We start from the raw sequence: 212769 nt of genomic DNA on the forward strand, positions 1-212769 counted from the left end.
GTGCTGCGGTGGTGCGTGGAGCGGGTGGACTCAGAAGTCCATGCCGCCCATGCCGCCGGTCGGGTCGCCCGCGGGGGCGGCCTTCTCCGGCTTGTCGGCCACGACGGCCTCGGTGGTGAGGAACAGCGCGGCGATCGACGCGGCGTTCTGCAGCGCGGACCGGGTCACCTTGACCGGGTCGTTGATGCCGGCGGCCAGCATGTCGACGTACTCGCCGGTGGCCGCGTTGAGGCCGTGACCGGCCTCCAGGTTGCGGACCTTCTCCGCCACGACGCCGCCCTCGAGGCCGGCGTTGATGGCGATCTGCTTGAGCGGGGCCTCGGTGGCGAAGCGCACGATCTGCGCACCGGTGGCCTCGTCGCCCTCGAGGTCGTTCTTCTCGAACGCACGGTCGGAGGCCTGGACGAGGGCCACGCCGCCGCCGGCGACGATGCCCTCCTCGACGGCCGCCTTCGCGTTGCGCACGGCGTCCTCGATGCGGTGCTTGCGCTCCTTGAGCTCGACCTCCGTGGCCGCGCCGACCTTGATGACGGCGACGCCGCCGGCCAGCTTGGCGAGGCGCTCCTGGAGCTTCTCGCGGTCGTAGTCGGAGTCGGAGTTCTCGATCTCGGCGCGGATCTGGTTGACCCGGCCCTCGATCTGGGCCTGGTCGCCCGCGCCCTCGACGATGGTGGTCTCGTCCTTGGTGATGACGACCTTGCGGGCCTGGCCGAGGAGCTCGACGCCGGCGCTCTCGAGCTTGAGGCCGACCTCCTCGGAGATGACCTGGCCGCCGGTGAGGACCGCGATGTCCTGCAGCATGGCCTTGCGGCGGTCGCCGAAGCCCGGGGCCTTGACGGCGACGGACTTGAAGGTGCCCTTGATCTTGTTGACGACCAGGGTCGACAGCGCCTCGCCGTCGACGTCCTCGGCGATGATCAGCAGCGGCTTGCCGGCCTGCATGACCTTCTCGAGCAGCGGGAGGAGGTCCTTCACCGAGGAGACCTTGGAGTTGACGATCAGCACGTAGGGGTCGTCGAGGACGGCCTCCATGCGCTCCATGTCGGTGGCGAAGTAGGCCGAGATGTAGCCCTTGTCGAAGCGCATGCCCTCGGTCAGCTCGAGGTCCAGCCCGAAGGTGTTGGACTCCTCGACCGTGATCACGCCCTCCTTGCCGACCTTGTCCATCGCCTCGGCGATGAGCTCGCCGACGGAGGGGTCACCGGCGGAGATGCCGGCGGTCGCGGCGATCTGCTCCTTGGTCTCGACGTCCTTGGCCATGCCGAGCAGCTGCTCGGAGACCGAGGCGACGGCGGACTCGATGCCGCGCTTCAGCGCCATCGGGTTCGCGCCGGCCGCGACGTTGCGCAGGCCCTCGCGCACCATGGCCTGGGCCAGGACGGTGGCGGTGGTGGTGCCGTCGCCCGCGACGTCGTCAGTCTTCTTGGCGACCTCCTTGACGAGCTCGGCGCCGATCTTCTCGTACGGGTCCTCGAGCTCGATCTCCTTGGCGATGCTCACACCATCGTTGGTGATGGTGGGCGCGCCCCACTTCTTCTCGAGGACGACGTTGCGGCCCTTGGGGCCGAGGGTGACCTTGACGGCGTCGGCGAGCGTGTTCATGCCACGCTCCAGACCGCGCCGGGCCTCCTCGTTGAAAGCAATCAGCTTCGGCATGGCTCCTGCATCCTTGAACGGAGTTCTGGGGACGGCCCGGGACTGCCCGCGACGGACGGTGCGCGGCTCCCGCGGACCCTTCCCGCGGTGGCCACGGACCTCAGTACGCCGGTCCGAATTGGCACTCTCGTGACGAGACTGCCAACACAATGTCTAGCACTCGCCCTGGGCGAGTGCAAACGCCTACGGCCCCGCCGGCGCCTCAGGCCGGCCAGCCCGCGAGCACGACCTTGCCGCGCGTCGAGCCGGACTCGAGCATGCGGTGGGCGCGCACGACGTTCTCGGCCGTGATCTCGCCGTAGGTGTCGGTCAGCGTGGTGCGCACCCGGCCCTCGTCGACCAGGCGGGCGACCTCGGTCAGCAGCCGGTGCTGCTCCACCATGTCGGGGGTCTGGTGCACGGGTCGGGCGAACATGAACTCCCAGTGCAGCGACGCGCTCTTCTGCTTCAGGCCCATGACGTCCAGGCCGTCGGCCGGGTCGTCGATGACGCCGATCCGTCCCTGCGGGGCGACCAGGTCGGCGTACGCCGCCCAGTGGTCGTCGGTGCCCGTGAGCCCGGCGATCAGCTCGACGTGCTGGACGCCGACCTCGCGGACGGCGGCGGCGAGGTCGCCGGAGTGGTCGACGACGTCGTGGGCGCCGAGGTCGCGGACCCACGCGCTGGTCTCCGGGCGCGAGGCGGTGCCGACGACCCGCAGCGACGTCAGCTGGCGGGCGAGCTGCACGAGGACCGAGCCGACGCCGCCGGCGGCCCCGACCACGAGGAGGGTCCGTCCCTCTCCCCCGCCCTGCTCGACGCCGAGCCGGTCGAACAGCAGCTCCCAGGCGGTGATGGCGGTCAGCGGGAGCGCGGCGGCCTCGGCCATCGACAGCGAGGCGGGCTTGGCGCCCACGATGCGCTCGTCGACGACGTGGAGCTCGGAGTCGGTGCCCGGCCGGGCGATGGAGCCGGCGTAGTAGACCTCGTCGCCCACCGCGAACAGCTCGACCTCCTCGCCGACCGCCCGCACGACGCCGGCGGCGTCGTAGCCGAGCACCTTCGGGGTGCCGTCCTCGGAGCCGCCGCGCGTGCGGACCTTGGTGTCGACGGGGTTGACGGAGACGGCGGCGACCTCGACGAGCAGGTCACGGGGACCGGGGGTGGGGTCCGGGATCTCGACGTCCTGCAGCACGCTCGCGGGTCCCGCCTCGGTGTAGCCGACTGCCTTCATCTCGCTGGTCCTCCTGGTGGCCTGGACCGCTCGGTCGACCGGTCGCACCGGACGGTCGCTCGGATCGGTCGCTCGGATCGATGGGGTGAGCCTAGGCGGGGACGACGACCGGCTCGTGCCGCACGGGGAACGCGACGGACGCGGCGATGAAGCACGCCTCGGAGGCGTCCCGGTGGATGCGCAGGGCGGTCGCGACCGTCGTGGCGTCGGCGACGACCACCCGCGGGCGCAGCACCACCTCGGTGAACCGTCCGCCGATGCCCTCCTGCCGCATCGTCCCCACCGGCGAGTCCTCGTACGCCGTGACGACGACGCCGTGGACCACCGCGAGGTGCAGGTAGCTCAGCAGGTGGCACTGGCTGAGCGCGGCGAGCAGCAGCTCCTCGGGGTTCCACCGCGACGGGTCGCCGCGGAAGGGACGGTCCGCGGAGCCCTCGAGCGGGGCCTTGCCCTCGGCGACGACGAGCACGTCGCGGCCGTAGTCGTGGTAGCCGCTGGTCCCGGTGCCGCGGTCGCCCTGCCAGGCGACCTCGAGGGCGTAGTGGTGGTCCACCGCGCCGGCCCGCCGCGCGGGCTCAGCCGCCGGCGACGGCGGGGATGACCGAGATCTGCGTGCCGTCGGGGGTGGCCGTGCCGAGGTCGTCGAGGAAGCGCACGTCGTCGTTGCCGACGTAGACGTTGACGAAGCGGCGCAGCTTGCCGCCGTCGTCGAGGATCCGGCCCTTGATGCCCGCGTGGTGGGCGTCGAGGTCGTCGAGGACCTCCGCCAGCGTGGCGCCCTCGGCGGTGACCTCGGACTGCCCGCCCGTGTAGGTGCGCAGGATGGTCGGGATGCGGACGGCGACGCTCAACGTGTCTCCTTCGTCGGTGGGGTCGGAGGGTGCGGGACGGACGGCGCTCAGGCGATGCCGGTCGCCGCGAACGCGGCGTACGACGGGTCGATCGTCGCGGCGGGCCCGACCTGGCCGGAGATGGCGTCGAGGGTCTTCAGGCCCATGCCGGTGTTGATGATGACCGTGTCGAGGCTCGTGTCGAGCTGGCCGGTCTCCACGAGCTTCTTCAGCACGGCGGTCGTGGTGCCGCCCGCGGTCTCGGTGAAGATGCCCTCGTTGCGGGCGAGCAGCAGGATGCCGGCGCGGATCTCGTCGTCGGTGACGTCCTCGACGGCGCCGCCGGTGCGCCGGCAGACGTCGAGCACGTACGGCGCGTCGGCGGGGTTGCCGATGGCCAGCGACTTGGCGATCGTGTCGGGCTTGACCGGGCGCACCACGTCGGTGCCGGACTTGTAGGCCACCGACACCGGCGAGCAGCCGGTCGCCTGGGCGCCGAAGACCTTGTAGGGCTTGTCCTCGACGAGGCCCAGGGCGATCAGCTCCTGGAAGGCCTTGTCGACCTTGGTGAGCTGGGAGCCGGAGGCGACGGGGATGACGACCTGGTCGGGCAGGCGCCAGCCGAGCTGCTCGGCGATCTCGTAGCCGAGCGTCTTGGAGCCCTCGGCGTAGAAGGGGCGGACGTTGACGTTGACGAACGCCCAGCCGTCCTCCTCGCCCGCGATCTCGGAGGCCAGCCGGTTGACGTCGTCGTAGTTGCCGTCGACGGCGACCAGCGACTCGGTGTAGACCGCCGAGTTGACCTGCTTGGGGTGCTCGAGGTTGCTGGGGATGAACACGACGGTCTTCATGCCCGCGCGCGCCCCGGCCGCGGCGACGGCGTTGGCCAGGTTGCCGGTCGAGGGGCAGGCGAAGACCTTCGAGTGGAACTCGCGGGCCGCGCTCAGGGCGCAGGCGACGACGCGGTCCTTGAAGGAGTTGGTGGGGTTGGTGGAGTCGTCCTTGACCCACAGGTTGCTCAGCCCGAGCTCGGCGGCGAGGTTGTCGGCCTTGAGCAGGCGGGTGAAGCCGGGCTCGGTGTTGGGGCTGGTCTCGATGTCGGTCGGGACCGGCAGCAGCGCCTTGTAGCGCCAGATGTTGGCCGGACCGGACTCGATCTGCTCCCGGGTGAGGTCGGTGGGGAAGTCGTAGGCGACCTCGAGGGGGCCGAAACACTCCATGCAGGCGTACTGCGGGCCCAGCGCGACCTCGGAGCCGCACTCGCGGCAGACCAGGGCGCGGGCGTTGCCGAAGGCGCCCTCGCGAATGACGTCCGGGCCGGCGGCCTCGGGGGTGGCGGCGGTCTCGGGTGCGGAGACGGTGGGGGCGCTCATGTTCCTCCTCCTCATCTTCCCCGTCGGCGTCTCTCGCCGCGGGCCGGAATTGGCACCTCTCCGGCCTCGCGACGCCAGGAGCGGCGGTGCGGGCGGTGGTTGCCGGGACGTCGACGGGCCGTTCCCTCAGTCCCTCGTGATGAGCACTCGCCAGGTTACGCAGCCGCCCCTCGGCCCCGCACATCGGGGTCCCGCCATGTGGACCCGTCGTCCGCATGGCGAGACAGCGTGGAGCGGGCGCGCGGTTTCACCAGGTATGTCACCGAACCACCACTCCTCGTGCCGGGCAGCACGCGAGAAGCGGCAGCCGGACGACATACCTGGTGAAACCGCGCCGGACCCCTCGGGCTGGCGGCACCGCGCCGGGCCCGCCGGGCGGGGGTCAGAGGGGTCAGAGCCGGGCGCCGGCGGTGTCGCGGGTGAGCTCGCGCAGCAGTGCGAGCACTCCGGCGGGGCCGTCGACGACCACGTCGGCGCGGTCGGTGAGGGCGGTGACGGCGTCGGCCGCGTCGGAGACCGAGGCGACGAGCAGTCCCTCGGCACCGCCGGAGCGCAGGCGGGCGACCTCCTCGAACGCCGCGAGGTCGCCGAGGTCGTCGCCGGCGAACAGCACGGCCGACGCCCCGGTCATCGCCACGAGCTCGCGGACCGCGGCGCCCTTGTCGGCGCCGTGGGCCCGGACCTCGAGGACGTGGCGGCCGGGCTCGACGACGAGGTCGTGGCGGGCGGCGAGGGCGGCGACGGGCTCGCGGAGCGCCTCGAGCGCTCCCGCCGGGTCCGGCAGACGGCGGGTGTGGACCCCGACCGCCAGGCCCTTGTCCTCGACGAAGGCCTCGCGGGCGTCGGCCGCGGCCAGCACGTCGGGCAGCTCCGCGGAGAACGCCGTGAGGCCGGCGGGCGGACGCGGCGAGACGACCCGTCCGGTGTCGGAGGACCACTGCTCGTTGCCGTACTGACCGCGCAGGTGCAGGGTCCGCCCCCGCGCCTCCATCGCGGCGCCCAGCTCCTCGAGGCCCCCGAGCGCGAGGGCCTGACGGGCCGGGCGTCCGGTCACGACGGCGACCGCGCGGACCTCCTCGGCCAGCGCGAGCAGGACCTCGGCCGCGTCGGGGTGCACGTGGGCCGCGGCGGGGTCCTCCACGATCGGCGCGAGCACGCCGTCGAAGTCGAGGCAGACCAGCGCGTCCTCGCCCGCCCGCACCAGGCCGGCGTAGTGCTGCTCGGAGGAGGCGTGGGTGAACTCCATGGCGTCACTGTCCCATGGCACGGTCGTGCACCGAGGGGGGCCCGGGCGACCCGGCGCCGACCGGGCGGAGGGCCGCCTCAGGCGTAGTCGGCGGTGAGGATGACCGTCAGCCGGTCGAACCGCATGGGGGCCACGGCGGGCATGAGCCGGGTCACGCCGAGGTCCTTGGCGAGGGTGTCGGCCTGGCGCTCGAGGCGCGGCGGGAAGTAGACGGTCGACGACGGGATGGTGCCCACCCAGTTGTCGGAGCCCACGACCTGCCAGCCCGCGGTGGCCGCGGTGTCGGCGGTGGTGCCGGCGAGCCCGGCGATGCCGGAGTTGTTGTAGACCTCGACGAGGACCTCGCTGCGCTCCACCGGCGCGGGGGTGCGGCTCGTGCGCGGCTCGCTGGGACGCGGCGCACGGGTCGCGGACGGCGACGGGGTCGCGGAGGGGGTCGCCTCGACCGTGACGGGGCGGGCGACGTCGGACTCGACGTCGCCGGAGGTGACGGCGAAGGCGAGACCGGCCATCGCGACGGCGACGATGCTGAGCATCACCAGCGGCGAGGGGAAGGCCACCCCGCGCTCGTCGCGGGTGCGCACGACCCGGGAGCCCATCAGACCTCGAACCCGAGGCGGCGGGCCGAGCGCTGGCGCTGGCGCGCGGACCGGAGGCGCCGCAGGCGACGGACCAGCAGCGGGTCGTCGGCGAGGGCCTCGGGGGTGTCGATCAGGGCGTTGAGCACCTGGTAGTACCGCGTCGCCGACATGTCGAACTGCTCGCGGACCGCCTGCTCCTTGGCCCCGGCGTACTTCCACCAGTGGCGCTCGAACTCGAGGATCGCGGCGTCCCGCTCGGACAGCCCCGACGTGCTGGTCCCCGGCGCGTGCGTGGGGGCTCCGAGTGCGTTGGCGGCGTCCATGCCGTGCACTGTAGACGCCGAACGACAGCGATGTCATTCGCTCCTCGGCGCGTCGGGTCGACAGCGCGGCTAAGGTCACAGACGTGGCAGTGCGCAACCGCTCGGCGGACCTCGTGATCGTGGCCAACCGGTTGCCCGTGGACCGGGTCACCGACGACGACGGGACCCCGTCGTGGCGGCCCTCGCCGGGTGGTCTGGTCAGCGCCCTGGAGCCGGTGATGCGCGCCAACGACGGCGCCTGGATCGGCTGGCCGGGGGGCACCGAGACCGGGATGCGGCCCTTCACCTCCGACGGCCTCTCGCTGGTGCCGGAGTCGCTGAGCGCCGAGGAGATCGAGGAGCACTACGAGGGCTTCTCCAACGGCACGCTCTGGCCGCTCTACCACGACCTCGTCGCCAAGCCGGAGTTCCACCGCGAGTGGTGGGACGCCTACGTGCGGGTCAACCAGCGCTTCGCCGACCGGGCGGCCAAGATCGCCTCCCACGGCGCCACGGTGTGGGTGCAGGACTACCAGATGCAGCTCGTGCCGCAGATGCTGCGCGACAAGCGGCCGGACCTGCGGATCGGCTTCTACCTCCACATCCCCTTCCCGCCCGCCGAGCTCTTCCAGCAGCTGCCGTGGCGCCGGGAGATCCTCCAGGGCCTGCTCGGCGCCGACCTGGTCGGCTTCCAGCTGCCGGGTGCGGCGCAGAACTTCATCCGCCTGGTGCGGCAGCGGGTCGGCCACAAGACCCATCGCGACCTCGTCTACCTGCCCGACGGGCGCACGGTGAAGGCAGCGGCGTTCCCGATCTCCATCGACGTCGACGGCTTCGAGGAGCTCGCGGCGAGCGAGTCGGTCGCGGAGCGCGCCTCCGAGATCCGCGAGGCCCTGGGCAACCCCGACACGGTCTTCCTCGGCATCGACCGGCTCGACTACACCAAGGGCATCTACGCGCGGCTGCGCGCCTTCTCCGAGCTGGTGCGCGACAAGCACCTGGCCGTCGGCGAGGCCGTGTTCGTGCAGGTCGCCACGCCCTCGCGGGAGCGGGTGGAGCAGTACCGGATCCTGCGCGACGACATCGACCGCCTCGTGGGGCGCATCAACGGCGACCTCGGGGAGATCGGCAAGCCGGTCATCTCCTACCTCCACTCCTCCTACCCCCGCCACGAGATGGCCGCGCTCTACCGCGCCGCCGACGTGATGGTCGTGACGCCGTTCCGTGACGGCATGAACCTCGTCGCCAAGGAGTACGTCGCCTGCCGCCTCGAGGAGGACGGCGCGCTGGTCCTCTCGGAGTTCGCCGGCGCGGCCGACGAGCTGCGGCAGGCCTGGCTGGTCAACCCCTACGACATCAACGGGATGAAGGCGGCCCTGCGGCAGGCGCACGACGCGGAGCCGAAGGAGATCCAGCGCCGGATGCGGGCCATGCGCCGCACGGTGCGGGAGCGCGACGTCAACCACTGGGCCGACGGCTTCCTCTCCGAGCTCGCCGCGACCCGCCCCGACCACGGCAAGAAGGTCCGGCCCGTCGGCCGCCCGGAGGAGGACGACTGATGGCCCTCGTGACCATCCCGCGGCCCGACGAGGTCGTGGGCTCCGCGACCCGGGCGGCGGGCAACCTCGCCCACACCGTCCTGTACGGCGGGCTCGCCGACCTGCGCCCGATGCCCCGGACCCTGGTGTCGTCGGGCTCGCGCCGCGAGGTGCACCACTACCGCTCCCTCACCGTCCGCGAGCAGGGCGACCCCGTCCTGCTGGTCCCGCCGCTGGCCGCGCCCGCCCGCGTGTTCGACCTGCGCCGCGGGTGCTCGCTCGCGGAGCACCTCGTGGTGGCCGGCCGCCCGACGTACGTGGTGGAGTACGGCGACGTCTCCTTCCGCGACCGGTCGCTGTCGATCGACCCGTGGGTGGCCGACGTGCTGCCGCAGGCGATCCGCGACGTCTCCGCGCACGCCGGACGCCGCGGCGTGCACGTCGTCGGCTGGAGCCTCGGCGGGCTGTTCGCGCTGCTCGCGGCCGCGGACTCCCCCGACCTGCCGATCGCGTCGATCAGTCTGCTCGGCACCCCTGTCGACACCCGGCTGGTGCCGATGGTCGCCCCCCTGCGTCCGCTGCTCGCCACCTCCCCCGGCGGGGTCGTCGACCGCGCGTCCCGGCTGATGGGCCTCGCGCCGAAGCCGGCGGTGCGGTGGGCCTCGCAGCTCAGCGCGTTCCAGAACCTCGTCACCAAGCCCGTCGCCGTCGCCACCCACCTCGACGACACCGAGTGGCTCGCCCAGATCGAGGCCGTCGGTGCCGTCCGTGGCCGGATGGCGGCGTACCCGGGCCGCAGCTACGGCCAGCTGTACCACCGGTTCGTCCGCTCCGCGGACCTCCGCGAGGGCCGCGCCGAGGTCGACGGGCGGACGGTCGAGCTGGCCGCCGTCACCGCCCCCGTCGCCGTGTACGCCGGCGCCACCGACGGCATCGCCCCGGTCGCCGCCGTGCGGGGCGTGACCTCGCTGCTCACCGGCTCGCGGCAGGTCGACGTCGAGATCGTGCCCGGCGGCCACCTCGGCCTGCTCACCGGCCGCGGGGCCCGCACCACCACGTGGCGCTCGCTCGACGAGTGGTTCGACCGCTGGGGCACCGCCGCCGGCTCCGACGACGCCGCGCTCGACCGCCCCGCCTCGCGGACCCCCGCGAGGAGGACCGCCGCCCGGAAGACCGCGGCCACGAAGACGACCGCGAGGCGAGCGCCCGCCACGAAGGCGCCCGCCACGAAGGCGCCGACCAGGAAGGCGCCCGCCACGAAGGCGCCGACCAAGAAGGCGACCGCCAAGAAGGCGACCGCGAAGAAGGCGACCGCGAAGAAGGCGACGACCAAGAAGAGCGCGGCGACCAAGAAGGCGACCACTACGAGGAGCACGGCGACGAGGGCGCCCGCGAAGAGGGCCGCGGGCGGGTCGAGCGACGCCCGGGGCATCGGGTCGAACCCCGAGCGTCGCTACTCCTCGCGGGCCTCGCGCGGTCTCTCCGGGTCCGGTCCCGGGTCGTCCTCCGGGTCCTGAGCGACCCGGGGTCTCAGGGCAGCCGGTCCAGCAGGTCGGCGACCTCGACGCGGGCGCCGGTGTAGAAGGGGATCTCCTCGCGGACGTGGCGTCGCGCGCCGGAGGCGCGGAGGTCGCGCATCAGGTCGACGATGCGGCCGAGGTCGTCGGCCTCGAAGGCCAGCAGCCACTCGTAGTCGCCGAGCGCGAAGGACGACACGGTGTTGGCGCGCACGTCGGGGTAGGGGCGCGCCATCTTGCCGTGCTCGGCGAGCAGGGCGCGACGCTCCTCGTCGGGCAGCAGGTACCACTCGTAGGAGCGGACGAACGGGTAGACGCACAGGTGCCGCTTCGGCTCCTCGCCCGCCAGGAACGCCGGCACGTGGGACTTGTTGAACTCGGCCGGGCGGTGCAGCGCCATCTGCGACCAGACGGGCTCGAGGCGACCGCCGAAGGCGGTGCGGCGGAAGCGGTGGTAGGCCGCCTGCAGCTGCTCGGAGTCGGCCGCGTGCCACCAGACCATGACGTCGGCGTCGGCGCGGAGGCCGGACACGTCGTAGAGGCCGCGCACGACGACGTCGTCCTCGGCGAGGCCGGCGAGCAGCTTCTCGACCTCGGCCGCCTCGGCGGCGCGGTCCGCGGACCCCAGCACGTCGCGCAGCCGGAACACCGACCACATCGTGTAGCGGGTGAGGTCGTTGATCTCCTTCAGCCGGGACGCGTTCGTCTGCTCGCTCATGGGCCCATTCTGCCGCGCAGGTCCTCGGCGAGCTCGCCGGCCGCCCGGTGCGCGGAGCCGATGACCGCCGGCACGCCGACCCCGTCGTACGCCGCGCCGCACACGACGAGCCCCCCGACCTCGGCCACCGCCGCCCGCACGCGGGCGACGCGGTCGAGGTGGCCGACGGCGTACTGGGGCAGCGCCCCTCCCCAGCGCTGCACCACGGCGTCGACCGGACGCGCGTCGAGGCCGGTCGCCGCCCGGAGGTCGGCCAGCGAGTCGGCGACGAGGTCGGCGTCGTCGCGCTGCAGCGTCGCCTCCTCGCCCAGCCGGCCGAGCGAGGTCCGCAGGTGCACCACGCCCTCCGCGGCGCCGGCGGCCCGCACGTGCTCCCACTTCGCGAACGAGAAGGTGGACGCCTTGATCGCCCGTCCGTCGACGGGCGGCACGAGGAACCCGGCCGCGGACCCGTCGTAGGACCCCAGCCCGGCGACGTCGGCGGCGGCGAGGGCGAGCGCGACCACCACGGTGGAGGCGGTCTCGACGCCCGCCAGCTCGGCGGCGGCGCGCGGGGCGAGGTCGCCCAGCAGCCGGCTCGCGGGCGCCGGCGGGACGGCGAGGACGACCCCGTCGACCTCCAGCCGCTCGGGCGCGGTGGTGGGTCCGACGACCAGGGCGAGCCCCGCGGGGGTCCGCACGAGCTCGCGGACGGTGGCGCCGGTGCGCACGACCAGGCCCGCCGCGAGCGCGTCGACCAGGGAGGTCATGCCACCGGCGAGGCCGGCGAAGACAGGGGTGCCCGCGCCGGGGGCGGTGCGCGCGCCCTCGGTGACCAGCGGGCCGCGGGCGGCGAGGTCGGCCAGGGCCGGCACGGTCGCGCGCACGGACAGCCGGCGGGCGTGACCGGCGTACACGCCGCCCAGGAGCGGCTCGACGAGCCGGTCGACCACCTCGTCCCCGAAGCGCGCCGCGACGAGCTCGCCGACGGAGACGTCCTCGCCGTCCCACGGCTCGACCCGCTCCACCCGCGCCCGGGCCAGGCCCTCCGGCGACAGCACCCCGGAGGCGGCGAGGTCGTCGGGGTCCAGGGGCACGCCCATCAGCGACCGGGGCAGCCGGCGCAGCGACCCCCGGGTCCAGATCCGCGAGGACGCGCCGGTCGGGTGCACCAGGGGCAGGCCGAGGTCGGCGGCGAGCGCGGAGCCCTCGGGGCGCCGGTGCAGCATCGCCTCCGTGCCGACGTCGAGGGCGACGCCCGCGACCTCGGCACGGCGCAGCTTGCCGCCGGCCACCTCGGCGGCCTCGAGGACGACCACGTCGTGGCCCGCGGCCACCAGGTCGCGCGCCGCGGTCAGGCCCCCGATCCCCGCCCCGACGACCGCGACCCGCATGGTCCCAGCCTGCCAGCCCGGTCGGCGGGACCGGTGCGGCGCCTCAGCCGGCGGCGACCCCGGCGAAGGCGCTGCGGTGGAACACCAGCGGCAGCGACACGTCCGCGGCCTGCTCGACGGCGTGGAGCTCGAGCAGCACCAGGGTGTGGTCCCCGGCCTCGACCTCGCGGTAGACGGTGCAGTCGAACTTCGCGAGGCCCTCGTCGATGAACAGCGCGCCGGCCGGGGTCGCGGACACGGCGATGTCGTCGAAGCGGCTCGCCACGTCGCCCGCGAGCTGGCGGCACAGCCCGCCGTGGTGGTCGGCGAGCACGGTGAGACCGAGGTGGTCCGCGCTGCGCAGGTCGGGCCAGGTCTTCGAGGTCGTGGCGACGGAGAACTGCACGAGCGGCGGGTCCAGGCTCACCGAGCTGAACGACGAGGCCGCCAGGCCGACCTTGCGGCCGTCGATCTCCGCGGCCACGGCGACGACCCCGGAGGGGAAGACGCCGAACGCCTCGCGCAGGCGCTGCGGGTCGAGGTCCTGGTTGGTGACCAGCGGCGTGACGCCGGAGGTCGGGTCCTGGGCGAGCTGCGAGGTCATGCGGGGGCTCCTGTCGGTGCGGGCGTCGGGGCGAGCAGGCGGTCGGTGGTGGGTCTCGCGGTGCCCAGCCAGTCGGCGTAGGCACGGGGGTCGTCGTGCTCGGCCTCGAGGACGCACAGGCCCTTCAGGACCGGGCCCGAGGCGATCTCCGAGAGCACCGGGCGGAGCGTGAGCTCCGCGGCCAGCGCGTGGTGCGGCGATCCGGCGAGCATCACGGGAGCCGAGACGCCGCGGATCGCGCCCGCGGCGAACCGGTCCAGGAACACCTTGAGCAGCCCGGTGTACGTCGCCTTGTACGTCGGGCTGGCCACGACGACCAGGTCGGCACCGGCGACCGCGTCGACCAGGGCCGTGACCTCGCCGTCGCCCCGGTCGAGGAGCCGGGCGCCGAGCAGCCCGAGGTCGACCACGAGGTCCGGCTCGGCGTCGGTCAGGCCGGTCACGACGTGGCGGCCCGCGACCAGCGTGCGCGAGGCCGGCTTGGGGTTGCCGACGACCAGGGCGGTGGTGGCACGGCCGTCGGGACCGGCGGCGGGACCGGCGGCGGGGCCGCTCACGAGGCCGCCCGCCCGCCGGCGAACGGCACCGAGGCGCCGCGGTGGCGCTCGGGGCCGGGGTGCTTCCACCGGCCGCGCTCGGCGAGGATCGGCAGCACACCCTCCCCGAACCAGTAGGCGCCCTCCAGGTGGGGGTAGGCCGAGAGGACGAACTCGGAGATCCCGAGGTCGGCGTACTCCTCGATGCGGTCGGCGACCTCCGCGTGGCTGCCGACCAGCGCGGTGCCCGCGCCGCCGCGGACCAGGCCGACGCCGGCCCACACGTTGGGGTGGATCTCCAGCGACCGGGCGTCGCCGTCGGTGGTCCCGCCGTGGAGGTCGAGCATCCGCCGCTGGCCCTCGGACTCGCTGCGGCGCAGGCCGCTCTGGACCCGCTCGAGGTCCTCCGGGCGGATCTCGTCGAGCAGCCGCTGGGCCTCGGCCCACGCCTCCGCGGAGGTGTCGCGGGTGATGGTGTGCATCCGGATGCCGAAGCGGACCTCGCGTCCCTGCTCGGCGGCCAGCCCGCGGATCCAGGCGATCTTCTCGGCGACGGCCTCGGGCGGCTCGCCCCAGGTGAGGTAGACGTCGGCGTAGCGCGCGGCGACCTCGCCGGCGGCGGGCGAGGACCCGCCGAAGTAGATGTCGGGTCGCGGCGAGGGGATCTGCCCCAGGGTCGCGCCCTCGACCCGCAGGTGCTCGCCGTCGTGGTCGACCGTCTCGCCGTCCCACAGGCGGGTGACGATGTCGAGGAACTCCCCGCAGCGGGCGTAGCGGGCGTCCTTGTCGAGGAAGTCGCCGAACATGCGCTGCTCGTGGCTCTCCCCGCCGGTCACGACGTTGAGCAGGAGCCGCCCGCCGGACAGGTTCTGGAAGGTGCCGGCCATCTGGGCGGCGACGAACGGCGAGAGCAGCCCCGGGCGGAACGCGACGAGGAACTTCAGCCGCTCCGAGGTCTGGGCGAGCATCGCGGTCGACAGCCAGGCGTCCTCGCACCAGGCGCCGGTGGGGGTCAGCGCGGCCTCGAAGCCGTTGTCCTCCGCGGCGCGGGCGACCTGGGTCAGGTAGGCGACGTCGGCCGGCCGGCCGGCCGCGCCGGGGTCGACGCCGTGGCCGCCGCCGACGACGTGGCGGCCGTCGCCGCCGTTGGTGGGCAGGAACCAGTGGAAGGTCAGGCTCATCGACTCTCTCCTCAGATCTGGCCGTGGCGGGGCGGCACGGTGCCGTGCAGCGCCCACTGGCCGAGGTGCTGGACCTTCCACGACGCGGGGTCGTGGAGGGTGTGGGTCCGGGCGTTGCGCCAGTGGCGGTGCAGGTTGAGCCCGTCGAGCGCGGAGCGGGTGCCGGCGACCTCGAACAGTCGGCTGCCGACGGCCAGGCTGGCCTCGGTGGTCGAGGCGCGCGCGGCCGCGACGGCGAGGCTCGCCTCGGCGGCCGTGGCCTCGGTGAGGTCCGCGTCCGCGGCCTCCACGGCGGCCCCGGCCTCGCGCAGCAGGGCCTCGCAGCCCCGGACGGCGAGCTCGAGCTGGCCGAAGGCGTGGACGGTCAGCGGGTCCTCCCCCGCGGTCTCGACCTTCGCGTCGGGGTAGGGCCGCGAGTGCGTCCGCACGAACGCCGCCGCCTCCGTGAGCGCGCCGCGGGCGATCCCGGCGTCGATCGCCGCGTGCAGCAGCTGCGCGAACGAGCCGTAGGTCTGCGGGCCCGTGAAGGTGAGGTGGAACGGCATCACCCGGTCGGGGGCGACCGCGACGTCCTCCAGGCGCACCGAGCCGCTGGCGGTGGTGCGCTGGCCCATGCCGTCCCAGTCGTCGACGACGCTGACGCCGTCGGCGTGGCGCTCGACCCAGGCGACGTGCATCGGGCCGTCCTCCTCGAGGTGGGCCAGCACGGGGATCCAGTCCGCGAGCAGCGCGCCGGTGCTGTAGGCCTTCGCCCCGTTGAGCAGCCACCCGCCGCCGGCCTGGCCGTCGGGGGTCAGGGTCGTCCCCCAGGTGCGGGCGTCCTTGGTGCGCAGCTCGGACTGCGCGTTGCCGAAGCGGCGACCGGCGAGGACCTCGCCCAGGAAGAAGCGCTGCTGGTCGTCGGTGCCCTGGTGCAGCACGGCGTTGACGTAGACGAAGTGGCTGTGCGGGATCTGAGCGATCGAGGGGTCCGTGGTCGACAGCAGCCGGAACACCTCCGCCACGTCGCCCGCCCGCAGGCCGGGCCCGCCGAGGGCCCGCGGCACGGTGATCGCGAGCAGCCCGGAGCGGGCGAGCTGGTCGACCTCGGCCAGCGGCAGCAGCCGGTGGCTGTCGCGCTCCGCGGCCTCGACGCCGAACGCCTCCGCCAGGGTCGCCGCGGTACGACGGGCCGCGGCGGCGTCGAGCACGGGCACCCGGGTGTCCGCAACGGGGGCAGCCGTCATCAGGCGACCTCGCCGGCGACCGGGGTGGAGGTGGCGCCGGGCTCGGCGGCCTCCATCTCACGGATCAGGGGCAGGACCCGCTCGCCGAAGTACTCGACCTCCTCCTGGAAGTGCAGGAAGCCCAGCAGGAGCAGGTCCGCACCCGCACGCTTGTGGCGGATCGCCTGCTCGGCGACCTGCTCGGGGGTGCCGACCAGGCCGGTGCGGAAGCCGTCGTTGTACTGGACGAGGTCCTCGAAGGTGGAGTCCTGCCACATGCCGGTGCCGTCCGGCGCCGACTTGCCGGCCTGGGTGACCGCGGAGCCGAAGCCCTCCACGGCCTCGCGGTCCGCGCGGTCGATGATCTCGCGCAGCACGTCGCGGGCCTCGGCCTCGGAGTCCCGCGCGACCATGAAGCCGTTGACGCCGAAGCGGACCGTGCGTCCGTGCCCGGCGGCGACACCGGAGACGTTGCCGACCTGGGTGGCGATGCCCTCGGGGGTGTTGCCGTTGGCGAAGTACCAGTCCGAGACCCGCCCGGCCATCTCCTGCGCGGCCGTGGAGTTGCCGCCCTGGAAGATCTCGGGGTGGGGGCGGTCGGGACCGCTGAGCGGCTTGGGCTTCAGGTCGAAGTCGTGCAGGCGGTAGAAGTCGCCGTGCAGCTCGGCGTGCTCGGAGGTCCAGATCTCCTTGAGGTAGGTGATGAACTCCTCCGCACGGCGGTAGCGCTCGCCGTGCTCGAGCCAGGGCTCGCCGAGCCGGGTGAACTCGTCCTTGAACCAGCCCGAGACGACGTTGACCGCGGCGCGACCCCCGGAGAGGTGGTCGGCGGTGGCGAGGAACTTGGCGAGCACACCGGGCTGCCACAGACCGGGGTGGACGGCGGCGATGACCTTGAGGCGCTCGGTGGCGAGCATCAGCGCGAGGCTGAAGCTGGTCGACTCGTGCTGGTACGCCGCGCCGTAGGACGCCATGTAGCGCACCTGGCTGAGGGCGTACTCGAAGCCGTTGCGCTCCGCCGTGCGGGCCAGGCGCTTGTTGTACTCGTAGCCCCAGTCGGTGCGCTGCTCGATCTTGCTGACGACCAGGCCGCCGCTCACGTTGGGCACCCAGTAGGCGAACTTCAGCGGCTCCCGGGGGCCGGTCTCCTTGCTCATCGCACGCTCCTCTGCGGTCTGGACTAACTCGATCAGATTGCTGCAGTTAACGGCCTCGGGCAACTCGACGTGCCGCGTCGGACCCCGCGACCCGCCGAGCACGTGACAGGCAGGGCCTTCCACGCATGACCGCCGGGCCCGGGTCCGGCGCGTCGCGACCCGGGTCCGCGGCACGCCTGCACTTTGTCTATAGTCTCAGTCGACAAAGGGTCCGGTCGGAGCAGAACCCGGCCGGCGAGGAGGTGGAGGCGTCGGATGCGCATCGAACAGCTGGAGTACCTGGCCGCGGTCACCCGTCACGGCTCGCTGCGGCGGGCCAGCGAGCAGCTGCACCTGTCCCAGCCCGCGCTCAGCGAGGGCCTGCGCAACCTCGAGCGCGAGCTCGGGGTCACGCTCGTGGACCGTCGCCGCTCCGGCTCGCGCATCAGCCAGGACGGCCGTGTCCTGCTGCCCAGCATGGTCGAGGTGCTCGAGGCCGTCGACCGCCTGCGCTCCGCGGCGGGCCACCAGCGCCACAGTGCACGCACCGTGCGGGTCGGCACGGTCAACGCCGGCACCGCCCCGCTCCTCGCCCCCGCGCTGCACGACTTCCACGAGGCCGCCACCGGCGCGGCCGTCGAGGTCGTGACCGCCCAGCAGGTCGACATCGCCCAGGCGCTCGCCGAGGGCGGGCTCGACCTGGGGCTGGTCAACGCCCTGCCGGGCGACGACCAGGCCAGCGACCTGACCGCGATCCCGCTGCTGCAGGGCCGGGTCGTGGTGTGCTGCCGCACCGATCACCCGCTGGCGGGCGCCGCCGGGGTCACCCTCGACGACCTGCGGGCCACGACGCTGGTCGGGATGCGCTCGGGCTACCTCATGCACCGCTACCTGCACCGGGTCAGCGCCGGCGACCCGCCACAGCTCGCGGTCGCCGCCGACGGCGCCGAGATGGGCAAGCTCCTCGTGGCCGAGGGGCTGGGCGTCACCGTGCTGCCCGACTACAGCATCGACGGGGACCCGCTCGTGCGCGCCGGCGTGGTCACGCATCGTCCGCTCCTCGGCGTGCCCGACGACGTGAGCCTGCTGGCGCTGCACCCGGCCGGGACCCACCAGCCGCCCGCCGTCCGGCTGCTGCTGCGCGCGCTCGTCGAGCAGGCCGAGCGGGTGCGCGCCGAGCGGGCCCCGCACCCCGGGGCGCTCGCGCCCGTCGGCTGAGGCGTCAGCGGGGTCGGGACTGCACGAACTCGGTGAGGCGCTCCAGCGCGGCCGGGTCGGTCGCGGGCAGGACGCCGTGGCCGAGGTTGAACACGTGGCCGCGCGCGGCGCGGCCCGCCTCGACGACCTCGGCCGCGCGGGCGAGCATCACCTCGGTCGGCGCGAAGACGAGCGTGGGGTCGAGGTTGCCCTGCACGGCGCGGTCGCCCACGCGGGAGATGCCGACGTCGAGGGGGGTGCGCCAGTCGACGCCGACGACGTCCGCGCCCGCCTCGCCCATGTCGGTGAGCAGCTCGGAGGTGCCCACGCCGAAGTGGATGCGCGGGACGCCGCCGCCCTCGCGACCGGCCACCGAGGCGAGCACCCGCGCCGAGTGCGGCTGGACGTGCTCGCGGTAGTCGGCGGGCGACAGCGCGCCGGCCCAGGAGTCGAAGAGCTGGACCGCGGAGGCGCCCGCGGCGACCTGCACCTCGAGGTACGCCGCGGCGATGCCGCCGATCTTGCGCATGAGCGCGTCCCACACCTCGGGGGCGCCGAACATCATGGCCTTGGTGCGGGCGTGGTCCTTCGAGGGTCCGCCCTCCACCAGGTACGACGCGACGGTGAACGGCGCACCGGCGAAGCCGATCAGCGGGGTCCCGCCGAGCTCGGCGGTCAGCTGTCCCACGGCGGCGGTGACGAACTCGACGTGGGCGGGCTCGAGGTCGGGGATCGCGGCGACGTCGGCGAGGGTCCGCACCGGCTCGGCGACGACCGGGCCCACGCCGGGCTTGATGTCGAGGTCGACCCCCACGGCCTTGAGCGGCAGGACGATGTCGGAGAAGAAGATGGCGGCGTCCACGCCGTACCGCCGGACGGGCTGGAGCGTGATCTCGGTCACCAGGTCGGCGTCCATGCAGGCGTCGAGCATGGCCACGCCCTCGCGGACGCGGAGGTACTCCGGGAGCGACCGACCGGCCTGGCGCATGTACCAGACCGGGGTGTGGGAGGGCTCCTCGCCGCGGCAGGCAGCCAGGAAGGGGCTCTCGGCCAGGCGGGGGTCGGGCGTGCCGGCGGGGGTGCTCACGGCCACGATCCTCGCAGGTCAGGCGGCGTGGCGGGGCGGCGGTCGGGGCCGCCCGACCTACTGTGAGCCCATGGTCGTCGGTCACGAGCCGCGCCCCGGGACGGGCGCGGGCCCCTCGCACGCGGGGTTCCCCGAGGTCTTCGCGACCGCCGTGGCCGACATGCGCGCCGCCGTGCTGCGTCCGGAGGTGGCCTGCGAGCAGATGCCGGCCCCCCAGCGCATCGCGCCGTACGCCTCGGCGCTGTCGGGCGACGTGGTCGTCGACGGCGAGGACGTGGGCACCGGCCGACTGGTGCTGCTGCACGACCCCGCCGGCAACGACGCCTGGGACGGGACGTTCCGCTGCGTGGGCTACGTCCGCGCCGAGCTGGAGCCCGAGCAGGCCTCGGACCCGATGCTCGCCGAGGTCGCGTGGACCTGGCTCACCGAGGCCCTCGCGGCCCACGAAGCGTCCTACCACGCCGCATCGGGCACCGTGACCTGCGTGACGTCCCACAGCTTCGGCGGCATGGCCGACGAGGACCCCAGCGCCCAGGTCGAGATCCGCGCCTCCTGGACCCCCGACCCCGCGCAGGTGGGCCGCCACGTCGAGGCGTGGGGCGAGCTGCTCTGCACCGCGGCCGGGCTGCCGCCGGTGCCCGACGGGGTCTCGGTCATGCCGAGCCGTCGCGGCCAGCGGGGTCCGGTCCGCTGAGGTCCGACGTGGACGACGCCGCCACCCCCGACCCCGCCGCCCGCGAGCCCGCCCGCGAGCCCGCCCGCGAGCCCGCCCGCGAGCCCGAGGAGGCACCGGTCGAGCTGCTGACGCTGCGGGACGGGCTGCCCGACGTGGTCGTCGACGCCGCCGGCCTGGCCGCCGCGTGCGCCGCCATCGCCGCCGGCAGCGGCCCCGTGGCGATCGACGCCGAGCGCGCGTCGGGCTACCGCTACTCCGCGCGGGCCTACCTGGTGCAGCTGCGCCGCGAGGGCGCGGGCACCGTGCTGGTCGACCCGATCGCCTTCGACGACCTCGCGCCCCTCCAGGAGGTGCTGGTCGGCACCGAGTGGGTGCTGCACGCCGCCACGCAGGACCTCCCCTGCCTGCGGGAGGTCGGGCTCGAGCCCACCTCGCTGTTCGACACCGAGCTCGCGGGCCGGCTGCTGGGCCACCCGCGGGTCGGCCTGGCGACCCTGACCGAGCAGCTGCTCGGGCGTCGGCTGCGCAAGGAGCACTCGGCGCAGGACTGGTCGCGCCGCCCGCTGCCCGAGCCGTGGCTGGAGTACGCCGCGCTGGACGTCGAGGCGCTCGTCGAGCTGCGCGACGTGCTGGCCGAGGAGCTCCGCGAGGCGGGCAAGGACGAGTGGGCCCGCCAGGAGTTCGACGCGCTGCTGGGCCACACGGCGCCCGTGCGCGTCGACGCGTGGCGCCGCACCTCGGGGATGCACAAGGTGCGCGGCCGCCGCGGCCTGGCCGCGGTGCGGGCGCTGTGGACCACCCGTGACGAGATCGCCGCCCAGCGCGACGTGACCCCCAGCCGGCTGATCCCCGACGCCTCGATCGTCGCCGCCGCCCAGACGATGCCCCAGGACCGTCGCTCCCTGCTCGACACCCCCGGCTTCCACGGCCGCGGGGCCCAGCGCTACTCGGGCCGCTGGGTCGAGGCGCTGCGCGAGGCCGCCGAGCTCGACGAGGACGCCCTGCCGCCCCGCTCCCCGCGCACCGACGGCCCACCGCTGCCCCGCGCCTGGGCCGAGCGGGACCCGGTGGCCGCCCGCCGGCTCGCCCTGGCCCGGTCGGCGCTGGCGGGGCTCTCCGAGCGCGTGGCCGTGCCGACCGAGAACCTGATGACCCCCGACGTCGTGCGCCGCGTGCTGTGGGAGCCGCCCGTCGAGCGCGAGCCGGAGGCCCTCGCCCGGGCCGTCGACGCCGCCGTCACCGCCCTCGGCGCCCGCCCCTGGCAGAGCGACCTGGTCACCCCCGTGCTCGTCGACGCCGTCCTCGAGGCCGACGCCGCTCCCCCGGAGCCCGACCCGGAGACGCCCACCCCCTGACGCCGAGCCGGCGCGAGCTCACGGGCCGGACCGTCGGGTCAGCCGAGACCGGGGTCGTCCTCGTCGGGCTCCTCGGAGGGCAGCAGGCCGGGGTCGACGTCGTCGTCCTCGTCGTCGGGCGTGCCGTCGAGGTCGATGTCGTCCGGGCTGAGGACCTCGCGGGAGGCGAGGTCGATCTCCGCGCCGAGGACCTCGAGGTCCTCGGGCGCGAGCACGGGCTCGTCGACCATCTCGGCGAGGAACGGCGCGGCGGCGTCCGACAGCGCACCGTCGGTGTCGAGGAGCGGGGCGAGCCGGATGTCGCGGATCGACTCGGTGAAGACCTGGGGGTTCCGCGGCTGGCGGGCCGGCTGGACGAAGTCGTCGGAGACCGACACCTCCAGGTCCGCGGGCACCAGCTCGCCGACCCGGGTCACCCGGCCGATCGACTCCGCCGAGAGGGCGTGGACGAGGAAGTCGGCCGCGACGGCCGGGTCCTTCGTCTCCGCCGACAGGCACAGGCCGGTCACGTCGCCGACCGTGGCGTCGTCGCCGAGGAAGGGCATCGGCATGACGTCGAACCGCAGGCCGTCGACGCGGCGCAGCTCGGGCACCAGCTCGCGCGTGCCGGCGATCATGCCGACGCGGCCGCGCTCGAACCACTCCAGCGCACTGCGGCGCTCGAGCTGGTCGGCGGTGAGGTTCAGGGGGCGGTTGCGCAGCAGCGGCAGGAACGTCTCCAGCGCCGAGCGGGTCTCGTCGGAGGAGAACGACAGCGAGCTGGGCTCGACCTCGTCGTCGAAGACCTGGCCGCCGGCGGAGTAGACCAGCGGCGCGAAGCCGCGCAGCGTCGGGTCGATGTGGAGGCCGCGGGTGCCGCGGCCCGGGCGGGTGGCGAACTCGGCGGCGGCCGCGAAGGACCCGAGCGTCCACCCGTTCGTGGAGGCGGGGGCGTCGAGCCCGCGGGCACGCATCCGGTCGAAGTCGATCAGGTCGGTGTTGTAGTAGACGACCATCGGGGAGATCCCGACCGGCATGCACTGCAGCGCGTTGTCGCTGCTGAAGGCCTGGAGGGCGTCGCGGGAGTAGCGGTCGCCGAAGTCCACCCCGCGCTCGTCGAGCAGCTCGTCGACCGGCTGGACGGCCTCGTTCTCGACGAGCCAGGCGAGGTCGGAGCGGTCGGCGAGGAACACGTCGGGCAGGTTGCCCGCGTCGGCCTGCGCCTCGAGCGCGCCGACCTCCTCGGGCAGCCGGACGGTGTCGACGGTGACGTCGTCCCCGCCGTCGAAGTCGGCGGCGACCCGGTCCCAGGCCCCGGCCTCGGCGTCGGAGCCGGTGGTGCCGAAGCTCAGCCGGACGGGCTCGCCGGTCGGCTCGGGGGTCGGCTCGGGGTCCTCGGACGACGTGCAGGCGGCCGTCGTGCCCACGACCAGCGCCAGGCAGATCGCCGCCAGTCCACCACGCGTGCGCACCCGCGACCTCCTGTGCTCGGCTCCCGCGGCTCCGGGCGGCCCGCGAGCCGCCACCCTATCCAGCCCACGGGCGTGCGCCGGGCGCGACGGCGGGAGACGGACGACACACCGGACCGGGAGCGCCTCACGGCGCGTGGCCGCTCGTAGCGGCTTCAGTTGGGACCCGGGGCTGCCGCGGCCCGGCGTGCCGTCCTGCTCCCGATTTTACAGCCGGGGCGGGCGCCTACGCGAGCCCGGCCCGCAGCTCGGTGTGGCCGGCGGCCTCGAGCTGCTCCGAGAGCAGCAGCATCCGCGCCGCCTGGGCGGCCGGTGCCACGCCGAGCTCCGCACGGCCGGTCGCGACGACCCGGGCGAACGCCGCCGCGCGCAGCAGCACGTCGGCGAAGTCGCTGCTCGCGATCCCGCGCAGCACCTCGTCCACCATCGCCCGCAGCTCGTCGGGCCCGGGCGGCTCCGCGACGCCCGCGACCACGCGCGCGACCTGCGCCCGGCGCCCGGCGTCGTACTCGGCGGCCACCGTCGTCGGGTCGGCGTACACCCAGGAGCGGAGGAGGTAGAGGCGCCACAGGCAACCCGCCAGCGAGTCGGCGGGCGAGGCGGACCAGACGACGGCGAGCGCGTCGAGGCCCTCGGTGTCGGCGAGGTGCAGGACCCGGTCGACGAGCTCTTCGTCGTGGCTGCCCCGCACGCCCCGGACCATCAGCGTCGCGGCGACCTCGGCGGCCTCGGCGAGGACGGCCGGGTCCGCGCCACCCTCCTGGGCCTCGAAGAAGTCGCCGCCCGGTCGCACGGGGCGGTGGTGGCCACGCTCGCTCTTCCCTGCCTCGGACACCCGCCCATCTCACCACCCCGGCCCCAGGACGCCGCCGCGACCGCCCCGGACCTCAGCCCAGCAGCTTGCGGATCCGCGCGTCCGAGACCTTCTCCGCGGTGCCGAGGCGCTGCGCCCACAGCGAGACCCGCAGCTCCTCGAGCAGCCAGCGCGCGCGGCGCAGGTCGGCGCCCGGGGGCCGCCCCTCGGGCAGCGCCTCCACACGGTGGCGCCAGGCGTCCACCACGGGGCTCACCTGGGCCATCAGCGCGCGGTCCTCCGCGAGGTGGCCGTCCAGCCGCTCGCGGCGCAGCAGCAGCGCGGAGAGGTGGACCGCGATCCGTCGCAGGCGGGCGGCCCCGGCCTCGGCGAGGAAGCCCGGCCCGACGAGCGCCGCGAGCTGGTCGCGCATGTCGGTCAGCGCCGGCAGCTGCGCCATCTCGGCGCGCCCGCCCAGCGCCTTCTGGGCCTGCCGCCACCGCTCGAGCACCACCATCACGTCGCCCAGCGCCGCGGTGACGCGCTCGCGGTGCCCGGCGCGGGCCGCGGCCTCGAGGGCCGCGTAGGCCGCCTCGTCGCGCACCTCCCCGGCCGCGTCGACGGCGTCGGTCAGCACCGCCAGCGACAGGTCGTCGAGCAGCGCCGCCGCGCTCGGGTACGGCGTGGCCGCGAGGCCGAGCTTCTGCGCGGTCGTCAGGCCGTCGAGCACCGCCCTGGTCGGGGCCGGCACCGCCAGCGCGAGGAGCCGCCGTACGCCGAGCCGGTGGCGGGCCGCGGCCTCGTCGGCCGTGCCGAACACCCCGAGCCCGACGCTCGTGCCCTCGTCGGTCAGGCCGGGGAAGGCCTGCACCTCGTGGCCGCCGCGGGTCCAGGTCCCGGAGGCGGGCACCTCGCCGAAGGTCCAGCGGGTCTGCCCGGTCACGGTGAGCTCGTCGGCGGCCTCGGTGACGGCCTGCGCGAACTCGCCGCGCAGCGGGGCCTTCAGCGCCTCGAGGTCCTTGCCCCGGGCCGCCTCGGTGCCCTCGGCGTCCAGGACGCGGAAGGTGGGACGCAGGTGGTCGGGCACCTTCGCCCAGTCCCAGGCCTCGCGCGGCACGTGCACCCCGGTGGTCGCGCGCAGGTGGCGCTCCAGGGCGTCGAGCAGGGGCTCGTGGCCGGCGGGGACGGCGTCGAGGAACTCCGCCGCGCGCTGCGGCGCGGGCACGAAGTTGACCCGCAGCGCCTTCGGCAGGCTGCGGATCAGGCTGGTCACCAGCTCGTGCCGCAGGCCCGGGACGTGCCAGGAGAAGTCCTCGTCCGAGACCCGGTTCAGGGTGGCCACGGGCACGTCGACGGTGACGCCGTCGTCGGGGGCGCCCGGCTCGAAGTGGTAGCGCAGGTCGAAGGTCAGCCCGTCGGCGCCGGAGCCGTCGGCCGGCGCGGCCCAGGCGTCGGGGAAGTCCTCCGCCCCGACCTCCGCGCCGTCGTGGGTGAGCATCGCCGGGTCGAAGGTGAGCAGGTCCGGCCGGGAGCGCCGCTCCGCCTTCCACCACGTGTCGAAGTGCGGCCCGGAGACGACCTCGGCGCCCACGCGGGCGTCGTAGAAGTCGAACAGGGTGTGCTCGTCGACGACGATGCCGCGCCGCCGGGCGCGGTGCTCGAGCTCCTCGGCCTCGGCGAGCAGCCGGGCGTTCTCGGCGAGGAAGCGGTGGCGGCTGTGCCACTCGCCGTACACGAGGGCGTGGCGGATGAAGAGCTCCCGCGACAGCACGGGGTCGATCGTGCCGAAGCCGACCAGTCGGTCGGCGACCAGCGGCACGCCGTACAGGGTGACCCGCTCGCGCGCCACGACCGAGCCGCGGCGCTTGGACCAGTGGGGCTCGGAGTAGGTACGCCGCACGAGGTGCGCGCCGAGGCGCTCGGCCCACTCGGGCTGGATCGCGGCCACCTGGCGGCCCCACAGACGCCCGGTCTCGACCAGCTCGCCCGCCATCACGAACGGCGGGTTGCGGCGCCCCAGCCCGCTGCCGGGGAAGATCGCGAACCGCGCGCCGCGGGCGCCGAGATACTCGCGGGGTCCGCGGCGCCGCTCCTTGCCGGCGCCGGGCCTCTCCTTCTCGCGCTCCTCGAGCAGGCCGACCTGGCTGAGCAGGCCGGACAGCAGCGCCTGGTGCACGGCGTCGGCGTCCGGCTCGTCGTCGGGCCCGGGCGGCGGGCCGAGGCGGACGTCCATCTCCTTGGTGACCTGGCGCAGCTGGGACTCGAAGTCCTGCCACTCCCGCACCCGCAGGTAGTTGAGGTGCTCACGCCGGCACATCCGGCGGAAGGCGCTGGAGGACAGCTCGCGCTGCTGGGCGCGCAGGTAGCGCCACAGCGCCAGCCACGACAGGAAGTCGGAGGTCTCGGAGCGGAACCGCGCGTGCAGCTGGTCGGCCTGTGCGCGCTGCTCCAGCGGGCGCTCGCGGGGGTCCTGCAGCGAGAGCGCGGCGGCGATCACGAGGACGTCGCGGACGCAGTCCAGGCGCTCCGCCTCGAGCACCATCCGCCCGATCCGGGGGTCGACGGGCAACCGGGCGAGCTTGCGGCCGAGCCCGGTCAGCCGCCGCCGGCCGCGCTCCCCGCGGATCGCGCCCAGCTCCTCGAGCAGCTGCACGCCCGCGGTGACGTCGCGGTTCTCCGGCGGCTCGACGAAGGGGAAGTCCGCGAGCTCGCCCAGGCCCAGGGCCGCCATCTGCAGCACGACGCTGGCGAGGTTGGTGCGCAGGATCTCGGGGTCGGTGAACTCCGGGCGGGAGTCGTGGTCCTCCTCGGAGTACAGCCGGATCGCGATGCCCGCCTCGACGCGGCCGCAGCGGCCCGAGCGCTGGCGCGCGGAGGCCTGGCTGATCGGCTCGACCGGGAGCCGCTGCACCTTGGTGCGCGCCGAGTAGCGGCTGATGCGCGCGACGCCGGTGTCCACGACGTAGCGGATGCCGGGCACGGTCAGGGAGGTCTCGGCGACGTTGGTGGCCAGGACCACCCGGCGCACGACGTTGCTGGTCGGCGGGGAGAAGACGCGGTGCTGCTCGGCCGCGGAGAGCCGGGAGTACAGCGGCAGCACCTCGAGCCGGCTCACGCCGCGCGAGTCGCCGTACGCCTCGGTGAGGGCGTCGGCGGTGTCGCGGATCTCGCGCTCCCCGGGCAGGAAGACCAGCACGTCGCCGGGGCCCTCGGTCGACAGCTCGCGCACGGCGTCGACGACGGCCTCGGTCTGGTCGCGCTGGACGGGCTCGTCCTCCTCGTCGAGCGTCTCGGACCGGGCGGGGGCGACGGAGCCGTCGGGGCCGTCGGGGCCGTCGGGGCCGTCGGAGTCGTCGGGGAGGACGAGGAGCGGGCGGTAGCGGACCTCGACGGGGAAGGTGCGCCCGGAGACCTCGATGATCGGCGCCGGCGTGCCGTCGGGCTCGGCGAAGTGCTCGGCGAAGCGCTGCGGGTCGATCGTGGCCGAGGTGATGACGATCTTGAGGTCGGGGCGCCGCGGCAGGAGCTGCTTGAGGTAGCCGAGCAGGAAGTCGATGTTGAGGCTGCGCTCGTGGGCCTCGTCGATGATGAGGGTGTCGTAGCGGCGCAGCAGCCGGTCGCGCTGCAGCTCGGCGAGCAGGATGCCGTCGGTCATCAGCTTGACCCGCGTGGCGCGCGAGGTGCGGTCGGTGAAGCGCACCTGGTAGCCGACCGGGCTGTCGTCGCCCAGGCCCGTGCCGAGCTCGCTGCCGATGCGCTCGGCGACGCTGCGCGCGGCGATCCGGCGGGGCTGGGTGTGGCCGATCAGGCCGCCGTCGCGGCCCCCGCGGCCGCGGCCGAGCTCGAGGCAGATCTTCGGCAGCTGGGTCGTCTTGCCCGAGCCGGTCTCGCCGGCGACGACGACGACCTGGTGGTCGCGGATCGCGGCGGAGATGTCGTCGCGGCGGCCGCTGACGGGCAGCTCGGGCGGGAAGTGGATGTGCACAGCGGCACCATCCTGCCGCACCGGGTCGAGCCCGCCCGACGATGCGGCGTACGACGGATCTCGCGTTACCGTGGGAGCAGGCCGTTGCATTGTCTGACAATCCTCTGTCGAGACACCTCGGCCCTCGGACGCCGAAGGAGGCGAGACATGACCACCACCCCTGTCGCCAGCGCACTGCGCGCCCCCGAGCTGGCCGCCCTGGCCGACTCCCGGACCGCGCACAACTACCACCCCCTGCCGGTGGTCGTGGAGCACGCCGAGGGCGCCTGGATGACCGACGTCGACGGCCGCCGGTTCCTCGACCTGCTGGCGGGCTACTCGGCGCTCAACTTCGGTCACGGGCACCCCGCGCTGCTGCGCGCCGCGCACACCCAGCTCGACCGGCTCACGCTGACCAGCCGCGCCTTCGTGCACGACCAGTTCGGCGCCTTCTGCGCCGAGCTCGGCGACCTCGCCGGCAAGGACCTCGTGCTGCCGATGAACACCGGCGCGGAGGCCGTCGAGACGGCGATCAAGGTCGCCCGCAAGTGGGGCTACCAGGTCAAGGGCGTCGCCGACGACCAGGCCACGATCATCGTGGCCCACGGCAACTTCCACGGCCGCACGACGACCGTCGTGGGCTTCTCCGACGACCCCGACGCGCGCAACGGGTTCGGTCCGTTCGCGCCCGGCTTCGTCCACGTGCCCTACGGCGACGCCGAGGCGCTGGCCGCGGCCATCGACGAGACCACGGTCGCCGTGATGATCGAGCCCATCCAGGGCGAGGCCGGCGTGCTGATCCCGCCGGACGGCTACCTGCGCGCCGTCCGCGAGACCTGCACCGCCAACGACGTGCTCTTCATGGCCGACGAGATCCAGGCCGGCCTCGGCCGGACCGGCCGGACCTTCGCCTGCGACCACGAGGACGTCGTCCCCGACGTGTACATCCTCGGCAAGGCCCTCGGCGGCGGCATCGTGCCGGTCTCCGCCGTCGTCGCGGACCGCGACGTCCTCGGCGTGCTCCGCCCCGGCCAGCACGGCTCGACCTTCGGCGGCAACCCGCTGGCCTGCGCCGTGGGCCGCGAGGTCGTCTCCCTGCTCTCGGGCGGCGACCTCCAGGCGCGCGCGCTGGAGCTGGGCGAGCTGATGCGCGAGCGCCTGGAGGCGCTCGTCGGCCACGGCGTCCACGCCGTCCGCTCCCGTGGGCTGTGGGCGGGCGTCGACATCGACCCGGCCGTCGGCACCGGTCGCGCGGTCTGCGAGGCCCTGATGGAGCGCGGCGTCCTGGCCAAGGACACCCACGGCTCCACGATCCGCCTCGCTCCCCCGCTGGTCGTCACCGCCGAGGACCTCTCCTGGGGCCTCGACCAGCTCGTCGACGTCGTCCAGGGCTGACCTCCGCCCGGCACGCTCCCCGCTCGACCACGACGCCCCCCGACCCGCCCGGGTCGGGGGGCGTCGTCGCGTCGGCCCGGATGCGCACCGCAACGAGCGCCGACGGGGCCCGAGCGGGAGCGCGGCGAGGTCCTCCGGCGCCGGCCCGCCGGTCGGAGGCCGTGCGCATCCGGGCCGACTCGCTCAGGGGGCGACGTCGACCAGGGCCTGCAGCGACTGCGCGAGGCTGACGACGAGGGCGTCGCGGGGGATGCCGTCGTCGCCCGCGGCCCAGGTCAGGGCGGCCTCCTCGACCATCGCCGACCAGCCCCGGACCACGAGGCGGGTGCCGGGGGTGTCGGGCACCAGGCCGGACTGGTCCTCGTCGAAGATCCGGTCGGTGAGCGCGCGGCGGACCTCGTCGTGGATGGAGCGGAGCGCGGCGTTGCCGCTCGAGGCGCCCTTCACCAGCGAGAGGTAGCCCTCGTAGTTCTCGACGACGTAGTCGACGTAGGCGGCCATCGAGATCAGCAGCCGCTCGACCGGGTCCCCGGCGGGCGGCGGGGCGGTGCGGGCGATCAGCTCGTCCGCGGCCCGTCGTACGACGGCCTCGTGGAAGGCGTGCTTGCCGCCGAAGTAGTGGTAGAGCAGCCCGCGGGAGATGCCGGCCTCCTCGGCCAGCAGCTCGACCGAGAGCTCCTCGACCGAGCGCGTCGCGAGGAGCCGGACGCCCAGGTCCAGCAGCTGCGTACGACGCTCGTCGGGCGCCAGACGCGAGCGCGGCGTGGTCGTGGACACATCGTCACCCTACCTGTTGACGCTCGTTCAACAACGAAGTTACCGTCGGGTACATGACCCAGCACGTGGACCACCTCGTTGTCGGCGCCGGCTTCGCCGGCCTCGCGGCCGCGATCAAGCTCGACGAGGGCGGGGAGCACGACTTCCTCGTCATCGAGAAGGGCGGCGACGTCGGCGGCACCTGGCGCGACAACACCTACCCCGGGGCCGCCTGCGACGTGCCGAGCCAGCTGTACTCGTACTCGTTCGCGCCCAACCCCGACTGGTCCATGTCCTTCTCCCCGCAGCCGGAGATCCAGGCCTACATCCAGCGGGTGGCGCGGGAGTCCGGCACGCTCGACCGCTTCCGCTTCGGCGTGGAGCTCCTCGAGGCGACGTGGCGCGAGGCCGAGCAGCACTGGGCCGTGCGCACCAGCGACGGCGACTACACGGCGACCACGCTGGTCTCCGGTGCGGGCGGGCTCTCCGAGCCGCAGCTGCCCGACATCGAGGGCATCGAGGAGTTCGCCGGCGCGACGTTCCACTCCGCCCGCTGGGACAGCGGCGTCGACCTGACCGGCAAGCGCGTGGCGGTCATCGGCACCGGCGCCTCGGCGATCCAGATCGTGCCGGAGCTGGCGAAGGTCGCGGGCCACCTCGACGTCTACCAGCGGACCGCGCCGTGGGTGATCCCGCGCAACGACCGCACCTACACCGCCGTCGAGCGCTTCGCCTTCCACCACCTGCCGGGCCTCCAGCGGCTCTACCGCACCGCGATCTACTGGGGCCGCGAGTGCTACGTGCCGGCCTTCACCAAGGAGCCGCGGCTCGCCGCGCCCGCCAAGGCGCTGGCGCTGGCCAACATCCGGCGCGCGATCAGCGACCCGGAGCTCCGGGCCAAGGTCACCCCGGACTACCGCATCGGGTGCAAGCGGATCCTCATCTCCAACGCCTACTACCCCGCGCTGGCCGCCGACCACGTCGAGCTCGTGACCGACCGCATCGCGCGGGTCACCCCGACGGGCGTCGTCACCGCCGACGGCACCGAGCGCGAGATCGACGTGCTCGTCGTCGCGACCGGCTTCCACACCACCGACCAGCCGATCGCGCACCGCATCCACGGCCGCGGCGGCCGCAGCCTCGGCGAGACGTGGGCCCGGCAGGGCATGTCGGCCTACAAGGGCACGACGGTCCACGGCTTCCCCAACTACTTCCAGATCGTCGGGCCCAACGTCGGGCTGGGCCACAGCTCGATGGTCTTCATGATCGAGTCGCAGGTCGCCTACGTGACCGACGCGATCGCCACCATGCGGCGCGACCGCTACGCCGCGCTCGAGCCGAGCGCCGCCGCCCAGCAGCGCTGGACCGACGACGTGCAGGAGCGGATGGAGGGCACCGTGTGGTCGGCCGGCGGCTGCGCCAGCTGGTACCTCGACGAGCACGGCAACAACACCACCCTGTGGCCCCGCGCCACCTTCACCTTCCGCCGCCAGACCGCCGCCTTCGACGTCGCCGCGTACGACGTCCAGGGCCCGCGCGCCGACACCGACGGCGCCACCACCACCCCCGAGGAGATCCCCGCATGAAGACGCTCACCGACAAGGTCGTCGTCGTGACCGGCGCCGGCTCCGGCATCGGCCGCGCGCTCGCCGTCGAGGTCGCCGGGCACGGGGCGCTCGTCGCCGTGTCCGACGTCAACGAGGCCGGGCTCGCCGAGACCGTCGAGCTCGTCAAGGCCGCCGGGTCGCCGCTCGTGCACTCCGCGCGCCTCGACGTCTCCGACCGCGAGGCGTTCGCGGCGTACGCGCAGGCCGTGCGGGAGCACTTCGGGCGCGTCAACGTGGTCGTCAACAACGCCGGCGTCACCATGACCGGCGACTTCCTCGACACCACCGTCGAGGAGTTCGACTGGATCATGTCGATCAACCTCGACGGCGTCATCACCGGCACCCGCGAGTTCCTGGGCGACCTCATCGCCTCCGGCGACGGCCACCTGGTCAACATCTCCTCGCTGTTCGGGCTGATCAGCGTGCCGGGCCAGTCCGGCTACAACGCCTCGAAGTACGCCGTGCGCGGCTTCACCGAGGCCATCCGCGAGGAGATGCTCGTCTCGGAGGCCCCCGTCGGCGTCTCCTGCGTGCACCCCGGCGGCATCCGGACCGGCATCTCGCGCAACGGCCGCAAGACCCTCGGCAGCGACGCCGCGGCCATCGACCGGCTCTTCGAGGAGAAGCTGGCCAAGATGGAGCCCTCCCGGGCGGCGGAGATCATCGTGCGCGGGATCCTGCGCAACAAGGCGCGCGTGCTCGTCGGGCTCGACGCCCACGCGATCCACCACGCCGCCAAGACCGTCGGCTCGCGCTACCAGGACGTCACCGCCCGCCTCACGAAGCGGATGATGCCGGCCCGCCGGGTCTGAGCCCGTCCCGGGCGGGGTCCGCGCACGACGGTCCCGGTCCACGGGGCAGGATGGCGGCGTGCGGGGTCGGACGCGGGACCGGGTGCGGGTGCGGATGTCGAAGTGGGACGGCACGCCCCACTGGGCCTTCGACGCCGTCGTCCTGGGTGACGACGAGCACGGGACCTGGCTCGGCACCCCCGCCGGCACCCGCTTCGCCCGTCCGGGCGCGGCGTACGAGCAGGCGGCGGCGCGCGTGCACCTCGTCGGTGACGCGTGGTGCCTGCCGTCCTTCTGCTCCCCCGGGGCGCCGATGGCGGTCTACGTCGACGTCAGCACCCCGCCCGACCTCGACGGCGGGCTGCTGGAGGCGATCGACCTCGACCTCGACGTGGTGCGCGGCTGGACCGGACGCACCTGGGTGGACGACGAGGACGAGTTCGCCGCCCACCGGGTCTCCCAGGGCTACCCGCCCGCCGTCGTCGACGCGGCGCTGACCTCCTCCGAGCAGGTCCTCGCCGCCGTCCGCGCCGGCCTCCCGCCGTACGACGGGACCGCTCGGTCGTGGCTCGCGCGCGTCCAGGCCGGCTGAGGCCCGTGCGAGCCCGCCCGAGGCCCCGGGGGCGGTCTCAGTCGGTGGCGGGCGCGTAGTCGGCGCGCACGGCGCGGGCCCGGAACGGGCCCACCAGCCGGGGCCCGGAGAGCCGGCTCTCGAGGCGTCGGGCCTCGCGCCGCAGCGGCTGGGCGATGTACTCCCCCAGGATCACCGCCGAGGCGATGGCCAGCGCGACGGTCGCCGCCGTGACCATGGACAGCAGCCCCACCGAGACCATGGCGTCGCCCTCGGTCAGCAGCGACAGCCCGCGGTAGATCGCCAGGCCCGGCAGCAGCGGCACCACGGCGGGCACGACGACGACCAGCGGCGGCACCCGGAACCGGCCCGCGACCGCGAAGGCCGCGAGCCCGACCACGAAGGCGCCGATGCCGGCGCCGAGCGGCCGGCTCGCGCTCGCGTCGAGCACGACCTGGTTGGTGACGAAGGCCAGGCCCGCCAGCAGCCCGACCGGCGCCACCGCGCGCCACGGCGCGTAGCAGGCGACCGCGAAGGCCGCCGCGGCCACGGCGGCGCCGGGCGCGGTGACGAGCAGCTGCTCGAACGACGTGCGGCCGGGGATCAGCCGCTCGGGCGCCAGGCCGACCACCTCGGTGGCCGTGATGCCCGCGCTGACGCCGGCGATGATGCCCGCGGTCGCCAGCAGCGCCTCGGTGATCCGCGCGGTGGCGGTGATGTAGAAGCCGGACAGGGCGTCCTGGATCGCGCCCATGAAGCCGACGCCGGCCAGCAGCATGATGATGTTGGCCGTGACGACCAGCGACGGGTCGATCTCGTCGCTCAGGGAGGCGGCGACGATCGCGAGCACCGCGGCGAAGCCGCCGCCCGCGACCTGCTGGTAGAAGCCGGGCAGCCGCCGCCGGGCCATGCCCAGCTGGATCCGGTCGATGCCGATGGCGGCGACGAAGGCGCTGAGCACGACGGCGAGGTCACCGCCGAGCTGCACCGCGATCCCCGCGCACATCACGCCCGAGGCGAGCGTGATCGCCCAGCGACGGGTGCTGTGCCCGGTGGAGGTGATCCGCCCGAGCCGCTGGCGGGCGCCGTCGAGGTCGACGCGGTCCAGCAGCACGTCGGAGACGAGCTCGTCGACCGCGGTGAGGTCGGCGTAGTCGATGTCGCGCTGCTTGACCTGGCGCATCTGCACGACCGGGGGCTCCCCCGGGTCCGGCTGGGTGCTCATCTGCAGCGACGTGAAGGTCACGTCGATCTCGGGCTGGCGCACCCCGAGGTGGATCGCCACCGACTGCATCGTGGCGGTCACGTCGGCGGCGCCGGCGCCGGACGACAGCAGCAGCTCGCCGATCCGCAGGGAGAGGTCGAGCGTCAGGTTCAGCGTGCGCGTGCCCTGCGGGTCCAGCCGGTCGTGCATGGAGAAATCGTGACAGAGACCGGACCACCCTGACGAACTCGCGCGGCCACCGACCCGGGTGAGGTGTCGCACCCCTCCGCCGGCCTCCTCAGGCGTCCGCGAGAGGCGCCATCTCGAGGCGCACGCCGAGCAGCCGGACGGCCCGGCGGGACCCGTCGTCCCGGCGCTCGGGGACCCGCGCGAGCAGCGAGACCGCCGCCGCGACGAGGGTGTCGAGGTCGGTGGTCGGCTCCGGCAGCCGGCGGACCCGGGTGTACGTCGTGAAGGGCGCGAACCGGATCTTCAGGCCCACGCGCACCACCGGGCGCCCCTCGGCCAGCACGTCGTCCCGCGCCTGCGCGACGAGGTCCGCGAGCCCCCCGTGCACCTGCTCGGCGGTGGTCAGGTCGACCTGGTAGGTCCTCTCCCGTCCGTGGCCGACCGCGACCCGGGGCGTGTCGTCGACCGGCGAGGTGTCGACGCCGCGGCCCGTGCGGCGCAACCAGGGTCCGGTGGTGGGGCCGAGCTCGGCGGCGAGGTGGTGCGGGTCGGCCGCGCCGAGGTCGGCGACGGTGGTGATCCCGAGCGCGGCGAGCCGTCGGGCGAGGCCCGTGCCCACGCCCCAGAGCGCGTCCGTGGGCCGGGGTCCCATGACGCGCGACCAGTCCTCGCTGCGCAGCACGCCCACCCCACGGGGCTTGCCCAGCTCGACCGCGAGCTTGGCCTGGAGCCTGTTGTCGCCGACCCCGACCGAGCAGTGCAGGTCGGTGGCCGCCAGCACGGCCCGCCGGACGCCGTCGGCGTACGCCACGGGGTCGCCGGTCTCCCCGGCCGCCACCGCGCGCCGTGAGGGCGCCAGGAACGCCTCGTCCCAGCCGAGCACCTCGAGGACCACCGGGTCGCCGGCCCAGGTCAGGTCGCGGAGCACGCCCATGACCTCCGCCGAGGCGGCGTCGTACGCCGTGCGGTCGCTGGCCAGGAAGACCGCGTCCGGGCACCGCCGCGCGGCGACGCGCAGCGGCATCCCGGAGCGCACCCCGTGCTCGCGGGCGGCGTACGACGCGGTGGCGACCACCGCGCGCTCGGTCGGGTCGCCGCGACCGCCGACGACGACGGGCAGGCCGGCGAGCTCGGGGCGGCGCCGGACCTCGACGGCCGCGACGAACTCGTCGAGGTCGACGTGCAGCACCGGCCCGCCCGGTCCGACCCTGCCGCTCACGGGTCGGGCATGACGGGGATCGCGGCGGTGGCCTCGACCGGGTCCATCCCGGTGAGGACGAGCAGGTCGGCCACCACCGACCGCATCTGCGCCAGCACCACCTCCGCCGACAGGTCGCCGGTCCGCTCCAGCCGCGAGGTGGCGGCGCCGATCTCCAGCAGCTGCGAGCGCAGCAGCAGCGGGGTGCCGTCGGTGAGCAGGGACGCCGCGGCGGCGTCGCACGCGTCGGCGAGCTCGGCGCAGACCTCGGCGTAGCTGTCCGGCAGGCCCCGCCCCCGCTGCGCGCTCACCGCGACCCGCCGCACGAGCACGCGCGTGCTGCGCAGCGCCCGGTCGATGGGCTCGACCATCGCCGCAAGCCGCAGCAGGCCCGGCCGGTGCCGCGCCCGGAACGGCGAGGACGCCGTCACCGCCAGCCCCTCGGCCGCCGCCGTGCGCAGCTCGGCGACGAGGTGGTCGGTGGCCCGGGCGTCGGACAGCAGGTCGAGCGAGCGCTCGGTCGCCCCGCTGGCCATCCCCTCCGACGCCGCGCGCAGCAGCCGGCCGATCTTGCGCAGCACCGCCCCCGCCTGGTCGCGGGGGCGGCGCAGCGGGGTGCGGGGCACGACGGTCGCCGCCACCAGGGCCACGCCGCCGCCCACCACCGCGTCCACCCACCGGGTGAACCCGGCGGACACGTCGGCGGGCAGCAGCGTGGCGACGATGATCGCCTGCACGGCGGCCTGGTTGACCAGCAGCGGGCTGCCGTCGAGCAGCAGCGCCGCCGACATGGCGAGCGCCACGATCAACCCCACCTGCCAGGCCCCGGTGCCGAGGACGGAGACCAGCAGGTCGCCGACCAGCACGCCCACCGCCACCCCGATCGCGACCTCGACGACGCGGCGCAGCCGCTGGCCGTACGACGTGCCGAGGCTCAGGACCGCCGCGGCCGGGGCGAAGAAGGGCGAGGGGTTGCCGAGCAGGTCGGCGGCGATCCACCACGCGACGCCGGCCGCGATGGCGCACTGGCCGATGTGCCAGCCCTTCGCCCGCCACCGGTCCACCCGGCCGCGGCCCGAGGACCGGCCCCGCCGACCCACTCCCCGCCCCCACCGGCGGGCCCGTCCCAGCGGCTCCGGCTCCATGGCGCGATCGTGCCAGACCCCGCCGGTCGGGGCCCGTCCGCGACGGTGACGACGGCCGGGCGGGCGGCGCTCAGCGTCGCGCGGAGTACTTCGCCCAGGCGATCGCCGTCTTCATGTCGGCGAGGTCGCGGTACCAGACCCGCACCTCCGTGCGGCACCGCACGCGCTCGATCGCGGTGTCGTACTCGGAGCACTCGGCGTCGGACTCCGAGCGGGTCGGCGGGTGCAGGGCGGTGCCGTCCTTGTGGTGGATCGTGAAGCCGTGGTCGGCGTCGCCGCCGATGCGCACGATCGTGTGGCCGGGCGCGCGCCAGGTGCCCTCGGCGGTGGGCCCCGCGGCCGCGGCCGCGCCGGCGAGCCCGGCCCCGGCGCCGCCGAGCAGGCAGGTGGTCAGGGCGAGCGCGAGACCGAGGGTGGTCCGTCGGATGTGCATGGGTGCGTCCTCTCGTCGACGTCACCGGCTCCTCCGGCGACGTGAGGGACGCTAGGAGCGGACCGACCCCGACGACGGCCCCCGACGGTGGGTCTGTGGAGCACCCGGCCACCCGTCGTCCTGGGGACGACGGGTGGCGCGAGCGGCCGCGGGTCCGGGCCTCAGCGGGCCCGGGTCACGGTCAGCGTGGTGTCGGCGCAGCTGTCCGCCCGGGAGATCAGCGCGCTGCGCTCGGCGCTGTCGACGCTGAGCCGCCAGCGCAGCTTCACCGCCGTGAACTCGGCGATGTAGCGGCACTTGTCGTAGGTCGGCTGCCACCCGGCGGGGTCGGAGTCGGACTTGGAGGAGTTCGCCGAGACGGTCACGCCGACGAGCGACCGGCGGTCGCCGAGGTCGTTGGCGAACGCGCGGCGCTCCGTCGCGGTCCACGAGCGCGCGCCCGAGTCCCAGGCCTCGGCGAGCGGCACCATGTGGTCGACGCTGACCTGGGTCGCGGAGGTCACGCTGACGCGGTCGTAGTAGGAGAACCAGCGGCCGCCGGTCAGCGAGCAGCCGGAGCCGACGGTGGGGGCGTCGTCCGCCTCCTGCAGGAGGGTCTCGCGGCGCGCGTCGCAGCCGTCGCCGTCGGCGTCGACCCAGTGGGGGAACAGGTCGCGGCTGTAGCCCGTGCGCACCTCGGTGGCGACGGGCAGGTCGCGCACCGCGGTGCGCAGGGGGGCGGAGTAGGTCTCGGCGGCGGCCGGGGGTGCCGGCGCGGCGACGAGGACGGCGAGGACCGCGGCGAGGGCGGCGAGGAGGACGAGCGGCACCCGCAGGCGCCGTACGGCGGGGCGCGGGGCGGGCGGGCAGGCGAGGACGGACATCGAGGGACTCCCGAGACGGACGGACGATGACGCGCCCACCCTGCCCGATCCGCGGGGTCGGCGGGAGGCCGGTGGGTGAACGTGTGTTGACCGGATGGGTCACACGCCCTTGTGACTCCCACCACTCGCACGGGATCATGGGAGGTCCCCTCACGCTTTGGCAGGAGCACCTGTGGTCACTCCGCTCGATCCCACCTCGCTGGCGTTCCTCATGGCGGAGAACCGCGCGATGCCGATGCACGTCGGCGGGCTGCAGCTCTTCGACAAGCCGGAGGGCGCGGGGCGGTCGTACTCGCGGGAGATGTACGCCTCGCTGCGCGAGGTCGAGGAGATCGCGCCGCTGTTCCTGCGACGGCCCTACCGCTCCCCCGCGACCGGGGGGCAGTGGGTGTGGACCACCGACGAGCTGTTCGACATCGACTACCACGTGCGCCACTCCGGCCTCCCCAAGCCAGGACGCGTCCGGGAGCTGCTCGAGCTCTGCTCGCGCCTGCACTCGACCCGCCTCGCCCGCGAGCGCCCGCTGTGGGAGGCGACGCTCATCGAGGGCCTGCGGGACGGGCGCATGGCGCTGCACACGAAGATGCACCACGCCCTGGTCGACGGCATCGCGGCCAGCCGGCTCGTGCAGAGCACGCTGTCGACCGACCCCGACCAGCGCGACATGCCCGCGCCGTGGTCGGCGGCCAACGCGCCCCGCAAGCCGAGCCGCGAGCTCGAGGGCCGCTCCGCGCCGAGCCTGGCCGAGGTGCCCGTCGAGGCGCTGCGCACCGCGCTGGGGATCAGCGCCGAGGCGGCCGGGATGCCCTCCGCGCTCGTCCGCACCCTCGTCCGCGGGATCCGCAACGACACCTCGGCGGTGTCGCTGCACGCCCCCCACACGATCTTCAACCAGAAGATCACCGGCTCGCGCCGCTTCGCCGCCCAGGACTGGCCGATCGAGCGGATGAAGGCGATCGGCACGGCCTCGGGCACGACCCTCAACGACGTCGTGCTCGCCATGTGCAGCGGCGCGCTGCGCGCCTACCTGCTCGAGAACGACGCGCTCCCGGACCGTCCGCTGGTCGCGATGGTGCCGGTGGGCCTCAACGCCAAGCAGGTCCACCAGGCCAGCTCGGACGGCGGCAACGCGGTCGGCTCGGTCATGGTGCAGCTCGGCACCCACCTCGACGACCCGGCCGACCGGCTGATGTCGGTGCACACCTCGATGGCCGACGGCAAGCAGGCGCTGTCGTCGATGACGCCGGCGCAGATCGTCGCGATGACCGCGGTGGGCCTGGCGCCGGCGATCATCACCCCGGCGCTGCGGATGCACCACATCCTGCGTCCGCCGTTCAACGTGATCATCTCCAACGTCCCCGGTCCCCGGGAGACGCAGTACTTCAACGGCGCGCGGCTCTCGGGCCTCTACCCGCTGTCGATTCCGATCCACGGGATGGCGCTCAACATCACCTGCACCTCCTACGACGGGGTGATGGGCTTCGGCGTCACCGGCTGCCGCCGGACCGTCCCCCGCCTCCAGCGCCTCCTCACCCACCTCGACGACGAGCTCGCCGCGCTCGAGAAGGCCACCGGCGCCTGAGCCGTCCGGGCCTCAGAGCTCGGTGTACCCGCCGCCGAGCCGCTCGGCGACGGCGGCGAGCCGTCGGCGGGTGACGTCGGCGGTGGTGGCCAGCCCGGCGAGGTCGGCGAAGCTGCCGGGCCGCACGGGGGCGTCGACCTCGATGCTGGTGCAGGTCCGGGTGCCGCCGTCGGCGAGGTTGGCGAGCGCGACGGCGTGGCCGGTGGTGCCGGACCCGGCGTACGGGTCGAGCACGCGGGCGTCGGACGGCGCCGTGCCCAGGATGCGGCGCAGCAGGGGCGTCGGCTTGGGCGACGCGAAGACCGGCCCGACGAGCGCCTTCAGCTCCGCCACCGCGGTGTCGGTGGAGCCCACCTCCTCGGCGGGCCAGACGGTGCGGAGCTTCTTGCGCCGGTCCGGCGTGAGCCAGTCGCGCTGCGAGACGTCGACCCGCTCCCCCGCCGGGCCCTGCACCACGCGGCACACGAGGTCGTCGCCGCGCTCGTCGACCCGCGGCGCCGACCAGCGCCACACCGCCGGGGCGCCGTCGCCGAAGACCGGGAGCACCTCGCGCGCCCCGGCGAACGGCGTCGTCGCCACCCGCCCGGACACCGGGTCGCCCCACAGCGGGTAGCGCATCGTGGGCGCGGTCGCCGGGGTGAAGCGCTTGTTGGTGTTGCGCAGCGGCAGGTGCCGGTAGCGGCGGCCGTCGTCGGCCACCAGCGGGAAGTCGGACGGGCGCACCGAGTCGGCCGTCGTCGGGTCGAGGGTGCAGCGGCGCGCGTCGCGGGCGTAGACCAGCAGGTACTCGTGGTCCGTCGCGAACCACCGCCCCAGCTGGCGACCCTTCGCGTTGAGCTGCACCACGACCTGCGCGAGCCGGTTGCGCTCGCCGAGCACGTCGTCGCACAGCAGCCGCAGGTGCGCCACCTCGTGGTCGTCGATGCTCAGCCACACCGCCCCGGTCGGCGCGAGCAGGTCCCGCACCGCCTCGAGGCGCGGGCGCAGGCGCGCCGTCCAGGCGTCGTGCCCGCCGGCCGGGCTGTCGACGTAGGCGAGCGCGCTGCCGGTGTTGTAGGGCGGGTCGAGGTAGGCCACGTCGTACGACGCGCCCCCGGCGGCCAGCCGGGCCATCACGTCGAGGTTGTCCCCGACGGCGAGGGTGTTCCAGTCCGGCACGGGTGCACCGTAGCCAGGTCGGGCGACCGGCGCCGGGTCCGCGCCGTCGGACGCGAGGTGTCGGAGCGCCCGTGGCGGGGCACAGTCCGCCCATGGTCACCGCCCGGCTCGTCATGCCCCACCAGCTGTTCGTCGAGCACCTCGAGACCGACGCCGACCTGGTCGTGCTCGTCGAGCCGGACCTGTTCTTCCGCCAGTACCGCTTCCACACCCACAAGCTGGTGCTGCACCGCGCGAGCATGACGGTCTTCGCCGGTGCGCTGGCCGACGCCGGGCTCGCCACGGCGTACGTCGAGACCCGCGCCGACCGGGGCACCGACGCCCAGCTGACCGCGCTGCTGGGCGAGCACGACGTCGACGTCGTCGAGGTCTACGACGTGGTCGACGACTGGCTCGACCGCGACCTGCGCCGCATCGCCGGCAAGGCCGGCGCCGAGCTGAGGGTGCTGGAGACGCCCGCGTTCCTCACCTCCGACGCCGACGTCCGCGAGCAGTTCGGCGACAGGCAGCCGCGGATGGCGACGTTCTACGCCTGGCAGCGCCGCCGCCTCGACCTGCTGATGGACGGCGACCAGCCGGTCGGCGGCCAGTGGTCCTTCGACGCCGACAACCGCAAGTCGCTGCCGAAGGACGTCGAGCTGCCGGCCATGCCGCGCACGCGCCGGCGCCCCGAGGTCGCCGACGCCATCGCCTGGGTCGCCGAGGAGTTCGCCGACAACCCCGGCGACCCGGAGGCGTTCGCGTGGCCGGTGACCCACGACGTCGCGCGGCGCTGGCTGACGAGGTTCTGCGAGGACCGGCTCGAGCTCTTCGGTCCCTACGAGGACGCCATCGCCGCCGACGAGACGTGGATCTTCCACTCCGCGCTCAGCCCGCTGATCAACATCGGGCTCCTCGAGCCCCGCCGCGTCGTGGACGCGGTCGTGCGGCACGCCGAGCGCCACGACGTCCCGCTGTCGAGCACCGAGGGCTTCGTGCGCCAGGTCATCGGGTGGCGCGAGTACATGCGCGGCGCCTACGTCGCCCGTGGCCGCGCGATGCGCACCCGCAACACCCTGGGCCTCACCCGCGAGCTCGACGAGGGCTGGTGGACCGGCGGGACCGGCCTGGACCCCGTCGACCGGGTGGTGGAGCGGGTGCTCGCGACCGGCTACGCCCACCACATCGAGCGGCTGATGATCCTCGGCAACGCGATGCTGCTGCTGCGCACCGACCCCGACGAGGTCTACGAGTGGTTCATGGAGATGTTCGTCGACGCCTACGACTGGGTGATGGTCCCCAACGTCTACGCGATGAGCCAGTTCGCGGCCGGCGAGATGATCACGACGAAGCCCTACGTGTCCGGCTCCAACTACGTGCGCAAGATGAGCGACTTCACGAAGGGCGACTGGGCGCTGGCCTGGGACGCGCTGTACTGGCAGTTCGTCGACGACCACCGCGACGGGTTCGCGTCCAACCCGCGCACCGCGATGGCCGTGCGTACCCTCGACGGCATGAAGAGCCAGCGCCGGGAGGAGCTCGCCGCGGAGGCGAAGCGCTGGCTGGGCCGGTGAGGGAGTCGCGCAGGACGCTGCCGGACCTCGTCCGCAGCGTCGCCGTCGCGCTCGCGGTGGTGCTGCTGCCGGGCCTGTGGGTGGCGCTGTCCCCCGACCCCTCGGCCGCCCGGATGCGCGACCTCGTCGGGCTGACCGCCCCCCAGGACGACCGGAGCCACACCTTCCTGCGCCGCCAGAATCCCGGCGGCGGGCCGGTCGGCTGGGACCCCTGCCGTGACATCCGCTACGTCGTCGACCCCGCGGGCGCGCCCGGGGACTGGCGGGCGACGGTGACGGCGGCCGTCGACCGGGTCGCGGAGGCCTCGGGCCTGAGGTTCGTGGAGTCGGGGACGGTCTCGGACCGCGACTTCGACCGTCGTACCGGCCTCTTCGGCGGCGACCCGCCGGTCCTCGTGGCCTGGGCCGACGCCGCGGAGCACCCGCCCCTGGCCGGCGACGTCGCCGGGGTCGGCGGGGCCACCGCCGTGGGCTCGCCCGGCCGCCAGCGCTACGTGACCGGGTCGGTGGTCATCGACACCGAGGACACCGCCGACCTCACCGGGCGACTCGGCACGCCGCACCTCGAGGCGCTGCTCGTGCACGAGCTGGCCCACGTGGTCGGGCTCGGCCACACCGACGACCCCACCCAGCTGATGTACGCCGAGGGGACGGGCGTCACGGAGCTCGGGGCGGGAGACCGGGCGGGTCTGCGGGCCCTGGGCGAGCTCCCCTGCGGCTGAGCCGCCGACGACGGGCCGCCCGTCGCTCGTGCTCCTGCTCCGGCGTGGTGCGCCGGTCGAGGTCGGCGTGCCGCAGGAGGTCCGGGAGGGCCACCCCCTCGCGCGGCGGGTGCGCGGCCACGGGCGTCACGCCCGACAGCACGACGTACGTGACGTCGCCGCCGGGCGCCACCCGGAGCACGGCACCGTCCTTGACGCCCTCGGCCTCCGTGAACGCCCGCCGCCGGGCCCGGAGCAGCGCGACCCGCGCGGCCGCGGCGTTCGCGGCCTGGTGGCCGCCCTTGTCCCAGGCGAGCTTGGCCTGGGGGCCGTACTTCACGGCCAGGGTCGCGCCCTGCTTCGCCAGTCGGGCCATCCGCGCCGGGTCCATCGCCACCGCGCCATCCCACCACACCGACCCGTCAGATCCAGCCCATCCGCCGGGCGGTGGCGGCCGCGTCGTGGCGGTTCACGGCGCCGAGCTTGGTCACCGCGCTGGAGAGGTAGTTGCGGACCGTGCCCGGCGAGAGGGAGGCCCGGGCGGCGATGGCCTCGACGGGCGAGCCGTCGGCGGCGAGCTCCAGCACGTCGGCCTCCCGCGGCGTGAGGGGGCTGTCGCCGGCGCTGATCGCCTCGGCGGCCAGCTCGGGGTCGACGTGGCGGCCGCCGCCGTGGACCGCCCGGACCACCGACGCGAGGGTCTCCGCCGACGTCGTCTTGGGCAGGAACCCCCGGACGCCGACCGCGAGCGCCCGCTTGAGGTAGCCGGGCCGCCCGTGGCTGGTGACGATCACGCAGCGGCACGCGGGCAGGTCGCGGGCGAGCTCCTCGGCGACCTCGATGCCGTCCCGGCCGGGCATCTGGAGGTCGAGGACCGCCACGTCGGGCTCGTGGTGGCGGGCCGCCGCGAGCGCCTCGGTGCCGCTCGCGGCCTGGGCCACGACCTCCAGGTCGTCCTCGAGGTCGAGCATCTGGGCCAGCGCGACACGGATCAGGTTCTCGTCGTCGGCCAGCAGCACGCGGATCATGCGACCCCCACCCTCATCGTCACGGCGAAGCCGTCGCCGGTCGGTCCGGCCTCCAGTCGCGCACCCAGCGGCTCCACCCGCTCCCGCAGGCCCCGCAGCCCGGACCCGTCGGCCGGAGCGGCGACGGTTCCCCCGTCGTCGGCGACGGTGAGCGCGGAGCCGTCCCACCCGATCCGCACCTCGCGGGCCTGCGAGTGCCGCAGCACGTTGGTGACCGCCTCGCGCACGACCCAGGCGGCGGGCTCCCGCCACCGCTCGGGTACGCCGGTCGCGGCCAGGTGGCAGGCGATGCCGGCGGAGGCCAGCAGCGAGCGGGCACCCTCCAGCTCCACGGCGAGGTCGGTCGAGCGGTAGCCGCGCGCCAGCTCCCGGGCCTCGCGCAGGGCCTCGTGGGCGCCGGCGCGGACCTCGAGCATCTGGTCCACCGCGCGCTCGTCACCGCGTCGCGCCAGCGTCGAGGCCAGCTCGGCCTGGACCGCGATGGTCGACAGCCGCCGCCCCATCACGTCGTGCACGTCGCGGGAGAAGCGCAGCCGCTCCTCGGCGACCGCCAGGGCGGCCTGGGCCCGGCGGGTGCGGTCGAGCTCGGTGATCACGCCGTACAGCCACAGCGAGCTGCGGACCGTGAACGCCAGGAACAGCGCGTAGGCCAGCACGACCACGACCAGCGGCCACGAGCCCGAGACGACCAGCGTCGCGGCCCCCAGCAGCACCAGCAGCCCCGCGACCGCGCGCCGGTCGGTCAGCCCGCCGGCCGCCATGGAGACCACGATGCCGACCACCACCACCAGCACCGACCCGGCGGCGGGGTCGAGCAGGCGGGCCACCACCACGCCCAGCACGAGCGTCGCCGCGAGCGCGGCGAGGCTGCGTCGGGGCAGGGGCCCCGGGCGGGGGTGCAGCGCGATCACCTCGCGCAGCGTCGCGGTGCCCGCGACGCAGGTGAGCACCACGACCAGCAGCGCGACGCCGGCGGTGCCCGGGGTGCCGAGGGCCGCGTCGGACCGGGCGCCCGACGCGACGATCAGCAGGGGCACGCCCCACAGCAGCAGGTACAGCGACGAGCGCAGGTACACGTCGGCCCGCCGGACCTGGTCGAGGTCGCGCCACCGGGGCACCGCGGGCACGCGCACGGCGCCAGCGTAGGGCCTCAGTGCCGGGGCTCCCACCGCATCGAGCGACGCGCGAGGACCAGCGCGAGGGCCGTCCACACGGCCATCACCAGCAGCGGCTGCCCGGCCTGCGCCCAGCTCTGCGCGAAGTCCACCGTCCCGGTGAGGTCGGGGGTGCGGCCGATCCAGCCGACGGCGACGACCTGCTCCAGCGCGGCGCCCGGGGTGAGCTCGACGAGGCGGGCGGCCCGCTCGGGGAGCAGCTCCCCCATGCCGCCGACGACGGCCAGCATGATGACGGGCAGGCTCGTCATCTGGGCGGCCTCCGCGTTGCGGGTCCACGCGGCGGTCCAGAACGCCAGCGCCGCGAACAGCACGAGCGACACCGCGACGCCGAGCAGGTAGAGCACCGGGTTGGTCGGGAACGGCGCGCCCAGCGCCATCGCCACCGGCACCGCCAGCACCGCGAGCGCCAGCCCGATCCCGGCCCCGGGGAGCGCGAGGGACGCGAGCAGCTCGGCGTCCGTCGTCTCCCCGGTCCGCAGCCGCTTGAGGACGAGCTCGTCGCGCCGGGTGACGGTCGCCGAGAGCAGGTTGTAGTAGGCCGGGAACATCATCACGAGGATCAGCGCGTAGTTGACCCCGAACAGCACGGCGGTGTCGTCGCCGCGGTCCCCGGTCAGCAGCAGCGCGAGCGGCAGCAGCGGGAGCACGAGGGCGTACGCCGCGGTCAGCCGGTTGCGCAGCTGCAGCTTGAGGTTCGCGGCGGCGAGGCCCCGCACCCGCGCGTACGACGTGCTGCGGGCCCCGGACCGGGCGGTGCCCGCGCTGGTGCCGGCGCTCGTGTCGGTGCTGCTCATCGGACGACCTCCAGGGTCTCGTCGGTCGGGGTCGCGGTGGGCGCCGGGTCGGCGGCGGTGTCGGCGGCGGTGCCGTCGGCGACTTCCAGGAAGACGCTCTCGAGGCTGGCGGTGCGCGCGCCGAGCGCCGGCAGCACGACGTCCTCGGCCGCCGCCCAGCCGAGCAGCGCGGTCAGGGTGGCCTGCAGGTCCGGGGTGCGGACGACGGTCCACGCGCCGTCGGTGCTGACCCGGGCGCCCCGCAGGTCGGGCAGGGTCGCGGTGCCGACGGGGAGGGTCTCGAACCGGATCTCGGAGGGGTGGCCCGCGACGATCTCGGCCTGCGTCCCCTCCCGCACGATGCGGCCGGCGTCCATGATCGCGACGTGCTCGGCGAGACGCTCGGCCTCCTCGAGGTAGTGCGTGGTCAGCAGCACGGTCGCGCCCTGCGCGACGAGCTGCTCCACGAGCAGCCACACGCCGCGACGGCTCTCGGGGTCGAGCCCGGTGCTCGGCTCGTCGAGGAACACCAGCTCGGGTCGCCCCATGAGGGTCATCGCGAGGTCGAGCCGGCGCTGCTCCCCGCCCGAGAGGCCCGCGACCCGGACGTCGGCGCGCCCGGCGAGGTCGAGCATCGCGAGCGACTCGTCGACGCCGCGGGGGTCGGACACGGTCGCCGCCCACATGCGGAGCGTCTCGACCACGGTCAGGTCGCCGGAGAAGCCGGACCGCTGGAGCAGCACGCCGGTGCGGCGGCGGACCTCGGCGCGGTCGGCCACGGGGTCGAGGCCGAGCACGCGGACCTCGCCGGCGGAGGCGCGGGCGAGGCCCTCGACCACCTCGAGGGTGGAGGTCTTGCCGGCGCCGTTGGTGCCGAGCAGCGCGGTGACCGTGCCCCGGGCGACCGTGAGGTCGACGCCGCGCACGGCCTCGAAGGCCCGCGGGCCGGTGCCGTAGGTGCGGCGCAGGCCGCGGACCTCGACGGCCGGGCCCGCGTCGCCCCGTGGGCCGGAGGGGGTGGGTGGGTTCGTCATGTCCCCCATGCTCGTCGCCGCGCGGACGCGCGGGCAGTGCGTGGCGTCACCGGTCGCGGTGCGGGCCTCACCCCCGGGACGTGACACCTGTCATGGCCCGCGCGACGACGTCGTCGACGGGGTCGGCGACGTCGACGACGATCCCGGCCTCGTCGTCGGCCAGGGGCTCGAGGGTGTCGAACTGCGAGTCCAGCAGGGAGGCCGGCATGAAGTGGCCCCGCCGTCCGGCCTGCCGCTCGGCGATCACCTCGCGGCTGCCCGCCAGGTGCACGTGGTACGCCGCGGGGGCGTGCTCGCGGAGCACGTCGCGGTAGGCGCGCTTGAGCGCCGAGCAGGTGACGACGCCGCCGTCGGGGTGCTGCGCGAGCCACTCACCGACCCGGGCGAGCCAGGGCCAGCGGTCCTCGTCGTCGAGCGCCTCGCCGGCGGCCATCTTGTCCTTGTTGGCCTGCGGGTGGAGGTCGTCGGCGTCGGCGAAGGGCAGGCCGAGGCGGGCGGCGAGCGCCTCCCCGACGGTGGACTTGCCGGAGCCGGAGACCCCCATGACGACGACGTGCTGGACCTGCGCGGGGTGCCCGGTGCTCATGGACCCATCCTGCCGGGCGGCCGTTCAGCCGTTCGGGGAGGACCTCGGGGTCGGCGAGGTGGTCGTCGGCGTGGGCGTCGGCGTGGGCGTCGGGGTGGGCGTCGGCGACGTCTCGTCGGGCTCGTCCTCGGAGGGCGTCCCGCTCGGCGTCGACGTGCTCCCGCCGCTGGGCGCGACGTCGGAGGGCTCCTCGTCGGCGTCCTCGGTGGGCGACGGCCGGTCGGTCGCCGGGCTGCCGGGCGACGGCGTGGTCGAGGTCGTCGGGTCGGTCGGCTCCGGCTCCTCCTCGTCCTGGGTCCCGCCCCCGCCGAGGAAGCCCGTCAGCGACGTGCCGCCGCGCGAGTCCCGGTCCGAGGGGTCGGTGTAGGAGGACAGGCTGCGACCGCCGATGACCTCGAACGCCGTGACCAGGACCATCGCGACCACGAACAGCAGCAGCGTGACGACGCCGATCCGCTTCCAGGGCAGGGTGGCCCACGCGGGGCGGCGGGTCGGCTCCGCGCCGTCCCCGGCCGTGGCCACGGCCCCGGTCGGGCCGTCCGCGGCCGGCTCCTCGCCCGGGTCGGGGGCGTCGGGGTCGGCGGCCCGCTCGAGCTCGTCGACGGCCTCGGTGAGCTGCTCCTCGGCCTGCTCCAGCGGCACGGTGGCGTCGACGTCGGGGTCGGTGTGCTGCTGGCGGCGGACCTGCGCGATCTGCTCGGTCGCGCCCGTCACCTTCTTCAGGGCGACGGTCTGGGCGACGGCGACCTTCTCCGTCCCCCGGGCGAGGCCCTGCGTGTAGAGGTTCGAGGTGATCGACACGATCACGCTGCCCAGCGCGGCACCGATCAGGGTGCCGGCGGCCCCGAGGGTCGAGAGCAGCACGGCCGACGACACCGCTGCGAGCGCACCGGCGATCACCTGGACCCAGTTCAGGTCCAGGCGCTTCGTCTTCCCGCCCGTCTCGTCAGCCATCGCCCACCGAGTATGGCGAAGCCGTGGTGGGCCTCGCGAACCCGCGCGACGTGAGCCTCGCCATGCCCGGTCCGGCCCGGGCCGGACCCGCGCCGTGATGCCGCGCGGGACGGGCGATCAGCCCGCGGACTCCCGCAGGCCCTGCTCGGTGAGCCAGTCGTCCTCGACCGTCCAGGTGCAGTCGTCGGCCGTGCCGGCGGTCGCGTCCTCGCCGTCGGTGATCGCGGCGAGCTCGTCGTCGGTGAGGACGGCGAGGGTCTGCGCGTCGACCACGGTGGCGAGGGCGACCTCGCACGACGCCACCGCGGCGGCGTCGGGGTCGACGGCGGTCGGGTCGGGGGCGGTCGGGGTCGGCGCGGTGGGCTCCACCGGCGCGGACGGCCCGGTGGGTGCCGCCGGGGAGGTCGGGTCGGAGGGCTGCGGCTCCGACGGCTGGGTCGGCCCCGACGGCGCGGGGGACGTGGGCTCCGGCTGCGTCGGCTGCGTCGGCTCGGGGAGGGCGGGGGTCGGCTCGCCCGGCGCGGCGGGGGCGGTCGGCTGGGAGTCGCGGCCACCCCGGGCGCGGTCCGGGCGGGGCTGCGGGGCCGGGTCGAGCACACGACCGCCCTTGGAGCGGCCCGCGACGACGTAGGAGTTCGACGTGCCGCCCTCGGCGTACGGGACCTCGGAGCGGACCCAGCGGAACTCCGTGGCCCGCGCGGGTCGCACGGTGGTGCGGTGCACGCCGGCGGCGTCGACGGTGATGTCGAGGCCGGTCGCGAGGCGGTAGGGGCCGCTGCCGGGCGTGCGGCGCTGGAGCACCAGGGGCTCGCCGGTGTCCTCGCCGGCGCTGGTGCTGCGGCCGACCAGGGTGGCGCGCGGGCCGTCGGCGAGCTGCGAGGAGCGCATGGTGGTCACCACGTCGAGGCCCTCGAAGTCGTAGGTCGCACCCGAGGTCGCGGTGCCGAGCCGGAACCCGTCGAGGGAGAAGTCGGCGCCGTCGCAGCCGTAGGCGAACCCGACGTGGCCGGGGCCGTCGCCGAGCCCGGAGGCCCAGCGGGGGCGGGTGGCCTCGGCGATCGTCCCGGTGCGGGTGCCGCCGTCGAGCGCGGAGAAGTCCCGGGGGTCACGGGGCTCCCACGTGAACTCGGCGCCCGCGACGTCCTGGCGGGCGAAGCCGGCGTCGGAGGAGACGGGGGTCCGCCCGAGCCAGGCGACGTCGGTGAGGTCGCCGGCCGCGTCCGTCGGGAACAGCCAGACGTAGGCCACGCCGGCGGCCTGCTCGTCGGACCAGGCGTCCACGGACAGCGAGGTGAGCGCACCCACGGAGCGCACCGAGGCCTTGGGTCCGGCGCCGACACCCGAGCCGGTGCCGGTGAAGCCGGTCGAGCGGCTGCCGAAGCGGGTGCCGCCGATCTCGCGGACCTTGGCGGCGACGCCGGCGCCGCCGGCGGCGGTGGCGCTGTCGCAGGAGACGGCGGCGAAGTTGGCGCTGCTGTCGGGGAAGACCGTGCCGGCCACCTCGCCGCCGGCGGCGGACGCGGGCCCGGCGACCAGGACGGCGGCACCGCCGGCGGCGGACGCCGTCAGGACGGCGAGCAGTCGGCGGACGGGGCGGCGGTGGGGCATCGGTCTCCTCAGACGACGACGCCGTCGGTCGGTCCTCCGCGGCGTCGCGCCCCATTCCACACGAGTCACCTCCCCGCCGTCCACGGATTCGCCGGTTCCGGTCATGACGATCCGGTGAAGATCCCCTGAAGGGGGGAGAGCGCACCGGCGCGTCACCGGAGGACCTCGACGGCGAAGTCGGCGGTCCGGCGCTCGAACTCGGCCCCGCGGGCCAGCATCGCGTGCTTGCCGCCGGCGACCTCGACCATCGTCGCGTCGACGCCGCGCCGCTCGAGGTCGGCCACGACCCGGCGGGCGCGGCGGGGGTCGGCGATCCGGTCGTCGGTGCCGTGGACGACGAGGACCCGGCGACCCGCGAGGTCGGTGTGGGCGGCCTCGTCGGCGTACACCCACGGGTTGAGCGCGACGACCCCGGCGACACCGGCCGCCGAGCCGGCGAGCAGGGCGGCGCGCCCGCCCAGCGAGTGGCCGACCAGGCAGACCGGCACGTCGCCGTACCGCTCGCGCACGCGCCCGAGCGCCCACGTCGCGTCGGCGACCGGGGTGGTCTCGGCGTCCCAGCCGCGGTGGGAGTTGAGCAGCCGGTGGACGGCGAGCGCTCCCCGCCCGGCGCGGGCGATCCGACGCGCGACCGGCACCATCCGCAGCACCGACAGCTGGGTGGGGCTGACGGGCGGGCTGCCGGGCCGGTCACCGCCCCCGTGGAGCACCAGCACCGCGCCCCGGGGACTCGTCGGCACCCTGACGTCGATCAGCTTCGCTCGCACCCGGTCCATCGTCCCGGACGGCCCCTGACGCGATCTGGGAGGGTCGGGGGATGCACTTCGTCGGCGTGGACCTCGCCTGGGGCACCCAGAACCCCACGGGGGTGGCGGCCCTGGACGACCGGGGGCGCCTGCTCGGCGTCTCGACCGTGCGCACCGACGCCGAGGTCACGGCCGAGGTCGCGCGCTACGCGACCGGCGACTGCGCGGTCGGGATCGACGCCCCCCTCGTGGTCACCAACCCGACCGGCGCCCGACCCTGCGAGACCGCGCTGTCGCGCGACTTCCGGCCCTTCGAGGCCGGCGCCCACCCGGCCAACACCTCCCGGCCGGTCTTCGCCGACGGCACCCGGGGCGGGCGGCTGGCGGCGGCGCTCGACCTGTCGCTGGAGCTGCCCCCGGCCGGCACCACGTCCGGGCGCTGGGCGCTCGAGGTCTACCCCCACGCGGCCACGATCGCGCTGTTCCGGCTGGGCCGGACGCTGAAGTACAAGCAGAAGCAGGGCCGCTCCTTCCCCCAGCTGCGCGCCGAGCTGCTGCGGCTGGTGGAGCTGCTGGAGTCGCTGTCGCGGGCCCGCACGCCGCTGCTGCTGGCCCGCCGCGAACCCTGGGAGCGTCTCGTCGCCGGGGTGCGCGACGCCACCCGGAAGTCGGACCTGCGGGTGGTGGAGGACCAGGTCGACGCGGTGCTGTGCGCCTACGTCGCGCTGCACGCCCTGCGCGAGCCCGAGCACACCACCGTCTACGGCGACCCCGCGCGCGTCGCGACCGACGGCTGCATCGTCACCCCCACGCTGCCGCCCGACCTGGAGCCGACCCCGCGTCCCACGCGGGCCGAGCGCAGCCGCGACGCCGCCGTCGAGGCGTACGCCGGGGGGCTGGCGGGACTGCGGACCGCGACGGCCGGCTACCTGGGGCTGGTCACCTCGATCCTCGACGACGCCGGCATCAACTACCTCTCGGTCGAGGCCCGCACCAAGAGCGTCGACTCGTTCGCCGCCAAGGCGGTCTCCGAGCTGCCGGTGGGCAGCGGCACGCCGCGCTACTCCGACCCGCTGGCCGAGATGGCCGACCAGGTGGGCCTGCGGGTGGTCACCTACCTGACCTCCGACGTCGAGGCGGTCGCGGACCTGCTCAGCGAGGAGCTCGCGGTGCTGGGCGACCGCGACAAGGGCCAGGAGACCGCGCGCCAGGGCCGCTTCGGCTACGCCAGCCGCCACCTCGACCTCACCCTCGACGAGGCGCGGGCCGCGGCGTCGCGCGCCGGCACCGCCTTCCCCGAGATGGCGGGGCGCCAGGTCGAGGTGCAGGTGCGGACGGTGCTGCAGCACGCCTGGGCCGAGTTCGAGCACGAGATCCGCTACAAGGGCAGCGTCCCCGCGGACCGCGCCAGCGACCTGGACCGACGCTTCACCCTCGCCGCCGGCCTGCTCGAGCTCGCCGACCGGGAGTTCACGACCATCCGCGACGACCTGCGCACCGAGGCCGGCTCGACCGGCAGCGACGCCGAGGCGATGGGCGCCCGCGACCTGGCGGCGTACCTGGCGGGGCGCTACCCGGGCGCCGGCTGGTCGCGCACCGAGCACTACGAGTGGATGACCGGCCTGCTCGCGGAGCTCGGGCTGCGCTCCCCCGCCGACCTCGGCGCCGCGCTCGCCGACGTGGACTCCGGCGCGGTCACCGCGCGGATGTCCTACCGCTACCCCGCCGGCGCCGTCCGGCGTCTCGACGACGACCTGCTCGCGGCCTACGGCGAGGCCTACGTCGCGCTGCCCGGCAACGCGCACCGCACCCAGCTGCTGACCGAGCGCGCCGCCCGGATCGCGCCCGGGTCCGCCTGAGCGGCGCTCAGGCGCAGCCCACGTGGGTGCGCGCGGTCGGGCGCACCGCGAGCCGCTCCGCGGGCAGCGGCTCCCCGCAGGCCTCGCACCGGCCGTAGCGGCCCGCGGCGAGCCGGTCGAGGGCGGCGTCGACCTCCGTCAGGCGTGCGCGTGCCGAGGCGGCCAGCGCCCCGGCCTGGGAGCGCTCGAAGGCGATGGTGGCGCCCTCGGGGTCGTGCTCGTCGTCGGCGTTGTCGTCGGCGCTGGCCGCCACGATCCCCGCCAGGTCGGCCTCCAGCGACCGCAGCCGCACGACGGCCCGGTCGCGCTCGGCGCGCAGCTCGGCGCGCACCTCGCGCTCGTGCTCGGGACTCACCCGGCCAGTTCTACCCGCCACCCGTCATGATGGCTCCAGCCGTGCCCGCGCCGGGCCGGTCGAGAGGGGACCACTCGTCATGCAGCTGGAGCTGTCCACCGAGGACGCCGCCTTCCGCGCGGAGATGCGGGAGTTCTTCACCACCGCGGTGCCGAAGGAGATCCGCGACACCGTCGCCGAGCGCGGCGAGCTGTCGAAGGACCAGATCGTCACCAGCCAACGGATCCTGAACTCCCACGGCCTGGCCGTGCCCCACTGGCCCGCGGAGTGGGGCGGTCGCGACTGGACCCCGCTGCGACGCCACATCTGGCACGAGGAGATGCAGCGCGCCTGCGTGCCGCTCCCCCTGGCCTTCAACGCCTCCATGGTCGGCCCCGTCATCGCCGCGTTCGGCACCGAGGAGCAGAAGCAGCGCTTCCTCCCGGCCACCGCCAACCTCGACATCTGGTGGTCGCAGGGCTTCTCCGAGCCCGACGCCGGCTCCGACCTCGCCTCGCTGCGCACGACCGCCGTGCGCGACGGCGACGACTTCGTGGTCAACGGACAGAAGACGTGGACGACGCTCGGCCAGTACGGCGACTGGATCTTCATGCTCGTCCGCACCGACCCCGAGGCCAAGAAGCAGCGCGGCATCTCGTTCCTGCTCATCGACATGACCAGCCCGGGCGTCGAGGTGCGGCCGATCGAGCTCATCGACGGCGGCCACGAGGTCAACGAGGTCTGGTTCACCGACGTGCGCGTGCCGGCGGAGAACCTGGTGGGCGAGCTCAACCACGGCTGGGACTACGCCAAGTTCCTGCTCGGCAACGAGCGGGTCGGCGTGGCCCCGGTGGGCGCCACCAAGCGGGTCCTGGCCCAGGCCAAGGAGTGGGCGGGCGCCGAGCAGCTCGCCGACCCGCTCGTCGCCGCCCGGATCGCCGAGCTCGAGAACGAGCTGCTCGCGCTCGAGCTCACCGCCCTGCGCGTGGTCGCGAACTCCGCCGACGGCAAGCCCCACCCGGCCTCCTCCGTGCTCAAGCTGAAGGGCACCGAGCTGCAGCAGGCGGTCAGCGAGCTGGTGGTCGACCTCGCCGGGCCCGCCGCGCTGGCCTCCGGCGCCGGGGACGACTCGACCGTGCCGCAGTGGGCGCGCCGCGCCACCCCGGCGTACCTGAACCTGCGGAAGGCCTCCATCTACGGGGGCTCCAACGAGATCCAGCGCCAGATCATCGCCAAGACCATCCTCGGGCTGTAGAGGGCTAGGGAGACGACACGTGGACTTCACTCACGACGAGGAGCAGAAGGCGCTGCGCGAGGCCGTGCGCGGCCTGCTCGGCCGCGCCTACCCGGCCTACGAGGACCGGCGCCGCGCCGTCGCCGACGAGCCCGGCTTCGACGAGAAGCTGTGGGCCTCGCTGGCCGAGATGGGCGTGCTGGGCCTGCCGTTCGCCGAGGCGGACGGCGGCATGGGCGCCGGACCCGTCGAGAGCGCCCTGGTGGCCGAGGAGCTCGGGCGCGTGATCGCCCCCGAGCCGTTCCTCACCTCGGTGGTGCTCGCCGGCGGTCTCGTGGCGGCCACCGGTGACGACGCCCAGCGCGAGGAGCTGCTCGGGGGGCTGTCGTCCGGCGAGCTGCTGCTGGCGCCGGCGCTGGCCGAGCCGGGCCGCCGCTGGGCGGTCGACGGCCAGGACGTCCGCGCCGAGGAGCAGGACGGCGGCTGGCGCCTGACGGGGACCAAGGAGCCGGTCCCCCACGGCGCGCGCGCCGACCGGCTGGTCGTCACCGCGGCCCTGCCCGACGGGGGCACCGGCGTGTTCGTCGTCGACGGCGACGTCGACGGCCTCACCCGGACCGGCTACGCCACCCACGACGGCGGGCGCGCGGCCCGCGTCCAGCTCTCCGGCGCTGCCGCCACCCTGCTGGGCGCGGCGCAGGACCGCGGCCGCGAGGTCGCGGAGGTCGTCGAGGCCACCCGCGTCGTCGCCTGCCACCAGGCGCTCGGCGCGATGGCGGTCGCCCTGGAGTCCACCACCGACTACCTGCGCAGCCGCAAGCAGTTCGGCGTGCCCCTCTCGACGTTCCAGGCGCTCACCTTCCGCGCCGCCGACATGTACGTCTCGCTGGAGCTGGCGCGCAGCGTCGCGGCGTGGGCGAGCATGGTGCACGCGGCCGAGCCGGGCCGCACCGGCCAGGCGAGCGCCGCCGAGGCGGCGAGCCGGGCGGCCCTGCAGACCAGCCGGGCCGGACGCCACATCGGCCAGGAGGCGATCCAGCTGCACGGCGGCATCGCGATGACGGCGGAGTACCACGTCGGCACCTACACCAGCCACCTCACCGCGCTGGACCACCTCCTCGGCGACGGCGACCACCACCTGCGGGTCCTGTCGTCCGTGGTCGCCGACCACGCCGAGGTCGACCCGCTGCCGTGAGACCGGTCGCCGCCCGGGCGCGGACGCTGCTGGCCGGCCTCGCGCTCGCGCTCGTGGCCGGTGGCTGCGCCTCCCTGCCCGAGTTCCCCGACCTCGGCGGGCCCGGCGGGGCCGACGGGTCCGGCGACGCGGAGGGGGGACCGCGCGGCGGGCGCGACGCGGAGGAGGGCGGCGTACGACTGCGGGACCCGCTGGGCGGGCTCCGCCGGATGCAGGTCACCGACCGTCGGTGGCGCGAGGTGTTCCGCGACGACTTCGACACCCTCGACCCCGCCGTGTGGAAGACCTACGACGGGGTGCCGGGCTGCTGCCCGGCGGCCCTGTGGGACTCCTCCATGGTGCGCGTCGAGGACTCCGCGCTGCTGCTCGACACGGCCCTGGTCGACGGTCAGTGGCTCTCCGGCGGCGTGGGTGCCTGGGACTCCCCGCTCGAGCAGCGCTACGGGCGCTGGGACATGCGGGTGCGCACCGAGGCCGACGCCGGCGGGGTGACGGTCGCGGGCCTGCTGTGGCCGGCCGAGGGCGGCTGGCCGCCCGAGATCGACTTCTACGAGATCTTCGAGACGCAGCCCGACCGCCGCGAGATGACCGTCACCAACCACTACGGCGAGGTCGAGGCCGACGGCACCCACGACGCCACCCGGCGCCCGGTGCGCGGCGACTTCTCGACCTGGAAGGTCGTGTCGGTGCGGTGGACGCCCGACGAGATCCAGGTCGTGGTCGACGGCCGGGCGGTGGAGACCATCACCGCGCCCGGCCAGATCCCCGACGTGCCGATGTGGTTCGCGGTGCAGACGGCGATGAAGCCGGTCGCGGGCGAGGAGCCCACCTTCACCGGCTCCCGGTCGACCGAGATCGACTGGGTCCGCGCCTACGCCCCGGCCTGAGCGCCCGGCGCCCGCAGCCGCGCGGTCAGGTCGCCGCCCAGCTCGGCCACCTGCTCGGCGTCCAGACGGGTCGCCAGCGACCCGACGACCGTGAGGAGGTCGCCGCGCCCGCAGCACAGCACCTCGCCGATCCAGCCGGTCACGGTCGAGGTCCCCGCGACGCTCAGGACGCCGAGCACCGCGACGCCCCCGGGGGCCGGGCGCGGGCCGGCGTCGGGGCCGAGCACCGTGGCGACCAGCCCGGCGGCCTCGGCCGCGTCCTGCAGGTCGCGCTGACGGCGGGTGCCGTCGCCGCGCAGGGACCCGCCGCGGGACCCGGTGACCCCGGCCCACGCCGCCGTGCGGACCACCAGCACCCCGGGCGGGCCCACGACCAGGTGACCCAGGCGCACGCCGGGCCGACCGGGCCACGCGACGTCGCGGGTCACGTGCCACGCCCGCGGGTCCAGGCCGGCCAGCACGGGGCCGGCGCCTCGACCTCGGGGGCGCAACCGCACCCGGGGTCGCCGACCCCTCGGGGCCAGCGCGTCCGCGATCATGGCGACTCCTTCCGGTCCTCGCACCGTAGGGCGTCCGGCGCCGACGCGTGGCGGAACGGCGGGATCGCTCAGCCGCGGGACGGCACGTACTCGTCGAGCACGCCGGAGCGCTGCAGGACACGGCCGTCGGAGGTCAGCGTCATGCGCCCGACGAGGGCGGGGACCGGGTCGAACCGCTTGCTCAGCGGCGGCCGTCCCTTGCCGGTGGCCTGCCACAGCCGGCGCCCGGTGCGCGAGGACTCGACGAGGAAGCGACGGCTGGTGAGGGCGAGCTCGTCGCCGTCGACCTGGCCGACGAGGTAGTTCGTGCCGCCCCGTCCGCGCCGGTTGGCGTGGGTGAAGATCCCGCCGTGGCTGATCTGGGTCACCCCGCCCTCGCGACGGGCGGTGATGTCGTGGACCTCCCCGGACAGGTAGAGGTCGACGTCGTGGCGCACCAGGGTCCGCCAGAACGCGGAGCGCGCGCCACCGCGGTACATCAGGCCCGAGGAGCTGGTGGTGCGCACCGGCCCGAGCACCGGGGTGTGGCCCTGCACGATGATCCAGTCGACGTCGTCGGCCTCGGCGCGGGCGAGCACCCCGTCCAGCCAGCGCAGCTGCTGGGAGTCGAGCTCGGGGAGCACGTCGTTCCCGGTGCGGCGGAACACGTCGACGGTGACCAGCTGCACCTCCGGGCTCAGCCGGGTGGCGTACGCCGTGCTGCGCGCCGGGCCCTCGGGGCGGTCGCTGTAGCGCCCCGGCCGCAGTCCGTAGCGGGCGAACTCGCGCTTGAAGTGGGTGACGTTGCGGCGCTTGGCGTCCTTGCGGGCGCTGCCCCGCCAGTCGTTGTCGCCGATCTCGTGGTCCCCGACGGCCACGTGCACGTCGAGGTCTCGCTGCGCGAACAGCCGACGCCACGCCGGGTAGTAGGCGCGGGCCGCGCGGCTGATGGCCTGACGCTTCTGCCGGGCCGTGTCGGTCGGGCCGAAGACGCGCGAAGGCTTGTCGCCCCAGTGACCGTTCACGAGGTCGCCGGCCACGAGCACGTCGTCGGGCCGCTCCGCGGCGAAGCCGTCCATGACCGTGCGCACCGCCCGGGCGTAGGAGCGGTTCCACGAGTTCGGCGTGCCGCGGCGGAACCCGGGCAGGCCGGACAGGTCGGCGACGTCGGCGTTCATGAAGTCGGGCGAGGACAGGAAGCGGTAGCCGTCGGCGCCCGCGTCCGCGCTCTGCGAGGTCTCGCCGGTGGCGGGCGAGGTGGCGGCGTCGGAGCCGGAGTCGGAGCCCGGGTCCGTCCAGACCCCCGCAGCCACCGCTGCGGTGCACGCCACGACGAGCGCGACGACGACGGCCACCGCGGCGAGGAGACCCCGCCGTCCCACGACCCGCATGACCACGTCCTCCGACCGCCGACCAGACCGCCCGAGCGGCGGCCCGGGCGACTGTACCCGCGGCGCCACGATCGCCGGTCATCCACGGCGGCGGCCGTGCATGATGTGGCCGTGGGGGGATCCAGCGCGCAGTTCACGCCGTACGACGTGTCGCACCTGACCGCGATCGCCGTGCTGCTGGCCGGGTGCGTGGTCCTCGCGCTGGTCGGGCGACGCGGCCGTCGCACCGACCCCGACGACCGGCTCGGGCGGGTCCTCGCGGTCCTCCTGGTCGCCGGGACGATCCCGCTGCAGGTGCTCTACTTCACCCCCGCCTACTTCGAGCTCGACCGCACCCTGCCCATCCAGCTGTGCGACCTGGCCTCCTTCGTGAGTGCGTGGGCGCTGTGGACCCACCGCCGCGGGGCGGTCGCGCTCACCTACCTGTGGGGCATCCCCCTGACCACGCAGGCGGTGCTGACGCCCGACCTGGTCACGCCGTTCCCCGACCTCGTGTTCCTGCTCTTCTGGGTGATGCACATCGGCATCGTCTGGGCCGCGGTCTACCTGACGGTGGGGCGTGGGCTCGGTCCCGACTGGCGCGACTTCCGGTTCGCGGTGGCGGTGACCCTGGCCTGGGCGGTCGCGGTGTTCACGCTCAACGTGGCGATCGACACCAACTACGGCTTCCTCAACCGCAAGCCCGCCGGCGGGTCGGTGCTCGACCTGTTCGGGCCCTGGCCCACCTACCTGGCCGTCGAGGTGGCCGTCGTGCTGGTGGTGTGGGCGGCGATGACGTGGCCCTTCGCCCGGCGGGGGGCCCTCAGCCCGTCGCGTCCTCGGCGGGGAACAGGCTCAGCTGCTCCGCCGCCTCGGGCCCGGGGCCGCGGACGCTGATCCGCAGCGCCCGGCGCAGCCGCGAGCGCAGGTCGCGGTGGTGCCGGGCACGGGCGCCCGAGACCGCGGCGGCCCGACCACGCCCCTCGGCCCCCTGGGTGCTCGCCCGGGTGCGCCAGGCCCGCTCGCGGGCCCGGGTGTGGGCGATGGCGAGCATCAGCAGGCCGCGGTCGCCGTGGAAGACCCGCAGCAGCGTGAGCGGGTCGAGGCCGTCGCGGTCCTCGGCCCGCAGCTCCTTCATCACCGCGAGCGCCGCCGCGAAGCGCTCCTGCTGGTCGGGGTCGGTCCCGGCCGTCCTCGAGGCGGCGGGCCGGCCGCGGGCGCCCGGGGCGTCGTCCTCGTCGAGCGCCCGGCCCCCGACCCGCGCCTGCAGGTCGGTGACCCACTCGTCGAGGTGGTCGAGGAGCCGTCGCAGCTCGGCGCGGACCTCGCCGGGCACGAACGACGCGACCCCGAGCTCGCGGCGCACCACGACGCGGTCGTCGAGCAGCGCGAAGGACAGCCCGAACTGGCGGCGGTTCAGCAGGTTCAGCTCGGTCAGGGTGCGGGCCTCGTCGGCCACCTCGACGAGCAGGGTCGCGCTGAGCAGGAGCCGCGGCACCCGCGCCGCGGGCACGACGTGCAGGACGCACCGCTCGGTCGCGAGGGCGAGGTCGCCGTCCTCGTCCCACGCCGGCTCCTCGTCGAGCAGCCCGCGGACCACCCGCGTGACGGCGGCCCGCACCTCCTCGCCGTCGCGGAGCGACCAGGGCCCGGCGTCGGCGGGCGGGAAGTCGGCGTCGCGTGGCTGCGACACGGCGCCGGCGGCACCGCCCGACGCCGGCGCCGGGTCGCCGCCCCCGTCGAGGGGACGCAGGAAGGAGGGGTCGAGGACACCGTGGGCCTCCCGCACCAGCCGGACCACGGCCCAGGCCACCCGGTCGGCCTCGCGCCGCTCGGCGCCGAGCCTCGCCGTGGACCGGGCGACGGAGAACCCCAGGACCCGCAGCAGGTCGTCGTGGCCCCCGGACGGCGCCGTCACCTCGAGCCGGGCCCCGGCGGCGGCCGTGACACGGCACCACGGCACCGCGGGCTCGTCATCGGACCGGGGCGCGAGGAGGACCTCCTCCCCCTCGACGAGGGCGCCGAGCGCGTCGGCGAGCCCGCCGCGCAGCCGCCGCCAGGCGGCGTCGACCGCCGCGTCGAAGGCCCCCTCGGAGCCACCGTCGGATCCCGGGCCCGCGCCCTGGCCGTGCTCGTCCATCTCGACCCACCGTCCTCGATCGCCCCCCGGCCGGGAGCTCGTCGACGACGGTAGGGACGACCACCGACACCGGGGCCGGTCGAGGCGTCCTCAGCGGTCCCGGTGCTCCCGGAGCTCGTCGCGGACGTCGAGGCGGGCGAGGTCGGCCGCGTGGCGACCGGCCACCCACCCGTCCGGGTGGGACACGGTCGCGGGTCGGCCCACCGTGTGGGGCACGGCCTCGGCGAAGGCGGCCTCCACCCGCTGCTCGGCGGCGCGCACCACCGGGAGCGCGTCGCCACCGGCCTCCCGGTACGCCGTCGCGGTCGCCTCCTCGAGCCGCTCCCCGACCCGCGTGGCGTAGGCCAGCAGGAAGGCCCGACGGAACGCGCGGGTGCGGCCCCGCTGCTCGCCGGTGCGGCGGCCGTGGTGGGCGAGGGCGCTCTGGGCCTGCACCAGCAGGGACGCGGTGAGCAGCTCGACGGCGTCGAGGTCGCGGGGGTGGCCCACCACGACGCAGAAGCCCAGGGACACCGCCACCGCGCTGCGACAGCGGTTGGCGGCGGCGACCGCCGCGACGAGCGCGGCCTTCGCGTCGACGTACGGGGCGTCCAGCCAGACCCGCCGCGCCCGCGGCCGGCCGGCCGGCCCGGGCCCACCGGCCCTGCCGGTCTCACCGGAGCCGACGAGCCCCTCGAGGGCGTGACGGGCGACGAGCTCCTGGGCCTTCGCGCTCAGCAGCTCGGCCTCCGCCGGATGGTCGGTGGACTCGGCCTTGGCCAGCAGCGCCCGCACCCGCGCGAGCCGGGGGTGCTCGCCGGTCGCCGGGGTCGGGGCGACCAGGGCCCGGGTCTCGAGCAGCGGTGCGGCGCCGAGCAGGGCGGCCAGGCCGAGGCCCGAACCGAGGTGCCGCAGCGGGCGCCGGCGGCGCACCTCGTCGAGGGTGGTCACGTGGGCCGGCCCCAGGGTGCGCTCGACCAGGGGGGCCAGGTCGCCCTCGGGCCACCCGCCCGCGGCCGCACGGGCGAGCAGCCGGGCCAGGAGCCGCTCGACCACCCCGAGCACCTCGTCGGCCCCGGCCGGGGCGGCCCGGTGGACCAGCATGTCGGCGTACGTCGCGAGGCGCGCGTCGTCGCGCCGGGTGCCGTCGATGCGAGCCACGACGGCGGTGACCAGCCCGGACAGCCGTGCCTGCTCGGCGACCTCGTCGGCCGCGCGCCGGGCGGCGGGGTCCCCGGACCCGGTGGGGTCGTGGCCCTCGGCGCGTCGGGACAGCGCCTCGCCGGCCGCCGGCCGTCGGTCCTCGATGCCCATCGCGCGCCCCTCCCTGTCGGTGACGGCACGCTACGAGCCACCGCCGACTCCCGCCAGCGATCCTAGGCGGGCCTGTGGAGGACGGGCGCGACCGCGGCCATCGGCACGGTGAGGACGCCGCCGGCGGCCCGCACGTGGTAGCGGGTGCGGCCGACCTTGACCACCTCGCCGACGGTGCCGTGCCACCGCCCCGGGGTCAGCACCCGGACCCGGTCCCCCACCCCGACGGCCCACCCGGCGGCGTCGGGGTCCACCCCGGCCGCCGCGGCGCGGGCGGCCAGGCCGTCGAGCTCGGCGAGGTAGCGCGGGTGGAGCGGCGCGGCGAGGCCCCGGTGGGTCCAGGTGTAGACGTGGTCGAGCGAGAACCGCGACGAGCAGCGCGGGCAGGAGAGCACGCGTTCGGGGCGGCGGTGGCGGTCGGTGGTGTGGCCGGCCGGGCAGGTGCCGACCCAGGCTCCCGGCACCCGGGGCGCGTCGGCGGGCAGCGCCCGCTGCGCCGAGCAGCCGAGGCGTCGGGCGGTGGCCCGCCAGCGGGGCCCGTGGCCCTCGGTGGGCCCGACGAGCGCGTGGGCGACCTCGTGGAGCACCGTGTCACGGACCTCGGCCTCGTCGTGCAGCAACGTCAGCGGCCCGCTCAGCCCGATGACGCGCTCGTGGTGACGGCAGACCCCGGCGCGCCGCTTGGCGCGGTCGAACCGCAGGGTCCACCCGTGCAGGCCGTGCTCGGCCATCAGGGCCGTGGCCATGCGTCGTGCCTGCTCGAGCTCCACAGGACCACCCCATCACCCGGCACCGACAACGGCGGCTCCGACCCCGGCTACCGGGCGACCCGCACCACGACCCGCCCCCCGCACCCGCGGGCCCGGCGGGTCAGGACGGACCGCTCGGTGGCGTCGGCGGCGAGGTCCCAGCGCACCTTCACCGCCACCCAGTCCCGCACGTAGCGGCAGCGCGCGAGGTCGGGCAGCCACTCGGCGGGGTCCCGGTCGGACTTCGACCGGTTCGACGACGCGGTCACCGCCACGAGGCTGCGCGGGTCGCCGAGGTCGTTGGCGAACCGCTCCCGCCGCGCGTCGGTCCAGGCCCGCGCCCCGGAGCCCCAGGCGTCGGCGAGCGGGACCACGTGGTCGACGTCGAAGGTCGAGGGGTCGCGCGTCCGCTCCCCGTCGTACGCCGAGCGCCAGGCGCCGCCGGTGATCCGGCAGTCCTCGCCGGCCCGGGTGCGCCGGGGGCGCAGGCTCTCGTCGAGGAGCACCTCGTCGCGGGTGTCGCAGCCGTCGCCGTCGGCGTCGGTCCAGTGGGCGAAGGCGTCGCGCTCGTAGCCGGCCGACCGCTCGGGCGCGCGACGCAGCATCCGCACCGCGCGGGTGACCGGCACGTCGACGCGGCCCCGCGGCGGCGCGACGACGCGGGCGGGCCGGTCCCGCTGTCCGTGGTCCTGCCGCGGGTGCTGCCCGCGGTCCTGGCGGTCGGCGCCCGCGCGCGGCGCCTCGCCGCCGAGCGCCCGCACGGCCCCCGGGTCGCAGCCCGTGGCCAGCAGCAGGCACGCCAGCAGCGCGACGACCCTCCCCCGCACCCGATCCATGACGGGCACGCTAGACCCCGCCCCCGACACCTGCGCTCAGCCGGTGCGGTGGGCGACGACGAGCGGGCAGGCGAAGGGGTCGCGGTCGCCGAGGCCCACGCGGTTGAGGTGGGCCACGACGATCCCGTAGGACTCGCGCAGGCCCGCCTCGGTGTAGGGCACACCGTGCTCGGCGCAGTAGGCGCGCACCATCGGCCGGGCGCGGCGCAGGCTGCCGCTGGGCATGCTCGGGAAGAGGTGGTGCTCGACCTGCAGGTTGAGCCCGCCCATCAGCCAGTCGACCCACCGACCGCCGCGGACGTTGCGGGAGGTCAGCACCTGACGGGACAGGAAGTCGATGCGGGAGTCCTTCGGCACGAGCGGCATGCCCTTGTGGTTGGGCGCGAAGCTGGCGCCGAGGTAGACCCCGAAGACCGCGAGCTGCACCCCGAGGAAGGCCAGGCCCAGACCGGGACCGAGGACGACGAGGAGCAGCACCGGCCACCCGAGGAGGCGCAGCGTGAGCAGGGCCGCCTCGACCGCCCGGTGCGGCAGCGGCTCGCGCCCCAGGACGGTGCGGGCGGCGCCGACGTGCAGGTTGATCCCCTCGAGGGTGAGCATCGGGAAGAACAGCCAGCCCTGGCGGGCGGTGAGCCACGCCGCGAGCCCGGTACGACGGGCCGCGTCCTCGGGCTGCCACACGAGGACGCCGCGCCCGATGTCCTCGTCGGCGTCGATCTTGTTGGGGTTGGCGTGGTGGCGCGAGTGCTTGCGGGTCCACCAGCCGTAGCTGAGCCCGACGACGAGGTTGCCGAGCAGGCGGGAGGCCCACTCGTTGCGCCGCCCGAGCCCGAAGATCTGCCGGTGCGCGGCGTCGTGCGACAGGAAGGCGGTCTGGGTGAGCAGCACCGCGAAGACGACGGCGACGGCGAGCTGGGTCCAGCTGCGGCCGAGGGTCAGCAGCAGCGTCGTGGCGCCGGCGAACCCGGCCGCCAGGGCGGCGACCCGGGCGGCGTAGGACCAGGGGCGGCGGTCGAGCAGGCCGGCGTCGCGGACCTGGCGGGACAGCTCGGTGTAGAGGCTGAGCTGGCGCTGGGCGCGGGCGGGGAGCGGTCGCGCGCGGGGGACCGTGCCGGGGGTGGGCGGCACCGGGGTGACGGCGGGTGTGCTCATCCTCCGACGCTAGGGAGCAGGTGCGGCCCCGCGCGTCACCCCGGGGAGCCACCCCACCCCCCTACCGGGGTAGCGGGGGTCATCCGGGCGTGACGAGCCCGCTCTCGTAGGCGAGGACGACGGCCTGGGCGCGGTCGCGCAGGTCGAGCTTGGTGAAGATGCGGCTGACGTGGGTCTTGACGGTCTGCTCGGCCAGCACGAGGTCGTGGGCGATCTCGGTGTTGGATCGGCCGGCCGCGACGAGCACCAGCACCTCCCGCTCGCGGTCGGTCAGCTGTCGCAGCCGGGGGTCGCGGGCGGGCCGCGCGGGGGCGTCCACGAGACGGGCGATCACCTGGCGGGTGACCGACGGCGACAGCAGCGCCTCCCCCGCCGCGACCACCCGGACGGCGGAGGCGAGCTCGGCCGCGGAGGCGTCCTTGAGCAGGAAGCCGCTGGCCCCGGCGCGCAGCGAGTCGAGGACGTACTCGTCGGCGTCGAAGGTGGTCAGCATGACCACGCGGACCCCGCGCGTGGCGGGATCGGCGACCAGGCGGCGCAGCGCCTCGATGCCGTCGAGCACCGGCATGCGGATGTCCATCAGCACCACGTCGGGCCGGGTGCGACGCACCACCTCGAGGGCCCGGGCGCCGTCGGCGGCGGTCCCGACCACCTCGAGGTCGGCCTCGGCGGAGAGCAGGGCCGAGAAGCCGGCGCGCACCATCTCCTGGTCGTCGACGACCACGGTGCGGATGCTCACGGCTGCTCCCCCGACCGGGTCCGCGCGCGCAGCGGCAGCCGGGCCCGCACGACGTACTCGCCCGGGACCAGCTCCCCGGTCTCGACGTCGCCGCCGACGGCCGCGGCCCGCTCGGCCATCCCGACCAGCCCGTGGCCGGGCGGGCCGGCGACCAGCCCGTGCGCGAGCGGGTTGGAGACGTCGATCGTCAGCTCGCCCGGCGCCTCGGCCGGGCCGGTGACGACCTCGACGGTGACCGGGGACCCGGGGGCGTGGCGCCGGACGTTGCTGAGCGTCTCCTGCACGATCCGGTACGCCGTGGCGCCCACCTCCTCGTCGAGCTCGGCGGCGTCGTCGACCCGCCACGACACCGCGAGCGCCTGGCCCGAGCCGCGCACGGCGTCGAAGAGCTCCGGCACCTGCGCCAGCGTCGGCACCGGGGCGCGGCCCGACTGCCCGGGCTCGGTGCGCAGCACCGTCAGCACGCCGCGCATCTGGGCCAGCGTGTCGGACGCGCGCTCCGCGATCTGCTCGAACTCGGCGGCGGCCTCGGCGCTCAGCCCCGGCACGCGGGCGGGGGCCGAGCGGGCCTGGACGGTGACCAGGGACATGTTGTGGGCGATGACGTCGTGCAGCTCGCGGGCGACCCGCGCGCGCTCCTCGATCACGACCCGGCGGGCCTGGGCGTCGGCGCTGACGCCGCGCTCGAACCGCAGCGCGTCGAGGACGTCGGTGAACCGCCCCCCGAGCACCCCCAGGGCGGCGGCCATCGTCGCGAGCGAGCCCCACAGGCTGAGGTTCGCCAGCGAGGTGGTGACGTCGCGCCACGGCGCACCCAGCACCGCGAACGCCGTGGTCTGGGCGAGGGAGACCACCAGGACCGCGAGCACCACGGTCCAGCCCCCGGTGACGCCGAGGACCACCACCACGAGCAGCGCGGTCAGCATCGGCGCGACCGCCCACGGCCACCCGCCGACGCCCCCGGCCGTGGTCACCGACATCTGGGCCCCGGAGGCCAGCGCCATCAGCGCCGCGGCGGCCCGCGGCCGCCACAGCGCGAGCGGGCCGGCGACGCTCAGCGCCGCGGCGAGGGCGATCGCCGGTCCGACGGCGACGTCGTGGCCGCGCACGAGCAGGGTCGCCTGGACGCACAGCAGCGGGACCGCCGCCACCAGCACGACGAGCCTGCCCGCGGTCCTCCAGTCCACCGCCACCCGACCATCCTCGCGCACCTCGCGCGGACCACGGCCGACGACGATCTCGGCGACGCGCTTGGGCGGGTCGGCCAGGATGCGAGGGGCCCCGCACCGGGGCCCGACGACGCCCGCCGACGGACCGAGGACCCCGATGGACATGGCAAGCCGCGTGCCGGACTGGCTCACGCCCGTCTCCTGGACCTTCATCGCCCTGGCGCTCGCCAGCGCCGCGGCGATCGCCGTCGACGTGTACGCCCGCGGTCGGCGCCACCGCACCGTGGCCGACGAGGTGGTGTGGGTGACCTCGGCGCTCTACCTCGGTCCGTTCGCGCTGCCGCTGTACGCCCGCCACGGCCGGGCGGCGCGCGACCACGACCCCGCCGGGCCGCCCGCCGCGGTGGCCGGCCTGCCGGGTGGGGCGGCGTCGGCGCTGGCCCACCTCGTGGGCGTGCCGCTGGTGCTGGTCTCGGGACTCACCATCGCCGGCATCGACCTGTGGGTGATGATCCTCGTGATCGGCGCGTTGGCGATGGCCCTGCTGTTCGTCCACGAGCGGGCCGCGACGCGGCGCCGGGTGCCCGTGCGCACGGCCGCCGCCGTGGCGGTCCTGACCGTGCTCGCGTTCGACGTGGGGATGGGCGGGTGGATGGTGCTGCTCCACCTCGCCGAGCTCATGCCGCCCGCGACCGAGGGTGCCTTCTGGTTCCTGATGCAGGTGGGGATCGTGCTCGGACTGCTGACCGCCTACCCCGTCGTCACCCGCCTCGGCCGCGCCCGTCGTACGGCCGTCCCCGCCTGAGGCGGCACCCCGACGTCACCACCCGTGGCGCTGGGCCCACAGCGCGGCCTGGGTGCGGTCGCTGACCCCGATCCGGGCGAAGACGTTGGTCAGGTGCTGCTTGACCGTCCGCTCCCGGATCCCCAGCCGGTGCGCGATCTGCTTGTTGGCCAGGCCCTGGACCACCAGCCGCAGGACCTCCACCTCACGCGGGGACAGGGTGGGCTCCTGCCGGTCGCCCCGGGACAGGAGCAGCTGGCGCGCGGCCTTCGGGTCGAGCGGCGACTCGCCGCGGGCGACCGCGCGGACACCGGCGACCAGGTCGTCGGGCTCGGTGTCCTTCAGCAGGTAGCCGACCGCTCCGGCGTCGAGCGCGGCCAGGATCCGCCGGCGGTCGGAGTAGGAGGTCAGCACCAGGACGTCGCCGGCGAGGTCCTCGTCCCGGATGATCCGGGTGGCCTCGACCCCGTCCATCCCGGGCATCTGCAGGTCCATGAGCACGACGTCCGGCCGGTGACGCCGGGCGAGCTCGACCGCGGCGGCGCCGTCCGCGGCGACCGCGACCACCTCCAGGTCCTCCGCGTGGTCGAGCAGGCCGGTCAGGCCCCGGCGCACCACGCCGTGGTCGTCGACGACGAGGACCGTGGTCACGACGGCCTCACCTCCAGGCGGACCGTCGTCCCGCGACCCGGTCGCGAGACGACGTCGAGGCGGGCCCCGATCTCCTCCGCCAGGCTGGCGAGCCCCCGGAGCCCGAAGCGGCTCGCCCCCTGGACGGCGGTCGGGTCGAACCCGACGCCGTCGTCGGTCACCACGAGCACCAGGTGACGGTCCTCGCGGGCCACCCTGACGTCGATCCGGCTCGGACGCGCGTGCCGGGCCGCGTTGCGCACCGCCTCCTGGGCCACGCGCCAGATCAGTGCCGTCGCCTCCCCCGAGGCCGCCTCGTCGTCGTCGACCTCGAGCGTGGTGCGGACCCCCGAGGCCTCGACGGGAGCCAGCAGGTCGATGAGGGCGGCCTCGAGACCGGCCGAGTGGAGGTCCGGGGGGTAGATCTCGATCATGAGCGACCGCAGCGCACGCATGCTGGAGCGCAGGGAGCGGCTCACGTCGTCGAGGTCGGAGGCGAGGTCGGAGGCGAGGGCGGGGCGTCGCGCGATCGTCGACAGCGCGTACGACGACCCGGCCAGGTCCTGCACGACGCCGTCGTGCAGGTCCCGCGCGATCCTGACCCGCTCGGCGTCGGAGGCGCGGACCGCCGAGTGCAGCAGGCGCTCGCGGTCCTCGGCCGATCGCGTCAGCCGCTGCGTCAGGAGGAACAGCAGGGGCGTCGTCACCGCCACCAGCACGAGCAGCGCGCCGAGGGTGATGGGGCGGAAGCGGGCCAGCACGGTCTCGCGCTGGGCGTCGAGCTCGCTGAGGGAGAAGTAGGCCTCGAACAGGAGAGGGTCCCCGCCGGGTTCCTCGATCCGGGTGTACACCTCGAGCAACCCGCCCCCGAGGTCGCGCTCGAAGCGGTTCTCCGGACGGCTCAGGTCGGAGATCTCGGCGTCCGTGCCCCCCTGCTCCAGCACCTCGACCTCGTCGGGACCCAGCGCGTAGCGGCTGCCCACCAGCTCGTGACGGTCGGAGTAGAGGATCGTCCCGTCGGGGTCCCAGATCTTGAGGCGCCGCACGTCGGGCACCAGCAGGCGGTCGAGCGCCGCCCGCTCGAACCGGCGCACGGCCGCGGGGTCCCTGCGGGCCAGGCCTGCGGGGATCGCCGGCTCCGCCACCGACACGCCGAGCACGCGGGTCAGCGTGCGGGCGTCGCTGATCGCCTCGTCGGCCGCCGCACCCCGGCTGAGCGAGGCGGTGCCGACGACCACGACGGCGGTCACGAGGAGGCTCGCCACGAGGAACTGGAGCACGGGGTGGCGCAGCACCCTCACCCTCACCACCGCCCCACACGCCGACGTCCGTGGACCCCAGCCTGGCCCAGGCCGCCGACCGGCACCAGGCCCATCGGTGCTAGCACCAAGGTGCGATCGACCCGGACCACACCCCCGGACCAGGGTGGTCGACATGAGGACACCGGAGACGTGGCGGGTGGTGGCGCCGTCCGCACGACCCCACCGTCGGCGCCTCCTCCTGGCCGGTGCGCTGGTGGTCGCCGAGACGGGGGTCGTCCTCCTGCGTCCGTGGCCCCTCGCCCTCGCGGTCGACCACGCCCTGACCGGCGCGCCGGGGGACGCCACCGTCGCGGGCCCCACCGCGGTCCTCGTCGCCGCCGCGCTCGCCGGCCTGGTGCTGACCGTCCTCCTCGGCGTCCTGCGGATGGGCTCGGACCGCCTGGCCGAGGGCACGGCGGAGCGGGTCGGCGACGACCTGCGGCGCTCGGTCTTCGAACGGGCGATGACCCGGTCGCTGCGCTGGCACGACACGGCGCGCGGGGGCGAGCTGCTGAGCCGCGTGACCACCGACGTGGGACGCGTCGTCGACGGCCTGGTCGCCCTCACCACCACCGTCGTGCCGGAGCTCCTGCTGCTCCTCGGCGTGCTCGTGCTCATCGCCACCCTCCAGCTCGAGCTCGCCGCGGTCGGGCTCGGCGTGGTGCCGGTCCTCGTCTGGCTGACCCTCGACCAGCGGCGACGCGTCCGCGCCGCCGAGACGGCGTCACGGGCGGCCGCGGGCCGGCTCGCGACCACCACCCAGGACCTCGTGCGGCACGTCCGCACCGTCCAGGCGTTCGGGCGGATCGACCTGGCCCGCGACGCCTTCGGCTCCGTGAGCGGCTCGCAGGCCGACGCCGACGTCGAGGCGATCCGCACCGCGAGCCGGTGGTCGCCGCTGGCCGAGGGGGTGCTCGCCGTCGGCACCGCCGCCGTCCTGGTCGTCGGCGGCTCCCACGTCCTCCGCGGCGACCTGAGCGTCGGCGCCCTGCTCGTCGTGATCGCCTACCTCCGGGACCTCTACGGACCGGTGCGGTCCCTGACCCGGCTCGCCGGGCTCCTCGCCAGGGCCGACGTGAGCGCCCACCGGCTCGGTGACGTCCTGTCCTGCGACGACTCGCTGCCCGAGCCCGTGCCCGGACCGGTGGCACCGCCGGTGCGCCAGGGCATCAGCCTGCGCGGCGTGGGCTTCGCCTACCGGCCGGGCGCCGACGTGCTGCGCGACCTCGACCTGACCGTCGGTGCCGGCGAGACGGTGTGCCTGCTCGGACCGAGCGGGGCCGGCAAGAGCACCGTCCTCCACCTCCTCCTGCGGCTCTACGACGTGGACCGCGGCGGCATCCTGATCGACGGGGTCGACGTGCGTCACTGCTCGTTGGCGAGCGTGCGGTCCCGCTTCGCCTTCCTGCCGCAGGACCCCTGGCTCCTCGACGACACCGTCGCGGCCAACGTCGCACTCGGGCGACCGGGGGCCGGACGCGACGAGATCGAGGCCGCCTGCCGCCGGGCCCGGGTCGACGAGTTCGTCGACACCCTCCCGCTCGGTCTGGACTCCCGCGTCGGCGAGGACGCCGTCCGGCTCTCCGGCGGTCAGGGACGACGGGTCGCGCTCGCCCGCGCCGTGGTCTCGCAGGCGCCGGCCCTGCTGCTCGACGAGCCCACCGCGTCGCTGGACGACCGCGCCGCCCGTGAGGTGGTCGCCGCCCTCGCCGCCGCCACCAGGGGCCGCGCGGCGCTGGTGGTGACGCACGACCACCGCGTCGCCGACGTCGCCGACCGGGTCGTGTCGCTCCGGCCCGTCCGGTCGAGGGCCCCTGTCCCGCGACCAGCTCCGTCCCGACGAGACCGAGAGGAGGTGGCCTCATGATGCGCATCCCGTCCGCCATGGCGACCCGTCGCCGCACCCGTACGCGCAGCCGCAGCCGCTCGCGCAGCCGCTCGCGCAGCCGGCGATGAGTCGAGGGGCCCGCCCGCTCCGACCGGGCGGGCCCCGGACGCCGCACAGGAGAGACGTCGCACAGGAGAGGAGGGACGGTGGAACCGACCGACCTCGACGAGCTCGACGGGCTGCCCACCTGGCGGTGCGCCGAGGGCCGCCCGCTCGTCCCCGGGCTGGTGGCCCTCGAGCGGCTGGGAGTGGGCCACCGCACCGAGACCTGGCTGGCCTGGTCCCTCGAGCTGTGGCACCCCGCGATCGTGAAGCTCGCCCGTCCCCACCAGGTCTCGCACCCGCGTGCCGCGCGCAGCATGCGACGCGAGGCGCGCGCCCTGAGGTGCGGGCACCCCGCCCTGCCACGCCTGCTCGACGACCACACGGGCGCGCCGCTGCCCCACGTCGTCCTCGAGTACGTCGACGGCGAGCCGTTCGCCGACGTCGTCGACGAGGGCGGGGCGCTGCCCCCGGCCGACGTCGCGATGCTCGCCGCACGGCTGGCGCCGCCCCTGCTCCACCTGCACCGGACCGGCCTGGCCCACCTCGACGTGAAGTCCGAGAACGTGCTGCTGCGCGAGGGATGCCCCGTCCTGGTGGACTTCGGCTCCTCCCGCGAGATCGGACGTCGACAGCCCGCGGGTCGTCCTGTCGGCACCCCCGGCTACGCCGCCCCCGACCAGGAGGCGTGCCGGCCGGTCTCCGCCGCGATGGACTACTTCGGGCTGGGCACCGTCCTCGCCGAGGCCCTCACCGGCCGGCCGTTCCCGGAGGTCACCGCACTGCCCGCGACGCCCGTCACCCCGCTCGTCCGGGTCCTCCTGGACCCCGACCCCGAGCGCCGGGGCTCACCGGACGCCCTGTTGCGGGGCGCGGCCGCCGCGTGCCGGGAGGCCCCGTGGCCGTCGTGCCTGGGCCGCGGGCGGGAGCGGGACCGTGTCGTCTGAGGCCCGACGACCGACGACGAGGGCCGGCACCACCAGGTGGCACCGGCCCTCGTCGTCGTGCTGGGTGGAGCGTCGGCTCAGCTGCAGCCGCTGGTCGAGCCGCAGCCCTCGCAGACGTGGCAGGAGCCGGCCGGGCGCATCTTGGTGCCGCAGGTGAAGCACAGCGGCGAGTCGACGGCGGTGCCGGTGACCTTCTCGAGCAGCTCCGCGGAGGTGTGGGCCTCGCGCGGGGCGGGCTTGGCGCCCACGTCGGAGGTCTGGGCGGCCTCGGCGTCGGTCACCTCGCCCACGGTGGCCGTCGGCTCGTCGTCGGTGTCCGCGGCCTCGGCGTCCGGGTCGGGCAGGACGACGGTGACCTGCTCCGGCTCGGCGCGCAGGGCCTGGACCTCGCTGACCTCGACGGGCTCGTAGGAGCCGGTCTCGAGGTGACGCTGACGCTCCTCGGCGGAGTAGATGCCGAGGGCGGCGCGGTCCTCGAAGGCCAGGTAGTCCAGCGCCAGGCGGCGGAAGATGTAGTCCATGATCGACTGGCTCATCCGCACGTCGGCGTCGTCGGTGAGGCCCGCGGGCTCGAAGCGCAGGTTGGTGAACTTCGAGACGTAGGTCTCGAGCGGCACGCCGTACTGCAGGCCGATCGAGACCGCGATCGAGAACGCGTCCATCACGCCGGCCAGGGTCGAGCCCTGCTTGCCGAGCTTGAGGAAGATCTCCCCGAGCTCGCCGTCGTCGTGGGCGCCCGAGGTCATGTAGCCCTCGGCGCCGCCGACCGTGAACGACGTGGTCCGCGAGACGCGGGACTTCGGCAGCCGCTTGCGGGTCGGGGCGTAGACGACCTTCTCGACGACCTTCTCGACGACCGCCGCGGCGTCCTTGGCGTCCTGCGCGTCCTTGGCGTCCTTGGTGGCCTTGCCGCCGCCGTCGGACAGCGGCTGGCCGACCTTGCAGTTGTCGCGGTAGATCGCGGTGGCCTTGAGGCCGAGCTTCCACGACTGCAGGTAGACGTCCTCGATGTCCTCGACCGTCGCGGTCTCGGGCAGGTTGACGGTCTTGGAGATCGCACCGGACAGGAACGGCTGCGCCGCCGCCATCATCCGCACGTGGCCCATCGGCTTGAGCGAGCGGGCGCCCATGGCGGTGTCGAAGATCTCGTAGTGCTCGGTCCTCAGGCCCGGGGCGTCGACGACGTGGCCGTGCTCGGAGATGTAGGCGACGATCGCCTCGACCTGCTCGGGCTGGTAGCCGAGCTTGCGCAGCGCCCGCGGGATCGTCTGGTTGACGATCTGCATGGAGCCGCCACCGACGAGCTTCTTGAACTTGACCAGCGAGAAGTCCGGCTCGATGCCGGTCGTGTCGCAGTCCATCATGAAGCCGATCGTGCCGGTGGGCGCGAGCACCGAGGCCTGCGCGTTGCGGAAGCCGTGCTTCTCGCCGGAGCGCAGCACCGTCTCCCACGTCTTGGTCGCGAGCTCGTGGACGGCGCGGTCCTCGGCGTGCAGCGTGCGGACCTGGTCGTTGGCGGCCTGGTGCTTGCGCATGACGCGCTGGTGGGCGTCCGCGTTGCGGCGGTAGCCGGCGTACGGGCCGACGACGGAGGCGATCTCCGCGGAGCGGGCGTACGACGTGCCGGTCATCAGCGACGTGATGGTCGCGGCCATCGAGCGACCGCCCTCGGAGTCGTAGCCGAGGCCCATCGCCATCAGCAGCGCGCCGAGGTTGGCGTAGCCGATGCCGAGCTGGCGGTAGTCGCGGGTGGTCTGGCCGATCGGCTCGGTCGGGAAGTCCGCGAAGCAGATCGAGATGTCCATCGCCGTGATGATCAGCTCGACCGCGGAGGCGAAGCTCTGCGCGTCGAAGGTGTCGTCCTTGCGCAGGAACTTCAGCAGGTTCAGCGACGCGAGGTTGCACGAGGAGTTGTCGAGCGACATGTACTCCGAGCACGGGTTCGAGGCGGTGATGCGGCCGGTCTCGGGGTTGGTGTGCCAGTCGTTGATCGTGTCGTCGTACTGCAGGCCCGGGTCGGCGCAGGCCCACGCGGCCTCGCTGATCTTGTGGAACAGGCCGCGGGCGTCGACGGTCTCGATGACCTCGCCGGTCTGGCGGGAGCGCAGCCCGAAGGAGGTGCCCTCCTCGACGGCGCGCATGAACTCGTCGGAGACCCGGACCGAGTTGTTGGCGTTCTGGTACTGCACCGAGGTGATGTCGTCGCCGCCGAGGTCCATGTCGAACCCGGCGTCGCGCAGCGCGCGGATCTTGTCCTCCTCGCGCGCCTTGGTCGCGACGAACTCCTCGATGTCGGGGTGGTCGACGTCGAGGACGACCATCTTGGCCGCGCGGCGGGTCGCGCCGCCCGACTTGATGGTGCCCGCGGACGCGTCGGCGCCGCGCATGAACGAGACGGGACCGGAGGCGGTGCCGCCCGAGGACAGCAGCTCCTTGGAGGAGCGGATCCGGGAGAGGTTCAGGCCGGCGCCGGAGCCGCCCTTGAAGATGAAGCCCTCCTCCTTGTACCAGTTCAGGATCGAGTCCATCGAGTCGTCGACGGAGAGGATGAAGCAGGCCGAGACCTGCTGCGGCGAGGGGGTGCCGACGTTGAACCAGACCGGGGAGTTGAACGAGAAGTACTGGTGGACCAGCAGCCAGGCGAGCTCGTGGGAGAAGATCTCGGCGTCGGCGGCGTCCGCGAAGTAGCCGTGCTCGAGGCCGGCCGCGGTGTAGGTGTCGACGACGCGGTCGACCAGCTGGCGCAGGCTCCACTCGCGCGCGTCGGTGCCGACGGCGCCGCGGAAGTACTTCGAGGTGACGATCGTGGAGGCGTTGACGCTCCAGAAGTCGGGGAACTCGACGCCGCGCTGCTCGAAGACGGTCGCGCCGGTCTTCCAGTTGGTCTGGACGACGTCGCGGCGCTCCCAGGAGATCTCGTCGTAGGGGTGGACGCCGGGGGTGCTGAACACCCGCTGGATCCGGACGCCACGGCCGGTGCGGCCGCTCGTCGTGTCGTGTGCGCTTCCGCTCACCGTCTCGGTCATGTGGTCCTCGGATCCCCTCGGTGGTGCTGGTGGTCTGGTGCTGGTCTGGTGCCGCTGGAGGTGGTGCGGGGAGGTGCTGCTGGGGGTGGTGCGCCCGGCACGCCGCTTCCCCACGACGTGCCGGGCAGTCTCATCAGGTCTCGACGAGGTCGGAGCCGGCCGGCAGGCCGCGCTCCAGACGCATCGAGACGATCTCGGCCTCGAAGTCGGCCGCGGAGGTGAAGGCCCGGTAGACGCTCGCGAACCGCAGGTAGGCGACCTCGTCGAGCTCGCGCAGCGGCCCGAGGATGGCGAGCCCGATCTCGTGGGCGGGCACCTCGGCCCACCCGGCGGCGCGCAGCGCGTGCTCGACCTCCTGGCCGAGCCGGGCGAGCTGGTCCTCGGTGACCGGTCGGCCCTTGCAGGCCTTGCGGACCCCGGCGACGGCCTTGTCGCGCCGGAAGGGCTCGGTGGTGCCGTTGCGCTTCGCGATCATCAGCTGCATCTGCTCGGCCGTGGTGAACCGACGCTCGCACGACGAGCAGACCCGCCGGCGGCGGATGGACCCGCCGTCGTCGGTGACCCGGCTGTCCAGGACCCGGGTGTCGGTGTGGCGGCAGAACGGGCAGTGCACGGGTCCCTCCTCGGTCTCGTCGTCGGTCTCGTCGCTGGTGTCGTCCACCCGTCCAGTCCAACACCGGCCGCCGACACCGGCATCCCGCCCGGGGCGGCCGCCGAGGTCGTCGGAGGTGTGGACGGACCTGTGCACATCCGGCGCTCACGTGTGGAGGAACCACCACGTCCTGGGGAGGAAACCGCCCGCCCTGAGGACTAGATGTGGATAACTACACCGTTGTGATTACTAGATGTGGTGGTGACCCTACGCCCGTGTGCGCACGGCCCGCAAGCGGATCGGCGCGTCGCGCACGACGCGCCGCGGGCCGTGGGCCGGCGCGCGGGAAAACCGCAGGTCAGGACGGGTCAGACGATCGCGCGGGGCCCACGACCCACGAGCGCGGCCAGGTCGCCCCACCACGAGAGACGGTCCGGGCGGCCGTCGTAGGAGCGTCGCTGGTTGGCCCCGCTGGGCCCCGGCAGGACGAACACGGGCGCTCCCGCGAGGTCCCACCCCGCCGGCCCCAGGCCGGGCGGGCGGTGTCCCAGGGCGCGGGCCAGCTCGCCCGCCACGGTCTTCGACGTCATCGCGAGCCACTCCGGCGACCAGCCCTCGACCTTCGCGGCCAGGGCGTCGACGTGGGTGCGCCGCGGCACGTCGGGGGCCCGCTCGACCACGAGGTCCGTCACCCCCAGCCCGTACGACGGCAGGAGCCGCTCGTCGGCGGGCGCCAGCAGCTCCTCGGTGAGCCCTGCGGCGTGCAGCAAGCGGTAGAACGCGTTGCCGGGGCCGCCGTAGTGGTGGTCGTGGCGCGTGGGCGAGCACAGGTTCGCCATCCCGCAGAAGACGACCAGCGGCGTCTCGCCCACCACGTCGTCGAGCAGCTCCACACCCCGACCCTGCCACGCTCGACCGGTGACGCCGAGACCCACCGCCCACCTGCTCCCCGGTGACGACGCCTCGCCCGTGGTCGTCCACGTGCCGCACGCGTCGCGGCACGTGCCGGCCGACGCGCGCTCCTCGATCGTCCTGGACGACGACGCCCTCGCCGCCGAGCTCGACGCGATGACCGACGTGGCCACCGACGTGCTCGCCGAGCGCGCGGTCGCGGCGGCGGTCACGGCGGGCACGCCCCGGCCGTGGCGGTTCGTCAACGCCGCCTCGCGGCTCGTCGTCGACCCCGAGCGCTTCCCCGACCCGGCCGCGGAGGAGATGACCGAGGTCGGGATGGGTGCGGTCTACACGCGCACCAGCGACCTCCGGCTGCTGCGCGACGACGACCCCGACCGTGACGCCGCCCTGGTGCGCCGCTACTTCGACCCGTACGCCGCGGCGCTGGCCGACCTCGTCGACGACCGCCTGGCGGCGCACGGGCGCTGCGTGGTGGTGGACCTCCACTCCTACCCGGCCCTCCCCCTGCCCTACGAGCGGCACGCGGACGACCGCCGGCCGCCCGTCTGCCTGGGCACCGACCCGGTCCACACCCCCGCCGCGCTCGTCGCGGCCGCGCGCGCGGCCCTCGCCCCCGTCGGCGACGTCGTCCTGGACGAGCCGTTCCGCGGCACCTACGTGCCGCTGCGCCACTGGGGCACCGAGCGCCGGGTCTCCTCGCTCATGGTCGAGCTGCGACGCGACACCTACGCCGGGGCCGACGGCGCCGACGCCGTGGTCGCCGCGCTCGTCGACCTGCTGCACCGCCTCGACGGCACGTCGGCCTGACAGGATCCGGGCATGGCCGACCTCCGCGGGATCCTCGGGCTGGTGCTGCTGCTCGGTGTCGCCTGGGCGCTGAGCAGCCACCGCCGGGGCGTGAGCTGGCGCACCGTCGGCGCGGCGCTCGCGCTGCAGGTCGCCTTCGCCGCGCTCGTGCTCCGCTGGGGCCCCGGGGAGCGGGCACTGGCGTGGGTCGCGGACCGCGTCGCGGACCTGATCGGCTTCACCGACGAGGGCACGGCGTTCCTGTTCGGGCCCCTCTACGAGGCCGGCGGCGACGACGGGACGGTCTTCGCGCTCTCCGTGCTGCCGGTCATCATCTTCCTCGGCGCGCTGATCGGGATGCTGTTCTACCTGCGCGTGGTGCAGTACGCGACGCACTACGTCGGCGGGGCCCTGGCCCGCGTGCTGGGGGTGTCGAAGGTCGAGTCCCTCTACGCGAGCACCGTGATCTTCCTCGGGCAGAGCGAGGCCCCGCTGATGATCGCGCCGTACCTGCGCTCGCTGCGGGCCGGACAGATCTTCACGGTGATGGTCGGCGGGCTGACGGCCGCCGCCGGCTCCACCCTGGTCGGCTACTCGCTGCTCGGCGCCCCGCTGGAGTACCTCCTCGCCGCGACCGTGATGAACGCGCCCGCCGCGCTGCTGTTCGCCAAGCTCCTGTGGCCGGACTCGACCCCGCGGGAGAGGGAGCCGGCGAGCATCGAGCCGGCCGACGGCGAGGAGGTCCGCGACCTCGACGAGCTGGACGTGCGGGAGGTCCGCGACACCGAGTCGCGCAACCTCGTCGACGCGATCGGTCGCGGGGCCCTGGCCGGCGGGCGCATCGCGATCACGGTGGGCGCGCTGCTCATCGCCTTCGTCGCCCTCATCGCCCTGGCCAACGGGCTGCTCGGTGCCGTGGGCGGGTGGTTCGGCGCCGGGGACCTGACCTTCCAGGAGGTCCTCGGGCGGCTCCTCGCCCCGTTGGCGTGGCTGCTGGGGGTGCCGTGGTCCGAGGCCGCGCAGGCCGGCTCGTGGATCGGGCAGAAGACGGTGCTCAACGAGTTCGTCGCGTACGCCGACTTCGGCCCCGCCGTGGGCGGCCTCGACCCGCTGACGGTCGTCGTCGTGACCTTCGCCCTGGCGGGCTTCGCCAACGTGGCCTCGATCGCCATCATCCTCGGGGTGGTCGGCTCGCTGGCGCCCGAGCGTCGCTCGCTGCTGGCCGCGCTGGGCTTCCGGGCCCTGCTCGCCGCGAGCCTGGCCAACCTGTCCAACGCCGCCATCGCCGGTGTCGTGTTCTCGCTCTAGGCGCTCCAGGCGCTCCAGGCCCTTCGGGACGTCCGCCGAGCAGGGGCGCCGACGGCCCCCGGGGTGCGATGATGGGGGCGTGGCGAGGGGGAAGCGGGCGGGCAGGCGCGCCGGACCCCGCCGCCCCGCGCAGCGGGCCCCCCTCCCCTGGGGCCGGCTGCTCCTGCTGGCGCTGGGCGTCACCCTCACCGTCGTCGCCTGGGGCTACCTGGTCCTCGCGGCCATCGACTTCGGCAGCGCGGCCCGCGGCGGGGACTCCGCCGGGTGGGCGTTCCTCGCGGTCGCGACCCTCGGGGCGGTGGCCTGCCTGTTCGTGGCGCTCGTGCTCGCGGTGCGGGCGGTGCGTCTCGTCGGTGGCCGGCGGACGCCTCCGCCCGCGAGTCGTCACTCGACGACGGGGACCCGCAGCTCCTGACCGGCCCGCAGCATCGCGGTGTCGAGCGCGTTGAGCTCCTCGAGGTCCTGCACGACGACGCGGACGTCGCCCCCGCCCGCACCGTCGGCGGCGAGCGGGCCGGCGATGTCCCAGAGGGTCTCGCCCGTGCCCACCGTCACCGTGACGGTGGCGGGCTCGACCCCGGCCTCGCCGGTGGCCTGCGAGCCGGCCAGTGCCAGGCCCAGCCCGAGCACCAGCCCCACGAGCAGCAGCAGCGAGCCCACGAAGACGACGAGTCGGCCGCGGCGGGTGAGCCGGACGGGGCCGAGGGACGGACGGGCGAGCGGGGCGGCGAGCGGGGCGGCGAGCGAGGGGGTGGCGCTGGACATCGGAGGACCTCCTGGGGAAGGGAGCAGGTCGGGTGCGTGCGGGTCACGAGGAGTTCTACGGACGACCACCGACACCGGCCGGCCCGTCGCGGTTCGCTCTCACGTTCGATCGAACACACGTACGACGGTAGAGCATGTGTTCGACTGTGCACAAGGGTGTGGACGAACAGATGTTCGGACGGCAGGACGGGCGAGGTCGGCGCCGGCCCCCGGTCGCCGACCCCGCGACACGCGGTCGAACAGGTGTTTGAAACCGACCCGGCCGGCGGCGTAGCGTCAGCGACCTGACCCCGACGCCGCCGCCCGAGCGGCGCGGACGCGACACGGACCCGGCACCGACCGGACACGGAGGCGACACGATGGCCGCAGGAGACGACAGCAACGACGGGGGCGCGAAGGTCGCCGAGCTGCCCGACGGGCCGGCCGGCACCGACGGGCTGACGCCGCGCCAGGAGCGCGTGCTGGCGGTCATCCGCGACTCGCTCGAGCAGCGCGGCTACCCGCCGAGCATGCGCGAGATCGGCACCGAGGTCGGGCTCACCTCGTCCTCGTCGGTCGCCCACCAGCTCCGCGTGCTGGAGAAGAAGGGCTTCCTGCGTCGCGACCCGAACCGTCCCCGCGCGCTCGAGGTCCTCGTCCCGGACGCCCTCGCGGCCCGTCGCGCGCTGTCCTCGGCCGGGCCCTCCTCGGTCGACGAGACCGGCGCCGGCGACGCGATGCCGGCCGCGACGTACGTGCCCGTGCTCGGCCGGATCGCGGCCGGCGGCCCGATCCTGGCCGAGGAGCGGGTCGAGGAGATCTTCCCGCTGCCCAAGCAGCTCGTCGGGGAGGGCACCCTGTTCCTCCTCGAGGTGCAGGGCGACTCGATGATCGACCTCGCCATCTGCTCCGGCGACTACGTGGTGGTGCGCCAGCAGCAGACGGCCGTCAACGGCGACATCGTCGCCGCGATGATCGACGGCGAGGCCACGGTCAAGACGTTCCGCCGCGGCGACGACGGTCACCTGTGGCTGATGCCCCACAACGACGCCTACGAGCCCATCGACGGCACCCACGCGACCGTCCTGGGCAAGGTGACGACGGTGCTGCGCCGCGTCTGACCCGCCCACCCGCGTAGCCGGCGGGTGAACACTTGCCGACCACTCGTCGCCGGGCCGTCACACGGCCCGGCGATGGTCGTTGATGGTCCCGTGACCACTCCTCCCCGCCCCTCCCGCCGGGCCGTGCTGGCCGCCGGGGCCACCGGGGCCGCCGCCGTCGCCGTCACGGGCTCCCCGCTCCCGGCGCAGGCCGCGGACGCCCGCGCCTTCGCCCACGGTGTCGCCTCGGGCGACCCGCGCCCGCACGCCGTCGTGCTCTGGACGCGTGTGACCCCCACCGCCGCCGCCACCCCCGGCTCCGGACGCGGACCGCGGGTCGAGGTCGGATGGGAGGTCGCGACCGACCCCGCGTTCCGCCGCGTCGTTCGGCGGGGCCGGGCGGTCACCGGCCCGTGGCGCGACCACACGGTCAAGGTCGACGCGACGGGGCTCGCGCCGGCCCGCTGGTACTGGTACCGCTTCACCTGGGCCGGCCGCCGTAGCCGGGTCGGTCGCACCCGCACTGCCCCGGCCGCCGACAGCACCCCCGGCCGCCTGCGCTGGGGCGTGGTCTCGTGCGCCAACCTGCAGGCCGGGTGGTTCTCGGCGTACCGCCACCTCGCGGCGCGCGACGACCTCGACCTGGTCCTGCACCTCGGCGACTACCTCTACGAGTACGCGCCGGGCGAGTACGGCCTGGGCCGGGACAACGTGGACGTGCGTGCGCACCGGCCGGCCCGCGAGATCGTCTCGCTCGCCGACTACCGCCAGCGGCACGCGCAGTACAAGACCGACCCCGACCTCGCGGACCTGCACGCCCGGCTGCCGTGGGTGGTCACGTGGGACGACCACGAGTCCGCGAACGACGCCTGGCGCGGCGGGGCCGAGAACCACCAGCCGGCCGAGGGCGACTGGGCGCGCCGCCGCGCCCGCGCCCACCGCGCGTACGACGAGTGGATGCCGGTCCGCCTGTCCGGCTCGGCGGCGCTGGGCGACGGCACCCGCCTGTACCGACGGTTGCGGTTCGGCCGGCTGGCCGAGCTGAGCATGCTCGACCTGCGCACCTACCGCGACCAGCAGGTCGCGACCCCGCTCGTCGACGGCGAGGTCGGCGACCCGGGTCGGTCGATCACCGGCGACGCGCAGCTCGCGTGGCTGCGGGAGTCGCTGACGCAGCGACGCGCCCAGTGGAAGCTGGTCGGCAACCCGGTGATGATCTCGCCGGTCACGTTCGCCTCGCTGCCGGGCGCGCTCCTCGACCCCGTCGCCGACGTGACCGGACTGCTCCCCCGCGACGGCGCGCCGTACAACGTCGACCAGTGGGACGGCTACACCGCGGACCGCCGCGAGGTGCTCGACACCATCGCCGACCGCGGGGTGCGCGACACGGTCTTCCTGACCGGCGACATCCACTCCGCCTGGGCCTGCGAGGTCCCCTTCGACACCGGCTCCTACCCCCTGCCGCCGGGCCGGGCGAGCGGGGCCGTGGAGATGGTCTGCACCTCGGTCACCTCCAACAACCTCAAGGACATCACCGGCACCCCGCCGCGGACGACCAGCCTCGCCGTGGAGGCGGCCATCCGTGCCGACAACCCGCACGTGAAGCACCTCGACTTCGACAGCCACGGCTTCAGCGTCCTCGACGTGACGCCGGAGAGGACCCAGATGGACTGGTACGTGATCTCCGACCGCGCCGACCGCCGGGCCGGCGCCACCTGGTCGACCTCGTGGCGCACCCTCGCCGGCACGCAGCAGCTGCGGCGCGCCGCGGCCCCGGTGGGTCCCCGATGACCGCCGGGACGACCCCGGTCGCCGGCACGGACCGCCGTACGGTCCTGCGCACCGGCGCCGGCCTGGTCTTCTCCTCCGCCGCGGTCGCGGCCGGGGCCCTGGCCGGCGCCGGAGGCGCCGCAGCGGCGGCGGCCCGCGACCGGCGGGCCTACGTGCTGGTCCTCGACGGGTGCCGCCCGGACGAGATCGACAGCGGGCTGATGCCGACGGTCCGGGCGCTGCGCGACGCCGGTCGCCGCTACCCGAGGGCCCGGGGCCTGCCGATCCTGGAGACCATCCCCAACCACACGATGATGATGACCGGGGTGCGGCCCGACCGCAGCGGCGTGCCCGCCAACCAGGTCTACGACCGCGGGCTCGGCGAGACCCGCACCATGGACCGGCCCGCCGACATCCGCGTCGACACGCTCTTCGAGCGGACCCGGCGCCAGGGCCTGACGAGCGGCTCGGTGCTGAGCAAGGAGTACCTGTTCGGCATCTTCGGCACCCGCGCCACCCACCGGTGGGAGCCGTTCCCGCTGGTGCCGGTCTCCGACCACGCCCCCGACCTCTTCACGATGAGCGCCACGCTGGAGATGGTGCGACGGTTCGACCCGCACCTGGTGTTCGTCAACCTCGGCGACATCGACCGCGTCGGTCACACCGACCTCACGGGGACCACGCTGGGGGCGGCCCGGCGCGCCGCACTGACCGCCACCGATGCGCAGGTCGCCCGCTTCGTCCGTGAGCTGCGCTCCTCGGGGCGCTGGCGCCGCTCGCTGCTGGTGGTGCTCGCCGACCACTCGATGGACTGGTCGCGACCCGACCGGGTGATCTCGCTGACCGGCGTCCTCGAGGACGACCCGCTGCTCGCGGGCCGGATCGCGATCGCGCAGAACGGCGGCGCCGACATGGTCTACTGGACCGGTCCGGCCGCCGGACGCGCCCGCGCGGTCGACCGGATCCGGGAGCGCGTGAGGGCCGTGCCCGGTGTCCTCGCCGTCCACGACCGCCGGGCGTCGCCGTGGCTGCGCCTGGGTCCCGAGGCCGGCGACGTGATCGCCTACTGCCGCGCCGGGTGGCGCTTCAGCGACCCCTCCGTGGTCTCCAACCCGATCCCCGGCAACCACGGCCACCCCGCCACCGCGCCGATCCCGTTCTTCCTCTCCGGGGGGCACCCGGCCGTCCGGCCCGGGAGCTCGTCGGCGGTCGCCCACACCGTGGACGTCGCGCCGACGGTGGCCGGCTTCCTCGGGCTGGGGCGGCCGCGTGACGGCTGGGACGGGCGGTCCCGGCTGTAGCGTGGCCGCCCACCACCGAGCCGAGGAGTCGCGATGACCGCCCCCGACACGACCGCTCGCGACACGACCGCCACGGCCCGCATCCCCGACCCGGCCGAGCGCCAGCGGGCGGTGCACGGCGGGGTGAAGGTCGGCGCGGCGTTCTGCGGCTTCGTGGCGGCGGTGGGCATGGTCAACGTCCTCGGCGGCCTGCTGGGGGCAGTGGTCGTCGTGCTGGGTCTGGGAGGGTTCGGCTTCCTCGGGTTCGGCACGGTGGAGGTCCTGGTCCTCGCCGTCGTGACGCTCGCGGTGTCCTGGCTGGTGGGCGGCTACGTGGCGGCGAGGATGGCGCGCTTCGACGGCGTGCGGCAGGGCGTGGCGGTGTGGGCGTGGACCGTGCTCCTGGTGGGCGGCCTGGGCGTCCTGGCCTGGGGCGCGGGCGCGGGCGCCGGCCCGTGGGCCGGCGTGTCCGGTGGCCTCGGGGTGCTGACGCCGGCGGGCGGCGAGCTCGCGGTCGGCGCGGTCGTGCTCGTGGCGGGCCCGGTGCTGCTGACGCTGGTCGCCGCGGTCGCGGGCGGGGCCCTGGGGATGCGCTTCCACCGTCGCGTGGACCGCACCACCCCGGCCCGACCCGACCACCCGGTAGCGTCGGCGCCGTGAGCCGCTGGGAGTCCGACGACCCGCCCGAGCTGCGGGGCGTCGACGACGAGCCCGCGTCGGGGACGCCGTCGAGCAGCTATCCCGCGTGGGTCCGGTTGACCGCGCTGGTGATCGCGGTGGCGGTCGCGCTGTTCTTCGTCGCGTCCTACTTCGTCTGAGCGGTCGCGCTCAGGCGCGCCAGCGCCCCGCGCACGACCGCGGGGTCGGTGGTCGGCCACAGCGGCGGCAGACCGGCGCGCAGGAACCCGCCGTAGCGGGCGGTGACCAGGCGCGGGTCCAGGCACGCGACGACCCCGCGGTCGTCGGAGGACCGGATCAACCGGCCCGCCCCCTGGGCGAGCAGCAGGGCGGCGTGGGTGGCCGCGACCTGCATGAAGCCGTTGCCGCCCGCGGCGTCCGCGGCCTTCTGGCGGGCCGACATCAGCGGGTCGTCCGGCCGCGGGAACGGGATCCGGTCGATCACGACGAGCTGGCAGGTGTCGCCAGGGACGTCGAGGCCCTGCCAGAGGCTCAGGGTGCCGAAGAGGCAGGTGTGGGGGTCCGAGACGAACTGGGCGGACAGCTCGGACAGCTGCGCGTCCCCCTGCGCGAGCGTCGTGAGGTGTGGCAGTCGCGTGCGCACCCCCTCGGCGGCGGTCTCCGCAGCCCGGCGTGACGAGAACAGGCCCAGGGTCCGACCGTCGGCGGCGTCGACGAGCTCGGCCAGCTCGTCGAGCTGCGCGGGCCCGAGCCCGTCGCGGCCGGGCGGCGGCAGGTGGCGGGCGACGTAGAGGATCCCCTGGCGGGCGTAGTCGAACGGCGAGCCGACGTCGAGCCCGGACCAGGCGAGCTCGTCGTCGGGCCGCAGGCCCAGCCCACCGGCGACGGCGGTGAAGTCGCCGCCGAGCATCAGCGTCGCGCTGGTGAGGACGACCGTCTTCTCCTCGAGCAGGCCCCGCCGCACCGTGCCGGCGACCCGCAGCGGAGCCACGCACAGCCGCGCGGGCACCCGCTCGCGGCCGGGGGCGAACCACATCACGTCGTGCTCCGAGAGCGACGCCATCCGCGCGGTGTGGTCGAAGAGCTCGGTCAGCCAGCCCCGGGCCTGCTGGCGACCGGGGTCGACGGCCTCGCCCGAGCCCCCGCCCGAGCCCCCGCCGGACCCGCCCCCCGACTCGCGGGGCAGCGCCGACAGGCAGGCGCGGACCGCGTCGCGGACGAGCTCGAGGGCGTCGGAGACCGCCTGCGGCGGCGGGTCGAGCCGCCCCTCGGCGCACTCGTCCATCGCCGCCCGCAGCGCCTGGGCCGCGTCCAGGAGGTCCTCGGAGGGGTCGTCGCCGTCACGGCCCGCGACGTGGCGCGTCGAGCGCCGCGCCACCCGCTCCACCTCGGCGACGGTGACCTCGTCGGTCGCCGCCTGGGTGACGCGGGCGGCGAGCTCGTGGGCCTCGTCGACGACGACGGCGTCGTACTCGGGGATCATCGGGACGCCCTCGATGGCGTCGATCGCGAGCAGCGAGTGGTTGGTGACGACGACCCGGGCCTTGGCCGCCCGCTCCTTGGCCCGCTCCGCGAAGCACTCCTCGCCGAACGGGCAGCGGCTCGCGCCGAGGCACTCCCGCGCCGAGACGCTGACCTGGCGCCAGACCCGGTCGGTGTGACGGGGCGCGCCGTCGCGCTCGCCGGTGCCGCCGTCGGCGGCCTGCTCCTCGACCCACTCGCGCAGCGCGACGACCTGCTCCCCCTGCGAGCCCTCGGGCAGGTCGACCAGCGCGCCCTGGTCGTCGGGCACACCCTCGCGGACCCGGTGCAGGCAGGCGTAGTTGGACCGGCCCTTCAGCACGGCGTACGCGTTGCCGGTGACCGGGTCGGGGTCGAGACCCGCCAGGGCCGCGTGGTCGCCGACCCCGTCGAGCAGGCGCGGCAGGTCGCGCTCGACCAGCTGGTGCTGCAGCGCGAGGGTCGCGGTGGCCACGACCACCCGCTTCCCGCGCATCAGGGAGGGCACGAGGTAGGCCAGCGACTTGCCGGTGCCGGTGCCGGCCTGGACGAGCAGGTGCTCCTTCGCCTCGAACGCCCGGGCCACGGCCTCGGCCATGCGCACCTGGCCCGACCGCTCCTGCCCGCCCAGCGCGGCCACGGCGGCGCCGAGCACGTCGGTGACCGTCGCGGTGGACGGGGCGGTCTCGGGAGGCACCCGCCGAACCCTACGGGGCGCCGCACGGACGTCGCCGGGGCCTCTCCACAGCTCCGCCCGGAGTCCGCCCGGGCCCCGCGCGGGGCCCGGGCGGGCCTCAGACGACGGCGCCGGAGTCCTGGAGGTCCCGCTCCTTGCGGACCTTCTGGGTGCGGGTCAGCGGGGCGCGCCGGTTGAAGATGATCGTCAGCGGCGTCGCGAGGAACACCGAGGAGAAGGTGCCGACGACCAGGCCGACGAGCAGCGCGATCGAGAAGTCGCCCAGCGAACTGCCGCCCAGGACGGCCAGCGCCGCGAGGATGAACATGATGCCGATGCCGGTGTTGATCGTGCGCGGCGTCGTCTCGAGGCAGGCCGTGTTGGCCTCGTCGGCGAACGTCGCGTCCGGCCGCGACAGCCGCCAGCGCTCACGGATCCGGTCGAAGACGACGACGGTGTCGTTGATGGAGACACCGACGATGGTCATCATCGCGGCGAGGAACACCCCGTCGATCGGCTTGCCGAGCCAGGCGAACAGACCGAGCACGATCAGCACGTCGTGCATCATCGCGATGATGGCCGCGGCGCCGAAGGTCCACTTGAACCGGATGGCGAGGTAGATCAGCTGGCCGAGGAAGGCGAGCCCGAAGGCGATCAGCGCCTGGTTGCGCAGCTGCTCGCCCAGCGAGGCCCCGACCTCGGAGTCCTGGATGATCTCCGAGCCGCCGGCGGCGTCGCCGAGGGCCGCGCCGATCGTCTCGACGTCGTCGCGGTCCAGGGAGCCGGCGCGCACCGAGATGTTGCCGTTGTTGGTCACCGACTGCACGACGGCCTCGGTGTAGCCCGCGTCGGCCACGACCTCGCGGGCGGAGTCGGCGTCGATCTGCTGGCCCGTGGCGTACTCGACCGTGCGGCCGCCGGTGAACTCGACGCCCAGGTTCAGGCCGTTGACGAGGATGCCCGACAGGGCGATCACGACCAGCGCGGCCGAGACCGAGAGCCAGATCCTGGTGCGCGCCATGATCTGGAAGTTCTTCTCCATCAGCCAGGTGCGGACCCGGCCGACGTCGCTCAGGCCGGTGATCGCCGGCCGCTTGCGGACGAACGGCACGGAGACGCCGAGCTCGGTGAGCACCCGGGCGATGACCAGCGCGGAGACCATCGAGGCGACCACGCCGATGGACAGGGTGACGCCGAAGCCACGCACCGGGCCGGCGGCCAGCCAGAACAGCAGGCCGGCGGCGATCAGGGTGGTGACGTTGGAGTCGATGATGGCCGACCAGGCCTTGTTGAAGCCGACCGAGAGGGCGCGACGCATGCCGGCGGCGGGGTTGTCGCGGTACTCCTCGCGGGCGCGCTCGAAGACCAGCACGTTGGCGTCGATCGCCATGCCGATCGCGAGCACGAACCCGGCCAGGCCGGGCAGGGTCAGGGTCGCGCCGAGCGCGAGCAGGATCGCGTACGAGATCAGCGCGTACGACGTGAGCGCCAGGGTCGCGAGCAGCCCGACGAGGCGGTAGACGAGACCGATGAACAGGGCGGTCGCCGCGAGGCCGATGATCGCGGCGAGCGCGGACTGCTGGATGGCCTCGCCGCCCAGCGTCGGGCCGGTCGTCTGGTTGGACACCACCTCGACGGGGAAGGGCAGCGAGCCGCCCTCGATGAGCACCGCGAGGCCGTTGGCCTCCTCGAAGTCGAAGTCACCGGTGATGGTGGTCTGGCCGCCGCCGATGCCGGCGCAGCCGACGCTCGGCGCCATCGGCGGGGACGAGATGACCTCGCCGTCGAGGACGAACGCGACGCGGCGCGTGGGGTCGGTCTGCGCGGTGGGGACGCCGTCCTGGCAGGCGGCCTCGGAGGTGATCTGCTGCCAGGTGCTGCCGCCGGGGCCGTCGAAGTCGACGTTGACGACCCAGCCGCCGCCCTGCGTGGTGTCGTTGACGGCGTCGGAGCCGTCGATCTCGGTGCCGCGGATGGCCGTCGGGCCGATCTCGATGACGTCGCCCTGGTCGGAGGCGAGGACCTCGTTGCCCTCCTCGGTGGGCTCGGCGTCCGGCGAGGCCGCGGCGCCCACGACGGGGTGGACGCTCAGCTGCGCCTGCTGGCCGAGCACCTCCTGGGCGTCGTCGGAGTTCTGCACGTCGGGCAGCTCGACGAGGATCTGGTTGGTGCCCTGGCTGACGAGGGTGGGCTCGGAGACGCCCAGGCTGTCGACCCGGCCGCGGAGGACCTCCACCACCTGCTGGGTGTCCTCGGCGGTCGGCTCCTCGCCGTCCTCGCCGGGCTGGACCTCCACCACGATCTGCGAGCCGCCCCGCAGGTCGAGCCCGAGCCGCGGGGAGACGTTGAGCGCGATGGCCGCGCACCCGGCCAGGAGGCCGAGCACGAGCACCAGACGGACGAGCACACCGCGAGACATGGACAGACCGATCTTCTCGAAGGACGCGAGCACGGGGCGGGACGCGGGAGCCGGCCCCCACGGGCCCACCCAGGAGCAAACGGGTGAAGGCTACCCAGGGTTCCCGTGATCTCTCAGACGGCGTACGCCGCGAGCTCGTCGGCGAGCGCCGGCTCGGCGCGCCCGACGAGCCGCGTGCCGGCGGCCGTGTGCTCCATCGTGTCGATCTCCCCGAACCGGTGCAGCCGGTCCAGCAGGTCGCCGCGGTCGTAGGGCAGCAGCGCCGAGAACGCCACCGCGGGCCGCGGCAGCTCGGCCTCGACGACGGCCAGGGCCTCCTCGATGCCCTCCCCGGTGCGAGCGCTCACGACGAGGCAGCCGGGCTCGCGCTGACGCAGCCGGGCGATCACCATCGGGTCGGCGGCGTCGGCCTTGTTGACGACGACCAGCTCGGGGATCGCGGTGACGTCGGTGTCCTTGATGACGTCGGCGAAGACCTCCCGCACCGCGGCGATCTGGCCCTCGGGGTCGGGGTGGGAGCCGTCGACGACGTGGAGCACCAGGTCGGCGTCGGCGACCTCCTCCAGCGTCGAGCGGAACGCCTCGACCAGCTGGTGCGGCAGGTGCCGGACGAAGCCGACGGTGTCGGAGACCGTGTACTCACGCCCGTCGGAGGTCGTCGTGCGGCGCGTGGTGGCGTCCAGGGTCGCGAAGAGCGCGTCCTCGACCAGCAGCCCCGCCTGCGTCAGCCGGTTGAGCAGGCTGGACTTGCCGGCGTTGGTGTAGCCGGCGACGACGACGCTGGGCACGTCGTGGCGCTGGCGGTCGGCACGCTTGGTGGCCCGGGTGGCCTCGAGGCCCTTCAGCTCGCGCCGCAGCTTGGCGATCCGCGCCGAGATCCGTCGCCGGTCGGTCTCGATCTTGGTCTCACCGGGACCGCGGCCGCCGATGCCGTCACCGCCGGCCGCCCGACCGCCGGCCTGGCGCGACAGGTTGCCGCCCCAGCCGCGCAGGCGCTGGGTCATGTACTGCAGCTGGGCGAGCTCGACCTGCGCCTTGCCCTCCTTGGACTTCGCGTGCTGGGCGAAGATGTCGAGGATCAGCGCGGTGCGGTCGACGACCTTCACCCCGGTGCGGTCCTCGAGGTTGCGCAGCTGGGAGGGCGCGAGCTCGCCGTCGCAGATGACGGTGTCGGCACCCGTGGCGCGCACGACCTCGGTGAGCTCCGCGGTCTTGCCGGAGCCGATGTAGGTCGCGGGGTCCGGCTTCTGGCGCCGCTGCACCATCGCCTCGAGCACCTCGGAGCCGGCGGTCTCGGCCAGGGCGGCGAGCTCGGTCATGGAGTTCTCGGCGTCGGCGAGGGTGCCGTCGGTCCAGACGCCCACCAGGACCACGCGCTCGAGCCGGAGCTGGCGGTACTCGACCTCGGTGATGTCCTCGAGCTCGGTGCGCAGCCCGGCGATGCGGCGCATCGACTGGCGGTCGGCCAGGTCGGCCTCGCCCGTGGTCAGGTCACGGTCGTCGCGGTCCGTCGGGGCGCGGTCGGGCCGGCGCGCGGGACGGACGACCTCGGCGGGCTCGTCGCCCCAGTCCTCGGTCTCGGCGAGCGCGGCGTCGAGGCCGGTGAACGTCTCGCTCTCGGCCTCGGGTGCGGTCTCGGGGGCGGTGTGGTGTGCGTGCGTCATGTGCTGACCAGCCTACGGCGGCGCGCCGCGGGTCGCACCCGTGTTTGCTGCGGGCGCAACGGCGGGGTGGTGCGCGCCGACGACCCCCGTGGGCCGGGACCGACGGCTACGGCCGCCCGGCACCGGTCACTTCGGGGGCATCCGCAGGCCGCCGTCGAGACGGACGGTCTCGCCGTTGGCGTAGGGGTTCTCGAGCAGCTCGACGACCATGCGGGCCAGCTCGTCGGGCACGCCGAGGCGCTTGGGGAACAGCACGCCCTGGCCGAGCTGGGCCTTGAAGGCCTCGGCGTCGGGGCCGTGGCCGTAGATGGCGGTGTCGATGAGGCCCGGCGCGATGGTGTTGAGGCGGATGCCCGAGGCCGCGAGGTCGCGGGCGACCGGGAGGGTCATGCCGACGACGCCGCCCTTGGAGGCGCTGTAGGCCGCCTGCCCGATCTGGCCGTCGAAGGCCGCGATGCTCGCGACGTTGACGATCGCGCCGCGCTCGCCGCCGGCGTCGGGGGCGTTGCGGCTCATGGCCGTGGCCTCGAGCCTCGTCGAGTCGAACACCCCGACGAGGTTGACCCGGATCACCTTCAGGAAGGCGTCGAGGTCGGCGGCGGACTCGTAGGTGCCGTCGCGGCCGACCGTGCGCTGCGCCCAGCCGATCCCGGCGGAGTTGACGGCCGCGCGCAGCGGGCCGAGCTCCAGCGCCGCGTCCACGGCCGTGACGAGCTCGTCGGTGTCGGTGACGTCCACGTGCACGAAGCGGCCCCCGACCTCGTCGGCGAGCGCGGTGCCCGCGTCGTCGTTGAGGTCGGCCACCACGACGAGGGCGCCGAGCCCGGCGAGCCGTCGTACGACGGCCTCACCGATGCCCGACGCCCCGCCGGTCACGACTGCACTTGCTCCGCTCAGCTCCATGCCGCGGAGCATAGGAGGTGGCTCAGGACTCGCCCCCCGAGGCGTCGACGAAGTCGTTGACCCGGTCGTCGATGTCCTCGACGTCGGCCCGCGCGAAGGTCGGCACGTCCGCGTCGAAGACCAGCGCGTACTCCGAGTCGGGGCAGGTGCTGGCGTCGGTCTCGATCGGGTCGCCCTCCGCGAGCACGGCACCGGTGGCCGCCTCGACGAACGTGACGGCGTACTCGACGCCCTGGAACTGGTAGTCCACGGCCTTGTCGTCGATGTCGGTGCCCTCGCAGGTGCTGGCCTCACCGGCCGGCGCACCCGTCATGCACATGATGACGCTGGTCTCCTCGAAGCGGTCCGCGTCGATGCCCCACTGCTCGCCGTAACCGGCGTACTCGGAGGAGTACTCGACGTCGGCACCCTCCTCGGTGGCGATCGCGGAGAACGGGGCCACACGCGGGTCGGCGGCGTCGTACTCCGACGCGTTGCGCATGAACTCCTCCTCGCAGACCTGGCCCATCTCGTAGGCGTCCTCGGCCTCGAACGACGGGAGGTCGGGGTCCGCGGAGGGGCTCTCCTCGGCGTCGGAGCCGCCCGCGGCGGACTCCTCCTCGCTGGGCGCCGGCTCCTCGGTCTGCGAGGTCGTCTCGGGGTCGCTGGCCGTGGTGTCGGACTCGTCGTCGCCGCCCAGCACGACCGCCAGGCCGATGCCGCCGACGATCAGCAGCACCAGCAGCGCCGCGCCGGCGATGAGGAGGGGCTTCTTGTCGGTGGGCTTGCGGGGCCCGCCGGGACCGTTCGGGCCGCCGGGTCCGCCGTAGCCACCCGGCCCGCCGGGACCGCCGTAGCCGCCGGGACCGCCGGGACCGCCGGGCGGTCCGTAGCCGCCGGGGCCACCACCGGGCGGGCCGTAGCCGGGCGCCCCGCCGGGCGCGCCGTAGCCGGGCTGGCCGTAGCCGGGCTGGCCGTACGGCGGCTGCCCCCCGGGCTGGCCGTACGGCGGCTGGCCCTGGCCGTAGCCGGGCTGCTGGCCCGGCTGCTGGCCGTAGGGCGGCGGGGCGCCCTGCTGCGGGGCGCCCTGCGGCGGGGTCCCCTGGTCGCCGGCCGGCGTCCAGGGCTGCTGGGGCTGCTGCGGCTGGGCTCCCGCGGCGGGCTCGGGCCGGTTCTGCGGAGAGCCCCCGCTGCCGGCCAGGCGGGTCGGCTCGGGCTCGTCGGGTCGGTCGGCCATCAGGTGCCCCCTCGTCGTGTGGCGTCGGCACGGGCGGCCGGCGCGGTCGTCACCAGCCTGACCCGCGGGAGGGCCCGCCAAACCTCGCGCGGCGAGATCCCCGCGGGGGATCGCTCAGAGGTCGGTGCGGCCGCTGGCCACGAGCACGGCCGGCCCGCTGAGGGTAGTACGACCGGAGGGCTCCCACGTGCCGTACAGGACACCTCCGGGCACGTCGATCCGGTAGCGCACCGGCTCGGCGGGCCCCTGGGGGCCGGCGAGGCCGTCGGCGAGGGCGGAGGCGACGAGGACGGCGCAGGCGCCGGTGCCGCAGGACCGCGTCTCGCCCGAGCCCCGCTCGTGGACCCGCATCGCGACGTGGCGCTCGTCGCGGCGCACGACGAACTCGACGTTGACGCCTCGCGGGTAGAGCCCGGGGTCGGCGTCGGGGGCCACGAGCAGGTCGCCGGCGTCGGCGAGGTCGCCCACCACGGCGACGGCGTGGGGGTTGCCCATGTCCACGCCGAGGGCGGGCCAGGTCCGCTCCCCCACCCCGACCCGGGTCTCGCCGAGCAGGACCGCGGGCCCCATGTCGACGGCGTACCCGCCCCGCCCGAGGGGGGTGACGGTCTTGACGCCCCCGCGGGTGCCGATCGCGATCGGCCCGGCGGCGGGGTCGACGAGGCCGGCGGTGACGAGGTGGTGGGCGAGCACGCGCACACCGTTGCCGCACATCTCCGAGACCGACCCGTCGGCGTTGCGGTAGTCCATGAACCACTCCGAGGCCCCCGCGTCGTGCGCGGTGACGGCACCGCGGTCGACGAGCACGGCCGAGCGCACCACGCGGATCACGCCGTCGCCCCCGAGGCCGGCGCGTCGGTCGCACAGCCGGGCGACGCGCGCGGGGTCGAGGTCGCCGTGCACCGTGCCGTCGTGGTCGGGCAGCAGCACGAAGTCGTTCTCGGTGCCGTGCCCCTTGAGGAAGGCGTAGTCGTCCGTGGTCGGCATCAGCGGTACAGCCCCTCGGCGTACGACGGGCCGTAGCGGGCGTCGAGCGTCTCCAGGCTGTCGCCGGGACGCTCGAGCGTCCGGGCGAGCACCGCGCGTCGGGGCACCCGGGCCTCGGGATCCCAGGTCGCGGGGTCCCACAGCCCGGAGCGCAGGAAGGCCTTGGCGCAGTGGTGGAACACCTGCTCGACCTCGACCACCAGGGCGAGGACGGGCCGGTGCCCGCGCACCTCGAGCGCGTCGAACCAGGACGCCTCCGACACCAGACGGCCCCGGCCGTTGATCCGCAGGGTGTCGCCGCGTCCCGGGATGAACGAGATCAGGCCGACGCCGGGGTCGGACAGGACGTTGCGGTAGCCGTCGGCCCGTCGGTTGCCGGGGCGCTCGGCGAGGGCGATCGTGCGATCGTCGAGGACGTGCACCAGCCGACCCGCCGGGTCTCCCTTGGGCGAGGCGTCGAGCCGCCCGGAGGCGTCGGCGGTGGCGAGCACGCAGAACGGGGAGGCCTCCAGCCACGCCCGGTCGAGCTCGTGGAGACGGTCGCGGTCCTTGTCGCGGGCCGCGTCGCTGGGCTCGCCCCCCAGCAGCGCCGTCAGCGTCGCCTCGTCGGTCACCGCCACCTCGTCCACGCGTCCGAACCTACCGCCGGTGGCGGGCGGACCGCCCGATCACGCCGTCCAGTCGACCCCGGGCCGGGGTCCGACCACGTCGTACCGGGCGGTCAGGAGGTCCCCGGCTGTGCCGTGCTCGGCGAGCCGCAGCTGGAGTCGGCGCGGCAGGAGCGGGCGCCCCGCGCCGAGCACGACGGGCGCGAGGGAGACCACGACGTCGTCGAGCAGGCCGGCGTCGGCGAGCTGGCCCGCGAGGTCACCGCCGCCGACCACCCACACGTCGCGGCCGGCGGCGGACGCGACGACGTCGGCGTGCACGGCGGCCACGTCGCCGGACGCGAACCGCACGTCGGCACCGTCGACACCGGCCCGCTCGTGGTGCGTCATCACCCACGTGGGCAGGTCGTAGGGCCAGCCCTCGCCGCTGTCGACGACGTGGCCGCGGATCCAGAGGTAGGTCGTCGCGCCCATCAGCACCGCCCCGGTGCGGGCGAGCAGCGCGTCGTAGGTGAGCGAGGCGTCGGCGGGGTTCTCGTGGTGCTGCGCGAAGAGCCAGGCGAGCGAGTCCTGCGGGTCGGCGACGAACCCGTCGAGGGAGGCGGCGGTGTAGTAGGTCGTGCGGACGGTCATGGGGCCACCCTCACGCGGGGGCGCCGGTGCGCGCCAGGCCGATCGCGGACAGCGCAGCGTCCGGGCCGTCGACCCAGACGATGCGCTCGTCGCGACGGAACCACGCCTCCTGGCGCCGCACGAAGCGGCGGGTGGCGACGACGGTGCGCTCGCGGGCCTCCTCGAGCGAGAGGTCGCCGGCGAGGTGGGCCGCGGCCTCCCGGTAGCCGATCGCCCGCGAGGCGGTCAGCCCGTCGGCCAGACCCCGCTCGAGCAGGCGCGCGACCTCGTCGAGCAGCCCGGCGTCGTACATGGCCTCGACGCGGCGCTCGATGCGGGCGTCGAGGGTGGGTCGGTCGACGGCGACGCCGAGCTGGAGCGTCGGCTCCGCGACGTACGCCGGGACCGGCAGGGAGGCCGCGAAGGGCCGACCGGTCAGCTCCACGACCTCGAGCGCGCGGACGACCCGACGGCCGTTGCCCGGCTCGATGCCGGCCGCGGCGGCCGGGTCGACCTCGGCGAGGCGGGCGTGGAGGGCCGCGACGCCCGCGGTCTCCAGCTCGCCCTCGAGCCGGGCCCGCAGCGCGGGGTCGGTGCCGGGGAACTCCATCCGGTCCAGGACGGCGCGGGTGTAGAGGGCGGAGCCGCCGACGAGCACCGGCACGCGACCGCGGGCGCGGACGTCGGCGACGACCGCGCGGGCCTCGCGCTGGAACGCGGCGACGCTGGCGGTCTCGGTGACCTCGAGGACGTCGAGGAGGTGATGGGGCACCCCGCGGCGCTCGGCGGGCGTGAGCTTGGCGGTGCCGATGTCCATGCCGCGGTAGAGCTGCATGGCGTCGGTGTTGACGACCTCGCCGTCGACGGCCAGCGCCAGGTCCACCGCGAGGTCGCTCTTGCCCGCGGCGGTGGGCCCGACCACCGCGACGATCGGCGGGAGGGCGGTCTCGGTCACGCGGCTAGTCTCGCCCCATGAGCAGCTTCTTCGACAAACTCCGCGGCCGCGCCCAGCAGGCCGTGGACCAGCACGGCGACAAGATCAGCAAGGGCCTCGACAAGGCGGCCCAGGCGGCCGACAAGCAGACCAAGGGCAAGTACAGCGACAAGATCGCCAAGGGTCGCGTGAAGGCGCAGGAGGCCATCGACAAGATGGACGACAAGAACGGTCCGGGCTCCGGCCCGACCGGGCCCACGGGCCCGACCGGCCCGACGGGCCCCGCGGGACCGCCGCGCCGGTGACCCACGACCGGTTCGTGGTCGTCCCCGCGGCGTACGTCTTCCTGCTGCGGCCGGCCCCCGGCGCCCCGGGGGTCGAGGAGGTCCTGCTGCAGCTGCGACGCGGCACGGGCTTCATGGACGAGCACTGGGCCGCCGGAGCCGCGGGCCACGTCGAGCGCGGCGAGACGGCGTACGACGCGGCGCGGCGCGAGGCGGCCGAGGAGCTCGGGATCACCGACCTCGACCTGCGCTTCGAGCTGACCATGCAGCGCACCCGCGACGGGGCCCCGATCGACGAGCGCGTGGACTTCTTCTTCACCGCGCGCCGCTGGTCCGGCGAGCCGCGGGTGGTGGAGGCCGACCGCAGTGCCGGCCTCCGCTGGTGCCGGCTCGACCGGCTCGAGGACGACCTGCCCGGCCCGGTGGTGCCCCACGAGCGCGCCGCCCTCGCGGCGCTGGGCACCGGCACCCCCTACCTGACCCACGGTTTCGACCGAGAAGGAGCGACCGCATGAGCGACGACAGCAGCGGCGGCCTCGGCCCCCGGCCCACGCCGACCACCCAGGAGCCCGAGCTGTTCCCCGGGGGGACCGACGCGGTGCGCGACGAGTCCGACTACGCCGACCGCGGCGCCCAGGTGGTGGGCCGCGACGCCGACCCGGACGACAACCCGGCCACCGAGGACGCGACGCCCGACGAGGTCAAGGAGGGCGAGGACAAGCAGCAGGAGCCCGACGACGACGAGCGCGGCGAGGACGCCGGCTCGGACGCCGAGCCCCCGGCCTGAGGTGGCGGCGATGAGCGAGGACGAGGTCCGCGGCGACCTGCCGGCCAACGTCGAGGCCTCGGACGCCGACCCCAACGCGGGTGGTCCGGAGGGCCTGGAGGGCGGCATGGGGGTCAGCAGCGAGCGGGTCGGACCGACCGGTCCCGGCCAGGTCGCGAGCCGCGGAGTGCGGCCGCCGGCCAGCCGTGACCCGCTGCCGGCGGACCGTCGCCCGGCGACCGAGCTGCCGCAGCAGTCGCGTGGCGGGGTCGAGGTCAACCCCGACAACCCGCCGCCCAAGCGGCGTCCGCCGTCGCGGAACCCGCTGAGCAAGACCTGGAAGCCGAAGGGCTCCTAGGCCCCCGGCGGCTCAGCCGCAGGCGGGGGCCGGCGGCAGCGGCGCGGGAGCGCCCACCGTCGGCATCCCCAGCCCGACGCCCGCCGGGGCCGGCGGACCCTCGACCCGGGCCTGCCACGCGTCTCCCGACCGGGTCCGGCGGACGCCGAGCACGGGGGCGTCCGAGACCAGGTGGTGCGGAGCGCCGCGGGTGACCTCGACGGTGACGACGTCGCCGGGTCGCGGCGCGGGCGTCGCCGGGTCGAGGCCGGACAGGTCGGGGCTGAAGTGCACGAGCCGGTTGTCGGGGGCGCGGCCGGAGAGCCGGTGGGTGGCGGCGTCCTTGCGGCCCTCCCCCTCCGCCACCAGCAGGTCGAGGCGCCGACCGACCTGGGCCGTGTTCTCGGACCAGGCGACGTCGTCGACGAGCGCGGCCAGGCGGCCGTAGCGCTCCTTGACGACCTCGGGCGGGACCTCGCCGGCCATGGTGGCGGCCGGGGTCCCGGGGCGCTTGGAGTACTGGAAGGTGTAGGCGCCGGCGAACCGGGCCTCCCGCACGACGTGCAGGGTGTCCTCGAAGTCGGCGTCGGTCTCGCCGGGGAAGCCGACGATGATGTCGGTGGTGATCGCGGCGTCGGGGATCGCGGCGCGGACCCGGTCGATGATGCCGAGGAACTTCTTCTGCCGGTAGGAGCGCCGCATCGCCTTGAGCACCGCGTCGGAGCCGGACTGCAGGGGCATGTGGAGGCTCGGCATCACGGACGGCGTCTCGGCCATCGCCTCGATGACGTCGTCGGTGAACTCGGCCGGGTGCGGGCTCGTGAAGCGGATCCGCTCGAGGCCCTCGACCTCGCCGCAGGCGCGCAGCAGCTTGCTGAACGCCTGCCGGTCGCCGAACTCCACGCCGTACGCGTTGACGTTCTGGCCGAGCAGGGTGATCTCGCTGACGCCCTCCGCGACGAGCGCCTCGACCTCGGCGAGGATCTCCCCGGGACGGCGGTCCTTCTCCTTGCCCCGCAGTGCCGGGACGATGCAGAAGGTGCAGGTGTTGTTGCACCCGACCGAGACCGACACCCAGGCGGCGTACGCCGACTCGCGGCGGGTGGGCAGGGTGGACGGGAAGACCTCGAGCGACTCGAGGATCTCGACCTGCGCCTCCTCCTGCGACCGCGCCCGGTCCAGCAGCGCCGGCAGGGAGCCGATGTTGTGGGTGCCGAAGACGACGTCCACCCAGGGCGCCTTGCGCGTGATCGTGTCGCGGTCCTTCTGCGCCAGGCAGCCTCCGACGGCGATCTGCATGCCGGGGTGGCTCGCCTTGACCGGGGCGAGGTGGCCGAGGTTGCCGTAGAGGCGGTTGTCGGCGTTCTCGCGCACGGCGCAGGTGTTGAAGACGACGACGTCGGCCTGTTCGCCGGTGGGCGCGGCGGCGTACCCCGCGTCCTCCAGCAGGCCGGTGAGGCGCTCGGAGTCGTGGACGTTCATCTGGCACCCGTAGGTGCGGACCTCGTAGGTGCGCATGACAGCGGTCAAGACTACGGTCCCGCCCCGCTCACAGCGAGCCGGCGGCCTCCCGCTCCGCACGGGTGAGCAGGACGCAGAACTCGTTGCCCTCCGGGTCGGCGAGCACCGCCCACCCGCCGTCGGGTCGCCGTCGGTCGTCAAGCAGCGTGGCGCCGAGCGCCAGCAGTCGGTCGACCTCCTCCTCGCGACCACCGTCGACGGGCTCGAGGTCGAGGTGCAGGCGGTTCTTGACCGACTTCGGTTCCGGCACCTCGAGGAACAGCAGTCGATGCTCGCCGTCGGGCGACAGCAGCAGGCACTCCTCGTCCCCCGGCTCGTCGGGCTCGTCGGGGTCTCCGGCGTAGCCGAGCACCCCGGCCCAGAAGACGGACAGGGCGTAGGCGTCGCGGCAGTCGACGCTGGTGTGGGACACGCGGGAGGTCATGGTCCTGGGTACGCCGCGGGCGCCGGACGCGCAACCGGGCCACGCGCTCCACCCTTGGCATCCGAGGCATTGTCGATCGAACACGTGTTCGATAAAATTGGGCATGACCCTCGCCTCCGACGACTCCGACACCGCGGCGACGCTGCGCGCGGTCGAGGCGACCGTCGGGCGTCGTCGGCGCGCCGAGGTCGACGACCTGCAGCTGTGCCTGCACTTCGCGGACCTCAACGCCTCCGACCCGCGTGACGACCCGGGGTGGACCCGGTGGTCCGAGGTCGGTGGGGACGAGCTGGTCCAGCTGGGCGGTGACGGGACGCCCCGGGTGCGGGACCTGCCGCTGTGCGAGCTCGCCGCCGCCCGCAGCGTGCACGTGCTGTCCGCCCGCGCGGTGCTGGCCGACGCCCTCGACCTGCGCCACCGGCTGCCGCTGACCTGGGCCCACGTGGTGGCCCTGCGCGCCGAGCCCTGGCTCGCGCGACGGGTGGCCGCGTCCTCACGTCACCTGTCGGGCGACGTGATCGGCGTCGTCGACGCCGCGGTCGCCGCGGTGATCACGGGTCAGTCCCCCTCGCGGGTCGACAGCGTCGCCCGGGCCGCGATCATCGAGGCCGACCCCGTCACCCACGCCGCGCGCGTGGCGGCGGAGGAGGCCCGCCGCTTCGCGACGCTCGGGCGCACGCGCGAGACCGGTCTGCGCGACCTGATCGCCCGCCTGACCGCCGGCGACGCCTGCTGGGTCGACGCCACCCTCGCCCGGGTCGCGGAGATCCTGCGCCGCCACCCCGACCACCCCGAGCTGCACGACGCGCCCCTCGACGTACGACGCTCCGCCGCCCTCGGCTGGCTCGCCCGGCCCGCGGAGCTGCTCGTCCTGCTCACCGAGTCCCTCGACGAGGACCCCGACGCCGGACCGGACCACGAGTCCGTCACGGGCCCCGACCCGGCCTGGTCCCCGGGCGACCCAGGCCAGGAGTGGGCGGTGACCAACGTCCCCACCGAGCCGGCCACCGACGAGGACGTCGACGAGCCCGACCCCCGCGCCGAGGACGCCCACGAGCTGGACGAGCCCACCTGGGAGGAGCCCGAGGGCACCGACCCCGACCCCGACGCCGACGAGCAGCACCTGTCGCGCGCGATCGCCGTCCCCGAGGACGTCCTCGCCCGCCTCGACGACCCCACCCTGCTCGCGCTGCGGCCGCGGACCGTCCTCTACGTCCACCTGCACCAGGCCGCCCTCGGCGCCGCCGGCACCCGCACTCTCGAGGACGGGACGAGCGCCGTCTTCGGCGTCGCCCGCGTCGAGGGCCCCACCGGCCCGCTCGCCGCCGGAGACCTCGCCGACCTCCTCGGCCCGGCGCAGGTCACCGTCACCCCGGTCGTCGACCTCACCGAGGACCTCTCGACGCTCGCCTACGAGCACCCCGTGGCGATCCGGCAGCGCGTGCACCTCGCCCAGCCCGGTGACGCCTTCCCGCACGCGTCGCGCGTCAGCCGGGCCGTGGACCTCGACCACGTGCGCGCCTTCGACGCCGCCGCGGCCGTGGAGGGCATCGCCCAGACGTCGACCGTCAACACCCAGCCGCTCTCGCGCACCCACCACCGGGCCAAGACCCACCACTGGACGGTCACCGACCTCCCCCACGACGGTCCCGGTCCCCCGCCCCGCCGATGGCGCTCCCGCCACGGCGTCGAGCGCCTCGTCGACGCGACCGGCACGCACCCGCCGGACCAGGTCGGTTCACCCGGCTGAGCCGGGAACTCACAGGGCCAGGTCGAGCCTCATGAACACGCTGGCGGGGTCCTCGACGTAGGTGCCGAACGGGCCGGTCGCCACGAAGCCGTGCGCCTCGTAGAGCCGGCGGGCCGGAGCGAAGAAGTCCTGCGCGCCGGTCTCGAGGTGCACCGCGCGATAGCCACGACCACGGGCCTCGTCGAGCAGGTGGCGGAGCACGGCCGTGCCGACGCCGTGGCCACGCGCCTCGACCGTCGTCCGCATGGCCTTCAGCTCGCCGGAGTCGGGTGTCAGCTCCGCGAGCGCACCGCAGCCCGCCACCCGCCCGTCCAGACGCGCGACCCACACGGCAACCGCGGGTCCGAACAGGTCGTCGTGGTCGAGCGCGTGACGACTGGCCGGGTCGGGGGTGGTGGCGACCATGTCGGCCAGGTGGTCCGTCACCAGCTGCCGCAGGTCAGGGTCGTCGCGGTCCGCCGGCTCGATGCGCAGGTCCTCGCTCACGGCGACGAGTGTGCCCCGCCCGTGTCACGGGGAGGTCACATCTGGGCCCCTCCCCCCGACGCAGATGGTGAGCAGCCTGTGAGTACCCCTAGTCTGCGGGCCATGACGGCGGAGGCGGCCCACGAGTCGGGGCAGATCCAGGCGGGCCGCGGCGAGCCGCTGGTCGTGCTGGACGGCGTGGACAAGTGGTACGGCGACCTCCACGTCCTGCAGGACATCGACCTGACCATCACCCGCGGTGAGGTCGTGGTCGTGATCGGCCCGTCGGGCTCCGGCAAGTCGACCCTGTGCCGCACGATCAACCGTCTCGAGACCATCCAGGGCGGCTCCATCACCCTCGACGGCCAGCCGCTGCCCGCCGAGGGCAAGGCGCTCGCCAACCTGCGCGCCGAGGTCGGGATGGTCTTCCAGTCCTTCAACCTCTTCGCCCACAAGACGATCCTCGAGAACGTGACGCTCGGCCCGATCAAGGTCCGCAAGCAGTCCAAGGACGCCGCCGACAAGCGCGGCATGGAGCTGCTCGAGCGGGTCGGGATCGCCCACCAGGCACAGAAGTACCCCGCGCAGCTCTCCGGTGGCCAGCAGCAGCGCGTCGCGATCGCCCGCGCGCTCGCGATGGACCCCAAGGTGATGCTCTTCGACGAGCCCACCTCGGCCCTGGACCCGGAGATGATCAAGGAGGTCCTCGACGTCATGGTCGACCTCGCCGAGCGCGGCATGACCATGGTCGTCGTCACCCACGAGATGGGATTCGCGCGCACGGCGGCGCACCGCGTCGTCTTCATGGCCGACGGCGCCATCGCGGAGGAGAACACCCCCGAGGAGTTCTTCACCAACCCGCGGACCGAGCGCGCCCAGGACTTCCTCGGCAAGATCCTCAAGCACTGAGCACTCCCCACCAGATCGGGCGGCCGACCACGGCCGGAGACGAAGGAGAAGCACATGCGCATGACCCGGACCAAGGTGGCTGCGGCCGCCGCCGGACTGGCCCTGCTCACCGCCGGCTGCGGCAACGCCGGCAGCGACGAGAGCGAGACCCGCGACGTCGAGGCGGTGGAGGACGCCCAGTTCGAGGAGGGCACCCGCATGGCCGAGCTCAACGAGGCCGGCGAGATCACAATCGGCGTCAAGTACGACCAGCCCGGCATCGGCTTCCAGGGCGCCGGCGACGACACCCCGGTCGGCTTCGACCCCGAGATCGGCAAGATCATCGCCGCGAACCTCGGCATCGACCCCGAGAACATCACCTGGACCGAGACGATCTCGGACAACCGCGAGCCCTTCCTGCAGGAGGGTGAGGTCGACCTCGTCATCGCGTCGTACTCGATCACCGACGAGCGCCGCGAGGTCGTCGGCCAGGCGGGCCCGTACTACGTCACCGGCCAGCAGCTGCTCGTGCCCTCCGACAGCGACATCGACGACGTCGCCGACGTCGAGGGCGAGGAGGTCTGCTCCGTGACCGGGTCGACCTCCCTCGACAACGCCCGGGCCGAGGGCGCGCAGCCGCGCGGCTTCGACACCTACTCCGAGTGCGTCGACCAGGTCCTCGACGGCACCGTGTCCGCGATGACCACCGACGGCGCGATCCTGCTCGGCTACGCCGCGGAGCAGCCCGACGCCCTCAAGGTCGTCGGCGAGCCCTTCTCCGAGGAGCGCTACGGCATCGGCTACTCCCCCGAGTACCCGGAGATGTGCCAGTTCCTCAACGACACCCTCGAGGCCTCCTACGAGGACGGATCCTGGGAGGAGGCGTTCGACATCACCCTCGGCCAGTCCGGGGACGACGCCCCCGAGCCGCCGGCGCTCGACGAGTGCGCCTGACCTGACCACCAGCACGACACCCCGCGGGGCGGCCGATCCGGCCGCCCCGCGGTGGTGAGGACCCCCGCAGCGAGGAAGGAGGCACCCGCGTGGAAGCGATCTTCGGCAGCTTCGACGTCTACCTGACCGGTTTCGGCCTGACCATCGGCCTGGCCGTCGTCTCCGGCGTGCTCTCGTTGGTGTTCGGCCTGCTCCTCGCCGCCGCCCGCGTCGGCCCGGTGCCGGTGCTGTCCAAGGCGGCCGCCGTCTACGTGACGCTCTTCCGCAACACCCCGCTGCTCGTGGTGTTCATCTTCATCGCCATCGCGCTGCCCCGCATCGGCATCACGTTCCAGTCGATCGAGGTCATCGCGGTCGGCGACTACAACGTCTCCGCCTTCTTCTTCCGCGCGGTCGTCGCCCTGACGCTCTACACCTCGGCGTTCGTCTGCGAGGCCATCCGCTCGGGCATCAACGCCGTGCCGGTCGGCCAGGCCGAGGCCGCCCGCGCGATCGGCCTGGACTTCGGCCAGGTGATGCGCCTCGTGGTGCTCCCGCAGGCCGCCCGCGCCGTGGTCCCCCCGATGGCGAGCGTCTTCATCGCCCTCACCAAGAACACCTCGATCGCCGCCGCCTTCGGCATCGCCGAGGCCGCGGCGACGATGCGCCGCTTCACCAACGACAACGCCGACCAGCGCATCGAGATCTTCCTGCTCATCGCTCTCGGCTACATCGTCGTCGTCGAGGCCATCGCGTTCTCGTCCTACGCCCTCGAGCGTCGCTGGAAGGTGGCCCGATGAGCACCAGCGTCCTGTTCGACGTCCCCGGGCCGCGCGCCCGCCGGCGGGCGCGGATCTACACCGTCCTGTCCGCGGTCGCGCTCGTGGCCCTCCTCGCCGGCATCGTCTGGAAGCTCTACGACGCGGGCCAGCTGACCTACGACAAGTGGGAGGTCTTCGTGACCCCCCAGTACCTCGGGGTCCTGCTGGTCGACGGCCTGCTCGTGACGCTCCAGATGGCGTTCTTCTCCATCGTCTTCGCCGTCGTCTTCGGCCTCGTCTTCGGCCTCGGGAAGCTCTCGGACCACCGGGTCGTCCGCTGGCCCTGCTGGCTGGTCGTCGAGTTCTTCCGCGCCGTCCCCGTGCTGATCCTCATCATCTTCGTCTTCTACCTGCTCAGCATCGGCGGCGGCCCGCTGTCGACGTTCTGGTGCGTCGTCGTGGCGCTGACGCTCTACAACGGCTCGGTGCTGGCCGAGGTCTTCCGCGCGGGCGTCCTCGCCGTCCCGGCCGGCCAGGCCGAGGCGGCGTACGCGATCGGCATGCGCAAGACCCAGGTGCTGTGGATCGTGCAGCTCCCCCAGGCGGTCAAGGTCATGCTCCCCGCGCTGATCAGCCAGTGCGTGGTGGCGCTGAAGGACACCAGCCTCGGCTACTACATCGTGGCCCCGGGCCTCACCGCCGTCGGACGCAGCATCTACCTGGAGTTCCAGAACCAGGTGCCGACCGCGATCGTGCTCGCCGCGCTCTACATCGCCGCGAACCTCGTGCTGACGGCGATCGCGAACGTGCTGCAGAAGCGGCTGATCGGGGAGAAGGCCCCCGTCCTGGAGGTCACCGTGGCCGGGATCGCCGACCGCGACACCGGCCGCGCTGTCTAGCCCGGGGGCGCCGCGGCCCGCGTGCGGGGCGTCACCCACAGCCGGATGACGCCCTCGATCACCGTGGTGCCGTCGTCGCGCGTCCCGCTGACGCGCACGGCGACCTCGCCCCCGCTCGCGGGCAGGGCGGCCTCGGACCAGTCGGCCGCGTCGGTCTCGGCGACGCAGGTGACGTCGGAGGTCGCCTTGGCGGTGTAGGCGACCTCCATCCCCTTCGGGATCCACCGCTGGTCGGCGCGGATCGTGACCTCGGCGAGCGCCCCCATCGCGGCCTCCAGGCCGTTGCAGAGCGCGATCGCGTGCACGGTGCCGAGGTGGTTGTGGACGCTCCGCCGCTTCGGCACGACCAGCTCGACCCGGTGCGGCTCGATCCGGGTGAAGCGGGGCCGGACGGTCGCGAAGTACGGCGCCTTGCGGCTGAACGCGAAGGAGAACAGCCGCGCGCCGAGCGGGAGCGGCGACAGCGTCGACCACATGGTCTGCACCTGGCTCATGGCGCGTACATTACCCATGAGTAACCACCACGAGGAGGACCCACATGGCAGGCACCACCCCGGGCACGCGCGGCCTGGTCCTGGGCGGCGGCGGCATCACCGGCATCGCCTGGGAGACCGGGCTCGTCGCCGGGCTCCTCGACCACGGCGTCGACCTCACCACCGCCGACGTCGTCGTCGGCACCTCCGCCGGCTCGGTGGTCGGCACCCAGCTGCGCAGCGGCACCCCGCTCGCCGAGCTGTACGCCGAGCAGGCCACCGACGTGCTCGACGCCCCCACGCCGCCGTCGTTCGGGCTGCCGGTGGTGGCGGGCTTCGCGAGCTCGGTGCTGCGCGCCCGCGGTGACGCCGAGCGGCTCGGCCGCAACCTCGGCTCCTGGTCGGTGCGCCGCGCCCGCCGCGGCAAGACCCCGCCGCTCCAGGAGCGGCTCGACCTGATCCGCGACCGCCTGCCCTCCGAGGAGTGGCCCGAGGCCGACCTGCGGATCGCGGTCGTCGACGCGACCACCGGCGCGCTGCGCGTGCTCGACCGCACCTCCGGCGTGCCCCTGCTGCACGCCGTGGCCGCGAGCTGTGCCGTGCCGGGGGTCTACCCGCCGGTCCCGATCGACGGGCGTCCCCACGTCGACGGCGGCGCCCGCTCGGTCGCCAACGCCGACCTCGCCCGCGACTGCGAGCGCGTCGTCGTGGTCGCTCCGCTGGCCAAGGGCGTCGGCCCGATGCAGAACCCCTACCAGCAGCTCGAGGGCCACCCCAGCGTGATCCTGCGACCCGACGAGGCGTCCCGGACGGCCATCGGCACGAACGTCCTCGACCTCTCCGCCCGCGGCGCCTCCGCGCGCGCCGGCTTCGCCCAGGCCACCGCCGTCGCCGACGAGGTCCGGGCCCTCTGGGCCTGAGCCCCACCCGGGCCCCGGTGCGTCCGTGCGTCCGGGGCTCAGTCGGCGAGCAGCTCGACGCGGTTGCCCCGGCCGCCGGTGCCCGTGTCTCCGGTGCCGTCCGGCTGCCCGTCGAAGCAGTGGAAGCGCTCGTGGCCCGGGAACGTGGCGCGCTCGCTGCGGTCCACGGTGAACCCGAGCTCCTCCAGCCGGGCCGCGACCCTCTCGAGCGCGGCGACGTCGCCGACCACGAGCGCCGGGTGCGCCTTGCCGGCGGCCCGGAACGGGTCCTCGACGCCGACGTGGACCTCCACGCCTCCACCGTCGACACGGCCGTCGCCACCACCGCCCGAGCGGAACCAGCAGCCACCCCGGGCCCGCAGCGGCTCCGGCTTCTCGACCTCGGTCAGCCCCAGCCCGTCCGACCAGAAGCGGCGGGCGAGGTCCTCGCCGCCGGGCGGGCAGCAGACCTGCACGTGGTGGATCCTCACGCCGACACCCCCGACCGCTGCGGCTGCTGCGGCACCCGGGCGACGACGAAGATCCGGCGGAACGGCAGGACGACGCCCCACGGCTCCGGCGGGTACGCCGCGGCGAGTCGCCGGCGGTACTCGGCCACGAATCCCGGGCGGAGGTCGTCGGGCAGCGCCTGCAGGGTGGGCCGCGCGCCCGTGGCCGACACCCAGGTGAGGACGGGGTCCTCGCCGGCCAGCACGTGCAGGTACGTCGTCTCCCACGCGTCGACCTCGCACCCCAGGACCGCCAGCGCCCGCAGGTAGTCCGCGGGCTCGTGCGAGACGGGCACGGCCACGTCGCGCACGTGCTCGGCGTACGGCGCGGCGGCGGCCAGCTCGGCGCGGATCGTGTGGCTGGGCTCGCCGAGGTTGCCCGGCACCTGGAAGGCCAGCCAGCCGCCCGGCGCCACCCGGGCCACGAGCCCGGGCAGCAGGTCGAGGTGCTCCGGGAGCCACTGCAGCGTCGCGTTGCTGACGAGGACGTCGACGGGGGCCGGCGGGGCCCAGTCGCGCAGGTCGCCGACCTCGAGCCGGACGCCCGGGGCGGGCTCCGCCGCCTGGACCATCTCGGCGGAGGAGTCGACGCCGAACACGTCCGCGCCCGGCCACCGCTCGGCCAGCAGCCGGGTCAGCGTGGCGGGTCCGCAGCCGAGGTCGACGACGGTGGCCGGGTCCGCGGCGCCCACCCGGGCGAGCAGGTCGACGAACGGTCGCCCGCGCTCGTCGGCGTACGCCAGGTAGCGCTGCGGGTCCCAGGTGTGGCTGGTGCGGCTCATGGCGGCCATCCTGCGACCAAAGTGTCTTGACGTCAAGATTCTCGATGCTGGCCTACGATGGACCGATGCGGGACGAGGTCGACGAGCTGGTGGAGGCGTGGGCGCGCGAGCGCGCCGACCTCGACCTCGCGCCCGTCGAGGTCTTCAGCCGGATCACCCGGCTGGCCCGTCGGCTGGACCTCGCCCGTCGCGAGGCCTTCGCCGCCCACCACGTGGAGTCGTGGGAGTTCGACGTCCTCGCCGCGCTGCGCCGCGCGGGCCCGCCGTACGAGCTGTCGCCGAAGCGGCTGCTGCACGAGACGCTCGTGACCAGCGGGACGATGACCAACCGCGTCGACCGGCTCGTCGCCCGCGACCTCGTCGAGCGCCTCCCCGACCCCCGCGACCGTCGCGGCGTCCTGGTGCGCCTGACCGGCGAGGGCAAGGCGTGCGTCGACGGCGCGTTCGAGGCGCTGCTCGCCGCGGAGCAGGGCTTCATGACCGGCCTCAGCGAGGACGACCGCACCCGCCTCGCCGCGCTGCTGCGCACGCTGCTGGTGCCGTTCGCCTAGCTAGCCCTCGGCGAGCTCGGCGGCGGCCATCCAGGCCTCCTCGACCTCGTCCTTCTCGCGCCCGAGGGCGGCGAGACGGGCCGAGACGTCAGCGAGGCGGACGTGGTCGGTGGCGTGCTCGAGGACCTCGGCGTCGAGGGCGGCCTCGGCCTGGGCGATCTTGCTGAGCCGGCGCTCGAGGCGGTTCATCTCCTTGCGGGCCTCGCGCTCCTCCGCGCTCCCGGCCCGGCGTACGGCGGGCCCGTCGGCCGGAGCGGCGCCCTGCGCGTCGCGGCGGTCGGCGCGGGCGGTGTCCGCGGCCTCGACGGCGCCGCGGGCGCGGCGCTCCAGGTACTCGTCGACCCCGCGGGGCAGCAGCGAGATCTGCCCGTCGCCGAGCAGCGCCCAGGTGGCGTCGGTGGTGCGCTCGAGGAAGTACCGGTCGTGGGAGACGACCACGAGCGTGCCGGGCCAGCCGTCGAGGAAGTCCTCGAGCACGTTCAAGGTCTCGATGTCGAGGTCGTTGGTGGGCTCGTCGAGCAGCAGCACGTTGGGCTCGGTCAGCAGCAGCACCATCATCTGCAGCCGCCGGCGCTCGCCGCCGGACAGGTCGCCGATCCGGGTGGTCAGCTTGTCGCCGGTGAAGCCGAAGCGCTCCAGCATGGAGCTGCCCTCGACCGGGTCGGCGACCGTGTCGATGACGCGCTGGGCGGGGTCGAGGTCGTCGAGCTGCTGGGTCAGGTGCTGGAGCGCGACCGTGCGGCCGTGCCGCACCCGCCCGGCCTGCGGGGGGAGGCTGCCGTCCAGCAGGCGCAGCACGGAGGACTTGCCGGCACCGTTGACGCCCACGATCCCGACGCGGTCGCCGGGTCCGAGGCGCCACGTGGCGTGGCGCAGCAGCTGCCGCTCGCCGCGCACCAGGTCGACGTCCTCCACGTCCACGACGTCCTTGCCGAGCCGCTGCGCGGCGAAGCGCTCCAGCTCCAGGCGGTCGCGCGGGGGCGGCACGTCCTCGATCAGCCGGTTGGCCGCCTCGATGCGGAACCGCGGCTTGGAGGTCCGCGCCGGCGGGCCGCGGCGCAGCCAGGCGAGCTCCTTGCGCACCAGGTTCTGGCGGCGGTTCTCGGCCGCCGCGGCCTGCCGCTGCCGCTCGGCCTTGGCCAGCACGAATGCGGCGTAGCCGCCCTCGTAGGCGTCGACGACGCCGTCGTGGACCTCCCAGGTGGCGGTGCAGACCTCGTCGAGGAACCACCGGTCGTGGGTGACCACGACCAGGGCGCCGCCGCGGGTCAGCAGGTGGGAGGCCAGCCAGGAGACGGCCTCGACGTCGAGGTGGTTGGTGGGCTCGTCGAGGACCAGCAGGTCCTGGTGGCCGAGCAGCAGCGCGGCCAGCGCGCAGCGGCGGCGCTCGCCGCCCGACAGCCCGGCGACGCCGCGGTCCAGCGAGACCCCGGCGAGCAGCTCGGTGACGACCTCCCGGGTGGTGGTGTCGGCGGCCCACTCGTGGTCGGCGCGCCCGCCGAGCACGGTCTCGCGCACCGTCGAGGTGTCGTCGAGGTCGTCGCCCTGCGCGAGGTGGCCCACGACGAGGCCGCGGGTGCGCGAGACGCGCCCGTCGTCCGGCTCCTCGACGCCGGTCAGCACCTCGAGCAGCGTGGTCTTGCCGTCGCCGTTGCGGCCCACGACGCCGATCCGCTCCCCCACGCCGATCCCGAGCGACACCGACGCGAGCAGCGGGCGCACGCCGTAGGACTTGGAGACCTGCTCGAAGTTGACGAGGTTGGTGCCGGCGGCGCTCACGGGGCCTCGACGGGGCGGTCGTAGGTGACCCGGTGGGCGCCCGCCGCCGGGCCGGTGGCGACCAGCACGTGGGCGCCGCGGGGCCCCTCGGTCGCCTGCAGCTCGCCGGCCACCGCGCGGGCGGTCGCGGCGTCGGCGCACAGGAAGACGCAGGTGGGGCCCGAGCCGGACACCAGGCCGCGCAGCGCGCCCGCGGCCTCGCCGCGGTGGATCAGGCCGTCGAGCTCGGGACGCAGGTCCAGGGCGGCCGGCTCGAGGTCGTTGCGCAGGGCGCGGGCCAGCGCGGCCGGGTCGCCGTTGGCCAGCGCGCGCTCGACGTCGGCGCCGGGCGACGGCTTGGCCGGCGCGGTGGTGAACAGCTCGTCAAAACGGCGGTAGACCGCCGGCGTGGAGAGGCCCTCGGCGGCGATGACCACGACCCACCACCAGGACCCGTGGTCGGTCAGGCGCTGCAGCACCTCGCCGCGGCCGGTGCCCCGGGCGCTCCCCCCGAGCAGCGCGAAGGACACGTCGCTGCCCAGCTCGGCGGCCAGCCGGTAGAGGTCGACGTCGGCGACCTCGGTGCCCCAGAGCCGGTCGAGCGCGACCAGCGTGGCGGCCGCGTCGGCGGACCCGCCCGCCAGGCCGCCGGCGACGGGGATCGACTTGTGGATCTCCACCAGCACGTCGGGGGCGAGCCCCTCGCTGCGGCCCAGCAGCCGCGCGGCCCGGTGGGCCAGGTTGTCGCCGTCGACGGGCACCTCGTCGAGGCCCACGTGCGCCTCGCCGAGCACGCGCACCCGCGGACCCGACCCCGGGTCGCCCGAGGACACGGTCACGTCGTCGTAGAGCGAGATGGCGTGGAAGACGGTGTCGAGGGGGTGGAAGCCGTCGGGTCGCACGTGGCCCACGCCGAGGTGGAGGTTGACCTTGGCGGGGGTGCGGACCGTGACGCCCGCGCCCGTGGCGCCCGCGTCCGTCATCGTCCCCACCCGCTCCCCATGGCCAGACCCTCCGCGATGAGCGCGAAGTCGTGGACGCCCAGAATCTCACCTCGGGCGCTCGGCTGCACCCCCGCACGGGTCAACGCGACGTCGACCGCCTCGGTCGGGTACCCCGCGCCCCGCAGTGCGGTGCGGATCGTCTTGCGCCGCTGCGCGAACGCCGCGTCGACGACCGCGAAGACGTCCTCGCGCGTGGCCGCGGTCGGGGGCGGGTCGCGCCGCACCCACGCCACCAGCCCGGACTCGACGTTGGGCACCGGCCAGAAGACCTGGCGCCCCACGGACCCCGCCCGGCGGACGTCGGCGAACCACGCCGCCTTCACCGAGGGCACGCCGTAGGTCTTGGAGCCGGGGGGTGCGCTGAGCCGGTCGGCGACCTCCGCCTGGACCATCACCATCCCCTTCTCGAGCGAGGGCAGCAGGGCGAGCAGGTGCAGCAGCACGGGCACGGACACGTTGTAGGGCAGGTTGGCCACGAGCGCCGTGGGCGCGGGGCCGGGCAGCCCGGTCACGCGCAACGCGTCGGCCTCGACGACCTCGAACGCGTCCGCCTCGATCCCGGGGGCGCGCTCGGCGACCGTGGCCGGCAGCAGCCGGGCGAGGTCGGGGTCGACCTCGACGGCGACCACGCGCCGCGCGGCCTCCAGCAGGGCCAGCGTCAGCGACCCCAGGCCGGGGCCGACCTCGACGACGACGTCCTCGGGGCCGACGCGGGCCTCCCGCACGATGCGGCGGCAGGTGTTGGCGTCGACGACGAAGTTCTGGCCACGCTGCTTGGTCGGGCGCAGCCCGATCGAGGCCGCCAGGGCCCGGACGTCGGCCGGCCCCAGCAGCCGGGGGCCGGCCGTCGTCATGCGCTCATCCTCGCCTACTGGGGCAGGCCGAGCTTGGCCGAGCAGGACGGCCAGGAGCCGTAGCCGCCGGTGGCGTCGCGCAGGCGGGTCGCCACGGCGATCTGCGCCTCGCGGGAGTTGTCGCTGGGCAGCCCGGTGCCGCCGTACGCCTGCCAGGTGCCGAGGTTGAACTGCAGGCCGCCGTAGTAGCCGTTGCCGGTGTTGATGGCCCAGTTGCCGCCGGACTCGCACGCCGCGAGGGCGTCCCAGACGGTGTCGCCGCCCGAGAAGTCCTCCGCCGGGGCCTCGACCTCGCGCTCCTGGGTGCCGACGGTGACCACCTCGGTGACCGGCTCGCGCACGACCTCGGAGCGGACCACCTCGGTGGCGACGACCTCGCCGTTGCGGATCTTGCGCTCGTAGGTCACGTCGCGGACGCCGTCGCGGCCCTCGGTGGTGACCTCCTCCTCGTCGACGTACAGGTCGTCGGAGGTGCGCTCCACGGTGTCGTGGCCGATCGCCTCGTCCTTCACGCGGTCGCGCTCGAACGAGATGCGGGTGACGGTCAGCTCGTCGCCGTCGGCGAGCTCGGCGTCGAGGCCCGGGGCGACCCGGTCGTGCTCGCCGAGCTCCGTGCCCAGCTCGTCGAGGGCGTCGGAGACGGTCAGCGCCGTCAGCGTGCGGGTGCGGGTCTTCTTCGCGCCCATCGTCACGTCGAGCCTCTTGGGGGTGACCACCTCGAGGGTGAGCCCGCCGCGCTCGATCTCGGCGCCGCGGCTCGCCGACAGCGCGGCGCCGGCGAAGCGGTCGCCGATCTGCTGCAGCGCGGAGTCGACGTCCAGCGCGGTGACCCAGTGGGTCGACTCCTCGCCGTCGACGACCATCTCGAGCGGACGCGCGAAGCGGACCGAGATCTCGCTGCCGTCGGTCACGGACTCGTCGAGCGCCGGCAGCACGCGGTCGCGCTCGCCGACCTCGATGCCCTCGGACTCCAGCAGGTCGCCGACGGTGCCGCCGAACGCGGACACCTCACGCGGCTCGCCGTCCAGGGTCACGGTCACCGACTTGCTCATCGCCGCGTAGCCGACGGTGGAGCCGACCACCGCGAGCGCGACGACCGAGACCAGCCCGACCAGCACCGCACGGGTGCCGAGCAGCCGGGCGAGGCGACCTCGTCGCGGCGCGTCGGGGCCGGCGTCGTCGGGGGTGGGGACGGGGGGGACTGCAGGGGTGGGGTTCTCGGGGGAAACCACGGATCTCCGTACGTCGTGCTCTCCGGACCTCGGGCACGCGACCGACGGCGGGGGAAGGGGGTCGCGGGGGATGGCGCGGGGCAGCTGCTGCTGCGGATGTGCCCGATTCCGGCCAACAAGCAGTCGACCATACCGACGGGTAGGGAGGATGCAAACTCGTCGGTGCGCACCCGGAGCGCCAGGGGTGCTCGGCGCTACCAGGCGCCCCCGAAGGCGGCGGAGGTGTTGGCGTCGATCGCGGCGCACAGCTCGCCGAGGTCGTCGCCGCGCACCTCCGCCATCGCGCGGACGGTCAGCGGCACCAGGTAGGAGGCGTTCGTGCGGCCCCGGTACGGCGTGGGCGTCAGGTACGGCGCGTCGGTCTCGACCAGCAGCCGGTCGCGCGGCACGACGGCGAGGGCCTCGCGCAGCGTCCCGGCGTTCGAGAAGGTGACCGTGCCGGCGAACGAGAGGTGGGCCCCGCGGTCGAGGCAGGCGCGGGCGAAGTCGGCGTCGCCGGAGAAGCAGTGCATCACCCACCGCTCGGGTGCACCCTCGGAGTCGATGACCGCGAGGACCTCGTCGTGGGTGTCGCGGTCGTGGATCACCAGCGTCCGGTCCAGGCGCTTCGCGATGTCGACGTGGCGGCGGAAGCTCTCCTCCTGCGCGGCCCGGCCCTCCTCGCCGGTGCGGAACGCGTCCATGCCCGTCTCCCCCACCGCCCGCACGTCGTCGTGGGCCGCGGCGAGGGCCTCGATCTCGGCGAGCGCCTCCTCGAGCCGACCTTGCGCGGCGAGCAGCGGCGCCTCGTTGGGGTGCAGCGCGACGCCCGCGACGACGGCGGCGTGCGCGCCGGCCTGCTCGACGGCCCACCGCGCACCGGGCAGGTCGCAGCCGATCTGGACGATCCGGGTGACCCCGACGGCGGCGGCGTCGGCGAGGGCCCGCTCCACGGGCACCGCCTCCTCGTCGCCGCGGGTGACGTCGAGGTGGCAGTGGTTGTCGACCACCGGGTGCGGCAGCGGCTCGGGCGCCTCGGGGCGCCCGCTCACGCGCGGGCCCCGGTGATGCGCGCCAGCGCCGCGTCGGCGACGGCGTCCGGGGCGTGCTCGGGCACCCAGTGGCTGACCCCCTCGAGCACCCGGAAGTCGTAGTCGGCCTTCACGAAGGCCGCGCTGGCCTCCGCGGCGGGTCGGCCGAGCGCGGTGTCGCGCGTGCTCCACAGGTACGTGGTGGGCACGCGCACCGTGCGCCCGGTGCCGCTCGCCGAGAACGGCATGCCGCGGTAGATGCCCAGCCCGCCCGGCAGCGCGCCGTACGCGAGGATCTCGGTGCGGAAGCGCTCGAGGTCCTCCGCCGTCATCCCCGACGCCGCGAGGAACCGCTCGAAGCGCCGCGGCGCGAGACCGGCGAGCAGCTCGGGCAGGAACGGCACCTGGAAGGCCCCCATGTACCAGGACCGGGCCGCCTGCTCGCGCGTGCCGAGGGCCCGCTTGAAGGCCCGCGGGTGCGGCGTGGACACGACGGTCAGGGTGCGGACGTGCTCGGGGTGCGAGCCCGCCGTCGACCAGGCGATCGCGCCGCCCCAGTCGTGGCCGAGCAGGTGGACGGGGCCGCCGGTCAGCTCGGCGAGGGCGACGGTGTCGCCGACGTGGTGCTGCAGCGAGTACGCCGAGCGCCGCCGCGGCCGCGCCCCGGGCGAGTAGCCGCGCAGGTCGGGGGCGAGCGTGCGCAGGCCGGCCTCGTGCAGCCGGGGGGCGACGTGGCGCCACGAGGTGTGGCGCTGCGGGAAGCCGTGGAGCATCACCACGACCTCGCCGTCCTCGGGGCCGGAGTCCTCGACGTCGAACCGGAGGCCCTCGTGGGCGTAGGTGCGGATGCGGCTCATGGGCCGAGCCTAGGCGGGGGCGTCGTCGGGGCCCGGCCCGGCGTGGGCCGCGTCGTACACGGTGCGGCGGCCGACGCCGGTGGCCGCGGCGACCGCCTTGACGGCGTCCTTGCGGGAGAGCCCGGCGGCCTCCTGCGCGGCGACGGCGGCCCGCAGGGAGGCGGGGTCGTCGTCGACCTCGGGGACCGGCGACCCGCCGACGACCAGGGTGACCTCGCCGCGCACGCCCTCGGCGGCCCAGTCCACGAGGTCGGCCAGCGGTCCGCGCCGGACCTCCTCGTAGGTCTTGGTGAGCTCGCGGCAGACCGCGGCGGGTCGGTCGGCGCCGAAGGCCTCCGCCATCGCCGCGAGGGTCGCGCCGGTGCGGTGGGGGGACTCGAAGAACACCATCGTCCGCTCCTCCGTCGCCAGCGCGCCCAGGCGGCGCGCCCGCTCGCCCGGCTTGCGGGGCACGAAGCCCTCGAAGCAGAACCGGTCGGTCGGCAGCGCCGAGACCGCGAGGGCGGTGAGCACCGCGGACGGCCCCGGCACGGCCGTGACGGGGACGTCGGCGGTCACCGCGGCCGCCACCAGCCGGAACCCGGGGTCGGAGACGCTGGGCATCCCCGCGTCGGTGACCAGCAGCACCCGCGCCCCGCCGAGCAGCTCCTCGAGCAGTGCCGGCGTGCGGGCCGCCTCGTTGCCCTCGAAGTAGGACACGACCCGCCCGGACAGCTCGACGCCGAGCTCGCCGACGAGGCGGCGCAGCCGGCGGGTGTCCTCCGCCGCCACCACGTCGGCGCCGGCGAGCTCGGCGGCCAGGCGGGGCGGCGCGTCGCCGACGCGCCCGATGGGGGTCGCGGCGAGGACGAGGACTCCGGTCATGGACCGATCCTCGCAGCCGGACGGGGCGCCGCCGTAGGCGCGGCTGCAAGGATCGGGGCGTGACCGGCACCCTCACGCCCGAGGCGGCCCCCGCACCGGGGCCCCCTCCCGCGGGCGCCCCCGCGCGGCGCCGGGGACGGCGGGCGCTGCTGGCCGCGCGCACCGGGCGGCAGCGTCTCGGCGACTGGGGGGCCGCGCTCGCGGTCGCCCTGCTCGCGCTCGGCCTGCGGCTGGTGCACCTCGGCCGGCCCGACGACTTCGCCTTCGACGAGACCTACTACGCCAAGGACGCGTGGTCGCTGCTGAACTTCGGCTACGTCCGCGACAGCCTCGAGGACGCGGACGCGATGATCCTCGCCGGCCGCACCGACGCGGTCTGGGCGGACGGGCCGTCGATGATCGTGCATCCCGAGGTCGGCAAGTGGCTGATCGCGGCCGGCGAGTGGGCGTTCGGGATGACGCCGTTCGGCTGGCGGGTCTCGGCCGTGGTCGCGGGCTCGCTGATGGTCCTGGTGATGTGTCGCCTGGCGCGCCGGATGACCGGCTCGACGGTGCTCGGCTGCGTCGCCGGGCTGCTCCTGTGCCTCGACGGGATGCACCTCGTGCTCTCGCGGCTGGCGCTGCTCGACATCTTCCTCGCGCTGTTCCTGCTGATGGCCGTCGCGGCCGTCGTGGTCGACCGCGACCGCGTCCGCGACCGGCTCGAGGCCCGCTCCCCCACCCCCGGGGACGGCACGGGCTGGGGGCCGGTCCGGGCCCTGCTCTGGCGCCCCTGGCTGCTCGCGGCCGGGGTGTGCCTCGGCCTCGCGGTCGGCACGAAGTGGACCGCGCTCTACCTGATGGCCGTGGTCGGGGTCGTGGTGTGGCTGTGGGGTGCCGGGCTCCGCCGTCGCCTCGGCGTGCGTCGGGCGCTGCTGCGCTCGGTGCTGGTCGACGGGCTGCCCGCGTTCGGCTACCTCGTCGTGGTCGCCGCCGTGGTCTACGTCGCGAGCTGGACCGGGTGGCTGGTCCACGCCGAGGAGTACGAGCAGGCGCTGTCGCAGACGCAGTACACCCAGTTCGTCTCGCCCGCCGCCGACTGCGACTCCGACCCGGTCAGCGACCCCGACGCCCGCTGGCCCACGGCCACCGAGCCCGACGCCTCCGGCCTCGGCGAGGTCGCCCAGTCCCTGCGCTCGCTCGCGGCCTACCACCGCGACGTCTACGTGTTCCACACCCACTTCCTCGACTGCTCCGACCACACCTACGAGTCCAGCCCGTGGGGCTGGCCGCTGCTCGGGCGCCCCGTCGGGGTCGACGCGCAGCTCGACATCGCCCCCGGCGAGCAGGGCTGCGAGGCGCGCGAGGGCAGCGACTGCCTGCGGCAGGTGCTGATCCTCGGCACCCCGGTCCTGTGGTGGGGCGGGGCGCTCGCCCTGCTCGCCTCGGCCGTGCTGTGGGTGGGCCGTCGCGACTGGCGCTTCGGGCTCCCGGTGGTCGGCGCGCTCGCCGCCTGGCTGCCGTGGCTGGCCAACGCCGACCGACCGATCTTCGTGTTCTACGCGATGGCCATGCTGCCGTTCACCGTCCTCGCGACCACGATGGTGATGGGCGCGATGGTCGGCCCGGGCCGCGGCGCCTCCACCCGTCGTACGGCGGGGGTGGTGGCGGCCGGCTCGTTCGTGCTGCTCGTCCTCGTCAACTTCGCCTGGTTCTGGCCCATCTGGACCGACGGGCTGCTCACCAACGCCGAGTGGCTCGACCGGATCTGGTTCTCGCGCTGGATCTGACCCGCCGCGGCCGAGCCTGCGAGGCCGCGACGCGGGTCAGGTCGAGCGAGCGCGCGACCGAGCCTGCGAGGTCGCGGCCGCGGGTCGAGACCGCCGCGGCCGGGCCTGCGAGGCCGCGACGCGGGTCAGGTCGAGCGAGCGCGACCGAGCCTGCGAGGTCGCGGCCGCGGGTCGAGACCGCCGCGGCCGGGCCTGCGGGGTCGCGCCGGCGGCTACGGCAGCTGCGTGACGCGGCGCACCCAGTCCCAGAGCTCCTGGCGCTGGGCGGTGCTCGGGCGGGTGTGGGGCAGCAGGCTGGTCGGGCGCGCCCGGCGGTCGTGCCACAGCAGCCCCGACTCGGGGGTCGGGGTCCTCGCGGCGAGCCACACGGCGGTGTCGATGCCCTCGGCGGGATCGCGGAGCACGGGACCGAGCAGCTTGTCGAAGGTGGGCAGGGACTCGGTGACGCCCGGCGTCGCAGCCCAGCCGGGGTGCATGGCCGCGACGAAGGTGCGCTGCGCGCCCCAGCGCTGGGCCAGGACGGGCAGCAGCTCGACCTGGGCCCGCTTGGAGCGGGCGTACGCCGTCGTCGGCGAGTAGTCGCCGTCGTGGTAGCCGAGGTCGTCGGTGCGGAGCCTCTGGGCGTACATCCCGCCGGAGGTCACGAACACCACCCGCGTCTCGCTCATCCGGGGCGCCAGCAGCTCGCTCATCAGCACCGGGCCGAGCACGTGCACGGCCATCGACAGCTCGTGACCCTGCGCGGACTCGGTGCGCTCCGGCGGCATCACGCCCGCGTTGTGCACGAGCACGTCGACGGCCGCGTCGCCGCTGAGCTCGCCGTTGTCGGCGACGAAGCGGCGCACGTCGTCGAGGTCGCCCACGTCGCAGCGCTCCACGGTCACGTCGGCGCCGGGCACGGCGCGGAGGATCTCCGCGCGGGCCCGCTCCCCCTTGGCGGGGTCGCGGACCACGAGCCGCACCGTGGCCCCGAGGCGCGCGAGGCCCTCGGCGGCGGCGATGCCGAGGCCGGAGGACGCGCCGGTGACCAGGGCCGTGCGCTGCGCGAGCGCGGCGGGGGCGGGGTCGGCGGGCCAGGTTCCGAGCCGACGCCGGACGGCGGGCCCGATCGAGGTGTAGCCGGGGACGACCGCGCGGTCCAGGACGGTGTCGAGACCACGGGCGAGGGCCGGGGGCAGCGTCATGCCCGCGACGGTACCCGGGGGTCCCGACGCTCCACGGGCGCTTGAAAGTCGTTAACTTCGTGAAACACTTGGCGCATGAGCACCCCCACCGGCGCCGACCGCGCCCGCCAGGTCACCGTCACCGTCGCCGAGGTCGCGTGCGTCCTCGGCACCCTCGTCGGGGTGGGGGTGCTCGGGACGGAGGTCTCCGCGGTCTCGGGCGGCGCCCTCGCGGCCGACTCCACGCTGGTCGCACCCGCCGGCCCGGCGTTCTCCATCTGGTCGGTCATCTACGCCGGCCTCGCGGCGTACACCGTCTGGCAGTGGCTCCCGGGCCAGGCGGCCTCCGAGCGCCACCGCCGCATCGGCTGGTGGGTCGCGGCCTCGATGGTGCTGAACGCCGCCTGGCTGCTCGTGGTGCAGCAGGGGTGGATCTGGGGCAGCGTCGCGGTGATCGCGGCCCTGCTCGCGACGCTCGTCGAGATCGGCCGCCGACTCACCGCCACGCCGTCCGGGGGCCTCGTCGACACCGTGGTCACCGACGGCACCCTGGGGCTCTACCTGGGCTGGGTGGCCGTCGCGACGGGCGCCAACGTCGCCGCCGCCCTGGTCGAGGCCGGGACGGACCCCACCGGGGTCCTCGGCTACGTCGTGGCGCTGGTCGTCCTGGCCGCGGTCACCCTCGGCGGCGTCGTGCTCGCGCAGCGCCTGGGCGGCCGGGTCACGGTCGCGGGGGCCACGGCCTGGGGCCTGGCCTGGCTGGCCCAGGGCCGCCTCACCGACTCCCCCGCGAGCGTCCTGGTCGCGGTCGCGGCCGTGGTCGCCGCCCTGGTGGTCCTCGCCGCCGTCATCCGCGTGCGCCTCGGCGGGGGCCGGGCGGCGCGGTCGGGGCGCACCGGGTCGCCCGCCGTCCTCTGAGACCTGCCAGGCTCGGGCCATGAGCATGAGCTGGCGCCCGGGGTGGGGCGACTTCCCCGTCGGCCTGCGGGACTTCTGGACCGAGCGGCACCTCTGCACGCTCACCACGCTGTACGCCGACGGGCGGCCGCACGTGGTCGCCGTCGGGGTGGCGCTGGACCACGAGTGGGAGTGCGCCTGGGTGATCACCACCGGCGGCTCCGCGAAGGCCCGGCAGGCGGCCCGCGACCCGCGCGTCTCGGCCGGCGCGGTCGACGGCGGCCGCTGGTCCTCGTTGGAGGGGCGCGCCGAGGTGCTGACGGACCGGGCGTCGGTCGCCCGCGCCGAGGAGCGGTACGCCGCCCGCTACCGCGTGCCGCGCGAGAACCCCGAGCGCGTGGCCCTGCGGATCACCGTCGAGAGGTTCCTGGCCTCGCGCGCGCTGCTGGAGCGCTGAGTCCCGGAGCGGCGAGCTCTGGAGCAGCGAGGCCCGCCCCGCGGTGCGGGACGGGCCTCGGGCCGGACCGCGCTCGGCGGTCGGTCCTGCTCAGCGGTGGATCGGGCGCGGCAGGCTGCGGTTGGCGACGCGGTTCTCGGCGTCGATCATCCAGGCGAGCTGCTCGAGGCGCTCGAGGATGGAGTGGATGATGTCGGCCGACGTCGGGTCCTCGGCGTCCACCTCGTCGTGGATGCGGCGGCCGGTGCCGGCGACGGCGTAGACCGCCGCGACGATGCGGTCCACGGTCTCGGCGGTGTCGACCTCGGTGGCGGGGAACGGCGGCAGGCTGGACTGCTCGCCGACGGTCTTCGCGCGGGCGTCGGGGGTCACGTAGAGCGCGCGCATCCGCTCGGCCACGGTGTCGGAGAAGTTCCGCGCGTCGTCGACGACCTCGTCGAGCTGCAGGTGCAGGTCGCGGAAGTTCGGGCCGACGACGTTCCAGTGGGCCTGCTTGCCCACCAGGTGGAGGTCGGTGAGGTCGACCAGCAGGGCCTGGAGGTGCGTGGCGAGGCGCTCGGAGGCCTGGAACGGCGGGCGGGCGACGTGCTGGTCGGTGGGGGTCAGGGTCTCGGTCATGAGCACTCCTCGAGGGTCGGGTCCGTGGGCGATGACCCGAGTCTCCCACCTTTTCTGGAACCATTCCAGAAAGGGAAGGCAACCCTTCGTTCCGGCTAGGATCGGCGGAGCACAGGGTTCGTCCGCGTTCTGGAGGTGGGTCGGCGCGGCGGCTGCTGCACACCCAGGAGAACCCGTGTCACCGCTTCGCACCTACCGGCGGCTGTTCCAGCTCGCCGGACCCGCCTACGTCCTCGTCGCCTTCCTCGGGCGGCTGCCGCTCGCGATGAGCCAGCTCGGCACGCTGCTGCTCGTCTCCGGCGCCACCGACTCCTACGGCCTGGGCGGCCTCGCCGCCGGCGCCCTCGCCGTCGCCAACGCCGTGGGCTCGCCCGTCGCCGGCGGGATCGCCGACCGCACCGGCCAACGCACCGTCGTGCTCGTGCAGTCCCTGCTCGGCGCCGGCGCGCTCACCGGGCTGGTGGGCGCGACCCACGCGGGGCTGCCCGCGCCCGTGCTCGTCGTCCTCGCCGGCCTGGCGGGTCTCGTGATGCCCCAGGTGGGTCCGCTGGCCCGGGTCCGCTGGCGGCCCGTCACCGCGGGCACCGGCAGCGAGCAGCGCCGTCTCGTCGACGCCGCCTTCTCCTACGAGGGCGCGGCCGACGAGGCGTCGTTCGTCCTGGGGCCCGCCCTCGTCGGCGCCGTCGCCGTCGTGATCTCCCCCGGGGGCTCGCTGCTGGTCGCCGCCGGCCTCCTCGCCGTGTTCGGCACCGCCTTCGCGCTGCACCGGACCGCCGCCCTCACCGGGGGTGCCGTGCGGCGGCTCGGCGACGGGCGGCTCGTCACCGGCGCGTTCGCCGCGCTGATGCTCGCCCAGGCCCTGATCGGCACTCTGTTCGGCTCGGTGCAGACCGGCGCCACCGCGCTCGCCACCGCCGCCGGCCAGCCCGGCGCCGCGGGCGGGATCCACGCCACGCTCGGCGTCGGCAGCGTCGTCGCCGGCCTCGCGACGGCGTACCTGCCGGCGCGGATCGGCCACGACCGTCGCGTCCTCGCGGCCGCCGTCGGCCTCGTCGTGCTCGGCGCCCCGCTGCTGCTGGTGTCGTCGCCCGCCACCGCCGTCCCGGTCGTGGCCGTCCTCGGCCTGGCGGTCGCGCCGTACATGATCGCGGTGTTCAGCCTCGGCGAGCGCATCGTGCCCGCCGCCCGCGTCGGGGCGGCCATGACCCTGCTGGCCGCCGCCACCGGGGTCGGGTACGCCGTGGGCTCCGGCACCGCCGGCCGCCTCGCCGACGCGGCCGGGGAGGGCGCCGGGCACACCGCGGCCTTCTCGGTCACCGTGACCGCGACGGCGCTCGCGCTCGTGCTGGCCCTCGTCTGTCGGCCGGCCTGGGCTCGCGCGGTCGCCCGCGGCAACGACGAGGCCGAGCCCGCCGCGGAGGCCTCGGCCCTGGTCTAGCGGCGCACGCGCAGGACGAACGTCCGCGTCGCCGTCTGCCCGTCGCCCGAGGCCGCCGCGAGGGTGACGCGGAAGCCGCCGGTACGACGGGGGCTGCCGGTCAGCCGGACGCGGTCGGTGACCGTCGTCAGCCGCACCCCGCGGGGCAGGGCGCCGCCCGTGGGGCGCACCGTGCGGTCCGCGGGCCCCGCGAGCCGGACCACCGCGCGGTAGGCCCGGCCCAGCCGCGCCGCGGGCAGGGCCGCGCCGGTCAGGAAGGCCAGGGTCAGGGGCTCCGGCTCCGGCTCCGGCTCCGGCTCCGGCTCGGGCGGGACGCTCGTCGCGACCTGGACCGTGTAGCGGCCGAGGGAGGCGTAGTCGCTGTAGCCGCCCTGGGTGAGGGTGGCGTCGCCCGCGCCGACGCCGTCGACCACGGCGGTGAAGGGTCCGCCGCCGGCCGGCAGGGTGCCGGTCCAGGTGGCCGCGAGCCAGGCCGGCGACGGCTGCGCCGGCGACGACCCGCTGGGCGCGGCCGGGTCCGCGGTGCCCACGACGGTCCCGTCGGCGGCGAGCACCTGCAGGCCCACGTCGAGGTTCGCGGCGGCCGCCACCGGCGTGACCCGCACGGTGGTCGCGCCCGCCCCGGTGAAGCTGAACGCGTCCGTGTCGGCGCGGGTGCCGACCACGCCGGTGCGCGGCGTCCCGGGCACGATCGGCGTCGCGGACGCGCCCGGTCCCGCGTGGTCGTCGGCGACCGGCGGGGCCCCGTTGGCGGCCATCACGGCGAGGTCGTCCTCGCGGTTGGTGGCCCCGGCGTACTCGCCCCGGGACCACTGGCCCAGCGCCGCGCCGTAGGAGGCGCCCATGATCGGCGCCCAGTCCTTCGCGCCCCCGTGGTAGGCCGAGGTGCCGCGGCCGTCGTGGTCGAGCCCGAGGGTGTGGCCGGCCTCGTGGCTGGCGGCCTCTCCGACGGCCCAGCCGTCGTCGCCCAGGGCGCCCGGGAAGACCCAGCCGAGCTGGTGGTCGGCGTGGCGGTGGGTGGTGTCGAAGACGCCGACGTAGGCGACCCCGCCGCACCCGCAGCCGCCCGCGACCTCGGGGACGTCCGACACCACGATCCGCACGCCGTAGCGCAGGTCGGAGGCGTCCGTGCGGGTGATCGCGTCGACCCCGGGGTCGGCGGTGGTCACGTCCACGTCGAACGGCGCGAAGTCCTCGGCGACCGTCAGCCAGGTGGCGTAGACCTCGGAGCGCTCCGCGGCGCTCAGCGTCGTCGGGTCGGCGTCGGCGCTGAAGGCGGGCGCCGTGAACGGGCCGTCGTGCCAGGCCGACCGGGCGACGTCACGGCCGGTGAACTCGAGGTGGATGGTCCGCGCGGCCCCCGGCCGGGACGACAGCGCGAGGACGTCGGTCCCCGCCGGGACCGCGGGGCCGGCGCCCCGGGCGGCGGGGCGGCTGTCCGGCAGGTCCGCCGGCACGGGGTCGCGGTAGAGCGCGCGACCGCACCTGTCCAGCCACAGCGCCGGGTCCGTGCGGGCCGCGGCCGCCACGTCGGCGGCGACGTCGCCGTGGCGCGCGAGCGCCTCCGCGAACCGCGCGGGCGTGGCGGAGCGCGCCGAGGCCGCCCTCACCTCCGTGCCGAACAGGGGCTCGGCGCAGCCCGCACCCGCGGACGGCTCCCCCGGGCCCGGCACGGCGGAGGACGGGACGGCGGGGGACAGCGCGGGCACGCCCACGAGGAGGGCGGACGCGACCAGGAGCAGCGGGCTTCGGGAGCGCACGCGCCGATCCTGCGCCCGCGGGTCCCCCGCCGTCAGCGGATCCGGCCGATCCGTCGGGTCGTCGGCCGGACCCGCGGGCCTCAGCCCAGCTGGAACGGGTCGCGGGTGCCGCCGGTGAGCTCGACGAACACCGACTTGGTCTCGAGGTACTCGTTGACGGCGTCCGCGCCGTTCTCGCGGCCGATGCCGGACATCCCGTAGCCGCCGAACGGCATGTTGGGGGCGACGGCGCGGTAGGCGTTGATCCAGACCGTGCCGGCCCGGATGCGCCCGGCCACCCGGTGCGCGGTGTGGACGTCCTTCGTCCACACCGCCCCCGCCAGCCCGTACGGCGTGTCGTTGGCGAGGCGCACCGCCTCGTCCTCGTCGGTGAAGGTGTAGGCCGCCAGGACCGGCCCGAAGACCTCCTCCTTGACGATCGTCGAGTCGGGGGCGGCGACGACGACGGTCGGCTTCACGAACAGCCCACCCAGCTCGTCGTTGGCGACGCCGCCGGCGACGATCTCGGCGCCCTCGCTGCGGGCGGTGTCGAGGTAGCCCATCACCTTCTCGTACTGCGGGCGGTTGGCGACCGGGCCCATCTCGGTGTCGGCCTCGGTCGGGTCGCCCTGCACGATGCTGTCGGCACGCTCCGCGATCTTGGCGACCAGCTCGTCCTTGACGGACTCGTGGACGATCAGCCGGGAGCCCGCCATGCAGGTCTGGCCGGTGGCGGCGAAGACGCCGGCGACCACGCCGTTCGCGGCGGCGTCGAGGTCGGCGTCGGCGAAGACGACCTGCGGGGACTTGCCGCCCAGCTCGAGGGTCACGCGGTTGATGTTGGACACCGCCGCCCGCGCGACGGCGGCGCCGGTCGCGGTGGAGCCGGTGAAGGCGAGCTTGTCGACGCCGGTGTGCGACGACAGCGCCTCGCCGGTCTCGCGGCTCCACCCGGTGACGACGTTGAGCACGCCGGCGGGCAGTCCCGCCTCGTGCAGCACCTGGGCGAAGGCCACCGTCGAGGCCGGGGCGTGCTCGCTCGGCTTGACCACCGCGGTGCAGCCGGCCGCCAGCAGGGGCGCGAGCTTGAAGGTCAGCAGCAGCAGCGGGGAGTTCCACGGCGTGATGCAGCCGACGACCCCGACGGGCTCCTTGAGCGTGTAGCCGAAGTAGGTCTGCGGCGCAAGCTGCGGGACGGTCTTGCCCTCGAGCTTGTCGGCGAGGCCGGAGAAGTACAGGTACCAGTTGCCGAGGCCCTTCAGCTGGCCGCGCATCTCGCGCATCAGCTTGCCGGAGTCGCGCACCTCGAGCAGCGCCAGCCGCTCGGCGTTCTCGGTGATCGCGGCGGCCACGTCGCGCAGGATCCGGGCGCGCTCGAAGCCGCTGGTCGCGCCCCACTCCCCCTCGAAGGCCGCGCGGGCGCTGGCGACGGCGCGGTCGACGTCCTCCGCACCGCCGTCGGCCAGGCGCGCCCACGGCTGCCCGGTGTAGGGGTTGGTGCTCTCGAAGGTCGCCCCCGAGGCCGCGTCGACGGTCTCGCCGCCGATGAACAGCCCGAAGGTCTCGAGGTCGGTGCCGGGGGTGCTCTGCGTGTCAGCCACGTCACAGAGGCTAGGTCGGCGACCGGGGTCGGACTATCCCCTCGCTGCAGCGGCGGCCCTCACCGCTGCAGGGTCGCGCTGGGCAGCTCGCCGAACTGGTCGCGGTACTGCTGCGCGAAGCGGGACTGGTGGAAGAAGCCCCAGCGGGAGGCCACGTCGGTGACGCGCACCCGCTCGGGGTCCCCCGCCAGCAGCTCGGCGCGGACCTTGGCCAGACGGACGCCGCGCACGTAGGCCATCGGTGACACGCCGAGCTGGTCGGCGAACGCGCCGTGCAGGGTGCGGACCGACACGCACGCCACCCGCGCCAGCAGCTCGGGGGTGAGCTCGGCGTCGGCGTTCTCGTCGACGTAGGCGACGACCGGGGCGAGCCGGCCCAGGCGGGTGCGGTCCTCGCGTCCGGCGAGCGCGTCGGAGTACTGGTGGCGCCCGGCGAGCAGCAGCTGGGTGAGCACGTACGACTCGAGCTGGGCGCGCGCCAGCGGCGAGGCGGCGAGGCCGCCGGGCCGGTCGAGCTCGGAGGCCAGGAACTCCACCGAGCGCAGCAGCGACCGGCCGGCGTCGGTGGTGAGGTCGAGGCCGAGGTCGAACCCGACGACGTCGCCGACCGGGCGGCCCAGCAGGTCGGACAGGTGCGACTCGAGGCCGACGCGGGAGACCTTGAGGATCAGCTGCTCGGCGTCGGTGGACCAGTGCACCGTCGTGGTCACGTCCGGCGTCAGCACCGTGCCCCCCGCGCGGGGGGTCGTGTGCGCCGTGGACGCACCGCCGCGACCCGACCGGTCGGCCCAGGTCCGGCCCGCGACGTCGAGGTTGACGTGGTAGCAGCTCTCGGTCGGCGGCATCCGCAGCGACGTCTCCGCGCCGTAGGTGAGGTAGCCGAGGGTCAGGGTGCGGTCCGAGGTCGCGTTGAGGCGCATGTCGAGCTCCTCGCGGCGCCCCTCGAGCCGGTGCGGCAGGTAGACCCGCTCCACCGCGGCACGCGCCTCCTCGAGGCTCCGCGTGTGGACGACCGGCACCGACGTCAGGAACTCCTGGACCACGCGATCACCCTCCCCGACGACACAAGCACGGCCCCGGCCACGGTGGGCGGCGGGACCTCAGCGGCCCAGCAGGTCGAGCGCCGCCCCGGCGACCGCCCCGGCGTCGAGGCCGTGGTGGGCGTAGGCGTCGGTCAGGCTCGAGGACTGCCCGAACTCGGTGACCCCCAGGCAGCGGATCCGGTCGCCGCGCGCGCCGGCGAGGAACGCCAGCGTGTGCGGGTGCCCGTCCAGGACCGTCACCAGCGGCGCGGGGTGCTGCGGCGGCAGCAGCAGGTCGAGGACGCCCGAGCCCACGCCCGCGTCGCGGTCGCCGCGCTGCTGGAAGGAGCGGAAGACGAGGTCGGCGCTGGTCAGGCAGACCACCCCCGCCGTCACCCCCTGCGCCGCGAGCGACTCGGCGGCGGCGAGCACCTCGGGCATCACCGCACCGGCGCCCACGAGCACGACCTGCTCGTCGGCCGGGTCGTGGTCGGTGAGCCGGTAGCCGCCGGCGACCGCCTGGCGGCGGCGGCGCTCGCGCAGCGCGGGGTCCTCCGGCACCCGCGCCAGCGCGGGCTCGACCGGTCGGGTCGAGAGCCGGAAGTAGGCCGAGGTGCCGCCGGGCACGCCGACGGAGTCCATCGCGTGCAGGAAGCACCACTCGAGGTCCTGCGCGAACGCGGGCTCCCAGGCCACGCAGCCGGGCTGCTCCAGGCCGATGGACGGCGTGGACACCGACTGGTGGGCACCGCCCTCCGAGCTCAGCGTCACCCCCGAGGGGGTGCCGACGAGGATCGACTGGCCGCCGGCGTAGATCCCGAACGACCAGGGCTCGAGCGCCCGGGCGAGGAACGGGTCGTAGAGGGTCGCGATGGGGATCAGGCGCTCGCCCCAGCGCGACCAGGTCGCGCCGAGCTCGGCGAGCAGGCCGACGAGGTTGACCTCCGCGATGCCGAGCTCGATGTGCTGGCCCCCCTGCGCCTCGGACCAGCGCAGGACCCGCTCGGCGTCGTCGGCGAACCAGTCGCGCCGCTCCGAGGAGGCCCAGACGCCGGTCTTGTTGATCCAGCCGCCGAGGTTGGTCGAGGAGGCCACGTCGGGGCTGCAGGTGACCACCCGGGCCGCGGTGTCGGGCGCGTCGCGGGTCAGGTCGGCGAGCAGCCGGCCGAGCACGGCCTGGGTCGAGATCGGCTTGCGGTGGGGGTGCCCGAGCTCGAGCGGCACGGCGACGCGCTCCGCGCCGGCCACGGGCGGTCGGCGCAGCGCCTCGGCCCGTCGTACGCACAGCTCGGCGGCCGCCTTCGCGGTCTCGTCGTCGTCGCCGAAGCCGGCCCAGGGGTCGCTCAGCGACGTGCCGCAGGCGTCCGCGAGCGCCCGCATCTGGGGCTCGGTCAGCAGCGCGGAGTGGTTGTTGGGGTGGCCCTCGGTGGGCAGGCCGCGGCCCTTGACGGTGTAGGCGAACACGACGGTCGGCCGGTGGTCGTCGATCGAGCCGAAGGTGTCGACGAGCAGGCCGAGGTCGTGGCCGCCGAGGTCGCGGACCGCCGCCGCGAGGTGGGCGGTCGGGACCGACTGCAGCAGCGCCTGGAGGTCCTCGGAGCCGGACTCCCCCATGATCCGCTCGGCGATCTCGACGGAGTCGGCGCGCAGCATGCGCTGGTACTCCTCGTTGGGCATCGCCTCGAGCCGCTCGCGCAGCTCGGCGCCGCCCGGACGCTCGAACAGGGCGGAGATCAGCCGGCCCCACTTCAGGGTGACCACCTGCCACCCCGCGGCGGAGAACATGGCCTGCAGGCGCTCGATCTGGATGTCGGGCACGACCCGGTCCAGCGACTGGCGGTTCATGTCGACCACCCACAGCAGCTCGCCCAGGCCCGCGACCTGGCTGTCGGCCACCGCCTCCCAGATCGCGCCCTCGTCCAGCTCGGCGTCGCCGAGGAGGCTGACGAACCGCCCGCCCGCGGCCGCGCCCCCGCCACCCTCGCCGGCCCCGAACTGGGAGCGGACGTAGCGGTGCGCGATCGCGGCCCACAGCGTCGCGGTGGCGCCGATCCCGACCGAGCCGGTCGAGAAGTCCACGGTGTCGGGGTCCTTGGAGCGCGACGGGTAGGCCTGGAGACCGCCCTTCTCGCGCAGCGTCGGCAGGTGCTTGGCGTCGAGGTCGCCGAGCAGGTAGTTCATGGCGTGCAGCACCGGCGAGGCGTGCGGCTTGACCGAGACCCGGTCGGCGGCGGTCAGCTCGTGGAACCACAGCGCCACGCACACGTCGACCATCGACGCCGACGACGCCTGGTGGCCACCGACCTTGACGCCGGTGTCGTTGGGGCGCTGGCGGTTGGCGGCGTCGACGATCGCGGCGGACAGCCACAGCACGCGGCGCGACACCGCCCGCAGCACCTCGAGGTCGGGCTCGGTCATCGGTGGTCCTCTCCGGGCGCGCAGTGCGGGCAGGGCAGGCCGGTGCCCGCCAGCAGCGTGGTGAACACGTCGTGGGTGTCGGCCCCGAGGTCGGGGCCCGGGTCGTTGACCGGCAGCGAGCGCTCGCCGACCAGGGGCACGACGCCGGGGAACGCCACCTCGCGGCGCCGGCCCGCGACGTCGACGCTGCGGCGCTGCACCATGTCGCGGGCGGCGTACTGGGGGTCGTCGATGATGTCCGGCGCCACGTAGATCGGCCCGGACGGCACGCCCGCCGTCTCCAGCGCGGCGAGCACGTCGGCGCGGTCCATCGTGCGCGTCCAGTCCTCGATGGCGCCGTCCAGCTCGTCGCGGCGCTCCCAGCGCCCGGCGTTGGTGGCCAGCGCCGGGTCGTCGGCGAGGTCGTCGCGACCGATCGCGCGCATGAAGCGCCCGAAGATGGAGTCGGCGTTGCCCGCGATGACGACCGACTGGCCGTCGCCGCACTCGTAGGCGTTGGACGGGGCGATGCCCTCCATCCGCCCCCCGGTCCGCTCGCGCAGCACGTCGTAGGCGGAGTAGTCGGGGACCAGCGACTCCATCATCGAGAACACCGCCTCGTGCAGCGCGACGTCGACGCTCCGGACGTCGGGACCCACCGGGGGCTGCGCCAGGCGGCGGCGCTGCTCGCGGTCGAAGAGACCCATGACGATCCCGAACGCGGCGTACAGCCCGGCGATGGAGTCGCCGATGCTGACCCCGGCGCGGGCGGGTGGGCGGTCGGGCTCGCCGACCAGCTCGCGCATGCCGCCGAAGGCCTCGGCCACGGCCGCGAAGCCGGGTCGGTCCGACATCGGGCCGGTCTGGCCGTACGCCGAGACCCGGGCGACCACGAGCTCCGGGTTGGCCCGGGTGAGGGCCTCGGGTCCCAGCCCCCAGCGGTCCAGGGTGCGGGGACGGAAGTTCTCCAGCAGGGCGTCCGAGCGCTCGACGAGCGCCAGCACGGCGTCGCGGCCCGCGTCGGTGCGCATGTCCAGCTCGACGGAGCGCTTGCCGCGGTTGATGGTGCGGTAGAGCATCGAGGTGTCCCCGGCGTACAGGCGCCAGTTGCGGAGCTCGTCGCCGGTGCGGGGCCGCTCGACCTTGACCACCTCGGCGCCGAAGTCGGCGAGCAGGCGCCCGGCGGTGGGGGCGGCGATGAAGTTGCCGAGCTCGACGACGCGCAGGCCCGCCAGCGGGCGGTCGCGGTCGAGGCCGACGGGGCGCTCGGTCATCAGAACTCCCCCGCCTTGCCGAGCAGGCCCTGCACCGGGCTGGCGAGCGCGGTGGAGACCCAGCCTGCGGTCGCGACGAGCTGCCCGCGGTCGACCGGCGTCGCGGCGACACCGCCCTTCTCGAGCAGGTAGAGCAGGTCCTCGGTGGCGATGTTGCCGGTGGCCGCCGGCGCGAACGGGCAGCCGCCGAAGCCGCCGACGGAGGCGTCGAGGGCCACGGGTGCGCCGCGACCGCCGGCCAGCGTCGCCGCGGTCCACGCGTTGGCGTAACCGGTGTTGCGGGTGTTGTGGAAGTGGAAGCGCAGGCGGGGGGCGCCGGCGCCGGTGGGCAGCAGGTCGCCCAGCGCGACGACCTGCGAGGGAGCGCCCACGCCGATGGTGTCGGCGTAGGCGAGCTCGTCAACGCCGAGGGCGAGGACCCGCTCGGTGACCGCGGCGACGCGGTCGGTGGGCACCGGGCCCGCGAAGGGGCAGCCGAAGGCGACCGCGAGCGTCACCGAGACGCCCAGCCCGGCGCCGCGGGCGACCTCGACCGCGGCGGCGGCGGCCTCGAGCATCCCGTCGACGTCGGTGCCCTGGTTGCGGGTCGCGAACTCGTCGGTGACCGGCACGACGACGTTGATCTCGCCGACCGCGGTCTCCACCGCGCGCTGGGCGCCGCGGGCGTTGAGCACGAGGCCCACGTGGGTCACCGGGGCGCCGTCGGCGGCGGTCGTGGGCACGGCCGCCATCACCTCCTCGGCGCCCGCCATCTGCGGGACCCGGTCGGGGCGCACGAAGCTGACCGTCTCGAGGCGGCGGACGCCGGCGGCCACGAGGCGGCCCACCATCTCGGCGCGCACGGCCGGCGGGAGGGCGCGGTCCTCGTTCTGCAGGCCGTCGCGCGGGCCCACCTCGACCAGCTCGACCTGGGGGGCGGGCAGGGGACCTGACTCACTCATCCGACGATCCTCCGGTGGTCTCGCTGGGGCCTGACAGCCGGTGCCCGCAGACCCCTGTCCGGTGCGCGCACACGTCGGCCCGGAGTGTGGCGCCGGACACACGGCGGCGTCCATCATCCCGGCATGGACTACAGCGACGCACGTCAGGCCTTCTTCGCCCCCCGCCCGGGCGAGGCCCGCCCGCTGGCGTGGGACTCCCCCGCCCGCCGCCTGCGGGACGCCATCGAGCCCCTCGCGGGCATCTGCTACTGGTCGGAGCCGGCGTACGACGCGCTGGCCGCCCGCGGCCTGGACTTCCTGTCCGGCTACGTCTGGGGCCGCGGCAGCCAGCTCGGCGGCGCGTCGGCGCCGGTCGTGGCCGCCGCCTTCGGCGTCTTCGAGCCCGGGCTGGTCACCGGCGTCTACGCCGACGGTCGCTCGCGCTGCTCGCTCGAGGACGTGCGTGCCGCCCGCCTCGAGGGCGCGAGCGCCGCGCTGACGGCGGCCTGCGGGGAGCCGACGGACGAGGTGACCCACGTCGCCGACCGGCTGCTCGCCGCGGTGGGCGACCTCCCGCTGGCCGGGCGTCCGTTCTTCGCCGGGCTGACCGACCTCGAGGTGCCCGCCGACCCCTGGGCCCGGCTGTGGCACGCCTGCTCGATGGCCCGCGAGCACCGCGGCGACGCCCACCTCGCCGCCTGCGTGGCCGCGGGCCTCGACGGCGTGCAGGCCAACCTGCTCACCGAGGCCTGGGTCGGCTGGGAGGCCGAGGCGTACGCCGGGTCCCGCGGCTGGTCGCCCGAGGCCATGGCCGCCGGGCGCGAGGCGCTCGAGCAGTGCGGGCTCCTCGGCGCCGACGGCGCCCTGACGGACGAGGGCCGGCGGTTCCGCGAGCAGCTCGAGACCGCGACCGACACCGCCGAGGCCCCGCTCGTGGCGGCGCTCGGCGACGACCTCGACGGGCTGGTCGCGACCTGCGAGGGCTGGGCCGCGTCGGTGCTCGGGGCCGGCTGGTTCCCGCCCGACCCCTACAAGCGCGCCGCCGGCTGAGCCGACCCGGCGCCACCTCCCGCCGTACGGACGTCGAGTCGGCACCAGCTCCCCCGCCACGGCGGGAGCTGGTGCCGACTCGCGTGGGTCTACGGCTCGACGATGACCTTGATGGCGCCGTCGGTCTTGGCCGACGCCACGGCGAAGGCCTCGGCGACGTCGTCGAGGCCGAAGCGGTGCGTCACCAGCGGCTCCATGTCGAAGCGGCCCGTGCGGACGAGCTCCTGGGCGCGCTCGTACTGGCCGCGGCCACCGTTGCCGCCGATCCCGAGGACGGTGAGCGTCTTGGCCATGATCGGCACCACGGGCAGCGGCGGGAGGTCGTTGGCCCACCCGATGTGGGCGAGCTTGCCCTCCTTGCGGACCAGGTCCAGGCACATGGCGGACGAGGCCGGGAAGCCGCTGGTCTCGATGACGATGTCGGCGCCGGCGCCGTTCTCGGTGAGGTCGAGGATCGCCTGCTTCGGGTCGTCCACCCGGGAGACGTCGAGGCAGTCGGTCGCGCCGTAGGCCCGTGCGATCTCGAACGGCGCCTCGCGGGCGTCGGTGACGATCAGCCGGCCGGCGCCCGACAGCGCGCACAGCCGGGTCAGGGCCAGCCCGATCGGGCCCTGACCGAGGACGACCACGGTCTCGCCGAGCAGGATCCGCAGACGGTCGACGGTGTTGAGGCCCACGGCGAGCGGCTCCAGCAGCGAGGCCTGCCAGGCCTCGACGCCCTCGGGACGCGGGATCAGGTTGACCGACGGCACGGTGACCTTCTCGGTCAGGCAGCCGTCGGACCACAGGCCGATCAGCTTCTTGCGCGGGCAGTCGGCGGGCTTGCCCTTGCCGCACTGGTCGCACTCGCGGCACGGCAGCGACGGCTTGACCGCGACCTTCTGCCCGACCAGCGCCTCGTCGACGCCCTCGCCGACGCTCTCCACCACCCCGGCGAAGTCGTGGCCCGGCACCCGCGGGAACGGGGTGTCGATGCGGCCGTCGTACTGGTGGACGTCGGTGCCGCACAACGACGCCGACTCCACCTTCACCACGACCCAGCCCGGCTCCGCGGTCGGCTCGGGTCGCTCCTGCAGCTCGACGGTCTCCAGCGCCGTCAGGACCGCTGCCCGCACCTCAGATCCCCTCCGGCCCGAAGCCGCGGTCGCGCATGATCTCCAGCGCCTGGTCGACGTGGCTCGCCGCGTGACCGACGATCAGCGGCGTCCACGCCTCGACCGTCATCGTGCCGAGGTCGGGGATCTCCACCTCGCGGGCCGCGAGGTCCGCGTCCAGCACCGGTCCGGCCGTGGCGAAGGTGCGACGGGTCGAGGCCAGCTGCTCGCGCGCGATCTCGATCGTCGGCGGCGGGTAGCCGGTCAGGTCGTGACCGATGGCCTCGCGGAAGAAGAAGCGCAGGTCGGGGTCGCACTCGAGGCGCCGCAGGTCACCGAGCCACACGATGGTGCAGACGTGGATGTGGGACACCACCTGGGCGACGGTCCACCCCCCGTCGCGGTGGGCCCGGTGCAGGTCGCCGTCGGAGCAGGCGGCGAGGGCGTCGTCGAGCCGCGCGAAGGCCGCGTCGGCGTCGTCGAGGGCCTGCCTGATCTCGGGGCTCGCTCCGGGGCTGGTCTCGGGGCTGGTCTGGGCTGTCGTCACGCCGGGCTCCCGTCCGGTGGTCGGCTCGCGCCGTGGTGTGGCTGGGGTCACGCCGCATCCTGCGACCCGCACCCGCCCTCGACAAGTCCGCTCAGCGCACCGGTGCACCACCGGACGGCAGGGCCGCCGGGCGTCCAGCCTCCGCGCCGGTCGCGCGGACCCGTCCGCGGCACTGCTCTAACATCTGGTCTCTGGAGGTATCAGGTGGAGGCTGAGGACCCGGGGTCACCCGGAATGTCGTGGTCGGACGGACGGGGGTCGGGGACGACCCGCACGGCGAGCTTCGCGACCCGGGTGGTCGAGGAGATCCGCGACGTCGCGGAGTGTCGCTACGAGTTCGACCGCATCGAGCCGGTCGATCCGCGCCGCGGTCTCGACTTCGCGGTGGAGAGCATGGTCTTCGGCTCGGTGATGATCGCGGACGTGCGCCACGGCGAGGCCGTGCGGATCACGTCGCGCTACCCCGGCCACTACGGCTTCGTCGTCCCGCTGACGGGAGGGGCCCGCGGCCGGGTCGGCGCCAGCTGGGTGACCCTGGACCGGAGCCACGGTGCGGCGTTCAACCCCGCCGACACCGCCGACCTGCTGTGGTCGGCCCGCACCGAGCTCGTCGTGCTCTACGTCCCCGAGGCCACCGTCACCGCGTTCGCCGCCGCCGCCGAGGCGCTCACGGGGCCCGTGGTCTTCGAGCGGAGCCTCGACCTCGACGCACCCGCCGTGCGGACCTGGCGCCGGATGACCGCCCTGCTGCGCGAGGAGCTGCGCAGCGGCAGCCCCCTGCTGGCGTCCCCCCTCGCTCAGGGCCAGATCGAGCAGACCCTCGTGGCCGGGCTCCTCGCCGGCCTGCCGAACTCCACCGGGCTCTCCCTGGGCCCCGGCGCCGCGACGGGCGCCTCGCGGACCGTCGCCCGCACCCTCCAGCTGATCGAGGACCGGCCCGCGCACCCGTGGCGGGTGCCCGACCTCGCGGCGGCGGTCGGCGTCAGCGCCCGCACGCTGCAGGAGACCTTCCGACGCGAGCTCGGCAGCACGCCCCTGCGCGAGCTGCGCCGGGTACGCCTCGAGCGCGCCCACGCGGAGCTGCTCCGCGGCGACGCGACCACGACGTCGGTCACCGAGGTCGCGCTCCGCTGGGGCTTCCCCCACCTCGGGCGGTTCTCGCAGGCCTACCGCGAGGCCCACGGCCGCCTGCCGTCGGCGTCGCTCGCCGCCCGCCCCGGCCGGGACTGATCCCCGCCGGGCCCCGGCCGGCTCCCCCCGGTCCCGACCCACGACGGTGGTCGCGCTCGGCGGACGACGAACGGCGTTCCCGGATATCCGTGACCCGTGGGCCGCCCTAGCGTTGTCGTCGTAGCGGAGCGTGCCGGGGGGCCGATGCACGAGGGGATCGACATGCGCGCAGCAGGCTCGACGCAGGACCGGTACGACGCGGTGGTCGTGGGCGACGGCATCAACGGGGCCGTCGCCGCAGCCGAGCTCGCGGGGCACGGCTGGTCGGTCGCCCTGGCGCCGGGTCTCGAGCCCGACGGGCCCGCGGCGCTGATCGGCGCCACCGCGCCCGGTTTCGTGCACGACGTCCCCTCGCTGTGGCACGCCCTCTTCCGCGCGGGCCCGTCGTGGCCGGAGCTCGGCCCCGACCTCCAGCGCTTCGGGCTGCAGTACCTCGTCGCCGAGGGGCCGGCGACCGCGGTGGTCGGGGAGGCGGGCGTCGTCCTCGGGCACCGCGACCCGGGCGACCTCGCCGACGACATGCCGGACCCCCACCAGCGGGCGACCTACCGGGCCGCGGCGCAGCGCACCCGCGCCGTCGCCCCCCGCCTGGTCGAGAGCCACGGGGCCGGTCTCAGCGCCGGCCAGCTGCTCCACGAGGGCCCCGCCTGCCCGCCGCCCGCCGACCTGCTCCCGCCCGCCGAGGCCTGCGCGGCCGGGAGGCCGTCGGCGCGGCTGTGGGGCCCGCTCCTCGCCCGCGTCGGGGTGTCCTCGCGCCACCCTCGCGCCCGCCTCGTGACGCCGATGCTCGCCCACGTCGTCCACGACGTGGGGCTGCCGGTCGTGCGCGGCGGCGCCGACTGCTTCCTCGCCGCCCTCGACGCGCTGCTCGACGACCGCCGGGTGGAGCGCGTGCCCGGCCCTCTCGAGCGGGTCGAGGTCGACGGCGAGCGGGCGGTGGCCGTCCACGTCGGCGGGCGCCGGCTCGAGGCGGTCGGCTCCGTGATCGGTGCCCTCGACGCCACGACGCTGACCGGGCTGCTCGACGCGCGGCGGCCACCGACCACCACCCCCACCGACGGGCCCGGCCGGGGCACCTCCCCCCAGCCCCGGTCGGGCCGCTCCGCCAGCGTGGAGGTCCACCTCGCGCTGGCCCGGCCCCTGGCGTGGTGCGAACCCGCGCTGGACGCCGTGCCGCTGGTGCACGTCGAGCGGGAGGACGGGCCCTGCGTCGCGGTGTCCCAGCCCAGCGTCCTGGACCCCACCCGCGCCCCGGCGGGGGCCGCGACGGCCTGGGTGTCGGTGCCGCTGCCCGGGACCGCCGACCCGCGCTCCGTGCCCGACCCGGCCGAGATCGAGCGGGCCACCGCCTCCGCGCTCGACGCGGTCGGGTGCCACGTGCCGCGGCTGCGGGCGTCCGTGGTCGGGTGCCGCACGGTCCCCACCCCGGCCCCGGCGCCCCCCGACCCCGCCCTGGTCGCCGACTACCGCCCGCTGCCCAGCTGGCGGCCCGGGGCCGGCGGGGCCTTCGCCACCGGCACCAGCGGGCTCTACCACGTCGGGGCCTACCGCCTCCCCCGACCGTGACGGCACCCGTCGCCCCCATCGCCTAGGGTCGACGGGTGGACGAGCAGCGACGGGCCCTGGTCGTGGTCGACGTGCAGAACGACTTCTGCGAGGGAGGGTCGCTGGCCGTCGTCGGCGGCCGACGCGTGGCGGAGGGCATCAGCGCGCACCTCGCCGCCCGCGCCGGCGACTACGTGGCGGTGGTCGCCACCCGCGACGACCACGAGCCCCACGGGACCAACGGCGGCCACTTCGCCGAGCCCGGGACGCCGCCCGACTACGCCCGCACCTGGCCCGCCCACTGCGTCGAGGGCACCGACGGCCACGACTACGCCCCCGGCCTGGACCTGACCCGGGTCACCCACCACGTCCGCAAGGGGCGGGGCGTCCCGGCGTACTCCGGGTTCGAGGGCTCGCTGGACGACGGCACCGACCTCGCCGGCGTCCTGCGGGGCCTCGCGGTCGGGGCGGTCGACGTGGTCGGGCTCGCGACCGATTACTGCGTGCGGGCCACCGCGCTCGACGCCCGACGGCACGGGCTCGCGGTGCGCCTGCTGCCCGGCCTGCACGCGGGCGTCGCCGCGGCCTCGACCGCTGCCGCGCTGGCGGAGATGCGCGACGCGGGCGTCGAGACCTCCGACCCGCTCGGCGCGGGATCCTGACCGGACGCCCGAGCGTTTGGGCCGACGACGGGCGGGGAAGGACGGGGGCATGACCGGCACCACCGACGACCCGACCCGCACCGGCGGACGGGCGCGCCTCCTGCGGCCGCTGTACCTGCCGCTCTACCGCCTCGCGAACTCCCCGCGGCGCCTGGTCGTCGCGATCCTCGGGATCTGGGTCGGGCTCTCGATGGTCTACGCCCTCCTGGAGGGCAAGGGGCCCATCGAGTCGCTGTGGTGGGGCATCGTCACCGGCTCCACCGTCGGGTACGGCGACTTCTACCCCGAGTCGACGGCGGGCCGGGGCGTCGCCAGCCTGCTGATCGTCACGATGCTGATCCTGGTCCCGATCGCGATCGGCCACTTCATCGCCTTCCTCGTCGCGGACCGCAACGAGTTCAGCCACGAGGAGCAGGTCGCGCTCGTGAGGTCCGTCGCGGAGTCCCACGAGAAGGCCGCACTGGCCCTGCACCTCGTGCGCGAGGACCTGCGCGCCCGGCACGGCGACGCCTGGCTCGCGACCCACGAGCAGGGCTGGGCCGCGGCGGAGGACGCCCGGCGCGACGCCTGCGAGGACGCCGTCGAGCTGTTCAGCCGCAGCCCCGTCGACCCCGGCGCGCCAGGTCCGTCGTGAGCGGGACCGCTCCGGGCGGCGGACTGCGCTCCGGCGCCGTCGGCACCGCCGCCTCCACGGTGCTGTCGCTCGCCTCGACCGCCCCGGCGTACTCCCTCGCGGTCAGCGTCGGGCTGCTCGTCTCCCTGGTCGGGGGCTGGACGCCGCTGCTGCTGCTCGTCTCGGCCGTCCCGATCCTGCTCGTCGTGCTCTGCTTCCGCGAGCTCAACGCCGAGCGCCCCGACTGCGGCACCTGCTTCACCTGGGCGTCCCGGGCACTCGGACCGCGCGCCGGCTGGCTCACCGGCTGGCTGTCGATCGCCGCCTGCGTCCTGGTGATGAGCAACCTGCTGCAGGTCGCGGCCGTCTACCTGCTGACCGTGCTCGGCGCGGACGCCGCGGCGGACTCGCGCGCGGCTCAGGGCGCCGTCGGCGTCACCCTCCTCGTCGCCGTGGCGTGGCTCGCCCACCGCGGCATCACCGTGGCGGCCCGCACCCAGCTCGTGCTGCTCGGCCTCGAGGTGGCGGCGCTGGGGTGGTTCGCCGCCGCCGCGCTCGCCGCCGGCCCGCTGCCCGCCGCCGACGCCCCGGTGCCGGCCCCGGGCTCCTCCGACGTCGTCGCGGCCTTCCTCGTCGCCGTCTTCCTCTACTGGGGCTGGGACTCCTCGTTCTCGGTCAACGAGGAGTCCGTCGACCCGCACCGCACCCCCGCCCGGGCGGCCCTCGGCGCCCTGGCGGTGCTCGCGCTCGCCTACGCCGCCTTCGCCGCCGTCGTCCTGGCGTACGCCGGGCCCGCGCGGCTGTCGCGGATCGGCGAGGACGACCTGCTGGCCGCCCTCGGCGCCTCGCTGATGGGCAGCACCGGCGGCACCGTCCTCGCCGGCGCCGTGCTGCTGTCGGCCCTCGCGAGCTCCCAGACCACGATCCTGCCCGCGGCCCGCTCGGCGTACGCGATGGCCCGGGTCGGGCTCGCCCCGCGACCCCTCGCCACGGTGTCCGCGACCGGCAGCCCGGCCGGTGCCACCTGGACCGTCACCGCCGTCTCCGGGGCCGTGTACGTCGCGCTGGTCGCGACCAGCGACGCCGTGCTGGCGGACTCCGTGGCCGCCACCGCCGTGCTCGTCGCCGCCTACTACACGCTCACCGCCCTCGCGGTCCCGATCGGCCACGGCCGGCGCGGGATCGCGCGTCGCCCGCTGGCGCGCCTCGTCGTGCCCGTGTCGGCCGCCGGCCTGCTCGGGTACGTGCTGGTGGCGAGCCTCGCCGACCTCGCCACCACCTCGCTGGTCGCCGTCGGCGTCGTGCTCGCCACGGGCGCGCTGTGCGTGGTCGGCCTGCCCCGCGACCGCAGCAGCCCCGGCCCCGCCGCACCACGAGCCGACACCGCCACCGTCCCGTCCCACCAGCCCACCCGGGAGACCCGATGACCACCACCCCCACCCGCCGCCGGATGCGCTCGGCGAGCGTCGCCCTCGGCGTCACCGCCCTCACCGCCGCCGGGCTCTCCGGCTGCGCGTCCTCACCCGACTACGCCGCGATCTGCGTGGACCCCGAGACCGAGGAGCGCGTCGACGACGACGAGTGCGACGACGCCGACGAGTCGGTCGGCAGCTCGTCGGTCGGCTCGGGCTTCTTCTGGTACTACCTCGGCGCCTCCAGCCGCGTGCCCGCCGTCGGCAGCGGCGTGTCCGGCGGGTCGTTCCGCACGCCGTCCTCGGGCAGCCTGCAGCGCGGCGGCCTCGACAGCGGCGGCGCCGACTCCGTCCGCTCGACCACGCGCGGCGGCTTCGGCGGCAGCTCCTCGAGCCGCGGCTTCTCCGGCTGAGCCCCGCGGGGCCGCCCCGCCCCGCCCGCACGACACCACCCCGTACGACCTCGCTCGCACCACCCCGTCCCACACCAGGAGAAGCCCCATGACCTCGACCGACCTCGCCGACCTGCTCGCGGCCCTCGGGTACGCCGCCGTGTACGCGTTCGCCTCGGGCCTGCTGCTCGTCGCGTCCTACTACGTGCTCGACCTGATCACGCCCGGCCACCTCGGCACCCACCTGCGGGGCGTCGACTCGGACGGCAACGAGTCCGTGCACGCGCAGTCCAAGAGCGCCGCGGTCGTCACCAGCGCCTGGCTGGCGTCCAACGCGCTCGTGATCTTCACCGCCATCTGGCGCAACGGCGACTCCGACCTCGGCCTCGCGCTCGCCGCCACCGTGGCGTTCGGGGTGTTCGGGATCCTGCTCAACACGATCATGTTCTTCGTCATCGAGGCGATCACGCCCGGCGACCTGCGCAGCATCGTCTGCCAGCCCGGCCCGGTGCGGCCGCTCGCCTGGGTCGCCGCGTCCATCGCCCTGTCGGTGGCGGCCATCGTGTGCGCCTCGATCGCCTGAGCGGGGCCGGCACATGTGGCGTCACCACCTGACCCCCCGCAAGGACTGGCAGCGTCTCGTCACCGAGCAGGGCCTGGTCTTCCCCGAGACCACCCGCCCCGACGGCACCGTGGTGCCCTACTGGAACGAGAGCGCCTGGTACGAGGTCACCATCGACGAGGTCGAGGCCCTCGAGGCCGCGACCGAGGAGCTGTGGGTGATGTGCCTCGACGCGGCCCGTCACATGGCCGAGACGATGACCGACGAGCGGCTGGGGCTGCCCCCGGGCACGCTGGGGGTCGTCCGGGAGTCCATGCGGCGCGGCGACCCGTCGGTCTACGCCCGCTTCGACCTCGCCTTCGGGCCCGACGGCTCGATCAAGATGCTCGAGATCAACGGCGACACGCCCACCGGCCTGGTCGAGACCGGCGTCGTGCAGTGGCGCTGGCTCGAGGACCGGATGGGCGAGCTCGACCAGTGGAACAGCCTCCACGACCGCCTCGTCGAGCGGTGGGCCGCGCTGCTCGCCGACGGCTCGATCCGCGACGGCAACCTGCTGTTCGTCTACGACCTCGGCGAGGAGGACTCCTACGACGGCGGCGAGATGGAGATGACCGTCCACTACCTGATGGACACCGCCATCCAGGCCGGGGTCCGGACCATGGCGCACCCCATCGGGCACCTCGGCTGGAACGAGTACGCGCGCCAGTTCCGCGACGTGCACGACCAGCCCGTCGGGTCGGCGTTCAAGCTCTACCCGTGGGAGGAGATGCTCCGCGAGGAGTTCGGGAGGATCATCGTCGAGGGCCGCGAGGCCGATCCGGTGCGCTGGTTCGAGCCGGCGTGGAAGGTGCTGCTGTCCTCGAAGGGGATCCTGCCGGTGCTGTGGGAGCGCAACCCCGGCCACCGCCTGCTGCTGCCGTCGTACTTCGACTCCGAGGGCGACCTGCTGCAGTGGGTGAGGAAGCCGCTGCACGGCCGCGAGGGCGACAACGTGAGCGTCCACCTGATCTCCGACATCCCCGACCTCGACACCGACTTCGAGATGCCCGGCGGCTACGGCGCGGAGGGCTACGTCTACCAGGAGTACACCCCGCTGCCGGTCTACGACGGCAACTACGTCGTCCTCGGCTCGTGGGTGATCGACGGCCAGGCCGCGGGGATGCTCGTGCGGGAGTCCGACGGGATGGTCACCGACTACTTCAGCCGCGTCGTGCCCCACGCGATCTCCGACCACCTCTCCCCCGACGACGCGCAGGTGCAGCAGTGGCTCGCCGAGCGGGTCGGCCCGACCCTGCCCGAGAAGCCCAAGGCCCCCGAGGGCGCGATGCCCGTCGTCGTCGAGCGCACCTGACCCCCGCGGCGGACCGCCGGACGGCCCCGCAGCGGCGCCCCGGCGGGCGCCGGGGCCGCGGCGGGCATCAGCCCACGAGCTCGTCGCCGCTGCGGTCCTTGAGGTCGACGCCGGAGCGGCCGAGCCGGCGGGCCCCGGCGACGAGCGAGACCGCGACCCGTGCGGCTTGGTCGTAGCCGAGGCCGTCGGGCGGGTGGACGTTGGAGATGCAGTTGCGCTCGGAGTCCGCCCGCCCCGGTCGGGGCTGCAGGGTCAGGTAGATCCCGAGGCTGTCGGCGACCGAGAGCCCGGGGCGCTCGCCGATGACCACGAGCACGACGTCGACCCCGAGGGCCTCGCCCACGTGGTCGCCGAGGGCGAGCCGGGCCTGGGTGGCGACGACCGGTACGGCGAGGCGCAGGCCGCCGGGCGCGGCCCGCAGGGCGCCGACCAGGGCGCCGAGCAGTGCCGCCCCGTGGTCGGCCATGGCCCGCGAGGACAGGCCGTCGGCCAGCACGATCGCGACGTCGGCGCCCCGCTCGGCGTCGGCGAGGGGCTCCAGCGAGGCGGGCACCCGCCCCAGGTCGGGGCGGCGCAGGTACTCCCCGCGGGTCGCCGCGCGGCTCTCGACGTGCACGGGCTCCCCGAGGTCGAGGCCGAGCGCGGCGACCTGCGCGACGAGCGCCGCCACGTCCAGCGGCTCGTGGACCGCGTCGCGGGCGGCGGCGTGCGCCGTGGCGAACTCCAGCACCCGGCGGGTGGGCAGCGAGGTGCCCGCGCGGCCGAGGCCGATGCGGGCCTGGGTGGTCCGTCGCAGTGGCGCCCAGGGATCGGTGGCCGGCTCGTCGGTCACGGGGCACCGCCGGCGGACGCGATGCCGAGCAGCGGCGAGGACCCGAGGTCGACGGCCAGGACCCGCCCGTCCTCGTCGGCCATCCCGAGCCCGGCGAGCCACGCCTCGAACTCCGGCGCCGGTCGCAGCCCGAGCGCCTGGCGGACGTAGAGCGCGTCGTGGAACGACAGCGACTGGTAGCCGAGCATCACGTCGTCGGCGCCGGGCACCGCGATGACGAACGCCGCGCCGGCGACGCCGAGCAGGGTCAGCAGCACGTCCATGTCGTCGGAGTCGGCCTCGGCGTGGTTGGTGTAGCAGACGTCGACGCCCATCGGCAGGCCGAGCAGCTTGCCGCAGAAGTGGTCCTCGAGGCCGGCTCGGATGATCTGCTTGCCGTCGTAGAGGTACTCCGGGCCGATGAAGCCGACCACGGTGTTGATCAGCAACGGCTCCAGCACGCGGGCGAGGCCGTAGGCGCGGGTCTCCAGGGTCTGCTGGTCGACGGGCTTGCCGCCGGTGCCGAGGTGGGCGTCGGCCGACAGCGCCGAGCCCTGGCCGGTCTCGAGGTAGAACACGTTGTCGCCCACGGTGCCGCGGCCCAGCGACCGGGTGGCCTCGCCCGCCTCGCGCAGCATCGCGACGTCGACGCCGAACCCGCGGTTCGCGCCCTGCGTGCCGGCGACGGACTGGAAGACCAGGTCGACCGGCGCGCCGGCCTCGACGAGGTCGACGGTGGTCGTGACGTGGGACAGCACGCACGACTGCATCGGGATCTCGTGGCGCTGCCGCATGTCGTCGAGCAGGTGCAGCAGCGTCGCGGTGGTGCGCGGGGAGTCGGTGGCCGGGTTGATCCCGATCACCGCGTCACCGCAGCCCATCAGCAGCCCGTCGAGCGTGGCCGCGGCGATGCCGGCCGGGTCGTCGGTGGGGTGGTTGGGCTGCAGGCGCGTCGCGATCCGCCCCGGCAGCCCGATCGTCGTCCGGAAGCCGGCGCGGACCTCGGCGGCCCCCGCGACGAGCACGAGGTCCTGGTTGCGCATGATCTTCGAGACCGCCGCGACCATCTCGGGGGTCAGGCCCGGCGCCAGCGCGGCGTACGTCGCGGCGCTGCCCGGTCGCGCGGCCACCTCGAGCAGGTGGTCGCGCAGGCCGCCGACGGTGAGGTGACCGATCGCGGCGAACGCCTCGGCGTCGTGGGTCTCGAGGATCAGCCGGGTGATCTCGTCGTCCTCGGCGGGCACGACCTGCTCGTCGAGGAACGTCGTCAGCGGCAGGTCCGCGAGCACCCACTGGGCCGCCGCGCGCTCCGCGTCGGAGCCCGCGGCGCAGCCGGCGAGCTGGTCGCCGCTGCGCAGCGGCGTCGCCCTCGCCATCACCTCGACGAGCCCGTCGAAGGCGTACGACGTGCCCGCGACGCTGTGCCGTCGGATCACCCCAGATCCTCCTCCGCCCGGGCGAGCGCCGCGAACTCCTCGTCGGGCGAGGCCGCGACGAGGTGGTGGCGGCTGTGGAGACCGAAGTAGGCCATGAACGCGGTGAACACGACGAGGCACCACAGCGCCGCGACGGGGTCGACCAGGAAGGTGGCGACCACGGCCAGCGAGGCCACGACGAGCGCGAAGCCGGTGGTCGCGACGCCGCCGGGGGTCCGGTAGGGCCGCGGCATGTCGGGCTCGCGGACCCGCAGCACGACGTGGCTGACCATCATCAGCACGTAGGACAGCGCCGCCCCGAAGACCGCCATGTTGAGCAGCAGGGCGCCCTGGCCGGTCAGCGACAGCGCGAACCCGACGACACCGGGCACCACCAGCGCGAGCACGGGGGCGCGGCGGCGGTTGGTCACCGACAGCGACGTCGGCAGGTAGCCGGCGCGCGAGAGCGCGAACAGCTGGCGGGAGTAGGCGTAGATGATCGAGAAGAAGCTGGCGACCAGCCCCGCGAGGCCGATGTAGTTGACCACGGTCGCGGCGGCGCCGCCCCCGAGCGCCTCGACGAGCGGGTTGCCCGAGGCCGACATGGCCTGCGCGCCGCCGGCTCCGGTGGCCAGGACCAGGGTGAGCGCGCAGGTGGCGAGCAGCACCACCATCGCGGCGATGATCCCGCGGGGCACGTTGCGCTCCGGGTCGGCGGTCTCCTCCGCGGCCAGCGGCACGCCCTCGATCGCGAGGAAGAACCAGATCGCGAACGGCAGCGACGCCCAGATCCCGAGGTAGCCGAACGGCAGCAGCTCCGAGGCCCCGGCGGCGCCGGTCGGGGCGATGTCGGTCAGGTTGGCGGCGTCGAACTCCGCGAGGGCGGCGACGCCGAAGACGACCAGTCCCAGCAGTGCGACGGAGGTGACCACGAACATCACCTTGAGGGCCTCACCGACCCCGGCGAGGTGCACGCCGATGAACAGCACGTAGGCCGCGAGGTAGACCCACCAGCCGTCGGTGATCCCGAACAGGCCCAGCGACTCGACGTAGGCGCCGATGAAGGTCGCGATCGCGGCGGGTGCGATCGCGTACTCGATGAGGATCGCGGTGCCCGTCGCGAAGCCGCCCCACGGTCCGAGCGCACGCCGGGCGAAGGTGTAGCCGCCGCCGGCGGCCGGCAGCGCCGAGGACAGCTCGGCCATGCCGAGGACGAGGGCCAGGTACATGGCCGCGACGACGACCGCGGCGACGGCGAGACCTCCGAACCCGCCCTCGGCCAGGCCGAAGTTCCACCCCGAGTAGTCGCCGGAGATGACGTAGCTGACGCCGAGCCCGGCGAGCAGCACCCATCCGGCGGTGCCGGTGCGCAGCGTGCGGCGGGCGAGGTACTCCTGGTCGGAGGCGGAACCCGAGGGGGCCGACGGGGCCGACGACGGGGCGGACGACGGGGCGGACGACGGGGCGGCGGGCTGTCCCGGGTGGTGGTCGACCATGGCTGCCTCCTGGCTCGCGGTCACTGCCCGGCGACGCTAGACCTCGCGTGTTGCGGCCGTGTTGCGCGGCGACGTCGGGGAGCTCCCGCTCGCAGTGTGCTCCTGGTCGGGCTCGCGGGGAAGACTCAGCGTCGCGACCGTGCCGCCGCCGGGGGTGCTGCGCAGCCGCACGTGGCCGCGGTGCTCGGTGGCGATCTGCCGCACCAGCGGCAGCCCGAGGCCGGCGCCCTCGCGGCCCCCCGCGCGCGCGTCCGCGGATCGCCAGTACTGCTGGAACGCGAGCTCGACCTCCGCCGCGGTCATGCCCACCCCGGTGTCGGCGACCTCCAGCACGACGCGGTCCCCCTCGGTGCGCAGGCGGACGTCGACCCGTCCGCCGGCCGGGGTGTACTTGAGGCTGTTGGCGACGAGGTTCTCGACCGCCTGCTCGACGCGGGGGCCGTCGACGCGGCCGACGACCGGGGCGGCTGCCTGGTGCGTGGCGGGGTGCGTGGCGGGGTGCGTGGCGGGCTCCACCGTCAGGGTCAGGCCCGCGGCGGCGGCGGCCGGGACGAAGCTGTCGACCACCCGGCGCAGCAGGTCGCCGAGGTCGGTGCGTCGCAGGTCGAGGGCGCGGCGGCGGGCGGCGCCGTCGAGGAGGTCGGCGACCCGGGCCTGCAGCGTCAGGGCGGCGCGCTCGACCCGGGCCGCGACCGCGGCCTGCGCGGCGGCCGCCGGGTCGTCGGCGGCGCCGTCGGCGATCTGCCCCACCAGCAGCTCGAGGTAGCCGAGGATCGCGGTCAGGGGGGTGCGCAGCTCGTGGGACACGGTCGCGGCGAACCGCTCCTCGACCTCGAGGGCGCGCGCCAGCGGGGTGACGTCGCTGCGACCGACGACCACGTGGGGCTCGCCGCCCGGTCCGACGATGCCGGCCGTCGCGCTGAGCACCGCCCTCCGGTCGCCGGCCGGACCCACCCACCGCAGCGCGTCGGCGCCCGTGTGCTCCGCCTGCGGCTCCGGGTCCGGCTCCGCCGGCCAGACGGCGCCGAGGTCGTCGCCGGCCGCGTCCGCGAGCCACCGGGCCCGCTCGTTGGCGAGCACGAGCCGGCCGGCGTCGTCGTACACGGCCAGGCCCACGTCGGTCGCTGCGAGGACGGCGTCGGCGAGCCGCAGCCGGATCTCGGCGGACGCTGCGCGGGCGAGGTCGGCCAGCGCCGCGGTGTCCGTCCCGTCCCACGCCCGTCCGGGCGCGCCGACGACCCCGAGGACGCCGACGACCCGGCCCTGCTCGTCACGCACCGGCCACCCGGCGTACGAGCCGGCCCGGTCGTCGAGCACCAGCGGCTCCCTGCCGTCCACCACCTCGGCGGCGCGCGAGGCGGCCGCGGCGAGCGCGGCGTCGGTGCCGCCGGCGCGGCCCAGCACGGACGGCGCCCCGCTGGCGGCCCGGTCGGTCACGACGGCGAGCTCGGCCCCCAGCAGACGCACCGCGAGGCGCGCCACGTGGGACAGCTCGTCCCCCGTGGGCGCACGACGGTGGACCTCCCCCATGACGCCCCCTCCCCGAGACCGTGCTCCGGGGTGCCGTGGCGACCCTCCGGACGCCGACGCGGTCGTGGCGGCGGCGGGCTGCTCGGTCCCGGTCGCCGCCGCGGCGGCACGGAGCAGTCACCTCACGTTACCGTTCCGTGACCCTCCCGTCACCCGAACGACCGGTCGGTGGTCCCCTGCCCGGTGGGGTCGTGCTCGGTGGGGTCGGGGGGTGCCGCCGCCGGCAGCCGCACCACGAACGTCGTGCCCACCCCGAGGGTCGAGTCGACCTCGATGGTGCCGGCGTGGCGCTCGACCACCCGCGCGGCGATCGCGAGCCCCAGGCCGGTGCCGGGCCGGCGCCGGGCCTCGGGCGAGGCGGACCGGAAGAACTCCCCGAAGATCCGGCCGACCTCCGAGGCGTCGATCCCGATGCCGGCATCGGCGACCCGCAGCACCACCTCGGCACCGCCCTCGACGACGACGTCCACGCAGCCCCCGGCCTCGGAGTACTTCACGGCGTTGCTGACGAGGTTGACCACGAGGTGCTCGAGCTCGCCGGCGATCCCGTCCACCCGGGCGTGGGGCGCCAGCCGGGTGCGCACCTCGACGTCCCGCGCCGAGGCCTGGTCGCCGAGCACCTCCACGGCGTCGGCCACGAGCCGTCCCAGGTCGACCGGGCGGCGGCGACCCCCGCGACGGGTGTCGTCGACCTCCGAGAGCGTGAGCAGGTTGCCCACCAGCACCGACAGGCGCTCGGTGGCGCGCTCGATGCGGTGCGCGAGCATCGTGGCGCCCGCCTGCTGGCCGGCCAGCTCGTCGACGAGCAGCTCGAGGTTGCCGCGCACCGCGGTCAGCGGGTTCTTCAGCTCGTGGGCGATCGTCGCGATCAGCTGCTGCTTGTAGGCCGCGTGACCCCGCTCGCGCTCGAAGAAGCGGGCGGTCTGCAACGCCGAGCCGAGGTCGCGGCCGAGGTCCTGGGCGGTCACCACCTCCAGGTCGGTCCACTCGTCGGCACCCTGGTCGCGGACCGCGGCGACCATGCCGAGACAGTCCGTGCCGGCGCCGACCGGCACCATCAGCAGCGACTCGAGGCGACGCTCGCGCAGCACCTCGAGGACCTCCGGCCAGCCCTCGCTGCCCGCCCCCTCGGGCAGCACCCGCTCGTGCTCGACCACGACGGCGCCCTGCGTGCGCCACGCGTCCCGCGCCATCCGCCACAGCAACCGCACCAGGTGGGGCGGCACCTCCGCGTCGGCGGGGTCGAGCGGGTCCACCGGCGCGGGGTGGCGCAGCACGCCGTCGGCGCCCGCGGTGTGGAACCAGACCTGGTCGGCGCGCAGGCAGTCCGCCAGGTCGGCGGCGCAGGCGTCGAACAGGCCGGACTCGTCGAGGCGGGCGATGGCGCGGCGGACCACGCTGCGGGCCTGGGCCGCGATGCGCACCTGGTCACCGATGCGCCGGTGGGCGTCGGCGTGCAGCACCCCGGGCACGATGCGGTCCACGTAGGCCTGCAGGCTGCGGCGCTGCTCGCGCGTCGGCACCCGCCCGTCCGGGGGCGCGTCCACCGCGACGTGGCCGCACACCTCGCCGGCCCGGTCGACCATCAGCACGTACAGCTCGTCGTCGGGGTGCCAGACCTGCGGGTCGTCGGTCGGGGGCGCGTCGGAGCCCCAGCGGGGTCCGATGTCGCCGCGCCCGCCCCGGGGCACGTAGTGGACCCGCCCGTCGACCTCACCGTCCGCGCGGGCCGCCTCGCGGGAGCGCCGCATCTGGTCCCCGGCCAGGTGGGTGCCGAGCAGGTACTCGCGCGCGTCGGGCGGTCCGACCACGGCGACGTACTCGTACTCACCCGTGTCGCGCAGCCGCGAGATCGCCACCACGCCGTAGCCGAGGACGTCGCGCACCCCCTCGGCGGCGTGCTCGAGGTCCACGGTCGCTGCGCCGGGGTCGTCGGCCGGACCCGCGCCGTCCCCGTCCTGCTCGGACATCGTGCTCCTCGACCCGCTCGTCCGGGCGCGGACCCCCCGCCCGCCCCTGCCGCCCTCGGGGGACAGCCGTCCGGTCGATGGTATTGACCCGGGCCCCACTGCGGGAGGGTGATCGGCACGGGACCTGCTCACGTCCCCCCGATTCCCGGCCGTACGGACACCCCGCCTCGGGCACCGACCACCGTCACGGACCCCGGAACGGGACGCGCCGGCTGCGGGCGGACGTGCCGTCCTGCTCCGGACACGGGCGCTCGCCGGGTGGGTCGGGGCGCGGGGCCCCTCCCCCGGGTGCGGGCCCCGCGCGCCCCCGTCGTACGACGACACCGGCCGGCCCGCCAGCCCTGCCGGGCTCCCCGGACGAAGCCGGACGGCCGTCCTATGCTCGGGGCGACGTCGTGGACGGGCCCGCGCGGGGCCCACGCTCGGGGGGAGCGGACATCGCAGGCGAGTGGGACCACCTGATCGAGCAGCTGCGGCTGCTGCGCCGCCGGGCCGGGGACCCGTCGTACGCCGACCTCGCGGCCCGCGTCGCCGCCGCCCGGGTCGCGGCCGGGCAGCGGCCCGAGGCCGCGCGCGTGGCGCGCTCGACGGTCTACGACGCGTTCCGCCCCGGGCGCAGCCGCGTGAACCTCCCGCTGGTGCGGGAGATCGCGGCGGTCCTGGGAGCCGCCGACGGCGAGGTCGACCGCTGGCTCGCCGAGGAGCCCGAGCCGCAGGCGCCGGCCGACCCCCCGCCCGGACCCGAGCCGGAGCCCGAGCCCGAGTCGGAGCCCGAGCCGGAGCCCGAGCCGGCGCCGGTGGCGGGGCCGGCACGTCGGTGGGCGGTGGTGCTGCTCCTCGTCGGGTGCGTGGTCGCGAACCTGACGGGCCGGGCGTTCCAGGAGACGCTCTCGGTGCCCCTCCACCTCGACATGACCGGCACCGCGGTCGCCGCGCTCGCGCTGGGTCCCTGGTGGGGGGCGGCCGTGGGGCTGACGACCAACGTGCTCGGTCTCGCGGCGGGCCCGGCCAGCCTGCCGTTCGCGGCGGTCAACGTGGCCGGGGCGCTCGTCTGGGGCTACGGCGTGCGCCGCTGGGGGCTCGGACGCACCGTGCCGCGCTTCCTCGCGCTCACCCTCCTCGTCGCGACGGTCTGCACCGCGATCGCCGCCCCGATCCTGCTGCTGCTCTTCGACGGCTCCACCGGCCACGCGCAGACCCTCGTCGCCGCGGGCGTGCTCCCCGACGGCCCCTCGGCGCCGGCCGTGGCCGCCGCCAACCTCCTCGTGTCGCTCGCCGACAAGCTGATCTCCGGCTTCGTCGCCCTCGCCGTGCTCGCGGCGCTGCCGCTCGCCCTGGCGCGCCGCCGTGAGGTCGACCTGCCCTTCCTGTCGCCGCCGCGTCCCGACCCGGCCGCCCCGTCCGACGCCGACGACGCCCTGCGGGGCGCGCGGTGAGCGGGGCCCACACCGACGCCGAGCAGCCGCGCATGTCGGGGCGGCTGAACTGGCTGCGCGCCGCCGTCCTCGGCGCCAACGACGGGGTCGTGTCCACTGCCGGCCTCGTCGTCGGCGTCGCCGGCGCGACGACCTCGGGGGCCGCGGTCCTGACGGCCGGCACCGCGGGCCTCGTCGCGGGAGCGGTGTCGATGGCCCTCGGGGAGTACGTCTCGGTCAGCAGCCAGCGCGACAGCGAGACCGCCCAGCTCGCCACCGAGCGGGTCGAGCTGGCCACGCTGCCCGAGGAGGAGCTGGCCGAGCTGGCGGCGCTCTACCGGGCGAAGGGTCTCAGCGCGGCCACGGCGGACCAGGTCGCCCGCGAGCTCACCGAGCACGACGCCCTGCGCGCCCACGCCGACGCCGAGCTGCACCTGGACCCCGACGCGCTCACGAACCCGTGGCAGGCGGCCGGGGCCTCGGCCCTCGCGTTCACGCTCGGCGCCCTGCTGCCCCTGCTCGCGATGGTGCTGGCCCCGGTCGCCCTGCGCGTGCCCGTCACGATCGCGGTCGTGCTCGTCGCTCTCGCGCTGACCGGCGCCACGAGCGCGCGGCTGGGTCACAGCCCGACCGGGCGGGCGGTGCTGCGACTGGTGGTCGGGGGCGCCCTCGGCCTCGCGCTGACCTACCTCGTCGGGCGGGCGTTCGGGGGCGTCGTCGCCTGACCCGGCCCGGCCCCGGCGGGGCCGGGGATGGAGCCACCCCCACCGAGCATGGGGTCCCGGTGGGGGTGACACCCGTTTTCTATCGGAGCCGCCGAGCCCTCCGCAAATCGGGATCCACAGGGCGGCCCGGAGGACGACGAGGGCCCGCCCCGACGGTGTCGGGACGGGCCTGGTCGAGCTGCTGGTGGAGCTGAGGGGATTCGAACCCCTGACCTTCTCATTGCGAACGAGACGCGCTACCAACTGCGCCACAGCCCCAGCGGTGCCCCGTGCGTGTCAGCACGACGCGAGGGGAGACGTTAGCACCCGGGGTGCGCCCGTCTCCAACCGGCTGCCTCAGGAGCCGACCGCGCGCCCGCCGTCCCAGCGGCGAGGGTCGCGGGTGGCGTCCGAGGAGGCCGCGGGGCCGTTCTCCGAGCGGGCCTCGCGCTCCGCGTCGCGGCCCGTCTGGGCCATGATGCTGTCGCTGGTGTCGTGGCCGGAGGTCCAGACGCCGTCGTCGTTCTTGTGCATCAGCTTGGCGTGCATCAGCGGCGCGATGTCCTTGTGCACGTACGTCGGCAGGGTGACCGGGCGCGGCTCCCACAGCTCGGGGTCGACCTCGGCGGCGTCGATGCTGGCGGTCTGGGCCTCGGGGGCCGGCTCGTCGAAGCCTTCCTCGGTGCGCAGCACGTCGTACGACGAGGGGTAGTCGGCGACCTCGTCCTCGACGCGGACGTCGACCGGGGCGCCGTCGACCTCGGCCGTCCCCGTGCCGGTCACGGCGACGGGAGCGGCGACCCGGCCGCGACGCTCGCCGCGGACCATGGCCCGACAGGCGACCAGCCACATCACGATCAGCGACCCCGGCACGGCGACGAGCCACCAGGAGGCGGCACCGACGCCCGCGGTCACCAGCGAGGCGACGAGGGCGACGAGCAGCGCGCCCAGCACGCGACGCCGCCGCCGCGCGGCGGCGCGGGCGGCCTCGCGGCGACGGCGGCGCTGGGCCGGCGTCAGCTCGACGGGGGCCGGGACGGAGACCTCGGCGACCGCGGTCGCGGCGCTGCGGGGCTTCGTGGTCACCTGGGTGGTCGGCGCCGGTCGGCCCGGCGTCACGACGACCCGTCCGCCGGTCGACGCGGGAGCGGGCTCGCGGCGGGCCAGGGTGCGCATGGTGGCCGAGAAGCGGTCGACGGAGCGCGTGCGCGCCACCTCGTCGTGGTGCTTCAGCGCCTTGGGCACGAGGTAGACGGCCCAGGCCACGGCCAGGGCGACGAAGATGACGGCACTGAGATCCACGCACCGACCCTAGGTTCGACAGCGGCGCGCGGGACGGATGTCAAGGCGTGTGTCGGGAAATGTCTCGTGTGACTCCTGGTGTTCACCCGGTCGATCGCACCGGGCCGCCACCGGGGACTCAGCGCAGCCGGTCGCGCACCGGGCGGTCACGCTCCTCGGCCGTGATGGCGAACAGCCGGTGGTCGCGCCACTCGCCGTCGATGTGCAGGAAGCGGGGCGCGAAGCCCACCTCGGTCAGCCCGAGCTTCTCCACGACGCGCAGCGAGTTGCTGTTCTCCGGGCGGATCGCGATCTCGACGCGGTGCAGGGCGGCCGCCGTGAGGCAGTGGTCGAGCACCAGCGCGACCGCGCGGGGCATCAGCCCCCGCCCGGCGACGGCCTCGTCGATCCAGTAGCCGAGGTTGGCCATCTGCGCGGACCCCCGCACGATCGAGCTGACCGTCACCTGGCCCACGAACCGCCCGTCCACCTCGATCGCGAACGGCAGGCCCTGGCCCGCGGCCGCGATCCGCTTCATCCGCCACACCAGACCGCGGAACGACCGGGGTCCCGGGGCGACGCCCGGCGGCAGCGTGGCGTCCCAGCGGCGCAGCCAGTCGCGGTTGCGTGCCCGGACCTCTCGCCAGGCGCCCGCGTCGCCGTACGTGAGGGGCCGCAGCACCAGCTCGCCGTCCACGAGGCGGGCGGGCCACGGGGCGCCGTCGCGCGGCAGGCCCACGGGACCCGACGGGCCGCTCAGTGGTCGCTCCCGACGACCTGCTCGGCGGCGTGCACGAGCACGGGCCGCAGCACCTCCAGGGCGTCCTTCACCCCGCCGCGCGAACCGGGGAGGTTGACGACGAGGCAGCGCCCGGCGAGCCCGGCCAGCCCGCGCGAGAGCACCGCGGTCGGCACCCCCTTCGCGAGACCCGCGGCCCGGATGGCCTCGGCGATGCCGGGCACCTCCGCGTCGAGGAGGGGCCGCGTGACCTCGGGGGTGCGGTCGGTGGGGGTGAGCCCGGTGCCGCCGGTGGTCAGCACGACGCGGGCGCCGGCGGCGACGGCGTCCCGGACCGCCTCGCCGACCGGCTCGCCGTCGGGCCGCACGTGGGGCCCGTCCACGACGAAGCCGAGGTCGACCAGCGCGTCGACGATCAGCGGGCCCGTGGTGTCCTCGTAGACGCCGGCCGCGGCGCGGTTGGACGCGACGACCACGGCGGCGCGCATCGGCTCGGCGGTCGGGCCGCTCATCGCACCCAGTCCCCCGAGGCGCCGCCGGACTTCGTCTCGACCCGGACGTCGGTGATCACCGCGCCCTTGTCGACGGCCTTGACCATGTCGACGACGGTGAGCGCGGCGACGCTGACCGCCGACAGCGCCTCCATCTCGACACCGGTGCGCCCGGTGGTCCGCACGGTGGCCGCGATCAGCACCGCTCCCCCGCGCCGGGCGTCGCCGGCGGCGTCGCCGGTGGGGTCGCCGATGGGGTCGTCGTCGACCACGTCGAGGTCGACGCTCACCCCCGTCACGGGCAGCGGGTGGCACAGCGGGATCAGGGTCGGCGTGAGCTTGGCGCCCTGGATGCCCGCGACGCGGGCCACGCCCAGCGCGTCGCCCTTCGGCATCCCCTCGCCGCGCAGCAGGCGGGCGACCTCGGCGGTGACCAGCACCCGCCCGGAGGCGGTGGCGGTGCGGGCCGTGACGTCCTTGGCGGACACGTCGACCATCCGGGCGGCGCCGGTCCCGTCGACGTGGGTCAGGCCCCGTGCGCCGCCGGCGGTGCCGGGCGCGGCGTCCGGCCCGCCCATCAGAAGGGCACGTCCAGGCGGACGACCTGGACCGTCTCGCCGGCCGCGAGCGACGTGGTCGCCTCCGGCACCACGATCAGCGAGTCCGCGACGGCCAGGTTGCCGACGAGGTGGGAGCCGGCGCCGCCGACGGGCGACACGGACGCCGCCCCGTGCGACTCGTCGTACGAGCCGCGGAGGAGCTGCCGACGCCCGGGGGGCGAGGTCACCGCGTGGGTCAGCCGGGCCGGCACGGTCGGGCGGACCTCCGGGAGGAGCCCCATCATCCGACGCAGAGCCGGCACGACGAAGGTCTCGAAGGAGATGTACGCCGAGACCGGGTTGCCCGGCAGCGTGAAGACCGGGACGGCGTCCTCGCCGACGGTGCCGAAGCCCTGCGGCTTGCCCGGCTGCATCGCGACGGGCCCGAACCACATGGTGTCGAGCGGGGCGAGGGCCTCCTTGACGACGTCGAAGTCGCCCATGCTGACCCCGCCGGAGGTGACGACCACGTCGGCGCGCACGAGCTGGTCGTGCAGGGCCTCGGTGAACGTCGTGGGGTCGTCGGGGACGATCCCCACGCGGTAGGCGATCGCGCCGGCCGCGCGCGCGGAGGCGGCGAGCAGGTAGGAGTTGCCGTCGTAGATCGAGTCGTGGCCCAGCTCGGAGCCGGCGTCGCGCAGCTCGGAGCCCGTGGAGAGCACGACGACCCGCGGCCGCTGCCGGCACCGCACGCGGTCGCGCCCGACGGCCGCGAGCAGACCGAGGTGGCGGGGGCCGAGCACGGTGCCCCGCTCGACGAGCAGGTCCCCGCTCGAGACGTCGTCGCCGCGGGGGCGCACGTGCTGGGCGGGCTCGGGGGCCTGCGTGATCCGGACGGAGGCCTCACCGCGGTCGGTCCACTCGTAGGGGACGACGGTGTCGGCACCCGCCGGCACCGGCGCGCCCGTCATGATCTTGACCGCCGTGCCCTCCGAGAGGACCCGGATCCGGGCCTGCCCGGCCCCGATCTCGCCGACGACGGGCAGGTGGACCGGCGCCTCCCCGGTGGCCGTGGCGACGTCGCGGTGCACCACGGCGTAGCCGTCCATGGCGGAGTTGTCGAAGCGCGGCAGGTCGATCGGGGACACCACGTCCTCGGCGAGCGCGAGGCCGAGGGCGTCCATCAGCGGCAGCGGGTGCTCCGGGAGCGGCCGCACGGTGCCGAGCACCTTCTCCTGCAGCTGCTCGACCGTGATCGGCTCCGCTGCCGGCGGCGGCACCACGGGGTCCGCGGGACCGGCGCTCACCGCAGCACCGAGTCCGACTCCACGCGCTGGGCCTGGGAGCCGGCGTCGATCTCGACGTCCCCGACGACCTTCACCCCGCGGCAGAAGGTCACGTCGCCGGTCACCTTGAGCGAGGTGGCCTCGGCGAGCGAGGGCGCCCCCTCCGGGAAGCGCTGGGCGAACTGGTCGACGGTCGTGTAGGGCCCGTCGAGGTCGACGAACGGCACCTGCTCGGCCTGCTGGGTCAGGACGAAGTCCTCGCCGAGCGCGTAGACGTCGGAGCGCAGCACGAGCAGGTCGTTGGTCGTCTTGACCGGCACGAAGCGGTCACGGCCGACCTCGATGGTCGTGGCGTCCTCGAAGATCTCGATCGCGGCACCCATGGCGGTCTCGATCTGGACCACCTCCGGGGTGCTCGGGTCGGTCGGGTCAAGGTGCTTGACGTTGCGGATCAGCGGCAGACCGAGGATGCCGCGGCGCACCGACAGCGCCTCCTTCATCGCCGCGAGGTCGAACCAGAGGTTGTTGGTGGAGGTGAACCGGTGGCGCTCGAGGTCGGCCAGCGCCTCCTTGTCCTGCGGCAGCGTCTGCGCGGTCTCGCGCAGCACGATCCGACCGTCGGACCTCCGGCGCGCGAAGTGGCCGCCCTTGCGGTCCGAGGGCGTACGACGCACCGCCTCGATCGCGAACGGCGCGCCGCTGGCGGCGAACCAGCCCGCGACCCGCGGGTCGGGGACGGCGCCGAGGTTGTCGGAGTTGGACACGAAGACGCGCTCGTAGCCGGCCTCGAGGAGGGCGTCGAGCAGCCCGGTGCCGAGCAGGGCCGTGTAGAGGTCGCCGTGGCCGGGCGGGCACCACTCGAGGTCGGGGTCGCGCGGCAGGCTCGCCGGGAGCAGGTCGCGGAGCAGGAGCTTGGGCTCCTTGTTCTGGTGGAACTCCAGCGGCAGGCCGGGGACGGCGAGGTCCTCGTAGCGGCCCAGCGCGGCGACGGTGTCGCCGGAGGTGCGGAAGCTGTTCATGAAGATCAGCGGCAGCCGGGCACCGGTGGTGGCGCGCAGGTGGAGCACCTGCCGGGCGATGACGTCGAGGAACGACAGGCCCTTGCGCACGCACAGCAGCGACTTGGCGCGGTCCATGCCCATCGACGTGCCGAGCCCGCCGTTGAGCTTGATGACGGCCGTCCCGTCGAGCGCGGCGGTGGCCTGCGCGTCGTCCACGGTGACGTCGGCGAGCGACTCCATGTCGTGCGGCTCGATGTCGGACTCGGGGATCATCCCGGTCTCGCCGTGCTCGAGGAGCCGGTAGTAGTGGGAGAACACCTCGATCGCCGTCTCGTCGACCCCGGCGTCGGCCATCTTCTCCCGCGCGCGGGAGAGTCCTGGGCTACCCATGTCACCGATCGTAGGCTGCGCGGGATGCCTTCGTCACAGGCGGGCGCCAAGACGGCGCTGCGCGACGCGCTCCTCACCTCCCGGCGCCGCCGGGGCCCGGCGGGCGTGGCCGCGGCGACCCGCGCCCGGACCTCCCACCTCCTCGCCAGCCCCGAGGCGCGCCGCGCGGCGCTGGTCGCGGCGTACGTCTCGGTCGGCTCGGAGCCCGGCACCACCGTGCTGCTCGACGAGCTGCGCGCCGGCGGCCGGCGCGTGCTGCTGCCGGTGCTGCTCGCCGACGGCGACCTCGACTGGGCGCCGTACGACGGGCCGGGCTCGCTCGTGCCCGCCGGCCGCGGCCTGCTGGAGCCGGCGACCGCCCGCCACGGGACCGACGCGATCGCGGCCGCGGACCTCGTCGTCGTGCCGGGGCTCGCGGTCGACGCCGCGGGCCACCGGCTGGGACGCGGCGGCGGCTCCTACGACCGGGCGCTCGCCCGGGTCCGGGTCGGCACGCCGACCTGGGTCCTGCTGCACGCCGACGAGCTCGACCGCGACGTCCCCGTCGAGCCCCACGACCGCCGCGTGACCGGCGCGGTCACCGAGGACGGCGTCGTCCGCTTCTGAGCCGCCCGGGCCCCCGGGCCGCCGGCCCCGCGGGGGGCGGGCGGCTACCGCTCCTCGGGCGTGGGCCGCAGCGTGAGCAGCTCGTCCGTCGCCTCGGCGACGGCCTCCCGGCCGAAGGCCCACGGCAGGGTCTCGCCGGCGACCATCACGTCGGTCTGGTCGGTGTAGTGGTCGCTCGCGGGGTGGCCCGAGACGCCGGTGAGGTTGACCCAGCGGGAGTCGTCCCAGTCGGCGGTCGAGACCACCATCCGCATCGACGGGCCCGCGATGGCGCCGTAGCCCTCGCGGGGGTCCCAGCCGAAGGCGTTGACCGTCTCCGACCCTCCGGGCAGCTCCCAGCCGCCGCGGTTGACGAGGCGCTCGACGACGCCGATCCCGGACTCGCCCAGGGTCGGCTCGGCCAGGGACAGGGTGTGGGCCGCACCCCAGGTCCACTCCGAGGCGACCGGCGACTGGGTGGCGGTGAGGTCGTCGCGGGCGGCGAGCAGCGCGGCGCGCAGCACGTCGTCGCGGGTCTCGACCTCCTCGGTCTCCACGTCGTCCCACCAGCCGCTCGCGGGGCGCCGCAGCAGCCGCTCGACCGCGGCCATCCACCGGTCGCTCCCGTCGGGGCGCGCGGCCTCGGCGAGCTCGTCGTGGAAGGTCAGCTCGAGCAGGCGCGCCCACACCGTGTTGAAGTAGGCCGCCGCCGCGCTCTGCGGTCCCTCCGCCGGCTGGGTGAAGTCCCAGTCGGCGAGCAGCGCCTGGCCCGCCCCGGGGTAGCCGTCGGCGAGCTCGACGTCGAGCAGGAACGGCACCAGCGTCGGCGCCAGGGGGTGGTGGTCGTCGAGCTGGACCTCGGCCATCTCCGCCACCGACAGGTCCCCGGTCTCCAGCTCGGCGGTCAGCCGCTCCCGGATCCGCTGCGACCGGTAGCCGCGGTCCCAGTCGTCGGTGAGGTAGACGGGGTAGCCGGGCCCGGTGACCGCCTGGTTGGCGGTCACGACGAACCCCTCGGCGGGGTCGAGCTCGGTCGGCAGGCTCTCGAAGGGGACGGTCTCGCCGGTCCACGAGTTCTGCGGCAGCCACCCCGCCGTGGGCTGCGAGCCGTCGTTGCCCGAGCGCCGGATCGGGACCCGTCCCGGCGCCTGGTAGCCGATCCGGCCCTCCCGGTCGGCGTACACCAGGTTCTGCGCCGGGACGGCGAAGTCCGCGGCGGCCGCGCGGAACTCCTCCCAGTCCGAGGCGAGGTTGAGGCCCAGCAGCGCGTCGGCGGTCGGGGCCGGCTCCAGGGCGGTCCAGGCCAGGGACACCGCGTACCCGTCGGTGTCGAGGCCCGGCGACTCCCCCGGCACCACGGCCTCCTCGCCGACCCCGCGCAGCTGCTCGGAGACGTCGGAGAGGATCGGCCCGTTGTCGGTGCTGCGGACCCTCAGCTCGACGTCCTCGCCGTCCCGGACCTCGATGGTCTCCTCGCGGGTGCGCAGCGGCAGGCGCTCGCCGTCGTAGAGCCAGGTCTTCTCGTCGGCCTGCTCGAGGAACAGGTCGGTGACGTCGGGGCCGAGGTTGGTGAAGCCCCAGGCGATGTCGGCGTTGTGGCCGATCACGACGCCGGGCACCCCCGAGAAGCCGAAGCCGGCGACGTCCATCGGGCAGTCGGGGCCGACGTCGGTGCAGTGCAGCCCGACCTGCGTCCAGACCCCGGGGACCGCGGTGCCGAGGTGGGGGTCGTTGGCCAGCAGCGGCGCACCGGTCGAGCTGTTGTCGCCGGAGACCACCCACGAGTTGCTGCCGACGTCGTCGCCGCGGCCGAGGAGGGCCGGCATCCGGGCGACGGCGTCGCCGACCTCGCCCACGAGTCGCCGCTGCCCGGCGGTCCAGGCCGGTCGGGGCACCCGCGTGGTGGTGCCGGTCGCGGCCGGCTCGAAGACCCCGTCGACGAGACCGCCGCCGGCGAGCACGGGCCTGTTGCGGCCGTAGGGGTAGCGGGGGAAGAGCTCCTCGACCTCCTCCGGGGTGTGGTCGATGCCCGTGACGACCCGGGCGACCTCCTCGTCGAGGTTGCCGCGCAGGTCCCACGCCATCGCCTTGAGCCAGGCCAGCGAGTCCACCGGCGTCCAGGCCTCGGGGGTGTAGTCCAGCCCCGTGAGGCCCAGCACCGTGTACTGCACGGCCATCTCGCTCGGCGCGTGGGAGTCGAGGTAGGCGTTCACCCCGTCGGCGTAGGACTGCAGCGCGCTGCGGGTCGCCGGCGAGACCAGCGCGAGCTCGCGCTCCGCGACGCGGCGCCAGCCCATCGTGCGCACCATGGCGTCGGTCTCGACCGTCGCCTCGCCGAAGAGCTCGGAGAGCCGCCCCGCGGTGATGTGGCGCCGCACGTCCATCTCGTAGAAGCGGTCCTGGGCGTGCACGAAGCCCTGCGCGGTCAGCAGGTCGTCGACCGAGTCGCCGTACAGGTGCGGGACCCCCTGGGCGTCGCGGCGCACCTCGACGGGACCCTCGAGACCGGCGATCTCGAGCTCGCCGTCGGTCTGCGGCAGCGGCCGACGGACCACGACGACCGTGGTCAGCGCGAGGAGGACCAGCACCAGCACGAGCCCGAGCGCGACGTACGCCGGCCAGCGGGTCCAGGCCGGCAGCTCCCGGAAGCGGATCCACCAGCCGACCACCGGCGGCGGGGGTCGTGACGGCTCGCTCATCGTCGGAGATTGTGCCGTACGCTGGGCAGTCGACCTCCACGAGTGCCACGTGCGGAGCGAGTGAGGTGTCCCTCGCGCCGCCGGGCCGGTCGACCCCGTTCCTGCAGCACCGAGAGGATCCCCGAGCGTGCCGACCTACCAGTACGCCTGCACCGAGTGCGACCACCGCTTCGAGCAGGTCCAGAAGTTCACCGACGACGCGCTGAGCGAGTGCCCGGTGTGCCACGGGCGCCTGCGGAAGGTCTACAACGCGGTCGGCGTCGTCTTCAAGGGCTCGGGCTTCTACCGCACCGACAGCCGCCAGGGCGCGGGCTCCGAGTCGGGGTCGTCCTCGGGGTCCTCCTCGGCGTCCTCGGGCTCCTCGGAGTCGTCCTCCGGCGGCTCCACGGAGAAGTCGGGCTCGGCCGGCAAGTCGGGCTCGGCCGACACGACCTCGTCGTCCTCGTCGGGCTCCTCGACGTCCGGGTCGACGTCCACGGGCTCGTCGTCGGGCTCGTCCGCCTCCTGAGCCACCTTCCGTCCACGGGCCGGCGGCCGGGTGGGGGCTGGGGACGACGGCGGGCCGGGGGGTCGCCCGCGGCCTAGCGTCGCGCCATGACCTCCTCGCCCCGGCAACGCCTGGCCCGCGCCCGCCTCGTCGTACGCCGGGCGGTGCTGCGCCACCGTCGGCTGCTGGCGGCGCTGTGCGCGGCGGTGGCGGTCGCGGCCGGGCTGCAGGCCGCGGCGCCCGCGGCTCCGGCGCGGGTGGCGGTGACGGTCGCGGCGGCTGACCTGGCGGCCGGGGAGGTGCTGGGGCCCGAGGACCTCGCCTCCGTGCAGCTCCCGCCCGGCGCCGCGCCGACGGGGCTCGCCCCGACGCCCGCCGGGCGGACCCTCGCGGCGCCGCTGCGCCGCGGCGAGCCGGTCACGGACGTGCGGCTGGTCGCGCCCGGGCTGCTCGCGGGCTACCCGGGGCTCACCGCGCTGCCCGTGCGCCTGCCCGACGCCGGGGTGGTCGCCCTGCTGCGTACCGGTGACCACGTCGACCTGGTGGCCGCCGACCCGCAGGGAGCCGCGGCGACGACGGTCGCGACCGGGGTGCCGGTGCTGGCGCTGCCCGCGCCGGGCGACGACGACGCGCTGAGCTCGTCGGCAGCGGCCACCCCACCCGGCCGGCTCGTGGTCGTCGGGCTCGACCCCGTCGACGTCCCCCCGGTGGTGGACGCGGCCGCGCGGTTGTTCCTGACCGTGGCCTGGTCACGCTAGTTTGACCCGACAACCACCGGTCCGACAGGCGTCGGCCGACACCAGCGAAGGAGCACCATGGGCGGCTTCAAGAACTTCATCCTCCGCGGCAACCTGGTCGACCTCGCGGTCGCGGTCATCATCGGCACCGCGTTCGGCACCGTGGTCACCGCGTTCACGGCGTGGCTCACCAGCCTCCTGCCGGCGTCGACGGCGGAGCAGTTCGACGGGACGACCGAGCTGGGCGCGTTCCTCAACGCGCTGATTGCCTTCGTGATCCTCGCCGCGGTCGTCTACTTCTTCGTCGTGCTGCCCTTCACGAAGGTGAAGGAGAAGTACTTCCCGAGCCCGGCGCCGGGCACCCCGGAGGACATCACCCTGCTCAAGGAGATCCGCGACATCCTCGCCGGCGGCGCCGGCGGGCAGCAGGTCGAGCCGGGCACGGGCACGCACCGCGGCTGAGCCGCGGCCCGCGGGACCCGGAGGTCGGACCGGGAGACCGGTGAGCGGGTGGTCAGCCCCCGTGGTGGGGCGGCACCTGCTCGCGCAGCCACCGCTCGTCGGCGGGCTCGCCGTCGCGCGGCGCCGTCGGTCCCCGCTCGTCCGAGGTGGTCTCCGGCAGCACGTCGCCGAACACCTCCGCGATGCGGCGGCGGCGCTCCCAGTCCGACTCCTCGGCCTCGGCCGGACCGCTCACGCGCAGAGGCCGTTGGCGGCGAGCTCGGCCTTCTCCTCCGAGGAGCCGCCGGAACCACCGGTGCTGCCACCCTGCGGCTTGGCCGCGGTGATGACGCCCTGCGAGAGCTCCTTGCCCACCGGCTCGTCGTTGATGATCTTCTGCCACAGCTCGTCGGCCTCGTCGGTCCACACCAGGCGGTTGGGGTCGGGCTCGTAGGCCGCGATCGGGACCGTCACGAAGCGGATCTTGTTGAGCCCGGTGTTGCGGAACTGCAGGCCGAGGTCGCTCAGCTTGGCGACGCTCTCGAGCTCGGGGTCGAGGGTCAGCGACTTGGTCGCGGCGTTGAGGAAGCCCACGAGCCGGTCCGGGCGCGACAGGGTGCCGGCGGAGACCAGCTTGTTGGCCATCGAGGCGACGAAGGCCTGCTGGCGCTTCATCCGGCCGATGTCGGAGTTGGACGACAGCACGTAGCGCTCGCGCACATAGGCCAGCGCGTCCTTGCCCTCGAGCTCCTGCGTGCCCGCCTCGAGGTAGATGTCGTGGGCGGGGTCGTCGACCTCGGTGGGGATGCAGACCTCGACGCCGTCGATCGCGTCGACCATCGACTCGAAGCCGCCGAAGTCGACGTCGACGAAGTGGTCGATGCGGATCCCGGTGAGCTGCTCGACCGTCTGGATGGTGCAGGCGGGGCCGCCGACCGAGTACGCCGTGTTGAACATGACCGGGTCCTCGCCCGGGATGGTCCCGCCGTCCTCGGTCGTGCAGTCGGGACGCGCGACCATGGCGTCGCGGGGCAGGCTCACGCCGAACGCGCGCTCGCGGTCCGCGGAGACGTGCAGGATCATCGTGGTGTCGGAGCGCTGGCCGCCGCCGGTCAGGCCGTCGATGTCGTTGCCGGCGCCGTCGCGCGAGTCCGACCCCATGATGAGCAGGTTCAGCGGCTCACCGCCGGCGACGTCGACCTTCTCGGGGCGGTCCGTCAGCTGGTCGGACACGTCCATCACCTGGAGGTTGCCGTTCAGGTGGTGGTAGACGGTGGTCACGCCGACGCCCGTGGCCAGCGCGAGGCCCAGCGTCGAGGTGGTGATCACCTTCGCGACGGTGTGACGACGCTCCTTGGGGGCGCGGCGCTTGGGTGCGCGTCGCTTGCTCATCAAGGGCTCCTGGTGGGTCGACGGGCTCCGGCCGGGGCGGCTGACACCGCTCCCGAGGCTAGAGGGTTCCCGCAAATGATGCGCCGTGTCGCCGTGGGGGGCCAAAACCCGGCCTTACCACTGCTCCGACGCCCTCGCCACACCCACCCCACGGGTCCCACCCGGACCACCCGGCGGGCGGGTGACGCTCGGGATGGGAGGATGCGCGGTCGAGGCCCCCGTAGCTCAGCGGATAGAGCAGCCGCCTCCTAAGCGAAAGGTCGCAGGTTCGACTCCTGCCGGGGGCACCACACGGATCAGGGCCGGATCCGGACGGTGGCGCCGGACCGCTTGACCACCCGCGCCGACTGACCTCGTGCGGCAGTCACCTGGACCCGGAACTCGCGGACCCTCGAAGCCATGCCTCTCCTGAACGTCGGCACGTGGAGCCACGCCGTCCGCGACCCGGGACGGATCGTGACCGTCTCACGCCGCACCCGGAAGTCCCGGCCCGCTCGGGCGCTGCCCTCCATCGTGCGCACGCTCAGGACGGTCCGCCGCACCGCCGGGCTCCGCAGCCGCAGGGGCACACGGGCCGTCGCGCCCGCCTCCACGCCCAACGTCCCGTCGACGACGAGCGGCCAACGGTGGGGATCGTCCTCGTACATCAGGTGCTCGACCCGGACGCGGTCCACGTCGAGGGCGCCGACGGGCGGCCCGCCGTCCCACCCGAGGCCGACCTCGGAGCTGGTCAGCCCGAACACCGAACGCGACCACTCGAACCGCCGCCAGTCGTCACCCCAGTGCTTGATCACGAAGAAGCCGCGGATCGCACCGGCCGGAACAACCAACGGGTCGTCGGCCGACGCAGGGAAGCCCTGGTCGTGGGACACCGCGTCCGGGCCGAAGTCGTTGCCGTGGGTCTGCTGCTCGATGAGATACGGCCGCAATCGCACGGGCAAGGGCATGGGCTCGGACAGACGGAACCAGACGCGACGTTCGTAGGCCTGGCCCGAACCCAGGCCCGGACGCGGGCGGTCGTGGCCGTCACCGACCTGCACCAGGGGGCCGGACTCCTCCACCGTCACCTCGGCGACCGGGGTGAAGTTGACCTGGACGCTGTCGGACCACGGGCCGGAGTCCGTGACGGCCGAAACTGTGGCCCGGTGCTCTTCCATCATCGGCAGGTCCGAGAAGTGCGCGGAGGGATCCTGCCCCTGCGGCACCCGGATCTTCTGCTCCGTGTCCCACTGCCAGTCGGCCATGACCGACACCTGGTAGGCGACGACGCGGGGATCGTCGACGGCCCGCCAGCGGATGGTCACGTCCCGCCCCTTGGCGTCGGCCTCGACCTCAGTGGGCGCCGGGACCCGCGCCGGTGGTTCGGCCGCCGCCGGACGCACGCTCGGCAGCGAAGCCACGAGGACCACGGCAGCTGACAGGATGGCGGCGGTCACCCCGCGCGCCACTTCTCTCCTCGCCACGGTCATACGCCCACCCCCACGCTTGTGCCGACCGGTCCGAGACGGAGAGGGGAACGTAGCAGCCGGCGAGGTCCGGATCCGGGCGTTCCGGAAAGGCAGCCTCAGTTCTCGCCCCTGGCCCGCGCCCCGGTGCCCTCGCCGCCGGTCGTGGGGGTGCCGTGGAGCAGCAGGCGCAGGACGGACTCGCCGACCACCCACGCGGTCTGGTGTTTCCGGGGCCGTCGCAGAGCGCGCCACGTCGAAGCAATGGATCCAACTCGGTCGCAGGGTGAGGATCGAGGCCGGCGGGGAGCCGGCTGTCGACGTGCCTCGGGTGCGGCAGCGTGGCAGGCCGCTGGCGCATCCCCGCGACGCACGCAACACGTGCCCCGCGAGATAGCCGTCGAACGTCTGGGGGGCCCAGTTTCGACTCCTGCCGGGGGCACCCACCTCGTCCGTACTCTCGCGTCGAGATCGTCAACGCGGCGGTCGTAGGCCTCCCGACGGAAGACGGTCCACCGTGCCCCAGATGCCCCTGCGCGCCCCGCGCCCCCTCGCCTCCGCCGGCGCTCTCGCGCTGCTCGCCCTCGTGGCCACCGGCTGCTCCGGCGACGAGTCCGCGACCGACAACCCGCCCGTCGGCGTGGTGCGCTCGGACCAGGTGAACGTCCTCAACGCGACCCTGGTGACCGACGGCGACGACCGGGGCACGCTGGTGGCCTCGATCGTCAACGAGGCGCCCGAGGCGGACACCCTGACCGACGTCGCCATCACCACCGAGGACGGCGCCCTCGACGTCGTCCTGCCGGACGGCCCGGTCGACCTCCCGACCGACGAGGTGGTGCGGCTCGCCCCCGACCTCCGGGTGATCGCGGCCGGGGACGGCCTCGAGGCGGGGTTCTTCATCGAGATCGCCTACGAGTTCGACAACGCCCCGACGCTGCGCGACGTCGTGCCGGTGCGCTTCACCGAGGCGGAGTTCAGCGAGATCGAGGTCCCCACCGAGGAGCAGTTCGACGACGCCGGCTGACGGCCTCGCGGGGTCCTCGGAGGGCCGTCAGGGCAGGGTCTCGAACCGGATGCCGGCGTTCTGCAGGCGCAGCAGCAGGTTCTCGCCCATCGCCTGGGCCGTGGTGACCTGGCCGGCGGTCGTGGGGTTGTCGTCGATCAGCAGGCACAGGGCGGACTCGCCGAGCATCTTCGCGGTCTCGGTGTAGCCGGGGTCGCCGCCGGACACGCGGGTGTGCACGGTGCGCGACCCGGCGGTGGCGACGACGTCGACGGTGAAGCGCGATCGCTCGCGCCGCTGCTCGTCGGGGCCCTCGCCCTGCGGAACGCGGCTCAGGAGGGCCTTGCGCAGCGGTGCGACCTGGGCGGCGAGCCCGATCGCGCCCGCGCCGAGGAGCCCACCGGCGGCGTAGCGGAGCGTCCTGGTGCCGGCGAAGTGGGAGTAGCGGAAGTCCGGCCCGTAGGACGCGAGCGCGGCGCCGCTGCGCGCGACGACGGCCGGGTCGATGGTCGGCAGCGGCACGAGCCAGTAGCCGAGGCGGGAGTCGCGGTGGGGCTTGGCGGCCACGGCCCGCGACCGACGCCCCTCGGGGCGCGGCTCGGCCCGGCGCCGCTCGGCGTACGCCTTGCGCATCTCACCGGCACGCCCGAAGGCGTTGAGCGCGGAGTGGAAGGTGCCGCCCGAGAAGGTGCCGGTCGCGCGCACCACCCCGTAGGCCGTGATCGGCTCGTCGTCGGGCAGCTGACGCACCGCGTGGAGCACGCCGAGGTCGTGCGGGATCGAGTCGAAGCCGCAGCAGTGCACCAGTCGCGCGCCGGAGGCCTGGGCGGTGCCGTGGTGGGCCAGCCACATCCGGTCGACGAACTCAGGCTCGCCGGTGAGGTCGAGGTAGTCGGTGCCGGCGGCGGCGCACGCGGCGACCAGGGGCTCGCCGTGCTGCTGGTAGGGCCCCACGGTGGTCGCCACCGCCCGGGTGCGCTCCGCCATCGACCGCAGCCCGACCGGGTCGGTGGCGTCGACGACGACCAGCTCGAGGTCGGCCGCGCCCGGGTGGTCGGCGGCGAGCCGGTCGCGGACCCGCGCGAGCTTGTCGGCGCTCCGCCCGGCCAGCGCCCACCGCAGCCCGGCCGGCGCGTGCGCGGCCAGGTACTCCGCGGTCAGCCCCCCGGTGAAGCCGGTCGCGCCCAGCAGCACGAGGTCGAGGTCCCTGCCGTCAGCCTTGTCGTCAGCCATCCTCCGAGCCTCCCACGAGGCCCTCGGCCCGACGTACGCTCGGGGGCATGTGCCGCAACATCCGCCCGCTCCACAACTTCGCACCGCCGGCGACGAGCGACGAGGTCGCGGCGGCGGCGCTGCAGTACGTGCGCAAGGTCGGCGGCGCCACGAAGCCGTCGGCGGCCAACGCGGCGGCCTACGACGAGGCCGTCGCCGAGGTCGCCGCCACCACGCAGCGCCTGCTGGACCGGCTGGTGACCACCGCGTCCCCCAAGGACCGCGAGGTCGAGGCCGCGAAGGCGCGCGCACGGGCCGCCGTGCGCTACGGCGCGTGAGCCTCCCCGCGGCGGAGCGGGCCGCGCCGGCGACGACCACGTCCCCGTCGGAAGCCGGGCTCCTCGACCGGGCGCTGGCGCTGCTGCGCGGGCGCCCGCTGGTCGTGCTCACCGGGGCGGGGCTCTCGACGGACTCCGGCATCCCCGACTACCGCGGCCCGACGTCGGTGCCGCGCCAGCCGATGACTTACCAGCAGTTCGTCTCCGGGCCCGAGGAGCAGCGTCGCTACTGGGCGCGCAGCCACGTCGGCTGGGGCCGCTTCCGGGCGGCGGAGCCCAACGCCGGGCACCGGGCGCTGGCCGCGCTGGACCCCACGCTCCTGATCACCCAGAACGTCGACGGCCTGCACGAGCGGGCCGGCACGTCCTCGCTCGTCGCGCTGCACGGCCGCATCGCCGAGGTCGTGTGCCTCGACTGCCGCACGGTCTCGCCCCGCGCCGCGCTGCACGAGCGCATGTCGCGCGCCAACCCCGGCTGGGTGGAGGAGCACGCCGACGTCGAGGTGCGCCCCGACGGCGACGTCGCCCTGGAGGAGACCGCCGGGTTCGTCGTGCCCGCCTGCGAGGTGTGCGGGGGCGTGCTCAAGCCCCACGTCGTCTTCTTCGGCGAGAACGTGCCGAAGGAGCGGGTGCAGCGCTGCTACGACGCGGTCGAGGCGCTCGCCGACGGCGGCGCGCACGCCGGCGGGGCGCTGCTCGTGGCCGGCTCGTCGCTGACGGTGATGAGCGGCCTGCGGTTCGTGAAGCGCGCGGCGCAGCGCGGCGTCCCGGTGGTGATCGTCAACCGCGGCGCGACCCGCGGCGACCCGCTGGCCGACGTCAAGCTCGAGGTCGGGTGCAGCGACTTCTGCGCCGACCTGCTCGACCGACGCTGAGCCGGACCCCTCAGAGCCGGACGCTCAGAGCCTGACCCTCAGAGCCGGGTGACGAAGATGTGGTCCGCGGCCTCGGGCACGATCTCGGCGGTCTCCCCGCCGGAGCCGACGAGGACGCCCTGGTCGGTCGCGGCCACGAGCACCGTCTTGTCGGGCAGCGCACCGACGCGACGCAGGGCGCCCATCAGCTGCTCGTCCTTCTGCATCTCCTCGGAGATCCGGCGCACGTGGACGCGGGACTCCTCGGCGCCGGCAGCCTGCGAGAGCGACTCGACGCCCTCCATGAAGGCCTCGACCACGCGGGTCTGGCCGAGCTCCTCGAGACCCGGGATCGGGTTGCCGTAGGGCGACTCGGTCGGGTGGTCCAGCAGCTCCAGCAGGCGGCGCTCGACGGTCTCGGACATCACGTGCTCCCAGCGGCACGCCTCCTCGTGCACCAGCTCCCACTCGAGCCCGATGACGTCGGTGAGCAGCCGCTCGGCGAGACGGTGCTTGCGCATCACGCGCACGGCGAGCCGGTGGCCGGTCTCGGTCAGCTCGAGGTGGCGGTCGCCCTCGACGGTGAGCAGGCCGTCGCGCTCCATGCGCGCGACCGTCTGCGACACCGTCGGACCGCTCTGGTGCAGGCGCTCGGCGATCCGGGCGCGCAGCGGGACGATGTCCTCCTCGACCAGCTCGTAGATGGTCCGGAGGTACATCTCGGTCGTGTCGATCAGGTCGCTCACGGCCCCATTGTGACCCATCCCGGGAACCGTTCTCGACGCCGCGGCTCCCGTGGCCGCCGGGGCCCCCGTGGTGCCGACCGCCCGGTCGGGGTACGAAGGGGACGTGAGCACCTCCTCCGACGCCGATCCCGCCGTGATGTGGTTCCGCCGCGACCTGCGGCTCGCCGACAACCCCGCGCTCGTCAGCGCGAGCGAGGCCGGGCCGGTGCTGCCGCTGTTCGTGCTCGACCCCGCACTGTGGGGCCCCTCGGGCGTCTCCCGCCGCTGGTACCTCACCGAGTCGCTGCGCTCCCTCGACGCCTCCCTGCGCCGTCGCCGGACGTCGCTGTCGGTGGTGCGCGGCAAGCCCGAGCGGCAGGTCGTGCTCGCCGCGCAGGCGGTCGACGCGACCCGCGTCTTCGTCGCCGAGGACTTCGGCCCCTACGGCCGTGAGCGCGACGAGCGCGTCGAGGAGGCGCTGGACGCCGCGGGCATCGAGCTCGTCCGCGTGGGCTCGCCGTACGCCGTGGCGCCGGGGACGGTCGTCAACGGCTCCGGGAAGAACTACCAGGTCTTCACGCCGTTCTCGCGCGCGTGGGCCGACATCGGCTGGGAGGAGCCGTGCGCCGCGCCCACCGGCGGCTCGTGGCTCGAGCTCGACTCCACCGTCGAGATCCCGACCGTCGACCTCCCCGACGGTCTCGAGCCGCCCGCCGCCGGCGAGGCCGCCGCGGCGCAGCGCTGGGCTGACTTCGTCGACGCCGACGTCACCGACTACGACGACGAGCGGGACCGCCCCGACCACGACCGGACCTCGCGGATGTCGACCCACCTCAAGTACGGCGAGATCCACCCGCGCACGATCCTCGCCGACCTGGCCGGCTCCGGCGGGAAGGGCCGCACGACGTACCGGACCGAGATCGCGTGGCGCGAGTTCTACGCCGACGTCCTCTTCCGCCGTCCCGACTCCGCCCGCGACTACTACAAGCCGGAGTTCGCCCGGATGTCGTACGCCTCCCCCGGCGACGACTTCGACGCGTGGCGCGAGGGCCGCACGGGCTTCCCGATCGTCGACGCCGGGATGCGCCAGCTCGCCGCGTCGGGGTGGATGCACAACCGGCTGCGCATGATCACGGCGAGCTTCCTGGTCAAGGACCTGCACGTCGAGTGGCAGCACGGCGCCCGCCACTTCCTGGGTCTGCTCGCCGACGGCGACCTGGCCTCCAACAACCACGGCTGGCAGTGGGTGGCCGGCTCCGGCACGGACGCCTCGCCGTACTTCCGGATCTTCAACCCGACGACCCAGGGCAAGAAGTTCGACCCCCGCGGCGACTACATCCGCCGCTGGGTGCCCGAGCTCGCCGACGTCGCCGACCCCCACGACCCGTCGCCGGACGACCGCGACCGCGTCGACTACCCCCACCCGCTGGTCGACCACAAGGCCGAGCGCCAGGAGGCGCTGGACCGCTACGCGGAGATCAAGCAGTAGCGCGCCACCGGCGCCCACCGGCGGCGGCGGGCAGACTGGCCCCCGTGAGGACGCTGACCGTGCCCGCCCGCTTCTGCGGCCCGCCCGCCTCCGGCAACGGGGGCTGGACCGCCGGGGCCCTCGCCGCGCTCCTGCCCGGCACCGGCCCCGTCACCGTCTCGCTGCGCCACCCGCCGCCGCTCGACGTGCCGATGGAGGTGCGCCGCGACGGGGGCGCCGACGGCGGGCCCGTCTCGCTCCACCACGGCGAGGCGCTCGTGGCGACCGCGACGCCCGACCCCGGAGCCGTCCTGGGCCCGGTGCCGCCCGTGGGCCCCGAGGAGGCCCGGGCCGCCGCGGCGTCGTACGCCGGCCTGGCGCACCACCCGTTCGGGTCGTGCTACTCCTGTGGCACCGCCCGCGAGCCCGGTGACGGCCTGCGGATCTTCCCGGGCCCGGCCGGACCCGGCCTCACCGCCGCGCCCTGGACGCCCCGGGACGACGCCGACGCGGGCACCACCTGGGCCGCGATCGACTGCGCCGGCGCCTGGGCGGCCGACGTCGACGAGCGCGCGATCGTGCTGGGCCGCATGACCGCCCACGTGCTCGCCGCCCCCGAGCCCGGCGTCGAGCACGTCGTCGTCGGACAGGTCCGCGGCGAGGACGGCCGCAAGGTGCGCACCGCCGCGAGCCTGTACGACGCCGCCGGCGGCCTCGTCGCGACCGCCGAGCACCTGTGGATCACCGTCGACGCCGCGGCCTTCGCCGCCGGACCCGCCACCGACCCGCGGTAGGTGGAGTCGGCTCCGTACGCTGGCGCCGTGAGTTCCTTGGATCGATCCAAGCCGTGGTGGCGCGACGCGGTCGTGCACCAGGTCTACGTGCGCAGCTTCGCCGACGGCGACGGTGACGGCGTCGGGGACCTGCCCGGCATCACCGCCCGCCTCCCCCACCTCGTCGACCTCGGCGTGGACGCGGTCTGGCTGACGCCGTTCTACCGCTCGCCCCAGCACGACCACGGCTACGACGTGGCCGACTACCGCGACGTCGACCCGCTGTTCGGCGACCTCGCGGCCGCCGAGGCGCTGCTGGCCCGCGCCCACGAGCTGGGCCTGCGGGTGATCGTCGACCTGGTCCCCAACCACACCTCGAGCGAGCACGCGTGGTTCCGCGCCGCCGTCGCCGCCGGGCCGGGCTCGCCCGAGCGCGCCCGCTACCACTTCCGGCCGTGGAGCGAGGAGCCGCCCAACAACTGGCGCTCCGTCTTCGGCGGGTCCGCGTGGACCCGCGTCGACGACGGCTCCGACGCCCCCGAGTGGTACCTCCACCTCTTCGACTCCACCCAGCCCGACCTCGACTGGGCCCACCCGGAGGTCGGCGACGAGTTCGTCGACATCCTCCGGTTCTGGCTCGACCGCGGCGTCGACGGCTTCCGCGTCGACGTCGCCCACGGCCTGGTCAAGGCGGCGGGCCTGCCGGACCACGACGACCCGGACCTCCCCGCGCCCGGCCGTGACGACTCGATGGTCGCCCGCGACCGCGCCGACGAGCCGATGTGGGACCAGCCCGGTGTCCACGAGGTCTACCGCCGCTGGCACGAGGTGCTCGCGTCGTACGGCGACGACCCGGCCGAGCAGCGCATGATGGTCGCCGAGGCGTGGACGCCCGACGCGGAGTCGATGTCGCGCTACGTGCGGCCCGACGAGTTCCAGCAGGCGTTCAACTTCGCCTGGCTGCTCGCGCCGTGGTCCGCGCGGGCGTTCGCCGACGTCGTCACCGACACCCTCTCCGCCGTCGGCCGGGTCGGCGCCTCCGCGACCTGGGTGCTGTCCAACCACGACGTCGTGCGCCACCGGACCCGGTACGCCGCGGGCGCGACGCCCGAGCGCGGCCTCGCCCGGGCGCGGGCGGCCACGCTGACGATGCTCGCCCTGCCCGGCTCGGCGTACCTCTACCAGGGTGAGGAGCTCGGGCTGCCCGAGGCCGACGTCGCCCCCGAGGCCCGCACCGACCCGTCGTGGTTCCGCACCGGCGAGGTGGGCCGCGACGGCTGCCGGGTCCCGCTGCCGTGGTCGGGCGACGCCCCGCCGTACGGCTTCGGACCGGGCGACGCGCAGCCCTGGCTGCCGCAGCCCGAGGCCTGGGCCGCCCTGTCGGTCGAGCGCCAGCAGGCCGACGAGGACTCGACCCTCGCCTTCTACCGCCGGGCGCTGGCCGCCCGGCGCGCGCACGCCGCCGACCTGCCGGCGGAGGTCGCGGTGGCCGTCGACGACGACGTGCTCCTCCTGCGGCGCGGCGACCTGGTGTGCCAGGTGAACTGCGGCGAGACGCCCGTCGACCCGCCGGCCGGCGAGGTGCTCGTGTGCTCCGGCGCGACCCCGGGCGCACCGGACAGCGCCACCTGGGTGCGCGCCTGAGGCTTCCCGACCGATCGGTCGGGAAGCCATAGTGGGGGCATGGAGGACCTGAGCCCCCGCCCGGGCGACCTGGAGCCGATCGAGACCGCCTCGCTCGACGAGCTGCGCGGGCTGCAGACCGCGCGCCTGCGCGCGACCGTCGCCCACGCCCACGCGCACGTGCCGCACTACCGGCGTGCGCTCGACGCGGCCGGGGTGCACCCCGACGACGTCCGCGAGCTCGCCGACCTCGCACGGTTGCCGTTCACCACCAAGGCCGACCTCCGCGAGACCTACCCGTTCGGGATGTTCGCGGTGCCCCGCGCCGAGGTCGCGCGGATCCACGCGTCCTCGGGCACCACCGGCAGGCCCACGGTCGTCGGCTACACCGCGGGCGACCTCGACGTGTGGGCCGACGTCGTGGCCCGCAGCCTGCGGGCCGCCGGCGCGCGGCGGGGCCACCTGCTGCACAACGCCTACGGCTACGGCCTCTTCACCGGCGGCCTCGGGGTCCACGCCGGCGCGGAGCGGCTCGGGATGACCGTCGTGCCGGTCTCCGGCGGCATGACCGAGCGCCAGGTGCAGCTGATCGTCGACTTCGCACCCGACGTCATCACCGTCACCCCGTCGTACCTGCTGGCGCTGGTCGAGGAGATGGAGCGCCAGGGCGTCGACCCACGGGCGACGTCGCTGAAGGTCGGCGTCTTCGGCGCCGAGCCGTGGACCGACGACATGCGCCGCGAGATCGAGGAGCGCCTCGACATGCACGCGGTGGACATCTACGGGCTCTCCGAGGTGATCGGCCCCGGCGTCGCCTCCGAGTGCGTCGAGACCAAGGACGGCCCGACGATCTGGGAGGACCACTTCTACCCCGAGGTCGTCGACCCGGTGACGGGCGCGGTGCTCCCCGACGGCGAGGAGGGCGAGCTCGTCCTCACCTCGCTCACGAAGCAGGCGATGCCGGTCCTGCGGTACCGGACCCGCGACCTCACCCGCCTGCTGCCGGGCACCGCCCGCACGATGCGACGGATGGCCAAGATCACCGGCCGCAGCGACGACATGATCATCCTGCGCGGCGTGAACCTGTTCCCCACCCAGATCGAGGAGCTGATCCTCGGGCAGGTCCCCGCCCTGTCGCCGCACTTCCAGTGCCGCCTCGAGCGCACCGGCACCCTCGACTCCCTCACCGTCGTCGTCGAGCACCGCGCCGACGCCTCCCCCGGCGCCGTCGCCGCGGCCGCCGACGAGCTGCGGCGGCTGGTCAAGGCGTCCATCGGCGTCAGCGTCACCGTCGACGCCGTCGCCCCCGGCGCCGTCGAGCGGTCGATGGGGAAGATGCGCCGCATCGTCGACGCCCGCCCGCCCCGCTGAGAGCCCGTCGTACGCCGTGACGGAGCGGGGCCGACGACGGCACGGGGGATGCAACCGGTGACGCTCCCCCGGCGTCATCCCCGTGACGACCGCCCCGCACGGGGCGAGCACCGGCCCGAGGAGCGACGTGCGTGACGCAGCGGAGTTCGATGCCTTCTACCTCGCCACGAGCAGACGGGTCGTGGGCCACGTGTACGTCATGACCGGTGACCTCGCCGCAGCCGAGGACGCCGTCGCGGAGGCCTACCTCAAGGCCTGGTCCCGATGGCGCGCCGTGCGCCGGGCCGACAGCCCCGAGGCCTGGGTACGTCGGGTGGCCTCGCGCCAGGCCATCAGCACGTGGCGCAAGGTCGGCAACGGCCGCCGAGCCGCCGAGCGGGTCGCGGCCGACGCCGCCCGTCTGCCCCCGGCGACGGTCGGACCCGACCACGTCGCCCTGGTCGCCGCGCTGCAGCGGATCAGCGCTCACCAGCGGCGCGCGATCGTGCTTCACCACCTCGTCGGCCTCGGGGTCGCGGAGATCGCGACCGAGACCGGCGCCCCCACCGGCACGGTCAAGGCGCGGCTCTCGCGCGGCCGGGCCGCGCTGGCGGCGATCCTCGCCGACGAGCCCGGCGCCACCACCCGTCCCTCGAGCGTCGGCCCCGGCCGGGCGACGCGGAGCCAGGAGAACCTCGCATGAACAGCCCCACCGACCGCCTGCCCGACCTCGAGGGCCTCTCTCGCCACGGCGCGTCCTCGGCCCGGCTGACCACGCCGGCGGAGATCCGCGGCGCCGCCGCCCGGCGTACCCGCCGTCGCGCCGCGACCGGCGCCGCGGCCGTCGCCGTCGCCGTCGTCGCCGTCGCCCCGTCCCTGCTCTCGCTGACCGGCGCCGGGCCGACCGACCGGGTCGCACCCACGGGTCCGCCCGCAGCGACCGGCCCGTCGGGAGCACACGGACCGAGCGACGGCGAGGCCGCGGACCGGGCGGTCGACATCCGGACCTACGCCGGACGGTGGGTCGCGCCCGACGTCGAGGGTGGCGTCCGGACGTTCCGCAGCCGCGCGGCCTCCCCGCTGGAGACCGGCTGGCGGCTCGTGCCGGGCCCCGGGGACCGGGTGCGCATCGTCGCCGTCTCGACGGTCGACGGACGCGACCTGTGCCTGACCGACTCCGGTGGGGTCGACCACGTCACCGTGTCGCTGTGCGAGGAGCGGGCCCAGCTCTTCGACGTCACCGAGGTCGGCCAACCGGGCGTCGTCACCATCTCCTCCGGCCGCGGTCTGATCGGCGCCGACCCCGGCCGCGGTCCCCTGCTCGAGCCCGCCGTGTCCCCCGAGAGCCCCGCCACCGTCTTCACCTTGGAGTGAGCGCCGACGTCCCGCGTGCTCCGGAGCCCGTGCCCGACACGGTCCGGCGCCGGCCCGGGGTCGGCCTACGTCGTGACGCCCTCGGGGGCGAGGCGGTAGAGGGTGACGCCGTCGACCTCGGTGGCGGGGAAGGTCTGCTCGACCCAGGCCGCGATCTCGGCCGCGGCGTCGCTGCCGCCGTTGCTGGCCCCGGAGAGGCCACCGCCGACGAACCAGCCGACCTGGCCGGCCGCGACGTACGCCTGGAACTCCGCCAGCGTCGGCGACGGGTCGCTGCCGTTGAAGCCGCCGATCGCCATCACCGGCTCCTCGGTCGCCAGCTGGTAGCCGGCCGCCGACTGCGACCCGACGGTCGCCGCGAGCCAGGTCGTGCCGCGGGCCTCGAGCAGCGTGCCCAGCACCTCGTTGCTGGGCTCGGCGGCGTCGAGCAGGCTGCCCGCCCCGCCCGGGCCGCCCTGCGGCGCGCCCCCCGGGGAGCCGCCGGGCAGGCCGCCGCCGGGCAGGGCCCCACCGGGGACGCCGCCGGGCGCCGCACCAGGGGCACCACCCGGGGCACCACCCGGAGCCCCGCCGGGGCCACCCCCCGGGCCGTCGTCGTCGACGACCTCCGGGCCGGCGGTGACGATCGACCCGGTGTGGGGGGTGGCCGCCGTCTGCAGCGCGTACGCCGCGGGGCCGCCGACGCCGGCGACCAGGGTGCCCGCGACGAGCGACGCCAGGACCAGCCGGACCCGCACCCGCGGCAGCACCCCGGCGAGCACCAGGCCCGCGGCGGTGGCGAGGCCGACGGCGAGGACCACCCAGCGCAGCCAGGGCAGGAAGTCCGGCGACCGGCCGAGCAGCACCCAGGCCCACACCGACGTGGTCGCCAGCACCACGGCCATCGCGACCGCCGCGGGCCATGCCGTCCGCCGGCGCCACAGCGCGACGGCCCCGGTGCCGACCAGCGCGCCGATCGCGGGGGCCAGGGCCACGGTGTAGTACTCGTGGACGATCCCGCCCATGAAGGAGAGGACGAGCGCGGTCACGACCAGCCAGCCGCCCCACAGCACCGCCGCGGCACGGAGCCGGTCGGTGCGCGGGCGCCGTCCGGCGAGGACCAGGAGCGCCACCGCCAGCACCAGCGCCGCCGGCAGGAGCCACGCGGCCTGACCGCCCCAGGTGCCGTCGAGCAGCCGGGTCAGCCCGGTCTCGCCCCACATCCCGCCGCCCCCGGGGCCGGTGGTGCCGGCGCCGCCGGTGACGCTGCCGACCTGCTCGCCGGTGATCCGGCCCAGACCGTTGTAGCCCCAGACCAGCTCCCAGACGCTGTCGGTCTGCGAGCCGCCCACGTAGGGACGCGAGTCGGCCGGCCACAGCTCGACCAGCACCACCCACCAGCCCGCGGAGACCACCGCGGCGAGTCCGCCGAGCGCCAGCCGTCCCAGGCGCGCCCACGCCGAGCCCGGCGCGGCCAGCAGGAACGCCGCCGCGAGGCCGGGCACCACCAGGCCCACCTGGAGCATCTTGGTGAGGAACCCGAGGCCGAGCAGCACCCCGGAGAGGACCACCCACCCCGTGGACGCCCGTGGCGCGGCGGCGTCGACGGCCCGCACCACGGCGTACGCCGCGGCGGTCATGAGCAGCACCAGCAGCGCGTCGGGGTTGTCGAAGCGGAACATCAGCACCGCGACCGGGGTCAGCGCCAGGACCAGGCCGGCGAGGAGCCCGGCCGCGGGCCCGGCCCAGCGGCGTACGGCGGCCGCGAGCAGCGCCACGGACGCCACGCCCATCAGCGCCTGGGGCACCAGGACGCTCCACGGGCCGAGGCCGAACAGGCGCACCGACAGCCCCATGGCCCACAGCGAGGCCGGGGGCTTGTCGACGGTGATCGCGTTGGCCGCGTCGGAGGAGCCGAAGAGGAACGCCTTCCAGCTCGCCGAGCCGGCCTGCGCGGCGGCGGCGTAGAAGGAGTTGGCCCAGCCGGAGGCCGACAGCCCCCACAGGTAGAGGACCGCCGTGCCGAGCAGCAGCCCGCCGAGGGCGAGCCGGTACGGGTCGGGCCGGCGGCGCGCCGCGCGGGCGGTCGCCCGGCGGTCGGGGTCGACGGAACGGTCCATCACGGCGCTCACGCGGCCACCTCCGACGCGGCGGTGCGGTGGGTGGGCTGCGCCCGGTGGGGTGCGGTGGGGAAGATCCAGCGGCTGAACAGCCCGAAGCGCAGCAGCGTCGCGGCGACGCTGGCCACGAGCAGCACCCCGGTCTCCACGAGCCGCGACGGGTCGGCGAGGAGGTGCAGGAGCCCGAGGGTGCCGCTGGTGAGCGCGAGGCCGGCGACGAACGCGACCAGGCCCTGCGCCTGGTGCCGCCAGCGGCCGGCGGCGCCGCGCACCCCGAAGGTGAGGCGCCGGTTGGCGGCGGTGTTGGCGACGGCCGTCACCGCCAGCGCCACGAGGTTGGCGCCCTGCGAGCCCAGCGGGCCGGCGAGCAGCCAGAACAGGACGACGTAGGCGAGCGTGCTCACGACGCCGACGGCCGCGAAGGACCCGAGCCGGCGGCTCATCCTCACCACCCCGCGCAGGTCGGCCATCGCGGTCGGCAGCAGCTCGACGCGCGAGTCCGGGTCGTCGACCCAGTCGACGGGCACCTCGTGGATCCGCATGCCGGCGGCCTCCGCGAGCACCAGCAGCTCGGTGTCGAAGAACCACGCGTCGTCGCGGACCTGCGGGAGCAGCACGGCGGCCGCGTCGCGACGCAGGGCCTTGAAGCCGCACTGCGCGTCGCTGACCCGCGTGCGCAGGGCGACGTGCAGCAGCAGGTTGTAGCAGCGGGAGACCACCTCGCGGCGCGGTCCGCGGACCACGCGCGACCCCCTCGCCAGACGGGTCCCGATCGCGACGTCGCTGTGGCCGCTGAGCAGCGGGGCCACGAGCGGCAGCAGGGCGGCGAGGTCGGTCGAGAGGTCGACGTCGCAGTAGGCGAGGACGTCGGCCTCCGACGTCGACCAGACCGCCTTGAGCGCCCTCCCCCGTCCCTTCTGCTCCAGCCGTACGGCGTGGACCTGCGGGTGCCGCTCGGCGAGGCGCCGGGCGACCTCGTGGGTGCGGTCGGTGCTGGCGTTGTCGGCGATGGTGACCCGGACGTCGTAGGGGAACGCTCGCAGGTGGGCGCACAGGCGCTCCACGCTGTCGGCGAGGACGCGCTCCTCGTCGTGGACCGGGACGACCAGCTCGATCAGGGGTGTCGTCGTCATGCCCCGACCGTGTCGCGGCCCGCTGTCGTGACGCTGTCGCACGACTGGGGCGTGGGCCAGAGAGGCTGTGCGGGCCTGTGGGACCCCACGGACGGGAACGGCCCGCAGGCGTGGTCCCCGCTCACGAGGAGCGGGACCCCGGTCGGACGGGCCGGGGCGCCTGCGGGCCGGGTGACTGCCCGGTAGTGCCAGCAGCTCGAACACTGCCGACAGCGGGTCGCGTGACGATCGGATCGCCTCGCGTCACCCGCACCTTGCGGTGGAGCTGCTAGCGGGCAGCCACCTCACGCGTCCTGTCAGAACTCATCTGTCGGACCACCTCCTCTCCCGTGTGCCTCCACGCTACGACGCCGCGGGGGGCTCCACAAGGGAGTTGTGGCGGGCGCGGTCAGGGGGCCAGGCGCACGGTCCGCCAGGTGGTCGCGTCGACGTGGTCGCGCTCGTACAGGAACCGGTCGTGCAACCGGTTGGGGCGGCCCTGCCAGTACTCCACGCGCCACGCCCGGACGACGTAGCCGCCCCAGTGCGGCGGCACCGGGACGTCCTCCACACCGGCGAAGCGGGCCTCGGCGGCGGCCCAGGCGGCCTCCAGCGCGGCCCGGTCCGCGACCGGTCGCGACTGGTCCGAGGCCCAGGCGCCGAGTCGCGAGCCGCGGGGGCGGGAGTCGAAGTAGGCCTGCACCTCCTCGCGCGGCAACGGCTCCGCGACGCCCTCGACGCGGACCTGCCGCTCGAGGGGGTGCCAGGGGAACAGCAGCGAGCAGGCGGGGTTGCCCGCCAGGTGCTCGCCCTTGGCCGAGGCGGTGTTGGTGAAGAAGCGGAACCCGCGCTCGTCGTAGCCCTTGAGCAGCACGGTGCGGGCGGCGGGGCGACCGGCGTCGGAGGCGGTCGCGAGCACCATCGCGTTGGGCTCGTGCAGCCCGGCGGCGCGGGCCTGGTCGAACCAGCGACCGAACATCGTCACCGGGTCGTCGGCCAGGTCGGAGGAGTCCAGGCCGCCCGCGGAGTACTCCTCGCGCATCGCGGCCACGTCGTCGTGCGCGCTCACGGCCACGAACCTACGCCCGCCCACCGGGGTCGACGGTGCGGGGAGGGTGCGCCCGGGCCCGGCGTGGGGCAGCATGCCCCCCGGCAGCCCGGCACGTCGCCGGCCCGGAGGGGAGCACCCGCATGTCGCAGGACCCGCAGGTCCACCACGGCCTGGAGGGCGTCGTCGCCTTCGAGACCGAGATCGCCGAGCCCGACCGCGAGGGGTCGGCGCTGCGCTACCGCGGCGTCGACATCGAGGAGCTCGTCGGTCGCGTGCCGTTCGAGAAGGTGTGGGGCCTGCTGATCGACGGCGCCTACGAGCCCGGCCTCCCGCCGGCGGAGGCCTACAACATCCCCGTCCACACCGGCGACGTCCGCGTCGACGTGCAGGCCGCGATCGCGATGCTCGCGCCGGCGTTCGGCTTCCGCCAGACCTACGACATCACCGACGCCCAGGCCCGCGAGGACCTCTCACGGGTCGCCGTCATGGTCCTGTCGTACGCCGCGCAGTCGGCGCGCGGCCTGCACGACCCGGTCGTCCCGCAGGCCGAGGTCGACGCCGGGTCGACGCTGGCCGAGAAGTTCCTGATCCGCTGGAAGGGCGAGGCCGACCCGCAGCACGTGCAGGCGATCGACGCCTACTGGTCCTCCGCGGCCGAGCACGGCATGAACGCCTCCACGTTCACCGCCCGCGTGATCACCTCGACGGGCGCCGACGTCGGCGCCGCGTTCTCGGGCGCGATCGGTGCGATGAGCGGCCCGCTGCACGGTGGCGCCCCGTCGCGGGTGCTGGGCATGATCGCCGACGTCGAGGAGTCCGGCGACGCCGAGGGCTACGTGAAGGGTCTGCTGGACCGCGGCGAGCGGCTGATGGGCTTCGGCCACCGCGTCTACCGCGCCGAGGACCCCCGCGCCCGCGTGCTGCGGCGCACCGCCCGCGAGCTCGACGCCCCCCGCTACGAGGTGGCCGAGGCGCTCGAGAAGGCCGCCCTCGCCGAGCTGCGGGAGCGGCGCCCGGACCGGGTCCTGGAGACCAACGTCGAGTTCTGGGCGGCGATCGTGCTGGACTTCGCGGAGGTCCCGGCGCCGATGTTCACCTCGATGTTCACCTGCGCCCGCACCGCCGGCTGGTCCGCGCACATCCTGGAGCAGAAGCGCACCGGCCGCCTGATCCGTCCGTCCGCGATCTACACCGGCCGGCCCGAGCGCGCGGCCGGCGACGTCGACGGCTGGGACGGCTCCTGGTCGGCCTGAGACCCCGGGGCGCCCTCGCCGGGCCCGGGGCCCGGCGGGGGCGCGTCAGACGCGGCCCGCGTACCAGCTGGTGTCGCCGCGCCCGCCGGCCCGCGAGAGCGAGACGTGCACGTGGTCGCGGTGGCGCGCGGTCTTGGAGCAGTCGGCCGGACGGTCGCACGGGCGGTAGTCGTCGACGGCGAACCGGTCGTAGGAGCGCCAGATGCGGTCGTCCCAGATGATGTACATGATCCCCATGCGCCGGGCCTTGGCGTGGGCGCGGCCCTGACCGTCGTCGGCGAGGACGTCGTCGAGGAACCGCCGGACGGCCCGACGGTCCGCCTTCCTCGTGGCGTCCATCGTCCAGTCGAGGGCGCGGCCCTCCTTGTGCTCGGACTGGCCCCCCGACGAGCAGGCGCGCGAGATCGGGCCCTTCGAGCCGCCGTACGTCGCGACGAGCCAGCGTTGCAGCGCCTTCGCCCCCGGCTTCGCCCGCGGCGCGCACCGGGTCTGGCCGTCGTAGTCGGCGTACGCCTCGAGGGGGCGGGCAGCGGCCTCTGCGACCGCCGGGGCCGCGGCACCCGCCGGGGCCGGGTGGGTCGCCACGGCGGGGCCGACCAGCACGGCCAGCGCCGTGAGCAGCGCCGGCACCGTCCGCGCGGCCGGGTGGCGGGTCAGGCTGCGCCCATCAGGACGGCGAGCCCCACCAGGACCGCGGCGGCGACGAGTCCGGACACCTGGGCCAGGACGCGCATCAGGTCGCTCCCGGGCTGGGTCACCGATCCGAAGGCGGGAGGAGGCGTCGCGCTCATGACGACGACGGTAGGCACGGGCGCGGGGCGCTGTCCGGGAAACGCCGGATTCGCGCAAGAACTTTGCCGTGGAGCCGCAAGAACGGCGTCGACGGCGCCCGTCGGGCGGGCCCTCAGGTGGCCGGGAGGAGCCGGCGCGCGTAGCAGCGGCAGTCGGGCTCGTCGGCGTAGTAGCCGTAGGGCACCACGGGCTCGTAGCCGCAGGCCAGGTACAGGGTGATCGCCTCCGGCTGCGCGGTGCCGGTCTCGAGGACGAGCACGTCGCGGTCGTGCGCGGCGGCGTCCGCCTCCACGTGGGCCAGCACGGCGCGCGCGTGGCCGCGGCCCCGCGCGCCGGGCACGACGTACATCCGCTTGAGCTCGGCGGCGCGCCGCGAGTCGAGGCGGCTCACGTCGTCGCGGGTACGCCACCCGCCCATCGCGACGGCCTCCCCCGGCCCGTCGGCGGAGCCGTCGGTGACCTCGTAGCCGACGAAGAAGCCGCCGAGCCCCTCGGTGAACATGGCCTCGTCGAGCGGGACGGCGTCGGGGCTGCCGTAGCGGCGGCGGTACTCCTCCTGGACCTCCGCCACGAGGCGCGCGACGTCGGGGTGGTCGTAGGTCGTACGGCGGATCACGAGCGGACTGCGAGGCACGCCGTGATCCTCCTCCCTGGGAGGATGGGGCCGTGACCCAGGTGCCCGACGTCCGGATCCCCGCCGACCTGCTGCCCGCCGACGGGCGGTTCGGGTCGGGTCCGTCGAAGGTCCCGGCGTCCGCGCTGCAGGCCCTGGCCGCGACCGGCGGGTCGCTGATGGGCACCTCCCACCGCCAGGCACCGGTCCGCGGGCTCGTGCACCGGGTCGTCGAGGGGCTCGAGGCGCTGTTCGACGTGCCGGAGGACCACCGGGTGGTGCTCGGCAACGGCGGCTCGACGGCGTTCTGGGAGGTGGCGGCGTTCGGGCTGGTGCGCGAGCGCAGCCAGCACCTGGTGCACGGCGAGTTCTCGGCCAAGTTCGCCGGCGCCGTCTCCCGGGCCCCGTGGCTGGCGGCGCCGTCGGTGCGCGAGGCGGAGCCCGGGTCGGCCTCCACGCCGGTCGCCGAGGACGGCGTCGACGCCTACTGCTGGCCGCACAACGAGACCTCGACCGGCGTCGCGGTGCCGGTCCGTCGACCGGCCGGGGCGGCCGAGGACGCCCTCGTCCTCGTGGACGCCACGTCGGGCGCGGGCGGGCTGCCCGTCGACGTGCGCGAGGCGGACGCCTACTACTTCGCGCCCCAGAAGTCCTTCGCCTCCGACGGCGGGCTGTGGATCGCCGTCCTCTCCCCCGCGGCGCTCGCCCGCGCGGAGGAGGTCACGGCGTCGGGCCGCTACGTCCCGGCGTTCCTCGACCTGTCGGCGGCGATCGCCAACTCCGCCAAGGACCAGACCCTCAACACCCCCGCCGTCGCCACGCTGTTCCTGCTCGCCCAGCAGCTCGACTGGATGAACGGCGCCGGCGGGCTGCCCGCCATGTGCGAGCGGACCGCCACGTCGAGCGGCATCGTCTACGACTGGGCCGAGGCCTCGCCGTACGCGACGCCCTTCGTGGCCGATCCAGACCTGCGCTCGCAGGTCGTCGTCACCGTCGACCTCGACGACGAGGTCCCGGTCGCGGCCGTCACCGGGGTGCTGCGCGCCCACGGCGTCGTCGACGTCGACGGCTACCGCGGCCTGGGCCGCAACCAGCTCCGCGTCGCCTGCTTCCCGGCCGTCGACCCCGACGACGTCCGCGCCCTGACGGCCTGCGTCGACCACGTGGTCGCGGCCCTGTAGCCGACCCGGCCCCGACGCGGACGACCCGGCCCCGCGCCTGGGGCGCGGGACCGGGTCGACGTGCGGTGGAGCGGGAGCGTCAGCCGTCGAGGAACGGGTAGTCCGTGTAGCCCTCGGCGCCGCCGCCGTAGAAGGTGGCGGGGTTCGGCTCGTTGAGCTCGGCGTCGAGCTCCCAGCGGCGGACCAGGTCCGGGTTGGCCAGGAACGGACGGCCCACGACGACGCCGTCCGCAGCGTCCTCGTCGAGCAGGGCCTGCGCGGTGGCCTTGGTGGTCACGACCCCGAAGCCGTCGTTGGCCAGGAACGGACCGCCGAAGTCCTTGCGGAGCCGCTGCACCAGGTCGAGGCGCGGCTGGGCGAGCACCGAGAGGTACGCCAGCCCGAGGTCGGCGATCCCGGCGACGACCGCGGTGTAGGTGGCCTCCACGTCGCCCGGGTCGGTCTCGTCGCAGCCCTGGATGTTGTGGGCCGGGGAGAGGCGGAGCCCGACGCGGTCGGCGCCGATCTCGTCGGCGACGGCGCGGACGACCTCGACGACGAGGCGCGCGCGGTTCAGCGGCGAGCCGCCGTACTCGTCGGTGCGCTGGTTGGAGGCCGGGGAGAGGAACTGGTGCAGCAGGTAGCCGTTGGCGCCGTGGACCTCGACGCCGTCGAGCCCGGCGTCCACCGCGTTGCGCGCGGCGGTCACGAACTCCGCGACCACGTCGGGCATCTCCTCGGTGCGCAGCTCGCGGGGCTCCGGGTGGGGCTTGGAGCCGTCGGCGGTGACCATCTCGCCCGGCGCGGGGATCGGGCTCGGGGCGATGATCTCCTGGCCGCCGGTGTTGTCCGGGTGGGCGATGCGACCGGCGTGCATCAGCTGGGCGACGATCCGCCCGCCCTTCCCGTGCACGGCGTCGGCCACGCGGCGCCAGCCGGCGAGCTGCTCGTCGCTGTGGAAGCCGGGGGTGTCGAGGTAGCCCTGGCCGCGGGCGCTGGGCTGGCTCCCCTCGGTGATGATGAGACCGGCCGAGGCGCGCTGGGCGTAGTACTCCACCGCGAGGTCACCGGGGACGGTGCCGCGGGAGCGGTTGCGCGTCAGCGGGGCCATCACGAGCCGGTTGGGCAGCTCCATGGCGCCGACGGTGAGCGGGTCGAACAGGGAAGCCATCGGGTCGTGCTCCTCGGGGGATCGGGGTCGTTGTCACTTCAACAGCAACCCGGGGACCGGGAATGTTCCCGGACCCGTCACCCCAGCGCGGCCCTCAGCGCCTGCTCCGCGCGGGCGTCGTACGCGACGAGACGGACCTCACGCACCTCGGTCGGGGTCGACCGGAGCGTGTCCACGGCCGCCGCGGCGGCGTCCTCGAGGGGCCAGCCGTAGGTCCCGGCGCTGACGAGGGGCACGGCGACGCTGCGGGCGCCGAGCTCGTCGGCGACGGCGAGCGCACCGGCGTAGCAGGAGGTCAGCAGGGAGCGGTCCGTCTCCCCCGCCCGGTGGTCCGGTCCGACGACGTGGATCACCCAGCGCGCGGGCAGGTCGCCCGCCGTGGTCCACCCGGCGCGGCCGGTGGCCAGCCCGTCGGGGAAGCGGCGCCGGCAGTCCTCGAGCACCGCGGGCCCGCCCGCGGCGTGGATCGCACCGTCGACCCCGCCCCCGCCGCGCATGCCGCGGTTGGCCGCGTTGACGACGGCGTCGACGTCCTGCGCGGTGATGTCGCCGCGCACCACGGCGAGGTCGGCTCGGTCCCGGCTCATCGGTCCTCCTCGTCCAGGAGGGCCAGCGTCGCACGCTCCAGCGCGGCCTGGCGCTCGTCGGTGGTGTCGTAGGACGCTCCGGTCGCCGCGGCGATCGTGCGTCCCTGGCGGTAGGCCTCCGGGACCCGGGGGTCGACGTAGGAGCTGCGGGCCATCGTGGGGGTGTTGCCGAGGAACGACGCGACCTCCTTCATCGCGCCCGACACGGCGCGCTTGCGGGAGGCCTCCGTCTCGCCCGGCTCGGAGGTCTCCGCGAGCGAGACGGCGGCGAGCACGGTGGCGTGCCAGGTGCGGAAGTCCTTCGCGGTGCCGTCGAGGCCGGTGGTCTCGCGGACGTAGTCGTTGACCAGCGCCGGGAGCATCGAGCGCCAGGAGCGGCCCTGCTTGTAGGCGAGCAGCCGCGGGTCGTCGGCGCTGCGCCGGCGGCGCATCACCTCGATCGCCTCGATGACGACGGCGTCGTCGATGGTGATCTCGTGGTCGACGCCCGACTTGCCGGTGAAGGAGAAGACGAGCTGCTCCTGGGTGCGCCGCACGTGGCGGCGCTCGAGCGTCGTGAGCCCGAAGCTGCCGTGCGTGTCGGCGTACACGTCGTTGCCGATGCGGAAGTACCCCAGGTCCAGCAGCCGTACGGCGGCCGCGCAGGCGCGCTCGACCGGCATCCCCCGGCGACCCAGGTCGTCGACGACCCGCTCGCGCGCCGTCGCCAGCGCCTGGCCGAACTCCTCCATCCGCCGGAACTTCGCGACGTCGCGCCGCAGGCGCCACTGCGGGTGGTAGAGGTACTGACGACGCCCGGCGTCGTCGGTCCCGACGGCCTGCAGGTGGCCGTTCTCGTGGGGCGTGATCCACACGTCGCGCCAGGCGGGCGGGATGACCAGCTCCTGGACCCGGCGCGTCTCGGCGTCGCCGAGCCGCTCCCCGTGCTGGTCGCGGTAGGAGAACCCGCGGCCCACCTTCCGCCTCGTCCACCCCGGTTGCGAGGGCGAGGTCCGCTTCAGCCGCACCACGGGCGGGACGGTACCCAGCAGCTCGTAGATTGCGTGCCGTGATCCCCCGCACCGACCTGGTCGTCCGGCCCCGGACGACCACGGACGTGCCCCCGCTCGTGGAGGTGCTGGCCGAGCAGCAGCCGGCCTCGCGCTACCCCTTCCGGTGGCCGCTGCCGTTCCCCGCCGAGGAGTTCGTGGCGCGCGCCGGGGAGGAGGCCGCGTGGGTGGCCCGGGTCGACGGGCGCGTCGCGGGTCAGGTCGCGGTGCTGGGGGTGGCCGACGACGAGCTGGGGCGGGCGTGGTGCGCCGCGACGGGGCTGGCGCCCGCGGACCTCGCCGTCGTGGCGTCGTTCTTCGTCGGGACCCGCCACCGCGGTCGCGGGGTCGGGCGCGCGCTGCTGGCGACCGCCGTCGGGTGGGTCCGCGAGCGGGGTCGGCTGCCCGTCCTCGACGTGGTGCAGGGCCACGCCGCGGCGGTCCGGCTCTACACCTCGGCGGGCTGGCGCACCGTCGGCGAGGCGAGGCCGCCGTGGCTGCCCGACGAGGAGCCGCCGGTGCTGCTCATGGTGCTGGACCCGGGGGCCGGTGAGCGGTGAGCGACCGGTGAGGCTCAGCGCGGACGCAGGGCCAGCAGCAGCACGACGACGACCCCGACGCCGAGGACCCCGCCGACGAGCCAGTTGACGCGGCCGGGACCGAGCTCGACCGACCGGTCCACCTCGGGCGCCTCGAAGCCCTCCGGGGTCTCGATGATGGTCGGTCCGGTCGGCGAGGCGGAGGCCGACGGCTCCGGCTCGTCCAGCAGCGCCCGCAGGGCGTCGGGCAGCGCGACGAAGAGCACCGGGGTGAACTGGCCCTCGGTCGACACGTGCAGCCGCCCGTCCTCGGCGATCGAGATCGCCTCGCCCTGCTCCTGCTCGGGCAGGGTCAGCTCCCCCACCGGCTCGAGGTCGGGCCAGGAGTAGAAGACCGCCTGACCGTAGTTGCGCAGCACCAGGTGGCGTCCGTCCGGCAGGAACGCGCCGTCCGTGGCGATCCCGAGCAGGCGCTGGCCGCCGACCCGCTCGAGGCGGTTGGGCCCGTCGGGGTCGAGCCGTGCGGGGGCGCGGAAGACCTGGCCCCCGAAGACCTCCTTGGTGACCACCAGCAGCCGTCCGGTCCCGGGCTCGGCGAGCAGGGACTCCGCGTCGGGCGACGCGCCCCCCGGGTAGACCAGGTCGTACGACGGGGCGTCGAGCGTGCGCTCCCCCCGCCCGGTCGGCACGCGGTGGACGGTGACCGCGTCGCGCTCGCCGGTGTTCTGGCCGATGTCGCCGACCCAGACCGCGCCGTCTCCGGCCGGGGCGAGAGCCTCGACGTCGACGACGTCCTCGGCGTAGGTCGTGACGCCGACGGTCTCGCCGGTGGCGGGGTCGACGGTGAAGACCCGGGGGTCGTCGCCGGAGTCGTTGACCGTGCGGAACAACCCGCCGCGGTCGACCAGACCGCTGGACTCGACGATCTCGGGGTCGGCGAAGACGAAGGCCTCCCGCACCGACGCCGGCTCGTCGGCGTACGCCGCCGGCAGCCCCGTCAGCGACGGCGCGACGAGGAAGCCCAGGGCGAGCGCGGCCGCGCCGAGGGGCCACGCGGACCGCCGACCGACCCCGCCCGCGGGCGCGGTCACGGGGCGTCCACCAGCTCGGCCAACCGGGGCGAGAGGCCCCAGTCGCGGCTCAGCGCGTCGTGCTCGGCTCGCGCGGCGTCGTCGCGGACCCCGGTCCGCACCCCGCGCAGCAGGGTGTTGCGGGGCGTGTACTCCGGGTCGACGAGCTGCACCACGTCGGTCCGGTACCCGAGGGAGCGCAGCAGGGAGGCGCGCAGCGCGTCGGTGAGGGTGTCCGCGAACCGCTCGCGCAGGATGCCGTGCCGGGTCAGCATCGGCCAGGGCGCGTCCGCCGTGGACCGCTTCAGCTGGGCGGCCACGTCGTGGTGGCAGCAGGGCGCCGCCAGCACCACCGGCGCCTCCCAGGCCACCGCCCGGGCGAGGGCGTCGTCGGTCGCGGTGTCGCAGGCGTGCAGCGCGAGCACCACCTCGGGCGGCTCGGGGAGCTCCACCTCGCCGATCGCCCCGACCACGAAGTCGGCGCGCGCGGAGAGCCGGTCGGCCAGCCCGGCGTTGTGGTCGTGGGACTGCTGCTTGGTGTCGACGCCCGTCAGGTGCACCGGCAGGCCGCGGACGTGGCCGAGGTAGCGCTCGGCGGCCAGCGTCAGGTAGGCGTTGCCGCAGCCCAGGTCGACGACCCGCCAGGGGTCCTCGGGGGTCGGCCGCCGCAGGTGGCCGGCGTCGAGCGCGTCGGTGAGGACGGCGTCGAGCAGGCGCAGGAACTCCTCGACCTGGCGCAGCTTGGCCTGGCGGCTGGGCTTGACCCGCCCGTCGGCGTCGGTGATCCCCAGGGCCGCGAGGACGGGGTCGCCCAGCGGCAGCAGCCGCTCCTTGGCCCGGTCGTGGCTGCGGTCGACCCGCACCTGCTCGTCGCGCCGGGCCCGGTGGAGCACCGCCTCGCCGGACTTGGTCACCCGCACCTGGGTCGTCGCGACCCCGTCGGCGGTGGCGCGCTCGTCGTTCCAGTGGCCGAACGGCATCGCCAGCAGCGCGTCGACCGCCGCGTCCGCGTCGGCGCCGGAGGCGTGGTTGGCGGTGTGCGCCTGCGTCGCGTCGTACGACGTGACCTGGAGGTGCGGCCCGGCCTTGAGGTCCACCCACCGCAGCTCGACGCGGCGCCAGGGCGGCCGGTCGACGCCCTTGCGCCGGCCGGAGGCGACGGCGCGCACCAGCCCGTCGGCGTCGAGCAGGTCGTCGCGGACCTGCGCGAGCGCCTCGGGCAGCGGCAGGGCGGGCACGGCGGACGGGCCTCCTGGGGACGGGCGGGGCGGGGCGGCTCAGACGAGCGCGGCCACCACGACGACGACGAGCAGGGCGATCAGGGCCACCGGGATCACCAGGCGGCGGTGCCGGGGGTTCACTCCGCGAGCCTACCGACCGGTGCTCCACGCGCCGGCCGCGTGCTGCACCGGATAGGGCGTGGCCTCGCGCGGCAGGCCGAGCTCGGCGGCGGCACGCAGCGGCCACGACGGCTCCCGCAGCCCGGCACGGGCGAGCAGGACCGCGTCGGCGGAGCCCTCGGCGAGGATCTTCTCGGCCTGGCCCGGGTCGGTGATCTGCCCGACGGCGCCGACCGCGACACCGGCGTCGCGCACCTCGCGGGCGAAGGGCACCTGGTAGCCGGGGCCGGTCTCGATCGGCGCGTCGGCGACCGCGCCGCCGGAGGAGACGTCGACGAGGTCGACGCCGCGCTCCGCCGCCAGCGCCGCGAGCCGGGCGCTCTCGGCGGGGGTCCAGCCGCCCTCGACCCAGTCGCTGGCCGAGACCCGCAGCAGGACGGGCCGGTCGTCGCCCCAGGCGGCGCGCACGGCGTCGACGGTCTCGAGGACGATCCGGGTGCGCCCCTCGAAGTCACCGCCGTAGGCGTCGGTGCGGGTGCTGACCAGCGGGGAGAGGAACTCGTGGAGGAGGTAGCCGTGCGCCGCGTGGATCTCGACGACGTCGAAGCCCGCGTCGGAGGCGCGGCGGGTCGCGTCGGCGAACGCCTGCACCACGGCGGCGACGTCGTCGGTGGTCATGGCCCGCGGAGCGGCGTACCCGGCGAAGGGCTCCGCCGTGGGGCCGATCGTGCCCCAGCCGCCCTCGTGCAGGGGCACGCTGCCGGTCCCGCGCCACGGGGCGTACGTCGAGGCCTTGCGGCCGGCGTGCGCGAGCTGGACCCCGATCGGCGTGCCCTGGGTGCGGGCGAAGTCGGTGACGCGGCGCCAGGCCGCGACCTGCGCGTCGTCCCACAGCCCGGTGTCCTCGGGGCTGATCCGCCCGTCCGGGGTCACCGCGGTCGCCTCGGTCAGCACCAGCCCGAACCCGCCGGCCAGACGCGCCCCGAGGTGGGTCAGGTGCCAGTCGGTCGGCACGCCGTCCTGCGCGGTCACGGAGTACTGGCACATCGGCGCCAGCCAGACCCGGTTGGGGATCCTGAGGCCGCGCAGGGTCATCGGCTCGAACAGCAGCGGGGTCGTCTCGGTCACGTGGGGTCCCAACCCCCGGCGCACCCGGCGCCATTCCTCCCCGTGGCGTCGCGCATCTCTCACCGGACGAGGTGACACGGATCTTCCCGTCAGAGCCCGATCAGACGCTGCGACGCCTCAGAGGTGCTGCGCCCAGAGCTCGGCGAGGTGGACGGCGGGGACGTCGGCGAGGTCGTCGAGCTGCAGCCGGCAGGACATGCCGTCGGCGAGGACCACGGTGCCGGGGGCGGCGGCGCGGACGGCGGGCAGCAGCTGGGTCTCGGCGACCGCGACGGACACCTCGTAGTGGCCCTTCTCGACGCCGAAGTTGCCGGCGAGGCCGCAGCAGCCGCCGACGCGGGTGACGTCGGCGCCGGCCTTCTCGAGCAGCGCCTGGTCGGCCGCCCAGCCCAGCACGCTCGCCTGGTGGCAGTGCGGCTGCGCCACGACCGTGACGCCGGACAGGTCCGGCACCGGGAGGTCGAGGCGGGTCGCGAGCTCCGCGAAGGTCACCATCGCGTCGGCCACCCGGCGGGCGGCCGGGTCGTCGGTCAGCTCGACGGCGTCGGTGCGCAGCGCGGCCAGGCACGACGGCTCGAGGCCCAGGATCGGCACCCCCGAGTCGGCGTACGGCGCGAGCGTGGCGACGGTCCGCTGCACGATGCGGCGGGCGGTGGTGAGCTGGCCGGTGGTGATCCAGGTCAGGCCGCAGCAGGCCTTCTCGTCGATCACGCGCACGGTGAGACCCGCCGCCTCCAGCACCCGGATCGCGGCCTGCGCGGTCTGGGGCAGGAAGTGGTCGGTGAAGGAGTCCGCCCAGATCCACACGTCCGGCCGGGTGGGCGCGGTGGCGGACGTCGCGCGGGAGCCGGCCGGCGTCGAGCGGCGCAGCGTGCGGGACGCGAACCTCGGCACCTCGCGGCGCTGGTCGATGCCGGCGGTGGCCTTGGCGAGCCGGGCCACGGGCCCCAGGCGCAGCGCCGCGTTGAGCGCGGGGGCGACGGGCGCCGCGAGCCGCGTCCACAGCGGGAGGCGGCCGAGCGTGTAGTGGCTCAGCGGACGACGACGGCCGTCGTAGGTCTGGTGGAGCGCCTCCGACTTGTACGTCGCCATGTCGACGCCGGTCGGGCAGTCCCGGGAGCAGCCCTTGCACGACAGGCACAGGTCGAGGGCCTCGTGCACGGCCGGGTCGGCGAGCCCCGCGACCAGGGTGCCGTCGACGGCCTCCTGCAGCACGCGGGCCCGTCCGCGGGTGGAGTCCTTCTCGTCGCGCGTGGCCTGCCACGACGGGCACATCACGGTGCCGGGGGTCGGACCGGCGACGCACTTGCCGACGCCCGTGCAGCGGTTCACCGCGGTCCCGAGCGAGCCGGCGTCGTGGGTCATCCGCAGCAGCGGCAGCGGCTCGCGGTGGCGAGGGCGCCCCGGTCGCAGCGACGCGTCCATCGGGTCCGGGTCGACGAGCACGCCGGGGTTGAGCAGGTTGTCGGGGTCGCAGACCGCCTTGGCGGCGGCGAACATCCGCATCGACTCGGCGTCGTACATCCGTCCGAGCAGCTCGGAGCGGGCACGCCCGTCGCCGTGCTCGCCCGACAGCGAGCCGCCGTAGCCGCGCAGCGCGTCGGCGGAGTCCTCGAGGAAGGACCGGAAGGTGCGGCGGCCCGCCTCGTCGAAGGTGAAGTCGATGCGCACGTGCACGCAGCCGTCGCCGAAGTGGCCGTAGGGGACCCCGTCGAGGTCGTGGGCCTCGAGCAGGGCGTCGAAGTCGCGCAGCCACGCGCCGAGGTGCTCCGGCGGCACGGCGGCGTCCTCCCAGCCGGAGTGGGCCGGGCGGGACAGCGAGCGGGCGGCGAGGCCGGCGCCGTCCTCGCGGATGCGCCACAGTGCGGCCGACTCGGCCGCGTCGTGCACGACCCGCGACTCCAGCGCGCCGGCGGAGCGCGCCACGGCCTCGGCGACGGCGGTCGTCTCGGCCTCGGTCTCGCCGGTGACCTCGGCGAACAGCCAGCCCGCCCCGCGCGGCAGGTCGGGCACGGCCTTGCCGGCCCGGCGGACGCAGTCGACGATGCGGGCGTCGAGGCCCTCGCAGGCCACCAGCGGGTGCGCGAGCAGCGCGGGCACGGCGTCGGCGGCCTCGGCCATGGACGGGTAGCCGAGCACGACGAGGGTGCGCACGGGGGCGTCGCGGACGAGGGCGACCTCGGCCCGGGTCACCAGCCCGAGGGTGCCCTCGGAGCCGACGAGGAACTTGTCGAGGCGGCGGCCGTTCTCGGGCAGCAGGTGCTCGAGGGAGTAGCCCGAGACCTGGCGGGTGAAGCGGCCGAAGTGGGTCCGCACGTGGGCCAGGTCGGCGTCGACGACCGCCGCGAGGGCGGTGGCCGCCGGGCCGCCGGCGGGCGCGTCGGCGGAGGAGGTGACGACCTCGCCGGTGCCGAGCACCGCGGTCAGCGAGCGCACGGTGTCGACGGTGCGGCCGTAGCCCAGCGCCCGGGAGCCGCAGGCGTTGTTGCCGATCATGCCGCCGATCGTGCAGCGGGTGTGGGTCGAGGGGTCGGGTCCGAAGCGGAGCCCGTGGGGCGCGGCCGCCTTCTGCAGCACCGCGTGCACGGCGCCGGGCTCGACGACCGCGGAGGAGGTCTCGGGGTCGACCGAGAGCACGCGGTTCAGGTGCCGTGCGGTGTCGACGACCAGCCCGGGGCCGACGGCGTTGCCGGCGATCGAGGTGCCCGCGCCGCGCATGGTCAGCGGGACCCCGATCTCGCGCGAGGTCTCGGCCACACCGAGCAGCTCGTCGACGTCGCGCGGACGCACCACCGCGGTCGGCACGAGACGGTAGATCGAGGCGTCGGTCGAGTACAGCGCCCGGGTGAGCGTCGAGTCGTCGACGTCGGTGATGCCGCGGCGCCGCAGCGCCGCGAGCACCTCGGTCGCGGCGGGCCCGTCGTACGACGTGGGCTCGTCGGGGCGGGCGGGGCGGGTGGGGGTCGTGGTCACCAGTTCTCCAGGGAGCCGCGGACGATGCCCGCGAGGTCGTCGGCGGCGGCCTCGCGGGGGGCGGTGGCCAGCAGCCGCTGCTGCTTGAGGGCGCCCTCGACGAGGTCGTCGACGTCGCCGGCGCCGTAGCCGACCTCGGCGAGGCCGCTGGGCAGGCCGATGTCGCGCATCAGCGAGGCGACGACCGTGGGCAGGGTGTCGGGGCCGGGGTCGACCACGTCGGGGTCCAGCAGCCGTGCGGCGCGGACGTGGCGGTCGGGGTCGGCGGGGAAGGTGAACCGGAACGCCTCGGGCGCGGTCAGGGCGACGGCCATGCCGTGCGGGACCATCGGGTGGTCGCCGGGGTAGTCGGGCGGCGTGTAGTCGCGCACCCGGCCGGCGATGGGGTAGGCGCAGGCGTGCGGCAGGTGGACGCCGGCGTTGCCGAAGCCCAGGCCCGCGAAGGTCGCGGCCATCGACATCTGCTCGCGGGCGACCGTGTCGTCGCCGTGCGCGACCGCGCGGCGGAAGGAGCCGGCCAGCAGCGACAGCGACTTCTCCGCCCACATCTCCGCGACCGGGTTGGCGCCGCAGTAGGGCACCCGCTCCTCGGGCCGCTTGGCCGGCAGGTCGGCGTACCAGCGGGCGGTGAGGCTCTCCAGCGCGTGGCACAGGATGTCCATCCCGGAGGCGGCCGTGACCATCGCGGGCTGGCTGATCGCGAGGTCCGGGTCGACCACGGCGAGGGTGGGCCGCAGGGCGGTGTGGCTGATGCCGGTCTTGACGTGCTGGTCGAGGACGTCGAGCACGCACACCGTCGTCGACTCGCTGCCCGTGCCGGTGGTGGTCGGCACGGCGAGCAGCGGCAGCAGCGCCGCGGTCGGCGCGCGTCCGCCGCCCACGGGGGCGTTGACGTAGTCCATGAGCTCGCCGGGGTTGGTGGTGAGCAGGTTGACGGCCTTGCCGGTGTCGATCGCCGAGCCGCCGCCGACGGCGAGGACCGCGTCGAAGGGACCGTGCTCGCGCCCGAAGGCGACCGCGTGGGCGAGGGAGACGTCGGTCGGCTCGACCCGCGCCTCGTCGTAGACGACGACCTCGATGCCGTGGGCGGTGACCTCGTCGGCGATCCGCGCCGGGTGGCCGGTGGCGGCGACGCCGGGGTCGGTCACGAGCAGCACCCGCCCGACCCCCCAGGAGCGCAGGTCGTGGCCGACCTCCGAGGACGCGCCGCGCCCCATCTTGAGGGCGGGGGCGGCGTAGGTGAAGACGGTCTCGCTCACGGCTCCGAGACTACGCGCGGGAGCACGGACGCCGGACCGCAGGCGCAGGTCTCAGACGCGCGCGAGCGCGGCCCGCACCAGCGGCCGCACCGGGTACGCCGGGCCCCCGACCTCGCCGAGCGCCACCCAGGCGCACGCGTCGGTGGTGCCGTCGACCTCGACCGGGCGCGGGTCGCCCCGCCCGACCGTGGCCGCGAAGACCAGCTGGACGGCGTGGAAGTCCTCCCGCCGCCCCGAGGGCGCGGTGCCGTCGAAGTGCGCGCTGTCGACGTCGAGCAGGGCGCCGACCTCGCAGGTCAGCCCCGTCTCCTCGGCGACCTCGCGCACGACGGTGTCGCGCGGGTGCTCCCCGTGGTCGACGCCGCCGCCCGGCAGCACCCACTCGCCCGGGTGCGGCCCGCGCGCGGAGTTGCGGGACAGCAGGACGGCGCCGTCGCGGACGACCAGCGCGTACGCCGCGACCCGCTGCCGGCGCACCGGTCCGGCGTGGTCGGCGAGGGCGTCGAGCACCATCGGGACCACGGGCACGGTGCCGTCGAGGACGTCGGCGACCCGCACCCAGGCCGACGCCATGGTGGAGCCGTCCTGCTCGACCACCCGCGGCGCCGGCGCGTCGGGGGCGACCCAGCCCTCGTAGACGATGCGCAGCGCGTGGGCGTCGACGCGACGGCCGTCGCGCCAGGCGTGGGGCAGGTGCGCCGAGTAGACGCGTGCCCGGTCGCCGACCTCGGCCACCAGCCCGGTCTCCTCGACGATCTCGCGGCGCACGGCGTCGCGGGGGTCCTCGCCGTGGTCGAGCCCGCCGCCGGGCAGCGTCCACAGCTCGTCGGGCGTGATCCGCTCGGCCAGCCGGGCCAGCAGGATGCTCGTCGTCCGCGGACCGCCGGTGCCGGGGCCGTCGACACGCAGGACGACGGCGTACGCCGCCACGCGCTGTCGTCTCGGGAGTCCGCCCACTCCCCCAACCTAGTCCGGCCGACCGAGTGCCCCCGCAGGCGACCCGACCGTCTCGGGCGGCGGTCCCCAGGCCACCGGGACGGCCGCGCGCGGGACCCGTTCCCAGGCCGACACCTCCGCCCGGGTGTGGGCCCGCCCGCCGAGGTGGGCGGGGTGCCAGCGGGCGTCCTCGCCGGGGCGCGGCTGGTGGTGGGGCAGCGCCTGGAGGTCGGCCAGCAGCGCGGCGAGCCGCCGTCCGAGGCGGATCGTCAGCGACGTCGCGTCGTCGTCGGGCCGGGGCACCAGCGGTGCGTCGATGCGCACGTCGACGACCCGCCCCCGGGTCCGGTCGGGCCGCCCCGGGCTGCCGTCCTCGGCCGGGGCGACGGGCCACAGCCGCTGGGTGCCCCAGATGCCGACGGGCAGCAGCGGGGCCCCGGTCTCGAGCGCGAGGGCCGCGGCGCCGCGCATCAGGGGCCGCACGACGTACGCCGTGGACACACCGGCCTCGGGGAACACCCCGACCGCCTCCCCGGCCTCCAGCAGCCGTCGCGCGGCCAGGTACGCCGCGGCGGGAGCGCTGCGGTCGACCGGCACGTGCCGCATCCGGTCGAGCGCCCGGCCCGCGACGCGGGAGGACCAGACCTCGCCGCGACACAGGTAGCGCAGGCGGCGGCCCGCGGGCAGCACGGACTTCTGCAGGACCACGAAGTCGGGGTAGGCGACGTGGGTGGGCGCGAGGACCACCGGTCCCGACCGCGGCACGTGGACGACGCCGCGGGTGCGCACCTCGATGCCCCAGGCGCGCAGGCCCGCGGCCCCGACGAGCAGCGCGGCGTCGTGCCAGGGGTCGCGGGGCGGCACGAGCCGCGCCGGCGCCGCCATCAGCGGCGGGCCGTGGGGAGGGGGGCCATCAGGCGAACGGCGGTCGCGCGTCGCGCGCGATCGAGCGTCGACCGGCCCAGCGCCACACCCGGGCCGCGCGGTCGCGGTCCTCGTCGGTGACGAGGTTGCCCATCCAGCGCAGCGCGAGCGTCATCAGCAGGTCCGAGCGCATGCCGACCGGCCCCAGCGCGGGCAGCAGCCGCGGCACGGTCACGAGGCCGGCGAGCCGGCGCGCGATCGAGAACGACTCCCCGTAGTGCTCCCGCAGCAGCGCCGGCCAGGCCCGCGCGAGGTCGGCGTCGGCCGTCTCGGTGGAGGTGAGGAGGTCGGCCAGCAGCCGGCCGCCCTCGAGCCCGTAGTCGATGCCCTCGCCGTTGAGGGGGTTCACACAGCCGGCGGCGTCGCCGACGAGCGCCCAGTTGGCCCCGGCGACGCCGGAGACCGCGCCGCCCATGGGCAGCAGCGCCGAGGTCGGCGCGCGCAGCTCCTCGCCGAGGCCGAACTCCTCGCGGCGCTGCGCGGCGTAGTGGGCCATCAGCGGGCGCAGGGCGACCTCGGCGGGGCGCCTCGCGGTGGCGAGCGTGCCGACGCCGATGTTGACCTCGCCGGTGCCGTCCGGGCCCGCGGTCGCGCCGAGCGGGAAGATCCACCCGTAGCCGGAGAGGATCTCGTCCTCGGTGCCGCGCAGCTCGAGGTGGGACGAGATCCACGGGTCGTCCGCGCGCGTGGAGTCGACGTACGCGCGCCCGGCGACGCCGTAGACCGTCTCGCGGTGCCACTCGCGGCCCAGCGTCCTGCCGAGCGTCGAGCGCACGCCGTCGGCGACGACGAGCCGGCGGCACGCCACCTCGCGGCGGACGTCGCCGGCCTGGAGGACGACGTGGCTCACCCGCTCGCCGTCGCGGCGCACGTCGACGGCCCTGGTGCCGTCGACCGCGACCGCCCCGGCCTTGATCGCGGTGGTGCGCAGGTGGTCGTCGAGCTCGGTGCGGGCCACGGCGGAGCCCCACTCGGGCAGGGTGCCGCCGGGCCACGGGAGATGGAGGGTCTGCCCGAAGCCGTGCGCCCGCAGGCCGCGGCTCGTGACGTGGCTGCGCAGCCAGTCGCCGAGGCCGAGCCGGTCCAGCTCGCCGACCGCGCGGGGGGTCAGGCCGTCGCCGCAGGTCTTGTCGCGCGGGAAGACGGCGCTGTCGACCAGCGTCACGTCGAGGCCGGCGCGGGCGGCCCAGGCCGCGGTCGCGGAGCCCGCGGGGCCGGCGCCGACGACCAGCACGTCGGTCGAGTCGGGCAGCACGTCGCTCACGCGGCCATTCTCCCAGAGCACCGAAGGCCCGGCGGAATCGCGCACACGCCCCGCCGACGCTACGTTGTTGCCAATGAGTCGCAACAACGTCACGGTGACGACGCCACCGGCCGCCTTCGACGCGGCGGCGGGCGACCCGCTCGGCCTGCGCGCGCGCTCGCGCCGGACGACGGCGTGGTCGGCGGGCCTGGGCGTCGCCCTGGTCGTGACCGTGCTCGTCGCGGTCGGGGCGGGAGCGGTGACCACCTCCCCCGGCACCGTGGCCCAGGTCGTCGCCGCGCACCTGCTCGGCCGGGACAGCGACGTCAGCCCCGCCACCGACGCGATCGTCTGGCAGGTCCGGCTCCCCCGGGTGCTCCTGGGCGCCGCCGTCGGGGCGGGCCTGGCCGTGTGCGGCGTCGCGCTGCAGGCCATGGTCCGCAACGTCCTGGCCGACCCCTACCTCCTCGGGGTCAACTCGGGCGCCTCCACCGGGGCGGCCGCCGCGATCCTCTTCGGCGTCGGGGGCGGGCTGGGGATCTACGCGCTGCCGGCCAGCGCCTTCCTCGGCGCCCTCGCCGCCTCCCTGCTGGTGTTCGTCGTGGCGCGGACGAGCGGACGGGTGACCTCGACGCGGCTCCTGCTGGCCGGGGTCGCGGTCGGCTACGCCCTGTACGCCGCGACCAGCTTCCTGATCTTCGCCTCGGGCTCCGCGGAGGGGTCGCGCTCCGTCATGTTCTGGCTGCTCGGCTCCCTCGGCCTCGCACGCTGGGACGCGACCCTCGGGATCGTGGTCGTCGTGGTCGGGGTGACCGTCGTCGTGACGACCGTCCTGGGTCGCCGCCTCGATGCGCTCGCCGTGGGCGACGAGACCGCCCACGTGCTGGGGGTCTCGCCCGAGCGGTTCCGCCTGGCGATGCTCGTGCTGGTCTCGCTCTGCGTGGGCGTGGTCGTCGCCGCCTCGGGGTCCATCGGCTTCGTCGGGCTCGTCGTGCCCCACCTCGCCCGGCGCGCGGTCGGCGCCACCCACGTCCGCGTCGTCCCGGTCGCCGCCCTGATGGGCGCCGTGCTGCTGGTGTGGGCCGACGTGGTCGCCCGCGTCCTGCTCGCGCCGCAGGAGATCCCGATCGGGATCATCACCGCCCTGGTCGGCGCCCCCTTCCTGCTCGTCCTGATCCGCCGCATGCACGCCGTGGCCGCCTGAGGCCGGCCCCGACCCGACTGGAGAACCCCATGCCCCGTCGTACGACGCTCGCCGCCGCCGCGGCCTCCACCGTCCTGGGCCTGACCGCCTGCGGGTCGGGGACGGCCGAGGAGGCGCCGACCTCCGAGAGCAGCGGCGACTACCCCGTGACCGTGGAGAACTGCGGCGCCGAGGTGACGTTCGAGGCCGCCCCGGAGCGGGTGCTGCTCCTCAAGAGCGCCTCGGTCCCCTACCTCCACGCCCTCGGCGTGATGGACCGCGTCACGGCGCGGGCCGGGGTCTACCCCGACGAGTACTACGACGAGGCGACCCGCGCCGAGCTCGACGACGTCGAGCTGCTGACCGACGACATCGACGCCAGCGGCCACCTGCTGATCTCCCAGGAGGTGGTGATCTCCCAGGAGCCGGACCTCGTCATGGGCGCCGTGGACAACATCCCCCGCGAGTCCCTCGCCGACGTGGCGATCCCGATGCTCGAGGAGCCCGTCCTCTGCGACACCGAGGGCGCGGCCCCGTCGTTCGCCGACATCACGACGCAGATGGAGACCTACGGCCGCGTCTTCGGGCGCGAGGAGGAGGCCGCCGCCGCGGCCGCGGAGGTGGCCGACCGGCTGGCGGCCGTCGAGGAGCAGGTGCCCGCCGACGAGGACCGCACCGCCGCCGTGCTGTTCCCGACCGTCGGCGGCGGCGTCACCTACGCCTACGGCGCCGGCTCCATGGCCGACCCGCAGCTGGAGGCCGCGGGCCTCGAGAACGTGTTCGGCGACGTCGACGAGCGCGTCTTCGAGGTCACCCTCGAGGAGCTGCTCGGCCGCGACCCGGACCTCCTGGTGCTGCTGCACTCGGAGGGGGACCCCGAGGGCGTGGAGCAGGCGGTGCGGGACCTGCCCGGGGCCGACGAGCTGACCGCCGTCCGGGAGGACGCGATGCTGCCGATGCTCCTCAACTTCACCGAGCCGCCCACCCCGCTCAGCGTCGACGGCCTCGAGCGGATCGTCGAGACCTTCGCCGAGCCCGGTCGGGGCTGAGCCCGTGATCACCGCCGAGGGCCTCAGCTGGACGTACGGCGAGCAGCGCGTCCTGGCCGGGGTCGACCTGGCCACCCGGCCCGGGCGGGTGCTCGGGCTGATCGGCCCCAACGGCACCGGCAAGACGACCCTCCTGCGGCTGCTGTACGGCGCCCTGTCGTCGCCGACCGGCCGGGTCGAGGTCGACGGCACCACGCTCGGCGAGCTCGGCCCGCGCGAGACCGCCCGCCGGCTCGCGGTGGTGGTGCAGGAGAGCGGCGGCGAGAGCGCGATGACGGTCGGCGAGATGGTGATGCTCGGGCGGACCCCCCGCCTGGGCACCTTCCAGCGGGCCCGTCCGGAGGACCACGAGGTGGCCTCGGCGTCCCTCGAGCGGGTCGGTGCCGCCCACCTGGGTGCGCGCCCGTTCGGCGGCCTCTCCGGTGGGGAGCGCCAGCGGGTGCTGATCGCCCGCGCGCTGGCCCAGGAGGCCACCCACCTGCTGCTCGACGAGCCCACCAACCACCTCGACATCCGGTTCCAGCACGAGGTGCTGGACCTGGTGCGCGGGCTCGCCACCGCGGGGGCCACCACGTCGGTCGTCGTCCTGCACGACCTCAACCTGGCCGCGCGCTACTGCGACGACCTGGTCCTCCTCGGCCGCGGCGAGGTCGCCGCGACCGGGCCGACGGCGTCCGTCCTCGAGCCCGACCTGCTCCGGGAGGTCTACGGCGTCGACGTCCGCCGCCTCGACCTCGACGGCGAGCTCCACCTGCTCTTCCGCCCGCTCGACCACGCCGACACCCGGAGGACCGCATGACCCCCACGCCCGACCACGCCGCGCCCTCCGCCTCCGTGCAGGACCGCGTCGACGCCTACTGGACCGCGCGGGCCCCGGCGTACGACGACTACCAGCAGCGCCCCGAGCGCCGCGAGCTCGACCGCCGGGCCTGGGCCGAGGTGTGGGGCGGCGCCCTGCCGCCCGCCCCCGCACGGGTGCTCGACGTCGGCTGCGGCAGCGGCTACGTCGCCTGCCTGCTCGCCGACGCCGGCCACGACGTCGTGGGCGTCGACAGCGCGACGGGGATGGTCGACCGCGCGCGCGAGCACGCCGCGGCCATGGCCGCCCGGACCGGGCGGGCGCCGGACTTCCGCGTCGGCGACGCGGTGGACCCCGACCTGGCGCCCGGGAGCCTGGACGCCGTCGTCGGGCGCTACGTGCTCTGGACGCTGCGCGACGCCCCGGCCGCCCTGGCGGCGTGGTGGCGCCTGCTGCGTCCCGGCGGCACCCTCGCGATGGTCGACGCGACCTGGTTCCCCGACGGCCTCGCCGCCGCCGAGGGCGACGCGTTCCGGTCGGCGTACGACGAGCAGGTGGCCGCCCGGATGCCGCTGGCGGCGGCCGACGCGGAGCAGAAGGCGGCCCTGGTGGCCGCGGCCGGCTTCGTCGACGTCCGCTCGACCCGGCTCGAGACCGTCTGGGAGCTCGACCGCACCCACGGCGTCGCCCCCGGCCACACGCCCACCCCGCAGCACCTGCTCACCGCCCGCCGCCCGCTCGCCGGCTGAGGTCCGGGCGGCGCCGGTCCGCCCACGCTGCCCGAGGTGCGGGGAGCGGCCGGAGACGGGCCCCGGGGCCCGGGGCCCGAGCGCGCCCGTCAGTCGTCGGAGGCCGGGGCGGCGTACCGGGGCTCGGCGTCCTCGGCGCCCCGGGAGTCCTCGAACATCCCGGTCTCCTCGTTGAACGTCCGCTGCGTGTTGTCGATCTCCGCGCCGTCGGGGCGGTTGTCGGGGTCGAGACGCTCCGCACGCTCGGCCTCGATCTCCTCGACGGTCGCGCCGTCGGGCGCCAGGACGTTGCCGTCCTCGTCCGTCGGCTGACCGTCCTCGCCCTGCTGCTCCCCGTCGCTCATGGGCACAGCCCACCACCGCGACACGCTCCTGTCGAGGAGTCGCCGGGGACGGCGGACGCCCGGGCCGCCACAGCGACGACCCCCGCCGCCCAGCAGGGCGACGGGGGTCGTCGGGACGTGCTGCGACTCAGCTCCGGTAGGAGCCGAAGTCGAAGTCGTCGAGGGCCACGGCCTGGTTGCCGCCACCGAACTCGTAGTCGTAGGACTCGTAGCCGGTGACCGAGTACGCCGCGGCGCGGGCCTCCTCGGTCGGCTCCACCCGCACGTTGCGGTACCGCTCCAGGCCGGTGCCGGCCGGGATCAGCTTGCCGATGATCACGTTCTCCTTCAGGCCACGCAGGCTGTCGGAGCGGCCGTTGATCGCGGCGTCCGTGAGCACCCGGGTGGTCTCCTGGAAGGAGGCCGCCGAGAGCCACGACTCGGTCGCGAGCGAGGCCTTCGTGATGCCCATGAGGACCGGGCGACCCGAGGCCGGCGTGCCGGACTCGGAGACGACGCGGCGGTTCTCCTCCTCGAAGCGCACCCGGTCGACGAGGTCGGAGGGCAGCAGGTTGGTCTGCCCCGACTCGATGACCGTGACCCGGCGCAGCATCTGCCGCACGATGATCTCGATGTGCTTGTCGTGAATCGCCACGCCCTGGCTGCGGTACACGCTCTGCACCTCGTCGACCAGGTGCTCCTGGGCCTTCCGGATGCCGAGGATCCGCAGGACGTCCTGCGGGTCCGGCGTACCGACCGTGATCATCGCGCCCACCTCGACGTGGTCGCCGTCGGCGACCAGCAGGCGGGAACGACGGGACACGGGGTACTCCTGGACCTCGGAGCCGTCGTCCGGCGTGATGAGGATCTTCCGCGTCTTGTCGGTGTCCTCGATCTCGACGCGCCCGGCGGCCTCCACGATCGGCGAGCGACCCTTGGGGGACCGCGCCTCGAAGAGCTCGACCACGCGGGGCAGACCCTGCGTGATGTCGTCCGCCGAGGCCACGCCGCCGGTGTGGAAGGTACGCATCGTGAGCTGCGTGCCGGGCTCACCGATCGACTGGGCCGCGATGATGCCGACGGCCTCGCCGATGTCGACGAGCTTGCCGGTGGCCAGCGAGCGGCCGTAGCACTTGGCGCACGTGCCGGTGCGGGCGTCGCAGGTCAGGACCGAGCGGACCTTGACCTCCTCGAGCCCCGCCTCGATGAGCTCCTTGATCTTGACGTCGCCCAGGTCGCCGCCCGCCTCGACCAGCACCTCGCCGGTCTCGGGGTGGGTGACCTCGGTGGCCGCCGAGCGGGCGTACGCCGCGGTCTCGGCGTTGTCCGCCTTGACCACGGTGCCGTCCTCGCGACGCTCACCGATGCGCTTGGGCAGACCGCGCTCGGTGCCGCAGTCGTCCTCGCGGATGATGACGTCCTGCGACACGTCGACCAGACGACGGGTGAGGTAGCCCGAGTCGGCGGTCCGCAGAGCGGTGTCCGCCAGACCCTTCCGGGCGCCGTGCGTGGCGATGAAGTACTCCAGCACGGTCAGGCCCTCGCGGAAGTTCGACTTGATCGGCCGCGGGATGATCTCGCCCTTAGGGTTCGCCACGAGACCACGCATCGCGGCCACCTGACGGATCTGGTTCATGTTTCCGGACGCGCCCGAGTCGACCATCATGTAGATCGGGTTGCGCCGGTCGAAGTTGACCTCCATGGCGCGACCGACCTCGGCCGAGGCCTGGGTCCAGATGTCGATGAGCTCCTGACGGCGCTCGTCGTCGGTGACCAGACCACGCTCGAACTGCTGCTGCACCTTCGCGGCCTGGGCCTCGTAGCCCTCCAGGATGGCGGCCTTCGAGTCCGGCGTGACGACGTCCTCGATGGAGACCGTGACCCCGGAGTGGGTGGCCCAGTAGAAGCCGGCGTCCTTCAGGGCGTCCAGGGACGCCGCGACCTCGACCTTGGTGTAGCGCTCGGCGAGGTCGTTGACGATCGCGCCCAGCTGCTTCTTGCCCACCTCGTAGTTCACGAAGGGGTAGTCGGCGGGCAGGGTGTCGTTGAAGATCGCGCGGCCCAGCGTCGTCTGCAGGGTCAGCGGCCCACCCTGGGTCCAGCCCTCCGGGAGGGACTCCCCCAGCGGCGGGACGACGTCGTTGAGACGGATCCCGACGCGGCTCTGCAGCGAGATCTCCCCGCGGTCGAAGGCCATGATGGCCTCGGCCTGGGAGGCGAAGCTGCGCCCGGCGCCCTTCTCGTCCTCGCGGTCCGTCGTCAGGAAGAACAGGCCGATGATCATGTCCTGGGAGGGCATGGTCACCGGACGGCCGTCCGACGGCTTGAGGATGTTGTTGGTCGACAGCATCAGGATCCGCGCCTCGGCCTGCGCCTCGGCCGACAGCGGCAGGTGCACCGCCATCTGGTCACCGTCGAAGTCGGCGTTGAACGCCTGGCAGACCAGCGGGTGGATCTGGATGGCCTTGCCCTCGATCAGCTGCGGCTCGAAGGCCTGGATGCCGAGGCGGTGCAGCGTGGGTGCGCGGTTCAGGAGCACGGGGTGCTCCATGATGACCTCTTCGAGGACGTCCCAGACCATGGCGTAGCGGGACATGCCCGACGTCGCGCGCTCCACCATCCGCTTGGCGGACTTGATGTTCTGCGCGTGCGAGAGGTCGACGAGCCGCTTCATCACGAAGGGCTTGAACAGCTCCAGCGCCATCTGCTTGGGCAGGCCGCACTGGTGCAGCTTGAGCTGCGGGCCCGACACGATGACCGAGCGGCCGGAGTAGTCGACGCGCTTGCCCAGCAGGTTCTGGCGGAAGCGGCCCTGCTTGCCCTTGAGCATGTCGGACAGCGACTTCAGCGGCCGGTTGCCCGGGCCGGTGACGGGACGACCACGACGGCCGTTGTCGAACAGCGAGTCGACGGCCTCCTGGAGCATCCGCTTCTCGTTGTTGACGATGATCTCGGGAGCGCCGAGGTCCAGCAGCCGCTTGAGGCGGTTGTTGCGGTTGATGACGCGGCGGTACAGGTCGTTGAGGTCGGAGGTCGCGAAGCGGCCACCGTCCAGCTGCACCATCGGGCGCAGGTCCGGCGGGATCACCGGGACCGCGTCCAGCACCATGCCCAGCGGCTGGTTGCCGGTCTTGCGGAACGCGTCGACGACCTTGAGCCGCTTCAGCGCGCGCACCTTCCGCTGGCCCTTGCCGTTGGCGATGATGTCGCGCAGGTTCTCGACCTCGGCGTCGACGTCGAAGTCCTGCAGGCGCCGCTGGATCGCGGTGGCGCCCATGTGGCCCTCGAAGTACTTGCCGAACCACTGCTTCATCTCGCGGTAGAGCATCTCGTCGCCCATGAGGTCCTGGACCTTCAGGTTCTTGAAGGTGTCCCAGACCTCGTCGAGACGGTCGATCTCGCGCTGCGCGCGGTCGCGCATCTGCTTGAGCTCGCGCTCGGCGCCGTCGCGGACCTTGCGGCGCTGGTCGGCCTTGGCGCCCTCCGCCTCCAGCTGCGCGAGGTCCTCCTCGAGCTTGCGGGTGCGGTCCTCCAGGGAGGTGTCGCGGCGCTTCTCGAGCCGCTCGCGCTCCATGCCGACCTTGCCCTCGAGGGCGGAGAGGTCGGCGTGGCGGGCGTCCTCGTCGACGCCGGTGATCATGTACGCCGCGAAGTAGATGACCTTCTCGAGGTCCTTCGGGGCGAGGTCCAGCAGGTAGCCGAGCCGGCTCGGGACACCCTTGAAGTACCAGATGTGCGTCACGGGGGCGGCGAGCTCGATGTGGCCCATCCGCTCGCGACGGACCTTGGAGCGGGTGACCTCGACGCCGCAGCGCTCGCAGATGATGCCCTTGAAGCGCACGCGCTTGTACTTGCCGCAGTAGCACTCCCAGTCCCGGGTGGGACCGAAGATCTTCTCGCAGAACAGACCGTCACGCTCGGGCTTGAGCGTGCGGTAGTTGATCGTCTCCGGCTTCTTGACCTCGCCGTGGCTCCACCCGCGGATCTCGTCCGCGGTGGCCAGGCCGATCTTGAGCTGATCGAAGAAGTTCACGTCGAGCACGATGGCTGCAACCCTTCGTCGTTACTTCAGAAATGTGGTGATGCGGGGGGCGGACTGGGCCGGCGCCCGCTCGTGGTGAGCGGACGCCGACCGCGGGTCACACCTCTTCGACGGAGCTGGGCTCGCGGCGGGACAGGTCGATGCCGAGCTCCTCGGCGGCGCGGAAGACGTCCTCCTCCGCGTCGCGCATCTCGATGCGCGACCCGTCCTGGCTGAGCACCTCGACGTTGAGCGACAGCGACTGCATCTCCTTGACGAGCACCTTGAACGACTCCGGGATGCCCGAGTCGGGGATGTTCTCGCCCTTGACGATGGCCTCGTAGACCTTCACGCGACCCGGCACGTCGTCCGACTTGATGGTCAGGAGCTCCTGCAGGGCGTAGGCGGCGCCGTACGCCTCCATCGCCCAGACCTCCATCTCACCGAAGCGCTGGCCACCGAACTGGGCCTTACCGCCGAGCGGCTGCTGGGTGATCATCGAGTACGGACCGGTGCTGCGCGCGTGGATCTTGTCGTCCACCAGGTGGTGCAGCTTGAGGATGTACATGTAGCCCACGGAGACCGGCTCGGGGAACGGCTCGCCGGAGCGGCCGTCGAACAGGTCGGCCTTGCCGTCGGACTCGATCATCCGCACGCCGTCACGGTTCGGCAGCGTGGAGCCGAGCAGCCCGGTGATCTCGTCCTCGCGCGCACCGTCGAAGACCGGCGTCGCGACCTTCGTGTCGGGCTCGGCCTGGCCGACGCCGATGGACAGCAGGCGCTGCTTCCACTCGGTGTCCTCCGGGTCCCCGGAGAGGTTGAGGTCCCAGCCCTGCTTGGCCAGCCACCCGAGGTGGAGCTCCAGGATCTGGCCGATGTTCATCCGTCGCGGCACGCCCAGCGGGTTCAGCACGACGTCGACCGGGGTGCCGTCCTCCATGAACGGCATGTCCTCGATCGGGAGGATCTTCGCGATGACGCCCTTGTTGCCGTGACGCCCGGCGAGCTTGTCGCCGACCGAGATCTTCCGCTTCTGCGCGACGTACACGCGCACCAGCTGGTTGACGCCCGGGGGCAGCTCGTCGCCCTCCTCGCGGTCGAAGACCCGGACGCCGATGACGGTGCCGGACTCGCCGTGGGGGACCTTCATCGAGGTGTCGCGCACCTCGCGGGCCTTCTCGCCGAAGATCGCCCGCAGCAGCCGCTCCTCGGGGGTCAGCTCGGTCTCGCCCTTCGGCGTGACCTTGCCGACGAGGATGTCACCGGTGGTGACCTCGGCGCCGATCCGGATGATGCCGCGCTCGTCGAGGTCGGCGAGCATGTCCTCGCCGACGTTCGGGATGTCGCGGGTGATCTCCTCCGGGCCGAGCTTGGTGTCGCGCGCGTCGACCTCGTGCTCCTCGATGTGGATCGAGGTGAGCACGTCCTCCTGCACGAGGCGCTGCGACAGGATGATCGCGTCCTCGTAGTTGTGGCCCTGCCAGGGCATGAAGGCCACGAGGAGGTTGGTCCCGAGCGCCATCTCGGCGTCGTCCGTGCAGGGGCCGTCCGCGACCGGCGAGCCGACCTCGAGGCGGTCACCCGAGCTCACCAGCGGGCGCTGGTTGATGCAGGTGCCCTGGTTGGAGCGACGGAACTTCGCCATCCGGTACGTCGAGTACGTGCCGTCGTCGTTCATGGTCTCGACCGCGTCGGCCGAGACGTCCTGGACGACACCGGCCTTCTCGGCCACCACGACGTCGCCGGCGTCGACGGCGGCGCGGTACTCGATGCCAGTGCCGACGAGCGGGCTGTCGCTGCGGATCAGCGGCACGGCCTGACGCTGCATGTTGGCGCCCATGAGCGCGCGGTTCGCGTCGTCGTGCTCGAGGAACGGGATCAGGGCCGTCGCGACCGACACCATCTGGCGCGGCGAGACGTCCATGTAGTCCACCTCGGCGGCGAGGATCGCGTCGACCTCACCGTTCTTCTGGCGGACCAGCACGCGCTCCTCGACGAAGCGCAGGTCGTCGTCCAGCGGCGCGTTGGCCTGGGCGATGACGTAGCGGTCCTCGTCGTCCGCGGTCAGGTAGTCGATCTGGTCGGTGACCTGACCGTCCACGACCTTGCGGTACGGCGTCTCGACGAACCCGAACGGGTTGATCCGGCCGTAGGAGGCCAGCGACCCGATCAGGCCGATGTTCGGGCCCTCCGGGGTCTCGATCGGGCACATGCGGCCGTAGTGGCTGTGGTGGACGTCGCGGACCTCCATGCCGGCGCGGTCACGGGACAGGCCGCCGGGGCCCAGCGCGGAGAGGCGACGCTTGTGCGTCAGGCCCGCGATGGGGTTGGTCTGGTCCATGAACTGGCTCAGCTGGGAGGTGCCGAAGAACTCCTTCAGCGCCGCCGTGACCGGGCGGATGTTGATCAGCGACTGCGGCGTGATCGCCTCGACGTCCTGGGTCGTCATCCGCTCGCGGACCACGCGCTCCATGCGGGCGAGGCCGGTGCGGAGCTGGTTCTGGATCAGCTCGCCGACCGTGCGCATGCGGCGGTTGCCGAAGTGGTCGATGTCGTCGGCCGACAGGTCGAGCGTGCCGGCGTCGCCGCGCTCGAGCTCGGTGCGACCGTCGTGCAGCGCCACGATGTACTTGATGGCGGCGACGATGTCGTCGACCGTCAGGGTCTGGGTGTCGAACGCCTCCTCCAGCCCCAGCTTCTTGTTGATCTTGTAGCGACCGACCTTCGCGAGGTCGTAGCGCTTGGGGTTGAAGTAGTAGTTGTTCAGCAGCGTCTGGGCCGCCTCGCGCGTGGGGGGTTCACCCGGACGCAGCTTGCGGTAGATGTCGAGCAGCGCCTCGTCCTGGTTGGCGGTGTTGTCCTTCTCCAGGGTGAGCATGACCGACTCGTACTCGCCGAACTCCTCGCGGATCTGCTCGTTGGTCCAGCCGAGCGCCTTGAGGAGGACGGTCACGTTCTGCTTGCGCTTGCGGTCGAGACGGACGCCGACGAGGTCGCGCTTGTCGACCTCGAACTCCAGCCACGCGCCGCGCGAGGGGATCACCTTGGCGGTGTAGACGTCCTTGTCGGAGGTCTTGTCCGCGCTGCGCTCGAAGTAGACGCCCGGGCTGCGGACCAGCTGGGAGACCACGACGCGCTCGGTGCCGTTGATGACGAAGGTGCCCTTGTCCGTCATGAGCGGGAAGTCGCCCATGAAGACCGTCTGGCCCTTGATCTCGCCGGTCTCGTTGTTGGTGAACTCGGCGGAGACGTAGAGGGGCGCGGAGTGGGTGAAGTCCTTCTCCTTGCACTCCTCGACCGTGTACTTCGGGTCGTAGAAGACCGGGTTCTCGAAGGAGAGCGACATCGTCTCCGAGAAGTCCTCGATCGGGGAGATCTCCTCGAAGATCTCGGTCAGGCCGGACTTCGGCGAGACGTCCTGCCCGACGGACTTGCGGCGTTCGACCTCCTGCTCCCACTTCTCGTTGCCCACGAGCCAGTCGAAGCTGTCGGTCTGCAGCGAGAGGAGCTGGGGGATCTCCAGCGGCTCGGAGATCTTCGCGAAAGAGATGCGGCGGGTGTGATCGGCGTTGTTGCGCGCGGCCAAGATCCGTCCTTCTGTGTCTGGAGACGGTGAGTGGCGCCTGCCCACCACGAGATCAGCCACCAGGACAGGCGATCAGGCATCTGAGTGCGGGCGCAACTGCTGACAGTACACCGCGGACGCGGGCGCCACAAGACAGCGGCGCGCAAACATCGACCGGGAGCAATGGTGACCCGCATCGCCGCCGAGGTCAAGCACCTCCTCCCCAGCGGCGCGGCCCGCCCGACCGCGCGGTCCCGCCACTCACCCGCCGGTGCGCGTCTCCAGGTCGTCGACCAGCCAGCGGTCCCCGACCTCCTGCATCGTGACCGTGACCTGGTTGGAGAAGGTGCGCGGCTCGGCCGAGGCGTTGTTGGTGACCTCCTGGTCGACGAACACCAGCACCTGCACCCGCCCGGGCTCGGCGCGCACCACGCCCGAGGCGAGGTACGTCGCCTCCGCCCGGGTGCCGAGCTCGGGGGCGTTCTGCTCGACGATGCCGTCGAACAGGGCCTCGTACTCCTCCGCGAAGGAGTCGGTGAGGGTGCTCAGCGCGCTCGAGCGGCCGGCCTCGAGGTCGGTCGCGTCGTACGACAGGATCGGCTCGATCGCCTGCTCGGCCGCCGTGCGGGCCGCCGCGGTGTCGTCGGCCAGCTCGCTCTCGTCGCGCGAGGTCGTCCAGGCCACGACCGCCAGCACCACGAAGGCGACCGCCAGCACGCCCGCCAGCACCGCCGTCAGCAGGGACCCCCGGGCCCCGGGGGTCCGCGCCGGCGAGCGCGTCGGCCGGGACTCCCTCGTCGGCTTCGTCGGCTTCGTCGGCTTCGTCGGCTTCGTCGGCTTCGTCGGCTTCGTCGGCTTCGTCGACGTCGTCGACGTCGTCGTGCGGGCGGGAGTGACCGCGGTGTCGTCCGGGCCGTCCGGGCCGTCCGGGTCGTCCGGGTCGTCGACGTCGTCCGGGTCGTCGGCGGTCGCGAGCTCGGCGTCGTACGCCGCCCGCGCCTCGGGGTCGAGCAGCACCTTCGCGGCGCGGTTCAGCACCGCGAAGCGCCGGTCGGTGGGGTCGAGGCCGTCGATCCGCTCGCGCCAGGCCGCGCGGATCTCGTCGGCGTCGGCGTCGCGACCGACGTCGAGGAGGTCGTACCAGCTGGGGGTCACCGTCGGTCCCCCCCGCCGCCGCCCTGGCCGCCGCCCTGGCCGCCGCCCTGGCCGCCGCCCTGGCCGCCGCCCTGGCCGCCGCCCTGGCCGCCGCCGTCGTCCGGCAGCGGCAGGTCGGGGTCGAGCGGGGGCTCCTCGGTCTCGGGGGGCTGGACGCCGGCGAAGTCGTCGACCAGCCACTCGCCGTCGACCTTCACCATCTGCACCTGCACGCGGAACGGGAACGGCTCCTGCGGCTGGTCGAGCTGGGGGTAGGAGTCGGTGATGGAGCCGGCGACCAGCACGCGGGCGGAGTCCTCGTCGACGTCGGCGACCCCGGTGCTGAAGACCTCGGCGGTCCGCGAGACCTCCGACTGGGTGACCAGCTGCTCGGCGATGCCGGCGTCGGTGTCGAAGGTGTTGGCGAAGCCCGGGGTGATGAGCTCGGTGACGAGCTCGCGGTACTCCGTCAGCCGCCCCTCCTCGTCGAGGCCGTCGGGGCCGTAGGTGCCGGAGCGCAGCATGAACTGGCGACCGATCCCCATCAGCTCGTCGCGCTCGGCCTGCTGCTCCTGCACGTCGCCGGCGACCTCGACGCCACCCACCTCCCACGACCGCGTCGCGAAGACCCACACCAGCACGGCGGCGGCCACGAGCCCGGTGACGACCGCGAGCGCGACCAGGGCGCGCACGACGGTCGCGGGCGCGGTCCGGCGCTCGTGCACCGGGGCGCCCTGCTCGCTCGAAGCCTCCTGCTCGCTCGGAGCCGTCGCGTCGGTCGGGTCCGACTCGGGGGTCGTGCGGTCCTGCGCAGCCACCACGGGTGCGGCTCCTTCCTGGTCGTCGGGCGCGAGGGTAGCGCGGGCGCGCCGTCCCGCCGGGCTGCCGCCGTCCGCCCGGACCGGGCCGCGACGGCGGTGCCCGTCAGTCCCGGCCGGCGGTCATCGGCTGCATGAGCAGCCAGGACCAGGCATCGTCCCCGATGGCCGCGGGCGCCCGCGGCGCCTCCGGCCGGCCGGCGTCGGCGTCCTCGCCCCAGGTCAGGCGACCCGTGCCCTCGTCGTAGGCCGCCACGGTGGGGCGGCTGTCGAAGGGGACGACGCGCGGCGGGTTGTTCTGCTGGCCGCGGACGTTGCCCTCCGCCGGCGACAGCGTGCAGCGCGCCTGGAAGTCCATCGGGATGTCGCCGCGCTGGGTGTTGGGGTCGCGCTGGTTGTCCGCGGACGGGTAGCCCTGGGTGCAGACCGGCGGGTCGGCGGTGAGGACGAGCCCGAAGTGGGCGTCCTTCAGCCCGTCCCTCGGGTCGCGCGAGACGACCGTGAAGCTGCCGGACACGACGTACGGGTAGAGCACGAGGAACTGGCGCAGGTTGGGCAGCCGCCGGACGACGACCTCGCCGGTGGTGACGAGGTTGTCGACCAGACGGCCCAGCTCGACGCGGTTGTCCTCGAGGAAGGTGCGCAGCTGGTTGGCGGTGGCGCTGCCCGTGTCGATCACGCGGCGCAGGTCGGCGTCCGAGTCGGCCAGGGTCCCCGAGAAGAGGCTCAGGTCGCGGGCGAAGGAGCGGATGTTGCCCTCGTTGTCGAGCTGGGTGGTGAGCACCGTGTTGGTGTTGCCGATGAGGTTCGCGGTCGTCGCGAAGTTCTCGTCGGCCGTCTCGATGAACGAGTTGCCGGTGTCGATGACCTGCTGGAGGTCCGGGCCGGTGCCCTGGAAGGCGGCGCCGAGCTCGTCGACCACGGTCCGCAGGTCGTCGTCGTCGACCGACGACACCGTGGTCGAGATGTTGCCCAGCAGCGTCTCCACCGGCAGCGGCGTCGAGGTCCGGTCGCTGGGGATCTCGGCACCGTCGGCCAGGTACGGCTCGGAGTCGGTCTGCGGCTGCAGCTCGATGTACTGCTCCCCCAGCGCCGAGCGGTTGCCGACCACGGCCTTCGTGTCGGCCGGGATGTCGTCGTAGGTGTTCTCGATGACGAGCTCGGCCCGCACGCCGTCCTGCGTGAGCTCGAGCTCCCCGACCTGCCCGATCTTCACGCCGCGGTAGGCGACGAGCCCGCCGCTGAACGCGCCGCCGGAGTCCTCGAGGTCCACCGTCACCGAGTAGCTGCGGTCGACGAAGACGCGGTCGAGCTGGGCGTAGCGGGCCCCGACGAAGCTGACGCCGAGGGCCGTGATGATCGCGAAGACGACCAGCTGGATCTTGGTACGACGGGTGATCACCGCGCCGCCCCCCTCTCGGTGGGTCCGGACACGGTCGCGCTGCTCAGCGGCGGGACCAGCAGCGCCGTGAGGTCGCTGTCGAAGATCTGGGAGAGGTCGCCCATCCGGTGCCAGCCGGCCTCCGGACGCGGGGTCCCGCTGACCTGCGACACCGCGGCGTTGGGCGCCGTCCGGCCGAACAGGTTGCCCAGCAGGCCGCCGTTGCCGCCGCCACCGCCGCCACCGCCGCCACCGCCGCCGTTGCCACCGCCGCCGCCGTTGCCACCGCCGTTGCGGTTCCCGCCGCGGCCGCCCCCGAGCAGGCCGCCGACCGGTCCGTCCCCGCCGAGCAGGCCACCGTTGCCCCCGAGCAGGCCGCCGTTGCCGCCCAGCAGCCCGCCGTCCCCGCCGAGGAGGCCGCCGCCTCCGGACGGGGAGCCGGAGCCCTCGCAGTTGGGCAGCGGGATCGGCACCGGCAGGGAACCGACCACGTCGCAGACCGTGTCGGGCAGGCTGCCGGTCAGGCCGGCCAGGCAGTTCAGGAGCTCGTCCGGGTCGAGCGGGCCGCTCCCGAGCTGGTTCAGGCACTGCTGGAGCTCGTCGACCGTCGTGCTCTCGCAGATCGCCGCGAGCAGCTCGCGGAGGTCCTCGAGCGGCAGGCCGGCCTCGAGCAGGGCAGCCAGCACCGTCGCGTCGACCTCGTCGCAGACCACGTCGACGAGGTCGCCGATGCTGCCGAGCTTGAGGTTGAGCTGGATGTCGAGGTTGACGTAGTCGCCGAAGGCGATGTCGCGGGCGACCTGCGGGTCGCGGCCCACGACCTCGTCGACGAAGGGGAAGGTGAGGAAGGTCTGGATCGAGAAGGCGAGGTCGTCGTCGGCGTTGGCCAGCTGGCGCAGCACCGGCTCGAGCAGCTCGAGGGACCGGATCGTCCCGGCCTTGGACGCGCGGATCACCCGCACCCCGACGTCGCTCAGGTCGTCGAGTGCCGTGAGGGCGTCGACCAGG

At 75.0% G+C, this 212769-nt stretch carries 198 protein-coding genes, 2 tRNA genes and 1 riboswitch; of the genes, 75 read left to right on the plus strand and 125 right to left on the minus strand.

The window, feature by feature from the left end; all coding sequences use genetic code 11:
- Nucleotides 1-30: 30 nt before the first annotated feature.
- The 8 genes from groL to ABD158_RS11190 form a co-directional block, all read right to left on the minus strand.
- A complete protein-coding gene (groL, locus tag ABD158_RS11155; protein ID WP_344007139.1) occupies nt 31-1656 on the minus strand; it encodes a chaperonin GroEL in 1626 nt (541 codons plus the stop codon).
- 202 nt (nt 1657-1858) lie between these two features.
- Nucleotides 1859-2869 carry a zinc-binding alcohol dehydrogenase family protein gene (locus ABD158_RS11160; protein ID WP_344007141.1) on the minus strand — a complete coding sequence of 337 codons (1011 nt, stop codon included), beginning with the start codon at nt 2867-2869 and terminating at the stop codon, nt 1859-1861.
- A 91-nt stretch (nt 2870-2960) separates the two neighbouring features.
- Nucleotides 2961-3422 carry an OsmC family protein gene (locus ABD158_RS11165; protein WP_344007143.1) on the minus strand — a complete coding sequence of 154 codons (462 nt, stop codon included), beginning with the start codon at nt 3420-3422 and terminating at the stop codon, nt 2961-2963.
- Nucleotides 3423-3444: 22 nt separating this feature from the next.
- A complete protein-coding gene (locus ABD158_RS11170) occupies nt 3445-3720 on the minus strand; it encodes a MoaD/ThiS family protein (RefSeq protein WP_344007145.1) in 276 nt (91 codons plus the stop codon).
- 47 nt (nt 3721-3767) lie between these two features.
- The gene (thrC, locus tag ABD158_RS11175; RefSeq protein ID WP_344007147.1) at nt 3768-5072 is read right to left on the minus strand and encodes a threonine synthase; all 1305 of its coding nucleotides are present in this window, start codon (nt 5070-5072) and stop codon (nt 3768-3770) included.
- Nucleotides 5073-5080: 8 nt separating this feature from the next.
- Nucleotides 5081-5218: riboswitch (SAM riboswitch) on the minus strand.
- A 245-nt stretch (nt 5219-5463) separates the two neighbouring features.
- On the minus strand, nt 5464-6318 hold the full coding sequence (gene otsB, locus ABD158_RS11180) for a trehalose-phosphatase (protein WP_344007149.1): 855 nt from the start codon (nt 6316-6318) through the stop codon (nt 5464-5466).
- A 77-nt stretch (nt 6319-6395) separates the two neighbouring features.
- Nucleotides 6396-6902 carry a LytR C-terminal domain-containing protein gene (locus ABD158_RS11185; RefSeq protein WP_344007151.1) on the minus strand — a complete coding sequence of 169 codons (507 nt, stop codon included), beginning with the start codon at nt 6900-6902 and terminating at the stop codon, nt 6396-6398.
- 14 nt (nt 6903-6916) lie between these two features.
- Nucleotides 6917-7222: a DUF3263 domain-containing protein gene (locus tag ABD158_RS11190; protein WP_344007153.1), complete on the minus strand. Its 306-nt coding sequence runs from the start codon at nt 7220-7222 to the stop codon at nt 6917-6919.
- Between the two features lie 83 nt (nt 7223-7305).
- On the opposite strand from ABD158_RS11190, the gene ABD158_RS11195 reads away from it, so the two are divergent.
- Both ABD158_RS11195 and ABD158_RS11200 read left to right on the plus strand, forming a co-directional pair.
- A complete protein-coding gene (locus tag ABD158_RS11195) occupies nt 7306-8760 on the plus strand; it encodes an alpha,alpha-trehalose-phosphate synthase (UDP-forming) (RefSeq protein WP_425573188.1) in 1455 nt (484 codons plus the stop codon).
- Nucleotides 8760-10256 (plus strand): alpha/beta fold hydrolase, encoded by a 1497-nt coding sequence (locus tag ABD158_RS11200; protein WP_344007155.1) that lies wholly within the window; start codon nt 8760-8762, stop codon nt 10254-10256. The genes ABD158_RS11195 and ABD158_RS11200 overlap by 1 nt, the downstream gene beginning before the upstream one ends.
- Before the next feature lie 13 nt (nt 10257-10269).
- On the opposite strand, the gene hemQ is transcribed toward ABD158_RS11200, so the two are convergent.
- Genes hemQ through sfnG form a run of 7 tightly spaced genes read right to left on the minus strand, consistent with a single transcriptional unit; the run spans nt 10270 to nt 17009 of the window.
- A complete protein-coding gene (gene hemQ / locus ABD158_RS11205) occupies nt 10270-10974 on the minus strand; it encodes a hydrogen peroxide-dependent heme synthase (RefSeq protein ID WP_344007157.1) in 705 nt (234 codons plus the stop codon).
- Nucleotides 10971-12347 carry a protoporphyrinogen oxidase gene (gene hemG / locus ABD158_RS11210; protein ID WP_344007159.1) on the minus strand — a complete coding sequence of 459 codons (1377 nt, stop codon included), beginning with the start codon at nt 12345-12347 and terminating at the stop codon, nt 10971-10973. The genes hemQ and hemG overlap by 4 nt, the downstream gene beginning before the upstream one ends.
- Nucleotides 12348-12390: 43 nt before the next feature.
- Nucleotides 12391-12930, minus strand: a complete 540-nt coding sequence (locus tag ABD158_RS11215; RefSeq protein WP_344007160.1) for a flavin reductase family protein — start codon at nt 12928-12930, stop codon at nt 12391-12393.
- Nucleotides 12927-13487 (minus strand): NADPH-dependent FMN reductase, encoded by a 561-nt coding sequence (locus tag ABD158_RS11220; RefSeq protein WP_344007161.1) that lies wholly within the window; start codon nt 13485-13487, stop codon nt 12927-12929. The genes ABD158_RS11215 and ABD158_RS11220 overlap by 4 nt, the downstream gene beginning before the upstream one ends.
- Nucleotides 13484-14647 (minus strand): LLM class flavin-dependent oxidoreductase, encoded by a 1164-nt coding sequence (locus tag ABD158_RS11225; protein WP_344007162.1) that lies wholly within the window; start codon nt 14645-14647, stop codon nt 13484-13486. The genes ABD158_RS11220 and ABD158_RS11225 overlap by 4 nt, the downstream gene beginning before the upstream one ends.
- A gap of 11 nt (nt 14648-14658) precedes the next feature.
- Nucleotides 14659-15873: an SfnB family sulfur acquisition oxidoreductase gene (locus tag ABD158_RS11230; protein WP_344007164.1), complete on the minus strand. Its 1215-nt coding sequence runs from the start codon at nt 15871-15873 to the stop codon at nt 14659-14661.
- Nucleotides 15873-17009: a dimethylsulfone monooxygenase SfnG gene (gene sfnG, locus ABD158_RS11235; RefSeq protein WP_344007166.1), complete on the minus strand. Its 1137-nt coding sequence runs from the start codon at nt 17007-17009 to the stop codon at nt 15873-15875. Before sfnG ends, ABD158_RS11230 begins: the two co-directional genes overlap by 1 nt.
- Nucleotides 17010-17264: 255 nt before the next feature.
- Here sfnG and ABD158_RS11240 point away from each other — a divergent pair, with 255 nt between their 5' ends.
- The gene (locus ABD158_RS11240) at nt 17265-18206 is read left to right on the plus strand and encodes a LysR family transcriptional regulator (protein ID WP_344007168.1); all 942 of its coding nucleotides are present in this window, start codon (nt 17265-17267) and stop codon (nt 18204-18206) included.
- 4 nt (nt 18207-18210) lie between these two features.
- Here the strand turns inward: ABD158_RS11240 and hemE are convergent, their stop codons facing one another.
- Nucleotides 18211-19281 carry a uroporphyrinogen decarboxylase gene (gene hemE / locus ABD158_RS11245; RefSeq protein WP_344007976.1) on the minus strand — a complete coding sequence of 357 codons (1071 nt, stop codon included), beginning with the start codon at nt 19279-19281 and terminating at the stop codon, nt 18211-18213.
- Between the two features lie 61 nt (nt 19282-19342).
- Here hemE and ABD158_RS11250 point away from each other — a divergent pair, with 61 nt between their 5' ends.
- Together ABD158_RS11250 and ABD158_RS11255 are read left to right on the plus strand one after the other, a co-directional pair.
- A complete protein-coding gene (locus ABD158_RS11250) occupies nt 19343-19966 on the plus strand; it encodes a DUF3000 domain-containing protein (RefSeq protein WP_344007170.1) in 624 nt (207 codons plus the stop codon).
- Nucleotides 19967-19974: 8 nt separating this feature from the next.
- Nucleotides 19975-21303: an HRDC domain-containing protein gene (locus tag ABD158_RS11255; RefSeq protein WP_344007173.1), complete on the plus strand. Its 1329-nt coding sequence runs from the start codon at nt 19975-19977 to the stop codon at nt 21301-21303.
- Nucleotides 21304-21341: 38 nt separating this feature from the next.
- Here the strand turns inward: ABD158_RS11255 and ABD158_RS11260 are convergent, their stop codons facing one another.
- From ABD158_RS11260 to hrpA, 3 genes are all read right to left on the minus strand, one after another.
- Nucleotides 21342-22754 carry an ABC transporter substrate-binding protein gene (locus ABD158_RS11260; RefSeq protein ID WP_344007175.1) on the minus strand — a complete coding sequence of 471 codons (1413 nt, stop codon included), beginning with the start codon at nt 22752-22754 and terminating at the stop codon, nt 21342-21344.
- 223 nt (nt 22755-22977) lie between these two features.
- Entirely contained in the window at nt 22978-23586 is a 609-nt protein-coding gene (locus tag ABD158_RS11265) for a hypothetical protein (RefSeq protein WP_344007177.1), read from the minus strand.
- A 52-nt stretch (nt 23587-23638) separates the two neighbouring features.
- Nucleotides 23639-27529 carry an ATP-dependent RNA helicase HrpA gene (hrpA, locus tag ABD158_RS11270; protein WP_344007179.1) on the minus strand — a complete coding sequence of 1297 codons (3891 nt, stop codon included), beginning with the start codon at nt 27527-27529 and terminating at the stop codon, nt 23639-23641.
- Nucleotides 27530-27676: 147 nt separating this feature from the next.
- On the opposite strand from hrpA, the gene rocD reads away from it, so the two are divergent.
- On the plus strand, nt 27677-28903 hold the full coding sequence (rocD, locus tag ABD158_RS11275; RefSeq protein ID WP_344007181.1) for an ornithine--oxo-acid transaminase: 1227 nt from the start codon (nt 27677-27679) through the stop codon (nt 28901-28903).
- 183 nt (nt 28904-29086) lie between these two features.
- Here rocD and ABD158_RS11280 read toward each other — a convergent pair whose 3' ends face one another.
- Nucleotides 29087-29680 carry a TetR/AcrR family transcriptional regulator gene (locus ABD158_RS11280; RefSeq protein WP_344007183.1) on the minus strand — a complete coding sequence of 198 codons (594 nt, stop codon included), beginning with the start codon at nt 29678-29680 and terminating at the stop codon, nt 29087-29089.
- 53 nt (nt 29681-29733) lie between these two features.
- On the opposite strand from ABD158_RS11280, the gene ABD158_RS11285 reads away from it, so the two are divergent.
- From ABD158_RS11285 to ABD158_RS11295, 3 genes are read left to right on the plus strand one after another with little or no spacing between them, the layout of a single operon-like run.
- Nucleotides 29734-31245 (plus strand): flavin-containing monooxygenase, encoded by a 1512-nt coding sequence (locus tag ABD158_RS11285; RefSeq protein WP_344007184.1) that lies wholly within the window; start codon nt 29734-29736, stop codon nt 31243-31245.
- Nucleotides 31242-32078, plus strand: coding sequence for an SDR family NAD(P)-dependent oxidoreductase (locus ABD158_RS11290; RefSeq protein WP_344007186.1), 837 nt, complete (start codon nt 31242-31244; stop codon nt 32076-32078). Before ABD158_RS11285 ends, ABD158_RS11290 begins: the two co-directional genes overlap by 4 nt.
- Before the next feature lie 58 nt (nt 32079-32136).
- Nucleotides 32137-32649 carry a DUF402 domain-containing protein gene (locus ABD158_RS11295; protein ID WP_344007188.1) on the plus strand — a complete coding sequence of 171 codons (513 nt, stop codon included), beginning with the start codon at nt 32137-32139 and terminating at the stop codon, nt 32647-32649.
- Nucleotides 32650-32686: 37 nt separating this feature from the next.
- On the opposite strand, the gene ABD158_RS11300 is transcribed toward ABD158_RS11295, so the two are convergent.
- From ABD158_RS11300 to ABD158_RS11320, 5 genes are all read right to left on the minus strand, one after another.
- On the minus strand, nt 32687-34042 hold the full coding sequence (locus ABD158_RS11300; RefSeq protein WP_344007190.1) for a threonine/serine exporter family protein: 1356 nt from the start codon (nt 34040-34042) through the stop codon (nt 32687-32689).
- 88 nt (nt 34043-34130) lie between these two features.
- Nucleotides 34131-35240 (minus strand): DNA polymerase IV, encoded by a 1110-nt coding sequence (locus tag ABD158_RS11305; RefSeq protein WP_344007192.1) that lies wholly within the window; start codon nt 35238-35240, stop codon nt 34131-34133.
- The gene (locus ABD158_RS11310; protein ID WP_344007193.1) at nt 35237-36364 is read right to left on the minus strand and encodes an FUSC family protein; all 1128 of its coding nucleotides are present in this window, start codon (nt 36362-36364) and stop codon (nt 35237-35239) included. The genes ABD158_RS11305 and ABD158_RS11310 overlap by 4 nt, the downstream gene beginning before the upstream one ends.
- 70 nt (nt 36365-36434) lie before the next feature.
- A complete protein-coding gene (locus ABD158_RS11315; protein WP_344007195.1) occupies nt 36435-36797 on the minus strand; it encodes a hypothetical protein in 363 nt (120 codons plus the stop codon).
- A 161-nt stretch (nt 36798-36958) separates the two neighbouring features.
- Complete coding sequence (locus ABD158_RS11320; RefSeq protein ID WP_344007197.1) at nt 36959-37660, minus strand: HNH endonuclease family protein; 702 nt, start codon at nt 37658-37660, stop codon at nt 36959-36961.
- Nucleotides 37661-37832: 172 nt separating this feature from the next.
- Here ABD158_RS11320 and ABD158_RS11325 point away from each other — a divergent pair, with 172 nt between their 5' ends.
- Nucleotides 37833-39242: a WS/DGAT/MGAT family O-acyltransferase gene (locus ABD158_RS11325; RefSeq protein ID WP_344007199.1), complete on the plus strand. Its 1410-nt coding sequence runs from the start codon at nt 37833-37835 to the stop codon at nt 39240-39242.
- A 12-nt stretch (nt 39243-39254) separates the two neighbouring features.
- Here the strand turns inward: ABD158_RS11325 and ABD158_RS11330 are convergent, their stop codons facing one another.
- Nucleotides 39255-40400, minus strand: coding sequence for a site-specific DNA-methyltransferase (locus ABD158_RS11330; protein WP_344007201.1), 1146 nt, complete (start codon nt 40398-40400; stop codon nt 39255-39257).
- 92 nt (nt 40401-40492) lie between these two features.
- Between ABD158_RS11330 and ABD158_RS11335 the strand changes: the two genes are divergently transcribed.
- Together ABD158_RS11335 and ABD158_RS11340 are read left to right on the plus strand one after the other, a co-directional pair.
- Nucleotides 40493-41953, plus strand: coding sequence for a cryptochrome/photolyase family protein (locus ABD158_RS11335; RefSeq protein WP_344007203.1), 1461 nt, complete (start codon nt 40493-40495; stop codon nt 41951-41953).
- A complete protein-coding gene (locus ABD158_RS11340) occupies nt 41950-42675 on the plus strand; it encodes a matrixin family metalloprotease (protein WP_344007205.1) in 726 nt (241 codons plus the stop codon). Before ABD158_RS11335 ends, ABD158_RS11340 begins: the two co-directional genes overlap by 4 nt.
- On the opposite strand, the gene ABD158_RS11345 is transcribed toward ABD158_RS11340, so the two are convergent.
- The 9 genes from ABD158_RS11345 to ABD158_RS11385 form a co-directional block, all read right to left on the minus strand.
- The gene (locus ABD158_RS11345) at nt 42611-43051 is read right to left on the minus strand and encodes a hypothetical protein (RefSeq protein ID WP_344007207.1); all 441 of its coding nucleotides are present in this window, start codon (nt 43049-43051) and stop codon (nt 42611-42613) included. The two genes, ABD158_RS11340 and ABD158_RS11345, sit on opposite strands and share 65 nt — an antisense overlap.
- 25 nt (nt 43052-43076) lie before the next feature.
- Nucleotides 43077-43682 carry a response regulator transcription factor gene (locus ABD158_RS11350; protein ID WP_344007209.1) on the minus strand — a complete coding sequence of 202 codons (606 nt, stop codon included), beginning with the start codon at nt 43680-43682 and terminating at the stop codon, nt 43077-43079.
- The gene (locus tag ABD158_RS11355) at nt 43679-44815 is read right to left on the minus strand and encodes a sensor histidine kinase (protein ID WP_344007211.1); all 1137 of its coding nucleotides are present in this window, start codon (nt 44813-44815) and stop codon (nt 43679-43681) included. The genes ABD158_RS11350 and ABD158_RS11355 overlap by 4 nt, the downstream gene beginning before the upstream one ends.
- Nucleotides 44816-44832: 17 nt before the next feature.
- Entirely contained in the window at nt 44833-45654 is an 822-nt protein-coding gene (locus ABD158_RS11360; protein WP_344007213.1) for an ABC transporter permease, read from the minus strand.
- The gene (locus tag ABD158_RS11365; RefSeq protein ID WP_344007215.1) at nt 45651-46667 is read right to left on the minus strand and encodes an ABC transporter ATP-binding protein; all 1017 of its coding nucleotides are present in this window, start codon (nt 46665-46667) and stop codon (nt 45651-45653) included. Before ABD158_RS11365 ends, ABD158_RS11360 begins: the two co-directional genes overlap by 4 nt.
- Nucleotides 46668-46734: 67 nt before the next feature.
- Nucleotides 46735-47253 carry a gluconokinase gene (locus ABD158_RS11370; protein ID WP_344007217.1) on the minus strand — a complete coding sequence of 173 codons (519 nt, stop codon included), beginning with the start codon at nt 47251-47253 and terminating at the stop codon, nt 46735-46737.
- 24 nt (nt 47254-47277) lie between these two features.
- Nucleotides 47278-48207 (minus strand): hypothetical protein, encoded by a 930-nt coding sequence (locus ABD158_RS11375; protein ID WP_344007219.1) that lies wholly within the window; start codon nt 48205-48207, stop codon nt 47278-47280.
- A gap of 117 nt (nt 48208-48324) precedes the next feature.
- On the minus strand, nt 48325-49815 hold the full coding sequence (locus ABD158_RS11380) for a hypothetical protein (RefSeq protein ID WP_344007222.1): 1491 nt from the start codon (nt 49813-49815) through the stop codon (nt 48325-48327).
- Between the two features lie 152 nt (nt 49816-49967).
- On the minus strand, nt 49968-50582 hold the full coding sequence (locus ABD158_RS11385; RefSeq protein ID WP_344007224.1) for an alpha/beta hydrolase: 615 nt from the start codon (nt 50580-50582) through the stop codon (nt 49968-49970).
- Nucleotides 50583-50632: 50 nt separating this feature from the next.
- On the opposite strand from ABD158_RS11385, the gene ABD158_RS11390 reads away from it, so the two are divergent.
- The gene (locus ABD158_RS11390; protein ID WP_344007226.1) at nt 50633-52420 is read left to right on the plus strand and encodes a DUF429 domain-containing protein; all 1788 of its coding nucleotides are present in this window, start codon (nt 50633-50635) and stop codon (nt 52418-52420) included.
- 7 nt (nt 52421-52427) lie between these two features.
- Here ABD158_RS11390 and ABD158_RS11395 read toward each other — a convergent pair whose 3' ends face one another.
- A complete protein-coding gene (locus ABD158_RS11395) occupies nt 52428-52775 on the minus strand; it encodes a TraR/DksA family transcriptional regulator (protein ID WP_344007228.1) in 348 nt (115 codons plus the stop codon).
- Nucleotides 52776-52854: 79 nt separating this feature from the next.
- Between ABD158_RS11395 and ABD158_RS11400 the strand changes: the two genes are divergently transcribed.
- The 3 genes from ABD158_RS11400 to ABD158_RS11410 are packed head-to-tail and all read left to right on the plus strand — an operon-like array spanning nt 52855 to nt 56070.
- Nucleotides 52855-54009: an acyl-CoA dehydrogenase family protein gene (locus ABD158_RS11400; protein ID WP_344007230.1), complete on the plus strand. Its 1155-nt coding sequence runs from the start codon at nt 52855-52857 to the stop codon at nt 54007-54009.
- Nucleotides 54010-54028: 19 nt separating this feature from the next.
- Complete coding sequence (locus ABD158_RS11405) at nt 54029-55183, plus strand: acyl-CoA dehydrogenase family protein (RefSeq protein WP_344007232.1); 1155 nt, start codon at nt 54029-54031, stop codon at nt 55181-55183.
- The gene (locus ABD158_RS11410) at nt 55180-56070 is read left to right on the plus strand and encodes a glycoside hydrolase family 16 protein (protein WP_344007234.1); all 891 of its coding nucleotides are present in this window, start codon (nt 55180-55182) and stop codon (nt 56068-56070) included. Before ABD158_RS11405 ends, ABD158_RS11410 begins: the two co-directional genes overlap by 4 nt.
- On the opposite strand, the gene ABD158_RS11415 is transcribed toward ABD158_RS11410, so the two are convergent.
- Together ABD158_RS11415 and ABD158_RS11420 are read right to left on the minus strand one after the other, a co-directional pair.
- Nucleotides 56055-56531, minus strand: a complete 477-nt coding sequence (locus tag ABD158_RS11415; RefSeq protein ID WP_344007236.1) for a hypothetical protein — start codon at nt 56529-56531, stop codon at nt 56055-56057. The two genes, ABD158_RS11410 and ABD158_RS11415, sit on opposite strands and share 16 nt — an antisense overlap.
- A 146-nt stretch (nt 56532-56677) precedes the next feature.
- Entirely contained in the window at nt 56678-57979 is a 1302-nt protein-coding gene (locus ABD158_RS11420; protein WP_344007237.1) for a metallophosphoesterase family protein, read from the minus strand.
- Between the two features lie 111 nt (nt 57980-58090).
- Here ABD158_RS11420 and ABD158_RS11425 point away from each other — a divergent pair, with 111 nt between their 5' ends.
- Nucleotides 58091-58855 carry a YwaF family protein gene (locus tag ABD158_RS11425; RefSeq protein WP_344007238.1) on the plus strand — a complete coding sequence of 255 codons (765 nt, stop codon included), beginning with the start codon at nt 58091-58093 and terminating at the stop codon, nt 58853-58855.
- Here ABD158_RS11425 and ABD158_RS11430 read toward each other — a convergent pair.
- From ABD158_RS11430 to ABD158_RS11460, 7 genes are all read right to left on the minus strand, one after another.
- Entirely contained in the window at nt 58782-60098 is a 1317-nt protein-coding gene (locus tag ABD158_RS11430; RefSeq protein ID WP_344007239.1) for a T3SS (YopN, CesT) and YbjN peptide-binding chaperone 1, read from the minus strand. The genes ABD158_RS11425 and ABD158_RS11430 overlap by 74 nt on opposite strands.
- Before the next feature lie 90 nt (nt 60099-60188).
- Nucleotides 60189-61391: a DUF2786 domain-containing protein gene (locus tag ABD158_RS11435; RefSeq protein ID WP_344007241.1), complete on the minus strand. Its 1203-nt coding sequence runs from the start codon at nt 61389-61391 to the stop codon at nt 60189-60191.
- 62 nt (nt 61392-61453) lie between these two features.
- Nucleotides 61454-62161 carry a SprT-like domain-containing protein gene (locus ABD158_RS11440; RefSeq protein WP_344007243.1) on the minus strand — a complete coding sequence of 236 codons (708 nt, stop codon included), beginning with the start codon at nt 62159-62161 and terminating at the stop codon, nt 61454-61456.
- Nucleotides 62162-62208: 47 nt separating this feature from the next.
- Nucleotides 62209-62976: an HNH endonuclease family protein gene (locus ABD158_RS11445; protein WP_344007245.1), complete on the minus strand. Its 768-nt coding sequence runs from the start codon at nt 62974-62976 to the stop codon at nt 62209-62211.
- A 36-nt stretch (nt 62977-63012) separates the two neighbouring features.
- Nucleotides 63013-64128: an acyl-CoA desaturase gene (locus ABD158_RS11450; RefSeq protein WP_344007247.1), complete on the minus strand. Its 1116-nt coding sequence runs from the start codon at nt 64126-64128 to the stop codon at nt 63013-63015.
- 79 nt (nt 64129-64207) lie between these two features.
- Nucleotides 64208-64867 (minus strand): response regulator, encoded by a 660-nt coding sequence (locus ABD158_RS11455; protein ID WP_344007249.1) that lies wholly within the window; start codon nt 64865-64867, stop codon nt 64208-64210.
- Nucleotides 64864-66201: a sensor histidine kinase gene (locus tag ABD158_RS11460; protein WP_344007251.1), complete on the minus strand. Its 1338-nt coding sequence runs from the start codon at nt 66199-66201 to the stop codon at nt 64864-64866. The genes ABD158_RS11455 and ABD158_RS11460 overlap by 4 nt, the downstream gene beginning before the upstream one ends.
- Between ABD158_RS11460 and ABD158_RS11465 the strand changes: the two genes are divergently transcribed.
- Nucleotides 66194-66841 carry a DUF4396 domain-containing protein gene (locus ABD158_RS11465; protein ID WP_344007253.1) on the plus strand — a complete coding sequence of 216 codons (648 nt, stop codon included), beginning with the start codon at nt 66194-66196 and terminating at the stop codon, nt 66839-66841. The genes ABD158_RS11460 and ABD158_RS11465 overlap by 8 nt on opposite strands.
- Nucleotides 66842-66856: 15 nt before the next feature.
- On the opposite strand, the gene ABD158_RS11470 is transcribed toward ABD158_RS11465, so the two are convergent.
- Together ABD158_RS11470 and ABD158_RS11475 are read right to left on the minus strand one after the other, a co-directional pair.
- Nucleotides 66857-67471, minus strand: coding sequence for a response regulator (locus ABD158_RS11470; protein WP_344007256.1), 615 nt, complete (start codon nt 67469-67471; stop codon nt 66857-66859).
- Complete coding sequence (locus tag ABD158_RS11475; RefSeq protein ID WP_344007258.1) at nt 67468-68745, minus strand: sensor histidine kinase; 1278 nt, start codon at nt 68743-68745, stop codon at nt 67468-67470. Before ABD158_RS11475 ends, ABD158_RS11470 begins: the two co-directional genes overlap by 4 nt.
- A 139-nt stretch (nt 68746-68884) precedes the next feature.
- Between ABD158_RS11475 and ABD158_RS11480 the strand changes: the two genes are divergently transcribed.
- On the plus strand, nt 68885-70618 hold the full coding sequence (locus ABD158_RS11480; protein ID WP_344007260.1) for an ABC transporter ATP-binding protein: 1734 nt from the start codon (nt 68885-68887) through the stop codon (nt 70616-70618).
- Between the two features lie 167 nt (nt 70619-70785).
- Nucleotides 70786-71628: a serine/threonine-protein kinase gene (locus tag ABD158_RS11485; protein ID WP_344007262.1), complete on the plus strand. Its 843-nt coding sequence runs from the start codon at nt 70786-70788 to the stop codon at nt 71626-71628.
- Nucleotides 71629-71705: 77 nt separating this feature from the next.
- Here the strand turns inward: ABD158_RS11485 and ABD158_RS11490 are convergent, their stop codons facing one another.
- The 3 genes from ABD158_RS11490 to ABD158_RS11500 form a co-directional block, all read right to left on the minus strand.
- On the minus strand, nt 71706-74654 hold the full coding sequence (locus ABD158_RS11490; RefSeq protein WP_344007264.1) for a vitamin B12-dependent ribonucleotide reductase: 2949 nt from the start codon (nt 74652-74654) through the stop codon (nt 71706-71708).
- 133 nt (nt 74655-74787) lie between these two features.
- Nucleotides 74788-75267, minus strand: coding sequence for a transcriptional regulator NrdR (gene nrdR / locus ABD158_RS11495; protein ID WP_344007978.1), 480 nt, complete (start codon nt 75265-75267; stop codon nt 74788-74790).
- A 347-nt stretch (nt 75268-75614) separates the two neighbouring features.
- Nucleotides 75615-76139: a mismatch-specific DNA-glycosylase gene (locus ABD158_RS11500; RefSeq protein WP_344007266.1), complete on the minus strand. Its 525-nt coding sequence runs from the start codon at nt 76137-76139 to the stop codon at nt 75615-75617.
- 25 nt (nt 76140-76164) lie between these two features.
- Here ABD158_RS11500 and ABD158_RS11505 point away from each other — a divergent pair, with 25 nt between their 5' ends.
- From ABD158_RS11505 to ABD158_RS11515, 3 genes are all read left to right on the plus strand, one after another.
- Nucleotides 76165-76968, plus strand: a complete 804-nt coding sequence (locus ABD158_RS11505; protein ID WP_344007268.1) for an N-formylglutamate amidohydrolase — start codon at nt 76165-76167, stop codon at nt 76966-76968.
- Nucleotides 76969-76980: 12 nt separating this feature from the next.
- Nucleotides 76981-78255: a NupC/NupG family nucleoside CNT transporter gene (locus ABD158_RS11510; protein WP_344007270.1), complete on the plus strand. Its 1275-nt coding sequence runs from the start codon at nt 76981-76983 to the stop codon at nt 78253-78255.
- Nucleotides 78256-78334: 79 nt separating this feature from the next.
- The gene (locus ABD158_RS11515; protein WP_344007272.1) at nt 78335-78670 is read left to right on the plus strand and encodes a hypothetical protein; all 336 of its coding nucleotides are present in this window, start codon (nt 78335-78337) and stop codon (nt 78668-78670) included.
- On the opposite strand, the gene ABD158_RS11520 is transcribed toward ABD158_RS11515, so the two are convergent.
- Nucleotides 78640-79020, minus strand: coding sequence for a LysM peptidoglycan-binding domain-containing protein (locus ABD158_RS11520; protein WP_344007273.1), 381 nt, complete (start codon nt 79018-79020; stop codon nt 78640-78642). The genes ABD158_RS11515 and ABD158_RS11520 overlap by 31 nt on opposite strands.
- Before the next feature lie 359 nt (nt 79021-79379).
- Here ABD158_RS11520 and lexA point away from each other — a divergent pair, with 359 nt between their 5' ends.
- The 5 genes from lexA to ABD158_RS11545 all read left to right on the plus strand — a co-directional run bounded on the left by lexA (nt 79380) and on the right by ABD158_RS11545 (nt 83967).
- Complete coding sequence (gene lexA, locus ABD158_RS11525) at nt 79380-80120, plus strand: transcriptional repressor LexA (RefSeq protein ID WP_344007275.1); 741 nt, start codon at nt 79380-79382, stop codon at nt 80118-80120.
- Nucleotides 80121-80210: 90 nt separating this feature from the next.
- On the plus strand, nt 80211-81890 hold the full coding sequence (locus tag ABD158_RS11530) for an alkaline phosphatase D family protein (protein WP_344007277.1): 1680 nt from the start codon (nt 80211-80213) through the stop codon (nt 81888-81890).
- Nucleotides 81887-83170 carry an alkaline phosphatase family protein gene (locus ABD158_RS11535; RefSeq protein ID WP_344007279.1) on the plus strand — a complete coding sequence of 428 codons (1284 nt, stop codon included), beginning with the start codon at nt 81887-81889 and terminating at the stop codon, nt 83168-83170. Before ABD158_RS11530 ends, ABD158_RS11535 begins: the two co-directional genes overlap by 4 nt.
- 33 nt (nt 83171-83203) lie before the next feature.
- Nucleotides 83204-83809 carry a hypothetical protein gene (locus ABD158_RS11540; protein ID WP_344007281.1) on the plus strand — a complete coding sequence of 202 codons (606 nt, stop codon included), beginning with the start codon at nt 83204-83206 and terminating at the stop codon, nt 83807-83809.
- Nucleotides 83806-83967 (plus strand): hypothetical protein, encoded by a 162-nt coding sequence (locus ABD158_RS11545; protein ID WP_344007283.1) that lies wholly within the window; start codon nt 83806-83808, stop codon nt 83965-83967. Before ABD158_RS11540 ends, ABD158_RS11545 begins: the two co-directional genes overlap by 4 nt.
- On the opposite strand, the gene ABD158_RS11550 is transcribed toward ABD158_RS11545, so the two are convergent.
- From ABD158_RS11550 to miaA, 9 genes are all read right to left on the minus strand, one after another.
- Nucleotides 83955-85985, minus strand: a complete 2031-nt coding sequence (locus ABD158_RS11550) for an ATP-dependent DNA helicase (protein ID WP_425573189.1) — start codon at nt 85983-85985, stop codon at nt 83955-83957. The two genes, ABD158_RS11545 and ABD158_RS11550, sit on opposite strands and share 13 nt — an antisense overlap.
- Nucleotides 85986-86082: 97 nt before the next feature.
- Nucleotides 86083-88383 (minus strand): protein translocase subunit SecD, encoded by a 2301-nt coding sequence (gene secD, locus ABD158_RS11555; RefSeq protein WP_344007285.1) that lies wholly within the window; start codon nt 88381-88383, stop codon nt 86083-86085.
- Between the two features lie 113 nt (nt 88384-88496).
- Nucleotides 88497-89834: a GTPase HflX gene (hflX, locus tag ABD158_RS11560; RefSeq protein ID WP_344007982.1), complete on the minus strand. Its 1338-nt coding sequence runs from the start codon at nt 89832-89834 to the stop codon at nt 88497-88499.
- A gap of 339 nt (nt 89835-90173) precedes the next feature.
- The gene (locus ABD158_RS11565) at nt 90174-90950 is read right to left on the minus strand and encodes an SDR family NAD(P)-dependent oxidoreductase (protein ID WP_344007287.1); all 777 of its coding nucleotides are present in this window, start codon (nt 90948-90950) and stop codon (nt 90174-90176) included.
- Nucleotides 90951-90972: 22 nt separating this feature from the next.
- Nucleotides 90973-92166: a flagellar basal body-associated FliL family protein gene (locus ABD158_RS11570; protein ID WP_344007290.1), complete on the minus strand. Its 1194-nt coding sequence runs from the start codon at nt 92164-92166 to the stop codon at nt 90973-90975.
- A gap of 114 nt (nt 92167-92280) precedes the next feature.
- Nucleotides 92281-93153, minus strand: coding sequence for a diaminopimelate epimerase (dapF, locus tag ABD158_RS11575; RefSeq protein WP_344007292.1), 873 nt, complete (start codon nt 93151-93153; stop codon nt 92281-92283).
- The gene (locus ABD158_RS11580) at nt 93153-93782 is read right to left on the minus strand and encodes an MSMEG_1061 family FMN-dependent PPOX-type flavoprotein (RefSeq protein ID WP_344007294.1); all 630 of its coding nucleotides are present in this window, start codon (nt 93780-93782) and stop codon (nt 93153-93155) included. The genes dapF and ABD158_RS11580 overlap by 1 nt, the downstream gene beginning before the upstream one ends.
- Nucleotides 93783-93821: 39 nt before the next feature.
- Nucleotides 93822-94394 (minus strand): dihydrofolate reductase family protein, encoded by a 573-nt coding sequence (locus tag ABD158_RS11585; RefSeq protein ID WP_344007296.1) that lies wholly within the window; start codon nt 94392-94394, stop codon nt 93822-93824.
- A 10-nt stretch (nt 94395-94404) separates the two neighbouring features.
- Nucleotides 94405-95328 (minus strand): tRNA (adenosine(37)-N6)-dimethylallyltransferase MiaA, encoded by a 924-nt coding sequence (miaA, locus tag ABD158_RS11590; protein ID WP_344007298.1) that lies wholly within the window; start codon nt 95326-95328, stop codon nt 94405-94407.
- Between the two features lie 17 nt (nt 95329-95345).
- Between miaA and ABD158_RS11595 the strand changes: the two genes are divergently transcribed.
- Genes ABD158_RS11595 through ABD158_RS11610 form a run of 4 tightly spaced genes read left to right on the plus strand, consistent with a single transcriptional unit; the run spans nt 95346 to nt 96715 of the window.
- Nucleotides 95346-95612 carry an antitoxin gene (locus ABD158_RS11595; protein ID WP_344007300.1) on the plus strand — a complete coding sequence of 89 codons (267 nt, stop codon included), beginning with the start codon at nt 95346-95348 and terminating at the stop codon, nt 95610-95612.
- On the plus strand, nt 95609-96106 hold the full coding sequence (locus tag ABD158_RS11600) for an NUDIX domain-containing protein (protein WP_344007302.1): 498 nt from the start codon (nt 95609-95611) through the stop codon (nt 96104-96106). Before ABD158_RS11595 ends, ABD158_RS11600 begins: the two co-directional genes overlap by 4 nt.
- The gene (locus tag ABD158_RS11605) at nt 96103-96378 is read left to right on the plus strand and encodes a hypothetical protein (RefSeq protein WP_344007304.1); all 276 of its coding nucleotides are present in this window, start codon (nt 96103-96105) and stop codon (nt 96376-96378) included. The genes ABD158_RS11600 and ABD158_RS11605 overlap by 4 nt, the downstream gene beginning before the upstream one ends.
- A 10-nt stretch (nt 96379-96388) precedes the next feature.
- Nucleotides 96389-96715: a hypothetical protein gene (locus tag ABD158_RS11610; RefSeq protein WP_344007306.1), complete on the plus strand. Its 327-nt coding sequence runs from the start codon at nt 96389-96391 to the stop codon at nt 96713-96715.
- A gap of 12 nt (nt 96716-96727) precedes the next feature.
- Here ABD158_RS11610 and miaB read toward each other — a convergent pair whose 3' ends face one another.
- Both miaB and ABD158_RS11620 read right to left on the minus strand, forming a co-directional pair.
- Nucleotides 96728-98212, minus strand: a complete 1485-nt coding sequence (gene miaB / locus ABD158_RS11615; protein ID WP_344007308.1) for a tRNA (N6-isopentenyl adenosine(37)-C2)-methylthiotransferase MiaB — start codon at nt 98210-98212, stop codon at nt 96728-96730.
- A 31-nt stretch (nt 98213-98243) separates the two neighbouring features.
- The gene (locus tag ABD158_RS11620) at nt 98244-98627 is read right to left on the minus strand and encodes a VOC family protein (protein WP_344007310.1); all 384 of its coding nucleotides are present in this window, start codon (nt 98625-98627) and stop codon (nt 98244-98246) included.
- Nucleotides 98628-98742: 115 nt separating this feature from the next.
- Between ABD158_RS11620 and ABD158_RS11625 the strand changes: the two genes are divergently transcribed.
- The gene (locus tag ABD158_RS11625) at nt 98743-100389 is read left to right on the plus strand and encodes a hypothetical protein (RefSeq protein WP_344007312.1); all 1647 of its coding nucleotides are present in this window, start codon (nt 98743-98745) and stop codon (nt 100387-100389) included.
- 9 nt (nt 100390-100398) lie between these two features.
- Here the strand turns inward: ABD158_RS11625 and ABD158_RS11630 are convergent, their stop codons facing one another.
- Complete coding sequence (locus ABD158_RS11630; protein WP_344007314.1) at nt 100399-100875, minus strand: GNAT family N-acetyltransferase; 477 nt, start codon at nt 100873-100875, stop codon at nt 100399-100401.
- Between the two features lie 102 nt (nt 100876-100977).
- Between ABD158_RS11630 and ABD158_RS11635 the strand changes: the two genes are divergently transcribed.
- The 4 genes from ABD158_RS11635 to ABD158_RS11650 all read left to right on the plus strand — a co-directional run bounded on the left by ABD158_RS11635 (nt 100978) and on the right by ABD158_RS11650 (nt 104335).
- Nucleotides 100978-101763 (plus strand): amino acid ABC transporter ATP-binding protein, encoded by a 786-nt coding sequence (locus ABD158_RS11635; protein WP_425573191.1) that lies wholly within the window; start codon nt 100978-100980, stop codon nt 101761-101763.
- 54 nt (nt 101764-101817) lie between these two features.
- Nucleotides 101818-102696 carry a glutamate ABC transporter substrate-binding protein gene (locus ABD158_RS11640; protein ID WP_344007316.1) on the plus strand — a complete coding sequence of 293 codons (879 nt, stop codon included), beginning with the start codon at nt 101818-101820 and terminating at the stop codon, nt 102694-102696.
- Between the two features lie 89 nt (nt 102697-102785).
- Nucleotides 102786-103475 carry an amino acid ABC transporter permease gene (locus ABD158_RS11645; protein WP_344007319.1) on the plus strand — a complete coding sequence of 230 codons (690 nt, stop codon included), beginning with the start codon at nt 102786-102788 and terminating at the stop codon, nt 103473-103475.
- A complete protein-coding gene (locus ABD158_RS11650; RefSeq protein ID WP_344007321.1) occupies nt 103472-104335 on the plus strand; it encodes an amino acid ABC transporter permease in 864 nt (287 codons plus the stop codon). Before ABD158_RS11645 ends, ABD158_RS11650 begins: the two co-directional genes overlap by 4 nt.
- Here the strand turns inward: ABD158_RS11650 and ABD158_RS11655 are convergent.
- On the minus strand, nt 104332-104829 hold the full coding sequence (locus tag ABD158_RS11655; protein WP_344007323.1) for a hotdog fold domain-containing protein: 498 nt from the start codon (nt 104827-104829) through the stop codon (nt 104332-104334). The two genes, ABD158_RS11650 and ABD158_RS11655, sit on opposite strands and share 4 nt — an antisense overlap.
- 44 nt (nt 104830-104873) lie before the next feature.
- On the opposite strand from ABD158_RS11655, the gene ABD158_RS11660 reads away from it, so the two are divergent.
- Complete coding sequence (locus ABD158_RS11660) at nt 104874-105728, plus strand: patatin-like phospholipase family protein (protein WP_344007325.1); 855 nt, start codon at nt 104874-104876, stop codon at nt 105726-105728.
- 38 nt (nt 105729-105766) lie between these two features.
- Here the strand turns inward: ABD158_RS11660 and ABD158_RS11665 are convergent, their stop codons facing one another.
- Nucleotides 105767-106198 (minus strand): VOC family protein, encoded by a 432-nt coding sequence (locus ABD158_RS11665; RefSeq protein ID WP_344007327.1) that lies wholly within the window; start codon nt 106196-106198, stop codon nt 105767-105769.
- Nucleotides 106195-106998: a methyltransferase domain-containing protein gene (locus ABD158_RS11670; protein ID WP_344007329.1), complete on the minus strand. Its 804-nt coding sequence runs from the start codon at nt 106996-106998 to the stop codon at nt 106195-106197. Before ABD158_RS11670 ends, ABD158_RS11665 begins: the two co-directional genes overlap by 4 nt.
- A gap of 65 nt (nt 106999-107063) precedes the next feature.
- On the opposite strand from ABD158_RS11670, the gene ABD158_RS11675 reads away from it, so the two are divergent.
- Nucleotides 107064-107549, plus strand: a complete 486-nt coding sequence (locus ABD158_RS11675) for a MarR family winged helix-turn-helix transcriptional regulator (RefSeq protein ID WP_344007331.1) — start codon at nt 107064-107066, stop codon at nt 107547-107549.
- Here the strand turns inward: ABD158_RS11675 and ABD158_RS11680 are convergent, their stop codons facing one another.
- The 7 genes from ABD158_RS11680 to rsmI form a co-directional block, all read right to left on the minus strand.
- The gene (locus ABD158_RS11680) at nt 107550-109328 is read right to left on the minus strand and encodes an ABC-F family ATP-binding cassette domain-containing protein (protein WP_344007332.1); all 1779 of its coding nucleotides are present in this window, start codon (nt 109326-109328) and stop codon (nt 107550-107552) included.
- The gene (locus tag ABD158_RS11685) at nt 109325-110290 is read right to left on the minus strand and encodes a 4-(cytidine 5'-diphospho)-2-C-methyl-D-erythritol kinase (protein ID WP_344007335.1); all 966 of its coding nucleotides are present in this window, start codon (nt 110288-110290) and stop codon (nt 109325-109327) included. The genes ABD158_RS11680 and ABD158_RS11685 overlap by 4 nt, the downstream gene beginning before the upstream one ends.
- Nucleotides 110287-111165 (minus strand): 16S rRNA (adenine(1518)-N(6)/adenine(1519)-N(6))-dimethyltransferase RsmA, encoded by an 879-nt coding sequence (gene rsmA, locus ABD158_RS11690; RefSeq protein WP_344007337.1) that lies wholly within the window; start codon nt 111163-111165, stop codon nt 110287-110289. Before rsmA ends, ABD158_RS11685 begins: the two co-directional genes overlap by 4 nt.
- Before the next feature lie 14 nt (nt 111166-111179).
- Nucleotides 111180-112397: a resuscitation-promoting factor gene (locus ABD158_RS11695; protein WP_344007339.1), complete on the minus strand. Its 1218-nt coding sequence runs from the start codon at nt 112395-112397 to the stop codon at nt 111180-111182.
- Between the two features lie 194 nt (nt 112398-112591).
- A complete protein-coding gene (locus tag ABD158_RS11700) occupies nt 112592-113428 on the minus strand; it encodes a TatD family hydrolase (RefSeq protein ID WP_344007341.1) in 837 nt (278 codons plus the stop codon).
- Complete coding sequence (locus ABD158_RS11705) at nt 113425-114264, minus strand: alpha/beta fold hydrolase (protein WP_344007342.1); 840 nt, start codon at nt 114262-114264, stop codon at nt 113425-113427. Before ABD158_RS11705 ends, ABD158_RS11700 begins: the two co-directional genes overlap by 4 nt.
- A gap of 9 nt (nt 114265-114273) precedes the next feature.
- Nucleotides 114274-115128 carry a 16S rRNA (cytidine(1402)-2'-O)-methyltransferase gene (rsmI, locus tag ABD158_RS11710; protein WP_344007343.1) on the minus strand — a complete coding sequence of 285 codons (855 nt, stop codon included), beginning with the start codon at nt 115126-115128 and terminating at the stop codon, nt 114274-114276.
- Between the two features lie 59 nt (nt 115129-115187).
- Here rsmI and ABD158_RS11715 point away from each other — a divergent pair, with 59 nt between their 5' ends.
- The gene (locus ABD158_RS11715; RefSeq protein ID WP_344007345.1) at nt 115188-116897 is read left to right on the plus strand and encodes a dolichyl-phosphate-mannose--protein mannosyltransferase; all 1710 of its coding nucleotides are present in this window, start codon (nt 115188-115190) and stop codon (nt 116895-116897) included.
- A gap of 212 nt (nt 116898-117109) precedes the next feature.
- Here the strand turns inward: ABD158_RS11715 and ABD158_RS11720 are convergent, their stop codons facing one another.
- Entirely contained in the window at nt 117110-118081 is a 972-nt protein-coding gene (locus ABD158_RS11720; protein ID WP_344007347.1) for an SDR family NAD(P)-dependent oxidoreductase, read from the minus strand.
- 75 nt (nt 118082-118156) lie between these two features.
- Between ABD158_RS11720 and ABD158_RS11725 the strand changes: the two genes are divergently transcribed.
- Both ABD158_RS11725 and ABD158_RS11730 read left to right on the plus strand, forming a co-directional pair.
- Nucleotides 118157-118978 carry a TspO/MBR family protein gene (locus ABD158_RS11725; protein WP_344007349.1) on the plus strand — a complete coding sequence of 274 codons (822 nt, stop codon included), beginning with the start codon at nt 118157-118159 and terminating at the stop codon, nt 118976-118978.
- 19 nt (nt 118979-118997) lie between these two features.
- Nucleotides 118998-119414 (plus strand): pyridoxamine 5'-phosphate oxidase family protein, encoded by a 417-nt coding sequence (locus ABD158_RS11730; RefSeq protein WP_344007351.1) that lies wholly within the window; start codon nt 118998-119000, stop codon nt 119412-119414.
- Nucleotides 119415-119504: 90 nt separating this feature from the next.
- On the opposite strand, the gene ABD158_RS11735 is transcribed toward ABD158_RS11730, so the two are convergent.
- A complete protein-coding gene (locus ABD158_RS11735; RefSeq protein ID WP_344007352.1) occupies nt 119505-120032 on the minus strand; it encodes a Dps family protein in 528 nt (175 codons plus the stop codon).
- Nucleotides 120033-120207: 175 nt separating this feature from the next.
- Between ABD158_RS11735 and ABD158_RS11740 the strand changes: the two genes are divergently transcribed.
- On the plus strand, nt 120208-121470 hold the full coding sequence (locus tag ABD158_RS11740; protein WP_344007354.1) for an MFS transporter: 1263 nt from the start codon (nt 120208-120210) through the stop codon (nt 121468-121470).
- Here the strand turns inward: ABD158_RS11740 and ABD158_RS11745 are convergent.
- From ABD158_RS11745 to ABD158_RS11770, 6 genes are all read right to left on the minus strand, one after another.
- The gene (locus ABD158_RS11745) at nt 121467-123230 is read right to left on the minus strand and encodes a hypothetical protein (protein ID WP_344007356.1); all 1764 of its coding nucleotides are present in this window, start codon (nt 123228-123230) and stop codon (nt 121467-121469) included. The two genes, ABD158_RS11740 and ABD158_RS11745, sit on opposite strands and share 4 nt — an antisense overlap.
- Nucleotides 123231-123310: 80 nt before the next feature.
- Nucleotides 123311-124810: an aldehyde dehydrogenase gene (locus ABD158_RS11750; RefSeq protein WP_344007359.1), complete on the minus strand. Its 1500-nt coding sequence runs from the start codon at nt 124808-124810 to the stop codon at nt 123311-123313.
- A 59-nt stretch (nt 124811-124869) separates the two neighbouring features.
- Entirely contained in the window at nt 124870-125853 is a 984-nt protein-coding gene (locus ABD158_RS11755) for an AraC family transcriptional regulator (RefSeq protein ID WP_344007361.1), read from the minus strand.
- Nucleotides 125854-125910: 57 nt separating this feature from the next.
- Nucleotides 125911-128250, minus strand: a complete 2340-nt coding sequence (locus ABD158_RS11760; RefSeq protein ID WP_344007363.1) for a transketolase-like TK C-terminal-containing protein — start codon at nt 128248-128250, stop codon at nt 125911-125913.
- Nucleotides 128247-129503: a CaiB/BaiF CoA transferase family protein gene (locus tag ABD158_RS11765; protein ID WP_344007365.1), complete on the minus strand. Its 1257-nt coding sequence runs from the start codon at nt 129501-129503 to the stop codon at nt 128247-128249. The genes ABD158_RS11760 and ABD158_RS11765 overlap by 4 nt, the downstream gene beginning before the upstream one ends.
- The gene (locus ABD158_RS11770; RefSeq protein WP_344007367.1) at nt 129503-130444 is read right to left on the minus strand and encodes a hydroxymethylglutaryl-CoA lyase; all 942 of its coding nucleotides are present in this window, start codon (nt 130442-130444) and stop codon (nt 129503-129505) included. Before ABD158_RS11770 ends, ABD158_RS11765 begins: the two co-directional genes overlap by 1 nt.
- A gap of 123 nt (nt 130445-130567) precedes the next feature.
- Between ABD158_RS11770 and ABD158_RS11775 the strand changes: the two genes are divergently transcribed.
- Nucleotides 130568-131473, plus strand: a complete 906-nt coding sequence (locus ABD158_RS11775) for an SCO6745 family protein (RefSeq protein WP_344007369.1) — start codon at nt 130568-130570, stop codon at nt 131471-131473.
- Between the two features lie 89 nt (nt 131474-131562).
- Here ABD158_RS11775 and ABD158_RS11780 read toward each other — a convergent pair whose 3' ends face one another.
- Together ABD158_RS11780 and ABD158_RS11785 are read right to left on the minus strand one after the other, a co-directional pair.
- Nucleotides 131563-132588, minus strand: a complete 1026-nt coding sequence (locus ABD158_RS11780) for a zinc-dependent alcohol dehydrogenase (RefSeq protein ID WP_344007371.1) — start codon at nt 132586-132588, stop codon at nt 131563-131565.
- A 1-nt stretch (nt 132589) separates the two neighbouring features.
- Nucleotides 132590-133114: a DinB family protein gene (locus ABD158_RS11785; RefSeq protein ID WP_344007373.1), complete on the minus strand. Its 525-nt coding sequence runs from the start codon at nt 133112-133114 to the stop codon at nt 132590-132592.
- A gap of 234 nt (nt 133115-133348) precedes the next feature.
- On the opposite strand from ABD158_RS11785, the gene ABD158_RS11790 reads away from it, so the two are divergent.
- The 8 genes from ABD158_RS11790 to ABD158_RS11825 all read left to right on the plus strand — a co-directional run bounded on the left by ABD158_RS11790 (nt 133349) and on the right by ABD158_RS11825 (nt 140884).
- Complete coding sequence (locus ABD158_RS11790) at nt 133349-134344, plus strand: AraC family transcriptional regulator (RefSeq protein ID WP_344007375.1); 996 nt, start codon at nt 133349-133351, stop codon at nt 134342-134344.
- A 162-nt stretch (nt 134345-134506) separates the two neighbouring features.
- The gene (locus ABD158_RS11795; protein WP_344007377.1) at nt 134507-135910 is read left to right on the plus strand and encodes a phytoene desaturase family protein; all 1404 of its coding nucleotides are present in this window, start codon (nt 134507-134509) and stop codon (nt 135908-135910) included.
- A 35-nt stretch (nt 135911-135945) separates the two neighbouring features.
- Nucleotides 135946-136551 carry an isochorismatase family protein gene (locus tag ABD158_RS11800; protein WP_344007379.1) on the plus strand — a complete coding sequence of 202 codons (606 nt, stop codon included), beginning with the start codon at nt 135946-135948 and terminating at the stop codon, nt 136549-136551.
- Nucleotides 136552-136600: 49 nt separating this feature from the next.
- The gene (locus ABD158_RS11805; protein ID WP_344007381.1) at nt 136601-137185 is read left to right on the plus strand and encodes a potassium channel family protein; all 585 of its coding nucleotides are present in this window, start codon (nt 136601-136603) and stop codon (nt 137183-137185) included.
- Nucleotides 137182-138591, plus strand: a complete 1410-nt coding sequence (locus tag ABD158_RS11810; RefSeq protein ID WP_344007383.1) for an APC family permease — start codon at nt 137182-137184, stop codon at nt 138589-138591. Before ABD158_RS11805 ends, ABD158_RS11810 begins: the two co-directional genes overlap by 4 nt.
- Nucleotides 138588-138989, plus strand: coding sequence for a hypothetical protein (locus ABD158_RS11815; protein WP_344007385.1), 402 nt, complete (start codon nt 138588-138590; stop codon nt 138987-138989). Before ABD158_RS11810 ends, ABD158_RS11815 begins: the two co-directional genes overlap by 4 nt.
- 88 nt (nt 138990-139077) lie before the next feature.
- A complete protein-coding gene (locus tag ABD158_RS11820) occupies nt 139078-139551 on the plus strand; it encodes a DUF350 domain-containing protein (protein WP_344007386.1) in 474 nt (157 codons plus the stop codon).
- 13 nt (nt 139552-139564) lie between these two features.
- Nucleotides 139565-140884: a glutathionylspermidine synthase family protein gene (locus ABD158_RS11825; protein WP_344007388.1), complete on the plus strand. Its 1320-nt coding sequence runs from the start codon at nt 139565-139567 to the stop codon at nt 140882-140884.
- Between the two features lie 67 nt (nt 140885-140951).
- On the opposite strand, the gene eutC is transcribed toward ABD158_RS11825, so the two are convergent.
- The 5 genes from eutC to ABD158_RS11850 all read right to left on the minus strand — a co-directional run bounded on the left by eutC (nt 140952) and on the right by ABD158_RS11850 (nt 148106).
- Entirely contained in the window at nt 140952-141716 is a 765-nt protein-coding gene (gene eutC / locus ABD158_RS11830; protein ID WP_344007390.1) for an ethanolamine ammonia-lyase subunit EutC, read from the minus strand.
- Nucleotides 141713-143131: an ethanolamine ammonia-lyase subunit EutB gene (locus tag ABD158_RS11835; RefSeq protein WP_344007392.1), complete on the minus strand. Its 1419-nt coding sequence runs from the start codon at nt 143129-143131 to the stop codon at nt 141713-141715. Before ABD158_RS11835 ends, eutC begins: the two co-directional genes overlap by 4 nt.
- Complete coding sequence (eat, locus tag ABD158_RS11840) at nt 143128-144606, minus strand: ethanolamine permease (RefSeq protein ID WP_344007394.1); 1479 nt, start codon at nt 144604-144606, stop codon at nt 143128-143130. Before eat ends, ABD158_RS11835 begins: the two co-directional genes overlap by 4 nt.
- A 36-nt stretch (nt 144607-144642) precedes the next feature.
- Nucleotides 144643-146136, minus strand: coding sequence for a sensor histidine kinase (locus ABD158_RS11845; RefSeq protein WP_344007396.1), 1494 nt, complete (start codon nt 146134-146136; stop codon nt 144643-144645).
- 149 nt (nt 146137-146285) lie between these two features.
- Nucleotides 146286-148106, minus strand: coding sequence for a sensor histidine kinase (locus ABD158_RS11850; protein ID WP_344007398.1), 1821 nt, complete (start codon nt 148104-148106; stop codon nt 146286-146288).
- 395 nt (nt 148107-148501) lie between these two features.
- Here ABD158_RS11850 and ABD158_RS11855 point away from each other — a divergent pair, with 395 nt between their 5' ends.
- Both ABD158_RS11855 and ABD158_RS11860 read left to right on the plus strand, forming a co-directional pair.
- On the plus strand, nt 148502-149542 hold the full coding sequence (locus tag ABD158_RS11855) for an ECF transporter S component (RefSeq protein WP_344007400.1): 1041 nt from the start codon (nt 148502-148504) through the stop codon (nt 149540-149542).
- On the plus strand, nt 149539-150246 hold the full coding sequence (locus tag ABD158_RS11860; protein WP_425573192.1) for a VIT1/CCC1 transporter family protein: 708 nt from the start codon (nt 149539-149541) through the stop codon (nt 150244-150246). The genes ABD158_RS11855 and ABD158_RS11860 overlap by 4 nt, the downstream gene beginning before the upstream one ends.
- Nucleotides 150247-150428: 182 nt before the next feature.
- On the opposite strand, the gene ABD158_RS11865 is transcribed toward ABD158_RS11860, so the two are convergent.
- The 7 genes from ABD158_RS11865 to ABD158_RS11895 form a co-directional block, all read right to left on the minus strand.
- Nucleotides 150429-150504: transfer RNA gene (locus ABD158_RS11865), tRNA-Ala, on the minus strand.
- A 78-nt stretch (nt 150505-150582) separates the two neighbouring features.
- Nucleotides 150583-151527, minus strand: a complete 945-nt coding sequence (gene sepX, locus ABD158_RS11870) for a divisome protein SepX/GlpR (RefSeq protein WP_344007402.1) — start codon at nt 151525-151527, stop codon at nt 150583-150585.
- Nucleotides 151528-151645: 118 nt separating this feature from the next.
- Nucleotides 151646-152245, minus strand: a complete 600-nt coding sequence (locus ABD158_RS11875) for a GNAT family N-acetyltransferase (RefSeq protein WP_344007404.1) — start codon at nt 152243-152245, stop codon at nt 151646-151648.
- 17 nt (nt 152246-152262) lie between these two features.
- Nucleotides 152263-152757 (minus strand): MogA/MoaB family molybdenum cofactor biosynthesis protein, encoded by a 495-nt coding sequence (locus ABD158_RS11880; RefSeq protein ID WP_344007406.1) that lies wholly within the window; start codon nt 152755-152757, stop codon nt 152263-152265.
- Nucleotides 152754-153314, minus strand: a complete 561-nt coding sequence (gene moaC, locus ABD158_RS11885) for a cyclic pyranopterin monophosphate synthase MoaC (protein WP_344007408.1) — start codon at nt 153312-153314, stop codon at nt 152754-152756. The genes ABD158_RS11880 and moaC overlap by 4 nt, the downstream gene beginning before the upstream one ends.
- Nucleotides 153314-154582, minus strand: coding sequence for a molybdotransferase-like divisome protein Glp (gene glp / locus ABD158_RS11890; RefSeq protein ID WP_344007410.1), 1269 nt, complete (start codon nt 154580-154582; stop codon nt 153314-153316). Before glp ends, moaC begins: the two co-directional genes overlap by 1 nt.
- The gene (locus ABD158_RS11895; RefSeq protein ID WP_344007412.1) at nt 154579-155952 is read right to left on the minus strand and encodes a UTP--glucose-1-phosphate uridylyltransferase; all 1374 of its coding nucleotides are present in this window, start codon (nt 155950-155952) and stop codon (nt 154579-154581) included. The genes glp and ABD158_RS11895 overlap by 4 nt, the downstream gene beginning before the upstream one ends.
- A gap of 24 nt (nt 155953-155976) precedes the next feature.
- Here ABD158_RS11895 and ABD158_RS11900 point away from each other — a divergent pair, with 24 nt between their 5' ends.
- Nucleotides 155977-156558 carry a 5-formyltetrahydrofolate cyclo-ligase gene (locus ABD158_RS11900; protein WP_344007414.1) on the plus strand — a complete coding sequence of 194 codons (582 nt, stop codon included), beginning with the start codon at nt 155977-155979 and terminating at the stop codon, nt 156556-156558.
- A gap of 44 nt (nt 156559-156602) precedes the next feature.
- Here ABD158_RS11900 and ABD158_RS11905 read toward each other — a convergent pair whose 3' ends face one another.
- Nucleotides 156603-159236, minus strand: a complete 2634-nt coding sequence (locus ABD158_RS11905) for a penicillin acylase family protein (protein WP_344007416.1) — start codon at nt 159234-159236, stop codon at nt 156603-156605.
- Nucleotides 159237-159363: 127 nt separating this feature from the next.
- On the opposite strand from ABD158_RS11905, the gene ABD158_RS11910 reads away from it, so the two are divergent.
- The 3 genes from ABD158_RS11910 to ABD158_RS11920 all read left to right on the plus strand — a co-directional run bounded on the left by ABD158_RS11910 (nt 159364) and on the right by ABD158_RS11920 (nt 160922).
- Complete coding sequence (locus ABD158_RS11910; RefSeq protein WP_344007419.1) at nt 159364-159744, plus strand: FmdB family zinc ribbon protein; 381 nt, start codon at nt 159364-159366, stop codon at nt 159742-159744.
- Nucleotides 159745-159830: 86 nt separating this feature from the next.
- Nucleotides 159831-160481 (plus strand): SAF domain-containing protein, encoded by a 651-nt coding sequence (locus ABD158_RS11915; protein ID WP_344007421.1) that lies wholly within the window; start codon nt 159831-159833, stop codon nt 160479-160481.
- A gap of 57 nt (nt 160482-160538) precedes the next feature.
- Nucleotides 160539-160922: an MscL family protein gene (locus ABD158_RS11920; protein WP_344007423.1), complete on the plus strand. Its 384-nt coding sequence runs from the start codon at nt 160539-160541 to the stop codon at nt 160920-160922.
- 52 nt (nt 160923-160974) lie between these two features.
- On the opposite strand, the gene ABD158_RS11925 is transcribed toward ABD158_RS11920, so the two are convergent.
- Both ABD158_RS11925 and ABD158_RS11930 read right to left on the minus strand, forming a co-directional pair.
- Nucleotides 160975-161157 carry a hypothetical protein gene (locus ABD158_RS11925; RefSeq protein WP_344007424.1) on the minus strand — a complete coding sequence of 61 codons (183 nt, stop codon included), beginning with the start codon at nt 161155-161157 and terminating at the stop codon, nt 160975-160977.
- The gene (locus ABD158_RS11930; protein WP_344007427.1) at nt 161154-162293 is read right to left on the minus strand and encodes an LCP family protein; all 1140 of its coding nucleotides are present in this window, start codon (nt 162291-162293) and stop codon (nt 161154-161156) included. Before ABD158_RS11930 ends, ABD158_RS11925 begins: the two co-directional genes overlap by 4 nt.
- Before the next feature lie 214 nt (nt 162294-162507).
- Between ABD158_RS11930 and ABD158_RS11935 the strand changes: the two genes are divergently transcribed.
- A tRNA-Arg gene (locus tag ABD158_RS11935) sits at nt 162508-162583 on the plus strand.
- Between the two features lie 6 nt (nt 162584-162589).
- Here the strand turns inward: ABD158_RS11935 and ABD158_RS11940 are convergent.
- The gene (locus ABD158_RS11940) at nt 162590-163597 is read right to left on the minus strand and encodes a Calx-beta domain-containing protein (RefSeq protein WP_344007429.1); all 1008 of its coding nucleotides are present in this window, start codon (nt 163595-163597) and stop codon (nt 162590-162592) included.
- A 658-nt stretch (nt 163598-164255) separates the two neighbouring features.
- Between ABD158_RS11940 and ABD158_RS11945 the strand changes: the two genes are divergently transcribed.
- On the plus strand, nt 164256-164765 hold the full coding sequence (locus ABD158_RS11945; RefSeq protein WP_344007431.1) for a hypothetical protein: 510 nt from the start codon (nt 164256-164258) through the stop codon (nt 164763-164765).
- A 27-nt stretch (nt 164766-164792) separates the two neighbouring features.
- Here ABD158_RS11945 and ABD158_RS11950 read toward each other — a convergent pair whose 3' ends face one another.
- Nucleotides 164793-165977, minus strand: a complete 1185-nt coding sequence (locus ABD158_RS11950) for a saccharopine dehydrogenase family protein (RefSeq protein WP_344007433.1) — start codon at nt 165975-165977, stop codon at nt 164793-164795.
- 47 nt (nt 165978-166024) lie between these two features.
- Between ABD158_RS11950 and ABD158_RS11955 the strand changes: the two genes are divergently transcribed.
- Both ABD158_RS11955 and ABD158_RS11960 read left to right on the plus strand, forming a co-directional pair.
- The gene (locus ABD158_RS11955; protein ID WP_344007435.1) at nt 166025-166294 is read left to right on the plus strand and encodes a DUF2277 domain-containing protein; all 270 of its coding nucleotides are present in this window, start codon (nt 166025-166027) and stop codon (nt 166292-166294) included.
- Nucleotides 166291-167169, plus strand: a complete 879-nt coding sequence (locus ABD158_RS11960; protein WP_344007437.1) for a Sir2 family NAD-dependent protein deacetylase — start codon at nt 166291-166293, stop codon at nt 167167-167169. The genes ABD158_RS11955 and ABD158_RS11960 overlap by 4 nt, the downstream gene beginning before the upstream one ends.
- 38 nt (nt 167170-167207) lie before the next feature.
- Here the strand turns inward: ABD158_RS11960 and ABD158_RS11965 are convergent, their stop codons facing one another.
- Nucleotides 167208-167894 carry an iron-dependent transcriptional repressor DtxR gene (locus tag ABD158_RS11965; RefSeq protein ID WP_344007439.1) on the minus strand — a complete coding sequence of 229 codons (687 nt, stop codon included), beginning with the start codon at nt 167892-167894 and terminating at the stop codon, nt 167208-167210.
- Nucleotides 167895-167997: 103 nt separating this feature from the next.
- On the opposite strand from ABD158_RS11965, the gene ABD158_RS11970 reads away from it, so the two are divergent.
- From ABD158_RS11970 to ABD158_RS11995, 6 genes are all read left to right on the plus strand, one after another.
- Nucleotides 167998-169362, plus strand: a complete 1365-nt coding sequence (locus ABD158_RS11970; RefSeq protein WP_344007441.1) for a cryptochrome/photolyase family protein — start codon at nt 167998-168000, stop codon at nt 169360-169362.
- Between the two features lie 44 nt (nt 169363-169406).
- On the plus strand, nt 169407-170135 hold the full coding sequence (locus ABD158_RS11975; protein WP_344007444.1) for a hypothetical protein: 729 nt from the start codon (nt 169407-169409) through the stop codon (nt 170133-170135).
- Between the two features lie 27 nt (nt 170136-170162).
- Nucleotides 170163-171758, plus strand: a complete 1596-nt coding sequence (locus ABD158_RS11980) for a glycoside hydrolase family 13 protein (protein ID WP_344007446.1) — start codon at nt 170163-170165, stop codon at nt 171756-171758.
- 39 nt (nt 171759-171797) lie between these two features.
- Nucleotides 171798-173108 (plus strand): phenylacetate--CoA ligase PaaK, encoded by a 1311-nt coding sequence (gene paaK / locus ABD158_RS11985; protein ID WP_344007448.1) that lies wholly within the window; start codon nt 171798-171800, stop codon nt 173106-173108.
- A 127-nt stretch (nt 173109-173235) separates the two neighbouring features.
- On the plus strand, nt 173236-173790 hold the full coding sequence (locus ABD158_RS11990) for a sigma-70 family RNA polymerase sigma factor (RefSeq protein ID WP_344007450.1): 555 nt from the start codon (nt 173236-173238) through the stop codon (nt 173788-173790).
- On the plus strand, nt 173787-174461 hold the full coding sequence (locus tag ABD158_RS11995) for a hypothetical protein (protein ID WP_344007452.1): 675 nt from the start codon (nt 173787-173789) through the stop codon (nt 174459-174461). The genes ABD158_RS11990 and ABD158_RS11995 overlap by 4 nt, the downstream gene beginning before the upstream one ends.
- 65 nt (nt 174462-174526) lie before the next feature.
- Here ABD158_RS11995 and ABD158_RS12000 read toward each other — a convergent pair whose 3' ends face one another.
- From ABD158_RS12000 to pdxH, 3 genes are all read right to left on the minus strand, one after another.
- Nucleotides 174527-176572 carry an ArnT family glycosyltransferase gene (locus ABD158_RS12000; protein ID WP_344007454.1) on the minus strand — a complete coding sequence of 682 codons (2046 nt, stop codon included), beginning with the start codon at nt 176570-176572 and terminating at the stop codon, nt 174527-174529.
- Nucleotides 176569-177693, minus strand: coding sequence for a glycosyltransferase (locus ABD158_RS12005; RefSeq protein ID WP_344007456.1), 1125 nt, complete (start codon nt 177691-177693; stop codon nt 176569-176571). The genes ABD158_RS12000 and ABD158_RS12005 overlap by 4 nt, the downstream gene beginning before the upstream one ends.
- A gap of 388 nt (nt 177694-178081) precedes the next feature.
- Nucleotides 178082-178741 (minus strand): pyridoxamine 5'-phosphate oxidase, encoded by a 660-nt coding sequence (gene pdxH / locus ABD158_RS12010; protein ID WP_344007458.1) that lies wholly within the window; start codon nt 178739-178741, stop codon nt 178082-178084.
- A gap of 122 nt (nt 178742-178863) precedes the next feature.
- On the opposite strand from pdxH, the gene ABD158_RS12015 reads away from it, so the two are divergent.
- Nucleotides 178864-179976 (plus strand): citrate synthase 2, encoded by a 1113-nt coding sequence (locus ABD158_RS12015; protein ID WP_344007460.1) that lies wholly within the window; start codon nt 178864-178866, stop codon nt 179974-179976.
- Between the two features lie 45 nt (nt 179977-180021).
- On the opposite strand, the gene ABD158_RS12020 is transcribed toward ABD158_RS12015, so the two are convergent.
- The 3 genes from ABD158_RS12020 to ABD158_RS12030 all read right to left on the minus strand — a co-directional run bounded on the left by ABD158_RS12020 (nt 180022) and on the right by ABD158_RS12030 (nt 181402).
- Nucleotides 180022-180606 carry a VldE C-terminal domain-containing protein gene (locus ABD158_RS12020; RefSeq protein ID WP_344007462.1) on the minus strand — a complete coding sequence of 195 codons (585 nt, stop codon included), beginning with the start codon at nt 180604-180606 and terminating at the stop codon, nt 180022-180024.
- 23 nt (nt 180607-180629) lie between these two features.
- Nucleotides 180630-180767: a hypothetical protein gene (locus ABD158_RS12025; protein ID WP_344007464.1), complete on the minus strand. Its 138-nt coding sequence runs from the start codon at nt 180765-180767 to the stop codon at nt 180630-180632.
- A 113-nt stretch (nt 180768-180880) separates the two neighbouring features.
- Nucleotides 180881-181402, minus strand: a complete 522-nt coding sequence (locus ABD158_RS12030) for a GNAT family N-acetyltransferase (RefSeq protein ID WP_344007466.1) — start codon at nt 181400-181402, stop codon at nt 180881-180883.
- Between the two features lie 41 nt (nt 181403-181443).
- On the opposite strand from ABD158_RS12030, the gene serC reads away from it, so the two are divergent.
- The gene (serC, locus tag ABD158_RS12035) at nt 181444-182562 is read left to right on the plus strand and encodes a phosphoserine transaminase (RefSeq protein ID WP_344007988.1); all 1119 of its coding nucleotides are present in this window, start codon (nt 181444-181446) and stop codon (nt 182560-182562) included.
- A 79-nt stretch (nt 182563-182641) separates the two neighbouring features.
- Here the strand turns inward: serC and ABD158_RS12040 are convergent, their stop codons facing one another.
- From ABD158_RS12040 to ABD158_RS12050, 3 genes are all read right to left on the minus strand, one after another.
- Nucleotides 182642-183712 (minus strand): alkene reductase, encoded by a 1071-nt coding sequence (locus tag ABD158_RS12040; RefSeq protein ID WP_344007470.1) that lies wholly within the window; start codon nt 183710-183712, stop codon nt 182642-182644.
- Nucleotides 183713-183789: 77 nt separating this feature from the next.
- Nucleotides 183790-184299 (minus strand): O-acetyl-ADP-ribose deacetylase, encoded by a 510-nt coding sequence (locus ABD158_RS12045; protein WP_344007473.1) that lies wholly within the window; start codon nt 184297-184299, stop codon nt 183790-183792.
- Nucleotides 184296-185255, minus strand: coding sequence for a DNA topoisomerase IB (locus ABD158_RS12050; protein ID WP_344007475.1), 960 nt, complete (start codon nt 185253-185255; stop codon nt 184296-184298). The genes ABD158_RS12045 and ABD158_RS12050 overlap by 4 nt, the downstream gene beginning before the upstream one ends.
- 92 nt (nt 185256-185347) lie before the next feature.
- On the opposite strand from ABD158_RS12050, the gene ABD158_RS12055 reads away from it, so the two are divergent.
- A complete protein-coding gene (locus tag ABD158_RS12055) occupies nt 185348-185887 on the plus strand; it encodes a GNAT family N-acetyltransferase (protein ID WP_344007477.1) in 540 nt (179 codons plus the stop codon).
- Nucleotides 185888-185901: 14 nt separating this feature from the next.
- Here the strand turns inward: ABD158_RS12055 and ABD158_RS12060 are convergent, their stop codons facing one another.
- The 8 genes from ABD158_RS12060 to ABD158_RS12095 form a co-directional block, all read right to left on the minus strand.
- Nucleotides 185902-186957 (minus strand): hypothetical protein, encoded by a 1056-nt coding sequence (locus ABD158_RS12060; RefSeq protein WP_344007479.1) that lies wholly within the window; start codon nt 186955-186957, stop codon nt 185902-185904.
- A complete protein-coding gene (locus tag ABD158_RS12065; RefSeq protein WP_344007481.1) occupies nt 186954-188174 on the minus strand; it encodes a class I SAM-dependent methyltransferase in 1221 nt (406 codons plus the stop codon). Before ABD158_RS12065 ends, ABD158_RS12060 begins: the two co-directional genes overlap by 4 nt.
- A 132-nt stretch (nt 188175-188306) precedes the next feature.
- The gene (locus ABD158_RS12070; protein ID WP_344007990.1) at nt 188307-189371 is read right to left on the minus strand and encodes an NADH:flavin oxidoreductase/NADH oxidase; all 1065 of its coding nucleotides are present in this window, start codon (nt 189369-189371) and stop codon (nt 188307-188309) included.
- A 150-nt stretch (nt 189372-189521) separates the two neighbouring features.
- The gene (locus ABD158_RS12075) at nt 189522-192377 is read right to left on the minus strand and encodes an FAD-binding and (Fe-S)-binding domain-containing protein (protein WP_344007483.1); all 2856 of its coding nucleotides are present in this window, start codon (nt 192375-192377) and stop codon (nt 189522-189524) included.
- Complete coding sequence (locus tag ABD158_RS12080; RefSeq protein WP_344007485.1) at nt 192374-193636, minus strand: hydroxyacid-oxoacid transhydrogenase; 1263 nt, start codon at nt 193634-193636, stop codon at nt 192374-192376. The genes ABD158_RS12075 and ABD158_RS12080 overlap by 4 nt, the downstream gene beginning before the upstream one ends.
- 51 nt (nt 193637-193687) lie before the next feature.
- Nucleotides 193688-194593, minus strand: coding sequence for an NUDIX hydrolase (locus ABD158_RS12085; protein ID WP_344007487.1), 906 nt, complete (start codon nt 194591-194593; stop codon nt 193688-193690).
- A gap of 9 nt (nt 194594-194602) precedes the next feature.
- Nucleotides 194603-195457: a lysophospholipid acyltransferase family protein gene (locus ABD158_RS12090; RefSeq protein ID WP_344007489.1), complete on the minus strand. Its 855-nt coding sequence runs from the start codon at nt 195455-195457 to the stop codon at nt 194603-194605.
- Between the two features lie 28 nt (nt 195458-195485).
- On the minus strand, nt 195486-196760 hold the full coding sequence (locus ABD158_RS12095; protein ID WP_344007491.1) for a geranylgeranyl reductase family protein: 1275 nt from the start codon (nt 196758-196760) through the stop codon (nt 195486-195488).
- A gap of 73 nt (nt 196761-196833) precedes the next feature.
- On the opposite strand from ABD158_RS12095, the gene ABD158_RS12100 reads away from it, so the two are divergent.
- The 4 genes from ABD158_RS12100 to ABD158_RS12115 are packed head-to-tail and all read left to right on the plus strand — an operon-like array spanning nt 196834 to nt 200519.
- Nucleotides 196834-197943, plus strand: coding sequence for a FecCD family ABC transporter permease (locus tag ABD158_RS12100; protein WP_344007493.1), 1110 nt, complete (start codon nt 196834-196836; stop codon nt 197941-197943).
- A 29-nt stretch (nt 197944-197972) separates the two neighbouring features.
- The gene (locus tag ABD158_RS12105) at nt 197973-198971 is read left to right on the plus strand and encodes an ABC transporter substrate-binding protein (RefSeq protein WP_344007495.1); all 999 of its coding nucleotides are present in this window, start codon (nt 197973-197975) and stop codon (nt 198969-198971) included.
- Between the two features lie 4 nt (nt 198972-198975).
- On the plus strand, nt 198976-199770 hold the full coding sequence (locus tag ABD158_RS12110) for an ABC transporter ATP-binding protein (protein WP_344007497.1): 795 nt from the start codon (nt 198976-198978) through the stop codon (nt 199768-199770).
- Complete coding sequence (locus ABD158_RS12115; protein WP_344007499.1) at nt 199767-200519, plus strand: class I SAM-dependent methyltransferase; 753 nt, start codon at nt 199767-199769, stop codon at nt 200517-200519. The genes ABD158_RS12110 and ABD158_RS12115 overlap by 4 nt, the downstream gene beginning before the upstream one ends.
- Before the next feature lie 89 nt (nt 200520-200608).
- Here the strand turns inward: ABD158_RS12115 and ABD158_RS12120 are convergent, their stop codons facing one another.
- From ABD158_RS12120 to ABD158_RS12150, 7 genes are all read right to left on the minus strand, one after another.
- Nucleotides 200609-200863 (minus strand): hypothetical protein, encoded by a 255-nt coding sequence (locus tag ABD158_RS12120; RefSeq protein ID WP_344007501.1) that lies wholly within the window; start codon nt 200861-200863, stop codon nt 200609-200611.
- Nucleotides 200864-200990: 127 nt separating this feature from the next.
- Nucleotides 200991-204884, minus strand: a complete 3894-nt coding sequence (locus tag ABD158_RS12125; protein WP_344007503.1) for a DNA-directed RNA polymerase subunit beta' — start codon at nt 204882-204884, stop codon at nt 200991-200993.
- A gap of 97 nt (nt 204885-204981) precedes the next feature.
- Nucleotides 204982-208449 carry a DNA-directed RNA polymerase subunit beta gene (gene rpoB / locus ABD158_RS12130; protein ID WP_344007505.1) on the minus strand — a complete coding sequence of 1156 codons (3468 nt, stop codon included), beginning with the start codon at nt 208447-208449 and terminating at the stop codon, nt 204982-204984.
- A 240-nt stretch (nt 208450-208689) separates the two neighbouring features.
- A complete protein-coding gene (locus ABD158_RS12135; RefSeq protein ID WP_344007507.1) occupies nt 208690-209583 on the minus strand; it encodes a J domain-containing protein in 894 nt (297 codons plus the stop codon).
- On the minus strand, nt 209580-210380 hold the full coding sequence (locus tag ABD158_RS12140) for a hypothetical protein (RefSeq protein ID WP_344007508.1): 801 nt from the start codon (nt 210378-210380) through the stop codon (nt 209580-209582). The genes ABD158_RS12135 and ABD158_RS12140 overlap by 4 nt, the downstream gene beginning before the upstream one ends.
- A gap of 106 nt (nt 210381-210486) precedes the next feature.
- The gene (locus ABD158_RS12145; RefSeq protein ID WP_344007510.1) at nt 210487-211782 is read right to left on the minus strand and encodes an MCE family protein; all 1296 of its coding nucleotides are present in this window, start codon (nt 211780-211782) and stop codon (nt 210487-210489) included.
- A partial coding sequence (locus ABD158_RS12150) for an Mce/MlaD family protein (RefSeq protein WP_425573193.1) occupies nt 211779-212769 on the minus strand: 991 nt, incomplete at its 5' end. The genes ABD158_RS12150 and ABD158_RS12145, both read right to left, overlap by 4 nt.

This window comes from Nocardioides lentus (assembly GCF_039529515.1).
Classification (GTDB): domain Bacteria; phylum Actinomycetota; class Actinomycetes; order Propionibacteriales; family Nocardioidaceae; genus Nocardioides; species Nocardioides lentus.

Coding starts and splice junctions, on each gene's coding strand:
- groL (WP_344007139.1), bottom strand. CDS start 1,656: ATGCCGAAGCTGATTGCTTTCAACGAGGAGGCCCGGCGCGGTCTGGAG.
- ABD158_RS11160 (WP_344007141.1), bottom strand. CDS start 2,869: ATGAAGGCAGTCGGCTACACCGAGGCGGGACCCGCGAGCGTGCTGCAG.
- thrC (WP_344007147.1), bottom strand. CDS start 5,072: ATGAGCGCCCCCACCGTCTCCGCACCCGAGACCGCCGCCACCCCCGAG.
- otsB (WP_344007149.1), bottom strand. CDS start 6,318: ATGGAGTTCACCCACGCCTCCTCCGAGCAGCACTACGCCGGCCTGGTG.
- ABD158_RS11190 (WP_344007153.1), bottom strand. CDS start 7,222: ATGGACGCCGCCAACGCACTCGGAGCCCCCACGCACGCGCCGGGGACC.
- ABD158_RS11200 (WP_344007155.1), top strand. CDS start 8,760: ATGGCCCTCGTGACCATCCCGCGGCCCGACGAGGTCGTGGGCTCCGCG.
- hemQ (WP_344007157.1), bottom strand. CDS start 10,974: ATGAGCGAGCAGACGAACGCGTCCCGGCTGAAGGAGATCAACGACCTC.
- hemG (WP_344007159.1), bottom strand. CDS start 12,347: ATGCGGGTCGCGGTCGTCGGGGCGGGGATCGGGGGCCTGACCGCGGCG.
- ABD158_RS11215 (WP_344007160.1), bottom strand. CDS start 12,930: ATGACCTCGCAGCTCGCCCAGGACCCGACCTCCGGCGTCACGCCGCTG.
- ABD158_RS11225 (WP_344007162.1), bottom strand. CDS start 14,647: ATGAGCCTGACCTTCCACTGGTTCCTGCCCACCAACGGCGGCGACGGC.
- ABD158_RS11230 (WP_344007164.1), bottom strand. CDS start 15,873: ATGACGGCTGCCCCCGTTGCGGACACCCGGGTGCCCGTGCTCGACGCC.
- sfnG (WP_344007166.1), bottom strand. CDS start 17,009: ATGAGCAAGGAGACCGGCCCCCGGGAGCCGCTGAAGTTCGCCTACTGG.
- ABD158_RS11240 (WP_344007168.1), top strand. CDS start 17,265: ATGCGCATCGAACAGCTGGAGTACCTGGCCGCGGTCACCCGTCACGGC.
- ABD158_RS11250 (WP_344007170.1), top strand. CDS start 19,343: ATGGTCGTCGGTCACGAGCCGCGCCCCGGGACGGGCGCGGGCCCCTCG.
- rocD (WP_344007181.1), top strand. CDS start 27,677: ATGACCACCACCCCTGTCGCCAGCGCACTGCGCGCCCCCGAGCTGGCC.
- ABD158_RS11285 (WP_344007184.1), top strand. CDS start 29,734: ATGACCCAGCACGTGGACCACCTCGTTGTCGGCGCCGGCTTCGCCGGC.
- ABD158_RS11290 (WP_344007186.1), top strand. CDS start 31,242: ATGAAGACGCTCACCGACAAGGTCGTCGTCGTGACCGGCGCCGGCTCC.
- ABD158_RS11300 (WP_344007190.1), bottom strand. CDS start 34,042: ATGCACGACCGGCTGGACCCGCAGGGCACGCGCACGCTGAACCTGACG.
- ABD158_RS11310 (WP_344007193.1), bottom strand. CDS start 36,364: ATGGAGCCGGAGCCGCTGGGACGGGCCCGCCGGTGGGGGCGGGGAGTG.
- ABD158_RS11315 (WP_344007195.1), bottom strand. CDS start 36,797: ATGCACATCCGACGGACCACCCTCGGTCTCGCGCTCGCCCTGACCACC.
- ABD158_RS11320 (WP_344007197.1), bottom strand. CDS start 37,660: ATGTCCGTCCTCGCCTGCCCGCCCGCCCCGCGCCCCGCCGTACGGCGC.
- ABD158_RS11335 (WP_344007203.1), top strand. CDS start 40,493: ATGGTCACCGCCCGGCTCGTCATGCCCCACCAGCTGTTCGTCGAGCAC.
- ABD158_RS11350 (WP_344007209.1), bottom strand. CDS start 43,682: ATGATCCGCGTGCTGCTGGCCGACGACGAGAACCTGATCCGTGTCGCG.
- ABD158_RS11360 (WP_344007213.1), bottom strand. CDS start 45,654: ATGAGCAGCACCGACACGAGCGCCGGCACCAGCGCGGGCACCGCCCGG.
- ABD158_RS11365 (WP_344007215.1), bottom strand. CDS start 46,667: ATGACGAACCCACCCACCCCCTCCGGCCCACGGGGCGACGCGGGCCCG.
- ABD158_RS11370 (WP_344007217.1), bottom strand. CDS start 47,253: ATGAGCACCGGGCACCCCGCGCAGGTCCAGCACGTCGTCGTCATGGGG.
- ABD158_RS11375 (WP_344007219.1), bottom strand. CDS start 48,207: ATGGCTGACGAGACGGGCGGGAAGACGAAGCGCCTGGACCTGAACTGG.
- ABD158_RS11380 (WP_344007222.1), bottom strand. CDS start 49,815: ATGCCCCACCGCCGCCCCGTCCGCCGACTGCTCGCCGTCCTGACGGCG.
- ABD158_RS11390 (WP_344007226.1), top strand. CDS start 50,633: ATGCACTTCGTCGGCGTGGACCTCGCCTGGGGCACCCAGAACCCCACG.
- ABD158_RS11400 (WP_344007230.1), top strand. CDS start 52,855: ATGCAGCTGGAGCTGTCCACCGAGGACGCCGCCTTCCGCGCGGAGATG.
- ABD158_RS11420 (WP_344007237.1), bottom strand. CDS start 57,979: ATGCGGGTCGTGGGACGGCGGGGTCTCCTCGCCGCGGTGGCCGTCGTC.
- ABD158_RS11430 (WP_344007239.1), bottom strand. CDS start 60,098: ATGGACGAGCACGGCCAGGGCGCGGGCCCGGGATCCGACGGTGGCTCC.
- ABD158_RS11435 (WP_344007241.1), bottom strand. CDS start 61,391: ATGGGCATCGAGGACCGACGGCCGGCGGCCGGCGAGGCGCTGTCCCGA.
- ABD158_RS11445 (WP_344007245.1), bottom strand. CDS start 62,976: ATGGATCGGGTGCGGGGGAGGGTCGTCGCGCTGCTGGCGTGCCTGCTG.
- ABD158_RS11450 (WP_344007247.1), bottom strand. CDS start 64,128: ATGAGCACACCCGCCGTCACCCCGGTGCCGCCCACCCCCGGCACGGTC.
- ABD158_RS11465 (WP_344007253.1), top strand. CDS start 66,194: ATGGACATGGCAAGCCGCGTGCCGGACTGGCTCACGCCCGTCTCCTGG.
- ABD158_RS11460 (WP_344007251.1), bottom strand. CDS start 66,201: ATGTCCATCGGGGTCCTCGGTCCGTCGGCGGGCGTCGTCGGGCCCCGG.
- ABD158_RS11480 (WP_344007260.1), top strand. CDS start 68,885: ATGAGGACACCGGAGACGTGGCGGGTGGTGGCGCCGTCCGCACGACCC.
- ABD158_RS11490 (WP_344007264.1), bottom strand. CDS start 74,654: ATGACCGAGACGGTGAGCGGAAGCGCACACGACACGACGAGCGGCCGC.
- ABD158_RS11510 (WP_344007270.1), top strand. CDS start 76,981: ATGGCCGACCTCCGCGGGATCCTCGGGCTGGTGCTGCTGCTCGGTGTC.
- ABD158_RS11520 (WP_344007273.1), bottom strand. CDS start 79,020: ATGTCCAGCGCCACCCCCTCGCTCGCCGCCCCGCTCGCCGCCCCGCTC.
- lexA (WP_344007275.1), top strand. CDS start 79,380: ATGGCCGCAGGAGACGACAGCAACGACGGGGGCGCGAAGGTCGCCGAG.
- ABD158_RS11535 (WP_344007279.1), top strand. CDS start 81,887: ATGACCGCCGGGACGACCCCGGTCGCCGGCACGGACCGCCGTACGGTC.
- ABD158_RS11540 (WP_344007281.1), top strand. CDS start 83,204: ATGACCGCCCCCGACACGACCGCTCGCGACACGACCGCCACGGCCCGC.
- secD (WP_344007285.1), bottom strand. CDS start 88,383: ATGTCTCGCGGTGTGCTCGTCCGTCTGGTGCTCGTGCTCGGCCTCCTG.
- hflX (WP_344007982.1), bottom strand. CDS start 89,834: ATGCGCCGCATCGCCGGGCTGCGCACCGAGCTCGAGGACATCACCGAG.
- ABD158_RS11565 (WP_344007287.1), bottom strand. CDS start 90,950: ATGGAGCTGAGCGGAGCAAGTGCAGTCGTGACCGGCGGGGCGTCGGGC.
- ABD158_RS11570 (WP_344007290.1), bottom strand. CDS start 92,166: ATGGCCGACCGACCCGACGAGCCCGAGCCGACCCGCCTGGCCGGCAGC.
- dapF (WP_344007292.1), bottom strand. CDS start 93,153: ATGCCGACCACGGACGACTACGCCTTCCTCAAGGGGCACGGCACCGAG.
- ABD158_RS11585 (WP_344007296.1), bottom strand. CDS start 94,394: ATGACCGTCCGCACGACCTACTACACCGCCGCCTCCCTCGACGGGTTC.
- ABD158_RS11595 (WP_344007300.1), top strand. CDS start 95,346: ATGAGCAGCTTCTTCGACAAACTCCGCGGCCGCGCCCAGCAGGCCGTG.
- ABD158_RS11605 (WP_344007304.1), top strand. CDS start 96,103: ATGAGCGACGACAGCAGCGGCGGCCTCGGCCCCCGGCCCACGCCGACC.
- ABD158_RS11610 (WP_344007306.1), top strand. CDS start 96,389: ATGAGCGAGGACGAGGTCCGCGGCGACCTGCCGGCCAACGTCGAGGCC.
- miaB (WP_344007308.1), bottom strand. CDS start 98,212: ATGCGCACCTACGAGGTCCGCACCTACGGGTGCCAGATGAACGTCCAC.
- ABD158_RS11625 (WP_344007312.1), top strand. CDS start 98,743: ATGACCCTCGCCTCCGACGACTCCGACACCGCGGCGACGCTGCGCGCG.
- ABD158_RS11635 (WP_425573191.1), top strand. CDS start 100,978: ATGACGGCGGAGGCGGCCCACGAGTCGGGGCAGATCCAGGCGGGCCGC.
- ABD158_RS11640 (WP_344007316.1), top strand. CDS start 101,818: ATGCGCATGACCCGGACCAAGGTGGCTGCGGCCGCCGCCGGACTGGCC.
- ABD158_RS11650 (WP_344007321.1), top strand. CDS start 103,472: ATGAGCACCAGCGTCCTGTTCGACGTCCCCGGGCCGCGCGCCCGCCGG.
- ABD158_RS11655 (WP_344007323.1), bottom strand. CDS start 104,829: ATGAGCCAGGTGCAGACCATGTGGTCGACGCTGTCGCCGCTCCCGCTC.
- ABD158_RS11660 (WP_344007325.1), top strand. CDS start 104,874: ATGGCAGGCACCACCCCGGGCACGCGCGGCCTGGTCCTGGGCGGCGGC.
- ABD158_RS11670 (WP_344007329.1), bottom strand. CDS start 106,998: ATGAGCCGCACCAGCCACACCTGGGACCCGCAGCGCTACCTGGCGTAC.
- ABD158_RS11675 (WP_344007331.1), top strand. CDS start 107,064: ATGCGGGACGAGGTCGACGAGCTGGTGGAGGCGTGGGCGCGCGAGCGC.
- ABD158_RS11685 (WP_344007335.1), bottom strand. CDS start 110,290: ATGACGGACGCGGGCGCCACGGGCGCGGGCGTCACGGTCCGCACCCCC.
- rsmA (WP_344007337.1), bottom strand. CDS start 111,165: ATGACGACGGCCGGCCCCCGGCTGCTGGGGCCGGCCGACGTCCGGGCC.
- ABD158_RS11705 (WP_344007342.1), bottom strand. CDS start 114,264: ATGAGCCGCATCCGCACCTACGCCCACGAGGGCCTCCGGTTCGACGTC.
- rsmI (WP_344007343.1), bottom strand. CDS start 115,128: ATGACCGGAGTCCTCGTCCTCGCCGCGACCCCCATCGGGCGCGTCGGC.
- ABD158_RS11720 (WP_344007347.1), bottom strand. CDS start 118,081: ATGACGCTGCCCCCGGCCCTCGCCCGTGGTCTCGACACCGTCCTGGAC.
- ABD158_RS11725 (WP_344007349.1), top strand. CDS start 118,157: ATGAGCACCCCCACCGGCGCCGACCGCGCCCGCCAGGTCACCGTCACC.
- ABD158_RS11730 (WP_344007351.1), top strand. CDS start 118,998: ATGAGCATGAGCTGGCGCCCGGGGTGGGGCGACTTCCCCGTCGGCCTG.
- ABD158_RS11735 (WP_344007352.1), bottom strand. CDS start 120,032: ATGACCGAGACCCTGACCCCCACCGACCAGCACGTCGCCCGCCCGCCG.
- ABD158_RS11760 (WP_344007363.1), bottom strand. CDS start 128,250: ATGACCGAGCCCGACCTCGAGGTGCTGCGGGCGGTGTCGCGCCGCGTG.
- ABD158_RS11765 (WP_344007365.1), bottom strand. CDS start 129,503: ATGACCGAGCGCCCCGTCGGCCTCGACCGCGACCGCCCGCTGGCGGGC.
- ABD158_RS11770 (WP_344007367.1), bottom strand. CDS start 130,444: ATGAGTGAGTCAGGTCCCCTGCCCGCCCCCCAGGTCGAGCTGGTCGAG.
- ABD158_RS11775 (WP_344007369.1), top strand. CDS start 130,568: ATGGACTACAGCGACGCACGTCAGGCCTTCTTCGCCCCCCGCCCGGGC.
- ABD158_RS11790 (WP_344007375.1), top strand. CDS start 133,349: ATGTCGTGGTCGGACGGACGGGGGTCGGGGACGACCCGCACGGCGAGC.
- ABD158_RS11795 (WP_344007377.1), top strand. CDS start 134,507: ATGCGCGCAGCAGGCTCGACGCAGGACCGGTACGACGCGGTGGTCGTG.
- ABD158_RS11805 (WP_344007381.1), top strand. CDS start 136,601: ATGACCGGCACCACCGACGACCCGACCCGCACCGGCGGACGGGCGCGC.
- ABD158_RS11815 (WP_344007385.1), top strand. CDS start 138,588: ATGACCACCACCCCCACCCGCCGCCGGATGCGCTCGGCGAGCGTCGCC.
- ABD158_RS11820 (WP_344007386.1), top strand. CDS start 139,078: ATGACCTCGACCGACCTCGCCGACCTGCTCGCGGCCCTCGGGTACGCC.
- ABD158_RS11825 (WP_344007388.1), top strand. CDS start 139,565: ATGTGGCGTCACCACCTGACCCCCCGCAAGGACTGGCAGCGTCTCGTC.
- eat (WP_344007394.1), bottom strand. CDS start 144,606: ATGGTCGACCACCACCCGGGACAGCCCGCCGCCCCGTCGTCCGCCCCG.
- ABD158_RS11845 (WP_344007396.1), bottom strand. CDS start 146,136: ATGGGGGAGGTCCACCGTCGTGCGCCCACGGGGGACGAGCTGTCCCAC.
- ABD158_RS11850 (WP_344007398.1), bottom strand. CDS start 148,106: ATGTCCGAGCAGGACGGGGACGGCGCGGGTCCGGCCGACGACCCCGGC.
- ABD158_RS11880 (WP_344007406.1), bottom strand. CDS start 152,757: ATGAGCGGCCCGACCGCCGAGCCGATGCGCGCCGCCGTGGTCGTCGCG.
- moaC (WP_344007408.1), bottom strand. CDS start 153,314: ATGGGCGGGCCGGACGCCGCGCCCGGCACCGCCGGCGGCGCACGGGGC.
- ABD158_RS11895 (WP_344007412.1), bottom strand. CDS start 155,952: ATGGGTAGCCCAGGACTCTCCCGCGCGCGGGAGAAGATGGCCGACGCC.
- ABD158_RS11900 (WP_344007414.1), top strand. CDS start 155,977: ATGCCTTCGTCACAGGCGGGCGCCAAGACGGCGCTGCGCGACGCGCTC.
- ABD158_RS11905 (WP_344007416.1), bottom strand. CDS start 159,236: ATGAGCGAGCCGTCACGACCCCCGCCGCCGGTGGTCGGCTGGTGGATC.
- ABD158_RS11915 (WP_344007421.1), top strand. CDS start 159,831: ATGACCTCCTCGCCCCGGCAACGCCTGGCCCGCGCCCGCCTCGTCGTA.
- ABD158_RS11920 (WP_344007423.1), top strand. CDS start 160,539: ATGGGCGGCTTCAAGAACTTCATCCTCCGCGGCAACCTGGTCGACCTC.
- ABD158_RS11930 (WP_344007427.1), bottom strand. CDS start 162,293: ATGAGCAAGCGACGCGCACCCAAGCGCCGCGCCCCCAAGGAGCGTCGT.
- ABD158_RS11950 (WP_344007433.1), bottom strand. CDS start 165,977: ATGGCTGACGACAAGGCTGACGGCAGGGACCTCGACCTCGTGCTGCTG.
- ABD158_RS11955 (WP_344007435.1), top strand. CDS start 166,025: ATGTGCCGCAACATCCGCCCGCTCCACAACTTCGCACCGCCGGCGACG.
- paaK (WP_344007448.1), top strand. CDS start 171,798: ATGGAGGACCTGAGCCCCCGCCCGGGCGACCTGGAGCCGATCGAGACC.
- ABD158_RS11995 (WP_344007452.1), top strand. CDS start 173,787: ATGAACAGCCCCACCGACCGCCTGCCCGACCTCGAGGGCCTCTCTCGC.
- ABD158_RS12005 (WP_344007456.1), bottom strand. CDS start 177,693: ATGACGACGACACCCCTGATCGAGCTGGTCGTCCCGGTCCACGACGAG.
- ABD158_RS12015 (WP_344007460.1), top strand. CDS start 178,864: ATGTCGCAGGACCCGCAGGTCCACCACGGCCTGGAGGGCGTCGTCGCC.
- ABD158_RS12025 (WP_344007464.1), bottom strand. CDS start 180,767: ATGAGCGCGACGCCTCCTCCCGCCTTCGGATCGGTGACCCAGCCCGGG.
- ABD158_RS12040 (WP_344007470.1), bottom strand. CDS start 183,712: ATGGCTTCCCTGTTCGACCCGCTCACCGTCGGCGCCATGGAGCTGCCC.
- ABD158_RS12045 (WP_344007473.1), bottom strand. CDS start 184,299: ATGAGCCGGGACCGAGCCGACCTCGCCGTGGTGCGCGGCGACATCACC.
- ABD158_RS12070 (WP_344007990.1), bottom strand. CDS start 189,371: ATGACCCTGCGCGGCCTCAGGATCCCCAACCGGGTCTGGCTGGCGCCG.
- ABD158_RS12090 (WP_344007489.1), bottom strand. CDS start 195,457: ATGGCGGCGCCGGCGCGGCTCGTGCCGCCCCGCGACCCCTGGCACGAC.
- ABD158_RS12100 (WP_344007493.1), top strand. CDS start 196,834: ATGAGTCGCAACAACGTCACGGTGACGACGCCACCGGCCGCCTTCGAC.
- ABD158_RS12105 (WP_344007495.1), top strand. CDS start 197,973: ATGCCCCGTCGTACGACGCTCGCCGCCGCCGCGGCCTCCACCGTCCTG.
- ABD158_RS12115 (WP_344007499.1), top strand. CDS start 199,767: ATGACCCCCACGCCCGACCACGCCGCGCCCTCCGCCTCCGTGCAGGAC.
- ABD158_RS12120 (WP_344007501.1), bottom strand. CDS start 200,863: ATGAGCGACGGGGAGCAGCAGGGCGAGGACGGTCAGCCGACGGACGAG.